This window comes from Kitasatospora sp. CMC57, assembly GCF_045866025.2.
Classification (GTDB): domain Bacteria; phylum Actinomycetota; class Actinomycetes; order Streptomycetales; family Streptomycetaceae; genus Kitasatospora.
This window is the reverse complement of sequence record NZ_AP035881.2, coordinates 6826475-7057160: the sequence shown is the minus strand read 5'-3', so window position 1 is coordinate 7057160 and position 230686 is coordinate 6826475. Positions and strand designations below refer to the sequence as shown.

Here is a 230686-nt window from a genome sequence, read left to right as displayed (position 1 = left end):
GGGGGTGCCGTCGTCCTTGACCGGCAGGAGCTCCAGCGGGTTGGGGGCGTCGGCGGCGTAGAGGTAGGAGTCGACGTTGACCGCGAACGGGGCCCGGCCGGTCAGCTGGAAGGTCTTGCGCAGGCGGCGGTGGGCGGCGATCCGGGCGGCGGCGATGATGTGGAAGCGGATCTCGGGCCGGTAGGACCAGGTGGCGGCGACCTTCGTCTGCCACGTCTGGTCGTCCAGGTGGCGGGCGGAGTCGGCCCACTTGCCGATGCCACCCTTATAGATGGACTTGTACAGCCCGGCGAGGACCAGGGCGTCCGCGCGGACCGGGTCGATGCCGACGTCCTTGTGCACGGCGTAGGCGGCGAGGAACTCGGTCGCGCTCTGGCCGTCGGTCAGGCCGAGATCGGCGTAGGTCCGCTTGTACCCGGCCCGGATCCGACCGGTCCACTCCTTGAGCGGCGGCACGGTGTGGGTGGACAGGTAGGCGTCGGTGATAGTGGCCGGGTCGAAGCCGTAAGTGGTGGCCATGTAGGCGACGGTGGGGGTGGCGTACCAGCTTGGCCCGGCCGGGGGCAGGCCGTGGAAGGTCGCCGGGTGAGGCAGCAGTTCGTCCACGGGTGTGGTGGTGAAGTCGCACCACCACAGGCCGGCGGTCTTGCCGCCGCCCCAGTCCGGGTTCCGCGTCGGCTCCAGCGGGCCCGACGGCAAGCGCAGGGAGTCGGTGACGGACAGGTAGGACGCGCAGACGTCGACCGCGACCGCGAAGGCACGGCCGGTCTCCTGGGGGGTGAGCTCGCGGGCCCACCACTTGTAGTCCTCCTCCTCGCACACCGTCCCGCCCTCGGAGAGCAGCTCGCGCGTGAGGTGGTGGCGGGCCCCGGCCGCCGGCGGCACGCACAGGTCGCCCTTGGGGAGGGCGCCCTCCCGCAGGTGGGAGGACCACTCCCCCGTCGCCGCGTCCTTGACCCACTCCTCGCGCGGACGGACCGCGTCCAGGAGCAGCATCGCGGTGGTGGCGGTCGTCGCGCCGGGGGCTGCGCCGAGGTCGGTGGTGAAGGCCCGGAAGCGGCGGGCGAAGGTGAGCCCGTCCTTGGTGCCGTCGGGGGCGGTGGCGAGCGGGACAGCGAGGGTGCTGGTGGCCTGCTGGCGGGCGTCGCCTTGGCCGAGCCACGGTGCGACGGTGATGCGCACCGAGGTCTTCTGGCCACCGGCCGATCCCTTACGGCGAAAGACGTGGAACGTGGGTCCGATCGCGTCGCTGATCTCCATCCCGACGCCAGCGGCGGCCTTCGCCAGCTTCACCTGGAGCGCGGCCAAGGCCTTCTCCGTCGCGGGCAGGGTGGCGGGCAGGCCGAGCTGCTTGAGTGCGGCGGCGGTCAGGCAGACCGTGCCGTCGCCGCCCCGGCCGGAGGGGTGGGCCCGCTCGACGCGCAACGGCAGCCCAGTGCCCAGCCAAGCGAACCAGTCGCCCAGCTTCGGCCCGGCCGGCGCCGGGACCTGCGGGACGTCCAGCAGCCAAGTGCCGTCCTCGGCGACGTCGAGGGCGACCACCGGCCACCACCTGGCGGCAGCAGCCGCAGCGGGCGTTGAGGGCCGCGTCGTGGCGGAACGAGCCGGGGTACGGGCCGCGGCCGGGCGCTGGCCTCCCCGGGCTGCCGGAGCCAGGGACGCGGCGGGCACGGGCCAAGACGGCGCAGCGGCGGAGGGCTGGAGCGGCTCGGCGGTGACCGGAGCCGGGGCAGCCGCAACGGGCGCGGAAGGGGCGGGCGGGGTGCTCGGCACCGGCTGGACGACCGGTGCGGGGGTGGGCTGCGGCGCGGTGGCCACGGGCGCTTGGGCGGCGGGGCGGCACAGGCCGCCGAGGTGCATCGGGCGGCCCTGGGCGCGGTAGACCGAGGGGCGCCCGCACTGCACGCAGGGCGCTGGCTCGAACAGCACCAGCGAGCCGTCCGGGTTCTGATCCAGCGTCACCTGCTGCTGCGGTGTCGGGTCGGCGGTGGCCTGCGGCGCGGGAGCGGCCGGGGCCTGTACCGGGGCGGCTGGCTGCTCGGGGGCGGGGAAGCGTGCGGCCAGGCCGTCGAGGAGCCGGGCGTAGGCCGGGGTGATGTCCGACCCCGGAACGGCGCTGCCGTCCTCCCAGCCCCGCACCAGGGCCGAGTCCACCCGCAGGGCGACCGCGATCTGAGTGGTGGTCAGTCCGGCCGCCAGGCGCAGCCGCTGCCGCTCCGCCGGGACCGGCAGGCCGGTGCGCACGGTCGAGAGCAGGGCGTCGACCGAGTTCAGCAGTTCGTCGGACATCGGGCGTCGCTCCTCAGCGTCCGTTGGAACGGGTCGCATCGAGCCGGGGGTCACCGAACAGGGCGTCGAAGACCGGCTCGGTGACGCAGGCGATCAGGCCCAGCCCGTCGGGGCGCAGGGTGTAGCCCGCGGTACGCCCGAGGTCGGCCACCGCGATCGGGACCTGCGGGCGGTAGTAGAAGATCAGCTCCCGGCCCGCGAACTCCGTCGGCTCCGTCGCCCACTCCGCCGGGATGTACGGCAGGGTGAACTCGGGCAGGCCGGCCACCTCGGTCTCGGTGGCCAGGTGGAGCGTGCCGTCGTCGGTGGTGCGGAAGGCGACGACCAGGTCGACGCCGCCGCTGCGCCGGTCGCGAGGAAGGCCGTGGCCCTCCAAGACCCGGCCCAGCTGCGAGGGGGACATGCCGGCCGCGTCGCCCAGGGCACGGCGGTTGGAGTAGCCGCCGGTGGCGTCCGCACGGGACAACACCAACTCCTTCACCACCGTCAGGTGCCGGGAGATCCCGCCGATCCGCTCGACCAGACCGGTGAGCTCCTCGAACGTCGACGCCTGCGGCGGCTCCACCGGCTGCTCCCGCAGGGCCGCCAGCAGCGCCCGGCCCAAGTCATCGGGCACGTCGACCCGTTCACCCCCGAAGCTGATCCTCACCACGGAACCCCCAAAAAGTAGACCCTACCCAAATGCTACACCTGTCTGCTGTGGGTGGCGCAGAAGGAAGGGACGCGCGGCAGTGCGGTGCCGCCTGGTGGGACCGGCGGTCAGCACGGACCGCCCGATCCCGGACCGCCGGCTTCCTGAGCGGTTCAGTTCGCACTGTTGTAGGCGGCGGCCCAACCGGCCGCGGTGCGGTCGCCTCGGGTGAAGACGGCGGCGCCGGTGCGTCCCGCCGACGGGTCGTCGGGCCGCGGGGACGGGTAGAGGGCTTCGACGAGCCCGTCGGTGGTGGTGTGCCGGGCGGTGGCGGCGCCGCTCCAGGTGATCACGGTGGCCGACCGCGGCGCGCGGATGTGCGCCCGGTCCGGGTGCAGGGTGATGGCCGTGCCTGTGGCGCGGGTGTTGAGAAGGGTGCGGTAGTCGGCCGGGGGGAGGCGGCAGGCGCTGGGCGGTGTGGTGCCGGGCCAGTCCGGGGAGTCGATGCCGCGAGCGCGGGCCGCCTGCCACATGCCGGGGACCAGGTTGTGGGTGTGGGCGGGGGTGGCCATCTGTTCGCACATCCACAGCAACCGGCCGGCGCCACGCGTGGGGGCGAGAGTACGCCAGCGGATGCGGCTGGCGAGGTCGGCGGCGGTGACGGCGATCCAGGGGTGGACGGTGGCGAGGGGGCCTTGGGCGCCGAGCCAGGCGAGGTAGCGCTGGGCGTCGTCGAGAACGGGGACCATGGAGTCGGCGGGGATACCGCGGATGTAGGCGGGCCGGCCGCGGAAGGCCCGGGGCGCACGGGCGACCAGCAGCAGGACGGCGCGGGCCAGGTCGCCCGCGACCGGCTGCCACTCCTCTTCCTCCTCTTCCTGCTCCTGGCCGTCGGAGCCGGTGGCGCCGGGCCGGCCGAGGGTGCGCAGGACGGTGTAGAGCTCCGCTTTGGCGCGGTCGGTGAAGGGGGCCTGTTCGAGGGTGGGCAGGCGCGTGGCGAGGGTGGTGATGAGGGTGTCTTCGGCGGTGTCCGGGTCGGTGGGAACGGGCAGGTAGGTGGCGGCTTCGGCGAGGGCGGAGGCGAGGTCGGCGTCGACCATGAAGCGGCTGGTGAGGCGGCCGAGTTCGGTGGCCTCCAGGCGATCGTCGCCGTCGGGGCCGGGGGTACGGGTGAGGTAGGCGGTGTCGGTGAGGAAGTCGGTGGCGTCGTGGAGGGGGTCGAAGGGGTGGTGGCCCTGGTGGAAGGCGAAGGTGCTCTTCCACCAGGTCTCGGCCTGGGTGAGGGTGGCGATGCGCAGTTGGACGGCTTCGGCGAGGAGGTGGTCGGGCAGGCGGTCGCGGATGCGGGAGGTGACGGTGTATCCGGCGGCCAGGCGGGCCTGCCATTGGTGGCGCTCGCCGGGAGCGGTGAGCAGGTAGGCGTGGCCTTCACGCTCGCCCGCGCCGATGCGCCCCGCGCGGCCGAACATCTGCTGGACCATGGACACTTCGATGCGGCTCATGCCGATCTGGGTGTCGCGGACGATGACGGCGCGAGCGGGCAGGTTGACTCCGGCGGCAACCGTGGAGGTGGCGACGAGGATGTCGGCCTGGCGGGTGCGGAAGGCGTGCTCGGCGTCGCGTTTGTGGGGCCAGTCGCGGTAGTGCAGGCGCACCCCGGCCTTGGTGCACAGGCGCTCCACGAGGTCGCTGTCGTCGGCGTCGGCGCCGGTGGTGTCGACACCGCGGTCCTGGGCCAGGGCGAGGGCGGTGGTGCGCACCGAGCGTTTGCTGCCGCAGAACACCAGGACGCTGCCACCGTCCTGGGTGTGGTGGCGGGCGAGGTCGACGGTGCGGCGGGTGCGGGTGTTGTTGCGGGTGGTCCAGTCGGCGGCGTCCGCGTCCGGTGGCATGGCGGGCAGCTGCCAGGTCAGGCGGGTGGGGCGCCAGGGTGAGCGGATGAGGCGGGCGCCGAGCCAGGCGGCGACCTGGTCGGCGTTGGCGACGGTGGCGGACAGGCCGATGATCCGCACCCGTGCCGCGTCCTCGCGCACCCGCGCCAGGAGCGCTTCGAGGACGGGGCCGCGGACCGGGTCGCCGAGGAGGTGGATCTCGTCCACGACCAGGCACCCGACCTCGGCGAGGGCGGTGCGCAGGGAGCCGGCGCGGCAGATCGCCTCGAACTTCTCGGTCGTGGCGACCCACAGGTCCGCGTCCCGGATGAGGTCGTTGTCGACGGCGGCCTCGCCGGTCAGGCGCACCACCCGCAGGCCGGCTTTGCGCCAGGTGGCGAGGTCGCGGTCGAGTTCGTCGGTGAGGGAGCGTTGGGGTACGAGCCAGGCGGCTTTGCGGCCGCCTCGGTGGGCGGTGAGGGCGGCGACCATGCCGATGGCGGTCTTGCCGGCGCCGGTGGGGGCGACCACCACCACGTGCTCGTCGCCGTCGATGACGGCGGGGACGGTGGCGGCCTGGACCGGGTTGAACGACGGGTGCGGCAACAGGCCCTTCCAGTCGGCCGGGGCAAGGTCCTCGACGGGGGTGAACGCCTCGGTGCCGGTGTCGGGGAGTCCATCCAGGGCGTCCCACTGGGCAGCGAAGGCGTCGCGCGCCGCGTACGCCGCCGGCCCGGTGACAGGTGAGTGGCCGCCGCCCGGCCAGGCCGCCAGCTCTACCGGCGCGCCGAGGTCGGACAGGGTGGTCACCACCTCGTCCTCCGCCCAGTGAGCGGCGGTGCGCACCCGGGCGCCGAAACCGCTCAGGGCGGCGCGCAGTTCGTCGAACCGCTCCCCCGCCGGGACGATGACCCGTACGTCGTCGGCGGCGCGCAGTGCCTGCTCGGGCGGGGCCCAGGAGGGGTTGGTGATCTTGCCCCACCACAGGGCGCGGGTCTCCTTCTCCGCGGGCAGCGGCAGGTCCTCGGGCCACGCCGGAGCCGCCGGTCCCGCAGGTGGGGAGGAGTACGCGGTGGGGGCGGGCTCGCGGGCCGGGCGGGGCAGGCGGACCGGTGTGATGGTGACGCCCGGGCCGGTCGGGCACGGGCCGGAGTCGAGGCCGGCCAGCAGCCGGGCCGCGGTACGAACCGGCACTGTGGGGGCGGCGGTGCGCCCGCGCCGCCTCGGGGCGGGCGCGGCGGGCTCAGCCTGCACAGTGCCGGTGGGGCGCAGGAGCTTGTCGTAGGTCTTCACGCCGAGGTCGGCGAGGGTGAAGGTGCGCGGGCAGGCCGGGCAGACCAAGGCGACGTAGCGGTACTGACGTCCGCCCGACTCGTACGGGCGGCGCAGCGAGTGCAGCACCGCCCCGCAGTCGGGGCACGCGCGGGGCAGCTGCTCCTGGTAGCTCCAGCCTGGTTCGGTGAACCGCGCCAACAGGCCCTCCTGCGGCAGGACACTCCCCCACCTGGCATGGATGAGCTGCGGGACCGTCAGATCACTGCCCTGGGCGTCTGTTTCGTGCACGGCGCTCACTCTGACAGCACGGGCGACGCCCCGACCAGAGGCACTGCCCTGCAGGAGGCCAAGGGCAAGTGCCGTCTCCCCCGGGAGTACGGGTGGAACGGGTGCGGCGAGCGGCGCGGGGGTGGTCAGTGAGATGGACGCGGTGGGTTCGGTCATGACGCGTCGTCCCGGCCCGCCGGGGTGGGGATGTGGGTGCGGATGTGCCGGTAGTGGGTGAAGGCGTCGAAGGGCTCCCACTGGGTGAGGGCGATGTCGGCCGCGCGGCTGTGGGCGTGGGCGGGGCAGCGCTGGCCGCGCCAGCGCAGTTGCTCGCTGGTGTGTAGGTGGGTGAGGTCGTAGACGGCCATCTCAGCGGGGAGCAGGTGGTCGGCGAGGTGACGGCGTCCGCCGGTTGCGGGCGGGTCGGTGGGCATGAGCATCCAGCGGCCTGGCAGGTGCTCGTCGGCGACGGGGTTGCGGCAGCGGGTTCGGCGCAGGGTCTGGGCGACGCAGCGGATCGCGGGCAGCGGGCGCGGGGCGAGGTAGCGGATGTGGAGCAGCTGGACGACCGGCAGCCGCATGACCTCCGTGGGCGTCTCGGCGGCGGCCGAGGGGGTGATGGGCGCGGGGCGGGGCTGGAAGCCGGCATGGTCGATGAGGTGACGGGTCCTCAGGGCGAGGGTGCGGCGCAGCTGCTGAAGTTCCGGGGCCGGGGCCGGGGTGTGGGTGGTTGCGGGGCACAGGGCGCGGTGGGTGATGCGGCACCAGGCGGTGTTCGGCGCGCCGGTGTGGGCGATGCCGCCGGCGAGGTGCCATCGGTGGATGCCCGGGACGTGGCGGGTGGGCAGCTCGTGGGGATGGAGGGGGATGGGGGTGCCGTCGGCGCGGTGGCACCATTCGATGGCGTTGCCGCAGAAGTGGCAGGTCGCCATGCGGGCCGAGCGCAGGAGCCTGGTGGGGCTGGAGGGGTCGATGCGCAGGGCCCGGGTGGTCTTGGGGCCCTTGCGGCTGCCGTCCCAGTTGTGGCCCGGCGGGCAGGAGTTGGGTGCCATGCGGGCGACAGTGGACGGTGTGAGCCATGAGATGGGGTCAGGCCGAGTCGTGGTTCGCCCGGTCGGCCGTATCGGCGCCGTCCGGGCCGCCTCTTCGGAATGGGGGTTCGATTCCTGGTTCCCGTTCGGGTGATGCCGACGGGCGCGGTGCTCAGGCTCCGGCGGGTGGGGTGTGGCCGTTGCAGAGGGCCTCGGTGAGGCTGGCGAAAGGCACGCCCAGAGCGTGGGCCAGGGCGTGCCAGGTGGCGAGGGTGCCGATGGTGCGGCCCTGCTCGATCTCGATGAGGGTGCGGCGGGAAAGGCCGCTGCGTTCGGCGAGTTGGTCGTAGGACCAGCCGTGCTCCGCCCGCAGCCGTGCCAGCTCGAGGCGTAGCGCGGCGAGGTCGGGGTCGGGCGGCGGGGTGATCACTGTGCTATCGCACGGTGCAGACCCCTGCCCTGTCAGTGCAGACCTCTGCCCTATTTTCGTCCTCTTTGCGGCCCGGCGGGCAGTGCAGGGGTCTGCACTAGGGTGTCCGCCGCCCGGACCGGGGCCCGGCTCGGCCGTCTTCGGTGGTGCCGGCGCGAGTGACGGGAAGGACCGGGATGCACGGCGGCGCGCTGGTGCCAGGTGGGGTGTGGTCGGTAGTGATCGACCCGGGCCTGCGCTCGGTGCGCTGCACCGCCATCTCCTGTCCCGGCCCCGGGCCCGTCGGGCCCGGCAGTGTGCTGCGGGAGGTGGCAGTGCGTCATCTCGGCTCCCACGCAGGCCCGGAGAGACTGCCCGGGCACCTGCGCACGTGCGCGTGCGGGCAGAGCGGGTGCCGCTGGCACGGGCGCCACCGCGGCTGCGACGGCGAAGTGCTCCTCGTCCTCTTCCACCGCCACGGAGCCCGCACCTGGCTGCTGGCCGACATGTGCGCAGGATGCGCCCGCGCCGTCCCCGGCGCGGCCCCGGTCGACCTCCCCGAGCACCCCGCACCGCAGCCTCTCCCGGAAGGCCGCAGCAAGGTGCGCCGCCGGGGCGGAGGCGAAGCCCGATCCAGCGAAGTCCGCCGCCACGCCGTCAAAGCCGCCCTCGGCTACACCGCCGCCAGCCTCCCCGAACACATCAGCGGCGAAGCCCGGCTGCTCGCCGTGCTCTGCGTCCTACGCATCCGGCCCGGCGGACACATCCCCGTACCCACCGGCTGGCTCCGCTCCCTTCAGCTCCCCTCCCCCGAGAACGCACTAACCGAACTCCTCACCTGCGACAGCGGATTCACCACCGCTGAGAACCACAAACAGGTCGTCGTCGCGACCGAACTCGCATCCTCCTGGCGGCCCCGCGCCGGCCACCGCGCCCAAGCGCTCACCACTGATCCCGCCCTGCGCGGCCACTCCCCCGCAGCGCGGCTGGCCGCCCTGACCATCGCCGCCTGGTGCGAGCCGGGAGAAGCCCGCTGCCGCATCGACCCCGAAAGTACAGCGCGCAGCTGCGGTCAAAGCACCGAAGACCTGCTCCACACACTGACGGCCATGCACGCCTCGAGATGGCTGCGGCACTTCGAGCAGGAACCGTGCGGACTGCTGCGCTGCGCCCCAAACCAGCCCCGGCTCCTATGAGAACCAGCCTCGACTTGGGCAGTTCGGCGGCACATGTGCGGGTTGTCGGGCCCGACCCTCAGCCCCGCGCAGCGCTTTCTTCGCTCGGCGCTGGGGGCGTGGTCCCGGAGGAAGTCCACGGACGGAGTGTGGGGGGGCAGGACACCCGTGATGGGCCGTCAGATCAGCGTTGAGAATGCCGCAATAGCCTACGCCAGCCTCTCCATGAAAAGCGAAGTTCATCCAAACGATGGGTGCAGCATCTCCCATGGCACGAAAATGCGCTGCTATGAGCGAAGCAGCGCGTACCCCAACATGGGACCAGCGGTCGACTGGTATGCCCGTTCTCCCAGGAATGCGGGACACCTGGATCGCCGCGCTCCATGAGCTTGTCACGGCACTGGATGCCGACAAGGTTCTGCCCGATGTCAGCGCAGTCGCATCATCGCAGGGCAATAGCCTTGAGCGTCTGGATCAGCATCAACTTCAGCGGTTCGTTCGTGCCGGACTTCTGTCACGGAAGGGCTCGCAGTTACTGCCTACCTCGGCAGCTCTTGCATGGCATCGAGCTGACGACCCGGGGCTTCTCGTCCAACTTCTGCACCATCACACCCGCTTCGTCGGTGAACTGATGGAAGCCCTCGCACACGCTCCTCGGACGCTTGAGCAGTTGCGCGTCCTGGCGCGCGAGGAGTTCGACCTGCTGTGGGAAACCACCAGCCCGGTACACAACCGGACGACATGGCTCGTGGTCACCGGGATGGTCGACCACCACACGGGCCAGTTCCACCTGACCGAGGCCGGGCAGCGACTCCTGCCGACTCTGGTACTGGGCAAGCCCACGCGAGAGGGCCACGAAGTCGCTCAACTCCCACCTGCGGCAGGTGCCATCACGGATCTCATCGGCTCACTCGACGACAATGCCCTGGCGAGCCGCGCGGACGGCGCGAGTCTCTACGTCCCCGGCGTCACCGCGGACGGCGGCATGCTGGACGCGCTCAGGACGCTCACCGAAGCGGCTATCCCCTCCATCACGGATGCGGATTTCGCCCAGCTCGTCCAGGACTCCTTCCCCAACGCACGCAGCGCCAGTACCGGGCGCACCGCGAAGGACACGTTGAAAGCGCTGGGCCTGCTCCAACGGACGTCGTCCACGACCTGGACCGCCACGCTGGCCGCCCGTGCCTGGGTGGAGTCCGGCGAGCCAGTGGACTTGGCCCGGATCGCGCACAGTTCGATCGGCTTCTTCGGTGAGCTGCTCAGTGAGATTGACACCGCCGGCCAAGCCACGTCCGGTGCTCTGGCGGAGCGCAGCAGCCTCTACCTCGCCAGCCGCGGGAAGCCGCTGTCGCGGACAGCTGTCACCATCCGCCTCAACCTCATGGAGGCGTGTGGCCTGGTCGCACGCCCCTCGCACACCGTCTTCCGCCTGACCGCCCTGGGCCGTGCGTTCGAGCACTCCTTGCCCCGCCAGTCCGCAGGTAGGACGCCGGGCCCTGCCCGGCGAGCGCCGCCGGTACGGGCCAGCGTCCCGGTGACCTGCCAAGCAGCGCCCCACTGCCCGTTTCTGCCGGCGAAGCCATCGCCGCAGAGCTGGAAAGCGCGGCCCGTGACAGCGCGGACCCCCGGCGCTTGGAGAAGGCCACCATCGCCGCCCTGGGCTACCTGGGCATGCCCGGCCGGCACGTTGGCGGCCCGGGGGCCGCCGACGGGACGGTACGTCACGGGATCGGGGCAGCCGCGAAGGTCTTGGCCATCGAGGCCAAGACCGCCGCCGCCGGAAGGGTCACGGAGCAGTCCCTGTTCCGCCTGCCCGGTCACCGGGAAGCTCTCGGCGCTGCCGTCACTCTCCTTGTCGGGCCCGGCTTCCAGGGCACGATGCTGAAGGAGGCTGACGACGACGCGGCCATCGCCGTCATCGAAACAGGCCTGCTGGCCGAAGCCGTGCGGCGCCAGGACCACGCTCCTCTCACCCAAACGCAGTTGAGTGACCTGGTCGCCCCTGAACTGCCGTGCGCTGACCGCCGCGACGCCTTGAGCGTGCACTGGAAGGCCCTGGAAGAGCGCAGCGCACTGGAGTACGTACTCATCGAGATCCTGAACGCCGAGGCGCAGGACCCCCTGGAGGAAGGCGGCTGGCTCGACCTCACGTCGCTTCGACGTGAACTGCGGACCCGGCAGCACCACGCGGAGCCCGCTTCCATCGTGGAGGCGCTCGAGTTCCTGGCGTCCAGCCGGATCGGCGTGGTGCAGCACTCCCCCTCGCACGGATACCGCTGCATCGCCAGCGTTCTCACCGCAGGGCAACGCCTCCAAGCCCTCGGACGCCAATGGACAGCGGCCTCGGCCATTCATGGCCAGCCCCCGGCCTGAGGGGCCCTGCGGGGCCGTGGCTTGGGCCCCTGAGAAGTGCGCGCCGTGGGAGCAGTTGTGCGAGCACCACCCGGCGAAACTGGAGGGCGGGCACACCAGTCAGCGGAGGGCCGAGCGCCGGCTGGTAGGTCCGGCCAGGGCAAGGGGGCTACCGGGTGCCCTTCCTGCTCGCAGCTCCTACCCACTGATCTACGCCAGGCCACTGCTGGGGACCTGCTCCGCCTGGGCTTGGCCATAGCAGCCTGACAGACCGTGCTGGTCGCGGTCAGTGGTTCCGATGTGGCTAGGGTATGAGGTGAGCAAGCGACGTGGCACGCCTGTGGGTGATTGTCGGGCTTCTTCGGCCCGTGCCGTGGCTTCAGGCGCAGCGAACTGCGGCAGCCGTGGCGGGTGCGGTCAGGCCGGGGATCCATTCCATTCCCAGCGCTTCCAGGGCATTGATCTCCTCCCGGTTCAGTCGCGCGACGTCGTTGCGCATGCATGCGATGAACCATCCGAGATGGACGCGGTGTCGGCGGTCGATGTGGTCGGCGGGGACGTCGAGGTGGTGATGGTCCCGGCGGAATCGTCGGGCGGAGCGCAGTGCCTGGGCGAAGTCGCGTTCGCGGGTGCTGCGGGGGCGGCGCAAGCCAATGGCGAGGGGATCACCTTCGAGAAGGCCGCCGAGTTGGTCGCGCTGCCCCAGGTGGAGGGTGGGGAAGAGGTCGAATTGCTGGTCGAGCCAGCGGGTGAGGTCGTTGGCGTCGGCTTGGGCACGGGTGACGGGGGCGGCGAGGCGGTCGTTGCGTGCTGCTGTGAGGGCGCGGGCGTAGGTGCGCTGCCATTCATGGGGCCAGCGGGGGTTCCACCAGGGGTCGATCCCCTGGAGGGTGCACTGGTAGTCATCAGGCAGGGTGCCGGCGTTGTGCTTGTGCCGTTGCTCGGCGAGCCAGGCACCCAGGGGTTGGCCGCGGAAGGTGTCAGTTGGTTCGGGCAGCAAGTGACCGTTCTGACCGGCATAGGCACGGGCGAGGTGGAGGCGGTGCTCGGTGCTGGTGCTGGGGTGGGACCAGCGCATGCCGTACACGGCGAGGGCTGTGACGCGCTCGGGTTGGAGATTGCCGACCTGTTTGAGGCTGCGTTGGTGACCGATCCACCAGCCGAGGTGGAATCCGTCGTCGTCGACGTAGTCGCTGTCGACGTTGAGGTGGCCCTGCTGTTGCTGATAGCGAGCAGCGGCTTCCAGGCCGGTCAGCCACTGGTCGGGGTGGGGGTCCATGGTGCGCAGACCCAGTAGAGGGGCGATCTCCTCCGCACGTTCGGGGCGGGGAGCGGGGAGCGGGGTGTGGCAGGGGGTGGGCTTGCCGTTCTTGATGAGTCGGTGGAAGAAGTGCTCGTCGTAGGCGCGCATGGCGATCATGACTTGGTAGAGCAGGTGGTAGGGGGTGCCGAGGGTGGCGTCCTCTGGTCGCTCGCCAGGGCCGAAGAACACCGGGATGACCAGGGTGGAGCACTTGCTGATGCCTGGGGCTGGCCGCAGGGCCCGGCCGACGGCCTGGACGGTGTCGATGGTGCTGTATTTGGGGTCGGCGAACAGGACGGAGTCGGCGAGGGGAAAGTCGACGCCTTCGATGGCGAGGCGGACGTTGCACAGGACGCTCAGGTCGCCGAAGCGGGTGCCGTGGGGCGGTCGGGCGGGTGGGCGGGCGAAGTGCCGGGTGCGGTGGGCTCGTTCGGTGGAGGTGTGCCGTGAGTGGATGCTGGCCGCCCAGAGGTGGTCGGCGTGGCCGGGAAGGTGGCGGGCGGTGTCGAGCAGGGTTTCCGCGAAGGCTTCCGAGTTGGCGATCGACCGGGAGAACACCACGGTGCGGCGGATGTCGTGTTCCTCTCGTGCCCGTAGCAGGGCTAGCTGGGCGCTGGCGACGCGCATTCCGTCAGCGCCGGGGATGTCGGGCTGGTCGCGTTGCCCAACGAGGTAGGAGCGCAGCTCGGAGCTGTGGATCTCGGGTGCGCTGATGCGGTAGTCGGCGAGTTGGCCGTCTGCAATGGCTTGCGCCAGGGAGTATCTGTAGACGAAGCGGCCGTAGAGGCCCTGATCGTCCATGGAGGCGATGGCCTCGTTGGCGAGGGGCATGCTGACGTCCCAGATCCGCGGGGTGGCGGTGAGGTAGAGCCGGTGGCGGGCGGGGATGGCGGTGGCGTCGTGGATCGCGGCCCATGCCTTGCCGAGCGCGCCGGCGGTGCGGTGGGCTTCGTCGACGACGACGAGGTCCCAGCGGGGCAGGGCATGGCGGGCGTGGGAGGTGATGATCTTCTCGAGTGCTGCGTAGGTGGCGAAGACGTTGACGGGGCCGATGGTCGAGCGGATCTGACGGGTGAGCGTGGCTGCATCGCCGACCATCGTCATCACGTCGGCCATGACGCTTTCGGTGGGGCTCTCGTCGGAGCACAGGCCCAGGTAGCGGCCGGGGCGGCCGGAGGTGTACCAGACCCGCGCGGTCTGGTTGAGCAGTTGCAGGGTGGGGACGAGTACCAGGGCGCGCCCGTCGGGGGCGGTGGCGTCGGTGACGTGGACGCCGACGTGGGTCTTGCCTGTGCCGCAGGGCATGACGATGGTGGCGCGCGCCGCACCCAGGGCGAAGGCGTTGAGTGCGGCGTCGGCGGCGTCTCGTTGCCGGGAGCGCAGGGTGGTGGTCAGGGTTGATGGCGGCCGCGGCACGGTGGCCTCCCGGGGAGCGGTAGCGGTGCGGGCACCGGCTGGGCCGGTGGTGGTGAGGGCAGCGTGCGAGTTGTCTTTGCGTATACGCAGGGACAACTGGCGGGTGTCCGTCGTTTGAGTGAACTGTCCTGGTGCGGGAAGTTGTTGGTGTGCTACTCCGCACAGAAGCTGCCGTGGTCGGTGGCGCTGTTGGCAGGGCGGGCGGTGGGAACGGGGGTAGTCGTGGACGGGGGTTGGCAGCCGGAAGCGTGGTGGGTGCCGTCCAAGCCGGAGCCGCTGCGGGTGCGGTTCGTCGCCTACGAGTCCACCTCGTCGTACCTGTGGCGGCTGGCCGGGGCCAACGGCCGCAACCCCGACGACCTCCTGCAGGACGTAGGGGAAGGTGATCCCGGCCGGAAGGCTCTCGCCCCATCCCTGGCCGAGGTCTACCTCAGCCGTCCGGCGCTCGAGCGATTGTCGGTCCTGGCGGGCTGCGCCCCGCACACTCTGCAGCGGGCACTGCCGAACCTCAGGGAACCTCTTCTGCTGCCCGGACACCGGCCTCGGTGGCATTGGCCGTGGGCACCGCAGGCCGGCTCGCTGGTGCGGGCCTGCCCGTTGTGCGCCGCCTCTCGCGGGGCCGGCGGTGGAGTGTGGCTGGCCTGGCCCGATCCGTGGAAGGTCTGCCTGAGGCACCGCCGGTGGACGGATGGCACTCGCGACGATGCGCGCGGTTCGTTCGATCTGACGCCGGTACCGGAGGTGCTGCGCGCGCACCGGTACCGGCTGTTGCTGGAGTGCCGGTTCGGGCCGGGCGGCGCGGCGCTGGTCGCCGACGCGTTCGCGATCGTCGGCTGGTGGTGGCGCCAGGCGCCGCAGGCACCTTTGTGGCGCCTGCGCGAGCAGCGCGCGGGCCTTGGGAGCGGTGCGGTTAGTACGGCTCCGCTGCTGGTCTATCCGGAGGCGGCTGCCCTCGCGCGGGTTCTGCTGGGATTCGAGCGGGAACGCCGTTCGGTGCTCGAGGGTGGCTGGGATGACGGCCGCGGCAGGGAGGCCGGCGAGAGCAGGCGGGCGGCGCTGTTGTACCGACTGGAGGTGCTGGCCAGCCTGGCGGGGGTGGATGCGGCTGTGGGGCGGGTACCGGTCGTGGAGTGGCTATCCCGTCATCATCGTCTTGTCCGCGAGGCGGCGAGCCCGGTACTGCTCGGCGCGGGGCCCCGCCGGGGACCGGTGCGTTGCGCCGTGCACGCGGACGACGCTCCTCACACCTCCGTCGATGCCCGCTCATGTCTGCCGTGGCAGTGGACCAACCTGCACGAACGTATCTGACTCCTTGGTCGGCGCCCGGGTCATGTGCTGACCGGCCGTCATGTCACCGGTCCGCTGGCCTCCTTCCGTCCTTACCTCTCTCCGAGTGGCTTGGCAAGGACTCGGGGCACGAATGTCGCCCGTTCGTGTGGCAACGGTAGCTGGCACTGCGGGCTGCGCCGTCCGGCGGCGATTGTGGGTGAGCACGTTTCGCAACCGACTGTCCCGAGGAGGCCGCGTGTTGGAGATTTCCGTCGCCTACCTCGATGCGCGAGGGCGTCTTCGCGAGGTGCCCGCTGCCGAGGCAGGCGATCTGCCGGTCGAGGAACTCCCGCACGTCGCTCCTCCTGTCGCCCACCGGGGACGACGCGGCTTCGTCACGGACGCTTGGGTGTCCAGGACCGGGAAGGTCATTGCCTGCGGTTCGCTGCGCCAGCAGCAGGTCGCCGCCGGACTCGACCGGGATCCGGGCATCGCCGCGTTCAGTGTGTGCCCGGTGGAACTGCGCTGGGACGAGCACGGCCGACGCCGTGCCCTGCGACCCGACTTCGCCGTCCGCCGACGCTCCGGCGAGCGACTCCTGCTCGCGGTGGAGCCGCAGGCACCCGGCAACGCCTGGCGGCGCCAGGAGCAGGTCCTGAAAGAGACCGTCCAGCGGACAGGTTGGGAGCTGGGCATCACCACCCCTCCCACCGGCGTGCCGCTGGCCAACCAGCGGCTGCTGTTCAGCGCGCGCGACCCCCGCCGACGCGATCCGCACGCCGTGGAGATGCTGTTGTCCGCGTTCGCCTGTCCCCGTCCCATCGAGGACGGCGCCGCAGGCTGCGGACTGCCCCGTCTGGCAGCGGTGGAACTCGCCCATCACCTGATCTGGCGTCAACTGCTAGAGATCGACTGGCACGAACCTCTTCTGCCGACCTCCCTGGCCTGGGCGAGCGGAGTGCGCTCATGAGCCGGGCACCACGGATCAGGGCATCGCAGCCGCCGGGCACCGGCCCGGGCCTGAGTCTGGGCGACACCGTGCGGTTCGGCGGCCACACCTACACGGTCAGCGTCCTGCAGGGCCACCGGGTGTCGATGGAGCCCCGGGAAGAAGGCGTGGATGCGGTCACCTGCCTGCTCGCGACAGTTGTCGCAGCTGGCGACTTCGCGGTCTTGGATCGGCTTGACCATCCTCAGGAGCTCCACCAACTTCCCTACCGTAAAGGCGAGTTCGAAGCCCTCCCCGCCCATGTGCGCAGCCAGGCACTGGAATGGGAGCACCACGTCAAACAGGTCCTGCACCGGCAGAGCCCGAACGTCCCGGCCACCACCGCGCCGTGGCCCGAGTACGATCCCGCGCTGCACACCCTGCAGGAGCGCTACGAAGCCAAGGCCCGGCAGTTGCGGGCGCTGGGCCGCGACGTCTCCGCCGCGACGGTCGAGCGCAGGTGCCGGGCATGGCGCGCTCAAGGGGTGATGGGCTTGGTCGACGGCCGCAGGACCCGCGGCGCCTCCCCGTACGGGCGCACCGATCCGCGGGTGGTGGCGCTGCTGTGGGATGTGCTGGATGCCGAGGCGAAGAGCGGGGAGTCCGCCGGCACGGCGCAGCGCCTGTGGGAGCGGTTGGAGGGTGCCGTGGACGAGCGCTACCGGCGGGAGCTCGACGATCCGCTCGAGCGGGCGCGGCTGCGAGTGCCGCGCTCGACGTTCTACAAGCTGCTGCAGCGCCTGGGGATTTCCGTGGACGACGTGGCCGGGCCGACCGCTCGCCGCGTGGCCGGGCACAACCGGCCGGCACCCCCGTACACGCCCACAGTGGCGCGGGTTCCGGGCGAGCTGGTGCAGATCGACACCACCGGGCTGGACATCCTCGCCATCGGCGATGACGGGCGGCCCACGCCCGTCGAGGCGACCATCGCGATCGACATCGCCACCCGGAGCATCATCGGTGAGATGATCGTCCCCCGGCAGACCGGCGACGGGCCGCGCGGAGCCCGGCTGGGCGGGCGGGCCACACGGGCCTTGGACGCGGTCTTCACCATCGCCCAAGCGCTGGCTCCGGTACCGGGCAGGCCCGGCTGGTCACCACTGACCCTGATGGACGGCTCCGACCTGCCCTATGAGGAACTGCTGGCGACCGACCCGCGGATGGAAGGGGCGGCCGCGCGGCCGGTGATCCGGCCCCAGACCGTGGTGATCGACCACGGCCGCGTCTACACCGGCAGCGTCTTCTCCTCCGCCTGCGCAGAACTGGGTATCGAGGTCCGTCATGCCCGCACCCGCACCCCCACCGACAAGGCGGTCGTGGAGCGCGCCATGCGCACCATCAAGACGAAGTTCAGCCAGCACGTCGCCGGTCACACCGCCCGCAAGCTCGAACTGCGCGGCAAAGGTGTCGACAAGCAGCCGTTGTGGACGGTCAACCAGCTCCAGGAGATGTTCAGTGAGTGGGTGACCCTCCAATGGCAGCAGACGCCGCAGGGCGGGCTGCGCAGCCCCTACACTCCGGGTCTGATTCTGGCTCCGAATCAGATGTACGCCGCTGCCGTCTCGCTGGCCGGCTACCGGGCACTACCGCAGACTCCAGGCGACAACCGCAAGCTGCTGCCGGCGCAGTGGGTGACGGTCACCCGCAAGGGCTTCCAGATCAACAACCGCACCTACAGTCTCGGTGACGCACTCATCCCTTTCCGCAGGCCTTCCGGGATCACGGGGCGCCGCGGCAAGTGGGAGGCCCGTTACAACCCTTACGAGCCGGATGTCGCCTGGCTGTACAACCATCGGGCCGAGGAGGGCCAGGACCCGTGGGTGGAGGTGCCGTTCGTCTTCCGCCGGCTCATCGACGACCCGTGGACCGAGCGCGTGTGGGAGCAGGCCACCGCCGCCCACGTCGCGGCGGGTGGCAGCATCCGCGACGAGAGGGCGATCGCCCGCGCCGTCAACGAGTTGCGTGAGCGTGCCCGGCGAGGCCACGCACCCGCCCGCACCGTGGTGCCGGCCTCGTTCCAGGGACGCAAGCTCGAGACCGCCGCACCACGGCGCGAACCGCTGGGGGATCTCCCCGCCATCAACCCGGCCACCATCACGCCCTACCGCAGCCTCGATGGGCCCGCAGCGGACCTGTTCGTCGATCCGCATCCCCCGAAGAAGGCCGCGCACCCGCCGGACGACGTCCTCGCTGCCCTCGACTGGGACATCAGCGGTCTCGACGGCTTTCCCCCCTACGGTCCCGAGGACCTCGGACCGGACGAAGGCAGGGCAGAGCAATGAGTGCCGCCTCCACGGACCAGGCCGCGCTCAGCCCGGGCCGGGCACCAGGGGCCGTCACCGAACCAGAGCTGATGACCATCCGCTCCGGCTGGGACGCCGGCGTGCGCTGCCCGGTGGTGGCGCCAGACCTGCAGGACTGCGCCCCCGCCGGTACCAAACTGGGCGAGGACGACCCGAGGGTGCTCTACCACGCCTCGCTCGGTCTGGTCGCCACGCCTGACGTCGAGCGTGGGCTGAAGGTGGCCAGGCGCCTGCTGCGGGTCAACCGGGGATGCGTCCAAGCACGCGTCCATGGCGCCGTCGACGGTGAACGCGGCACCGGCAAGACCGCCCTGGCACACCTGATCGGCCGCGGCCACCAGGGCCGCATCGAGCAGCTGTACGGCATCGACCCCAACCGCATCCCCGTCATCTGCGTCAACGCACCGCCCAGCCGCGACGACGCCGTGAACTGGTCCGCCCAGATCGCCGTGTTCCTCGGCTGGGACCTCTACCGCAGGGACGTCGACGGCAAGGCCCTCCTGCGGATGAAGGACTGGACCGGGCCGGTGGTCCACGTCATGCGCGCCTCCAGAACCCGCCTGATCCTGGTCGACGGCGTCGACCGGCTCCGCAACAGCGACATCCAGCCGACCTTCGACTTCTTCGACTTCCTGGCCGCCGAGATCGGACTGACCGTGTTCTGGTGCGGCACGGGCGCGCGGGAGATCCTGCACGAAGCCCGCGGCGAACGCAGCCCCGCACTCCCCCGCCCCACCGACACCCGGCACACCCCCACACCGCGGAACTCCGTCCCGACACTGTGGGTCAACCCCCTTCCCTACAGCGAGGTTTGGGGACGAACCCTGCACGGCTTCGACGAGAAGCTGCGGCTGCACCACCACAAGAGGCAGGGCCTGCTCGAACATGCTGCGCTCCTGTACCGCATGACCGAAGGGCGCATGGAGCACCTCGCGCCTCTGATCTCGATGGCCGCGCAGATCGCCATCGAGGACGGCACAGAAGCCATCACCGCGGAAACCCTCGAAGAGGCCGCCGACTTCCTCGACCACCCCACCTTCGAGGCATAACCCCCAACTCCCGGCCGCACCACCCGAAAGAACCCACGCCATGACCACCTGGACGATCGACACCACCCGCATCCCGCTGAACGACCACCACGCTCCCCTGCACCTGCTACTGGCGGTCGACGAAGCCACCGGCGCCATCACCATGGCCCGCCTCATCGACCAACCCAACGACACCACCGTGGCCCGGGCGCTCACCGAAACCCTCGAGAGCCGGCCCACCCCCAACGCCATCGCCATCGACCACAACCGCGCCCTCCGCGACCACCCCGACTCCGCGCTGCGCTCCACCTGCAGCACACGGGGTATCAGACTCACCGCCGCCCGAGCCCTCACGCCGTGCAGCAAAGCCATCGCCGAACGCGCCCTGCGCGCGGTGCTGCGCCACCTGTCCGACGCCCGCACCCGCCCGGCGCTCGACGCACTGCTCCCCCGCGCCGTCGACGCCTACCACCGCCAACTCAGCGCCGCCTGAACCGGCTCGGGGCGGCCCTGCCTGCCCCTTTGCCCGGTCTTCTCCACCAGCCCGGCCCACTGCGAGAGACAAGCATCATGGCAGCCCCCGCCCGTACCGCCCCTTTCCCCCCGGAAGCCGCGCCGTTGTGGGAGCGCCCTCTCGCCCCCCACTACGGGTACCTGAGCACGGTCACCACCATCGACGGGGTGTTCGTCGACCGCCGCGACGTCATCGACCTCGCCACCGGCACCACCCTGTGGGAGCTGCCGTGGGACCCGTCCGACCGCGACGTTCTCGACCTCCCCTGCCAGAACCTCCTCGCCGGGTGCGGAGCGTTCGGGGAGGACCTCGTCGTCCTCGCGCCCCGGCCCGACAAGCACTTCAAGGCCACCGGCTGCGACCCGCGGACCGGGCAGACTCGCTGGCACACGCCCCGCACCCGCATCGACCCGTTCCTGTGGAGCGACCACGCTGGCAAGGAGCCCTACCTCGCCGCAGGCGGCGGGATAGACATGATTGACTCCGAGTGCTGGGGCAGAATCGACCCGCGCGGGGACCGGATCCGTTGGAACACCCCGCTCGACACCCCTGCCGCAGCAACCGCGCCCGACATCACCCCGGCGGACACCCTGATCGGCATCGCCGACGACGCCTGGCTCTCCTCTCAGATCGCCGGCCTCGACTCCCGTACGGGCCAGGTCAGGTGGCGGGCCGACGATCCAGGACGGGCCCTGATCGGGGTCGGCAGCTCCCACGTCGTGACAATGCACTTCTGGGACACCTATGGCCAACCCCTGTGCCCTGGGCACTTCGTCGAGGTCGGCGACGCGAACAGCTTCCACGCGAGGAAGCCGAGCGCCTGCGGGGCTTGCCAGGCCTACGTCGCCGTACGGGTCCTGGATCGCGCCACCGGGCGGATCCGCTGGCAGCACACCTGGCAGTCAGCCAGCGGAAGCGTGGACTGGTCCATCGGCCTGGACTTCACCAGCAGCGCGACCCAAGGCGCCGCCGCCGTCTGCGGCGACGTCCTTGTCACCGGCGAGGGCGAGCACCTGCGCGGCTACCGCCTCAGCGACGGGGCGCCCATGTGGACCTCGCCACTCTCGGAGGTGATCCGCCTCGACATCGGGCGTACCAACCTCATCTTCCCCCGCCTCGGCACCCACCAGCGTTGGCTGCCGATCGACGTAGGAGCCGGCCCCGGCACCACTAGCCTTCTTGTCCACGCAGAAACCGGCCGCATCATCACGATGGACCGTCAGGTCTGGACAGTCATCGACCACACCGCCCTCACCCGCGATAGCCGCCGGATGCGCGCCTGCTCCCTGCCCATTCTGTGAGAGCCATGGCAGGCCCGTACTGCGTTCCGATTCCCAGGACCAGCTGTCGGCCGCACTCCGAAACAGCCCGAGCCGTATGCGGGTCCGCACCCGGCCCTGTCCCGCCAGGCCTGCCGATCCGCCGACCCGAACCGGCGCCAACCCGAACCGGCGCGGCCCGGGCCGTTGACCCGGAGCCGGGGCGCTTCCCGGCTCCGGGTCAACGGTTCACTCCTGCGGCCTTCTTGAAGGCGGCATTGCGCCGCCTCTGCTCCCCAACGGTGTTGTTCGCTCCGGTGAGCGTCTTCGCAATGGCGCGCGCCTGGGCCGGCAGCGGTTCAACTGCCCGTCCCAGCGCCTGAGCGCTGGAGTCGTCCGCGCATCGGTGGACCAGCGGGGCAAAGTCGGCAGCGAATGTCGACGGCACGGTCTGGGGGTGTGCCGTGGCGAGAGTCCGGATCATGTCAGCGGCCCGGCCCAGGGCCTCCCGCCCGTGGGAAGCAGCCTCAATGGCCATGGGCCACAGGGGGGTGGCGTCATTGGACGCTGAAACCGCCTTCTGCGCCGTGTCCCCCTGCCAACTGGTCGCGCCGATCAGTTCCTTGACGAATGATTCGATGGCGGCGGGCGTGCCGGGAGCGTCATGCAGGAGGTCGAGGGTCTGGGTCAGGTTCGCACCCGCCTGCTGCAGTGCCGCCCACAGCACCTCCGCGGGAGCCTCGGCGGCACACTGCGACAGTTCCGGGCAGTGACCGCCTTCGGCTGCCAGCAAGCGAGCGCGCTGGTCATCGTTCAGTGCGGCCCACAGTCGCGGAGCACTCGCCCAAACGGCAAGGTCGTCACTGCCCACCACATGGTCGAGAAGGAACGGTGTCAACTGGGCGGCTCCGTAGGACGCGTGCAGCTCGTTGCGGCCTGATGCCCGTACAGCACGGTCGCGGTGCTCCGGTGCGAGGCCTCCCCAGTTCTGCGCGATCCACACAAGCCACTGGTCACTGACCGCCGGGTGGTCGGCGTATCGGGCGGCGAATCCCGCGGCTGCAGCGGCGTGGTTGTAGTTCATCCACTGCTGGACCTTGGCCAGTGCTGCGGGCAGGCACTCATCCCGCAGCACTGCGTCGTCCATCAGCACGTCCACCGCTGCGGTGAGCTCCAGTGTGAACCGCCCCGGGTTCGGTGGGGACTCGATTTCGTGTAAGGATTCGAGTCATGGCACGTCCCTCTTCCTACCCTCCTGAGCTGCGCCGTCGTGCGGTGCGCATGGTCGCCGAGGTCCTCGGTGACTACCCGAACGAGTCGGCCGCGCTGCGGGCCGTCGCGGAGAAGCTGGGCATCGGCTCCGCCGAGACGCTGCGCAACTGGGTCCGGCGCGACCAGGTCGACTCCGGACAGCGTGCGGGCACGACCACAGAGGAGTCCGCGCAGATCAAGGCGATGAAGAAGGAGATCGCCGAGCTCAAGCGCGCCAACGAGATCCTCAAGGCCGCAGCGAGTTTCTTCGCGGCCGAGCTCGACCGGCCACACCTGCGCTCGTAGCGTTCATCGACGAGCACCGGGGCCGCTTCGGCGGCGTCGAGCCGATCTGCCGCGTGCTGACCGAGCACGGCTGCAGCATCGCCCCCTCCACCTACTACGCCCACCGCAAGCGCCTGGCCCAGCCTGCCGCCCGCACCGTGCGCGACGAGGAACTCAAGCCGCTGATCAAGGAGGTCTACAACGCCAACTACCGCGTCTACGGGGCCCGGAAGATCTGGCGTGAGCTGGGCCGGCAAGGCCACACGGTTGCCCGCTGCACTGTCGAGCGGCTGATGCGCGAACTCGGCATCGCCGGCGCCGTGCGCGGCAAGAAGGTCATCACCACCATCGCGGACCCGGCCGCCGAACGCGCCCCGGACCTCGTGGACCGCAACTTCGTCGCCAGCGCGCCGAACCGCTGCTGGGTCGCCGACTTCACGCACATCGCCACCTGGTCCGGAGTCGTCTACGTCGCCTTCGTCGTGGACACCTTCTCCCGCCGTATCGTCGGCTGGTCGGCCGCAACCACCAAGGAGGCCCGGCTCGTCCTGGATGCGCCGGACATGGCACTGTGGCAGCGCGACCGCGACGGATTCCCCCACCAGCGAGGCGAGTTGATACATCACTCGGATGCCGGGTCGCAGTACACGAGCTTCCGGCTCGCCGAGCACCTGGACGCCGCCGATATCGCGGCCTCGATCGGATCCGTCGGCGACGCCTACGACAACGCCCTGATGGAATCCACCATCGGCTTGTACAAGACCGAGGTGATCAAGCCCCAGCGGCCCTGGAAGACGCTCTCGCACGTCGAGCTCGCCACCGCCGAGTGGACCGACTGGTACAACCACCGACGACTCCACGGTGAGATAGGCCACGTCCCGCCTGTCGAGTACGAGGAAAACTACTACCTGTCGACCACGAAACCCCTGGTCACAGCCACAACCTGAGATCTCTACCGAACCCGGGGCGGTTCACCGGGACATGTCAGTGACCGAGCGGGTGCTGTTCTCGCTGGTCGCGAACCGGGCCCTGGCCCCGTCGTCGAAGCTGGCAGCCGCGGACTGGGTCACGCACGACGTGCACATCGAGGGCCTGCCGGCCACCGACGACGACGCCTGCTACCGGGCGATGGACTGGCTCCACGAGGTGACCGACGACCTGGAGAAGCGGGTGTTCGACGAGGTCGCGAACCTCCTCAACCTCGAGGTCGACCTGCTGTTCTTCGACACCACCAGCACCTACTTCGAGCTGGAGGAGGCCGACGAACCCGCCGCCCGGGACGACAGGGGCCGTCTCCTGACGGACGATGGCCCAACCGCCGAAGAGGACGGCGAGCCCGCGGAGCAGGCCGGGTTCCGCACTTTCGGCAAGTCGAAGGACTCCCGCGACGACCTGCCGCAGATCGTGATCGGGATGGCCGTGACGCGGGACGGGATCCCGGTCCGCGTCTGGTCCTGGCCCGGCAACACCGGTGACCAGAAGCTGATCCGGCAGGTCAAGGACGACATGCGGGACTGGACCCTGAGCAAGATCGTGTGGGTCACCGACCGGGGATTCTCCAGCGAACGCAACCGCCGCTACCTCCGCCAGGGCGACCACGCCTACATCGTCGGCGAGAAACTCCGCTCCGGCAGCCCGGAGGTGAAGGCCGCCCTGTCCCGCCAGGGCCGCTACAGCGAGATCGCCGGGAACATGCGGGTCAAGGAGGTGCGGATCTCGGAGACCGAACGGTTCGTGATCTGCCACAACCCCGAAGCCGCCACCCGTGACCAGCACATACGCGAACAGCTCGTCGCCCAGCTCACGACCCTGATCGAAGGCACCGACAAGCTCAGCGACTTCAAGCGCGGCGAGCTCCGCGGCAAGCTCGCCGACAAGCCCGGCCTCAACCGCTACCTCCGCACCACCCCGGCCGGCAAGCTCCGCATCGACACCGCGAAGATCAAGACCGAGGAGAACCTCGACGGCAAATACCTGCTGCGATGCTCCGACCCGCACCTGTCGGCCGAGGACATCGCCCTGGGCTACAAGCAACTCCTCGAAGTCGAGCGGGGCTGGCGGGACATGAAACAGATCATCGACCTGCGGCCCGTCTATCACCGGCTCGAGGAACGCATACGCGCACACGTCGTCCTCTGCTGGCTCGCCCTGCTGCTGATCCGCATCATCGAGACCACCACCGGCGAGACCTGGACGACTGTCCGCCGCGAGCTCGACCGGCTCCACCTCGGCACGTTCACCGGCCCCACCGGCCTGTTCCGGCAGGTCACCACCCTCACCAAGCCCCAGACCGACCTCCTGGCCAAGCTCGGCATCCCCGCACCGAAGCAGATCATCGCCCTCGAACCCGCACCCCGCTGACCAGCACGAACACCAGCGCCTAGAGAAACGCTTCTCAGGCGCCCTCACCCATGTCCGCGCAGGTCAGACCCCAGATTCGTGACTCCAGGCCGCTGAATTACGCGGAACGCAGGTTTGGGTGTTGCTGGTAGTAATTGAGCCTTTTCAGCGGTGCAACTCCAGGGTGAGGACTGCCTTGGCCGCTGACGTCAGCCAGTTCGGGCTGCAGCGGGCACGGCGGAAGATCCTCCAGCGTTTCAGTGTGGCCACACCACGTTCGACGGGGTACCGCAGCCGGGCGTGGGCCCGGTTGAGTGATCTCTGTCCGGCGGTGAGTTCTCCGCGGGGTGGGCGCCTGGTCGGCACGGCGAACGTTCCGCCCGCGCCGGTGTAGGCCATGTCGGCCAGGGCAGGGACGCGGACGCGGATACAGGTCTTCACGATGCGGTGGGTGCGGGCGGCGGTCAGGTCGTGGGTGCGGACGGGCAGGGCACGGGAGACCCACACGACCCTGCCCGTCGGTCCGGTGATGACCTGGAGGTTCACGCCGTGGCGGCGGTGCTTGCCCGAATAGTCGGCGCGCCCGTCCCCGACCCGGTCGCACTCGGCGAGGGTGCCGTCGATCAGGACGTACTCCGGGTCGGCCTCGCGAAGGGCCTGCGTCAGACCGGGCGCCTTCCGGGCGAGGAGGTCGGTGACCGCGTGAACGTAGGCGTGGGCGGTGCCGACGCTGATCCGAAAGCCGGCGGCGATCTGGGCGAGGGTGTCGTGCTTGCGCAGATACACGAGCGCGACCAGGGCCCGCTGGGAGGGCCGGAGCTTGCACCGTCGGTCACCCTCCCGGGTGACGATCAGCCTGGTGACCCACTCCACGAGCGCGTGCGGCAGGTCCAGTGCGGCAGGATAGGTAACCACCAGGGCTCCCCGGCAGAAGAGTCGAGATGTCAGATACCTCACTCAACTGCCCGGGAGCCCTGTCCGTTCTTCCCCGGTCCACGACCGCCGGCCGTCACCCGATCGATGGCCGCTCTGAAGACGCTCACTGACATCGCAGAGCAATGGGAAGTTTCCAACCTGAATTCCGCAGGTCGGGAGGGCTGGTGTGGGTTCGGACTGGGGCGCTCGGGCCGGTCGGGGGCGTGATCGCTGGCGGGTGATCGTCCGTCAGCGCTGGACCTCGGCGTTCGTCAGCACGAGCAGGGCCCGCAGGAGGGTCGTCGCGTGGCGGGCGTTCATGCGGACCTTGGTGAGGATGCGCCAGTTCTTCAGGTCCGCGAAGCCGTGCTCGTTGGCCGCGCGCTCGCGGCTGACCAGCCGGTTCGCCTCCTTCTGAGCGGCGGTGAGCGGACGGCCGCGGGTCGCTCGGCGGCCGGTGACGGCCACGGGGTCGTCGGGGTCCTCGTCCAGGCCGACGAAGCCCAGGTCGGCCAGCGTGCCCAGGCCGGCTTCCCGCAGGTGGGCGGTAATCCTGTCGTGGCGGGCGGCGGTGATCTCGCTGGAGCGCCCCGGCCTGGCCGCCGAGATCCAGATCAGGTTGCCGCGCTCATCGGTCAACGCGAGGAACAGCAGGCCGTGGACCGTGTGCTTCCCACTGTAGTTGGGCTGGTTCTCGCCCCCGGTGCGTCGACGGGTGCGGACCAGCGTGCCGTCCAGCAGGACGACGACGCCACCCTTTCGGGTGATCTTCTTCAGCGCGCGGTCCAGGCGCTGGGCGCGTGCGGCGAGTAGCCCGATGGCCTCCAGCAGCCAGCGGCGCACGGTGGAGGCGGACACGCCGTTGCCGCCGGCCATGTCCGAAAGGCGCTGGTCATGCCGCAGGACCGCGAGGACGACCAGGGCGGTCCTGCCGGGCGGGAGCTTGCGCCAGCGCGAGCCGATCTTTGCCAGGTGGGTGCGGATCACGGTGGCGACCAGGTCCAGCGTGGTGCTCGACAGCGGTAGACGGCACTGGTAGACAAGCCCTTCAGGGCCCTCGGCGGAGTGGTTGTTCAGTCGCATGGACACCCCAACACCCGTCGGGGGCCCGCACGTTACGCCGAGATCCGGCCTCTTGCGTCACCCGGGCAGTGTGGTGAAGCGGCCGGCCGGGGTCCGGTGCAGCCATCCGCGGTCTGCCAGCCGCTTGAGCTTGTCGCGCACCGGCTCGACCTGACCGGGCTGGGTGCCCCGGCCGAGCTTGACACTGACGTCCTTGGCCGGAACCGCTTCCACCGCGCCGGACACGATCCTCATGATCGCCTGGTAGTCCGCCGGCAGTGCGCTCTCCTGCATACCCGCCTCGCGGTGCGGGACCAGCAGCAGACCGCCGGCCCCGGGAGTGGCGGTTACCCGCTCCAGTTCCTCCGCCATGGCCGGGGCGTCGGCCGTCCCGGACCGCTCGGCTTCGATGAACTGGCCGATCACCACCTCGGCCGCCTCAAGACGAGCGACCTCGGCCTCGATCTAGACGAGTTCCTTGCGCAGCCGCACCGCCCGATCGGCCAGCACCACCCGACGCTCGATCACCCAGGTCGGCACCTCCGCCAACGCCAGCCCCTCCCCACGCGGCAACCAACTGGCTCAATCGACGCTACGTGAACACTCCAGCAGCAACGACGGCTTGACGGGAACCGACCGAAAGTGGCGGCGGACGATCACGCCGAGACGATCAACATCGCCACCAGCGAGAGCACCCCATCACTTCCTCACGCCAGCGCCACGACCTGCGACTTCAGGTTGGAAACGGGTCAGTGACATCAGAATGCCGATCGATCGCTGACACTCACTGGGCGTTTCGTCCCCGACTTCGGGGTCAGGTTCCTCGCCAGGTTGGGGTGCTCTCGCCGGTGAGTCGGCGGGTCATGAGGCCGATCATCGCGACGTGGATCATCGCTTCGGAGCGGGCCGGGAGAGCTTCGTAGTCGCGAGCGAGGCGCCGGTGGTTCATCAGCCATCCGAGGGTGCGCTCGACGACCCAGCGGCGGGGCTGGACGACGAATCCCTTGATGGCGGGGTCGCGGCGGACGATCTCGACGTCGATGCCCAGGGTCTTGGCCAAGATCGCTGCTGGGAGTTCGGCGGCGAGCGCGAACAGGGCGGCGTTCCGGCTTTGCCGCGGGTCGAGCCCGAGCGCGTGCAGGCGCCGGGACAGTGCACCTTCGGTGAGCGGTCGTCCGTGCCATCGGCCCGGGAACAGCCAAGTTGGACTCCTCGGTGAGGACGGTGCTTCCGGGAGCCTTGCGGGTGAGCACGAGGTCGTCGATCAGCGCATCCAGCGGGGAGGGCAGGGTGATCGGGCGACTGCCCAGGTTCAGGACAGCTCGGCCGTCCAGGTGACGGACGTTCTCGGTCGTCAAGGCTGTTATGTCGCTGAGCTTTTGGGCGTAGAGCAGGATTAGCAGTCCGGCTGCCCGGTCGGCGACGGGGCAGCTGTTGTCGTGGAGAAGGCGGCGTGCGTCGGCCCATCTGCGGTCCTGGTCCAGTGGTCCGGCCGGGTCCGGCCAGCGAGTGCTCGGTGCGGTGAGATGGAAGGCATGCCGGTGGGTGACCGCCCACCGCGTGAAGTTCGCGGTCCGCGTCCGGTGGCCGGGGTGATCAGCGAGCCAGAGGTCGAGGTCGGCCTGGTTGCAGGTCTTCAAGGTCAGCTCGCCGGCTTCACGACGCGGCCCGTCTGGACGTCGACCAGAAGGCAGCCGCGCGGGACTCGATGCTCCGCCTTATGGTGAGCTGCATGGGCATGCGAACAAGGAGACTACGGAGGGCAGCGCACAGTGGCAGGCCTCTCGATCTCTGCCAAGACGACGGCTCGCGTGGCGCGGTCCCCCGCCTCGTCGAGTGGTTGCGCACCGTGTCGGCCGAGGACATCCGCGCCCTGCTGCTGACATCGGGCGACAGTACTGCGGATCCACGCGGTATCACGCTGTGCGGCGCTCGCATCACCGGCACGCTCGACCTCTCCGACGTTCGGGCGAGCATCCCGCTCAACCTGCAGCACTGCCGGTTCGACGAACCGGTCGTCGCGGACCGGGCACACCTGCCGAGCCTTTCCTTGGCGCATTCGACCCTTCCCCGTTTTCGCGCGAGCCAGGCATGGTTCGAGCACACCCTGGATCTGGACTTCGTGACCATCTCCACGGACGGGAAGGTGGCCGTGTGTCTGGATGAGGCATACATCGGGGGCGATCTGACCGTGCGCCATGCGACGCTGACGAGCAGCAGCGAGGCCGTCGCGCTGCAGGCCGGCGGCCTGCACGTCAGTCAGGACGCTTCGCTGGAGGATTTGCGGGCCAGCTGCCACGGTGGCGATGGGGCTGTGAGGATGCCGAACGCCCGTATCGACGGGTACCTCACGCTGAGCGGAGCGAGGCTGGACAACGACGGGGGACCGGCTCTCCAGCTCGATAGCCTGAGCGTGGGCGGGAACCTGATTCTGTCCAAGGTGATCGCCAAAGGCAGCAGCAAGGACCACGGCGCCCTGTGGCTGACCGGCGCACAGGTCGCGGGGCAGCTCCAGTTCGACGAGGCACAGGTTGAGTGTTCTGAGGGCCCCGCCGTAATGGCGGACGGCGCACGTATCGACAGCGATGCCCTTCTGTACAAGCTACGGGCCACCGGTCACGACAGCCGCGGGGCGGTCCGGTTGCACAGCGTGCACGTCGGCGGCCAGCTGAATCTCGACAAGGCTGTCCTGTGCAATGGGCGCGGCCCCGCGCTGGCGGCGGTCGAAGCGCAGATCGCCGAGGATGCCTACTTGCGCGGACTCGATGCCACTGGACGGCGCAGCCCGGACGGGGACGAGGACGAGCTCCTCGACGTGCTCGTTCTGCGTCACGCGCGGATCGGCGGGGAGTTGCAGCTCGACGGGAAGCTGGCCAACGACGACGGCGGACGGGTAGCCATCGACCTGCGGGACTGCCACGTGGCCGGAACCCTGTGCTTGTGGAACGAGACGTTCTGGCGCCCTACGGCTACCGGGTCCCGAGCGCCGTCGCTGCGGCTGGAGGGATTCGTCTACCGCACGGTACCGGCAGGGCTGGAACCCGAGACCTGGCTGAAGACGCTGGACGAGCGGATGCCCAAGTACCATCCGCAGCCGTACCGGCAGTTGGCGGAGGTCCTTCGGGAGGCCGGGGAGGAGGTGGCCGCGAAGAAGACACTGATGGTGCAGCAGGGGGCGCACGGCACAGCCCTCAGGAAGGAGCGGGGTCGACTCAGCTGGGCGGCGTGGCTCTGGAACCGGATCTCCGGCATTACGGTGGGCTACGGCTACCGTCCCGGCCGGGCCCTCTTCTTCCTCCTGGGCGTCCTGGTGGTCTCCGCCATACTCATGGTGGTCGCTGCCGACCAAGGTCTTCTGAACCACGTCCAGCCGTACGGGACGGGTCACTGCGGCTGGGTCGACGCGATCGGTGTGGCGGCCGACCGGACCGTCCCACTGGTTGGACTGGCCACCGCCCCCCGGTGCGTGCTGTCCGACGCTCCCGCGGCCGAGTGGCTCTTCGTCACCAACATGGCCCTCCAGGCACTCGGATGGGCCTTTCTCACCCTCTTCATCGCCGGGTTCACCGGTGTCGTCCGAAAGGGCCCCTGATGGTCGGCAGCGCCGGCCACTGATCAGGCCTGCGGCGCACCCAGATCAGTCGAACTTGGGCTTGGTGGCACCGCCGCTGTCGTCAACGAGGGCCAGCGCCCGCCGTTCGGCGGCCTCCCGACCGTCCGCCGAGGGGCCGGCATCCGCCAGCGCCGGCATCTTCGCGACCAGCTGGTTCCAGGCCGCGACCTCCTTCTTGCTGATGAAGCCGACGAAGTTTTTGCCCTGGCAGATGTCCACCACTTTGGCCGCCGCGAAATAGGTCTTCTCGTCCATCATCGCGACCGGCAGCCCAAGCCGCTCCGCCTCGCGGTAGTCGATCGGGAAGTAGTGGTGGGTGTAGTCGAAGACCAGCTTTCTGGCGATCTCCTCGATCCACTGCTGGTCGACATTGGTCGGCTTGGCCTCCAGAAGTTTGCGCGTGTACCGTTCCCCGATCCGTAGGCTCCGTCCCCACGCGCCGAGGTCCAGGCTGTTCATGTCCTGCAGGAGCGGCGTTATCGCGCCCAGGGCGAAGCGCGTGGACTCCTCCATGAGGGCGGTAGCGGAATCCTGGTGGCCGGCGAGGTCGATCAACGCGGGCATCACCCTGCGCATCGCTCGGATGCCGAAGTCCCGTACGTAGTCGACGCTCTGGTAACAGTCGAGCGCCGACACGTTGCGAGCCGGGTTCCTTGGGTCAGACAAGCGGGTGTCGAGCGGTCCGAGCTCACCGAAGGGTGACAGGTACAGCTCGTCGGAACCGAGGGCCAGCAGAGTGCTGGCACTCTTGGCCCGGCGCGGTACGTAGACCCGCACCATGCTCGAGTAGGCGGTGAGATACAGCGCCGCCGTGTACGCGCTGTCCAGGCTCCCGCCGACCGAGTCGACGAGGACGTTGATTTCAGGCGACGGATCGTCCTCGCCCCTGGATGTCGGGTACTTGAAGAGGTACTGCAGCAGATCCCTGACCTGCCCTTCGGTGCCCTTGGCGTCCCGACTGTCCGACGTGAATTCTCCGCTGATTAACAGCCAGGTCCCGGGAGAACTGTCTTCCAATGTCTTCCCGGCGGCGAGTACAGCCTCTCGATCTTTTGTCCGCATTCTCTTCTGGTCGGGCTGCATGCCGACGTCAAGTGCGGTCTCCCGGTCGTCCGCAGGTTCTGAACCTGAGTTCCTGATGCTCACTTCCAGCACCCCCTGTGGTCGTCGCTGGTCGTCGCTCTCCTTCAATCGTGGCCTCCGCCAATGAGCCACGCATCTGCGCACCGGCGTCCACGCCTCCTCGCCCATGGCCGGGACCTGGGGTGGGGCGTGGCCGCCGTCGAGCGCCTGGCCCTGCCGCAGTCCCAGACCCGGCCACCGCGCGAGCCGAAGCACGCCGGGGAGCCGCAGGAGCGCCGCTCGGCTGCCGGTGAGACGCAGCTTCTCCAGTTCTCCACCCAGCGCGACCCGACGGTCCCTGTTCATCGCGAAACACAGGCGCGCCGACATCCCCGCTACCCGGGCCGAGCGCCTGACCGAACTCGGGATGCGCTGGCAGTAGGCGGGTGCCAGCCGTTCGGGGGTGCAACACGGCACGGCGGGGCCCGCCCAAGGGGATAGAAGCCCAGTACAGGGTTGCAACGCGGAGCAGCGCTGCAACCCTGTGTTGCACCTCGCGTTGCAGCCGGCGACCGCGTGCGGAGAGCTGGCGCGGGCCGAGTACCGCCGGGCCGGAGATCTTCGTTGGTGTGTCGCAGCGAGTCCGGGTGGGCGTGCCTTGCACGCTTCTCTCATGGTCTACGACACGACGAAGTACGGGCCGTACTGCCTTGACCCGTGGTGCGAGAACCTCGACCCGGAATTCCTCCCGGATCACATGTGCGGGTGCTGGATCTTGACCCCGGCGGAGCGTGCCGCTGCTGAGCGGCGGTACCGCGAGGCGCAGGCGGTGGGCGGGGAAGTCGGCGCCTCCTCCAGCGGCTGAGCGGGTCGGCACCCACCTACTGTCGCGCGCAGGTGTGGCGCCCCGGTCAGGCGCGGGGTAAGCGCCTATCTACGCAGGTCATAGGGCGCGACAGCACCCCACGCGACAGGGGGTCGCGACAGCCCCCGCGACAGCTGCGCCGGGGGCGACACTCACGCTGCGCGGCGGTCCTTCACCGGGTGGAGCTTGGCGTGCAGCACCCGCACATCCCACCACGGATCGTCCGGCGTGGAGAGCAGGGCGGCCATCTGCTCGCGCTTGGTCGGGGCGGGCAGCACCAGCGACCCCAGCTCCTTCTCCTCCCGGTCAGCCGCGCACTGCGGGCACTCCAGCCGGTCGGGGCCGGCGGCGCGGCCGACCCGGGCCCCGATCCCGGAGACGGTACCACGCTGGGCCAGCCGCTTGGCCTTGCGCTCCCAGCCGCGCTCGGTGGTCTGCACCTCAACCGCCTCGCGCTGCAGCTGGTCGACGTTCTGCTGCTTCGTGGGGTGGCGGTGCGTCAATCCAGCGCAGCACCGTGCGCGACGCGACGTTGTAGCCGCAGCCATCGCCTTCGTGTTCCCGCCGTACTTGCGCTCCCGCACCTGGCCGGCCTGCGTCGTGGACCTTGCCGAAGCCTTGGCCAGCCGAGTGATCCAGTTGCTGGCGGTGTCGAACAGGACCGAGTAGCCGGCATGGGCGGCCTTGACCCCGAGGCCGATGGCCAGGTGGGTGGGCGTTTTCCCCAAGGCCGGGAAGTTAACGTTTTCGCAGGTCCCGCAGGGTTGTTGAGGGTTCGAGGCGAAAGCACAACGGAGCTCGTTGATACAGGCAGTCGACCAAGACAGCTTGTACGTGAGAAGCCCCATTGCGGGTTCATTCTGCCCTGCCGTCCGCGCTGACGGCCATCACTCGTACGGTGACTGTGGCCGCGGGCCGGTTCGCGCCGAACCATCTGGGAGAACTGACCGCCGTGGTGCCTTTCGAGCTCGTGGACGCGGTGCTGGCGGAGACGCGGACGGTGCAGCGGCGACTGCGCGATCTGCCGTCCCGGGTCGGGATGTACTTCCTGCTGGCGATGTGCCTGTTCCCCGAGGCCGGCTACCGGCTGGTCTGGGACAAGCTCACCGCCGGTTTGGCCGGGATGCCGGTGGCCTCGCCAAGTGCGAAGGCACTGCGGGACCTTCGCCGTCGGTTGGGGGCCGCGCCGGTGCGGTCACTGTTCGAGGTCCTGGCAGGTCCCCTGGCCCGCCGACGACGCCGGGGGTGCGCTTCGGTGCTTACCGGACCGTGTCCTTCGACGGCTGCAGCTCGCTGCGGGTGCCCGATGCGCCGCGAAACCGGGCATGGCTCGGGCGGACGGCCCATCACGGCCATCCCACACTGGAGTTGATGACACTGGTCGAGACCGGAACGAGGTCCCTGATCGGCGCGTGTTCGGCCCCACCCACGTGGGCGAGACCGCCTACGCACAACGGCTGCTGCACCTGCTGACGCCGGACATGCTGGTGCTGTGGGACAAGGGCTTCGACGCCAATGCCTTCCTCGCCCAGGTGACCGCGACCAGCGCGAAGGTCCTGGGTCGGCTCCGCAGCAACCGGCGCACCCCGGTCCTTGCCCGCCTCGACGACGGCTCCTACCTGTCGGCGATCGGCACCGTCCACGTCCGGATCATCGACGCCAAGATCACGGTGACCTGCGCCGACGGCACCGTCTTCTCCGGCTCCTACCGGCTGGCCACCACGCTGACCGACGCCCGCCGGCACCCCGCCAGGGCACTCGTCAACCTCTACCACGAGCGCTGGGAACACCAGAGCGCGTACTACGCGCTCCGCCACACGATCCTGGCCGGCCGAAATCTCCGGTCGTGCGACCAGGCCGGTCTCGAACAGGAGATGTGGGCCCTGCTCACGCTCTACCAGGCCCTGCGAACCATGATGGTCGAGGCCGCCGAATCTGTCCCCGGCACCGACCCCGACCGCTGCAGTTTCGCCGTTGCTCTCCAGACCGCCCGCGACCAGGTCGTCCAGGCCGCCGGGATCGTCCCGGACGAGCCGGGTTCTCTCGGGTTGATCGGTCGGCGAGTGCTGGACCGACTTCTTGCGCCCCGCCGTCACCGAACGAGCACTCGCAAGGTCAAGTCCCCGATCTCCCGCTATGGATCTGGGCGTCAACCACGAGACGCTGCGGGTCTGGGTGGGTGAGGCCGAGCAGGCCGCCGTGCCCGGTACCGCCGAGGCCACCGCCCTGGCCAGGGAGAACAAGCAGCTCAGGGCCCGGGTCAGGGAACTCGAGCTCGAGCGGGAGATCCTGCACCGGGCGGCCAAGTATTTCGCGGGCGAGACGAACTGGTGAGCCGCTTCACGTTCGTTGCCGACCACCACGACGCCTACGGCGTGAAGCGGCTGTGCACCCTCCTGGCCGTCTCCCGCTCCGGTTTCTACCGCTGGCGCGACGCCGGCCCGGCCCGCGCCGAGCGCGAGCGGGCCGACCTGGCCCTCACCGAGCGGATCGCCGGGATCCACCGGGAGTCCGACAGCACCTACGACAGTCCCAGGATCACCGCCGAGCTGCGGGACGAGGGCCGACCGGTCAACCACAAACGCGTCGAGCGACTGATGCGCCGGTCCGGCATCGTCGGGGTGCACCTGCGCAAGAAGGTCCGCACCACGATCCCCGCACCCGATGCGATGCCGGTGCCGGACCTGCTCCAGCGGGACTTCAACGCCGCCGCACCGAACCAGAAGTACGTCGGCGACATAAACCTACCTCCCCATCAGCGACGGACAATTCCTCCACCTCGCAACGGTGTTGGACTTGCACTCCAAGCGGCTGGTGGGCTGGTCGATCGCCGACCACATGCGAACCGAACTCGTCGCCGACGCCCTGCGCGAGCCCTCGGGCCGGTACCTCACGTTCGAGGAGCGCGAGGAGATCGCGATCCTCAGAGCGATGAGCAAGGGTGTGCGCGAGATCGCCCGCGCACTGGGGCGTGACCCCGGGACAATCTCTCGCGAACTGCGCCGCAACGCTGCCACGCGCGGCGGCAAGCAGGAGTACCGCGCGACGGTCGCCCAGTGGAAGGCTCAGCAGGCGGCCAAGCGTCCGAAGAGCGCGAAGCTCCTGGGCAACGACCGGTTGCGTGAGTACGTGCAGGAGAGGCTTTCGGGGAACGTTCACCGGCCTGACGGGACGGTCGTCACGGGACCGCAGACGCCTCCGTGGAAGGGGCTGAACAAGCCGTACCGGCAGGACAGGCGGTGGGCGACAGCATGGAGCCCGGAACAGATCTCGCACCGGCTGAAGGCCGACTTCCCCGAGGATGAGTCCATGCGCATCAGCCACGAGGCGATCTACCAGTCGCTGTTCATTGAGGGCCGTGGTGCGCTCAAGCGGGAGCTGGTCGCCTGCCTGCGTACCGGGCGGGCACTTCGAGAGCCTCGGTCGAGGTCACGGAACAAGCCGCAAGGGCATGTCACCGCGGATGTCGTCCTCAGCGAGCGTCCTGCAGAGGCCGGGGACCGCGCGGTCCCGGGGCATTGGGAAGGCGATCTGATCATTGGGACGGGCAGGTCCGCGATCGGCACGCTCGTCGAGCGCAGCAGCCGATCTACCCTCCTGGTGCATCTGCCGAGGGTGGAGGGCGGGATAAGCAAGTCGGACATGGGGAAGTCGATGGGGCGAGTCGGTTCCTGTCACGGTAACGCTGCCGCCGAGAGCTTCTTCGCCGTGTTGAAGGAGGAGATCGGCGCCCGGATCTGGTCGGACCGCGCCACCGTCCGCGCGGAGGTCTTCGCGTTCATCGAGACCTTCTACAACCACCGGGCCTGCGCAAAGACCCCCGGTGGGGCTATTTCACCCCACTCGAAATCCGACAGCGACACCACCAAGGTCACGCCTTGGCGGCGTAAACGGACAGTGTCCAACCGCAGGGTGGAACCTCAAATGCAACCGCACCCGGCTCCACAGGCACCCCGGGCTCGGATACCTCACGCTCTCGGAACCCGAGCCGGACTGCAGCGCGACTCCGCCCCTGCAGCATAGGAACCCGCTGTCCAAGATCAGGGGGCACCTCAGGGCTGCCCTGCCCCCACGGAGGCGGCCGCCCGGGCGCACCGCGGGGCGGGAACCGGGCCTCGCCCCGGTTCCCGCCCGCCGGCGGAACGCTGCCTCAGCCGTGGCCGAGGCAGCGCTTCAGCTCGTTGAGGTCGTAGAAGCGGCTGCCCGTGGCGACGGGCTTGCAGGAGGCCTTGAAGGCGGTCTCCTCCTCGTTGTAGAGCATCCGGACGAGGTGGGTGGCGGGCTCGCCGTCGGACGGCGCGTTCGCGTAGAGGTCCCACTGGATGTTCGCGGCCATCGGTGCCACGTCGGCCCCGCGCCACGGGTTGTTCCGGTAGCTGTACGGCTGACCGGGCTCGGCGGGTTCGGTGCTGCCGGGCAGGCCCATCAGGGCGGCGAGCGGCTCGATCTCCTCGGCGTGCGTGAAGCGCAGGACGGCGCCGTTCCGGCTGGAGCCGTTCGCCTTCGCCTCGGCCTGGGCGAGCAGGTCGTCGAGGAGGATACCGGCCATCTTGTAGGTGATCGTACGGCCCCTGAAGGCGGGGCCCTTCTGGTAGAACTCCTCGGCGTCGTCGAGGTAGGCGAACCACTGGGCGTCGCGAGGGGTGAGGAAGCGGTCGAGACCGCCGTCCGGCACCTCGACGCTCAGGTCCGGTGCCGCGCTGTAGAGCTGGTAGAGCGAGCGGGCGAAGGAGACCCGCGCGGGGGCGGTCAGCGTGGCGGTGAAGTCGTCGTGGAACAGGCGCGCGACGACGTGGTCCGCGGCTTCGGCGGTTCGCGGGTCGGCGTCGATCTCCGCGAGGACAGCGGCCAGGTCCGGGTCGCTCGCCACGTACGCCTGGTAGTCGGCGTTCTGCGGCTGCTTGTGGAAGTACAGCAGGTTCTTGTCGGTGACCGGCGCCTTGATCAGGCCCGCCAGCTCCGGCTCGCCTGCGGTCAGACCGCCGGTGAAGGCGTTGGCACTCGCCACGGCACGCGCCACGCCCGAGGTCTCCACGACGACCGGCTCGTGCTCGGCCTCGATCGTCTCGAAGAGCGACGGCAGCCGCTGCTCCATGCGCAGCGCCGTCTCCCGGTGCTCCTGCGCCCCCCGCGCGGAGAGGTTGCCGTAGCCGAGCGCGGAGGCCGCGTCGAGGAGCGACTGCACCTTCGGGCCGAGTTCCGCGCCGAGGTCGGTGAGGGCGCCCTGCTCCCGTGCCGCGCCGAGGACGGCGAGCACCGCGTCGCCGTCACCGCTGTTCGATATGGCGCGTGAGCCGTGGCGGGCGACGTTCTCGGTGAAGACCGGGCTGAAACCCGTCGGCGGCTTCTGGTACTTGTTCGGCTTCTCCTGCGGTGCGTACGGCGTCTTCGTGCCGTACAGGCCCCGGTCGGCGTGCGGGTTGCCGGCCAGGTCCCGCGCGGAGGCGCTTCCGGTGGCGGACAGCACGCCGGCGACCAGGAAGGCGGCCACGGCGACGGACAGGGGAGCGGTGCGCTTCAAAGCGGTCCTTCTGATCGTTTCGTTCCAGTCGGTCGGTGACCGGCGGACCGACGCTCGCACGACCGGGAGAAGGCCCGCCGACGCCCGGCCGGGTACCGGGTGAAGGGCAGTTGAACGCTGCGGTCGACGGGCCGTCGTGGGGCCGGGCCGCCCAGCCCCACGACGGCTGCGGTCACTTGACGGTGGCGTTGCTCTGCAGGAGGTAGGCCGGGCCGCCGGCCGGGGCGATGCGGGTGGCGCCCGTGGCCGTCACCGTGGCGTTGCGGACGGTCAGGCCGGTCCTCGCGGCGATCGCCACCGATTCCAGCGTCAGCCCGCTGACGGGACGTTCGGGCAGACCGATGATCTGGCCGGCCTGGTCGGCGCCGGTCGCGGTGAGGTACGCGACGGTGATGCCGTGGTAGTTCGGCGTGGTGGCGGTGATCGCCTGGGCCGGATCGCCGTCCGCGGGGACCTTCGGGTAGTACGCGGTGATCTGGACCGGGGTGGTGACGTCGGTCATGTCGAGGTTGCGGTAGGTGATGCCGCGGACCTCGCCGCCGCGGTCGCGTGCGGTCTTGATCCGGACGCCGGCGGTGGTGCCCTTGAGGGTGTTGTGGTGGATGTCGACGTCGTGGACGCCACCCGCGGTGTAGCTGCCGATGGACAGTCCGTGTCCGTGCAGGATGGTGCAGCCGGTCACCTCGATGTGGTGGGAGGGGCCGTTCTCCGGGGAGGAGTTGACGGCGAGGTCGTCGTCGCCGGTGTCGAGGGTGCTGCGGGTGATGGTGACGCCCGAGGAGGACCAGAGGTCGATTCCGTCGGTGTTCGGCGAGTCGGCCGGGGCGACGACGGTGATCCGGTCGATCGCCGCGGTGGTCACCTTCTTCAGGGTGACGTTCACGTTCGGGGCGTTCCTGAGGGTGATCCCGCCGATCCCCACGTCGGTCGCGCCGTCGATCGTGATCAGGCCCGGCCTGGGCGAGAGGGGCTTGCCGGCCGCTTTCTCGGCGTTGGTGACGGCCCACCAGGGTGCGCCCTGGCCGTCGATGGTCCCACCGCCGGTGATGGTGAGGTTGTTCACGCCGGACGCGCCGAGCAGCGGGCTGCGCTTCGATCCGACGAGCGGGTAGTCCGCGGCGTCGGTGGAGGCGAGCAGGGTGGCGCCGGCGTCGATCTGGAGGACGAGGTCGCCGGGCAGGGTGAGCGCACCGGACAGGTAGCGGCCGGTGGTCAGCTCCACGGTGCCCTTGCCCGCGCAGGCGTCGATCGCCCGCTGGAGCGCGGCGGTGTCCCTGGTGGTGCCGTCGCCCCGGGCACCGTACGCGGCGGGCTTGCAGACGGTGGCGGCGGTCGCGGCGGCGGCCGGGTTCCAGCCGTCCGAGCCCGCCAGGTACGTGGCGGGGGTGTAGTCCGCGGCCCGGGCATCGGTCAGCTGGGGCCGGCCGTCACCGGTGACGGCTCCGGGCCCGGTGTTCCGGTACTCGCTGAACCGGGCGTTCCTCCAGAGGGAGCCGCCCATGTCGCTCCAGGCCTGAGCGGTGGTCAGAAAGGATCCGAGGGCGGACTCGCGGTAGAGCACCTGGGCGTCCGGCCGCCAGGGGCGGCCGAGGCTGCCCGTCCCCGGGGCTCCGGTACCCGTGATGTCGGACCGGTAGAAGAGGAATCCGTAGCCGCGGGAGGCGGGAGTGCTGGCCGCGGTGAGGTATCCGCCGCCGAGCTGGTGGATCTCGCTGCGGTCGAACACCGCGACGCCGCCGCCGAAGACGAAGTCGACGGTGCCCTCCACGTACGACGCGCGGAAGTAGCTCCGCGCGGAGTCGTTGACCAGCAAGGTGTCCTGGTGGCCGAGGACGCGCACGCCGGTGAGGACCGCGCGGTCGGCGGCCAGGTTCAGCGCCACCGCCTGGGAGGGTTCGGCCGTGGGGTCGTAGTCGTTGGCGATGGTCAGGTTGGAGGCGGCGAAGTCGTGCCCGTCGACGAACGCGGTCGCACTGCCGGAGGTGCCGTAGGTGGTGCCGTCCGGCTTCACGGTGGCGGCGGAGTGGTTCTGCACGATGACCACGTCGCGGGGGTCGGCGCCCAAACCCTTCAGCGTGACGTACGGCTTGTCGCGCGGAACCTTGACCACGCCCCGGTAGACGCCCTTCCTGATGGCGACGGTGACCGGCTTGGCGTTGTCCGCCGGGATCCGGTCGATCGCGGCCTGCACCGTGGTGACGTCGCCGGTTCCGTCGGCGGCCACGGTGATGGTGGTGCCGGTGGGCGTCGCGACGGCCACTGGGGTCAGTGACCAGCGCTTGTTGCTGTTGGTGGTGCACGACTCCTGGACGACGGCCGCCCCTGGAGAGGTGCTCGCCTGCGAAGTGGTGACGCACAGACCGCTGTCGGCGTTGACGATCTGGAAGGTGTCGTCCCGTGCCGCCTTCAGCGTCCACAGCTGATTGGTCTGCCCCGGAGTGCAGCCCCACTGCTGCAGCCGGACGCCGTCGGCGGTGGAACCGCCCGGAACGTCCAGACACATCCCGCTGGCCCCGGACTCGACGGTGAACCGGCCCGAACCGCGATCGACCAGCGTCCACTGCTGGTTGCTCTGGCCGGGGCTGCAGCCCCACTGCTGGACCAGCGCGCCGCTGGAGGTCGCGCCGCCGACCAGGTCCATGCACAGCCCGCTCCTCGCCACCGTGAGGGTGTAGGTGCCGGGCCGTACGGCCGCGGGGCTCCCGCCGGACCCGGCCGCGACGGTGGCCGCCGCACCGCCCGCTCCCACCACCGCCAGCGCGGCCACACCGGCCACCACGCCGAGGGATCCCCTCCGGGTCCCCTTCTTCTCCCTGTGCCTGTTGCGGTACACATTGCTCCTCTCGTCGTCGTCCTGACTGGGAGACGGACCGGCCGGGCGGTCCATAACGCGATCCGGGCCACGAGTTCTCCGGGGTGCGGGCAAGGTCCCCGGTTCCCGCCGGGAGCCGTCCGACAGCACACCGGCCGGGGTTGGTCGTCCCCCGGGCTCGTGCGATCATGAGCGGCTCCGCCGTCAGATCACCATGGGCGTCAGATCACGAGGTGAGGGTGCATTGCGCTCGATTCCCGCACGGCCCGCCACCGAACCGGCTCCAGGGCCCCTGCCGACCGGAGCCGGTCTGGTCGAGGCCGCCCGCGACGGCGACGCCCGCGCCCGGGCCGCCCTGTTCGGCGACTACCTGCCGCTGGTCTACAACATCGTCGGGCGCGGGCTGAACGGGCATCCCGACGTCGACGACGTCGTGCAGGAGACCATGGTGCGGGCCATGCGGGCGCTGCCCTCCCTCCGCGAGCCCGAGCGGTTCCGCTCCTGGATCGTGGCGATCGCGGTGCGGCAGATGCACGACCACGGACGGCGGCACCGAGCCGCCGCCCGCCTGGCGGATCTCCCCGAGGCGGCCGGAATCCCCGACCCGGCGGGCGACTTCGCCGAGCTGGCGGTCGACCGGCAGGCGCTCGCCCGGGCCGGACAGGACCTGCTGGAGGCCGGTCGGTGGCTGACCGACGACCACCGCGAGACGCTGGCCCTGTGGTGGCAGGAGTGCGCCGGGCAGCTCACCCGCGTGGAGGTCGCCGAGGTGCTGCGCCTGAGCGTTCCGCACACCGCGGTACGGATCCAGCGCATGAAGGCCAAGCTGGAAGCGGCCGTCGGGGTACTGGCCGCCTGGCGGGCGCGGCCACGCTGTCCCGAGCTCGGCGCACTCGCGGACAGCGGCGCGGCGAGCCGGGTCCTGACCAGGCTCACCCGGCACGTGACGACCTGCGCGCGCTGCGCGGCCGCCGTCGCGGCCCGCGACTCGATCGACGAGCTGCCGATCCGGCTGGGCTCGCTGGCGATCCCAGCGCTCCTGGCTGCCCGGATCCCCGGCCTCGCCGCGCAGCACGGGACGGCCACCGGCCCGGTGGCGGCGTTCCTGCGCGCGGTCTCACCCCGGCGCGGCCCGGCCGCGTGGAGGCGGGTGCTGGTGGCCGGCGCGGCCGGCGCCGCTGCCGTCGCTCTCGCGCTGTACCTGGAGCCGCTGCCGCGCACCCCGCAGGTCCCCGGCGTTCCCGGTCCGGCGGCGAGCGCGAGCGCCGCGGCGCCGTCCGCCGCCCCGTCGGTCTCCCCGGGCCCGGCGTCCACCGCCGCGGCGGCGTCGCCCGACACGAGGGCCCCGGCGGCGTACTCCGGGGTGGCGGCCGGGGACCACTACGTCGCCCCCAACGGCGACGACGCGAATCCGGGCACCCTGGACCGGCCGTTCGCCACGATCTCCCGGGCGCTCGCCGCTTCCGCCCCCGGTCAGACGGTCGCCGTGCGCGGCGGCACCTACCGTCCGACGGCCACCGTCTCCCTCGCGGGCACCGGCACCGGCGAGCGGCGGATCACGGTCAGCAACTACCGTGACGAGCAGCCCGTCCTGGACGGCTCGCGGCTTCCGGCCGGCACCTGGTTCGTCGTCCAGCGTGGCGGTTTCCTCACCGTCCGGGGCCTTCGGATCGTCAACGCGCCCGATCGCGCGTACGTCTGCGAGTCCTGCCACGACACCGTCCTGGCGCGGCTGGACGTCCACGGCAACGGCCAGGCCGGTCTGCTGCTCCGGGGGGCCGACACCCACGACAACCTGGTGGCCGACAGCGACTTCCACGACAACCACGAGACCGGCGGCACCGGCGGGTACGCCGACGGTCTCGCCTTCAAGGACGGCGCGGGCGGCGGCAACCGGGTCCGGGGCTGCCGGATGTACGACAACTCCGGTGACGGCGTGGATCTCGACGGATTTGCGGGCGCCGTGACCGTCGAACACACTTGGGCGTTCGGCAACGGCGTGAACCGCTGGGGGACCGCCTCGTTCTCCGCCGGCGGCAGCGGTTTCAAGCTCGGCGGCGTCCAGGTCTCCCACGTCCTGACCGACAGCGCGGCCTGGGACAACGCCGGCTTCGGCGTCACCGAGGCGGGCGGCACGGGCGCGCACCGGCTGGCCCGCGACACCGCCTTCCGCAACGGCGCGGCCGGGTTCGCCTTCGTCTCCTCGGCCGCCACCGTGCGGGACTCGCTCGCCCTGGCCAACCACCCCGACGCCTGGCTGGGCGAGCGGGTCACCCACTCGGCGAACTCCTGGGAGCAGCCGGGCTGGACCACCGCGTCGCTCGATGTGACCGACGCCGCCTCGGCCACCGCTCCCCGCGGGCCCGACGGGCGTCTGCCCGTCACGTCCTTCCTGCGCAACACCAGGGACCCGTCCGTCGGCGCCGCCCTCTCCCCCTGACTGGCGGGCGGGGCCTGACCGGCGGGCGGGGCGCGTCCGGCGATGGCCGCGGCGGCTCGGCACCGCAGGTCCGTCAGCGCCAGCGTGAGGCCGCGGCCGCGAGCTCCAGGCTGGTGGGGCCCGCGTTCTGCGCCCGTTCCCTGGCCAGTTCGCCCGCGATGGTGAACCGCGCGGCGTTGCGCGGCGAGCGGGCGGCGTGCCGCACGATGTCGTCGACCAGGGCCGTGACCATGTCGAGCCTCGGGTGGTGCAGGTGGACGGCCGCCCCCTGACCGTCCGTCACGTAGTCGGCGTCCATGCCGAAGTCGGCGGCGATGCCGCGGCGGGTGAGGCGGGCGAGGACTCCACGGCGCTCGGCGATTCCGGGCGAGGAGTGCAGGGCGATCGCCTCCCAGACGAGGTCCACCTGCTTCGCGCCATAACCCTGGTCGCCGAGGAACTCGGCGGCCAGGTCCGCGCCCTCGACCTCGAACCGCTCCCGCCCCGGGGACGCCGGGGCGGTGCCGAGGTCGTGCAGCACGCAGGCGTGGAACAGCAGGTCGGTGTCGTAGTCAGCGCCCGGTCGCAGACCCTCGTGGTCGGCGAGCAGCCGGGCGAACAGGTAGCTGCGGACGCTGTGGTTGGCGACCGGCTCGCTCTCGTGGGAGCGGATGTGGGCGATCGCGGCCGCGGCCGACGGGGTGTCGGGCAGCGCCGGGATGAGCGTGGATGTCGTCATGCCGCGACCGTACGCGGACGGGCACCGGGTACGGTCAGTGGCACTTGTGCCGGCTGTCGACGGGATCGTGCCAATGTCCGATCGGGTGTCCCCCGGCCCCCACCACGTGGTCGTGCTCGCGCTTGAGGGGGTGCTGCCGCTGGACCTCGGAATCCCGCTGCAGGTGTTCGGCGCCTGGCAGGGCGGCCCGTACCGGCTGACGGTGTGCACCGACCGGCCCGGGCCCGTACCGGTGCACGGCGGCCCACCGGTCTGCGTCGACCGCGGGCTGGAGGTGCTGGACGGGGCGGACACCGTGATCGTTCCCGGGCGGGTCGACCTGTCGCCGCCCACCGCCGAGGTCTGCACCGCCCTGGCGGAGGCGGCGGCCCGGGGTGCCCGCGTGGTCTCCATCTGCACGGGCGCGTTCGTTCTCGCGGCGGCGGGCTTGCTCGACGGGCGGCGGGCGGCGACGCACTGGCGGCATGCCGCGGAGCTGGCCGCCCGCTACCCGCGCGTGCGGGTGGAGCCGGCGCCGCTGTACGTGGACGAGGGCGAGCTGCTGACCTCGGCGGGCGTGGCGGCGGGACTGGACCTGTGTCTGCACCTGGTGCGGCGTGACCACGGCGCGGCCGTGGCCAACGGGCGCGCCCGCGATCTGGTGGCCGCTCCGCACCGCGCCGGCGGCCAGGCCCAGTTCATCGAGCGGCCGGTCCCGGTGGAGCGTCCCGGCGGGCTGGGCGAGCTGCACGCGTGGGCCCTTCGCAACCTCCACCGGGACCTGTCGGTCGACCGTCTGGCGCGGCAGGCTGGCACGTCGCGGCGGACCCTCATCCGCCGTTTCCACGCCGAGACCGGTCTGCCGCCCACGCGCTGGCTGCTGGAGGCCCGGCTCGGCCACGCGCGGGAGCTGCTGGAGGCCACGGACCTGACGGTGCAGAGCGTGGCCCGGCGCTGCGGCCTGGGAACGGCGGGCAACTTCCGTGCCGTGTTCCGGGAGCACGTCGGCGTGGCGCCCAGCGTGTACCGCGAGAGTTTCCGTGCCACCGACCGGGGCGCGGCCACCCAGTCCTGAGGTGCTCCCATCCTTGCGGTAATAGTCGGCGGCCCGCAGGTTCTCTGCCGAGCCGTCACCGTCACGTCTCGGAAGGCGGGCGTGCTGGCCGGGCGGTCCGGAACGGCGCGGTCGAGTCGGTTCAGGTGCTGGCCGGCTCGGCGGCGGCCAGCGCGTCGAGGAGAACGAGCTGGTGGGCCGTCAGTTTGCCGCCGGCGCGGGCCCCCGCCTGCTTGCGCAGCCACGCTCCCGGCCGGAACGTCGGGTCCGCGTCGCCGCCGGTGCGGTTGGCCGGGCCGTCCAGGGTTCCGCCGGCGGCGAGGTAGGCGAGCATCCTGCGGTAGGAGCGGTTCCAGTCGGGCTCGATCCGCCACATCGCGTCCAGCGCGGTCAGCTTCGCGTCCTGAGCGGCCGTCAGCTTCGCGTTCTTGCGCTGACGCCCGACCCAGGCGCCGACGCCATGGCCGTCCAGCTTCTCAGCCGCCGGGACCGCCAGGTGCCCGTGCGTCTCGGCCCACGCCCGGGCGTGAGCGAAGCCCTGGTCCCAGGAGCGGGCGTGCTTGTCCCAGATCATGCCGAGCTGGTCCAGCTCGTTCACGCGGACCAAGGCGAGCAGGCCGGCGCCCTTGAGGTCGGCTCGCAGCAGCCGAGATCACCGCCGTCGAGTCGGAAGGCCTCACCCACAACTCTTGACTATTACTCCCCCAGATCGGCCGCGAACCCTGCTGCCGGTGCCCTCACACGGGTGCGTAGGTACTACGGTGGGCGGTAGAGGACCAGAGGAGGGCCGAAGTGAGCGTCCAGCCCGTATACCACCCCCCAGCAGAGCCCACGCCCGCGTGTACCGCGTACGGCTGACGGCTGACGGCTGACGGCTGACGGCTGACGGCATCGCTGAAGCACTCACCGGGGCCCGCCGCATGGCGTTCTACGCCGAGCTCGGCCACGCTCCGATCGACCAGGCCGAGCAGGTCCTTACCCGCTGGTGGTGCGAAGCCGAGATGGACGCCGACCCGGACCAGGACCGCATCATTGCCGCTGCCCGCGCCGGCACCCTGGCCACGGGCACCATGGCCAACGTCATCCGCCTGCGCGGCGAGCGCGGCGGCGAGCTGCCCGGTGAGTGAAGAAGACCTCTGGCCAGTTGAACCCTCCGAAGCCGTCCAGGATGCTCTCTCCGACCCGGCCCCTGCCCGTTGATCTGTTCAGTGCCGTCGTCGCCCTGACCGTCGCCATCGCCGAAGACCCCTGGCTACCCGCCAGCACCGCCCGCGACAGTGCCAGCGACTGGCGCAGGCTCCCCATCCCCCACAGCCGCGGCCTCGTCGAGTACGTCATCGACAGCAACACCGGTGGCCATGGCCTTCAAAATCTCGACCGCGACGACGAAGGCACCGTCCTCGGCCTCGACCCTACGGACAAGGTCAGGTGCCAGTGACGCCCTCATCGCGACGATCGCCCAGAAGCTGTCCAGGCATCACCTCGGGTACTGGCCAGACCCGCTGCCTCACCGTCAGGAGGCATTGGTTTGTGTCTTTCTGCGGGACCAGGCCGCTGGCGACGTGTTCGACGTTCTACGCCGCGCCGCTGCCGGCGAAGGCACGGTGCGTTCCCTCGTTGAGGCTATGAAGGCCGTCAACCGGGCCGCTGCCATCGACGAAGAGAAGCGACTGGCCGCTCTCGATTCGCGTCCCAAACGCCGGAGGACGCTGCCCGGCCCAGACGCCGTGGCGTAGGGCCAGGGGCCAGGTCATGTGGCTGCCCGCCTGACGGGCTCTTGGTCGCGGGTTCAGGCGAGGGCGGTGGCGAGCAGGGTGAACGCGGCGACGATGACGGCGACGCGGCCGTAGTGGAAGCGGTCCCAGCGGTCGCTCTGCTCGCGCCAGTCGGCGGGGCGGTTCTCCGGGGTCCAGGTCTTGCTGCGGTTGTTGATCGGGACGAGCAGCAGGACGGACATCAGGATGCTGAGCACCAGCAGCGCGGCGGCGGTGACGACGAGGCCGGCGCCCGCCTGGTGCCAACCGGCTATTGCCCACACCGCGCTGAGGGCGAGGGATGTGAAGTACCAGAAGGGCATGAGGGCGCCGAGCATGCGGCCGCCGTGGGCGCGGCCGAGCTGGTAGCTGTCGTCGGGCAGTGCGCCGAGGATGCGGTTGACGATGAAGGCGACGGAGAACTCGACCCCCACCATCACGCCGACGACGACGAGGGTGAGGACCTTGAGTGTGTCGAGCATGGTGACCCCTCCAGGGATCTAGCGCCGCTAGGTGATGACGCAACGCTAGACCTACTGCCGCTCGCTTGTCTAGCAGTGCTAGAATTTTGGTCATGTCAGTACAGGAACGCAAGGAACGCGAACGGGCGGCCCGCGAACGCCTCATCGTCGCCACCGCCCGCGAACTCGCCGAACAGCAGGGCTGGGACGCGGTCACCACCCGCCGCCTCGCCGAACGCATCGAGTACAGCCAGCCCGTCCTCTACAGCCACTTCCGCGGCAAACGCGAGATCATCGGCGCCGTCGCCCTCCAAGGCGCCACCGAGATGGCCGCGGCACTGCGCACCGCGACCGCCGCCGCCCCCGGCCCGCGCACCAAGGTCACCGCCCTCGCCCGCGGCTACCTCGACTTCGCCGAACGCAACCCCGCCGTCTACGACGCCATGTTCCAGCTCGACGGCGGCCTCGCCTTCGCCGCCGAGGACACCCCGGAACCGCTGAAGGACGCCTTCGCCGCCCTCCTGGAAACCCTCACCGACGTCGCCGGCGACAACACCCACCCAGGGCTGTTCACCGAGGTGTTCTGGGCCGCCCTCCACGGCATCGCCACCCTCACCCGCGCCGGACGGCTGCCCCCGGCCGAAGCCGAGCGCAGGGTGGAACTGCTGGTGGACCGCCTCCCCCTGATCTGACCCTCCGTTCAGGGGGCGGGCAGCCGGGGGCCCGTGAACCTGGCTGGCCGGCGGGGCCAGACCTCGTCGCCCGTCACCGCCAGCGGTAGGTGAGGTCCGTCATCGGCGGCAGCAACACCGGGGCGTCCGCGTCCGGCCCGTGCAACGTGGCGAGCGCCTGGCCGACGTCCGGGTACAGGTGCAGGCCGGCCGCGCGAACCACATCGGTCCACACCACCTCGGTGCGGTCCTCGGCGTCGATCTCGACGAACGCGAGCTGCTGACGGACGGTCAGCGGGACACGCAGCACGTGGACCAGGTGCAGACGGTGGAAGACGGAGTCGCGGCCGGGCCGGGTGGTGAGCTGGTCCTGGACCCAGCGCAGCCGGGGTGGCTCAGTAGGGTCGGGGACTGGCGCGGTGGCTGATGCTCCGTTCCCAGTCCCCGCCGCTTCAAACCGTGCATGCAGTTCTCCCGCACACGGCTTTCCGACATCGTTCACCGGCTGGCATGCACCGCCGCCCTGCGTACGTTTCCGGTCAGGCGGTAGACCCCGAGCCGAGTGATCCACCCATAGGTGTAGCGAGTCGTCCAGTTGCGGCCCGCGCGGCCATGTTTTCGACTGGCGAAGATCGCCAGCCGCTCGTGGACGTAGCCGTCGACCGCGTTGAACTTTTGCCCGGAGTTCCCGTTGCGGAAATACGCGGCCCAACCCCGTAGGACGGGGTTGAGGTCGGCCACCACGGCGGCCACCGGCCGTTCGGTCCGGGACCGGGAGGTCGCCGCGCGGACCTTGTCCCGCAGCACCCCCAACGCCCGTGCCGAGGGCCAGCGTTGCAGGTAGAACCTGTCCCGCCACTTCCACGACTCCACCTTCCGGTGGTGGAATCCGAGGAAATCGAAACCCTGTCCGCCTCTGGTGAGGCAGACGATGCCGGACTTTTCCGGATGCAACCGCATCCCGAGCTCGCCCAGCAGCTCCGCCGCCAGCTCGCGTGCCTGCTCGGCGCGTTGTCTGGTCGGCGACAGGACCACGAAGTCGTCGCAGTAGCGCACCAACGTCCCCAGCCGCCGGCCTTACATCCGAACCTCCTCTCACCTGCTCGAATGCCCGAGCTGCTGGACGTAGGCTTGACGTCTAACCTCGGTGGGCTTGGTGTTCCTTGACCGTCTTGCCGACGTTGTGGCGCTTGCCCGGTGCTTGTTCTTCGAGCCGGGAGGCCGTCCCGGGCCCGGCCGGGTCGGTTTCGGTGCGGCCGCCGGGTGGGCCAGAGGCTGCCGCAGCACGACCGCCCGTCTGTCCGTTAGCTTCACTCGCATGGAAGAAGTGGATCTTCCGCCGAACCTGGACGGGACGGAGCGCGGCCTCGTCGTGATGATGTGCGGCTTGCCCGGCTCAGGCAAGAGCACCTATGCGCGGGCCCTTGAAGGCCGCGGCTACACCCGACTGTCGATTGACGAGGTGGTGTGGTCGAGGTCGGCCGCGACGCGGCCGACCTCGACCCGGCGGAGTACGAGCAACTCAAGTCCGCCATCGAGCAGGAGTTGTGGGGTGAGCTGATCCGCTTGATGGACGCGAAGCTGCCTGTCGTCATCGACTACAGCTTCTGGAGCCGGGCGGCCCGAGACCGATACAAGGCCGTGATCGAGAGCCGCGGATGCCGATGGAGCTGATCCGCCTCAAGACCGATCCTGAAACCCTGCGACGCCGACTGACCGACCGCAACCAGCCGAACGACGCGAACAGCGTCACCGTCTCCGATGAACTCCTGGAACGCTACTTCGCCAACTTCGAGGAACCCATCGGTGAGGGCGAGCGCGTCATCGTCCAGGAATATTTCCCCAGGTCGTTAGTGCTGGAGCGTGGGAGTCCTTCGGGGGTTGACGTGGGGCTTCATTCTGTGGCGTTCCGATGTTGCCGGGTGCACATCGAATATCGGACGCAGTGGCTGGGGTGGCCTACGTGTCGATATCCATGTTCTGGGTGCCGAGGACGGAGAGGAGTTGCAGGGCCTGGTCGGAGGGGGAACCGGGTTCGGCGGTGAAGATGACCACGTGCTGGTCCTGCTCGGGGACGACGAGGACATCGCAGTTCAGCGTGATCGGTCCGACCACCGGGTGGTGGATCGTCTTGTGGAGGTGGCGGGCGGTCCGTACCTGGTGTGAGGTCCACAGGCGGGCGAACTCGTCACTGCCATTGGCCAGTTCGTCAACGAGGGCGCGGATCCCTGGGTCGTTGGGGTAGCGAGCCGCTGTGGCGCGCAGGTGGCCAGCGGCGAACAGGCCGAACACTTCCTCGCCGGACAGGCCGTAATGCCGTTGTGCCGGGTCGGGGTGCAGGAAGTGGCGCCGGATGAGGTTGCGCTCGTGTGGTGCCAGTGCGGAGAAGTCCTCTAGGAGCGCGGCGGCCAGTGCGTTCCAGGCGATCACTTCGTACGTAGCGTCGAGCACAATGGCAGCGGCCTGTGGCATGCGGTCGATGAGGTCCAGGATGCTCTGCCGCACCTCGCGGGACGGCCCGGGCGGCGGGCCGGGGGGCTCACCCGCTAGGTGGTAGAGGTGGTCGCGTTCCGCGTCGGAAAGGCGCAACGCACGCACGATGCCCGCCAGCACGCGCCTTGAGGGATGGGGGCCGCGGGCCTGTTCCAGGCGGGTGTAGTACTCCGTTGAGATGTGGGCGAGCTGGGCGACCTCCTCCCTGCGCAGACCGGGCGTGCGCCGTCGTGGTCCGGTCGGCAGTCCCACATGCGAGGGCTGCAGCCGTTCGCGCCTGCTGCGCAGGAAGTCCGCCAATTCAGGTTTGTCCACACGCCCAGTGTCCCGTCGTCCACGCGGGCCATCCAGGTACCGGCCGTGCCTGGCTGGCGCGGCAAAACGGCCGCAGACTGCGGGCATGAGCAATGCAACGACACCGAACAACGGTCCGGACCGCGCTCCTGGCGGGCTCCTGGTGGACAAGGTCGCACTGATCACCGGCGCCGGCCGAGGCATCGGTGCCGCCGCGGCACGGCTGTTCGCCCGGGAAGGCGCCATAGTCCTACTTACCTCGCGAAGCGAATCCGAACTGAGCAGCGTGGCCGAGGAAATCTGCGGGGCTGGCGGCACCGCCAGCTACGTGGTGACCGACCTGGCCGCCGCCGCGAGTGTCCAGAACGCGGTCGACGCAGTGGTGGAGCGCCATGGACGGCTGGACGTCGCCTTCAACAACGCCGGCATCACCATCCCCCACGCGTCCCTCGCCGAGGTGCCCGAAGGCGACTTTGACGTCGTCACCTCGATCAACTACAAAGGCGTCTGGCTGGCGATGGCGGCTGAGGTCCGGGCGATCCTCCAGACGTCCGGAACTGGCGCGATCGTCAACAACAGCAGTGTCGGCAGCCTGGTGGGCAACCCGGGACTGGGGCCCTACTCCGCCGCCAAACGGGCGGTCAACAGCCTTACCCAGACCGCAGCCGCCGAGTACGGGCCGGAAGGCATCCGCATCAACGCCATCGCTCCCGGCACGACCATGACCGCCATGATGCGGCAGTGGGCCAGCGGGCAGCCCACCATCGTCGATCAGCTCAACGCCCGCACCCCCCTGCGACGCGCCGCCGACCCCGACGAAGTCGCCGAAGCGGCCGCCTGGCTGTTGAGCGACCGCGCCTCGTACATCACCGGAGCAGTCCTGCCCGTCGACGGAGGCATCACGGTGTGAGACGCACTTGCGGGCCCTCCCCGAGTACGCCGCCCCGCACCGCCTTCTACGGAACCCGCCCCTATGCCCACCTCCGCCAAGAGTCGAAGACCGCCTGCAGTCCCTCCACGCCACCGGAGACATCCCCGACCCGAGGGATGCCCAGATCGAGCGGCTCAAAGCGGAGATCACCAAGCTCATGGCCGGGCTCGCCCGATCGGACATCGCCGTGGACGAGCTCACCGACTTCCGCACCCAGGCCCTTGCCCGGCTCGCCGCCCAGCACGAGGAGATCTTCCACCTGCGCGGGGCTGCTGCCATGGCGAACCGTGTGACCCGGATCCCCGCAGCCCGAGGAAACACGATCGGATCGTGCAGCTGACGTGGCTGCCCCGTCCTCGTCCCACGCTGTTCCGGGATCACAGTCCCCACAATCCCTTGCCCAGCGTGGTGATTCCGCCGGCCAGTGCAAGCGCCAGCACTATCAGAGCGTTGTGGTGAACCGAGCGGCGTTCGAGGGCTGCGACCGGAACGGGTGAGCGTTCGCACACAGGTGCCCGTGGGTGTTCGGGCATGAAGCAGCGGGCCACTCGGTAGAGAGCAGGTTGTCGAGACCAATCTCTGCCGGGAGGCCCGTTGCCGGTCCAGTTCACCACCCGCGGTGTCGGCGGGTCCACTTCCGTCACTCCGGGGTGTGACTGCTACGCGCACGTGTTCGGGGCGATCCCCGCCGGGTGTCGCGAGCCGCGCTACGACAGCGACATGAGCGATGCGGAGTGGGCGGTGCTCCGTGCGGCCATGCCGGTGCCCGCCTGGCTGGAGGGCAGGGGCGGCCGGCCCGAGGCGCACTGCCACCGCGCCATGGTCGACGCGGTGCGGTACCTGGTCGACAACGGTGAAAAGTGGCGCAACCTGCCCGCGGACTACCCGTGTTGGCGCGCGGTCTACGACTTCTTCCGCCGCTGGCGCTGCCACGGCTACATCCGCGAGCTCTGCCAGCGCCTGCGCCGCCGACTGCGCGAGAGGCAAGGACGCGCGACGGAACCGAGCGCGGGCGTCATCGACTCCCAGTCGGTCGACGGCTCGGAGACCTGCCCGGCCGCCTCACGCGGCTACGACGGCGGCAAGTCGCGCGACGGGCGCAAGCGCCACATCCTGACCGATACCGAAGGGCTGCTGCTGGAGGTCGCCGTCACGCCCGCGAACATCCACGACTCCAAGGCCGCCCCCAGCCTGCTTGCCGCGTTCATGGACGAACCCGGCCGCCTGCTCGAACTCGTGTGGCTGGACTCCGCCTACCAGGGCCGGGAGCTGGCCGACGCCTTCGCCGCGCACGGAGTGAGGGCCGAGGTGGTCAAACGCACCGACGGCGGCAAGGAGTTCAAGGTCCTCGCGCGCCGCTGGGTGGTGGAGCGCACCCTGGGCTGGCTGTCGCGCTCGCGGCGCCTGAACCGCGACCACGAGCGCCGCAGCGACCACCACGTGCAGATGGTGTGGTGGGCCTCCTCGATCACCCTCACCCGAAAGACCGCCCGCGAGCGGCTCCACTGGCCCGAGTTCCGCCCGCACCGGCTTCCCGCGCCGGGCCCGGAGCGGGGACGAACAGCCCGCCCGGCACCCTCGTCAGCCAGCCCCTCGCCTCCAGCGCATAGGCGCGGTGACGCGTCTTCTCCACCTCGTTCAACCGGTCCGCGTCCCGTCCGAGCACGGTCGTGAGCGTCCGGGCCGCGACCGGGGCACCCGCTGCGGCGACCGCGTCGAACGCCTGCCGATAGACGCCTTCGAGCGCGCCCGGGCCCAGGCCCCGCTGCCACTGCGGCGGCCGCGGATCGAAACCCTCCCGCCCGGCCGAAGGTGCTGCGGGCACCGTCGGCTCCACCGGCCCGCCCTCCGCCGGCGCAGGCGCGGACGGTGCCGGGGCCTGCCCGAGGATGTCCCGCCCGGACGGCCCCATGGCCGCCTCGGCCTCCTCGGCCAGTGCGCGCAGGACCTCCTGTCTGCCGATCCGCGCGCAATCCACGCGCTCCTGATGCACCGTCACCTGCTCCTGAGCCTCGCGCAGCCGCTCAGAAGCCGTTGTCGTACCGATCATGGTGGACATCGGTTCGGTTGGGGTGACTCGGTCGGGTGATCTCCAACCGGTGCATGCATGAAGGCAGGGCCTCCTGTCCAGCTCGGGATTGTCGAAGTCCAAACGAGCAGGCCAGGAGGCCCTGTGTTGCAGTCTTGCGTTCCCATGCCCATGTCGTCCAACTCCGCTACCCGGTCGTGTGATTGCCTCGCTCACCGGTTCGGGAACGCGGGCGACCGTGCGGACCGTGTGCGCCGCTACGACTCGGACATGACGGACGCCGAATGGGCCGTCGTGCGGGACGCGATGCCGGTCCCGGCGTGGTTGGAGGGGCGGGGCGGGCAGCCGGAGGGTTACTGCCATCGGCAGCTGCTGGACGCGGTGCGCTACCTGGTCGACAACGGCATCAAGTGGCGGGCGATGCCGGCGGACTTCCCCGCGTGGGACCGGGTCTACGCCTTTGCGCGGCGTTGGCGAGCGCGGGGCCTGCTGGCCGAGTTCCACGACCGGTTGCGCGGTCTGGTCCGCGAGGACGCCGGCCGCGACCCGGAGCCGACCGCCGCGGTGGTCGACGCGCAGTCCCTGCGCGCGGCGGCCTCGGTGCCGGCGTCCTCACGCGGATACGACGGCGCGAAGAAGGTCCCCGGTCGCAAGCGCCACGTCGTGGTCGACTGCCTCGGCCTGCTGCTGGCTGTGTTGGTCACCGCCGCGAACGTCACGGACCGGGACGCCGCGATGCCGCTGCTGCAGCAGCTCCGGGCCCGCTACCGGAAGATCGTCCTGGTGTGGGCCGACGGCGGTTACGCAGGCCGCTTGGTCACCTGGGCGAAGCAGGCACTGCGGCTCACCCTGAAGATCGTCAAGCGGAGCGACGACGCGTCCGGCTTCGTGGTGCTGCCCAGGCGCTGGGTGGTGGAGCGCACGCTGAGCTGGCTGATGCGCTCGCGCCGGCTGGTGCGCGACTACGAGACGCTGCCCGCCGTCCACGAGCAGATGGTGCTGTGGTCGATGACGATGCTCATGACCCGCAGGCTGGCCCGGCGGCGAGCGTGAACCTGCCCGGGGACGGCTCGACGGTCCAGCCTCGGTCCGCCAGCCGCTTCATCTTCGACCGCACGCCCTCCACACTGGCCGGGACCGCCGCCAGCCCCAAGGCGGCGGCGATCTCCTGGCACGTCATCACGTCTTGCCCGTCCGCGCGGCGTTCGGCCAGCAGGGACAGGATCTGCTGGTAGTCCGCGGCCAGCGCGTCCGTCGACAGCGCGGGCCGCCACACCGGCACGATCGAACCCGCGCGAGCCGCTCGCGGCGTCGGCACCTCGGCGGGCGCGTCCGGGACGGTCACCGGCTCCGGCGCCAAGGGCTCCCTGGCCGGTTCCGGACCGGCCGCCGGGCCGGCTTCCCGGGGCTGCGGCGCGGACAGGACCTCACCGACCCGCTGACGCGCGATCAGCCACTCCTGCCAGTCCCTCTCCGCCTCCGCGAGCGCGGCCAGGACCCGGTCTGCCTCCTCCCGGAGCCCCTCCACCCGCTCACGCGCGGCCAGCTCCCGCTCTTCCAGCAGACCCACGACCGACGCCATCCGGCACCTCCACCGACGAGACAACCCGACCACCCCAGCCTGCCTCGCCAACACCGGCATCGTGCCTGAGCTGCGGAAACACACCGATCAAGTTCGGTACGACAACGGCTTCTGAAGCCACCGCTGGAGGCACTTGCGGCGCGGTTGCGTCTGACGCTCGAACGGGGATGGGAAGACCTCGGCCCCGTCGACGTTGCCATGTTCCGCATCGAGCGGGTCGATTTTGCCCTGAGCAGGCTTGAAGGAGCGGCTGTCCCCGATACGTTCGTCTGGGTGCGCCGCTCGGCCGATGACGTGGAAGGGGCGCTGGACATCCTTCTCAGCGCCCTGGGTCTCGACCGCGAGGCGCTGGCGTTCCGTGGCACCGTGGAGACGGGTTTCGAGGTGTTCGACGGCTCCAGCAAGTGAGCGAACCTGACGAGGTGGCCGTTCATGCCGCTTCGGTCAGCGGTCTTCCTCCCCAGCGGATGCTCTTCTCCGCGCGGACGCGCGCCCGTTCCCTGCGTTGGGCGGCCAGGACGTCGGGGTGGCGGGCGTTGGCGTTGCGCCACCGCAGGTAGGTGTGCAGCTCGCGGGTCTGGACCGCGTGGTTCGGGTGGTTCGAGTTCGCCGGGTCATCCGCTGGCGCCAGGCCCGCAGCGCGCTGCTCGAGGCTGTCGCCCGGCATCACCCGGCGTGCTGCCCGCCGCAGTGCAGCGCGGGCGGCCGGGGTGACCGGCTCCGGTACCGGGCCGGGAGAATGACGACGGTGACCAACCAGCTCCGGGGCATCAGCGCCCTGATCCCCACCGCCCGCACCGACGCCTCGCCCGGCGCCCGGGCCGCCTCCCCGCTGCTGCACCTGCGCACCGACGCCGTGCCGGTGCCGGTGCTGGCCGCCGCGCTCGAGTTGATCGCCCCCGCCCTGGAGGACTCCGACCCGGTCACCCGGGAGGCCGCGGCAGCCGTCCACGCCCGCCTGGCCGAGGCGCTCGACCAAGCCGCCACCGGCCACCAGCTCAGCTGGGCGTGACCTGGACCGCCGCAGCCCGTTGACCTGTCATGACCGACACCTTCACCCTGGTCGACGACACCGATAGCGAGAACGGGGACACCCACGCGCTGACCGGCGCCGAGCAGGCCGCGCTGGAACAGGCCGCCGCCACCGGAGAGCGGACCGCCGACTGGATCCGCGACCTCGCCGCCCGCTGGCCCGACGCCGAACGGGAGCTGGCCGACCTGGCCGACACCCTCGCCGACGTCATGGCCAGGATCGACCCGGCCGGAGAAGGCGAGATCGACGCCGAGGCCCACTACGACCTGACCGCCCGCCTGCGGCACACCGTCACCCTGCCCGCCGCCCGCGAGCACCTCACCGCCGCCGAGCGCGTCGCCCTGGTCGCCGCCGACAGCCCGATCATCGTCCTCGGGGACTTCGACCTCGCGCTGCCCTGCCTGTGCGAGGCGATCGACGACGCCCTCAACCTCGCCCGAACCTCAGCCTGACCCGTGCGGTACTCGACCGGGCCGACCGAGCACCGCACGGGGCGACCGCCTGCTTCGGATCGGCCGGGGCTGTCAGCGATCACGAATTCCCCAGCTGGGGTGGTTTCGGCGTCCCGTAATTCCCCATGGGGACGGTGATCGCAAGGGGTGGGGTGGCTCGCTCCGACAGCGCGGCTGAGGCCAGGGATGGTTGCCGGTGATGGGTGTGATTTCCCTGGTTTGGGTGGTTTGAGCACTAGGTTGTGTTTCATCGCGACTTCTTCTAATTCTCCATGGGCATGGCGGAGTTCGGGTTGAGGGTGGTGGTCATCGCGGAGTGGCGCGTGTCCCTCGATCTACGGACCGAGAGGTCGGCGGGCACGCCGGATGACAAAGAGAACGTTCACCGTGGTCGACATCATCGAGATCTACGTCCACTGGTACGCGGGCCGCTCAAAGAGCCGGCTTGGCGCCTCGCTGGGGGTGGACCGCAAGACCGTCAGGAAGTACCTGGCGGCCGGCGGAGGCGGCCGGGATCACCCCGGGCGGGCCGCCGATGAGCGAGGCCGACTGGGCCAAGCTGATCAAGAGCTGGTTTCCGGAACTCGCCGACCGGCGGCTGAACGCGGCCGACTTCGCAGCGATGTCCGCCGCCCAGGCGGCCAGCTCCACCGCCTGCTCCGCCAATCGCCCATCTTGGTGCGACCGGGCGGACCGGGATCATCGACGCGACCGAGATTCGGGTGCGCCGCCCGGCTGCCCACCGGGCCGGGCGGAGCCGGTTCGTGTCGGGCAAGAGCCGGATGAACGATGAAGGCCCTGGTGCTCACCGACGACCGTGGCCTGGTGCTGCTCTGCGGTGAGGCGTGGGCGGGTTCCGTCGCCGACATCACGCAGGCGCGCGGCGCCGGCCTGGTGGACCTGCTCGCCGACACGGTCCACTTGGAGATCCTCGTCGACGTCGGCTATCAGGGCCTGGGAGCCCAGACCTGCGGTCAGGTCGTCACCCCGCCCCGCAAACGCCCCGGCAAGTGCCTCGAGCAGGTCCAGCGGCTGATGGCTCATCACGAGCTGGCCCGCTTCGAGCACTCCTCGCGTCGGATGCCCGTTGAGCACGGCATCGCCCACCTCAAGAACTGGCGAACCCTCGCCCGCCACCACGGACGACGCGACCCTCCCCGACACCATCCCTGACGTCGCCGGACTCTTTCCGACCAACAATCAACTAGACGCCCAGTTGATTGCTCTCCCGGTCGGACGACGGACCATGTGACCGGTGAGCCGACACCGTGAAAGGGATGGCTCATCGCTAACCATGCACGAGGTCGTAGGACGACCCGCCGCCCCACCAGGAGTGCTGGGACGCTGTGCTGTGCTGGGCTCCGGATCATGGGTGACCAGCTGGCCTGGTCGACTACGGCGGCGAGCAGTAGCCGCAGGCCTTTCGCGCCGCACTTTGCGGTCCAGGAGCCGATCGCGAGCACGGTGACCACCGCGTGCTCCTGGTCGTGATCGTCGTCGGCCCGAGGATCTGCCGAATTGGGCCAAGATCGTGGTACTCCACGATGGTGCGGCACCGTTGGTTACTGGAGAGTAGTGAGCGCGTACGGGGGCTGCCTGATCACGAGCTGCTGATGCCTGGGGATGGGTAGCGTGCCCTCTCAGCCAGGGGCTTCGGCGTTCAGGGCTCCGGCGTTCTCAGCAGTTCGTCCGCTTTGTCCTGCCCCTCACGTCTGATCTCGTAGTGAGGAGTCCCAGGCCGCGAGCGTCCGCACCCTAGGAGCTGGCGAGCACGAATCGGACATCGCGCGACTTTGCCGGAGCCCTGCTTCGGCGTTGTGCAAACCTGTTCATATCTCGGTCAGCGCCGCCAGCTTGGAAGCGGATCCCGCAGGTCCACGAATCCTGAGGATCCATGCCGTTCAGAAATGCGAGTTCAGAGAGAATGATGAGAGCAAAGTTCGCCAGAATTGCGATAGCTGGAGTGCTGGCCGCTAGTGCCGTCGGTATGGTCACCATTGCTACCGCCTCCGCCTCACAGGACATTGGCGCCCGCACCCCTGCGTCGAGCGTTTCGGGTGAGTCTGGCCCTTCCCCGAGCGCGATGCCCGGTTTGGAGCCGGCCCGCACTATGGCAGTCCCAGCAGCGGGCGCGACGACGCCAGGACCTCCGACGTCAGCACCGACGACGCCGGCACCGCCGACACCGACCAAGCCACCGACGGCGCCACCGACGCTCAAGCCAACGATGACGCCGACGCCGATGCCGACGCCCAAGCCAACGGGACCGCATGCCTACAACGGAAAGGCGACGTACTTCTACACTGACGGCGTTGCAGGGGCGTGCGGGGAGCTCATGGGCGACGGGGATCTGGGTGTTGCGCTCGACTACCGCATGTTCCGGCTCGAATTCTGTGGGAGGAAGGTCGTCGTCAGCCATAACGGAAAGTCCGTAACCGCGACGGTTCTTGACTCGAACCCCGCGTCGACAGGAACCCAGGATCTCGACCTGACGCTCGGCGCATTCGATGCTCTCGCCTCCCGCGAGACTTCGGCGATCAACGTCAGCTGGGGTTTCGTTGAAAGCAACTTGAATCCCAGAGGAGGGGAATATTACATTCGATCCAATAAATATCCGGAGTACACCATGCAGCCCAAAGGTACTCCGTACGCTGGCGATTCTGTTGTGATCGGATACACCTCGTCCCCTTTCGATGAACTCATCTTCTCCAAGGGGGCGACAGGAATGACGATCAAGGAGGCGGACAGTGGCCTCTGCCTGGATCCGGACGGGTACGTCTCGAAAGCAAAGGCAAGACTGGAGGTCTACCCGTGCTCCGGGTCGGCGGATCAGAAATTCTCTATAGACCCCGGCGACGCCGGGGGTACCGGCATGAAATCAGTGAGAATACGTCATGATATTTCCGGCCTCTGCTTGAGTGTATTCGAAAGCAGTACGTCTGCTGAACCGACGTGGATCGGGCTCGACACCTGCAGCCGGACCTCGATCAACCAGAAGTTCGCCATCATCGCATGAGCGGTATCGCGACACTCGCCCGCATTCACGAGGCGGCCCTGAAAATGAGTTCCTTACTCAACCGGCCATCAGGGCTGATGCGTTCTCAGCTGGCGAGATAGGCCGGTTCGTCGGCTCTCGGGCCTGATGGGCGGTTTGCCGGAGTGGAAGCAAGAGACGCGACGCCAGATGATCAAGGCTTCTGAGAAGCCGTTGCTCTATCGATCTTGGTGAACGTTGGTTCGAGTGTGACGACTCGGCTGGGTGATCTCTTGGCCGGGTGCGCATGAAAGCAGGGCCTCCAGTGTAGCTCGGGGTTGTCGAGACCAAACGAGCACACAGGAGGCCCTGTTGCCGCAGTTCTACGCGTTCGCGCCGTCCGGGTCCAGTTCGGCTACCCGGTCGTGTGACTGCCTCGCGCACCGGTTCGGGAACGCGGGCGATCATCCGGACAGGCGGCCGAGCTACCCGTCGGACATGACGGACGCGGAGTGGGCGGTGGTCCGCGATGCGATGCCGGTCCCGCCATGGTTGGAGGGCCGGGGCGGGCAGCCCGAGGGCTACTGCCACCGGCAGATGGTTGATGCGGTGCGCTACCTGGTCGCGGGCGGCATCACGTGGCGGGCGATGCCATCCGACTTCCCCGCGTGGGACCGCGTCTACGCCTTCTTCAGGCGCTGGCGCGACAAGGGCCTGATCGCGGAGTTCCACGATCGGCTGCGGGACGGGGTCCGCGCGGCGGCCGGCCGCGACCTGGAGCCCACCGCGGGCATCATCGATGCGCAGTCGGTGAAGGCCGCCGCCTCGGTGCCGTCCGTATCAAGGGGCTTCGACGGCGGCAAGAAGGTCAACGGACGCAAGCGGCACATCGTGGTCGACACTCTCGGGCTGCTGCTGGCGGTCATGGTCACCGCTGCGAACGTGACCGACCGTCAGGCCGGCGGCGCTCTGCTGGCCAGACTGCGGTTGCGGCACTGGCATATCACGCTGGTGTGGGCCGACGGCGGCTACACCGGTCACCAGGTCGACCTCGCCGCGAGCCTGTGGCGCATCGCGCTCACCGTGGTCAAACGCAGCGACGACACCTCCGGGTTCGTCGTGCTGCCCAAAAGATGGCTGGTGGAGCGCACGTTCGCATGGCTGATGCGCTCACGGCGCCTGGCCCGCGACTACGAGGCCCGCACCGACACCGCCGAGGCGATGATCCGGTGGTCCATGAGCATGGTCATGAGCCGCCGCCTCGCCCGCCGACCACACTGAACATCCCCGGGCTCGCCTCAGCCAGCCAGCCCCGCGCGGCCAGACGCTTGGCCTTGGCCCGCACCCCCTCGACCTTCGCGGCAACCGCCTCCAGGCCCAGCCCGGCGGCGAGTTGCCGGCAGTCCATCGCTCCGCCGTCCGACCGGGACCGGCCGGCCAGCATCTCCATGATTCGCTGATAGTTGGGCGCCAGCACCGCCGGGTCGAGCCCATCGCGCCACACCGGCACCACCGAGCCGGGCACAGCGCCCGCGATCGGCACGGGCCACCCATCGGACGGGGCGCCCGGTGCTTCCTCACGCTCGCGCGGCTCCGCCAGGACCTGGCCGACCGTCTCACGGGCGGTCACAAACCGCTCCAACACGGCCTCCGCCGCCCGCAGTTCAACCTCCAAAGCCTCCACTCGCTGCCGAGCAGCACGCTCCCGCTCCTCCAACAGCCCCATCATCGACGGCATCCGGCACCCCAACCGCAGAGACGACACGACACGACATCCCTGCCACCGAACCACCGACATCATCCCTGACCAGCAGAAACGCAGCAATCACCTTCGGAAAGACAACGGCTTCTGAGAGGACGTTCGCGTCGCTGACGTGCAGGTTTGAGCGGATTTGGCGCCTGCCCGATAGATCCACTAATGAAACTCTTGCGACGAATGTCGCACCAGGCTCGAAGTGGATGACGCTACAGTTCGCCCCGTTTCGATCCGAAAGCTCCTGTCCGGTTCGAAGAGCTCACGAATAGTCCGGAAATGGTTCACCCGGACGAGTGATGGTCGAACTCAACTCCCTTATGTACCAGTGGAGTTATGACGAACCCGCCGCAGCGTAGAGCCTATCGAGTGATCTGTCCGACGCCCGCTGGGCCCTGGTGGAGCCGATCCTGACCGCCTGGCGAGCCGAAAGGCAGAAGACCTCGCTGGGCCTCGGCGGCAAGGTCGCCGACCTGCGCGAGGTCATGAACGCGATCCTCTATGTGAACCGGACCGGGATCGCCTGGCGCTACCTGCCGCACGACCTTCCGCCCCACACCACGGTGTTCTCGCACTTCAGCGCCTGGACCGCCGACGGCACGATCGAGAAGCTCGGTATCCGGCTGCACCGCCTGGTGCGGGAGAAGGAAGGCCGGCAGCCCGAACCGACCGCCTGCGTGATCGACGCCCAGAGCGTCAAGACCGCTCCCAGCGTGCCGACTGCGACCCAGGGCATTGATGCGGGCAAGAAGATCGTCGGCCGCAAGCGCAGCACCGTCGTCGACACGCTCGGCTTCCTCCTGCTCGTCACGGTCACCGCCGCCGGCGTCTCCGACAACGACGCCGGAAAGCAGCTCCTGACCCAACTCGCCACCACCCACCCCACGATCACGAAGGCGTGGGTCGACACCGGCTACAAGACCCAGGCGATCGAGCACGGGGCGAAGCTGGGCATCGACGTCGACGTCGTCCCACGAAATGCCCAGGTCAAAGGCCTCTCGGTCGTCCCGCGGAGATGGGTCGTCGAGCGCAGCTTCGGCTGGATCATGCTGCACCGCCGACTCGCCCGCGACTACGAGACCAAACCCGAGCACTCCGAGAGCATGATCCGCCTCGCGATGATCTCGAACCTCGCGAAGCGAGCAACGGGCGAAAGCACCATAACCTGGCACAATCCATGAACTATCCCTCAAACGAGCAGCACGTCCTCTAATTGGACACACCCCGGTCCGAGCGCGGGCCGGCTGCGACGGCTCACCGGCTTTCCTGGAGGACGGCATTGATCCTTGAGACGGTGGTGGTGAGGTCGGTCAGGCCGTCCTGGATCGTGGCCATCCCCTGGGACGCGCGGGCCGTGTCCTTCTTCTGCAGCCCGTCGGAGCAGATATAGCCGCCTTGCAGCAGCTGCGTCAGGGCCTTGCTCCACGACGCCTGGGCCTGGGTGTCGGGGATGGGCGGGTAGGCCTGAGCAGCGGTGGCGTCCCGGACCACGCTGAGGCAGCCCAAGGAGTGCATGACGGGATCGTTGCCGCTATTGGCGGTCTTGCGCGTCGAGTCGGTGAGCGCTGTGATCTTCGCCCGGCCGCCCTGCTCGTACCAACTGGTGACCTGTCGGGCCGCGTCGGCAGTGGGGGTGGACGTGGGCGCCGCGGTAGCCGTGGTTGCCGAGGCGGCCGAGCTGGGTGGCGCGCTGGTGGCGGCGGTACTGCCCTGATTGCTGCAGCCGCTCAGCAGCACTGCGGCGGTCATGACGGTCACGGTGATCGCGGCGGTCGAGGTTAAAGGTGACGGGACGCGGTCGCGCATGGGAACCCCTTGATTGACGAGCAATCAGGTTTTCACGGACTGGACGTGCGTGGTCCGACCGTGATCGATCTGTTGCGTGCCCCCGGCTCCTACCGGTGCGAGCATGCCGGGCCGGGGATGGCGCCGGACGATGTTCTGGCCAGCCACCCGGACTCCCTTCGTCACCGGCGCTCCGCACCGCTGCGCGATCCTCGCAGCCTTGCCGGCGGAAGCTGGGCGGGCGGTTCCGCAAGGGCGGTCTCTTCTATGTGTGCCGGGGAGAGGGGATGGGCGGCGTGCCAGGCGCCCCAGAGCTCAGCGCGCAGGCGGCCGCGCTGGGGGGCATTCGTCACGGGTGTCACCAGTGATCGGCAAGAAACGTCAGAACGTCACTCCAGCTCAGCATCCACGTTGCACTGACTTCAAAATGACGCTCGATCACTGACCTGCGTTCCGCGTAATTCAGCGGCCTGGAGTCACGAATCTGGGGTCTGACCTGCGCGGACATGGGTGAGGGCGCCTGAGAAGCGTTTCTCTAGGCGCTGGTGTTCGTGCTGGTCAGCGGGGTGCGGGTTCGAGGGCGATGATCTGCTTCGGTGCGGGGATGCCGAGCTTGGCCAGGAGGTCGGTCTGGGGCTTGGTGAGGGTGGTGACCTGCCGGAACAGGCCGGTGGGGCCGGTGAACGTGCCGAGGTGGAGCCGGTCGAGCTCGCGGCGGACAGTCGTCCAGGTCTCGCCGGTGGTGGTCTCGATGATGCGGATCAGCAGCAGGGCGAGCCAGCAGAGGACGACGTGTGCGCGTATGCGTTCCTCGAGCCGGTGATAGACGGGCCGCAGGTCGATGATCTGTTTCATGTCCCGCCAGCCCCGCTCGACTTCGAGGAGTTGCTTGTAGCCCAGGGCGATGTCCTCGGCCGACAGGTGCGGGTCGGAGCATCGCAGCAGGTATTTGCCGTCGAGGTTCTCCTCGGTCTTGATCTTCGCGGTGTCGATGCGGAGCTTGCCGGCCGGGGTGGTGCGGAGGTAGCGGTTGAGGCCGGGCTTGTCGGCGAGCTTGCCGCGGAGCTCGCCGCGCTTGAAGTCGCTGAGCTTGTCGGTGCCTTCGATCAGGGTCGTGAGCTGGGCGACGAGCTGTTCGCGTATGTGCTGGTCACGGGTGGCGGCTTCGGGGTTGTGGCAGATCACGAACCGTTCGGTCTCCGAGATCCGCACCTCCTTGACCCGCATGTTCCCGGCGATCTCGCTGTAGCGGCCCTGGCGGGACAGGGCGGCCTTCACCTCCGGGCTGCCGGAGCGGAGTTTCTCGCCGACGATGTAGGCGTGGTCGCCCTGGCGGAGGTAGCGGCGGTTGCGTTCGCTGGAGAATCCCCGGTCGGTGACCCACACGATCTTGCTCAGGGTCCAGTCCCGCATGTCGTCCTTGACCTGCCGGATCAGCTTCTGGTCACCGGTGTTGCCGGGCCAGGACCAGACGCGGACCGGGATCCCGTCCCGCGTCACGGCCATCCCGATCACGATCTGCGGCAGGTCGTCGCGGGAGTCCTTCGACTTGCCGAAAGTGCGGAACCCGGCCTGCTCCGCGGGCTCGCCGTCCTCTTCGGCGGTTGGGCCATCGTCCGTCAGGAGACGGCCCCTGTCGTCCCGGGCGGCGGGTTCGTCGGCCTCCTCCAGCTCGAAGTAGGTGCTGGTGGTGTCGAAGAACAGCAGGTCGACCTCGAGGTTGAGGAGGTTCGCGACCTCGTCGAACACCCGCTTCTCCAGGTCGTCGGTCACCTCGTGGAGCCAGTCCATCGCCCGGTAGCAGGCGTCGTCGTCGGTGGCCGGCAGGCCCTCGATGTGCACGTCGTGCGTGACCCAGTCCGCGGCTGCCAGCTTCGACGACGGGGCCAGGGCCCGGTTCGCGACCAGCGAGAACAGCACCCGCTCGGTCACTGACATGTCCCGGCGCCGGCCCCGTTTGTGCTGCCCGACCTGCCCGACGATCCTGTCGATCCTCAGCTGCCGCCAGAGATGATCGAGGACGTAGGTGCCGCCGAAGGGGACCGATGAGACGAACTCCAGGTCACCCGCTGCCGTCGACGCCAGTGCCTCGCCCGGCTCCAGCAGCCTCGATAGAGACGCGACCAGGCGCTTCACCGCGTCCCGGTCGAGGTCGTCCTCACGGCCGAACGTGAACAGGACCTTCGGGACCGCCCGGCCCTTCACCGGATCCCACTCGTTGTGGGCCAGGTGCAGGTACCGGACCGTGCCGGACTTGTTCTCCCGCTTCGTCGTCTTCACGTACACGACTCCAGACCCTATGGACCAACTCCAGGTCAGCGCAGGCGAATCAGAAAAATCGCGTCTCTAGGCGAATCCGGCCGCGTCACCAGCCCCCAGCCCACTGACCTGCACCTTCAACCCGGCAGGGACTCCAGAACCCCCGAATTACGCGGAACGCAGGACTGACACTCACATGCAGACCATCAGCTCCGCACCGTGAGCCCGGGACAGCCGGAGAACAAAGCGGGCAGGAGCAGCACCATCCCAGCCGGCAGCACGTGAGCGGAATTCACGAGCGGCGCGGGCGGTGGAATTGCGGGCCGGTTCCCGGGGGCCGTACGACGCCGAGCAGGACGGCACGGCGCAGCCCGGGAAGAGCGTCAGGGAGGGGCGGCGGGGCGGCAGCACCGGGCAACGGACCAGCAGCGGGCGCAGCGGCGGGCGGCGGGCGGTGGGCCCGAACGGCCACCAGGAGCAGCAGCGGGCCGGGGCGCAGCCGCACACCACCACCAGGTCCACCAGCTCCTCCTGGTCCTCCAGCGCGGGCGGCCTGCGGCCGCGTTGGGGGTGCCGGCCTGGCGGCCGGGGCCTGGCGACCCCGCAGCGGGGCCGAGTGCGGGGCGGGACGCCTGCGGCACCCGGGCGGTGGCGGAACCGGCGCGGTGGCGGGCAGGCAAGGGCCGACCCGGGGCTGTAAGCGCGCTTCTTTCAGCTGACGTGAGCGGGTCCCGCCCCCGGTGGAGGACGCGGCGGCCTACGGCCTCCTCTCCCGGCCCGTACGGCTCGCCTGACAGGCCGCCAGCACCCGCCCGGCCGACCCGTCCTGACAGTCCAGCCCTTGTCCGGGCGGGGGCCGACACAACGACGCCCTACCGGACCGATGCCGCCGGTGGAGTTGGTGGGCGGGCGGGTTCCGAGGGCCGGTCAGGTATTGCAGTAGTTGCGGTTGCCCGCGGCGAGGCCGGAGGTTCCGCTGGCCCAGGTGGAGCTGCCGTTGGTGTCGTAGAAGACGAAGTTGCCGTCGGACTGCAGCCGGGCCACCCCGCCCGGGGCGGGGCTGAGCGCGCCGACGGTGCAGACGATGCCTCCGGAGGAGTTGATCAGCTTGACGTAGCCGGACTGCGACCAGATTATCCGGGTCACCCCCATACCGTTCGTCCCGCTGGCCCACAACGGCTGGTCCTCCCGTTGGTCCGGGCGGGAGTAGAGGACGAGGTTGCCGTCGGACTGGAACGTCAACCACGCGGTCCAGTCCGGGTTTCCGGCGTAGTCGCCGGCGTGCCAGTCCGGCTGGGGGAGGGTGAAGTTCGCGGCCGTGTTGCCGGCGGGGAGGGCCATCGCCTCGGTGCCAGAGGTGGTGATCACGGTGATCGCCGCGGTGCAGACCACGGCGGTGCGGACGACGGCCTTGCGCAGCCACGTCCCGCTGAGCTGGCTGATTCCCATGAGAGTTCCTTCGGTTCGAGCGGACAGGGAGCTGACAGCGCAGTGCTGACGGCTGGTCAGGTGAAGCAGTAGTTGCGGTTGCCGACGCTGCCGCCGGAGGTGCCGGTGGCCCAGGTGGAGCTGCCGTTGGTGTCGTAGAAGACGAAGTTGCCGTCGGACTGCAGCCGGGCCACCCCGCCCGGGGCGGGGCTGAGCGCGCCGATGGTGCAGACGATGCCGCCGGAGGAGTTGATCAGCTTGACGTAGCCGGACTGCGACCAGACGAGCCGGGTCACGCCCGTTCCGTCCGTGCCGCTGGCCCACAACGGGGTGACCCGGGTGCCGTTGACGGCATAGAGGACGAAGTTGCCGTCCTCCTGGAGGACCAGGGAGTGGCTGAGGGTCCCGTAGCTGTAGCGGGCCTGCCAGTCGGGCTGGGCGAGGGTGAAGTTGGCGGCCGTGTAGCCGCTGGGCAGAGCCGTCGCCTCACTGCCGGACGCGGTGATCAAGGTGACGGCCGCCGTGCAGACCACGATGGTGCGGACGGCGGCCTTGCGCAGCAACGACCCGCGGAGCTGGCTGATGTGCATGGGAGAGCCTTCGGTTCGAGCGGACGGGGCGCACGGGATCAGGTGTTGCAGTAGTTCCGGTTGCCGTAGGAGTGGCCGTCGGTGCCGCTGGCCCAGGTGGGGTCGCCGTCCGTGTCGTAGAAGACGAAGTTGCCGTCGTTCTGCACCCGGGCGATGCCACCGGGGGCGGGGCTGAGCGCGCCGATGGTGCAGACGATGCCGCCGGAGCTGTTCACCAGCTTGATGTAGCCGGACTGCGACCAGACCATCCGGGTCACGCCCATGCCGTACGTGCCGCTGGCCCACAGCGGCGAGTCCTGGGTGTCGCTGACGGAGTAGAGCACGAGGTTGCCGTCGGACTGGAACGTCAGCCGTGTGTAGAAGCTCGCGCTGACGGACGCCCCGGCGTACCAGTCGGGCTGTGCGAGGGTGAAGCTGGCAGCCGTGGCCCCACCGGGGAGGGCCATCGCCTCGGTGCCGGACGCGGTGATCGCGGTGACCGCCGCCGTGCAGACCAGGGCTGTACGGACCGCGGCCCTGCGCAGCCAGGAGCCGTCGAGCTGGCTGATTCCCATGAGAGTTCCTTCGGTTCGAGCGGAGGGACGTGATCCCCCGTGTGCCCCCTGCCGTCCCGCAGGAGGCCCCACGTCCGGGACGAACCTAGGAAGGGCGCGTATCAGCCCGATAACCCCACCGTCACACCACTGAGCTTTGCCCCGCGACGTGGACACCCCTGACACTTGGATCTTGTAGGTCCAGGGAGGGAAGTCGAGATGGGACGTCCGTCGAAGTACTCGGAGGAGTTCCGGCGTGATGCCGTCGCGGTGTACCGGTCCTCGGAGGGGCGGCGCACGTTCACGGCGGTCGCGAAGGAGATCGGGGTCAACCACGAGACCCTGCGGAACTGGGTGCGTGCCGCCGACGCCGGGACGGCGGTGCCTGGGCCGGTGCTGGGCGACGACGAGCGGGCTGAGCTGGTGCGGCTTCGTAGGGCCGAGCGGGAGTGGCAGGCCGAGAGGGAGATCCTGCGCCGGGCGGCCGCGTATTTCGCACAGGAGATGAAGTGAGGGCCCGCCGCTGGGACTTCATCTCCATCCACGCCGCCGAGTTCGGCGTCCAGCGGCTGTGCGGGGTCCTGGGCGTTGCCCGCTCCGGTTACTACGCCTGGCAGGCCGGGGCCCGGGCGCGTGCCGGCCGGGCGGCGGCCGAGGCCGCGCTGGTGGGCGAGATCCGCGAGGTCCACCGGGAGACCCGGGGCGCCTACGGGGTGCCGAGGGTGCACGCGGAACTGCGGGCCCAGGGGCGGGTGGTCAACCGCAAACGGGTAGCGCGTCTGATGCGTGAACACGGCATCATCGGCCGTCACCTGCGCAAACGCTGTCGGACCACTGTCCGGGACAGGAACGCGCCACCGGTGCCGGACCTGATCGGACGTGACTTCACCGCGGGCGGGCCCGACGTCCGGTGGGTCGGAGACATCACGTACCTGCCTGTCGCCGGGGCCTGGATGTACCTGGCGACCGTCATCGACCTGCACTCGCGCCGGCTCGTGGGCTGGTCGATGGCCGACCACATGCGCACCCAGTTGGTCACCGACGCCCTGGAGGCCGCGGTGGCGACCCGCGGCGGCCGGGTCGACGGCGTGATCTTCCACTCGGACAGGGGCTCGCAGGGCGGATTCAACTGGTCGTCGCAACACCTTGATCACGGAGGTGTGCGATGGGACGCGACCAGAAGCAGAGGGTGCCGCAGGTGCCTGCGGGTGCGCGACGGCAGTGGGCGGCGGATCGGGCGATGCGACCGCCGATGCGTTCACCGGGTCGGCCGGAGCCGTCTCGTGCAGTGCAGCGCCACTTCTGGCGGCGGATCGCGTCGGGAGTGACGACGGCAGAGGCCGCGGTGGCTGTTGGCGTTTCATGGCCGGTTGGAACCCGGTGGTTCCGTCACGCTGGCGGGATGCCGCCGATCAGCCTGGACGAGCCCACCGGCCGCTATCTGTCGTTCGCTGAGCGTGAGGAGATCGCGCTACTGCGCGCCCAGGAGTTCGGCGTGCGGGAGATCGCGCGCAGGATCGGCCGCGACGCGGGCACGATCTCACGCGAGCTGCGCCGCAACGCGGCGACCCGGGGCGGCAAACCGGTCTACCGGGCTCTGGTGGCGCAGTGGAAAGCGCAGCAGGCTGCGAAGCGTCCGAAGACCGCGAAGCTCGCGGGCGACGACAGGTTGCGTGAGTACGTGCAGGAGCGGCTCGCCGGCAGCGTCCGTCGCCCCGACGGCATGATCGTCACCGGGCCTGAGACGCCTGGATGGAAAGGGCTGAACAAGCCGCATCGGCAGGACAGGCGTTGGGCGACGGCATGGAGCCCGGAGCAGATCTCGCACCGGCTCCATGTCGACTTCCCCGATGATGAGTCCATGCGCATCAGCCACGAAGCGATCTACCAGGCGCTGTTCATCGAAGGCCGTGGCGCGCTCAAGCGGGAACTGGTCATGTGTCTGCGCACCGGCCGGGCGCTGCGGGTTCCCCGTGCACGGTCGCAGAACAAGCCGCAGGGGCATGTCACCGCGGACGTCATCCTCAGTGAACGCCCCGCCGATGCCGGGGACCGCGCGGTCCCCGGACACTGGGAAGGCGATTTGATCATCGGGACGGGCCGCTCCGCGATCGGCACGCTTGTCGAGCGCAGCAGCCGCTCCACGCTCCTGGTGCACCTGCCTCGGCTCGAGGGCTGGGGCGAGAGTCCGCCCGTGAAGAACGGCCCCTCGCTCGGGGGCTATGGTGCGATCGCGATGAACGCGGCGCTCACGACGTCGATGATCCGGCTGCCCGAGCAGCTACGTAAGACCCTCACCTGGGACCGCGGGAAGGAACTCTCCGGTCATGCCCAGTTCGCTCTCGATACCGGGACGAAGGTGTTCTTCGCCGATCCGCACTCGCCCTGGCAACGACCTACAAACGAGAACACGAACGGGCTGCTGCGTCAGTACTTCCCGAAGGGCACTGATCTCTCGCGGTGGTCGTCCACGGACCTGGAAGCCGTCGCCATGGCGATCAACAACCGGCCCCGCAAGGTCCTCGGTTGGCGGACGCCGGCTGAGGTCTTCGAGGAGCAGCTACGCTCCCTGCAACAGCCCAGTGTTGCAACGACTGGTTGAACTCGCCCAGTACGGCTCGGCCGAGTTCGCGAGGCTCTGCCGGCGCCACGGCGTCCGCCGGAGCATGGGGAAGGTCGGTTCCAGTTACGACAATGCCGTGGCGGAGAGCTTCTTCGCCTCCCTGAAGCGGGAGTTGATGCACGGAGCGCGATGGGCCGGCCAGGCTCAGGCGAGGCTGGAGGTGTTCCGCTGGATCTCGTTCTACAACCTCCGCCGGCGCCACTCCACGCTCGGCTACCTCAGCCCGATCCAGTTCGAACAGCAGACAGCGGCGTCCCGTAAGATCAGCCTCGCCGCATGAAACCCCGGTGTCCACGTCCCGGGGGAAGGCTCACGGCCGGTGTCCTCCCGGCGGGCGGACATAGCCGTTTCGGCACTCACCCGGGCACCTCCTTGTTCGTGTCACGCATCGATGAAGCAGAGGCCCTTCGCTCCTGACGGGTTGTGTTGTCCCGCCGATCCGCACTACTACGACCCCCTCCGACTGCCTCTCGACAGCCCGCCACTTCCCGGTTCTGCCGGTTATAGGCGAGCCACGCTTCCCGGGCCGCACGCCCGGGGCCGAGTAGGCCCTCTCCAGTTCCCAGGACACCCTTCCGACCATTCCACGCCCCTTACGCCGGGAGGTTCTTGAGCGCCCGCTCCAGGATCTGGGACGCCTTCCATGGCCTTCGCCCTACAAGCACAGGCTCGGCTCCTCCTTGGCCCATCCCTTCCGGGACGGGGGTTAAATGACGGCGCTGCAGGCTTCACTTGATGTTGCGGACTGGTCGGTCGCACGCCCCCGAAGGACGCTTGTCACTCCACTTCGACGCCCGCCCTCTCGAACGACGCCGGGAGTCAGCTACCGGGGACCCTGGCGTCTCCCCGGACCGGACTCGCACCGGCTGGCTGCCCTGAGCTTGACGCCCGGTTACATCCGAACCTCCTCTCACCTGCTCGAATGCCCGAGCTGCTGGACGTACGCTTGACTCTGTCGGGGATCTTGGTCGCCTCCGCGTCAGCTGATGGCTCGCCAGGAACGTAGGCGCGGGATGCCGTGCTGGTCGAGGTGCTCCTGGAAGGCCGTCGGCCGTCGTGGAGGCGGGCTTTCGTCGGGAGGCTGCTTGCTGAGGCGTTCGATGTTGACGGCGATGGCGGTGAGTACGTGTTGCAGGTGTGCCTTGGGCTGTCCGCGGTAGCGGCAGCGGCGCATGCCGTGGCCGTGGGCGAACTCGCAGATGGTGCCCTCGATGCCGGAACGGACCGCGTAGCGCTTGTGCCAGGCCGGGTCCTGCTGGTCGGCGCGGTTGCGCAACTGCAGTTCGAGCAGCTCACGTGGGGGGAAGCCCACGGTGCGGTGGGAGTCTCGGGAGTTGGTGCACTTGGCCCGGACCGGGCAGGGCCGGCACTGGCTCTTGGTGAAGCGGGCGACGATCAGCGGGGCTGCGGTCGGTGAGGAGGTCGGGTAGGGGCCGTGCCAGCCGGCGCTGGTCTGTCCTTGCGGGCAGGTGACCTCCTGGCGGTCGAAGTCGATCCGGAAGTCGTCGCGGGCGAAGCCCTCGCTGCGGCGGTGCTGGCGGGTGGGGTTGCCGGGCAGTGGTCCGACGACGGTGACACGGTGTTCGCGCGTCGCCTGTTCCAGGTGGGGCAGGGAGGTGTAGCCGCCGTCGACCAGGTGCTGGTCGGGCAGCAGTTCCCGGTGTTCCAGCCGGGTGTGGATGCCTGGCAGGACCTCGGTGTCTGCGCTGGTCGCGGGCATGGTCGCCACGTCGGTGATCACATTGGGGCCCTCGCCGGAGCAGGTCTCGGTCACGTGCGCGAGGAACCCGGTCCAGCGGGTGACCTGGCCGCGGCGTGCGTAGCGGGCGGTCGGGTCGTAGGGCGAGACGATCCGGCGGGCCGAGGGCGGCAGGCCGATGCCGTCGTCATCGTCGCGCCAGCGAAGGCGACCGGCGGGGTCCCAGTGGTAGTTCTGCACCAGGATCTGCCGCAGGGCCTGGACTTGAGGGCCCGCGAGCAGGGACGGGTGGTTGCGGTGGAGGTGTTCGAGCAGGTGGCGGGCGTCCTCGCCGGTGGTATTGATCCGGGTCTTGGGCCGGGAGGGATTCTTGCCCAGGCGCACCGGGCGGCCGTAGCGGCGGCCCCAGTCCTCGCTGACCAGGCCGTCCAACGCGTGGCCGGCGGTGCGGGCGAGTTCCTCCAGGGCCGCGCGCACGGCCTCGGTGACCAGCTCCAGGCGGGTCAGGTCGCGGACAGTGGCCAGGACGTGGGTTGAGTCGGTGCGCTGGGTGGTGCGCTCCCGGACGAGTCCGGCCTCTTTCAGACGGGCCAGGGCGAGGTCGAGGAGGCGGTCCGCCCGGCCGTCCTGGAGCAGGCGGTCGCGGAAGTCGGTCAGGACACTGTGGTGGAAGCCGGGGTCGTCGAGGTCGAGGCCGAGCGCGTATTTGAAGTCGATGCGGCAGCGTACGGCCTCGGCGGCGTCCCGGTCGGACAGGCCCAGCAGGAACTGCAGCACACTCACCGTGGCCAGTTGGGCCGGCGAGAGCCCGGGGCGCCCGTCGCGCGGGTACCAGTCGGCGAAGTCCTCGTCCCGCCACAGGCCGTCGAGTCGGTCGCGCACCCACATCGCCGTCGTACCAGCGGGGTTGCTGGCCCGTGCCATCCGCGCCGTCAACTCCGGGACCTCAGCGCCAGGACGGGGGCGGACCGACATCTCGCACTCCTCAGAAATCTCGCGTTCACCGTGCACCCGCGAGACTGACGCACCACCATGATCACCTGCAGCTGAACACCAAGATCCCCGACAGAGTCAAGCTGAGGCCTCGGCGGAGTGTGCGGGTGAGGTGCTCTGGGTCGGTGAAGGCGGTGTTGGCGATCGGTCCGCGTCGCAGGAGCGACCAGATGCCTTCGACCGGGTTGAGGTCCGGTGCGTAGGGGGGAAATTGGAAGACGGTGAGCCAGTCGTGCTCGGCCGCGTACCGCTTCATGCCGGCGGCCAGGTGCGTGTTCAAGTTGTCCCAGACCAGGACGATCGGGCCGCCGAGCTGCAGGTGTGCCCGGACGGCGAGGTCGCGGTAGTCGGTCCACGCGAAGCTCTTGCGTGCTCCCTTGAGCGGCATGCGTCCGTTCCCATCCACGTCATCTGGCGCCAACACGACCCCCACCCCGCCACCCATACCGCCATCGCGCTCCTGGCCTATCTCTACCGCGACCATCCGAATTAGTGCCGTCCGCACGGAAACAGGCCCGTACCAACGCAGCCCTGACGGTCGGAAGGACGAGTCCGGGGTCCAGCGGTTGTGGCGATCCATCAAGTGGACGCGCCCCAGTAGGCGGCGCGGGCAGGAGCGTCGGCGATCTCCAGGACCCGGCGGCGGGGACCTCTCGTCCTACGGGCAGCCGCCAGGACGCCCGGCGGGAGCGCGGGCGCGGCGGCGGCCAGGCCTGCGGGCGCCTCGGCGGCAGACGACTTCGGACGCTCCGCGAGGCACCGGCGGACCGCCTTCGACTTCCACGACAGATCGCGACAGGCCCGCCGGCGGCCCTTCGCCCCAGGCGGCAGCAGGGCCACGCACCAGCCGCACCGGGAGCCCGGGACGGCGCGGTCCGTGGGGTCGTCATGTTCTCCGGGCGGCCCGTGCCGCCGCCACCGTAGGACGCTCTCAGTCCGGGTCAATCGCCTGCCGCGCCGTCACCAGCCCCGACTCGTAGGCCGCGATGACGGCCTGCGCCCGGTCACGAACGCCCAGTTCGTCGAAGATGCTGGTGATGTAGTTCTTGACGGTGGAGACGCTGATCTCCATGGGATGCCCGATCTCGTTGTTGTCCAGACCGGCGGCAAGCAGGCGCCAGACCTCGACCCCACGTGGAGTGAGACCGTGGTGCTCCCGCCTCCGGGCCGGCGCCGGCCCGGAGGCGCGGGCTGCCCGGTCCTGACGTAGGCAGAGATCAGCCGGGTGAGCAGGCGGGGAGCGACGGCGGCCTCGCCCGCCCGGACGGTGCGGATCGCGGCCACCAGTTCCTCGGGCGAGCTGTCCTTGGGCAGGAAGCCGTAGGCGCCTGCGCGCACGGCGGCGACCACGTACTCGTCCATGTCGAAGGTGCTGAGAGCGAGCACACGGCACTCGGGCAGGTCATGGGCCAGACGCTCGGTGGCGGCCACCCCGTCGAGGACAGGCATCCGGATGTCCATCACCACGACGTCGGGGCGGTACTCACGGGCGAGCGCGAGCGCCCGCTCACCGTTCTCGGCCTCTGCGACTACCGTGATGGCCGGGGCGGGTCCGAGGATCAGGGATAGCCCGCGCCGCACGAGCGGCTGGTCGTCCGCGATCAGCACCCGGATCGTCCGATCGCCCAAGTCCGCGCCCGCGCCCGCGCCCGCGCCCGCGCCCGCAGCATCCGTCCCACTCACCGGTCAGCTCTCCTCGTCCTCGCCTGTCGGAGCTTCCAGCGGCAGGTTCGCCACGACCTGGAAGCCGGCCTCCGGTACCGGACCGGCCTTCAGCGTGCCACCGTGCAGGGCGACCCGTTCCCGCATACCGATCAGACCGTATCCGGTGCTGGAGCCGCAGCCGGGGGACGGGAGGGGCATCCGCGTGCCCGTCACGAACCGGTCGGTGACGGACACGCGGATGCTCTCCGGCAGGCAGGTGAGGCGGACCTCCACCGGGACATCGGGCCCGGCGTGCTTGCGGGCATTGGTGAGGGCCTCCTGAACGATCCGGTAGAGGGTGAGAGCGACCACCGGGGGCAACCGTTCGGAACCGCCGTCCACGGTCAGCCGGACGGGCTGTCCGGCCTGCCGGGACTCCTCGATCAGGCGGTCGAGGTCGGCCAGGCCGGGCTGCGGTGCCTCCGGGGCGCCGTGCCGGACGGCCGTCGGCTCCTCGTCGGCCCGCAGGACGTCGAGCAGTTGCCGCATCTCGCGCAGCGCCAGCCGCCCCGACTCCTCCAGGGTGACCAGGGCGTCGCGGACGACACCGGAATCGTGATCGAGGTTGGCGCGCGCGCCGCCCGCCATCAGCTGCATGGTGGTGACGCGGTGGGCGACGATGTCGTGCAGCTCCCGAGCGATGCGGCGGCGTTCCTCCGCCACCGCCCGGTCGGCCAGGAGTCGGCGGTTGGCCTCCGTCTCCTGCTGCCATCGGTTGACCGCGAGGGCGGTGGCGGCGATGAGGCATGCGGCGAGGCAGGAGCTGGCCACGTTGAGGAGCCCGTGCGGCGCTGCGAGGTCCGGGGTGAGGAGGGTTACACCGATCGCCCCGAACGTCAGCGCTGCCGTCGCCCAGGGGCGACCGGTCCGGGCGGCTGAGTAGAGGGCGACCGCCAGGGTGACGCCGAAATGCTGATCCATGGGCACCGTCAGGTTCAGCAGCGCGCTGAGCCCCAGGCAGGCGATCATGACGCCAAGCGGGAAGCGCCTCCGCACCAGCAGCGGCAGCGCGGAGACGGTCAGGAGCAGTACACCGACACCTGACACCGGCACGCCTGTGGCCCGGGAAAGCGCGGTGTATCCGATGAGGTCCGCGACGGCCGCGCCGACGGTCAGCAGGGCGTCGTTCCGGGTCGGCAGGGCGACGGCGTCCGGCGGGAAGAGGATCCCGCGCAGTCCCTGCCGCGACGGCAGGGCGCTGCTACGCGTGGCCATGGTGGTCCTCTCTTCGCTGTTCTCCGCTGTGGTGGCCAACGACGGTCCGCCCGGCACCGGTGTCCGCCTCTGCCATTGTCCCCGGGTGCCGCGGCTTCCGGGTCCGCACCGAGGGCGAGACCGACCAGGACCAGGGTCCCGGTCCGGGGGGACGGCGGGTCCCAGGGGCCCGCACGGCTTCTCATCCCGTGATCGGACGATCTCCGCACACTCCGGTGATGTGCTGTAACAGAACGGTCCGAGTCCCCCTGCCGGGCGCCGCGTGATCAGCCACGCACGTCCAACCGATCCATTGCCAGGACGGCCCCGCACGATGGTGCTCCCATGCGCCTTCCAGAAGGGGCCGCCCCGGAAAAGTCCAGCGGCTTCCCTCAGCTCCCGGCCAACCGGTCGCGGACACGGACGTTCCTCGAAGATCTACACACTCGATTGAAGGGCAATAACATGACTGTTCGCACGAAGCGCACACGTCGCCGGCTACTGCTGGCGGCGGTGGCGACCGCGGCAGGGGCAGCACTGGTGCCGGTGGCGGCCCAGGCGGTTACTGCCGACGCGGCCCGCACAGCCGATGGGAAGCAGGATCCCGTACGGGCGTTGGAGCGGGCGGCCCACCCGCTGCGCACGACCGAGCCCGGTGGAAACACGGCCGACCTGCGAGCCCTGTCCGCAATGGTCGGTGACGCCAAGGTGGTCGGCCTCGGCGAGGCCACCCACGGCTCCCACGAGTTCTTCACCATGAAGGAGCGGGTCTTCCGCCACCTCGTCGAGGACAAGGGCTTCACCACCTTCGCCCTGGAGCTGAGCTGGTCCGCAGGACTCCAGATCGACGACTACCTCCAGACCGGCAAGGGCGGGGACGCCCGCAGCGTCGCCAAGCAGACCCTCACCGACTCACCCTGGGAGCGCGAGGAGTTCGTGAGCCTCATCGAGTGGATGCGCGACTACAACCGCCACCACCCCGACCGCCCCGTGCACTTCATGGGCGACGACATCGGCGCCCCCTCGTTGAACGACGCGTTCTTCGGACGGGTGACCGGCTACGTGGAGAAGAACCACCCCGAGGCACTGCCGCGGCTCAACGAGCTCTACACCGGCCTGCGGCCCATCGACAACGTCTTCGCCTACCTGGGCAAGCCGCTTGCGGAACGACAGCAGCTCGCAGCCAAGGCGCAGCAGGCCCTGGAACTGGTCAGCAGCACGAAGGGCTCCGGCGGGGACGCGTTCGACTGGGCCGAGCAGAACGCCCGCTCGATCGCCCAGACCGCCAAGTTCCTCACCATCGACCCGACCGACCCCAAGTCGCTGCCCGGCTTCGAGTTGTTCCGAGACGAGGTGATGGCCCAGAACGTAGCCTGGTGGCGGCAGCACACCGGCGACAAGATCCTGGTGTCGGCGCAGAACAACCACGTCGGTTACCTCTCCGACAACCCTGAGCTGTACTCCAAGACTCAGGGGTCGTTCCTGCGCGACACCATGGGCAAGGACTACCTGCCCATCGGCTTCACCTTCAACCAGGGCTCCTTCCTGTCCAAGGACGCCGCACTGGGCGGCGACTGGAAGAAGTTCACCGTGGGCGCTGCCGAGCCCGGCAGGAACGAGTACGCCCTCGACCGGGTCGGTTACCGAGACTTCTACCTCGACGTCCGCAAGGCCCCGGCTGCCGCGCGCGCCTGGTTGAACGTCGCCCGGCCCACGCTCAACATCGGCACGCAGTTCCCGGAGAAGCCGCGCGACGTCGCGATCGCCCGGTCCTTCGACATCCTCATCCACCTCCATGAAATCCGGGAGGCCGACAAGCTGAGGCCGTGACGACCCCGGGGAGCAGGCCGCGCCGACATTGAGCCTTTAGCAGCGTTTCTCTCCAGGCCCAGGACGGCTCCAGGGTCCAGGAAGGTTGGCAGCTGACGTCAGGCGGTTGGGCTTCAGCGGGCGCGCCGGAAGATGCGCCATCGCTTGACGCCGGCAACGCCGCGTTCGACGGGGTGACCGCTGTCGGGCGAGGGCCTGGTCGATGGATCTCTGTCCGGTGGTGAGCTCGCCGCCGGGCGGGCGCCTGGCCGAGATGGCGAACGTGCCGCCCGCGCCGGTGCAGGCCGTGTCGGCCAGGGCGGGGATGCGGAGCCGACCACAGGTCTTCACGATGCGGTGGCGAGGGGCCGCGGTCAGGTCGTGGGTGCGGCCGGGCGGGGGCCGGGAGATCCACACGAGCCTTCCGCGTGCACCGGTGGTGACCTGCAGGTTCACGCCGTGGCGGCGGTGCCTGCCCGAGTGGTCGGAGCGGCCGTCGCCGACGCGGTCGCACTCGGTGAGGGCGTCGTCGCCCAGGACGTACTCAGCGTCCGCCTCGCGTCGCAGGGCATGGCCCGGAGAGAGTGCACGGCCTCCTCGCGAAGCTTGTCGGAACCCGATTTCTTGGGCGGCCAACGGTCTGTTGTGGCCATCGCCTACCTCCTCCGGCTCGGGCGCGTGGCGGACGTGCCGGACGCAGTCTTCTTCGCCGCTGTCTCCTCGGCCGGGGCGGCCGCCTTCGGTCCCGCGCTCTTCCGGGCCGGGGCCTCGGCCGAGCCCGTGCGGCTCGTCGAGCGCTTGGCGGGAGGAGTCTTCGCCGGAGCCTTCTTGGCCGCCGTGGTCGACTTCCCGGCCGGGGCCTTCTTCGCAAACTTGCGTTCGGGCTCGGGCTCGGCCCCGGGGGCCGACCGCGCGGTACGCCCGGAGCGGTCACCGCTCTTGGCGGCGCCACGCCTCGCGGCGGCTCCTCCTGGTCCTCGTCCTCCGGCTCCTCGGTCTCCTCTGACAGCTCGTCCTCAGGAACCTTCTCCCATCGGACCTCGCCTTCGAGCTCCTCCTCGTCGTCCTCGCCCTGCGGCTCCTCCTCTTCTTCCTCCGGCCCCTCGTCTTCCTGCCGCTCCTGGTCGTCGCCCTCCGGCTCGTCGGGCTCCTCGTCCTTGGGCTTCGGCTTGCCGATGTTGAGAGTGCGCTCGTGCAGGGCGTCCGCAAGCTCGCCGACGCGCCGGTTGGCTGCAGCGGCGACACTGGTGCCAATGCGTCTGTCCCACAGTTGGAGGCTTCACTGGTGGCTGGCTGTGGCCCTGGGGCCGGGATCCGGTTGGGGTGCGGCGGTGTCGGCGGGATCGTAGTGGTAGTCCCCTGCCGCTGTCTCGTCCTTCCCGTCAGGCGCTCCGAGCGCCCGCAGCAACCAGGTTGCGACGCTGGCGACCACCAGATTGAGCAGCAGGGCGGTCAGCGCGATGTATCCGCGTTGGCCGAGCCAGGGCAGTTCGGCGGTCTGGGCAGCGAAATGGGGGCGGCCTGGGGCGCTCTGTGCATAGGCGGTGACGGTTCCGTACAGCATGCCCGCGATCAGCCCGGCGAGCAGGGCCCAGCGGTGGAACCATCGGGTGTACAGGCCGACGACGACGGCAACGAAGGTCTGCAGGATCCATACTCCGCCCAGCAGTTGGAAGTTGACCGCGTTCGAGGAGTCGAGGGTGAGGACGAATACCAAGGCGCCGAGTTTGACGAGCAGTGAGACGATCTTGGCCACCCGGGTCTCCTCGGCCGGTGTGGCGTTCGGTCGCAGTACCTCTCGGTAGAGGTTTCGGGTGAACAGGTTGGAGGCGGCGATGGACATGATGGCGGCGGGGACCAGGGCGCCTACGATGATGGCCGCGTACGCGAGGCCGGTGAACCAGGACGGGAAGGTCTGGGCGAACAGCACCGGCACGGCCCGCTGGGGGTTCCCGCCGAGTTGTTCGCGGGTGAGGCCCTGGGCAAGGGCGAGGTAGCCGAGCAGGGCGATCAGCCCGAGCGCGACCGAGTAGGCGGACAGTGCGGCGATGTTGCGGCGGACCACGGTGCGGCTGCGTGTGGACAGGACGGCGACCTGTGCGTGCGGGTACATGAACAGGGCCATCGCGGAGCCTAGCGCCAGGGTCATGTAGGGGATGACGCCGGAGGCCGGGTCGAGCACGGTGTTGCCCTGGGTCTGCGGGAGCTGCTTGGCCGCGGTGTCGAAGACCTGGCCCCAGCCGCCGAGCCGGGCCGGGACGTACAGCACCGAGACGATCACGACCAGATAGATCAGGGCGTCCTTGACGAACGCGATGAGCGCGGGTGCCCGCAAGCCGGATGCGTAGGTGTAGGCGGCCAGGACGGCGAAGGCGACGAAAAGCGGCACGTCCCTGGCCCAGGCCGATTCCCCGGGGGCCAGTCCCATGACGTCCAGCACCGCCTGAATGCCCACCAGTTGGAGCGCGATGTACGGCATGGTGGCCAGGATTCCGGTGACGGCGACCGCGATGCTCAACACCCGTGAGCCGTACCGGCCGCGTACGAAGTCGGCCGGGGTGACGTAGTCGTGTCTACGGGAGACCGACCACAGGCGGGGCAGGAACACGAAGATGATCGGCCAGACCAGGTTGGAGTAGGCGACCGGGAAGAAGCCAGCTCCGCCGACGGTGAAGAGCAGCGCGGGCACGGCGACGAAGGTGTAGGCGGTGTAGAGGTCCCCGCCGAGCAGGAACTGTCCCGCGTCAAGTAGCTGGCAGGTTTTCGGGCTCGGGAAAGTTGGGGACGAGCGGGTCCGCGGCGCCGGTGTGGACGTCGTGGGGCCGGTTCCAGGCCAGGGCCTCGTGCGGTCGGACGGCGTTGTACTCGAGCCGGTAGTCCTCGGCGTGCCGGACCAGATCGAGGGCGTCGGGGATTTCCTCGAGGAACAGCTTCTCGTACTTCAGCGAGCCGAAGCCGCGCTCACGTGAGCCGTTCTGTCCGGGCGTGCGGACCCGGGTACGGACGTGCCGCAGCTCCGGTCGGGTGGCGATGAACGCCTCGAACCGGAACGAGCGGAACGGTCCGCCGTTGTCGGTGACGATGGTGACCAGCGGCTGCACCGTCCCGTCCGCGTCGCGCGGGGCAAGCTCAGCCAGTAGCTTTCCGGCCAGCAACTCAGCTTCCTTGATGGCGAGTTCGATCGCGGCGATGGCGTCGTGCTGGTTCGCGGTGGGCGACACGTGCCAGCCCAGCTCGTACTTCGACCAATAGTCCCGGCAGCCCGCGAGCCGCCAGGTTCCGCCCGAGGTGGTCTCGAACTCGGAGAAGTCGAGCTGCCAGACCTGGTTCGGGCCGGTCGGATCGGTCGCGAAGGCGGCCTTTCGGCGGGCGGCGAGCTGGCGCCGTTCCCGCTGGTAGCTCGCCTCCAGAAGCAGGCCATCGTCCCGCAGCAGCCGCAGCACGGTGGCCTGCGAGACGCGGTGGCCGTCGTGGCGGCACATCGCCCACACCTTCCGGTGGCCCCAGGCCGGGTGCGCGAGTGCGTGCCGGCGGGCGGTCTCCCGGACGCTCTCGCGCGCCGGGCGCGGCCACGGTCCTCTCGCCTGCGCGCCCTGGCGGGCGCGGGCCTGGTGACGGCGCCAGGTCCGCTCGGGCACGCCGATGAGCCGGCAGAACCTCGCGGTCGGCATGCCCGCCTCGGTGCGGATCACCTCGAGGTCCTCGAAGGGCCCAGCCGGCCCTCCGCGGACTTCTTCCACACCCGTAGCTCGACCGCGGCCTCACCCAGCGCCTGGGTCAAGTCGGCGATCTGGGCTTCGAGTTGCTCTTCCCGGGTGCTGGGGCCGGACCTGCCCTGGAGTCCGGCCCGGCCGGACTCCAGGAACTGGCGCTTCCAGGTCCCGATCGACTGCTCGGAAACCTTCGCCCGCCGCGCGGCCTCAGCGACGGTCATCTCACCGGCCAGGATCGACAGCACGATCCGGGCCTTCTCCTCCGGCGGCAGCGCCGGTGGCCTCACCATGATCGATCAGACTCCTTCACAGGGCAGGACCCGCAACAAACGAGCCGTGCCACAAAGTCTGACGCGCGACACCGAAGGTCGAGGGGGTGCGGGCGAAGGCCAAGCGCCTGGCCGCGCGGGGCTGGCTGGCTGAGGCGAGCCCGGGGATGTTCAGTGTGGTCGCCGGGCGAGGCGGCGGCTCATGACCATGCTCATGGACCACCGGATCATCGCCTCGGCGGTGTCGGTGCGCGCCTCGTAGTCGCGGGCCAGGCGGCGTGAGCGCATCAGCCATGCGAACGTGCGCTCCACCAGCCATCTTTTGGGCAGCACGACGAACCCGGAGGTGTCGTCGCTGCGTTTGACCACGGTGAGCGCGATGCGCCACAGGCTCGCGGCGAGGTCGACCAGGTGACCGGTGTAGCCACCGTCGGCCCAGACCAGCGTCAACCGGAAGTACCGCTCCCGCAGCCTGGCCAGCAGAGCGCCGCCGGCCTGACGGTCGGTCACGTTCGCGCCGGTGACCATGACCGCCAGCAGCAGCCCGAGAGTGTCGACCACGATGTGCCGCTTGCGTCCGTTGACCTTCTTGCCGCCGTCGAAGCCCCGTGACGCGGACGGCACCGATGCGGCGGCCTTCACCGACTGCGCATCGATGATGCCCGCGGTGGGCTCCAGGTCGCGGCCGGCCGCCGCGCGGACCCCGTCCCGCAGCCGATCGTGGAACTCCGCGATCAGGCCCCTGTCGCGCCAGCGCCTGAAGAAGGCGTAGACGCGGTCCCACGCGGGGAAGTCGGATGGCATCGCCCGCCACGTGATGCCGCCCGCGACCAGGTAGCGCACGGCGTCGACCATCTGCCGGTGGCAGTAGCCCTCGGGCTGCCCGCCCCGGCCCTCCAACCACGGCGGGACCGGCATCGCATCACGGACCACCGCCCACTCCGCGTCGCTCATGTCCGACGGGTAGCTCGGCCGTCTGTCCGGATGGTTGCCCGCGTTCCCGAACCGGTGCGCGAGGCAGTCACACGACCGGGTAGCCGAACTGGACCCGGACGGCGCGAACGCGTAGAACTGCGGCAACAGGGCCTCCTGTGTGCTCGTTTGATCTCGACAACCCCGAGCTACACGGGAGGCCCTGCTTTCATGCGCACCCGACCAAGAGATCACCCAGCCGAGTCGTCACACTCGAACCAACGTTCACCAAGATCGATAGAGCAACGGCTTCTAAGGCCGCGGTCGCCGACCAAGCGTTGGAAGACCATCGCCACCGCGGACCCAAGGCTCATCCCGGCAAGCACGAACAGTGCACAGCTCAAGACCACGGGCTGCGACCTCCAGTCAATCTGGGCAGCCGAGGTGCCGCTACCAAGGACGGCTCCTGGGCGCTCAATCACCCCCTGGAGTCACTCGCATGCTCATGGTCACCGGAAATGGGATAGTCGGCAACGCGGTGTCGCTGCTGCGATCGGGCGATCAGCGGGCTTGCGCCTCGGCGGCTCCCGAACACCCGCGGCCTGGAGCCGGGACGATCCGTCCCTGCTCCACTGCTCCAGCTGACCGCCCTCCGAAGGGGCCGGGCAGCCCTGAGCGCAGGTGGGGCGGCGGCGCCGGCGGCTACGGGAACGCCGACCGACCGCCCGCTCAAGGGCGGGGCTGGAGTGCTTCGCGCAACGCGGGGAGATCGGTGAGGGTGGCCTGTTCGGCGTGACGGGCCAGCAGGCGGCGCAGGGCGCGTTCGTCGCGGTCACGGACGGCTTCGGCGATGCCTGCCAGCAGGCCGCCGCCGAAACGGTGGGTGGTGGAGCAGACGAACGGCACCCCGATGCTGCACCGGCGCCTCGCTCGCGAGTACGACCACCGGCCCGACACCTCCGCCTCACGCGTCTACTGGGCCTCCACCGCCAACATGGCCCGCCGCCTCACCACACCAGCCCCGGCCTGGCGCGACACCCTAGGACTGGCCGCGTGAACATCGCCGAACTCCTGGCGGACCTCCAGACCCGGCAGGACGAGGCCACCGCCCGGGCCGCTGAACTACGCGTCCGGATCGAAGAGCTCGCCGCCGACCTGACCGAGACCGAAGCGCGGCTCACGGACCTGGCCACCACCCGAAAGATCATCGCGGAGATCACGCCGACAGGGACCGAACCCGAACCACCCGAGACGAACACCACCTACCAGGCCATCGTGAACGCCTTCAACCAGCACCCCGACCAGGAATTCCGGGCACGCGAGCTGCACGAACTCCTCGGCATGCCCACCGACGAGGCGTCCGTCAACATCCCCCAGGGCATTGATGCGGGCAAGAAGATCGTCGGCCGCAAGCGCAGCACCGTCGTCGACACGCTCGGCTTCCTCCTGCTCGTCACGGTCACCGCCGCCGGCGTCTCCGACAACGACGCCGGAAAGCAGCTCCTGACCCAACTCGCCACCACCCACCCCACGATCACGAAGGCGTGGGTCGACACCGGCTACAAGACCCAGGCGATCGAGCACGGGGCGAAGCTGGGCATCGACGTCGACGTCGTCCCACGAAATGCCCAGGTCAAAGGCCTCTCGGTCGTCCCGCGGAGATGGGTCGTCGAGCGCAGCTTCGGCTGGATCATGCTGCACCGCCGACTCGCCCGCGACTACGAGACCAAACCCGAGCACTCCGAGAGCATGATCCGCCTCGCGATGATCTCGAACCTCGCGAAGCGAGCAACGGGCGAAAGCACCATAACCTGGCACAATCCATGAACTATCCCTCAAACGAGCAGCACGTCCTCTGAGAGTGAGTACCTGACAAGTCGATGCCGGGTTCAGCGGCGCCTGGGGACTGGCACCAAGGACGGGCGAGCTGGCCGGGCTATCATTGGCGGCCCTTTCACACGATCAGGCGAGCCTGACGATACCCGGCGGGTCCGCCTCAGCGAGCGATCGGATCACACCACGCCGCCGACGGCCCGGTGCGGCCCGGACGGTCAGGCAGCCGAGCGACGGCGATGCCGATGCCGCAGGTGCCAGACCGAGCCAAGATCACCATGGAAAGCGTGGCCAGGTAGGAATGTCGGGTCCGGGCGGCGGACGGCGGTTCCGCTCCTCGCGATTGCCACGGTGTGTCTCGGGGGGCTATTCGCCTTGTGCTTGCACCCTGGGAGAGCGGACTGTGCCGCCTGGCGGCTGCACCCGAGATGTGACCCCTGATCCGGATTCCCCAGGTCGCAGGCGCCCGCCCGTTTCCCGGGCGGGCCGCCGAGCGCCTCGACTCATCGTGAAGAAGGCCCGTGTGAAGAACTTCAAGGGCAAGATCGCCCTCGACATCCGCGACTCGAAGCCGGACTGGGCGCCGTTCATGGCGCCGAGGGCCCGCGAGGGCGCGCCGAACGTGCTGGTGATCGCCTGGGACGACGTGGGCTACGGGACGATGGAGTGCTTCGGCGGCCCGGTGAAGACGCCGACAATGTCCCGGATCGCGGACATGGGGGTGAAGTACTCGAACTTCCACACCACAGCGCTGTGCTCCCCGACGCGGGCCTCGCTGATGACCGGCCGCAACGCGACGTCCAACGGCATGGCCACGATCGCGGAGTTCAGCGCGGGCTTCCCGGGGATCTCGACCCGCATCCCGTTCGAGAACGGCTTCATCTCCGAGGTACTGGCCGAGCACGGCTACAACACGTACTGCGTCGGAAAGTGGCACCTCACCCCCGGCGAGGAGACCAGCATGGCCTCCTACAAGGGGCGCTGGCCGCTGGGGCGCGGATTCGAGCGGTTCTACGGTTTCCTCGGCGGCGAGTCGAGCTGCTGGTATCCGGACCTGGTCCACGACAACCACTCCGTCGAGCCCCCGGCCACCCCCGAAGAGGGCTACCACATCGCCAACGACCTCTCCGACCAGGCCATCCGGTTCATCCGGGACGCCAAGGCCGTCGAGCCCGACAAGCCTTTCTTCATGTACATGTCCCTGGATGCGGCCCACTCGCCCCACCACGTCTTCAAGGAATGGGCCGACCGGTACAAGGGCGTGTTCGACGAGGGCTACGAGGCGATCCGGCCCGCGATCCTGCGCCGGCAGAAGGAGCTCGGCCTGCTGCCCGAGGACACCGAGTTGTCCCCGATCAACCCGCACGGCGAGCCGGAGGTCACCGGACCGGACGGGCAGCCCTGGCCGGGCCTGGACGTCGTACGGCCCTGGGACACGCTCGGCGGCGACGAGCAGCGACTGTTCATCCGGATGGCCGAGGTCTTCGCCGGCTACGTCTCCTACAGCGACGACCAGCTCGGCCGTGTGATCGACTTCCTCGACACGATGGGCGAACTCGACAACACGATCATCGTCGCCGTCTCCGACAACGGAGGAAGCGGCGAGGGCGGACCCAACGGCACGTTCAACGAGTGGCGCTTCTTCAACGGCCTGCCCACCCCGACCGAGCTGTCCCTGCGGCACATCGACGAGCTCGGCGGCCCGACCTCGTACAACCACTACAACACCGGCTGGGCCTGGGCCTTCGACACCCCGTTCCCGTACTGGAAGCGGTGGGCCGGCTACGAGGGCGGCGTCGCCGACATGTGCCTGATCTCCTGGCCCGCCGGCATCGCGGCCCGCGGCGAGGTGCGCGAGCAGTACATCCACGCGGTCGACATCGTCCCCACCCTGTACGACCTGCTGGACATCGAACCGCCCGCCGTCCTCAAGGGGTACCCGCAGAACCCGATCGAGGGCGAGAGCTTCGCGGCCTCCCTCACCGACCCCACCGCCCCGGGCAAGGACACCCAGTTCTACGCCATGCTCGGACAGCGATCGATCTACCACGACGGGTGGCTGGCCTGCACCGTGCACCCGCCGCTCAGCGGCTGGGGCAAGTACGAGCACGACCGTTGGGAGCTCTACAACCTGAAGGCGGACCGCGCCCAGTCCCACGACATCGCCGCCGACCACCCCGCCCGGCTCGAGGCCCTCAAGAGCCTCTGGTACTACTACGCCGGCCGCTACAACGGCCTGCCCCTGGACGACCGCACCGCCCTCGAACAGACCCTCGCCGAGCGCCCCCACGGCACGCCGCCACGCGACCGGTACATCTACTACCCCGACTGCTCCCCCGTACCCGAGCAGTCCGGCGTCGTGATCAGCGGACGCTCCTACACCCTGTCCGCCGGGGTCGACATCCAATCGGCCGACGCCCAAGGCGTCCTGTACGCCCACGGCGGCGTCGCCGGAGGCCACAGCCTCTACATCAAGGACCGCCGCCTGCGCTACGCCTTCAACTGGGTCGGCACACACCTGCAGAACGTTGAGAGCGACCGCGACATCACCCCGGGCAGGCACGTCCTCACCGCCGAGTTCACCGCCAAGGGCCGCAGCGCCGACCCCGCCATGCCGGGCACCATCGGCGCCCTCACCCTCTACATCGACGACCAGCCCGTCGGCAGTGGCGAGATCACCACCCAGCCCGGCTACTTCTGCGTCGTCGGAGACGGGATCTGCGTCGGGCGCGACGGAGCGTCACCCGTCACCCCCGACTACCAGGGCTCCTTCCCCTTCACCGGCGGTGTGATCGACAAGGTTGTCGTCGATGTCTCCGGCGAACGCTACGTCGACCATGAAGCCCAGGTCCGCGGCTGGTTCGCCATCGACTGACCGTGGCAGGCATTCTTGCGGCGCTTCGACAGTCGGGCCCCGGCCTGGGCGGGTCCAGGCCGAGGCCCTGTCGCGGCCCAGCTGTCGCGCCGGGACCACACATGGGGGTAAACACCTATCCGCCCAGGCCACAGCACGCGACAGCACCCAACGCGAAAGGGGTCGCGACAACTGCACGCGACAGCTGCACGGGGGCCGGTAGTCACGCCGCGCGGTCCTTCACCGGGTGGAGCTTGGCGTGCAGCATACGCACGTCCCACCACGGGTCATCCGGGGCGGAGACCAGCGCGGCGACCTGCTCGCGCCTGGTCGGGGCGGGCAGCACCAGCGGCCCCAGCTCCTTATTCTCCCGGTCGCTGACGCACTTCGGGCACTCCAGCCGGTCAGGGCCGGCCTTCTCCTTCAACTCCAGGAACGAGCTCGCCTTCCCGCCGATCGAGCCCCGGCACGTCCAGCACGGGCGCAGCTTCGCGTTGGCCACGCGGGCCGCCTCCAGCCGTGCCTGGGCCTCGGCCTGGCGTTCCTCCTCGCTCCGCTGTTACTCCTTCTTCTGGCAGTCCCAGCAACGGCCACCCGGGCGGCAGGTCTAGATCTGTCGTCCCTTGGAGCCGTACTTCTCGGTGCTCTGGCGCCATGGCACGTTCCCGCAGTCGGCGCAGGCCAGGGTCTTCATCAGTTCCCGGTCCTCCTGGTCGGCCTTCTTCTCCCTTCTCCCGGGCCTTTTGGCGCTCGCCGTAGGCCTCGCGGGTGTCTGGGCTGTCCAGCGCGTCCAGTAAGCAGTAGCGGGCTCTGTCGCGGCCGTAGCGCCACCACACCGGCCCGAGCGGTCCGTGCTCGGCCAGCGGCTCCAGGGTGTTGGCGATGACCGGCACCGCGTCATCCGTACTCGCGCCAGCCGTCCCCGCCCGCGTTGTCGGAGCGCATGGTCCACCAGGACCCGTCTCAGGCGTCGCGTGCCAGGTCCGCCACCTTCTGCTGGCGGTTGGCCAGGGCGAGGGGTCCGACGTCGGTGACGACCAGGGCGACCGGCGGGTACCCGGGCCGGGTGTGGCCGGGCCAGGTCCGGCGCCACCAGTGCACCGTGCGGTCGGCCAGCTCCCCGTCGGCCAGCGCGGGGTCGGTGCTCTTCACCTTCGTGCGGAACAGCTCGCGGTAGGCGGTGAACTTCGCGGCCACTCGCTCCGGCGACATGATGGAGCGGTCGACCTCGACCATCAGCACCGGCACTCCGATCTCCGGGGCCTGCCACGCCGCGTCCTGGCGCACCTTGCGTCGGCCTCCTGGCAGCGGGACCTCGGCCTCGGTCGCCCAGTCGGTCACGGTGCCGACCCCGCCCGCGGCTTCGGGCGCGGGGCCGCCGAGGACGAACGCGGTGATCGACTCGTTGCCGGCCATCGCGTGCTGGGCGCCGGAGCGGCCGGCGCCCCGGGCGGTGCCGCCCATGTCGGAGCCGGGCAGGCTGAGGACGTGCCCGGCCGCCTCCAGTCCGGCCGTGCCCTCCAGCCGCCAGGTCTTGTGCCGGTTGCGGGTGTTGCCGTCGGAGGCGACCAGGCCGTGCAGCGCGAGATCGCGCAGCGCCTGCCGGATCGCCTTGTTCGACGCCGCCAACCGGGCGGAGCAGGTGCTGGAGCTGGTCGGCGGTGGCGACCTTGAGGACGCCGAGCGCGCCGAGGACATCGGAGCGCATGGCATTGGTCGAGCCGTTCGGGTTGGCGGCGCCGCGCCGGTACGCGGTCCGTACCGGCCAGGACAGATCGGCCGGTACGACGGCGTCGGCCTGGTCGTCGTTGTCGTCGGGCTGGTCGGGGCGCTGACAGGTGTTCACGGGCCTCTCCCGGTGCTGGTGGTCGGCTGCTGCCTCTGAGGGATATCCGGCGCTCCTGACAGCCGCCAAGCCCGTTTCCGGCCGGCGCACCGGCCCCCGTCCCAGCCCCACCCCAGCCCGCCTCCGAGCGGGCGCGCGGACGGCCTGACCGGACCGGCTCGCTCCGGCCGGTCCGGTCCGCCCGGTGAACGGCGACCGAAGCGGCTTGGGCCGTCGCGGCCCAGCGACGTCGCGCACCTGGACCGGGTCCGCTCCGCACCGCGATTCGCCGGTCCTCTGCGCCGACCGCCCTGCTTCACTGGATCCATGCTCTGTTGCGTAGTCAGGGCCCGCCGTCCCGCGCCGGGCGCCGCGGGACGGACCCGGCCGTCCGCCGGTGTGCCGGAGAACGGGCAGTGACCGCGTGGCGGCGGACCGGACCGCCGGGTGACGGGTCGGACGGCTCCCTGCGAGCCACCGGGCAGCCGGGCGAGGAACCCGATCCGCGGTTCACCTTCGCCAACGAGCGGACCTTCCTGGCATGGAGCCGGACCGCCCTGGCCCTGGTGGCGGCGGGACTGGCGATCACCCAGCTGCTGCCGCCGTTCCCGGGAATCCACTGGGGACGCCGGGCGCTCGGGGTGCCGCTGATCGTCCTGGCGGCGGTGGTCGCGGTGGCCAGCTACCGGGAGTGGGACCGCGACCAGACCGCACTGCGGCTGGGCCGCCCCCTGCCGCCCAGCGCCCTGCCCCGGATCATCGCCGTGGTGGTGGCCGCCGAATGCGTCCTGGCTGCGGTGCTGGTGGTGCTGTCCGCGCGGTCCGGCACATGACCGGTCCGGACCACCCGCCGCCCGGCCCGGTGCGGGACGACGTCGAGGACCTCGATCCCGGCCTGGCCCGCGAACGCACCCGGCTGGCCTGGCGGCGGACCGCCATCGCGGTCACCGCCGTCGCGATCGCCGTGCTGAAGTTCGACCCGGTCGCCGGCGCGCCGCTGGTGGTGACCGCGGGCGCCCTGTGGGTGATGGGCCCGCAACTGGATCAGACCGGGCCGATGGGCCGGGCCACCCGGCCGCGCCGACGAGCCGTCCGGGCGATCGCGCTGATCACACTGGTGACCGCACTCGTCGCCCTGGGAGTGGCGCTCAGCGCCGGGGGCACCACCCGGCAGTTCCACAGGACTGCTGGCCCGGCCGGTCAGCGCGGCGGGTACCGCGAGTAGGACGGGAAGTTGCCGTACAGACCCGGGGCTGCGAGGGAAGAGGGAGCCACCTGGTCCTTCCCGACCTGGGCCGTGGTGCCGTGGATCACCTTCTTCGTGGCCCTCGGCTTCGCCATCCGGGAGTCCCTCGACACGGGGCCCGGCATCGACCGAACGCCCCCAAAAAAAGGCCCCGACAAGCCACTACCCCGCCGAACCCGCCCGGCCGCATCCGAGGAGGCGGCCGGTGTCCTTCGTGTCTCTGGAAGGTCAGCGTTGCCCGCCTCACCCGTTCAGGGGTCAGAAGGTGCAATGGCCACCCCGTTGAAGAAGGGTTGTCCGTATGACCGACACGCCGATGCATCTGGAGGGCCTTCGGGCCTACGCTCAAGGAGAGCTCTTCCTTCTGAGCCGGGCGGGCGAGGGGTTCGAAGGCCTCGTCTACAACACCACCGGGTTCGGCCCGTGCCCTGCCGATGCGTTCGCGGCGATCGACACCGCGCAGCTGGCGACGGACACCGGGTGCGATCTGGTGTGGAAGAACCCGAGACGGTTTTGGATGATGGACACCCTGACCATCGGCCTCGCCGGCGAGCCCCGCGAGCTGGGTGGCCTGATGTTCAACTGCCTGGCCGACATGAAGATGCCGGCCGGCTTCGACCCGCAGCGGGACCAGTCGGCGCTGGCCTACCGGCCGATGCAGATCCACCGGGCCAACACGTACACGTTCCTGAGCGGACGGCCGGTCTTCCTCTTGAGATCGCCCGACGAGATCACCTGGGTGATGCAGACTTTCACCGATCACGTGGATCACAGCCTGACCGAATCGGCGCTGCCCCGCCTGGCCGAGCGCCTCACACTGCCCGCAGGCTGGACGCACAAGGCGCGGACGGTGGACCGTGACCTGACCATCACCACCCACGGCCTGGCGCACATCATCTCCGACAACCTGGCCAACATGTACCAGGGCTGCGTCGACGGGGTGAACAACCCTGGGAATGAGCACCAGCCATGAGTGACAAGGTCAAGGTAACGGTCGAAAACTTCGTCCGGGCCGAATCCAACCGTGCGATGGCGAAGCTGATGGCGCTCTGCGGTGGCGTCAACCGGTGGCATCACAACCGGGTGCCGACACCGCTCGATCAGCAGACATCGGCCCGGATGAACCGCGACACGCTGTACAGCTTCGCTGTGTTGGACTTGGCCGAAGGCGCCACTGTCACAATGCCGGACAGCGGCGACCGCTACGCGTCGCTCATGGTTCTCAGCCAGGACCACTACGTCACCAAGGTCATCCACACACCCGGCGAGCACCGGCTCACCATCGACGACCACGGCACCCGCCACGTACTCCTGACGATGCGCGTCCTGGCCGACCCAGGCAACCCCGCCGATGTCGCCGAGGCCAACGCCCTGCAGGACGGTCTGAGGCTGTCCGCAGGGTCGGCCGAACCACTCGTCGTACCCGACTACGACGAGGACTCCCTCAGCGCCGTACGGGACGCGCTCGCCGTGCTCGGCCGGACCCTGCCCGGAACCGAGCGAATGTTCGGCCGCCGCGAGGACGTCGACCCCGTTCGGCACCTCATCGGTACGGCGGTGGGCTGGGCCGGCCTCCCCGAGAGCGAGGCGTTCTACCTACTGGTCGAGCCGGGCCTGCCCGTCGGGAAGTACCGCATCGTGGTCGGTGACGTGCCCGTCGACGGCTTCTGGTCGATCTCCCTCTACAACGCCGACGGCTACTTCGAGGACAGCGGCGAAGGCGGATGCGTCCTCAACCAGTTCAACGCCCAAAGGGAGCCGGACGGCTCGGTCGTCATCAACCTCGGAGGGTGCGCCGACGGGCGCCCCAACTGCCTGCGCATCATGGACGGCTGGAACTACACCGTCCGCCTCTACCGGCCACGCCCCGAGATCCTCGAGGGCACCTGGACCTTCCCGGCCGTACAACCCGTCGGCTGAGAACGCCCCCGCCCGGTCCGCGGACCTGTCGCCATGCACAGCGTCACGGGGTCGGCGTGTCTCGTCCCTTTGATGCGGCCGCGTTGGGCCGACCGGGCCGAGCTGAGGGCGTTTCGGAGCACGGTTGCCGCAGGCCGGACCGGCGCCGCCATAAAGTCGGACTCCGCCTCTCTGCGCGAGGCGCGAGGCGGGGTGAGGAGTGCGGATGAACGGCTGGGCCGTCGTTGTCGCCGGGGGTGTGGTCGTCGGCTACGGGGCACTGTCACGGCGTTTGTCGACCACGGCGCTCTCGGGACCGCTGGTCTTCATGCTCGCCGGTCTGACGATCGGCCCGCTGGGCCTGGACCTGCTGGACCGGGCGAAGGATCCCGAGGTCACACGGACGCTCCTGGAGAGCGCGCTGGTACTCCTCCTGTTCGCGGACGCGGCGGGAATCAGGGCCCGGGACCTGCGCCGGGAGGAGTTCCTGCCTCTGCGGCTGCTGGCGCTCGGCCTGCCGGTCACAATGGCTCTGGGGTGGCTGGCGGCCTGGCCGCTGCTGCCCGGCCTGAGCATGTGGGAACTGGCCCTGGCCGCCGTCATCCTCGCGCCGACGGACGCCGCGCTCGGGCAGCAGGCCTTCTCCAACAAGCGGGTGCCCCCGCTGGTCCGCGGCGGCCTGACCATCGAATCCGGTCTCAACGACGGCCTGGCCCTTCCGTTCTTCGTCCTGGCACTCGCGGCGGCGAGTGAGGGCCACGGCCATCCGGGCGTGGCCGAGACGTTTCTGCGCGCGCTGCTGCTGAGCAGCGCGATCGGAATCGCGGCCGGCCGGACCGGGGCGAGCCTGCTGCGCTGGTCGCTCGCCCGCGGGTGGAGCAGCTCCGACTGGCGGCAGTTCCTGGTCCTCGCCGTCCCGGTCATCGCGTACGTCCTGTGCGCCATGGTCGAGGGCAGCGGCTTCATCGGCGCCTGGGTCGCCGGCCTGGCTTTCGGCATCCACCTGCGCCGCACCCCCGCCGGTCTGGGCATCCCTCCCCGCGACTCGGACCCCGCGCAGTGCACCGGGTTCACCGAACGCCTCGGCCTCCTCCTCGCCTCGCTGAGCTTCCTCGTCTTCGGCGCCGTCATCCTGGGACCCGCACTCCAGCACCTGACCTGGCGCACGGTCCTCTACGCGCTGCTCAGCCTGACCGTCATCCGGATGCTGCCCGTCGCACTAGCCCTGGCCGGCACCGGCCTGCGCCCCGCCTCCATCGCGTACATCGGCTGGTTCGGCCCGCGGGGGCTTGCCTCCCTCGTGTTCGGCCTGCTTGCCCTCGAAGAGCATCTGCCTGGGGGAACCCTGCTGAGCGAGGTCATCGCCGTGACCGTGGGCCTGAGCATCATCCTCCACGGAGCGTCAGCTCCCATCCTGGGCCACCGCTACGGCACATGGTTCACCAGGACACTCCGCAGGGAACCGAACCTGCGGGAGAACGCCCTCGAGCAGCACGACGACCCACGCTGACGGAGTCAGCAGCCTTCCGGGGACAGGAACACCGACCGGCCCCGAGACCAAACCGCAACGGCCATCGGCGCCCGCGTACTCAGACGGAAGAACTTCTCCAACTCTCCAGGCGTCGGAGCGGCAGCGAACCGGCCGTAGCAGCCCGGTCATCAGAGAGGTCCGTCGCCGACGACCTCAACGTCAACCACGAGACCCTGCGCACCTGGGTACGCGAGGCCGAGGGGCAGCGACCTTCGGTGGCAGGCCGCAGACCGGCGGGGCCGAGGACGAGCTGGCCCGGTCGCGGGCGGAGAACGCCCGGCTGACCAAGGCGGAGAAGGAGTGGCAGCTGGGGCGGGAGATCCTGCGCCGGGCAGCCGCCCATTTTTGCCAAGGAGATGAAGTGACGCCCCGCCGCTGGGACTTCATCTCCGCCAATGCCGGAGCCTTCGGCGTGCAGCGGCTGTGCCGGGTGCTCGGCGTATCCCGATCGGGCTACTACCACTGGCACGCCGGCGCCCCGACCCGTGCCGCGCGCCAGGAGGACGAGGACGCCCTGGTCGAGGAGATCCGCGAGATCCACGCCGAGCATAAGGAGACCTACGGCGCGCTGCGGGTCCATGCCGAACTTCGGGGCTTCGGGCACACCGTCAACCGCAAGCGCGTGGCGCGACTGATGCGCAAGCACCGCATCGTCGGCCGCCACCTTCGCCGCAGGAAGCTCACCACGATTCCCGATCCGGTCGCGCCGCCGATCCCGGACCTGGTCCAGCACGACTTCACCGCCACCGACCTCGACGAACGCTGGTGCGGCGACATCACATACATCCAGGTCGGCGCAGCGTGGCTCTACCTGGCCTGCGTCGTGTCCCGTGGAGTGGTGTAGTGGTCGTGGCTCGGCTACCAGCGACGCGGTGACGAGCGTCAGCCGGGCACCCGCGGTGGCGTCTTCCCGCAGAAGATCGGCAACGAGGAACGCGTCGTGCTGACCCTTCTCTACTAGCGCGGCCTGTGCACGATGGACGTCCTCGCCGACGCTCTCGGCGATGTCAGCCGGTCCCCATCGGCAACGTCATCCGCGAGACACCTGCCCGACCATCACGGCGCGCACACGTTCGCACGCGGCGGCCGGGCCCGCCTGGTCCGTCCTCCACTCCTTCGCACCTTGAGGAAGGGCCCACGTCGTGATCAGCTCTGCCCCGGTCGCACCCCTCGGACGTCCAGCTCGCCGAGACCGGCACCGCCATGGTTCACACCTGCACGCTCCCCGGCCAGGAGCGCAGCGGCATCCTGGCCGTCCTGACCGGCGCCCGCGCCGTCCCGGACGGGGCCGAGTGTGCCGGGCAGCTCGCCCCCCCCCGCAGATACCCACCTACCTGCTACCCACCTACCTGCGCGGTCGACTTCCGCTCCGACGGCTTCAGCGTCAACGCCATACTCCAGTTCGCCCGCCACCGGCATATCACCTGCCAGGCGGGTGCCGTCCTCGCACCTCACGTCCAGTCCCTCGCCGGAGCCGATCACTACCGCAACGCCATCGTCCTGTTCCCCGCCCGCACCAACCCCTATCGCGGCCTACCCGCCCGCGCACTGGGGGACTGTTCCGCGGTGGTGCCCCAGCACAGCGGGCCGCTGTGGTCGTCGCGCAACCCCAGCCACACCGTCCCGGGGAGATCTCTGGGGGCGTCCCGGAGACCAGCGGATACGGCGGCTTCCCGGGCGCCACTCGGGCGACTTTCCGGCGGGGCGGTGGCGTGACTGCCGTGATTCCCGGCCGACCGGTACGACCATGCTGACGTACCACGGCACCAGCCACTGGGAGGATCTGTGAAGCGAGAGAACGGCACATCGGTGGCCACCGGCGTCACCTCCGAGCGTCTCGCCGGGCTCCGCAGGTGGAACCTGGGGCTCACACTGCTGCACCTGCTCCAAGCCATGGCCATCGTCCTGCTCGCCGGCAGCTTCTCGATCACCGTCACTTCCTCCGTTCCCGAGGGGCCGCCGGGAACGGCAGCGCCCGCCCCGGAAGCATTGTTCGACGTGCCGATCGGCTGGGCCGTCGCCATCTTCCTCGCCCTCGCGGCCGTGGACCACCTGCTGACGGCGACGGTGGTCCGCGGCATCTACGAACGCGACCTCAGACACGGCATCAACCGTTTCCGGTGGCTGGAGTATGCGTTGAGCGCGACCCTGATGGTGCTCCTCATCGGCTTCTACGCAGGCATTACCGGCCTCAATGCCGTCATCGCCGTCGTCGGCGCCAACGTCGGGATGATTCTCTTCGGCTGGCTCGAGGAGGTGATGAACCCGCCGGGGCGGGCGAGGACCACGATGCTGCCGTTCTGGTTCGGGACTCTGGTCGGCGTCATGCCGTGGGTCTCGATCGCGTATAACACCGTCGCGGCCGAGGACGTCCCCGGCTTCGTGTACGGAATCGTTCTCGTCCAGGCTGCCCTCTTCTTCAGCTTCGGTCTCAACCAGTGGCTTCAGTACCGCGGAGTCGGCTGGTGGTCCGACTACGCACACGGCGAAAAGGCCTACCTGGTCCTCAGTCTTGTGGCGAAGTCACTCCTGGCGTGGCAGATCTTCGCCGGCTCGCTGGCTGACTGAACCTCATCTGTTCGAAACATGACAGATCACCATCCGCTGCTGGAACGCCTCGGCGTCATCTCAGCCACCACCCTCCAGGAACGCTGCGCCGACAGCGGCCCGATCCACGTCACCCTCCGGTGGCTGCTGCTGGTACGCGGCACCGTCGCCCGCAAGGGCCGCTCCGTCAGCGTCGTCGCCACCGAAGTGGGGGCCTGGCCCAGGTCGCCGCCGCCCGCCAGGCCGGCGGCTCCGCTGCGGTGCGCGACCTGCTCGCTCCTGTCACCGGCGACACGGCAGTCCGCGATCCGCGGGACAGCCCGGCGGCCGGCACGGCACCGGCATGGGGCGAGAACCCGAACCCGCCGAAAGGTGATCACCGGAGGTAAAACGACAAGCTCAGGATTGGAGGAGTATGCGGGACTGGCGAAGGCCGGCTCTACCGCGTAAAGAGCCACGAACGCGAAGAGGGGCCTGGTGCCCGGCCATTGTCCCGCTTCGCCTCATCACACCGCCCAGGTGCACGTCACGGATACGACGAAGCCTTCCTTCCCAGACCGAGGTCTGGGAAGGAAGGCTTCGTCGTATCCGGGTACCGACCATCAGGTCAGATGCTCAGCACCTGGCCGGGCAGGATCAGGTCGATGTCGCCACCGATGACCGCTGCGTTGTTGGTGTAGAGGATGTTGGGGTTCACGCCGTGGGCGGCGGCGATGGCGTTCAGGGTGTCACCGCTCTTGACGGTGTAGCTGCCACCGGCGCTCTTCTGTACCGGAGCGGCCGGAGCAGCCGTCTCGACGGGCTTGCGCTCGGTGCTGCGCGAGGCCGTCGAGGTGTCGTTCTTCGGCGCGGCCTTGGTGGTCTGGTCCGCCGACTTGGTGGACTTCGCCGGGGCGGCGGCGGAGGTGTCGACCTGGGCCGCGGAGCCGCCCTTGGTCAGGCCGGCCTTGACGGAGCAGACCGGCCAGGCGCCGGGGCCCTGGGAGGCGAGCACCTTCTCGGCGACGGCGATCTGCTGGCCCTTGCTCGCCTGGTCGGCGGAGGCGGCGTACTGGGTGCCGCCGTACGCGGACCAGGTGCTCGGGGTGAACTGCAGGCCGCCCGAGAACCCGTTGCCCGTGTTGATGTTCCAGTTGCCGGTGCTCTCGCACTGGGCGACGGCGTCCCAGGTCGAGCTGGAGGCGGCAGAGGCCGAGGTGGCCGTGACGAGGCCCGCCACCGGGAGAGCGGCCACAGCGCCGCCCATCAGGACCATCCGCAGGCGGTTGCGCTTGGCGGAGGTGGTGGCGGTGGTGGTCTCGTTACGGAAGGTCATGCAGATCCTCTCGGAAGCCCCGGGCGGACAGCACGGAGCGGCCCCGCACGGGGTGTACTCCGAGATGTCGCACGCAGCGGGCGGCTGCTCACGTGTCCGACGCGGACTGCCGCCCCGGTCACCTTCACCGCGTGGGCCCGGCCGCCTCGAGGGGCGGGGCCGCGGGTGGCGAACCCGGGTGGTGCGCTGTGCACTGGTTACGAAGCTACGAGCCGTCGGGGGCTTCGGACAAGCATTTCGGTGAAATGCCAGCTCAAGTCGGGGTTACCGAAGGTATGGCCGTGACTGGGCCCCGAATTCACGGGCCGGAAGGGTCCCCGGAAGATCGTTCAGGGGCCCACTGTGCCAGCCGTCACCCCCTGCGGGCGGTGACGCCGGGCACATCATCGACCCAGCGCGAGGACACGGGCACGGAAGGTTGGATTCAGAGTGATCACGGCGGCGCCCACAGTGGCCCCCTTCACAACCGTTTCCCCGGGAGCCCGGCCCGCCCGCCCGGCCGGCCGGCCGCCGTAAGCACGGCAGGAACGTATCGACACCGCACCTCCCGCCACGGCCCACAGACACCGGGCGGGGAGAGACCGCTTGGTGGCGGGTCAGCTGCGGTGCGGCCAGGCCCGGCTCATCCGACCAGGTGACCGGTCCCGGTGCCCGAAACGCCGTGAGGTCACGGCGCGGAACCAGGCCCGGACAGCCCCACGCAGTTACGTCACACCCGGCATGTGACCCCCCTGAAGGCGGCTAGGACAGGCCGGGCCCGGCGGCAGCTGGCGGACCACTCAGTGCCCGCCGCCTTGGCTCAAGCACCTATCTTTCGCATCGCATACAGCGGGTCGCAGGTGTGGTCCACCGTTCCCGTGCCGTATCCCCAGGTGAAGCCGATGCGGCACTTGCGTCCGGCGGGCGCGACAGGCGTGCCCGCACGGGCGGCCATGGAATGGGCGGCGCGCGTGCTCGGCGTCCTCGGTGCGGACGACTCCGCCGCCCGTGACGCGGCCGTCGCCCTGGTGGCCGCGGACCTGGCCGGACACTCCAGCCACGGCATCCGGCTCATCGCCACCTACGCCCACCAGGCCTCGGCCGGTGAGCTGGTGCCGTCCGCCCGTCCCGCCGTGGTGCGCCGGAGCCCCCGGTCCGTCGTGGTCGAGGGCCGGCGGGCCCTGGGCGCGGCGGCCATGGGCCTCGCGGTGCGCAGCGCCGTCGAAGGAGCCAGGAGAGACGGAACGGCCACGGTCGCGGTCACCGGGCACGGCCATCTCGGCCGCCTCGGTCTGTACGTCGCGCAGCTCTCGGCGTCGGGCCTGGTGGGGGTGCTCACCTGCGGCCACGCCCTGCTGCCCGAGGAGGCAGTCGTGGCGCCGCTCGGTGGTGTCGACCGTGTCTTCGACACCAACCCCTGGGCCTTCGGGTTCCCCGCCGAGGGCGGAAACCTCGTCATCGACATGTCGTCCGCCGCGATCACCTACAACGCGGTGCGCGAGCTGGACCTCGCCCGCGCGCTGGTTCCCGACCGCCCTGCGCAGGACGGCGAGGGCAGGCCCTGCACCGACCCGGGACGGGTGCTCCGGACCGGCAGCCTGCCGCCGGCCGGCGGCGCGGTGGGGTACGGCCTGACCCTGGCCGCGTGCGGGTTCGCGGCCCTGGCCCAGGGACCGCCACCCGACGGACCGCCGGGGGGGAATCGCCGGCTCCTTCCTGCTGGCCGTCGACGTGTCCCGGTTCCGGCCGCTGGAGCAGTACCGCAAGCACCTCGGCGAGGCCGTGGCCGCCGTCGGACGCAGCACACCGCCAACTCCGGAACGGCCCGTACGGATCCCCGGGCGCCGGGGCGTCCTGGTCCGGACCGCCACCGAGGTCCGCGGCACGATCACGGTGCACGACACCACCCGGAGAGAACTGGAGGAAACATGCCGCACGCTGCGACTGCCCGCGTTCCCGACAATCCCGTGCCCCGACCCCGGCCCCGGCCCCGGAAAGAGCGGCTCTCATGAGTACCCGGTGGCACCTGTGGAGCAACGTGTGCGGCGAAGTCCTGGCCGAGGTCCGCTCCCACACCGCCTGCTGGGCCACCGCAGTGAGCCCCACCCGCCCAGGCGGCGTGCACGAGCAAACCACCCGCGAACGCTGGCAGCGGATCCACCACCTGCTCGACCAAGGCGTCGGGCTGCTCGAACGCGCCCGCCGCCTCGACGTCGCCCTCAACACCGTCAAACGGTACGCCCGCATGAAGGAACCCACAGCAGAAGAACGCACCCCGCTACAAGCCCACACTCGTCGGTCCCTACCGCGACCACCCTGCGCCGACGCCGGGCAGAGGACCCGGCGGTTCCCGTCATCCACCTCCTGCGCGAGATCAAGGAGCTGGGCTACACCGGCAGCGCAAACCTCCTGGTCCGCTACGTCGCCCAGGGCCGAACGCCAGGTGCCGCGGACCCGAGCCGCTCCGCGTAGGGGGTCACGCGTCGCTGGTCGCCTCCGCGTTGACCCTTCCCGACGCCACGGCGGTCAGCAGTGCCTGGTGGTCGCGTTCGTTCAGGTCGGCGTAGCTTTCGGCGAACTCGGTCACAGCGCGGTCGAAGACATCGCCGCTGCCCAGATAGGCGGCGATCGCGATCCGATCCCCGGATCTGGCGTGAGTACGGGCGAGAGTGGCGCCACAGGCCTCGCCGAACAAGGCCATGCCTTTCGGGACCATCAGTGCGGGCACCGCGATGCCCTTCCAGTCGCGCAGTTGGCGAAGGTAGAAGTCACGCTCGATCCCGTCGAAGCCCTGGGCCCGCTCCCAGCCCAGGAAGATGTCGCTGGCGGACTGCATCAGGCGCTGGCCGGCCACCACCCGCTCACCCTGTGAGCTGTACTGGCTCGCGCCGGCGAAGGGGGCCAGCACGGACTCGCCGGCTTCCTTCGCCTGAAGCAGGAGCGGGTCCCCGGAGTCGCGGCCGAGCAGCAGGATGATCCAGCACCGCGTGCCCACGCTGCCGACGCCGACCACCTTGCGCGCCATGTCCGTGACCGAGAACTGGTTGAGCAGGTGCTGGCGGTCACTCTGCAACGTGCGGCGGTAGCGCTCGACCAGGTCGGTGATCTGGTTCTCGACCAGATCACCGCCTCCCTGCGGAAGCAGGTCGGAGAGGGGGGTGATCAGGGGCGGCGAGGGGGTGATGCGCGGTGTTCCATCGACGGTCTCGGTGAGCTTGGCGAAGGCCCTGAGGCTGTCCTGCATCCGTGCCTTGGCCAGGGTCTTGGACAGGCGCAGGCGGCCCTTCTTGTTCAGGTCGCGGGCGGCCAGGGAATTGAGGGTGTCGGCATCGGCCTTGGCGTACCACACCTCCAAGTGACCCATCGTGGCGAAGCGGCGCATCTGGCGACGGTAGGAGCGGACGCAGGCGCGCACGATGTGACGGCGCTCGCGATCCGAGTAGCCGTTCTCACGGCCCGCGATGACCAGACTCGTGGCCAGGCGTTTGACGTCCCATTCCCAGGGGCCGGGGAGCGTCTCGTCGAAGTCGTTGATGTCGAACAGCAGGTTGCGCTCCGGGGAGGCCAACAATCGGAAGTTCAGCATGTGTGCGTCACCGCACAGTTGGGCGCGCAGGCCGGTGTTCGGTGTGGCGGCCAGGTCGCCTGCCATGATCGCGGCGGCACCGCGGTAGAAGCGGAACGGCGATTCGCTCATGCGTCCGTAGCGGATGGGGATCAGACTCTTCAGGCGGGTGGTGGACTGCTTTTCGATCACGTCCACGGGGTCGGGCCGCAGGACGGGCGGTTCGAGGCTCGCGTGGCTGGAGCGCGGTGTGCCCTTCCGCGCAGCTCGCCCGCGGTGAGCGCGCTCGGTCGCGGTGAGCCGCCGACCGCTGCGGGCCAGCACCGTGTCGTCGTATTCCTCTACGGCCATGGCCGTGCCTCCTTGCCGTTCGGCAGAAGTCGGATCCCAGGTGATCTCTCCATCGTGCGCGCCGACCACGAGAGCTGCGCGGCGGGTCGGGTCCCTGGGCACGGGGTCAGGCGTACGGCTCGGCGTCGGTGTCGTCGGTTGCGCTGATGGACGCCCAGATGTGCGGGAAATCGGTTGCGAGGGTGCGCTGGACCAACTCGAGGCGTTCGTCCAGCACGGCTCGGCGTGGGGGCAGGCATGCTCGCACCAGGTGCTGCAGCAGCCGAAGCAGGCGCTCCAGGGCCAGAGGGGAGTTCAGGGCGCTCGTGATCACGTCGTCGAGGGCGGTGCGGACGTAGTGGGCCCAGTCCGGGACGGGTACGACGACGCGCAGGGTGCCCTCGGCGTCGCGGGCCTGGCTGACGTCGAGGTCTTGTCCGGCCAGGACGAGCAGGAGGTCCTCGATATGGTCCAGGGCCTGCACGGCGGTGGCTGGATCGTTGATGGCCGACGAGATTCCGCGCATGGCGATGTCGGCCAGCAGGCGCAGGCCGAATCCGGGGTCCTGGTCGAAGGTGCGCTCAACGCCGGTGGCCAGGGTGGCGAGCAGGGTGTGGGACGGAAGGTCACCGCCGTGGACGTGGGCCACCGGACGGTCTCGTACGACGACTTGGCCGGGCGCCCGGGGAGAACAACGAGGCAGTCGTAGGTCCGGGCGGCCTCAATCAGTGCCGGCAGGTCGATGGTGCAGAGTACTGCTCCCGGTCCGGGCCAGGTGACGGGCCGGCCCCCGTCGTGCGACGCCTCGTGGGGGTGACGTTGCCGGGCAGTCGCAGCGGGCGACTGTAGACGCCGGACAGGGCGCGCCGGGTGCGAGCGGCGATGCTCTCCAAGCAGGGGCCGAGCTGGATGGAGGCGAAGGCGCGGCTCTGGAGGGAATACATGAGCGCCAAGGCGAGGACGGCCAGGTACTGACGCGGACACATGTGGGCGGGTGCCGACGGCCAGGGCCGCAGTGATGCAGTACGTGAAGACGCCCAGCGAGAAGGCGAAGGTGCGCCACACCGCAGGCCCGGACGGCCTTGCGGATGCGGGCGTTGACCGACTCGATCGCGTTCGTCGTGCAGACGATGCGGCGGGTCTCGACGTCGAACTGCAGGAAGGGCCCGAACTCGGCCCAGGCGTTCTCCCACAGCCACACGATCGCCGGGTACTTCGTCCCCCAGGCCTCCTGGAACTCCAGGAACCGCTCCTCGGCGGCGTTCTGGGTCGGAGCGGTGTAGACGGGCATGGCGTCCGGTAGGCCCCTCAGGCCGTCGCAGACGACCATGCACACGTCCTCGACGCCGCGGTTCTTGATCTCGGTGAGGACCTGGAGCCAGTACTTGGCGCCCTCTCCGCCGTCGCCGGCGCACAAGCTCAGGATGTCGCGGGTGCCGTCCACGGTGACTGCGAGGGCGACGTAGACGGGACGGTTGGCGACCTGTCCGTCGCGGACCTTCACGTGGATGCAGTCGATGAAGGCGACCGGGTAGACCGGGTCCGGGGGGCGGTTCTGCCACTCGGCCATCCCGTCCATGACCTTGTCGGTGATGGTGGAGATCGTCGACTTGGACACGCTCGCGCCGTAGACCTCGGCCGGGTGGGCCGAGATGTCGCCATGCGTCAGGCCCCGGGCCGAGAGGGACAGCACCGTCTCGTCGACGCCGGACAGCCGCCGTTGGCGCTTCTTGACAAGCTGCGGCTCGAAGGAGCCCTCGCGGTCGCGCGGCACGTCGATCTCGACCGGGGCCGACGTCCGTCAGCACGGTCTTCGAGCGGACCCCGTTGCGGGAGTTGCCGCTACCGGCCCCGGCCTTGTCGTGCTTCTCGCAGCCGAGGTGGTCGGTGATCTCTCCCCCCAGAGCGGACTCCAGCGCGCGCTTGGTCAGCTGCTGCAGCAGCCCGCCCTCGCCGGTCGGCTGGAGCCCGCTCACGCGGGCCCGGTCGACCAACTGCCCGATCAACTGCTCGTCCAGCAGGTCCGTCGCCAGCCCGGCCGGCCGGACCTCTTCAACCGCCTCAACCGAGACGATCACCCATCATGATTCCCCCAGGCTTGCTCACTCTGCGGACATGAATACCTGGGCTATTCCCACCCCTGCCCGACCGCATGCGGATCGCCCGGGGCGGGAGGTCGGGGTATCTGGGCCAGCGTCAGCCGGCTGTCACGGCCACTGTCGCGCCAAGACCACGCACACGGGAAACCAGGCATCCGCCCACGTCACGCCACACGACACCACCTCACCGCGACAAGGGACGCGACAGCACCCACACTGCTTATCGTCCGACTATCGATCATTCGTTCGAGCGCCAGTCCCGTTCATGGTTGCGGTGGTGACGCCCTGCCAGGTGGCCTGGGCACCCGAATCACCGATTCGATACACCTGGACGACCGCCCCGGTCCCCAGAAGAACCGCCAGCACCACCACCGCCGCCTTGACCCGCACGGCCGTCCGGCCAGTGGTCTGCCGCGCCACAGCCGACAGCCAGACCGGCGACCGCTCCGGACGCCACGTCACCCAGCCCAGCAGTGCCGCAAGGGCGAACAGCCCGACGGCCCACGGCAGAAGGTCCTCCCCCATCTCGGTGTGCCGCTCCACCAGAGCGTTCTCGCGCACGTGCTCGGCCAGCCACTCGCCGGCGTCCGTGGTCAGCGGGACGAAGCCGAGCGAGACCAGCGCGAGCAGCGGCAAGGCGAGCCCGAAACGACGCAGCACAGCGGGCCACAGCGAGCAGGCGACCAGCGCCAGAGCGGTGAGCGGCACCAGGACCACGACGGCGTGCACAAGGAGAACGTGTACAGGAACACCGTTGAACGTCGTCAGGCCCACAGGTCAGCTCCTCGGATTGCGGGTACCGCCTCACGCGCCATCCTGCACCGGCCACACCGATTCGGGCGGGAGGCGCCGCCGCCCCATGCCCCAGACCGAACACCATCATGGCAGCACCAAGTGCCCCGGGTGCGACGGCCGGGGCTGCTACATGGGGGACTCGGACGACCACCTCTACGGCGGGATCCGTGTCCCGAGTTCCGACAACTGGCTCCGTCACTGACAGGCGGTCAGCCGGACGGCCACCCAGCGCGCAGCAGCCCGGCGCGCGGCACGCCCGGGCAGCCCGCCGCTCAGTCACTCGATGTTCTCCAGGTCGGAACCGGTACCAGTGAGATCGTTCCATCCTGAATTTCGCAGGTCGGCAGGGCTGGTGTGGGTCCGGGTGGGTCACTCGGGCCGGTCGGGGATGTGATCACTGACGGGTGATCGTCTGTCAGCGCTGAACCTCGGTGTTCGTCAGTACGAGCAGAGCCCGCAGGAGCGTGGTCGCGTGGCAGGCGTTCCTTACGCAGCCGCACCGCCCGATCGGCCAGCGCCCGACGCTCGATCACCCAGGTCAGCACCTCCGCCAACGCCAGCCCCTCCCCACGCGGCAACCAACTGGCCCGACCGACGCTATGCGAACACTCCAGCAGCAACGACGGATTGACGGAACCGACCGAAAGTGACGACGGACGATCACGCCAAGACGATCAACACCGCCACCAGCGAGAGCACCCCATCACTTTGAATCGCCCCGGGTTCGGGGCGATTCACATCGCGGCCGGCGAATGACGCATCCGTCGAGCGAGGGAGGTGCCCCGGGCTCAGTCAATGCGATGTGGTTCATGGGTGCCTCCGGCCGGTTGCCCTACGCGTGGCGCGCCCGGCGGACGGATGCGGCGTCTGTACGGTGGCCTGATGAACCATGTCATCCCGTGGCACAGGCTTCGACGGGACCGTCGAACCCGCTCGCGCGTTGACTACGCAGCGGTTGTCTACGGATCACTCCTGGCCGCCTCCGTGATCGCCGCATCGAGTACGACCAGCGACTTCCCTCGTGTCGAAGTGGTCGTCCTGATGCTGGTGACCGGGCTGGTCTTCTGGATGGCCCATTCCTATGCGCGGCTGGTGGGTGAACGCTCCGTGGGCCAGCGCCTCGGCTGGTCCGAGGTGCGGGAGGCCGGCCGGAGAGAACGGCCGATCGTCGAAGCGGCGGTGCTGCCGGCGGCCGTGGTGGCGCTCAGCCCCGTTCTGGGCCTGGGCCTGACAGCCACGGCGTGGCTCGCGCTGTCGGTCGCTGTGGCCCAGCAGGTCGGATGGGCTTATGTCGGTGCCCTGCACGCCACTTCCTCGCGCCGTGTCGCCACCATCGAAGGCGCGATCAACCTGGTAATGGGTCTGGTCATCGTTGCTGCCAAAGCTGCGCTCGGGCACTGAGAGCCGATCCCGCCGACGCCAACGTGCGCGCGGCCCATCGCAGTTACCAGCACGGGCATACCCGCACCCCGGGTGGGAGAATGACCGAGCAGCAAGGTGCAACGGGAGCCACCACCGGACCTGCTGCTCCCCTTGTGTGTTCGAGCGCGTGCCAGTGCGCGCCCAGCCGTGCAGACGATGCCACGCCGGCCGTGCCGCCCACACACCGGATCGCGACGACGCACCGCGCGCCGGAGAGATGACGGAGGGCTCACTCATGGCGTTCGACACTTCGCCGGCACGTGCTCAGCGCTGGGCCCGGTTGGCACTGCTCGGTCTGCTCGGTTCCATTGTCGTGCTGCTCGCTGCTGCCGGTTCCGGTGGGCTGTTGATCCTGCTTGTCGGCCTGGCGGGCGTGGCTCTCACAGCAGCCGGAGCATGGTGGGCGATCACACACCGCGGAGCGGTGCGGGTCATGGCGACGCTACTGGCCTTGGCGGCTCCCGTGGCCGTAGTGGTCCTGTACGCGCGGGCTGACCTTTGGCCGGCCGCGCTGGCAGCACTGGCCCTGTTGGTGGCAGCCGTGGCCTGCATGCGTTCGGCCGCGCAGTCGCTACACCGGCAGGAAGGCATGGAGGCAGTGGCGGGGGCGGTCCCTCGGCACGCCGTGCTGATCATGAACACGAAGTCCGGGGGAGGTAAGGTTGCCCAGTTCGGACTGATCGCGAAGGCGAGGGCACTCGGCGCCCAGGTCGTCCTGCTGGACACGGAAGTCGAGACCGATGTGGCGCAGCTCGCCCGTGACGCGGTCGCCGATGGGGCGGATCTGCTCGGGGTCGCGGGCGGTGACGGAACTCAGGCCCTGGTAGCCCAGGTCGCGGCCGAACACGGCCTGCCTTTCCTTGTGATCAGCGCGGGTACCCGGAACCACTTCGCCATGGATCTGGGCCTGGACCGGCGGGACCCGGCCACCTGCCTGGAAGCTCTGACCGACGGGCAAGTCCTGCGTGTCGATCTGGGGGACGTGAACGGCCGTCCGTTCGTCAACACGGTCTCCTTCGGGGTCTACGCAGAAGTGGTCCAACGCCCCGACTACCGCGAGGCCAAGGCCGGCGTCGCCCTGGACGCTCTGCCGGAGCTCCTGCTCTCGTACGCGGGTGACCGGCTCGATGCGTCGGTGGGCGACGTGCGGCTGAAGGGTTTGCAGGCGCTCCTGGTCAGCAACAACCCCTACTCCCTCCCCGGAGTGACCGGCGCCGGTGGCCGCCGACCGCGCCTCGACCTTGGCACGCTGGGTGTCGTCGGGATCCGGATGACCAGCGCGGCACAGGCCGCAGAAGTCGTCCTACGCGGGAGATCCGCGATGGGCCTGCAGGTCCTCGATGCCCCGAAGGTCACCGTCACCGCCGAGGCCTCACACATCGCCGTGGGCATCGACGGCGAGGCACTGTCCCTTCCCACTCCGGTGACCTGCACCATCAATCCGGGCGTCCTGAAGGTTCTGGTCCCCAGAAACCGACCCGGGACCCCGGCATCGGGTCAGCCCCTCACGCTGGGCACCCTGCTGTCTTTGGCCTTCAACCGACGTCAACCGGCTCAGGTCGGGCGGGAATGATCAGGGCCGGCGCCCGCACCTTCCGGGGCGACACAGCGCCGGACGACCCCACCGGCTCCGCATCAGCCGCCGACTCCACCTGCCGGGCTCGACCGCAGCGCCGTTCTTGGGATGCCCCCGGCCCCGAACGACGGGACACTGGGGTGGCCGGATTCCTTCTACTGCAGTGGAGGCTTCCATGAAAGATCTCGAATTTGAGCAGAAGCGTTCAATGTCGCGGATCGAGGCAGCTGACCAACTTGATGCACTTGCAGCGGCGATGAGGAAGGGAGGAAATGCGCCCCTTGAGCTCGGCCCCGGGAAGTTGTCGCTGCGTATTCCCGACGAGCTCCGCTGCGAACTCGAAGTGGAGGTGGGCGGCGGGGAGATCGAGTTGGAGATCGAGTTCAAATGGCAGATCGGACCTGATCGCGGGGAATCGGCAGAATCCTCGTAAGGGGAATCACAGAGGCCGAGCCCGGGGTTCGTCCCCAGCGCGCCCCTTCGGATCTCGCGGATAGCGAACACCTATTCTGTTGATGGTGCAGTATTTGTGCAGTCCCGGGCACCTGCCACCTGCCATGGACGCTCGCCGGGCCGCGGTCGAAGCCCCATGCCAGGAGAGTGACATCCCGTGCTCACCCCGCACTTCGAGACCTGGGCCCTGGACTGAGCGCGGCAGGCCAGGGACCTGGCCGCGTGCGGGCCCGTGGCGGGACTGCTGATCGAGTTGGTTGCCGGTCCCCTTGGTTGCCGATCCCCGCGAAGTTCACCTGGAACCCGAGGTCGCCTTTCCTCTGCTGCCGGCCGCCAGGGCCCTGGGCCTGCCTCGAGCAGGATGGCACTCGCTGCTCTGTGCCGACTGGCCGCCGTCGATCTGCTGGAGTTCACAGAACTGCAGTGCAACGACGGGCTGTGGGTGACGGTCAAGCTTCTGCCGCCCCGCGGTGCGCCACCGGTGGGAAGGCGAGAGCTGCAACCGCTGCTCAGTCGAGACCAGGCTGCTGGTCGCCACTGACGCCGCTTCGCGGTCCCGGCCAAGTCGGACGAGCAACGGTCGTCACCCTGATGCCGTGGAACGGGACTGGGTCGTCGGGATCCGCTGTGTGAAGAACAGTGCGAGGACAGACGCCCCGGCGAGGATGGCGAGCGCCGCACGCAGGCCGTTCAGCCTTGCCTCGGTGTTCGCGTCGACGACGGTGGCCGTCAGTTCGCTGCTCGCGCCTGACTTTTCCATAGCTGACGTGACCTGACTGTCGGACAGAAATGGCACACCGGAAGTCAGTTGGGCGCTGGCTTGAGTCTTGACAGCATCGGGGACCGCCGGATTCTGCTCGATGCTGCTCAAGAAGGACGTGGTCAGTACGGCGATCATGAGCGATCCGGCGAGGGCAGTACCGATGGACGAACCGAGGTTGTTGCCGGCGTTCTGGATGCCGCCCACCTCCGCGCTCTTCTCGTCGGGGACCGCCGAGACGGTCACGGCTCCTAGTTGGGAGGCCAGGGCACCCATCCCCAGTCCGATCAGCAGCAGAGGGACGGTCACGACCTCCGCTCCCGCGTCGGTATCCAGCGCACCGATCAGGACGAGGGCCCCGACGAACAGGGACATGACCCCGATGCGGACCACCCGCCGTGGGGAGGCATCCGGAAGGAGGCGGGGAATCAGGGTGGCAGCGCCGAGCAGCGTGAGGGAGAGCGGCAGGAGGTGCACCCCGGTCTTGAGTGCCGACAGACCGAGAGCGACCGAGAGGTAGAGCGGAACGACGAAGAACACGCCCATCTGCACGAGGTACTGGAAGAAGAACATGATCAGCCCACCGGTGAGCTGCCGGTTCTGCAACAGTTGCGGATCGACGAGGGGCTCTCGGCCCTTCCTCACCACCCGGGCTTCCCAGCGTAGGAAGACCCAGATCAGAAGCAGCCCGATCAGCATGAGCCACAGCACCAGCGAGATGCCGAACCAGGCGGGCGCGCCGGGCTTGGGTGCGAACCACCCCCACTCGCTCGAGCGCAGAACGCCGAGGACGAAGGTCCCCAGACCCAGGGCGGAGAACACCGCGCCCACGATATCGATGCGCGCCCGATTCTCGATCGGCGTGTCGACGATGCCTCGGCCGAGGACCAGAATGCCGAGCACGATCACAACTTCGCCGGCGAACACCCACCGCCAGGAGAAGTACGTCGTCGCAATGCCGCCGATGAGCGGGCCGACAGCGATGGCCACGGCGCCGGCGGCCGCCACCAGCCCATAGGCGCCCGGGCGCCGCTCGGCGGCGAAGTTCCCGGCCACGAGGGCCACGATGGCCGGCAAAATCAGAGCTGCCCCGACGCCCTCGAGGAAAGACCAGCCGAACAAGAGGACTGAGAGGTTTCCGGCGAGCGCCGTTGTCAGGGAGCCACAGCCATAGATGACGCAGCCGAGGGTGAAGGCGCGCTTGCGACCGATCAGGCCGCCAACCTTGCCACCGGGAATCATGAGCATGGCCATGACCAGGGTGTAGGCGGTGATGGCTCCCTGGATCCCGGTGATGTCGGTGCCGACATCCTCGGCCACCGTGGCGATGGACACGTTCATCACGGAACTGTCGAGAGCCATCAAGAACTGTCCGGACGCCAGCGTCAGCAGGATGAGGCCGGGTCCCGCCTTGCTGTGTGGACTTCTCGCCCTGGGTGCCATGGCGACATGCTCGCAGCGACCTATCGGTGTGATCCTGCGCCCCGCCCCGAGGTCACCTGATTGATGGAGTGTGGCATGCGACCGACCGGACCGCCCCGAACTCTCTCGCCGTGCTGCACCGCGCCTCGTCTTCCAGCTCCTCTTCGTCGTCGTCCAGTGGGCCGGCACCACCTTCACCCCACGCTCGGGCCTGTTCGGCGACGATTCTGCGGTCGACTCCACCGAACGAGCAAGCGGCCCTGAAGTGCGTCTACGGGCCTTCGCCCCGTTCGGTGGAGTCGACCGCATCCCTGGCAGCGACCCGGTACGCGCGCGCTGTCGTGTTCAGCTGCGCATAGAGCTCGCGCTTGGCTTGCAGCGCCCGTTCGTCGCGTTCCCGTTCCTGCTCACGCTCGGCTCGCTGATTCTGCTCAACCATTTCAACCCGGCGGGCACGCTGACCGAGCACCGCTCCACCCAGCGTCCCCCCGACGCTGATGAGCGCGACGGCAAGCGTGGTCACATCCACGACATCCCCAACTCGTCTCTGCCCGTTCGAAGACTGCGCGATGCCCCGCCGGGCAGGCCGCTGCCGGAAGTCGCCTTACCCGCAGCTCCGCTCGGGCTCAGCGCTGGAGCAGGTGGCCAGGTCGACACCACCCGCCTGGACATCCTCGCGGACTTCGTCGACGGCACCATCGGGCGCCCGGAGCTGACGATCAGCGTCGACATCGCCACCCGCGCCATCCTCGCCGCCGAACTGCGTCCGCACACCACCAAAACGGTCGACGTCGCACTGCTGCTCACCGAGATGACCACCCCGCACCCCGCCCGCCCAACCGGCCAGATGCGCCGCGCATGGACCACTCCCCATGCTCAACCGGCACGCACTGGTGGCTGCGGACGGGGCCAGGCCGGACGCCAGGGAAACAGGGCCCGGCTGGGACGTCCGATCAGGAGGGGTGGGTACAGGTGGTGACCTGCTGGGCGAGGTCGAAGGCCGGCGCCGTGGTGACGCAGACGATGCTCAGATCGCCGGTCGCCACCTTGGGTGTAGCAAGAACGGACGTTCCCGACCGCAGGGAGGTGGTCGACGCCACCGTCAACCAGGAGCTGCCCCAAGCCCGTTGGGTCTTGATCTCGACCTTGGCCAGTACCGGCCGCGAGTCGGCCGGGGTCAGCCGGGCCAGTCCGGTCACACCCTCGTCGTCCCGTTCCTGCCAGACGCACGGCCGGCCGGCAGCCGACTCGGCGGCGCAGACGGTCGAACCTGTACTCACCTCGGCGGCGCTGTCCGCGAAGGCCGAGGCGGGGGCGGCAAGGGTGGCGGCAATGGCGACGGCAATAGCTGCGATGCGGGTGCGCATAGCGGTTTACTCCCTATGAATCGAAGGCTTGTGGCCCGATGGGAGCGAGTATTGCACAACGTGTCCATGCCATCACTGTGTGCCGCATCACACTCAATGTGACGGCGTGAACACGATGGGCAATCCAGGTGTACCAACAGTGTCGACCGGGCGGCCACGCGCCCCGAGTTCGAGAACACGAGGCGGCGGCAGCCACACACATGGCACGCCACGCTGTCTCCCGGTCGGCAGGTGATGGGCGGCCCCAGCGCCTCGAGTTTGAGGAATGAGAGCGGCCCGCCCAGCGGGACCCGGCTTCACCGCAGTGGCGTGCCATGGGCCCGAGGACACCGGGGAGGTCGCGGGCGAAACCGCCGCGACGGTCACCGAGCGCAGGAGGCTGACGGGTTGACGCCGACAGGGCTCGGAGCGCGTCCTTTCCAGATGCCCCAGGGCGTCTCGATATCCTGCAGCGGCCCAGTCAGTGAGGAGCAGAACGCGTCGAAAATTCGGTGCGATCCAGGGCGACCTTCATTCCGTCCCTCTTGTCGTAACGCGCTCTCGTGAGAGCGGTACTCGACCCGAGGGCATCCCCTTGCGGTGGGGCGGCGCCATAGCTGCGGGGTTTGGCGCCAGGGTGCGGCGCGGCGTGGTGCTCACATCCCGGGACGCCACCACTGACGGGCCGTAAACTGGCCCGGCCGGAAACCAGACCGCAGCGACCGACCGGCCTCCAGGGCCGACCTGATCAATGGCTGCACTGAGGCCGCGCGACGGACGGCCGTCAGCTGGTCAGCGCGCTACACGCGGACCTCCACCTGAGCCGTAGCCCTTGGTGCCCTCGTAGCTCCACAGTCCGCTGGTCACAACTGCCTCCTCGATGCCTCGGTCTCGCTCTGACGGTCCGTCGGCTACCCCGGAATTCGGGGCGCATTCGTGCGACCTTCCCGTTCCACGGGCCTGCGCTGGTACCGCATCCGGCCCAGCAACGGCCAGGGTGAACTTGGGTGTTAGCCCTGCGATCGGGGGCAGACAGCACGTCACCGGACCGGGACCGTCGAGCTGGAGGTGCGGACATGATGCTCTCTTGATGTTGGTGGTGTTGATTGCGGCCGCTGCCGTCGAGGTGGCCACCGGTCCCAACGGGCGTCACCGCGGCACCCATCGCATCGCGCGGAGCGAAACCGATCGCCAAGGCATCCACCGCCACCGCCGCTGACCCCCGACCAGGCTGCTCACAGCGGGGTGACGAATTCGCCTGGCCAGTCACAACGGCCTGGCTCCGGGGTTGAGCCACGGGTTTCCGGCTGGCCACCCGCCTCAGTTCCCGAGCCGCCGCCGGCCGAGGACGCCGGCCCTGGCGGTGCGGGTGTCCGCGCTCCTCCTCCAGGGCCGCGAGCTCGCCCTGCACGCGGTCTGTCGCAGTCAGTGGGGGGTTTCTCGACCTTGGCGCCCGCGAAGAAGTTGAGCAGCCCCCACGAGAGCGAGTGGGCGGCGTTCTCCTGGGCAAGTTGGGGACTCCACGCGGTGGTGGAGGCACCGAGGACGAGGTCTGGCCGGGTCCCCGCCGGGGTGGCCGAGTAGAACCAGTAGTGGTCCGCGCTTGCCCGCACTTTGTCCGACAGTTGGGTCGCAGCATCGCCGGTGCACTCCTACGAGCGCGTGATGTCCCTGGCCCGGGAAGCAGTGGAAGACGGGACTCGCCCCCGGCACGCCGCTCCCGGCATGGGGATCGACATTGACGTCCGCGACGACGCGCGGTTCGAGCTGCTGTTGGACTTGGCTCCCCACACGATCCAGGCCGAAGGCTGGCGAGGGGGCCGGTTGGTTTTCAGCGCGAGTGACTCGGGAACCTCCCTGCTACACCACGCTGTGAACCAACAGCCTGTGCCGGGGCCTGGGGCTACGGCCACGCGGGACGGCGGCTGGCGATGATGTTCGGCGGCCCGCACAAGTCACTGCCGAGCTTCGAACAGGCGCGTGTACGCCCGGGCGACCGATCCTCCCCGTCCGCGTCCTCCGTACCCGTCTGTACGTCCTGGGCGCGATGGAGGTCACCCTAGTCATCCCGTACGAAGACGCCGGTTCGGCGCTCCACGACGACTACACCAAGCCTCTCGACTGGCGTCCACTGAGGACGGGAAGCGTCACCGAGGTCCTGCTCGCCCACCGGGTTCACCCCTCACCTTCGACCAGGCCGTCCCCGCCGACCTCCTGAAACGGCTGACCTATACCTCCGACCGCCGGGGCGACCGCACACTCAAACACGTCGAAGGCGGACGACTCACCCGCAGTACCAGCTTCCACGGCATCTACGGTCTCGCGGCCCACTCGGCAGCGGAACTCAGCCGGCTCGTGGTGACCGGCAGCACCCGCAGGGCGGGCACGCTCCGGACAACCAGCGCCGAGCCACCCCGTTCGTCGGTATGGTGCCGGGGTGAGCAGCGAGCCGTTCGTGGATGAGGACAGCGCCCACGAGGTGTGCTGGATGTGCCCGTCGCTGCGGTTCCGCGGCGGGGACTTCGATGTTTTCGAACGGCCCACCAGCGAGTGCCGGTTCGACCCGGTGGACGGCTTCCGGTACACCGCCGATCGCGTCCCGGTGTGCGTGCATCCGTACAAGGTGGGTCTGCCGCCGGGCCGGTACGCCAGTTGCAGAGAGCCGCTGCCTCCACGGCAGTGGCCTGCGCCGGCAGGTAGGCCGACCGCCGTCGAGGCGGAGGCCGGAGTGGGACAGCTCGGACCCGTACGGGCGGGGGCTGAGGCTGTCGCTCGTTTCCCGGAAGTGCGGTGGCCGGGGGGAAGGCGCCGCTCCCCCGCTGACGGGTCCGATCGGCGGGGGCAGCGCAGTCCTGGCCGGGGCGGAGGCGGCCGCGCTGACCCGGTTCCCGCAGGCCGAGGTGGTCGCGGTGCTGCGCCAGGCACTTTCGGGCGGCTGGACGGCCGTGAAGTAGCGGTCGACCTCTGCCTTGTCGAGCCGGTAGCGGTCGGCGGTGGTGGCCTCGCCCGTCAGACGTGCCTGGCGGGCGATCTGCATGGCGGCTTCGCTGTCCCGCCGACAGACTCCCTCCACGACCTCGTCGGCGAACTCTCCACCCGCAGCGACGACTTCCGTACCCGCTGGGGTGCCCACGACGTCCGCCACCACGGCACCGGCACCAAGCGCTTCCACCACCCCGCCGTCGGCGACCTCACCCTCGCCTACGAAGGCATGAACATGGCCGCCGCTCCCGGCCTCACCCTCACCGTCTACACCGCCGAACCCGGCTCCGCCTCCGAACAGGGCCTGCGCCTGCTCGCCACCTGGGCCGCCACGCGCGAAGCCGCCGACCAGCCGAACACACCGACGACGAGCTGATCTGGCCCACGCGGCCGCGGTTGGCCGAGCCAGCCGCGCCGCGACGCCCCGGTCAACGCAACGGCTACGGGGACGCCGAGGCACGCAGGTTGGAGCCCGGCGCCCCAACCGAGCCGCCAGCCCGCCCGCACACTCCGCCGGGGAGCGCAGGAAGGCCCGCCGGCAAGCTGACGGAGCCTCATGCAAGATCTGGGCTAGGAACTGACCCTGTCGGTGTACCAGGCACTCCAGACGCCGCGACCGCCGTCGCGGTACCACGGACGGCTGTCTCCCCCGAGGGCGCTGATGGTGCAGAACCCGCCTGTGCCCTGGAGGTTGGAGACCTTTACCTTGCTCGTGAGATAACCGCCCAAGGACATCCAACCCCGGCTGTCGGGGCCGCTCCAGTACGTCCATACGGCGTGGTCGGTGCCGATGACATATTCCTGTACGTTGCCGTTGTCGAGCATCACGTAAGTCGGCCCGGTGCCGTACGCGCCCCCGCAGAAGAACGCTCCGCCGAACAGACTGTTGTAGCAGGTGGTGACTTCGGAGGCGGTCCCCGCGGCAGCTTGTGCGGGAGCGGCGGAAAGCCCGATACCTACGAGCAAGGCCGCGACGCCGACTGCGGTCCTGAACCTCTTCATGTGTACTCCTCTGGAGGATAGTGGTGCGGGGGCCGGGCGGTGACTCACCAGCCTCCGGCTTCCGTCGGTGCAGCAACATCGTGGTCGACCACGATCTTTCGCCGACACGGCAGGCGCCGGACCGTGACGGACCATGAGCATGGCATTCAACCAAGGCCTGGAAGAGGGCGTTCGGCCACCACCCGCTGTTCGCGTTCCTCGACCACGGCCCCGGCGGGGCTGGGCTCGGCGGGCCGACAGAGGGTGCCTTCAGGTCGCGGACGACCGTCGCGCTATCTTCATGATCATGAGCAGAGTACGAGCCACCAGGCTCATCGGGTCGGCCTTCGGGCTCGTCTTCATCCAGGCCAACGCCGGTGCACTTCCGAACGCCGTCGGCGTCCCCCTTCGGGTCCTCGCGCTCGCCGCGCTCCTCCTCCTCGGGGTCTTCAACCGCCGGCCCGTCCGCGAGAGCACCACCTCCTCGCCGCCACATTTCGGCAGGTACTACTGGCTCGTCGCCGCAGCCGAAGTCGCCGGCATAGCCGTCGGCCTCGCCGTCATCAACCGAGCCCTCCACACCCCCGCCGCCACCGCCGGCTGGATCGCCTTCGTCGTCGGCGTCCACTTCTTCGGCCTCGCGACCGCCTGGAACCGGCCCCCGCTGCGGATCCTCGGCGGCTCGATGGCGGTCTGCGGTGCGGTCGGCATGGCCCTCGCCTTTCTCGGCGCCCCCGCCGCCGCCATCTCCACTGTCGCCGGCATCCTCCCCGGAATGCTCCTCTTCGGCTCGGTCTGGTGGTCGAGCCGCGCCACCGCTCAGTAGGACAACGCTGCTTACCGCGAAGGCCGTTGGGTCGGCGTGGAGCGAATTGCCGGAGTCGGCGCCGACCTGCATTCGGGGGCGCCGGTTCCCGGACAGCACTCCTGGCGCGGAGTGGTGTCCCCGCCCTTGAACGGGCCGCCGTGGCCGAGCACGATCAGATCGGCCACGGCCACTACCCGCTGTCGGGAAAGTAGCCAACTCGGCGACAAGACAGAGCAGTTGGGCGCGGCGGCGTCAGAAGTGCAGAACGCCGATGTCACGAACGGTCTGGGCGAGGGCCCGGACGAGGTCGTTCTCTCCGTCCCTGCGCCACACCAGGGCGTAGGGAATCGTCCCCATCTCGGGGATGAGGACGAAGCGGACGTGGGACATGGACCAGTACCGCGTCACGTGGGAGGGGAAGGGGTGGACGATCTCCCCCGTGCTGACCAGGTGGATCAACTCGTCGGCGTTGGTGACCTGTTCGACGCGTTCGATCGGCTTTCCCCGGTCCGTGTGGAACGACAGGTAGGCGTCTTCCCAGTAGTCGGGCATGTCGGGTGGCATGGCATGGGCGAAGTCGGCCAGGGCCTCGAACGGGACAGCGGTCCGCTCGGCGAGTTCGTGGCCGGCGGCGACGGCCAGGACGCGGGGATCGCGGAAGAGGATCGGGCCGACGGTGAGATCGGGCTCGTCGACGGGCACCCAGGTGAGGAAGACGTCCATGTCGCCCTCCCGCAGCCTGGCGAACGGGTCCACGTAGGGCGCCCGGCGCAGCTGCAGTTCCCACTGGGGATGACGGGAACGGAAGATCTCCCAGTAGGGGTACATGTCGGGCACGTTGAACGGCAGCATGCCGACGCGCAGGCGTGCGGTCTTGCCGCGGGCGGCCATCCGGGCGCGTTCGAGGCTGTCGCGCAGGTTCGCGTAGACCGGCCTCAGATCGGCACGTAGCTGCCGGCCGAGCGGGGTCAGGCGGATCTGGCGGCGGTTGGATCGGTCGAACAACAGCCCGCCGAGCTGGCGCTCCTGACGTCCGATCACCTGGCTGACCCGCGCCTGGGTGAGGTGCAGTCGGGCGGCGGCCCGGCCGAAGTGCAGCTCCTCCGCCAGCGTCAGAAATATCTCGATATCGCGTAGTTCCACGTGCTGCTGACCCCCGTCATAAGCCTGGTTTATCGGATCTTACTGATCTTCGTTGTTGATGGGCAGCGCGGAGAGCTGAAAGATCGACGGCGTGATCGTTCCACTCCGAGGGGTTGCGGCATGTCGTTCCACACCACGGCCGAGGTCATCCACTGCTTCAACCGCGCCTTCATCGAGCATGACGCCTCCTCACTAGCCGACCTGATCGCCGACGACTGCGTCATGGAGGCGAAGGAGCCGGCCCCCGACGGGGCCCGCTACGAAGGCCGTGCCGAGTGCCTGGAGTTCTGCCGGGCGCTCGCCGAGGACCGCGTGATCCGGTTCGAACCGGAGTCCGTCGTCATCACCGGTGAACGGGCAACGGTCCGCTGGCGGTGCCACTTCGGCGACGGACCTACCGACTCCGTCCGGGGCGTGAGTCTCACGCTCGTACGGGACGGGGTGATCGTCGAGTCCCTCGGCTACAGCAAGACCACGGGCGACGCCCGGCCGACCGGGCCGGAATCCCCAGAAGGTGAGGAGAGACCATGAAGGCGGCTGACCGACGGGTGCCCGGCGAGCGGAACCTGATCGCCGGGATGCTGGTCGACGCGGTGGGCACTGGCATGTACGTCCCGTTCAGCCTGGTCTTCTTCCAGCGGATCAGCGGACTGCCGCTGCCGACGGTCGGCACCGTCCTGACCGTCGCCGGGCTGCTGGCGATGGGCACCATGCCGGTCGGCGGCTGGGCCGTCGACCGGTTCGGCGCCCGGCGGGTGCGGCTGGCCCTGTACCTGGTCCGGGGTATCGGCTTCCTGGCCTTCCCGCTCGGCACCACCCTGCCGATCTTCGCCCTGGTCGCCACCCTCACCGCGGCGGGCACCCAGGCGTTCCCCGCGACCCAGCAGGCCCTGATCGGCGACCTCGCCCAGGGGGAGCACCGGGACCGGCTGATGGCACTGGCGAGGAGCGTGAACAACGCCGGCCTCGGCGCCGGCGGCCTGCTCGCCGCCGCACTGGTCCAACTCGCCGGTGACCGCGGCTTCCTGGCGGTCGCCTGGCTGAACGCGGCCACCTTCTTCGTCGCGGCCCTCTTCGCGCTGCGGATCAGGACCCCCCGCCCGGTCCGCTCCACGAGCGGCCGCCAGCGGGCCGGCTACCGCATGGTGCTGCGCGACCGCCCGTACGCCGGGCTCACCTCAGCCAACTTCTTGATCGCCCTGGGCTATTCGGCGCTCAGTGTGCTGCTTCCGGTGTACGCCGTGAGCCAGTTCGACCTGCCCGCCTCGGTGGCCGGCCCCCTGTTCGCGGTCAACACCGCACTCTGCGCCTTCGCCGGCGTGCCGGTCGGCAGGCTCAGCCGGCGCTTCGCCCGGCGCACCCGAGTGGCCGCGGTCGGCGCCCTGGTCTTCGCCACCGCGTTCCTCGGATACGCACTGCTGGGCGGCATACCCCGCCACGGCGTGATGGCCGGCCTGGTCGGACTCCTGGTCCTGTACACGATCGGCGAACTCGTGCACAGCCCGAGCGCGGGCGCACTCTCGGTCAGCGCCGCCCCCACCGAGGCGCGCGGCCGCTACCTGGCCACCTACCAACTCTCCTGGGCGCTGTCGCAGACCCTTGCGCCCTCCCTGTTCACCGGGCTGCTGGCCGTCGACGGCCGACTGCCCTGGCTGGTGCTGGCGACGAGCTCGACGGCGGGAGCCGTCATGCTGCTCGCCCTGGAGCGGCGTCTGCCGGCCGAGGCGGTGTACACCACGGCCGAAGCCGCACCGCCCACACGTCGCGAGGGCGCCGAGCCGCGGGAGCTCAGCCGCGGCCGCGCCGGCTGGCACTCAAAAGTCTGAGGCGAAACCATCCGTGCGGTGCCGACCCTCGGGATCTGGTCACCGTCCCACCCGCGAGACCTGACGTCTCGCCTCTCGAGACAGGAATGTCATGAAGGTTCTGCTCACCGGTGCCACCGGCTACATCGGCTCCGCCGTCACCGACCACCTCACCGCCGCCGGCCACCAGGTCGTCGCGCTCACCCGTGGCGCCGAGCCGCAGCCCGGCCGGGGCTGGCACGCCCAGGTGGTCGGCGACACGGCCGACCCGGCCTCCCTGGCCGGTGCGGTGACCCCCGATATCGAGGCCGTGGTCCACCTGGCTCCGCCGAGCGGTGACGCCGACGTCGACACCGCCGTCATCGAGGCACTCGCCGCTCCGCTGCGCGGCACCGGCCGCCCATTCGTCTACACCAGCGGCGTCTGGGTGCTCGGCGCCACCGGCGAGGCCCAGGACATCGGCGAGGAGGCCCCGGTCAACCCGATCGACATCGTCGGCTACCGCCCGCAGATCGAGCAGCGGGTGCTGGCCGAGGTCGCGGAGGGTGTGCGCGCGGTCGTCGTGCGGCCCGGCATCGTGTACGGCCGCGGCGGCGGCATCCCGGCGATCCTGGTCGACCGGGCCCGCCAGCAGGAAGCGCCTGAGTACTACGGCGAGGCGGGTGTGCGCTGGCCGACCGTGCACGTGGACGACCTGGCGGAGCTGTTCGTGGCCGCCGTCGAGCGGGCCGGAGCCGGCACCGTGTGGCACGGCGTCGGCGAGTCGGCCGTGCCGGTGCGTGACCTCGCCCGGGCCGCCGGCCGTGCGGCCGGACTGCTCGCCGCCCCGCGCGCTGTGCCACTGGAGCGGGCCGCCGAGGTCTTCGGCCCGCTCTTCGCGGGCGCGCTCGCCCTCGACCAGAGCGTCAGCGGTGGCGCCGCCCGTACCGTCCTCGGTTGGCGGCCGGAGCGGCCGGGCCCGGTGGCCGAGCTGGTGTCGGGCTCCTACCGGCCGGTTGAGGTCTTCGGCGCCCCCGACGGCCCGGAGACCGACGCCGAGGTGGCCGCGATCCGCCGCCTGGTCGCCGAGGTGGAGCACGCCCAGCAGAACGAGCTGGTCGACCGCTTCCTGGGTGTCTTCCGCCGGGAGGACCCGGTGTGGACCACCGGCCACGGCAAGCGACTGTCGGGCTTCGAGGAGATCGAGACCTTCACCCGCAAGGTGCTGCCGGGGGCGATGGCCGAGTCCACCGCCGTCTACGACGTCGAGCGCGTGCTGTTCCTGCGCCCCGACGTCGCCGTGGTCAACGTCCGCCAGCAACCGGTCCGCCCCGACGGCAGCCGGATCGCCGACCGGCCCGAGGGCCGCCCGTTCTACGTACTGGTCAAGGAGGACGGAACCTGGCGCGTCGGCGCCGCCCAGAACACCGTCGTGGCCGACTGACGCACCTCCTGCGCTGCACGCGGGGTGCGGTCAGGGAACCGGGAGTCGGGTCGGACCCGAGGGGGGTCGCCAGAGTGGGAGTGACGGCGTCGTGTGCCTGGGGGCGCAGTGAGCCGGTCACCGGCGGGGCCGGCCGGACCACCAGCGGAGAACACGCCGGCCGGGGCGGGAAGGTCGTTGTCTTCCCGCCCCGGCCCGCCCCGCGCCGGCCGGCTCGTGCTGAAGGCTCGGCAGTCGCGCTACCAGGGGCGCCCGAGCCTTGGACGCGACTTCGCCTGTACCGATGAGTTCCGTGCGGATCCGCCGTCCACACTCTGGAACCACCGATAGTGGTGGGCCTGTGCTGGGAACGTTCCAGCGCAAGAGGAAGCACATGGAGGCAGTGATGGGCGTCAACGACTCCGCGCCGGAGCGCACGATCCCGACGGGCGAGCAGCGGACGCGGGTGAGCGGTCCCCGGGTGCTGGTGGCGGGGGCGAGCATCGCGGGACCAGCCCTTGCTCACTGGCTGCACCGGCGGGGGCCGAGGTGACCGTGGTGGAGCGGGCTTCCGAGCTGCGTCCCGGCGGGCAGGCGGTGGACGCACGCGGGGTCGCCAAGGAAGTCATCAGGCGCATGGGACTGGACGCGGCGGTCCGCGCGGCGCGCACCGACACCGCCGGCGCGCACACCGTGGACGCGGCCGGGCAGGTTTTGGAGACGTTCCGCGCGGACGACGACGGTGGGGACGGGTTCATCGCGGACATCGAGATCCTGCGCGGGGACCTGTCCCAGGTGCTCTACGACGACACCCGCGACGACGTCGAGTACGTCTTCGGCGACCGGATCGCCGAGCTCGCCCAGCACGAAGACGGGGTCGACGTGGTCTTCGCGGGCGGTGACCGGCGGCCCTTCGACCTGGTGGTCGGGGCCGACGGGCTGCACTCGGAGCTGCGGGCGATGGTCTTCGGGCCGCACCAGCAGTTCCTACGCCACCTCGGGCACGTGCTGGCCTTCTACAGCGTGCCGAACGAGTTCGGTCTGGACCGCTGGCTGCTCGAGTACCAGGACCAGGACTCCGGGCGCTCGGTCCTCCTGCGACCCATCCAGGACGCAACCCGGGCGATGGCCATGTTCTACTCCGCCTCGGCCGAATTCGACGTCGACCACCGTGACATCGCGGCCCAGAAGCGCCTGCTGCGCGAGCGGATGGCGGGCCTGGGCTGGTTGGCACCGGACATCCTTGCGCACCTGGACGACACCCCGGACTTCTACCTCGACCAGGTCGCCCAGGTGGTGACGGACCGCTGGTCGAGCGGGCGCGTGGGGCTGCTCGGGGACGCGGCGTTCAGCTCCTCACCGATGTCCGGACAGGGCACCGGGCTGGCCCTGGTGGGCGCCTACGTGCTGGCGGGCGAGCTGGCCGCCGCCGACTGGGACCCCGGCACCGGGTTCGCCCGCTACGAGGCACGAATGCGCTCGTTCGTCGAGGCCAACCAGGAGATCGGCCGCTTGAACGCCCGCAGCCGCGACGTCCCCGGGCCGTACGCCGAGCCGCGCCCCGATTTCGCCGGCGAGTGGTTCACCGACTTGGTCGGGCGCGCGATCAACGGCATCGAGCTGCCCGACTACGCGGGGGTGCCGGATTCCGCAGCCCCGATCACCTCGCCGGCCAATCCGTAGGTGTCGCACAACGACGAGGCCCGGAGTGCCTGCCGACCTGGGGTGCCCACCGAGCCCCGGTCGACCTTCGCTGAGACCATTACACGTCAGCGGGCCACCCCGACCGTGAGCGGGCCGCCGCGCGGGGCGACGGCCTACTCGGCGGCGCCACCCCGGCCGAGCGGGCACCGGTCGATCAAGCCGTCGCGGCCTGCCCCTCCTGGTTCGGCTCGGCCTTCGCGGCTGCCGGGTGACGACGTCCTGAATGTCGATCCACTTCCAACCGGTTCACGCGCAGCCACGGCCAACCCAACGAACGTTGCCGGTCAGAGCACCAGCAGAAACCCGCCGGGCTACGAGGCCGCTCCGGAACCGCCGCTGAACTCTCGATCAGTGTTCAGCGGTTCGGCATGCGACTGGAATCGGAAGGCCCCGGCCACCTGCTCCGGCAGGACATCCGGACAGCTACCGCAAGCGGTCACGGGCCTAGTCAGCCGCAGTGCGAGTTGTACTGGTAGTTGACCTCGCCGTTGATGGTGCCCTGCCAGTCGATGCACGAGTGCGCCGCGTAGAGGCGCACCGGGCCGGCGTAGGTCGTGTAGAAGCCGCCGTCCTCTATCCAGGAGCCGCCGGAGAGCCGGATGCCGGCGTCCATCGACTTCAGGTACGAGCTCGGGTTGCTGCGGACGGTCACCACGCAGTTGTAGCCGTTGGAGCTGTTGTAGGTGAGGAATACGGTCCCCTCCGCCAACGGCAGCGAGTCGATGACGGAGTACCCGCTGCCACATGCGCCGTTGTAACTGGCAGCCTCGGCCACGCTCGGCATAACCGCGACACCGCCCGCCGCCATCGCGGTGACCGCCGCGCTCATGGCGATGCGCTTGAAGAACTTCCTCATGATCTGTCCCACTCCATTCCCGTTACTCACCAGACGAACTGAGGATTCGCAGCCTCCAACGGCACGACCGCCGGCCTCGGCACCCCCGACGTCATCGTGGCGAGCCCCGGTATCACGGACGTAACGCCGAGCCACAGCTTCGGTCGGGCCGCAGCTGAGCTCACCGACTCCGCCTTCGGGGATAACGCAGGGCGATTCGTTCGACGGTGGATCAGGAACGGCTCAGCAGGCCTGCGGTGACCTCGCCTGCTCGTCACGAACAAGAGACGGCGTGACAGGTTCACGAGTACGTCGGCGCACGCCAGGTCTGATCCACTCGTACCGCTCGAACAGGGCCTGGATGTAGTGCTCAAGTCTGTTCGTCAGCACGGTGGGTGTCAGGTCGGCCCTGCCCAGTTCGCGCCAGGGGACGGCGACGTTCTCGGCGTCCGGGGCGAAGGCCAGGGCGTCCAGGAGCCGCCGGTAGAGATGGGCGGCTAAATCTTCGGCCAGGGTCCCACCTGCTTCGAAAAGGCGGCCGGCGAGGCTCATGCCCGTGGGGCGCCGTGCAGCAGGGCCAGTGCCGTCGAACAGTGGGCCACGTCCAGATCGGCCGACCCTCAGGATGTCTCCACCCAGTCGACCACGCCGCTGACCCTCAGGGCCTGGCCGTCGCCCAGGCGATCCGTCGCTCGCTGGTGTCTGCGCGCAGCCCTTGCCGAGATGCCGGCCGACGCACTACTGGTGCGCCCGTACGGTATGCGTGAGCACTGTGTCGCCAGCCGATCGAAGCATGATCGCCACGTCACCTCGAAGCGGACGAGAGAGCGGGAACCTGTGGGAGCGGACTTGAGGCGACCGGTCGATCCGGAGGCGCTTTCGGCCGCATGGCGTGCCCGCTGGGAACGGTGTCATCCGTTCGGGCAGCTCCTTCCCGAGGCGTTCAGGGAGCGTGGGTACGGTTCCACCACCTGCCGGGCTCGAAGTGCTACCCCGGCAGCGAAGCCGAGTACCGTCTCCTTCTCCAGCGACAGCACCCGCTCCTCACGGAACCGGTAGGTCGCAGCCCCGAGCTGGAGACCGTCGCACCCGGCATCCACTGGCGCACGATCATCGAGGACGAGAGCATCGACCCCGCCCTCCGGCTCACACACACCTGTACGCCGGGCGGCTGGCCAACGAGCCGCAGGTGCTGGATCCCCTGCTGCGCGCGATCGCCGACGAAGTCACGGTCGGGGTGATCCTCGGGCCACCGGGCCTCGACTGGCTTGTGCACCCCTACGACGGCGGGATCGACATCATCACGGCGTCCGCCACGGGACGCGATGAGCTCAAGAGCCGGCACCCCGACTGGCTGCCGCCGCACCCTCAGGGCTACTGAACCCACCGGGTGAACGACCCGACCACGCTCGGCGCACCGTTCGGCCCACTGAACCGTGCCAGGGTGGTCGCCCTGACCAACGCTGCGGTATCGCCGGAGGTGACCGATTCCCCCTTCGTGGGAAGGGTTGGGTCATGTGCCTGTCGCCACCGGAGGTTGCACCGTGCCCGTGCCGAGCCTGCTCGCGGTCTTCGCCCATCCCGACGACGAATCCCTCGCCTGCGGCGGAGTACTCGCCCGGCACGCCGCCACCGGCGCCCGCACCGGGGTGGTGACTGCGACCTGGACCGCCGACACCTCCCGCGCGGACGAACTGGCCGAGGCGCTGCGCATCCTCGGCGCCGGGCCGCCACGACTGCTCGGCTTCGCCGACGGCGGCGTACCCGAATCGGCCCCGGGCCGCCCGCCGTTGTGCGAAGCCCCGCTCGACGAAGCAGTCGGAACACTGGTCGGACACCTGCGCGAGTTCCGCCCCGACATCGTTGTCACCCACGACGCCTACGGCGGCCTGACCGGCCACCCCGACCACGCCCACACCCACCGCATCACCGTCCTCGCCCTCCACGCTGCCCCTCTGGAGCGGCTCTACCCCGAAGCCGGCCCGCCCTGGCAGCCAAGTGCCCTCTACCTCGCGACATACCCGCACTCTGCCGCCGCGTCGATGGGCAACCACCTCGCCCGAGCCGGCCGGCGCGCCAACGCGATGTACACCGTGCCGGACGAACTGGTCACCGCCACCGTGGACGTACGGCCGTGGCTGGGGCAGAAGCTGGCCGCCATCCTCGCCCACCGCAGCGAAGTCGACCGGGGCGCGGCACCAGGCCGAATCGCCGCGTTCCCACCCGAGGTCCGGGAGCGACTGTTGTCCACTGAGTGGTATATCCGCCACCCACTGCTCCCCGGCACAGCCGCCCAGTCGGAACTCGCGATCTGACCCCCCGTCAGCAGTCCTCGCCGAAGACGTCGCCCATCATTTGCGCGTCGGGACCCCGGCTCGCGGGTGGCGGCCGATGAACAGGGGCCGTACGTCGTCTGGTTGAAGCTCGACTCGAAGGTGGTGATGCGCATCGACCCTCCGGCCGGGAGAAGGTTCGCATACCCATGGCCGGGGCAGGAAGTTGGCATGCATCCTTCCCTTGGACGTCTCGGAACGCTTCTCGCAGCCCCCGTTGTCGCCCTCGCACTGGTGACCGTCGGCGTCACGCCCGCGTCCGCCGAGGTCTTCTGCGGGTCCCACTCCGTGGACGGCGCCATCTGGACCGAGTACACCCAGGCCCCCGGCGTCCAACGGTCGTTGGGCTGCCCCACCACCGACGAACTCGGCACCCCCGACGGCATCGGCCGCTTCCAGGTCTTCGACAACGGCTCGATCTACTGGACGCCTGACACCGGCGCCCACGCCGTGTGGGGCTCGATTCGGCAGCACTGGGCCGACCTGGGCTGGGAGCGCGGCTATCTGGGCTACCCCCTCACGGACGAGATGACGAACCCCGACGGCTACGGCGTACGCCAGCAGTTCCAGGGCGGCACCGTCTACTGGAGCCTGTACACCGGCGCCCACGCCGTCCACGGCATCACCGGCTGGTGGTGGGGTCAGAACGGGTACGAGAACGGCTTCTACGGCTACCCGACGTCCGACGAATACCCGGCGGACTACGTCGGAGGCGACGAGGACAACAACACGGGCGTACGGCAGGACTTCCAGTCCGGCCGCTACATCCTGTACAGCGGCGGCCAGTCCAACGCCTTCGAAAGCTGCCACACCGCATGCGTCGGCTACGGCGGCATCACCAACACCAAGTGGGTGAAGAAGACCGAGGTCTACATGAACCTGGCGGACCAGCACAAGCGCTCCACCCACGTAACCCCGACCGACGCCGCGTTCGCGAGTACCACGCACTCGGACACCGCTTCCAGCGACTCGGCGGACAACTGGAAGCAGGTCTGGTCCAACGCGCTCATGTTCCCGCACGCCACGCAGGGCGAGATGCACTCGACCTACGAGCAGTTGTACTGCCACGCGTCGTACTCCTACTCCAACACCAGCGGGGGCCACTGGGGCGGCCAGACCTGGGACCTGGAGACCTGGCACTACGACATGGTTCCCTACGACGCGGGCAAGGCACTCCAGACCAAATGCAACTGGGGGGAATGACCCCCGCCCAACCCAGGCGGTCAGGCTATGGTTCCGGGAGATCCGGTACCGCCTCCACCTCATGACCGGACTGACCGTCACCCCAATCTGGCTGCTGACGTCACGACTTCAACCTGAGTAAGTCGCAACCCGATGGGGCGAGGACTGTCAGGGCTGCCAGTGGGGGTCGTGCAGTCGCGCCAGGTTCTGACGGGCGAACGCCTCCGCCTTGGTCTGGTCGACGATCCCGGAGGCCGCCAGGTCGTCGAGGATCTCCCAGTACGCCTCGATGGCCTCGTGCCGGAAGCCGCCGACGGCCAGGGCGAAGGCAAGGTTGTTGCGTGCCACGATGGTGGCCCGGTCCGTTGCGCCGAAGGTCTCGATCGCCTGGGCGGCAAGCTGTTGGAGCAGCGTCAGTGCACTGAGGAGGTCGCCGCTGCGGCGGTGTTGCTCGGCGACCGCGAGCCGGTGATGGAGCGTGTTGCGGTCGGTCAGCGGCTGCCGGCCCAGGTCGGTCGCTCGCCACACCGCGATGGCCTGCAGAGCCACCTGTTCCGGCATGTCCGCGTCGCCCATGCCTGCCTGCTGCTGGGCGCCGGCCGCGCCGAGCGTCCAGGAGGCCAGCCGCGTCCTCAGCTCCGGGACGGACGTCCGTGGCACGAGCAGCCAGCAGGTGACGTCGTCGATCCCCAGCCCGATCACGCTTGCGGCGTCGCCGGCCTGCCGTGCGCGGGTCAGGTTAGGGAAGTTGAGGAACTCGAACTGCAAGCTGTGCGCCTTGCCCTCGACATCCCCCACTGTCAGGACGTACAGCCAGGCGAGCGACGGCCACCTCACCGAGAGCAGACTGCGCAGCGGCCCTCCCACCGCCAGGCCCGCCAGGGTGACGTCCAGCCGCAGCCCCTCGATCGGGCGCGGGTGTCGCGGATGCCCGCCGAGATAGGTCACCCCGGTGACGCGCAACCGATTCATGGTCCCCTCCCCCTCGGCCGCCGGCCGGCACCGCCGCGCGCCGCACCACCATCCTGCCGCGCCGCCCGGGGTGGTGTCTGCCTGATTGACCGTCACTTTTGCTGTTGATCAAGCGCGTTACTGTGCGGGCCTGGACGCGAGCGGATGCGAACACCGCTGACGGCGAGGCCGCCGAGCGCCTGCGGCCATGGAGCAGCCAGATCAACCTGACCCCGCAGTTCCGTTCCCTGGAGCTCCGGCCAGATCGAAAGCCAGCTGCCACGAATGAATCAGCCTGGTGGCCGGCAGCAAGCAAGGTGGCGAGCATCGGGGGTGTACTCGGGTGCGACAGTCCGGTCGTGCAGTACGACCTGGGAGAGGCGACGCCGCCAGTGGTGAAGCCCAGACGGCCGAGGGCAGCGGCCAACTCCCTTCTGCCGCAGCTCCGGTGGAGCGCCCGGCGGCCGTCGCCCCGGCCGACGTGCTGGGCGAGCAGCCGCAGCACTGTTCGTCATACCTGAACGGTACGGTCGCCCGCCCGGCCACCAGCAGTGCCGAGCGCACGCAATTACCATGATCCGTCAGAAACCTCACCCCGCATCGGACTTCGACGCTTCCGACGGCCGGTAGACGACCCGTCACCTCACCACCCTCCGAAGCACACGCCGAACGGCGAAGGGAGGAAGGGCGCGCCCCGCTCGACCGGCAGGATCACCCTCGGCGCGGACGCGGCCGGTGTTCAGGGCGCGGCGCGGAAGACGTACGCCGTCATCGGGGCCGTGACCGGCCCGGGGCCCAGACGGGCCGTCATCTCCTCGATGACCGTGGCCCGGACCTGTGGTCCGTTGCCGCGCTCCTCAACGGCCGCGCGTACCGGTGTTCCGGTGAGGTACCCGATGGCGAGGTCGGCCGTCGAGGCGGCGCGGCCTTCAAGCGTCAGCTCCTGCTCCTCCTCGACGGCGAACCCGGCGGCCGTCAGATCAGCGGCCACGAGAGTGGAGTCGGAGTAGCCATGGGGGACCGTCGGGAAGAACCGAGGTGGGTCGACCGGAAAGGCCCGTTCCAGCCCCGCCTGCAGCGCGACTTCGAAGGCGTGCATTTCGAGCGGGCCCCAGGTGTTGAACAAGAACCGGCCGCCAGGGGCCAGTACTCGCCGGACCTCGGTGAAGGCCGCGACCCGGTCGGGAAAGAACATCACGCCGAACTGGCAGACCACCAGGTCGAAGCCGCCATCCGGAAACGGCAACCGCTGCGCGTCGGCCTGCTGCCAGACCGCGCCGGGGGCCCGGGTTGACCCGAGGGTGACCATGGCCTCGTTCAGATCGGTAGCTGTCACTTCCGCCGACGGTACCGCTGTCAGCAGGTTCGATGTCAACACACCTGTACCCGCTGCCAGTTCGAGAATTCGCCGAGGTTGGAGCGCCACCGCCTTCGCTGTCAGATCTTCGGCGAACGGCCGGAAGACCACCGGCACGAGGTACTGCTCGTAGGCCGCCGGCATGGACTCGGACCACCGCTGGTCGGCATTGATTCCCGTCACCCTCACGACGGTAGCGCCGCACCCGGTAGACCTCCGCCCCGCCGCGCCCGCCACACCCACGCTCTCGGGCGAGCGACAGCGCCGCAGGGTTGCGCGGTCCTTGCTCGTTGAGGCACTTCGGGAGAGCCGGCCGTCAAGGCCGCTTCTGCACCGGGATGCGCAGCAGGAAGCGCGCCCCGCCGCGGGCGCTGGTGGCCACGGTGAGCGAGCCGCCGTGCGCGTGTGCCACCCAGGCGGCGATGGACAGCCCGAGGCCGGTCGAGCCGGCGCCGCTGGGGAAGCGTTCGAGCAGCGACCGGGTCCGCCCGGCCGGCACACCAGGTCCGGCGTCGTCGACCGTACCGTCCACACCGACCGTGACCTCGGCCGGGGTGTCGGCAACGACGGCGTCGACCAGTTGGTCCAGCCGCAGCGGCTCCGGATCCAGCGGAGAGCTCTGCTGATACCGGCCGACTGCTGGGCGCCCGGACTTGCGACGGTCCAGGCGGCGGACTGTCCGTCAGTCCGCGACCAGCTGGAAGGCCAGCCGTCCGAACCGCACCTGGTCGCCGGCCCGCACCAGCACGGCCCCCGCCACCCGCAGCCCGTTGACGTACGTCCCGTTGCTGGACCCGAGGTCCTGGAGCACCCAGCCCTCCGGCTCCCGGCGCAGCTCCGCGTGGAAGCGCGACACCGAGGCGTCGCCGAGCCGAAGGCCCGAACCGGTCTGTCGGCCGATCACCAGCCGCCCGGATCCCGGCCCCGGCAGCCGCAGACCGGGCAGCTGCTCGGTCTCCCAGGTCCGCGCCATCCGTACCTTGAACGCCGACACCCAGGCGACCCCACGCAACACCGCCCTGGCGAACCGGCCGTACGAGTGCAGGTCGGCCACCACTGTGGCCAGTTCGGCCCGGCTCCTGGCGGTGAGGACCAGCTCCATCCGCCGTACGAACGTGTCGTGGGAGAGCTGCCCGTTGCCGACACCCTCACGGAGCACGTCAAGCACCTGGTCGCGGTCGGCCTGCGACGGCCTGGCCGTCAGTTGGGCGGTGCGGAACTCCGGAGCGGTCATGGTCGGATTGTCGACGCCCCGACCCCGAGCTGTCCAGAATCGGAAGCCCCACCCCTCCCCCGCAGCCCGCGCACTGACGGAAGGTCAGTCCGACCGCCCCGGACGCAGCCTGTGCTGAGCCGCGCGCTCATCGGCATCTGCGCCCGCCTCGCTCACGTCCGGCAGGAGCCGAGCGTCACACCGGCGGCCGGGCGAGCTTGGCGGCCACGGCGTCGAGGACCCAGTCCAGTCCGGTCGTGAAGGACGTTTCGGCGTCCACGTCCGTGCCGTCGTGCACGGCCTTGGTCAGCGCAGGGAAGCGGCCCGTCGCCAGCATGGTGGTCACGTACGGTCCGGAGGCGCGCTGCCAGTCGTGCTTGGACAGGCCCGTGGCACGCTCGGCCCGCAGGTTCGCGATCTCGCGCCTGATCGCGCCCGTGACGTAGGCGCCGACGGTCTCCACGGCGCGCAGGACGGTGTCGATGTCGGCGAGGCCGTCGAGGGCGGCCAGCCTGGCCTCGGTTACGGCGAGGCCGTGCGGGCCCAGGCTCGGGCGTCCGCCGAGCAGGTCGGCCAGCCATTCGTGACGGAGAGCCGTCTGCCTGGTGCGGTGGGCGAGGAGGCGCAGGGCCTCCCGCCAGTCACGGGCCTGCTCCTCGGGCAGGATCTCGGCGTGGACCTCGTCCACCATGAGGTCGAACAGCTCCTCCTTGGTGGAGATGTATCCGTACAGCCGCATCGGGCCGGCGTCCAGCCGGGCGGCGACCTTGCGCACCGACACCGCCTCCAGCCCGCCTTCGTCGGCCAGCGCGACGGCAGCGGCGACGATCCGCTCCCGGTCAAGCGGCACGGGGCGAGTCGGCGGCTCGGGCCGGTCCCACACAGTCATGGCCACATCGTACTGTTGCCATACACCGTCACGAACCAATACGGTGTATCGCCATGAGCCCTCGCATCGCTGTGGTCGGGAGCGGCCCTGCCGGCCTCACCTTCGCCCGCGTCCTGCACCGCCATGGTCACCCCGTCACCGTCCTCGAGCGCGATCCCGGCCCCGACGCACGCCCTCCGGGCGGCGCACTGGACCTGCACGAAGGGCTGGGCCAGCTCGCGCTGGACAAGGCTGGGCTACTGGCCGAGTTCGAGGAGCTGTCGCGCCCCGAGGGGCAGGCCATGCGCATCCTGGACGCGGCCGGAACCGTCCTGCGCGACTGGCACCCCGGTCCCGATGACCGCGCCAATCCCGAGATCGACCGGGGACAACTCCGTGACCTGCTGCTCGGCCCTCTCGGCGTCCGGTGGGGGCGGGGCGTGACGCGGGTGGTGACGGGGACCCCGGCCGGCGTGCTGGTCCACTTCGCGGACGGGCGACAGGAGACGTTCGACCTCGTGGTCGGCGCGGACGGCGCCTGGTCCCGGGTCCGCCCGGCAGTCTCGTCGGTGACACCGCACTACACCGGCGTCACCTCGGTCGAGAGCTCCCTGGACGAGATCGACACCCGCCACCCTGACCTCGACCGGTTGATCGGCGACGGTTCGGTGGCCGCGTACGGCGTGAACCGGTCTCTCGTCGCCCAGCGCAACAGCGGCGGGCACGTCAAGGTCTACGCCAAGTTCCGCGCGCCGCTGGACTGGCACGCGGACCTGGCCGACGCCGAGGCCCTGCGAGCGCGTCTGCTCGCCCTGTTCGACGGCTGGGCCGCCCCCGTGCTCGACCTTCTCCGCCACAGCGCCGCTTTCGTCCACCGCCCCCTCTACGTCCTGCCCGTGTCCCATACCTGGACCCACGTCCCCGGGGTGACGCTGCTGGGCGACGCCGCCCACCTGATGCCCCCGTTGGGGGCGGGCGCGAACCTCGCGATGCTGGACGGCGCCGAACTCGCCGAGTCCATCGCCACCGGCCCTGGCGATCTGGATGAGGCCGTCCGGGCCTTCGAGGAACGGATGTGGGCCCGGGCCGGCAGGTGGGCGAAGATCACGACGGCCGGCCTGGAACGCCTCGTGAGCCCGGACCCCGCCGAAGCCCTCGCCCTCTTCGACAGGGTCCAGCCCTCCTGATCACCGAGTGCGAGGGCGTCGGCGGGTTACTTGGCCGGACGGCGCAAGCAGCGCCGATCAGTAGCCGACGCGGAAGGTCGCGTCCTGCCGGTCGGTGGCCGTCGAGATCGGGTCGATGCGCAGCACGTAGTTGGAGTGCCGCAGGTAGCGGGTCGGGAAGTTGTGCGAGCGGAACGAGGACCAGGTGGAGTCCGCCAGGCCGGCCGTGCGGTGGAAGGTCGCGTCCGCCGCGAAGGTCGGCGTGCCGTCGTTGACGTCGAGTCGCAGCACGTAGTTGTAGTGCCGCAGGTAGCGGGTGGGGTTGTTGACGGACTGGAAGGACACCGCAGAGCTGTCGGCGAGGCCCGGCACCAGCTTCCACAGGGAGTCGGCGTACGGGTTGAACGGGTACGGGTCGATGCGCCCGACGGTGTCGGCATGGCGGACGTAACGGTCCGGGAAGTTGTAGGACTTGAGCCGGTTCCAGTCCGGTGCGCCCCACTTGGCGAGCAGGTTGTCGTACTCGGCTGCGGTGATGGTCGCGATGCCGCAGTGCTTGGAGTTGAGAGGCTGGGTGTAGGTCCTCTGGTCGAGGGCGGTCCAGGTGCCGGCCGCGAGGTCGGAGGTCTGCCAGGCGTAGAAGACGCCGTTGGGGGTGTAGGTGTCGCCCCACATGTACCAGGTGTTCGAGGTCAGCGACTTCACGACGGTCGGGGCCTCGGTGCCGCCGTGGTTGGTCGGGGTGCCGAAGACGGTGAAGCTTCCCGGGGTGAGCGACGTGGACCTGGTGCCGTACAGCCTCCCCTCCCTGTTGTTCTTGAAGTACATGTAGTTGACGCCGCCCACGCCGACGGTCATGGTGGCGTCGATGGCGTCGAAGCCCGGGTCGAAGAAGACCTGCGGGGCGGAGGCCGTGACGAAGTCGCTGGTGTAGTTCACCATGATCACGTTGTGGCCGCTGGAGTTGACCGCCGAGTAGAGGACCGCGTACTGGCCGCGTCCCGCGTCCCAGTACGACTCGGGCGCCCAGCTGTGGGTGGTCATGTCGTGCAGCTTGAGGCGCCGGTAGCCGGTGAAGGTCCGCAGGTCGACCGAGTCCCAGACGTGGATGTACTGGCTGTTGTAGTTCCAGTCGGTGCCCTTGAGGTCGGTGGCGAGCACGACGAAGGTGCCGTCCTGCTTGCGCAGGATGAACGGGTCGCGCAGGCCGAGGGCGCCCGCCGTGGGGATCGCGACGGGGTTGTTCTGGTTCAGCGGCGTCCACTCCAGCGCGTCGCGGCTGACCGCGAGGTGGAGGCCGTAGTCGGTGCCCGCGCCGAGGTCGTTCGACTCGGTGAAGTAGCACATCACGTACGCCGAGTCGGCCGCGTGGGCGGTGCCGGCGCCGAAGCTGAGTATCCCGGTCATCGCCAACGGAGTGGCGGCGGCCAGGCCGAGGATGGTGCGACGTGACGGCTGCGCCGGGTGGGGTGCTGCGCTCATCTGGGACTCCAGGGGCGTACGGGGCGGAGGGGAACGGCTCGGTCGCCGTCGGGAGAGTGTTAACGCTAACAATCCGTCGGACAAGAGAGCCGACACGCCGTTACCCGATCGTGACCCGATGTCGGCTGCCGTGCAGCGTGCGTCCTCCCCCACTTCCGGGAACGTGCCCTTGGACCCGCGCGCGGCGGTGGCGGACCCGCACTCGGCGCGCAGGCCCAACCCCTCGACTCGTCGCCCTGGACGGAGCCTTGGTGTGTGCCGCACCGTGCGGCCAGCACCGCCGCGTACGGCAGGCCTGGTCACACCAGCCGGTTGGAGCGAGAGGACCGAACCGTCACTGCGGCACGCTCGGGCAGCGACGCAGGCGCAAGACCGGTGACGCTGGAGAAAACGCGGTGGCCGTAGCCGGGCAGTCGCAGGGTCAGATCCTGGAGGCCGCGGCCGGCTGTCGGCTTGCGGCGCGGCGGTCAGGCGAGGAGGCAGCGGCCGTCCTCGCCCGGCGGTCGTCTCCGGCCGGGACGGCTCCGGGTGACGGCTGCACCATCGGCGAGTGCAGCGGTCAGTGCCAGCCGGTATACCCGCCCTGGTTGGCGGGGCCAGAGTCCGCCCCCGAGACGAGGCCGACCAAGAAGAGGACCACCACGATCAGCACGATCACCCAGAGCACGAACTTGTCCTCGAACCCTGGAAGGTCCCGGCCGCGTGGGCGATCCGGCCGATCACCGTCCCCCGCACCGCCGCCGCTCTCCGCGTCGCGATCCTCATCAGCCACCACGCACCCCCTTGAACTCAGACCCATGGCACCGCATCCCCCGACCGGCGTCAACCGTCCCCGCACCGCCCCACGCCCCGAGGTCGGTTCCCCGCGCTCCGGCAGGTGAGCCCCACGAGGTCAGGCGATCCAGGCGCTGGTCGCCTTCTGCACCGCCGAGCCGTCCGCATCCGCGAGCTTGATGGCCGTGAAGGCCCGGGCCGCGTCCGAGGTCTGCACCCGGAACGGCAGCTCCGCCGCATCCAGCAGGCCCGCGATCTGCTCGCCGACCTCCTCGGACTTCTGCGCCGCGGCGAATGCGCCGCGCGTCCGCTCCAGGTACGCCTCCAGCGCCTTGCCGTACGGGCCCGCCTGCGTCACCGCGCCCTCGGCCACGCCAACGTTGCTGACGAACTCGCTCGCCACCGCGCCCGGCTCCACCACGCCCACCGCGACGCCCGTCGAGGCGGCCACCGGCGCGAGCGACTCCATGAAGCCCTCGGCCGCGAACTTCGCCGCGCAGTACGCCTCGTTGAACGGCTGCCCCACCACACCGCCGACGCTGGTCACCGTCAGCACGCGACCGCCGCTCGCCCGCAGCAGCGGCAGCGCGGCCTTCGTGACGTGCAGCACCCCGAAGAAGTTGACCTCCATCACGGCCCGCACCTCCCCCACACCCTCCTGCTCCAGCGTGCCCAGGTGACCCGAGCCGGCGTTGTTGACCACCGCGTCCAGCTGGTCGAGGCCGCTGAAGGCGGCCGCGACGGAGGCCGGGTCGGTCACGTCCAGCGCGCGGACCTCCAGCTCGACACCCGCCTGCTCCGCCGCCGCGAGCAGCGCCCCGGCCTTGTCGGTGTCGCGCATGGTGGCCAGCACCCGCCAGCCGTTGCGGGCGGCGGCCACGGCCGTGGCGAGGCCGATGCCGGAGGAGGTGCCGGTGATCAGGACGGTCTTGGCGGTCATGAGTGAGCCCCTTTAGTTATGAACCATGACTACTTTTATCCATAACTATGCGGGCAGATATTTCACTCTGTCAAGCACCTCGGTAGACTGACGCCTGTGACCACCCCACCGGACTCCCTGACCTCCGAGGTCGCCGGGCTCTTCGCGGCGATCAGCCGCCGCTACGCGCGCGAGTCCGAGGCGGCCGCCGCCGTCCACGAGCTCACCGCGCTCCAGGCCAAGGCCCTGCTGGCCGCACAGAGCCCGGTGCCGACGCGCCGGATCGCCGACTACCTGCACGCCGAGCCGTCCAACGTGACCGCGATCGTCGACCGGCTGGCCGCCCGCGGCCTGGTCGAGCGCCGCCCGGACCCGGCCGACCGCCGGGTCAAGCTGGTCGCCGCCACCCCCGAGGGCCTGGCCGTCGCGGCCGACCTGCGCACCAGGACACCCTTCGCCACCGCTCCCCTGGCGCCCCTCGGCACCGCCCAGGCCGAGACACTGCGCGATCTCCTGCGCCTGGTCGCCGAAGCCTGAGCCGCGAATCGGAACGCCGCCCCGGGTTCGCCCGTGGGCGGCGTCCTCGCGCCGCCGCCCCTCTGACCGGACACCGACACATCGCCCGGCTAAGCTCCCGCCTGCCACGTGACGCCCGGACACATGTCCGGCCACGTGGGGCATTCCGATCGAAAGGGAGGGCGAATGGGACTGCCGAGCAGACTCGCGCGAGGACTTCGCCACAGGCTGTGTCTTCTTCTCGGCCTGTTGCTGTGCACCGGATTCGCGATGACCGCGACGATTTCGCCGGCGCGCGCCGCCGACGTGCCGTGCCAGCTGTACGCGGCGGCGCCGAACCGGCTGGCGGACCTCGCGGTCAAGGCGGCCTGCGCGGAGGTCGCCGCCGGGACGATGTACACCTGGGGTGGTGGCCACGGCGCCAGGCCCGGCAAGACGTACGGGTACTTCGACGGCCAGGACGAGGCGTCCCGGCACGACGACACCGTGCTGGGCTTCGACTGCTCCGGGTTCGTGCGGTACGTCTGGTCGCAGGCCGTGGGCTACGACATCGTCGGCAGCGGCGCCACCGGCAACGAGGTCAAGGTGCTGACCGCCCCAACGGCCAAGAACACCGTGATCTACGGCCCCGGCGGGCTGGAGCCGGGTGACATCGTGTTCTTCGGCGACAAGCACTGGTACGGAAACTCCATCGAGCACGTCGCCCTCTCACTGGGCGGCGACAGGATCGCCGAGGCCGCCCAGTCGGGTACGCCGCTGCACGCCAGGGTGCTGAACGCGGACAAGTTCGTCATGGCGATCCGGATCAACACGGACACCGTCGGCCAGCCCGGACCGGACCCGGGCGCGTCCGGCGCGGCGCACAGCACCTGGGGCACCTGGATCCGGCTCGGAGAGCAGCCGGTGCACGGGTCGCGGGTAGTGGCCGTCCTGCCAGGGCCGACCCAGGTGAAGGTCAACTGCCAGCGGCGCAGCGACAGCATCACCGCCGAGGGCACGACCAACGACTGGTGGTCGTACCTGCCCGAGTACCAGGGGTGGATCACCAACATCTACCTCCAGGGCCCGGCCGTCCTGCCCGACATCCCCGAGTGCGGGACGGGACGGGACCTCAGCGGCCTGTCGGGCACGCCCGGCGGTGGCCAGTTCAGCACCTGGGGCTCCGACGTGAACGTCCGTGGCGGTGCCACCACCGCCGCGAACCTCGTGGCGACCATCTCGGCCCCGACCGCAGTACGGATCACCTGCCAGGCCCACGGCGGGGTGGTCGATGCCGAGGGTTACGTCAACGACGTCTGGTCCTACCTGCCGGACTACCACGGCTGGGTGAGCAACATCTACATCCAGGGGCCGGGTGTGCTCCCGGTGCCCGAGTGTGCGTCCGGGGGCACCGTCCCGGCGGCGGCGGCCACCTGTACGGACGGCACCGAGCCCACCGGTTCGGACGCCCGTACGCCGTCGGGCCGGTCGGTCGAACTGGAGGGCCGCCTGATCGAGCTGCGCTACAGCGACTCCACCGAGTGCGGGTGGGGCCGGATCAGCCACGGCGGCACCGGCGACCACATCTGGGTGGACCGCAGCTCGGACGGCGGCGCCCACTGGGAGCCGCAGTTGGGCCACACCACCATCACCGACGGCCAGGACGTCCACACCGTCCAGTGGCGCGACTCGGGCGTGGTCATGCGCGCCTGCGGCAGCGTCGCCGGCCGGCCCGACGTGGTGTGCACCAGCTGGTTCTGAGCAACGTCGGCTGGGATGCACGCGGGCCCGGGGGGCGGTACGGCGGTTCTATGCCCCGTACCGCCTCGTCGCACCGAACGGTGGATCCGATGGCCCGTCAACTGGCAGAAGAGACCTGGTACCGAACGACGGCCGTCCGGGCCACACAGCAGCCACCCGCCCGCCCGCCGGTACGGGAAGGGACGCGACGGCCGAATCAGGCGGGCGAGGCGTCGGCCGGCGCCGGGTGGCGGCCGTTCCAGTCGAGGCAGACGACGAGGGCGTCGTCCTGCGGTTCGTCGCCCCGGTGGTCGGCGAGTTCGGTCAGGACCGCGCGGGGCACCTCGGCCGCCGGGAGCAGCCGGGTCGCCAGGATGGCGCGGGCCAGCGCCGCCGCGCCGTACGCCTCGCCGGCCTTCGAGGCGACCGCGTGCACGCCGTCGCTGACGAAGATCAGCCGGTCGCCTCGCTCCACCCGGATCCGCTGCGCCCGGTACGGGGTGTCGTCGGCCAGCCCGAGCGGCAGCTGCGCCTCGAAGGGCACGTGCCGGACGTTGCCGTCCCGCAGCTGGAGCAGCTGCGGCGACCCCGCGTCGACGATCTCGACCAGGCCGGTGTCGAGGTGGAACTCCAGCAGCAGCACGGAGACGTGGGCCTCGCCCCGGTACTGGCCGTACACGGCCTGGTCGGCCAGCGCGGCCTGGTCGGCGATGTCGACGCCGGCGCGGCGCGCGTTGCGCAGCGCGTTGATGGCGAGGTTGGTGAGCAGCGAGGCGTCGATGCCCTCCCCCATGCCGTTGGTGATGGTCAGGGTGAGCCGGTCCTCGGTGGCCGACCAGTCGAAGTTGTCGCCGTGGATGGCGTAGGCGGGTTCGAGCTGCGCGCCGATGGCGTACTCCTCCCGCGTGCAGGCGCGGGCCGGCAGCAGCTGCCACTGCATCTCGGCGGCCAGGGTGAGGCGGTCCTTGCGGCGGGCCTGGAGGTAGAGGTCGGTGTCCCGCTCCGCCACGACGATGTGGTGGCCGAGCATCTCGGCGATCTCGGAGAACTCCTCCTGCAGGTCCGGCGCGAGCTCGACACCCTCCACAGCGAGACTGAGGACGCCCAGGCGATCGCCGCGCACGGTCACCGGCAGGTGGACCACCGCCGGGCTGCCGTCCGGACCGGCTTCGGTGAAGGGCTGCTGGGACCCGAAGGCCCGTCCGGGGGCACTGGTGTGCACGGGGAGCGGATCGGCGGTGTGCGGCAGGTCGGTGACCTGCTGAAGCACGGTCAGGCTGTAGTCGGCCAGCAGCAGTTCGACCGTCCGTACGCCGTACAGGCGGGTGAGGTTCTCGCGCACGGCGTCCAGCAGCGCGTACGGGGCGGCCGTGCGCATCGCGCGCTCCACGGCGGACAGGTTGACCGTCACCTGTGTACTCCTTCTCCTCTGCACAGTCGGCCGATTCGGCCGACAGGTTGTCATGCGGTGGGAGGGGGATGCCAGGATGGACCCATGGATCCCGTCTCCCCGTTCCCGAACCGTGCCGACGACACGGCCACCGTGTCGTCGATGGTGGAACTGCTGGAGGTGCTCTGGGGTGGCGGCCGCGAGATGGGTGCCACCCCGGTGTCCGTGTCCCAGTTGCGCGTGCTCTACGTGCTGGCGGAGAGCGACGGCATCAACCTCCGTACGCTCACCGAGACCCTGGATTCGCGTCCGTCCTCGGTCAGCCGGCTGTGCGACCGCCTGGAGGCGGTCGGGCTGGTCCAGCGCACGGCCAGCCCGACCAGTCGGCGTGAGCTGGAGCTGCACCTGACGCCGGCCGGGCTGGCCTTCCTGGCCGAGCTGCGCGCCGGCCGGGAGCAGGCACTCGCAGAGGTGCTCGCGGACATGTCCACGGCCGACCGTCGCGCACTGCTCACCGGGTTGAACGCCTTCCGGACCGCCGCCGCCCGCCGCCCGGCGGGAGGAACCGGCGCCACGCCGTCTGCGCGGACGGCCTGACCTGCGGATAAGCGCCGCGCAGCGCCTGGGCGAACGACCCGACGATCGTTGCCGGGCGTGGAATGTTGTCGAAGTGCAAACGTTGCCTCTAGGGTGAGGGGGTCGCAACGCGCGGCCCCGGGTGCCGCCATGCGTGCCACCCGGCGAAGGGAGGCCTGTATGGCCGAACAACCGGCACCGTCCGCACAGCTGACCGTAGCGGTCACCGTGCACGCGACCGTCGCCCACCTACACCTGTCCGGCGAGCTCGACCTGGACACCGTCCCCGAGCTCGACGCCGCCGTACGGGCGGCCCTCCTCGGCCACCCGCGCATCATGATCATCGAGGTCACCACCCTCTCCTTCTGCGACTGCGCGGGGCTCGGCGCACTCCTCCGCGCCCGTCGGCGCGTCAGCGACACTGACGGCATCTTCCACCTGGAGAGCCCCTCCCCCCAGCTCCTCCGCCTGGCCACCCTCACCGGTACGACCGCCGCCCTGGGCTTGGTGGCACCGGTCCCCCCGCAGCGCCTGGAACCGCATATCGGCGCCCGTGCCGTCGGCGCGGGGCGCTGAAACCGGCTGGGCCACTGAGCTCCCGTCGACCACTTCGACCGCACTCGTTCTCCATCGATCCGCCCTCTCCCCGGCACTCCGACTCTCGGTGCGCGCATACCCCGCTCGCGCCACGGCAGACCTGCGCCTGCCCGGACCGGGACCCCGGGCAAGGCAGGAGTGGTTGTTCTTGAATGGTCATTCATGTATGTTCTCCCCATGCCCAGACCCCGGGAGTTCGAGCCCGACACCGTCCTCAACGCGGCCATGCTGCGGTTCTGGGAACGTGGGTACCGAGCCACGTCCATCGAGGACCTGGTGAAGGCGACCGGGGTAAAGCCGGGCAGTCTCTACAGCGCCTTCCCGGGCGGCAAGCACGCACTGTTCCTCAAGTCGCTGGAGCGGTACTCCAAGCTGGTGGTCCCGCAGAAGCTGGGGGAACTGGAGGCGCCGGTCGCCTCGGTGGCCGAGATCCGCGGCTACTTCGACGGCCTGGTGCGCGACCTGCTCAGCCCGGAGGGCCGACAAGGCTGCCTGCTCGTCAACACGGCGATCGAGAACGCCGCCGAGGACGACGAGGCGGCGGCCGTTGTCCGCGGCCACCTGGCCCGGCTCGAACGGTGCATGACCCACGCACTGGAGAACGCGGCTCGCCGGGGCCAGGTGCGCGCCTCACTGGACTGCGCCGGCAGCGCCAGACTGCTGGTCGCGACCTGCCAGGGGCTGATGGTCGTCGGAAAGGCGAATCCCGACGAGACGCTCCTGCGGGCGATCGTCGACAACGCGTTCACGGCTCTCGCCTGAGGGCCGGTCGACCGGGCCACCGTACGCGGTGGCTCTTTTTTCGCACCCATAGTTGAATGAATGCTCAAGAATGGAATCACGCCATGCAGGCCATCGTCATCTCCGCCCACGGCGGCCCTGAGGTGCTCACCCGCACCGAACTGCCCGACCCGGTGCCGGCCGCGGGCGAGGTGCTGATCCGCGTCAAGGCGTTCGGCCTCAACCACGCCGAGGCGTACATGCGCGCCGGGGCCTGGGGAGAGGTGGCGGCCGTCCCCGGGATCGAGTGCGCCGGGGTGGTCGAGGCCGACCCGTCCGGCGTACTCCCGTGCGGCACCCGGGTGGTGGCGATCCTCGGCGGCATGGGCCGGACCCGCAACGGCAGCTACGCGGAACTGGTGACCGTACCCGCGACCAACGTGGTGGCGGTGCGGTCCTCGCTGGGCTGGGCCGAGCTGGCGGCGGTGCCCGAGGTCTACGCGACGGCGTGGAGCGGCCTGTTCGGCAGTCTGGACCTGCGCCCGGGCGAGACAGTCGTGGTCCGGGGCGCGACCTCCTCACTCGGCCAGGCCGCCGTCAACCTCGCGGTCGACCACGGCGCGACCGTACTCGCCACCACCCGCAACCCGGCGCATGCACCACTGCTGAGGGAGCTCGGCGCCGAGGACGTACTCATCGACGACGGCGTGCTCGCTGCCCAGGTCAGGGAACGCGAGATAGGCGTCGACGCGGTGTTCGACATCGTCGGCAACAGCGTGCTGCGCGACTCGCTCGCCCTGGTCCGGCCCCGGGGCCGGGTGTGCCAACTCGGCTTCCTGGGCGGCCTCGAGCCGGTGCGGGACTTCGACCCGATCGCGGATCTCCCGAGCGGCGTCCGGCTCAGCTTCTTCGGCAGTGCCTTCGTCCTCGGCTCCCCCGAATTCCCGCTCACCGACGTGCCGTTGGACGCGATCTACACCAAGGTCGCGACCGGTACCCTCCGGGCCCGCCCAACCCGCGTCTTCCGGTTCGACGAGATCGTCGAGGCCCACCGGGCCATGGAGGCCGGGAAGGCGCTCGGCAAGATGGTCGTCACCCTCGACTGAGCCTCGGGGCTGCCGCCGGGCGCAGCCCGTCCGGGACGGACATCGGCCTGGACCGGTAGCCGTGCGACGGGCTCCACCGCCCAGGCCGGACCGGGCTTCGGGCGGTCAGCCGAACCAGACGATGTCGACGACGAGCAGGCGCTGGGTGGCACGGTTCACCAGGTACACCACGGTGAGCTGGCCGATGGCGGCGGTGCGGACGTCCCGGCCGTCCGGGTCGGTGGCGTCCCACTGCGGCCAGCCCCACGGGGTACGGGAGGCGATGTCCAGAACGTCGCGGACCATCTCCTGGACGTGGCGCGGCAGACCGGCGAGGACCTTGGCGGCCGACGCGGACATCCGGGCCGGCCACGGCGTGGTCACAGGCGTGATCCGATGATGTCGTCGGGATCGATGCCGTCCTCGTCCTCCAGGCCGGCGGCAAAGAAGGCGTCGACGGCCGGGGCGGTGTCCAGGCGGCCCTGCCACACGCGGACCACCTCGTGAAGGGGCGTCAGGTCGTAGAGGACGCGCGAGTTCTCCGCAGCCGCCGCCCAGTCCCGCTGGAACGCGGGCTCCCACCGCGCGGCGCGGGCCGTGTCGTGGTCGGCCCGGATGCGGGCGAGCAGTCGCGCGGCGGCAGCCGGGGCGGGAGGCGGCGGCGGGGCCGGAAGGCGGTCGGGCTGGGCGCTCATACGAATCCCCTTCACTTCGTCGTCGGTCACGGTACGCCACCGGGGCGTGCGTGGTGGCAGGCAACGGCCGATTCTGCGGGTGGGGGGTGCCGGTGTCGACGACTCGGCCGCAGCAGTGCTGCCCCTTGGGATTGTGCCTTGTCACGAAGCCAGGAAGCGTAGTTGACGGTAGGCCCCGGTGCCGTCGCGGAGGTGCCGCCGAGAGTGGTGCCCTCGGCGGCGGACCGCAGGCGTCAGCTCAGGCGGGTGTCGGCGTAGGCATCCATCGCGTCGCGCTGATAGGCGGCAAGACCGTCGGCGATCTTGTCGTAGTTCGAGCGGAACTGCGGGTCCTCGACGTACGTCCGGCCCAGCCCCTTGTAGGCCGCCGCGTTCGGCGTCCGGAACCGGCGGACACTCTGGTAGTGGGTGTCCATCTCGGCCTGCACCGCCGGATCGGCGACGGGCGTACCGGCCGCCATGACGGCCGAGTCAACCTTCACTCCCGCCAACGGCGCCGGCGCCGGTACCGCCTCCGAGCGACGTCCTGCGCAGCGGCTTCCTCAGGCGGTCACCTTGCCGGCGGCAACGAGAGCGGCGAGCGCGGTGCGCTGCACGTAGACCAGCAGGGCGACGGTCACCGCCGCCATCACCAGCGCGAACACGACGTGACCGAGCGCCGACACCACCGCGTACTTGCAGGTGCCGAGCAGCACATGGGTGCCGATCCGCAGACCGACCAGCCAGCTGAGGGCCCGTCAGATGGAGAACGGACCGTCAGTGGTGAAGCGGCGCAGCTGGCGGGCGAACGCCTCGGCCTCGCCGGGCGGCCAGGCGGCCAGGCCGGCGGCGATGTGGTCCGCCAGGCGTTCGCGCAGCTGCACCACAGCCTGCTGGCCCTCTTCGGTGAGGACGAGCAGGTGTGCGCGCCGGTCCTTGGGGTCCGGTTCGCGGCGGACCAGGCCCGCGCTCTCCAGACGGGTGGCCCGCCGGGTGACGCCCGAGCGGTCGAGGCCGACTTCAGGGGCCAGGTCGGCGGCGCTGCGCGGCCCGGTGCGCGCCAGGGCGCTGAGTACGGGATAGGTCAGCTCATCCAGTTCGTCGCCCATGCCCTCGGTCAGACGCCGGTGCAGCTGCGTGCGCGTGGTGCGCCGGAGCAGGACCCCCAGGGCGTCCGCGATCTCATTGCACACCTCGTTCTTCATGCCCTCAGCTTAGCGTGCGCGACGCACGCAGTGGTGCTACGGTTCGAGCACTGCGTGCGCAGCGCACGCATCTCCGAACTGTAAGGATCTCTCATGCCCCGCACCCGCATCGAGGCCGCTCTCACCGACCTCCTCTTCAACCGCGACTTCACCGTCCCCGAGGCCGCCGACCGCCACTTCACCCCCGACTACCGCCAGCGCACCGACGGCGAGTGGGCCGACCGCGCCGAGTTCCTCGACCACATCACCCACCTGCGCACCGTCGTCGCCAACGGCCGCGTCGAGGTCCACGAAGAACTCCACGACGGCGACAAGTACGCCGACCGTCACACCGCCTACATCACCAAGAAGGACGGCTCCACCGTGCGGATGGAGGTGTACGTGTTCGCCGACCTCGGCCCCGACGGCCGCTTCCGCCGGATCGAGGAGACGACCCTCATGCTCCAGGGCTCCGACGCCGACCGCACCATCGGCAGCGCGCGCTGAGCTGAAAAGCTGATCAGACCCACGCTGGCGTGGGCCGCCTCGGTACCCGACAAGGCGGCCCACGCGCACAGACAACGGAGGCAGTACACGTGACCCCGTCCCGGAACGAGGCATTCAACCAGTGGCTTGCCGAGACCCTGCCCGACCCGGAAATCGACAAAGACCCCGCCTGGCTGTCACCGCAGGAGAAGCAGTGGTTCGAGGAGATCTTCGACGGCAACGGGCAGCTGCCGGCGCACCGACTCGCAGAAGTGATCTTCAGTAGGAGGATCCAACTGGCCTACGCGGCCCTGGATCTGCTGAAGGCTCACGCGGCAGGAGACCTCACCACCGACCTCGGCGAACTCAAGGTCTTCTCGAACCGTGACAGCGAGTACGAACCCACCGGCGAGGTGGAGATCCACGGCGAGCAGGTCCGCACCCTTATTCCGGACGCGGCGATGGTGACGGTGGCCGCCGCAGTGCAGGCTTTCGTTGCCGACACGATCCGGAGAGTCTGGCCGGTCTGCGGCGAACACCGGTACGGGCTCCATCCGATCCTCACTCCCACCGGTGCGAGGTGGCACTGCCGGCCCGGCAGTCACGCAATTCCACTCCCGGGCCGAGCCGGACGGTCCGCAGCGTCGTGACGAAGCCCGAGGCAGCGCCCTACCGGCGGAACCAGGCGTGGTGTTCGCGCAGGAAGGCGTCGAGGGTGCGGGGCGGGCGACCGAGGATCTCGCCGACGGTGGTGGTGGGGGTTTCGGGCCGGGCGATGGCGAGTTGCTGGATCTCCTTCACGTGCTCGGCGAGCCAGGCGGGCATGCGGGCGTTGTGGATGAGGCTGTCGCGCAGCTCGTCGGGGGCGAGGTCGACGTAGCGGATCTGATGGCCGGTCATGGCGGTCAGCCGAGAAGCCAGTTCGGGGTAGGAGACGGCTTCGGGTCCGGTCAGGGCGTAGGTACCTCCGGCGATGTCGGGCCTGGTGAGAGCGGCGGCGGCGACATCGCCGATGTCGCGGCAGTCGACGTAGTTGCACGGTGCGTCCCCCATCGCGCCGAGGATCACGCCCTGGTCGACTGTCGGGGCCAGGCGCAGGAGGTTCTGCATGAACGCGTAGGGGCGCAGGACCGTGTGGGTGAGTCCGCTGGCGCGCAGGTGCTCCTCGATGGCGTGGTGTCCACGGGAGATGACCACCGGGGAGTCGGGTTCGGCGGCCGGTGCGGATATCTTGACGATGTGTCCGATGCCGGCGTCGGCGGCGATGTCGATGACGCGGGTTTCGAGTTCGGCCTGTTCGGGACTGTTGGCCATGGCGAGGAAGAGCTGACTGCCACCCTTGAACGCGGTGCGCAGGGAGCGGGGATCGGTGGCGTCGGCGTACTGGACCTCGACGAGTGGCCGGTCTGCGCCGGCCGTGCCGGGGATCGGCCGGTGCGGAGTACGGGTCAGCGCGCGGACGGGTGCACCGAGTGCGAGGAGGCTGCGGAGCAGGGCGTTCCCGGTTGCTCCGGTCGCTCCCATGACGACGATCATCGTGTGCTCATTTCCTTGGCTGCTTCCCGGCGGCGGGTACTGCCGGGGTCGACTTGTCGGGTGGAGAGTGGGCCAGGTACCGGCGAGGACTACGTCGCGGATGCCGCAGTGGTGCTGCGCCAGCGCAGGGTGACGATGGTGGTGGCGAGGGCCGCGGAGACGGGCAGGTCGATGCGCAGGCGTTCCGGCCACGCGGCGGCGGGGACCGGGCTGTGAGCGGGCAGCCACTGCGCGGCGGCCCATCCGAGCAGGGCCGCCGCGCCGACGGCGGGGATCACGAGTACGGCGGTCAGGACGATCTGCGGCGAGCTGGTGGTCCACCGTCGGGGCCGCCCACCACGCTGCAGCCAGGTGCCCACCAGGTACGCCACCACGGCGGAGGTACCGGCGATGGAGGTGCTGGCGGCCACCACCAGGTCCTGCTGCCCAGTGACGGCTCCGGCGGTGCCGGCCATCAGCGCGGGGGCGGCGTACGCGGTCAGCACCTCGCGCCACAGGATGAACGGGCGGGCGGCTGTCCGGTTTCGGCTGGTTCTGTCCTTCGTTGCGGGCATGCTGGCCCCTCTCGTCGAGGCGAGGAAGCGACGGGTGGCGGCGGCGACGCCCCGCCCGTCGACATAATTAGGTGGCTAACTATTGGTGCGTAAAAAGGGCCCTGCCCGGAGGGCGGGGCCACACCGGCCGGGAGCCGGATCAGTCGGCGGCCAGGGCCGCACTGCCGCGCACGACGCGGGCGAGCAGATCCAGGAACACCGCACGCTCCTCGACGGAGAGGTCCTCCACCATCGCTTCGAGCCGCCCGAAGTGCTCGGACGCCATGTCGCGCAGGCGCTGCGCCCCCCGCGCGGTGAGCACGGCCACCGTGCCCCGGCCGTCTTCCGTGGACGGACGGCGGGCGATCAGGCCCTCCCGCTCAAGGCCGTCCAGCAGGCCGGTGACCGTGGCCCTGGAGACATCGAGGTCGGCCGCGAGGCGCGAGGGGGATTTCTCCCCGCCGTGGCCCTCCAGGTCCGCGAGCAGGCGGTAGCGCCCCGTCGACAACCCGAACCTGGCAAAGTGCACCTCGGCCGCCCGGCCGACCCTCGCACCCGCCGAGATGAGCCGCACCGCGACCAGTACCGCCTGCGGATCGACCTTCAGGCCGTAGTGCTCGACCTGCCGCCTGGCCTGGTCCAGCGTGGGTGCCTCGGCGTCGATACCGTCCCTCGTCATGCAGATAATATGGCGGCTAATCACTTGGACTGTCAAGGCCTTCGATCCTCGGCCCCGGGAACCCGACCAGCCGGTGACCGGCGGAAGTCCCGGCGCGAAACCGTCGCCGCTGTGGGACTGCCGCGCCGTGACCGGGTAGGCGCCCCGCATGACAGACAGGAGGTCCGGTCCCAGGGCGCAGCGTCCGGTGGCGCGGTCGGACTGAGGCTCCGTCGAAGAGCCCCGCGCGACCGGCGCCGAGCCACGGCGGGAAGGAACAGCGATGCCTCTGCCTCGGTCGGCGCCGGTACGGCGCGGTGCGGCCACGCCCGCGGCCCCGGGCGTCGCGCCGCTGGTCTGCCTCGTTTCGGCGCTCCTCACCTCGGCGGCGGTCACCTGGCACGCGCTCGGCCGGCCGGCTGAGCGGCAGCGGCAGCGGCAGCGGCCCACCGAACTCACCACGGGTCGCGGCAGTCCCGTTCCGAGGCTGGTCCTGGATCTGCTGGGCATGGGGACGTCCGGCTCCCGTGGGTCCGGCACACGGGGAGGGGCCCCGGTGCGCTGTGGCTCCGGGGCCCCGAAGGGGAACATCACCATCTACCGGCCCTGGGCCGGTTCTTGTGTCCGCCACTCCTCGTGAGAGGAGGATTGCGGGGATCGCGTATGCGTGACCGGAAACCACCATCCTTCGTACCTTGAGGGGTCTGCGGTGTCCGCCCGGACGAAACTTCCTGTCTCACGGGCCGGGCGATCCTGATGGCGTTTGCGCCCTCCGTCTCTTCCTCTGGATCACTGGACATCATGCGAACTGCGGGTAGTGCACCGACGGGTGCCTGCGTGGCGTCCCGCGATTCACACCTGTACTGCTCGGTACTGCGAACTGCACTCGTCCTGCTGTCGTGGTGGCCAGATCGCCCACCTGTGCGGCAGCCAGCCCCGTCGCCCGTCCTGCTCATCTGCTTGGCTCGGAACCCCACTGCCCGACTCTCCCAGCACGCGCGCCCGCAGCCCGACGCCTTTGCTGAGATCTTGCGTACAGTCACTGACTGCGACTCAACTTCACTTACTGGTAAGGCACTTGCCATTCACGGACAGTACCGCTGAGTGGTGGCCCCTGATCACCGCAGGCCACCCGGCCCGGCCGCCAGCCCCGTCACCGTCCTGCACCTGCACTGGCTTCGGAACTCCACAACCGCACCGTTGTTACGTCACTACCCCGCGCCCGCCTGCTCGGCGCCGGCCCTGCGCACTGCGGCACTGCTCATCCGATACTGCCCGGCAGCGGCCCCTGATCACTGCGGGCCGCCTGAGCACGGCTGCCAGTCCTGTCGCCGTACTGCACCAATCCTGGCTTCAAGACTCCACAACCACACCGAACCGCGAACTGTCTTATCTCACCCGCCAGTTCATGTCTGGCGGGCCCCTCTGACTGCTTGTTACGAGAGAAACACTAACCACGCGCCGCATCAATGTCTACTCCGGCCAGTACAGATTTTTCGCTGTTCGAGGGATAGATAGCCCTCTGGCTCACACGCAGGAGCGGCCACACGCGACCGGACCAGGGACAACGAGCAGACGGGTGACCCTGGAAAGTGCGCAGAACCTGGCGACGGCTCGCACGGCCGTCCCCATACCGACGACGAGTCAGCACGATCTGGCTCTCCTGTGCGACCAATGCTGCTGCCAGGTCGGCCGGCTGGGATGGTCGCACCTGTGCGCCGACCTGGGCTCGGGCCGCAGGCGCCCCGGCGTCGCCGGCCCTGCCGGATGATCAGCGGCCGTGTGCGGGGCCGGTCGCTCTTGTGGTGGTGCCGGCGCCGTCCTGCGGGTCGTAGAGCTCGTGTGCGCAGGCCAGGTCGACAGGACCGTTCTGGTGCAGGTGCAGGAAGAAGTCCAGCTGCCAAGCCTGCGCGCTGTCGGCCTGGCGGTTGGTGGTGGTCACCCAGGGCGGATAGACGCGGAAGGCTCGCTTCCCACCGGAACCGTTCACTGAGACGACGCCGTGGTGACGCAGAGCGTCCATGGGAAAGACGAACTGGCCGAAGTGCTGATGGTCGCGGCTGCTGATGACGACGAGGTCGACCGGGTCCGTGGCGTCGAAGGGCTGGATCGGCCCGGCCGGGGACCTCTTCCACACGGTGACGAATTGGCCGACCTTGGTAGGGGTCGTCTTCGCTGCGCGGAACCGGATCGAGAGCCCGTCGAGAGTGAACTCGTGGGCGGCGTAAGCGGCACCCTCCGCTTCGGGTACCGGCTGCGAGCAGGTGAACCCGCAAGGGTCGTAGACGAGCGCCTTCGCCGCAACGAGGTCCCCGTGGGTCGGGGCGACGTCAAGCCACGGTTCGGGACGGAGAGCGGATGAGTACTCGCGGTTCGGCGGCATTCACCCACCCTGTCACGCAGGCACCGTCTAGCTGTTCACCCCGGGCTCGATGACCGGTCGAGCGAGCCCGGGGTGAGCTGGGCGGAGAGGGCAGGATTCGAACCTGCGTGGACCCGGAGGTCCTGCTCGGCCGTTACCGGCCAGGCACCCGATCAGCCGCTCCGGGCACCTCTCCCAAGCCTCGGGGGCGGTGCGCTGCCCCTTCGGCGTGACACCACTGTGCCCGCAAGCACTGACGGCGGCCTGACCTACGACTGACGGGCCCGGCAGGGCTCCCTCTTCGCGGTGCCCCGGCACCTGACGGGCACTCAGGGTCCGAGGATCAACGCGGCAGGACGTCCGTCAGTACGCCAGGCGTTTCGCGTCAACCCTCGGAGGCAGCGACCGGACGTCGTCAGCGATGCCGTCCGACGAGGAGCTCGTCCAGCGGGACCAGGGTGCCGTCGCCACCGGTGCGCCGCCAGAGCTGGACGCCGTCGCCGGGGCGCAGCTGGTGGCTGTTCTCCCAGCCGGTGATGACGAGTTCGGCCAGGCGCTGGGCGTTGACGCGGTTGCGGCCCAGGGTGGTGCCGACGGGGTCGGGGTGAGGCTGGCCCTGGCCGTCGTCGGCGTGGAGGTACCAGCGTTCGTAAGGGCTGTAGCGACCTTCGGCGTCCGGCGGGCTGAGGTGCTTGGACAGGTGCCAGGTGCGGCCCTGGTGCACGGTCGTGGCGGCGCCGGCGGTGTGGCCGGTCCAGGTGAGGTCGGACTTCCAGGGCACGACGGGATCTCCTTCAAGGGTGCCGTCCACGCGCTGGGCCTCGGCGGCTGGGCGCGTACACGGCCGACGGGGCGATGGACGGTGGATGTGTGGCTGAGTCCGGCGGTTGCGGCCCAGCGCGTCACGGAGCGTCAGGCGGTGGCGGCGCAGTCGGTGCGTTTTCCGACGGGACAGGGCTGTGACCTGGGTCGCGGGTCAGGAGTTCGCTGCCGGGCACGGTCACCATCCTAGGAGCACCGCACCGGCACGGGCCGCTCCGGTGCCCCGGCTGCCCGGCCCGTCCCCCTTGAGGGCGCTCCCTCCAGCCGACCCAGCGGTGCGGACGGCGGACGGCGGACCACGACGCCCCGATCCTGCGGGCCTGGGTGTGCTGGACGGCCGGGCGGACCTTGTAGAGTCGGCCGATGGCGAAGTACTTCGACGTGCACCCGCAGACCCCTCAGGCCCGCACCATCAACACCGTGGCCGACAGCCTCCGTTCCGGTGCCCTCATCGCGTACCCGACCGACTCCTGCTTCGCTCTCGGCTGCCGCATGGGCAACGCCGAGGGCCTGGAGCGGATCCGGTCCATCCGGCGTCTCGACGAGCGCCATCACTTCACCCTGATGTGCGAGAACTTCGCCCAGTTGGGGCAGTTCGTCCACATCGACAACGCCGTCTTCCGCGCCATCAAGGCCGCGACGCCCGGCAGCTACACCTTCATCCTGCCCGCCACCAAGGAGGTCCCTCGCCGCCTGATGCATCCGAAGAAGAAGACCGTGGGCGTCAGGATCCCCGACCACGCCGTCACCCGGGCCCTGCTCGCCGAACTCGGCGAGCCCCTCGTCTCCAGCACCCTGCTCCTGCCCGGAGAGGACGAGCCGATGACCCAGGGATGGGAGATCAAGGAGCGGCTCGACCACGTGCTGGACGCGGTGATGGACTCCGGCGACTGCGGTACGGTCCCGACGACGGTCGTCGACTTCTCCGACGGCGCAGCGGAGATCGTCCGACACGGGGCCGGCGACCCTACCCCCTTCGAGTGACGCCACTGGCTCCCTGACCGAGCGTCAGGACGGATCCGCACACGGGCAGCACACGAGGCCCCGGGTCCGTCCGGCCCCGTCAGGGGATCAAAGGTATGGACCGGAGCGGTGCGATCCGACCGGCCGAACCCGCGCTGCGGACCCGCGGCCGCGTGACGACGATCACCGCCTGAGCCGCCTCCGGCCGCCCTGAGCAGAGCCTTTCGTCGGCGACCGAGGGCCGCGACGGGAGGCGACCCGGGGCCCGGTCCACGCAAACCCCGGGTCGCTCCGTATGCTGACGAATCGTCAGTGGAGTCGGCGCCTCACATCCAGGACGAGAGCGTCGGACTACCGGCAGGTAGCGACGCGCCGGGCCAGGTTGATTGAGGGGCTGCGAGATGCTTCGATATTGAACATGGGGAGGAACCGGGGCGCTACCTGCTCTTTGAGCTCGGTGGAAGCGCTCTCAGGCGTACGCGACGGCGATGTGGTGATCCGCCGACCGGAGGAGCGCGACGCCGAAACGCTGCTGGCCGGGACAGGCGATCCACTGGTGCGCGAGTTCATGCAGGGCGTGCTGCTCCACCCCGACCGGGCGTCCGCCGTCCGCTGGATCACCGAGGTCGCTCCCAGACTCTGGGCCGCCGACCGGGCCGCGTACTTCGCGGTGGCCCGGGCGGGCGAGCCAGCACAGGGGGTTGAACCCGGACCCGGGGGCGGCCCCGCGATCGGGCTGGCCGAGCTGGTGGATCTGCGACCGGAGGAGGGCGCCGCCGAGGTCTCGGTCTGGCTGCTGCCCGAGCACCGGCGGATGCGCACGGCGGCCTCCGCGATGCGGCTGGTCTGCCGGTTCGGCTTCGAGGAGTTGGGGTTGCGCCGGATCGACGCCTACGCGGCCGCCGAGAACATGGGGGTGCAGGTGGTCGGTGCCTCCATCGGCTTCCGCCGGGCCGGCTTCCGTCCCGCGCTGTTCCGCAGCTCCCGCACCCACGAACTGCACGATGCCGTGTACGCGACCCTGGTGCCGGAGGACCTCTGTTGATCCTCGGGCACGACGGAACGCTGCACAACTGATCTACGCGCACTGCGCGGCTGGTTTGTCCATGTACCAGGCTGGGGGTTCGGAAGATGTCGGGACTGGTGGAATTCTCGGTCGGTGGGGAACAGCTGCCGGGAGGCAGGCTCGAGCTGACGCTGGATCAGCACGGCGCCCTGCGGGTGCGCCACCGCAGCGGCGGCACCGAGGTGGTGCGCACCGCGACGGTGGACCCGGCGGTGCCCGCCCGGGTGCTGAACGCGCTGCGCAACGCCACCCCCGGGGTCGGTGGCGGGGCCGCCGAGGCCCGGCGACTGGCGGCCGGCGAGCTGACCTGGGCGGATGGCACCGACACCCCGGTGCCGGGCATCGCCCGCCTGCTGGAGGCACTGGCCGGCCAGCTGATGCGCCCTGAGCTCCCGGCCCAACTCCCCGGCGGCCTGGTGCAGTTGGCGGCTGTTGATCCGGCCGAGGCAGCGCCGACGGCGGCCATCGGCACCGTCTCGGGACGGCCCGCCTTCGCACTCGCCGTCGGCGGCCGTGGCTTCGGCCTGGCCGAGCTGGCGGACAACGGCTCCTCGCTCGGCGGCTCGGACGCCGAGGCCGGACTGCTGCCCACCGCCGTGGCGCTGGGCCGGATCGGTGCGCAGGACCTCTTCGCGGTCGGCGCGCAGGACGGTGCCGTCCAGGTCTGGGACGCCGGCACCGGCGCGCTGATGCACGGCACTTCGGGCGGCGAGGGCGCCCAGGTGGTGGCCGCCGCAGTGGTCGAGGGCGTCCCACTGGCCTTCTCCGGCGGCCGGGACGGCGAGGTCCGCGCCTGGCGGGCCGAGGACGGCAAGGGTCTGGGGCTGCTCGCGGTCAACGGCCGTGGTGCCTCGGCCCTGGTGCACGCCAACTGCGCCGGGATCGACCTGGTGGCGGCGGCCGGCGGCGACGGCACGATCCGGGTCTGGGACGCGGCGGCCGGCGCACGGCTGCACCTGTTGGTCGGCCACACCGACCGGGTCACCTCCCTCGCGGTGCTCTCGCTGGGCGATCAGGCGGTGCTGGCCTCCGGCGGCGTGGACCGGGAGATCCGCCTCTGGGACCTGGCCACCGGCGAGCCGCTGGCCGTGCTGGCGGGCCACTCGGCCACCGTCACCGGCCTGGCCTTCACCGAGTTGGCGGGCGAACCGGTGCTCGCCTCATGCGCGTTGGACGGCACCGTACGCACCTGGGACGTCTACCGGGGAACCGGCCGGGACGGCTGGGCCACCGGCGGCGTCTGGCTGACCGCACTGGCGGTGGTCCGGCAGGACGGCGGCCAGGCCCTGGCGGTCGGCGACGAGCGCGGCCGGATCAGGCTCTTCGATCCGGCCACCGGCGCCCCACTGGCGACCTGGGAGCCAGCCGACCCGGCCACCGGTCCCCGCCCGCTGAACGCCCTTGCGGCTGCAGTGACTTCGGATGGCGCACAGGTGCTGGCCGCCGGGTACGGCGACGGCACCGTGCGGCTCTGGGAGGGCGGCGTCGAACGGTTCCGGCTGGACGAGGACGGCGGGGCGGTGAGCTCCGTCGCGGTGGCCGAGGGCCTGCTGGTCTGCGGCACCGTCACCGGCGCGGTGCGCTGCCACCGCCTCACCGACGGTGCCCCGCTCTCGGTGCCCACCCCGCACACCGGTCCGGTGACCTGCCTGGCGCTCGGAGAACGCACCCTGGTCTCCGCCGGAGCGGACGGCGTGGTGCGGGTGCGGAACGCGCTGGACGGAACGCCGCTGCTGCGGCTGGCGGCCCATCAGCAGGGCGTCACCGCACTGGCGGTCGGACCGCAGGGCCTGCGTCCGCTGCTCGCCACTGCGGGCGGCGACCGCACGGTGCGGCTCTGGGACGCGGAGAGCGGCGAGCCCGGCGCGGTGGTGAGCGGGCTGACCGCGCCGGTCGCGGCCCTGGCCTTCGCCACCCACGCCGGACGGACGGTGGTGCTGGCCGGTACGGCCGACGGCGCCGTGCGGGCCTTCGACGCGGAGGACGGCCGGGCGGTCACGGAGCTGGCCGGGGGCACCGCGCGGGTGCGCACGCTGGTCTGCCAGGAGATGGACGGCGAGGCACTGGTCGCGGCCGGGGACGAGCAGGACACCGTCCGGCTCTGGCACCTCGGCAGCGGCACGCTGCTCAACGAGGCGCCGCTGGACCGACCCCCGTTGGCCATCTCGTTCACCGAGACTGGTCTGTACGTGGTCGGCCCCGGCGGGGCCGTCACACTCTGACGTACCGTCGGCAGCCTCTCGCTGCCGGAGACTTGTGCCGACGGCCTGGGGGCGTCGGCCACCGATGACGCGACGAGCAAGGGGCGGAAATGGCGGCGGGAGAGTTCCGGGTCGACCTCGAACAGGTCGAGGCGGCGGCGAAGATGATCCAGACCATGCTGGACGACCTGGAGCGGCCGACCGCCGAGCTGCAGGCGGCGGTCGACCAGATCAAGCCCACGGTCTACGGGACCGACCGGCTCGCCAAGTCACTGACTGGATCGACCAGTTCGGTCGGTGGGCTGGCGGACCACCAGAAGCAGGTGCTGGACGGCATCAAGCAGTTCCTCGCGAACAGCGCCCAGGTGGCCGAGAACCTGCGTCTGATGGTCGCCAACTACCGCACCGTGGACGAGTCCAACGCGACCTCGTTGCGGGCGATCGAGGGCGCGAACGCACCGGTCGCCCCGATCCCGCAGGAAGGCCGGACCAAGCCGGTCACCGTGGTCGTCGCCGGTGAGACCGGCGAGGCGGGCAAGGCCGACTCCAGCTTCGCCTCGGCCGACGCGCCCACGCTCGACTACAACACCTGGGACGACCCCGAGCCCCCGCCGCACTCCTCGGGCGGTAGCGGCCCGAAGCTGACCTGACCCTGCCCGAGTCGATCCTCGCAGAAGGACGGACACCGTGATCCAGCTGCCCCCCGACCTGGCAGAAGTGCTGAAGGTCATCCAGAGCAACGAGGACGGGAAGGCCATCACCTTCCCCGACAGCAACGAGGACCTGCTCGGCGACCTGGCCGTCGCCTGGGAGAAGTGGAACACCTTCGCCGAGACCCGGATCGGCGCCATCGTGGCCAACGCCAAGCTGGCGATGGAGGCGATGGAGGGCGAGGCCGCCGAGAGCTTCGGGCGCTACCTCGCCAAGTACAGCACCGGCGACGGCTCGCACGTCGCCACCACGGTCTCGGCCGCGATCGCCGTCGCCCAGGCGCTGCGCGGCGGGATCGAGGCGGTCACCCAGACCAAGAACGAGATGATCCGCGAACTCCAGTACACGAAGGAGTACATCGCGGACAACCCGGCCGGCAAGCACGACGACATCGCCAAGTCCGAGGGCATCAAGGAGGCCGTCTCGACGTACAACACGTACGTCGACCAGGTCGGCGGCAACGTGGACGCGATGCTCCGTCAGGGCTCCGGTCACTTCCAGCGGATGACGGCCGCCGCCCAGGTCGCCTCGCTGACCGGCGGCGGCGGTAGCGGCGGTTCGGGCGGCAACCCGAACGCGACGCCCCGCACCGGACTGGACGGCATCTCCACCGTCAACTCCCCCGGCACTCTTCCCAACGGCACCACCGGTCTCCCCGGTGGCGCCCCTCCCCCGGTCGACATCCAGGGCTTCCAGCCGGGCGGCGTCGTACCGGGCGGGCTCGGCGGCACGCCCGGCGGCGGCTTCCCCGGGATGCCGGGCGGGCCGTCGGCCGGGCCCGGCGGTGGTGGCGGTGCGCCCGCGCTCCAGCCGTTCAAGATGCCGACCGCCCAGACGCCGGGTGCCTTCGGCGGCGGCGGGACCGGCGGCTTCGGCGGAGGCGGCGGTTTCGGTGGCGGCGGGGCCGGCTCGCCCACGTACGGGGCGGGCGGGCTGCCCGAATTCAAGCTGCCGTCGTCCGGCTCGGTCCCGAACCTCCAGCTGGCGGGGCACGAAGTGCCGTCCGGTGACACGGCGCTCGGCATGACCCGCGCCAGTACGCCACTCCGCCCGTTCACGCCGGGCGGGGCCGATCCGAGCGGCTCGCTGGGCGGGTTCGGCGGCCTCCGGATTCCCGGCGGCGGTATGCCCGGCGGCACCACCGGCACCGGGCGACCCAGCACCGGCGGACTGACCGGGCGTCCGGCCGGACTGCCCGGCGGCACCCTCACCGGCCGTGGGGCCGGCAGCACGTTCAACCCCAGTGGCGGCCGCACCCCGGGCGGGCTCGGCGGCAGCGGCCTCGGTGGCGGACGGTCCGGCGGGATCGGCGGTGCCGGCGGTGGGTCAGGGCTCGGCGGCGGCCGGTCCGGCGGCGGCACGTCCGCGCTCGGCGGCTACAACCCGGGCGGGCGCTCCGGCGGTGGGCTGGGCGGCGGAGCGGGTGGCGCCGGCCACCCGGTGACGGCCGGTGGCGCCGCTGGGGGCGTGGGCGGTCGCGGAGCGGGCGGCGGGTCCGGCAGCGGGGTCGGCGCGGGTGGTGCCGGCGCGGCCGGTGGCTCCGGGACGTCCGGGCGCGGCGCGGCCGGTGGCGGCATGCCCGGAATGCACGGACCGGGCGGCGGGGCCGGTACGGGGGCCAAGTCCGGCTCTCGTTTCGTCCGGCCCACCCGCTTCGGGGCGGAGGAGGACGAGGAGGAGACGGTCGCCCTGCGCGACGCCGGGATCCTCGGCCAGGCCGTCCACCACGACCCGCAGGACCGGCAGTGGCAGCGGATGCGGCAGCGCTGGATCCAGGAATCGGGCCTGGCCCCGGCCGGGGAGCCGCCGCAGACCGTGGTCGCCGGGCAGGAGGACGCTCCGGCGCCGACCGGCGGCGACCTCATGAGCCAACTGGCGGCGGCCGTGCTCGGGCCGGAGGGCGGCACCTCGCTCAACTCGGCACCGGGGCCGGACGGTTCGGGATCCGGGGGTTGTGCAGACGGTACGGCGTCCGGGACCGGCGGCGGAGGCTCGGGTTCGGGGTCGGGGTCGTCCGAGGACGCGTACCTGGAACGGGCCCGGTCGGTGGCCGAGCGTCGCGGGCGTCCGGACGTGGAGCCGACCGCCGACGCCACCGCGCCGGCCGCTCTGGCGGACGGCCCGCCCCCTCTCCGTGAGGAGGAGGGTTTCCCGGTGCCGACCCCGTTCATGCGGGCCGCGCTGGCCCGGCTGGCCAGCTCGGGAGCCTTCCCGGACGGCGACGGTGACGCGGCCGCCGGGTCGGGCGCCGCCGCCGGTGCCACCGGCGGCCAGGGACGCTGAGGAGCGACATGGAAGAGCAGCAGCTGAGGCAGGTCGACGCGGTCCAGGCGGCCGACCCGGTCGCCGCCCGGGTGGCGGCCGACGCGGTCGAACCCGCCGAGCCGGCATTGGCCCGGCTCGAACCCATGCAGGCCGGCGAACCCATGACCGCCCGGGTCGCGGCCGACGCGCTCCAGCCCACCACCGCCCGCCTCGAACCCATGCAGGTCGGCGAGCCGATGACGGCCCGCGCGACCACCGACGCGGTTCGGATCGCCGCCCAACCCGTCGAGAGCAGCAAGCGGTTGGCGGCGTCCGGTACGCCCGCCGGAGGCGGCGATGCCGGGCAGGGGTTCCAGGTCGACCCCGAGCAGTACCGGGCGGCGGTCGGTCCTGTGCTCGCGGGTTCGGACCAGCTCAACGAGCTGACGCGTGGTCTGAACGCCTACCTGTCCGGGATGAACGCCCGCGCCCCGTGGGGCAACGACGACTCGGGTGAGAAGTTCGCCAACGGTGAGAAGGGCTATCTCACATACAGCGGAAAGGTCTTGGAGGGTCTCGGCAACCTCCCGACCGCCCTCAAGTACATCGCGGACGGGATCAAGGCGATGGCCGAGAGCTACGACAACGCCGAGGAGGCCCTCTCCACCGGCCTCACCTCGATGGAGGCCGAGCTTCCCGAGACCGCGCTGTTCCACCCCGACCTCGCCCTGCGGGACATCGCCCAGGGGCGTCCGCACCACACCGGAAGGCCCTGATCAACCATGGCGGTAGAGCTCCCCGAACCCCTTCAGTGGGTCCTGCTCCTGCTGGCCGGCACCCGCTGGCCGGAGGGTGAGGAGGATGTGATGCGCGAGATGGCCGACCGCTGGCGCGCCACCGGGGAGACCCTGGCGGACGTCGGCACGTCGGTCGGCTCTGCCATCCAGCGGGCGCTCGACGGCCAGCAGGGCAAGGCTGCCGAGGGCTTGGCCACGCACTGGGCCAAGTTCTCGGTGGGCAAGGGCACGGAGGAGGACCCCGGGTTCTTCCCCGGCATGGTCAAGTCCTGCGAGGGCATGGCCGAGATGCTCGACAACATGGCCAACTCGACCGAAACCGCGAAGATCCAGATCGTCGCCCAACTCGGCATTCTGGCCTTCGAGATCGCGACTGCCGAGGCTTCCGCCCCGTTCACCGCCGGGGCCTCGCTGGCCGCCATCCCGGCGGCGGTCGCGGTCAGCCGCGTCGTCGTGCAGCAGATCCTCAAGAAGCTGCTGAAGGAGGCGCTGGAGTTCGCGGCCAAGGAGGCGGCCCAGGAGGTCGCCATCAACCTGCTGGCCCAGACCATCCAGATCGCCGAGGGCAACCGCACCGGCCTGGACGGCAAGGAGCTCGGGCAGAGCGCCCTCGGTGGCGCGGTCGGCGGCGCCTCCGGCAACCTGATCGGCAAGGGCCTGGGATCGGCGGCCGGCAAGGCCGGGCTCGGCAATGCGTTGGAGTCCGTCGGCGGCAAGATGGTGCACGGCGCGGCCGTCGGCGTCGGCGCGGACGTCTCCACCCAGCTGATCACCACCGGCACGGTCGACGGCGGCAGCCTGCTCGGCTCCGGCCTGAGCGGCGGCTCCAACGTCGGTCTCCAGCACGGGGCTTCCGCCCTCAAGGGCAAGTTCGGCGGCGACGTCCCGGACGTACCGACGGGTGGCAGCCTGCCGAGCACGGACGCCCCACCGGTCTTCGGCGGACGGCCGGGTGGTCCGTCCGGCACCGGCGGCTCCGGCGATTCGTCCACTTCCTCGGGGACGCACAGCACCGGCGAGGACGGTGGCGCCGACGCGTACCGTGGCCCGAGCGGCGGCGGTTCCCGCTCGACCGACAGCGGGGGCGACGGGGTCCCGGGTCCGATCACCAGTGGCGGGGGACGGACCCTGGCACCGTTCGGCTCGGACCGCTCCGGTGGGGACTCCATCCACGCGAACACCGGTGGTTCCGGCCTGGGCTCGCCCAACTCCGCTCTCCCCCACTTCGGTTCGTCCGACACGGCAGTGCGCAGCGGCGGCGACACCGCACCGTCCGGGGGCACGCCCTCCACCTTCGACCGGAGCCCGGTCGCCGACACCGGCACCCGCTCCGACTCCACCGCTCGCCCGGAGCCGGTCGCCCACACACAGGCACCGGCCCGCACGGAACCGGCGCCTCACACCGAAGCCGCTCCCCGGACGGAACCGGCCCCTCACACCGAGACCACACCCCGCACCGAGACGGCCCCGAGGCCGGAGCCGACCGCCCGGACGGAACAGCCCCCGGCCGTACAGCCGGAGCAGACGACCCGTCAGGCCGAGCCGGTGCGCCAGGCTGACCCGGCACCGCGTCAGCCCGACGCCATGCCAGCCACCGCCGACCACGCCCCGCCGCCGCAGAGCGAGCACGCTCCCTCGCGGGGCCAGACCGACGCCCCGCCCGCCCACGCCGACAACCGCTCGGACACTCCGCCGGCCCGGACCGAGACCGAGCCGACGGCCCGTCAGCAGACCGACTCGGTCCGCCCCCAGCAGGACCCTGCCCCGACGATCCGCCCCGAGGGGAACGGCCCGCATCAGCAGGCCGACCCGACCGACCCGGCCCGCCCGCAGCCCACCCAGCACGAAGCCGCCGCTCCACGTCCCGAGCCCAAGCCCGAGCCCCGGACCGCCGCCGCACGGCCGGACACCGACCAGAACACCGCGCCGCAGCCCCGCCCGGAGGCCGAGCCGACGCCCCGTCAGCAGCACGCCCAGGCGGACCCGCCGCCCCGCACCGAGCCGGACCCCCGGCAGCAGACGCAGCCCCACCCCGAGCCCGTCGCCGCGCACGCCGACTGGGTCTCCCCTGAGCCCACCACCGTCCGGCCGGACCGCACCGTGCCCGAGCCCACCGGCGATCGGACCGACCCGCACGCCCCGGTGTCGGAGAGCACCCGTATCGCGGGCGGACCGATCATCGTGTCACGCGCGGCCGCCACCACCCCTGACCGTACGGACGCGCCGCTCCCGCCCACCTCGGACCTGACGACCAATCAGCCGGGCCAACCCACCACCGTCCCCGTGCCGCCGACCTCGGCCGCCCCCGTCTCCACTCCGCCCCCGGCCTCGGCCGGCGGCACCCGCCCCCGTCCGGAGGGCTTCGGACCGGTCCGCCGACCGTCCGCCCCGGACGCCCCGACCCGCACCGAGGGTCAGCCGTCCGGAGGCCCGCGCTTCTCGCCCCGTCCGGACATCACCCGCCCGGACACCACTCGGCCCGCCGGCCCCACCCCCGACAGCGGCCCGCGCGGCACCAAGCGCGGCCGCGAGGACGACGCCCTCCCGCAGGGCCGCCCGGACGGCCCGAAGCGGCAGCGCACCCCGGCGTACGAGAACAGCGCCGGGCCGCTCCGCAACCGTGGGTACGAGCCGGCCACGCCGGAGCAGTACCAGGCGCTGACGGACCACCTGGACCGTCACGGCAGCGTCCCGCACCCGGAGTTGACCCCCGAGCTGCTGGACCACGTCAACCCGCACAGCGCGACCATGGACGGCGGCGACCTCTACAGCTGCCTGGAGGCGGTCGAGGCGCTGCGCGACACCCACTACGGCAACCCGAGGCCCTCCGGCCTGCCGCACGCCTCCGTCCCGGAGACCGAATCCGCCTGGACCCTGACCAAGCGTCACGGCACGCCGGTGCCGCTCGGCACCGGGCAGCACGGGGTGGACTCGGTGGTCGACCAGGTCCGCGACGCCGGGCCCGGCAGCTTCTCCACCGTGCTCTTCTCGAACGGACCTGGGAGCCAGGGCCACGTGGTGGCGCTGGTGCACGGCCAGGACGGCGGACTGCGCTGGGCCGACCCGAGCACCGGCGAGGTCCGCGAGGCCAGGCCGGGTGCGCTGCCCGGTGACTGGGCGGACGGTCAGCACGTCTGGGCGGCCACCTCCGACCCGGCCGGCGATTCGGTCAACTCCCGGCTGGACCACTCGGTCTTCGACGGTGACGCGCCGACCTTCGGTGTGCTCTCGGTGGTCACCGACGGCGCCGCGCTCGCCCCGGCGGACCGGGACGTGGTGCGTCAGCTGGCGAAGGACATCGACGCACAGGTCGAGCACGCCGCCGAACTGGCGCTGGCCAACCCGGAGTCGGTGCCGGACCTCGACGGCTACACCCGACGCTGGAACGAGACCTACCGGGAGTGGGTCGCCCCCCGGACCACGCCCGAGCGCCGGGCCGAGCTCCAGAAGTGGCTGCCCAGCCAGTTCGGCTACGTGGTCGAGTCGATGACCACCCAGATGATCCGCGACAACGTCACCCTTCCGGCGGGCTACTCCATCGACACCCAGGTGACGCACGGCTCGACCCGTCCGGACCTGGTGATCACCAAGGCCGACGGCGGGGGCGGCAAGACCGAGCTCGGCTGGTTGGACATCACGGCCGACAGGTCGGAGGGCCACATCGACGACAAGCAGAGCTCGCTCTGGAGCAGCCGGCCGTACGTGGCCGAGACGCTCTACCCGTCGCTCGACACCACCCGGCTCGGCACCGGCGGCTCGCCCGAACAGCGGGCGCTGGTCCAGGCGTTGGTGCAGGCCCAGGAAGCCCAGGCCCAGCAGTTCAAGCAGAACCTGGACGACTTCAAGGACAAGGTCCCCGAGCCGGCCGAGGGCAGCAAGAAGAAGCGGCAGACCGAGATCGAGAAGAGCCTCGGTGAGGCGCTCGGCCGGGACCGGAAGCTGACCCCGAGCGAGGCCCGGAACGTTCTCAAGGGCCTGGCCCAGCAGTACGGTTCGGACTACAGCCCGGCCCGCTACGGCTACAAGAGCACCGACTCCGCGTCCTACGTGGAGGGGCAGCGCATCCTCCGGGACCACTTCGACCCCGGCACCGCCACGCCCGCCCCGGCCGCCGGCCCCTCCGCCCCGACGGCGCCGCTCGCGACGCAGCGGTCCGACGCCAGCATGCAGGACGTCTCGCCTCCGCCCGCCGCCACCGATCGCTCGGTCGGCACCGGGGACCTCACGGAGACGCCGCGCTCTGCGCCGCCGCAGGACGACTACCGGGTCACCCGGCCGGCCGACCTCGCCGACCTGACCCGCGAGCTGCCCCAACTCCCGCCCCGGGAAAGGGCACAGGCCATCGAGTCGCTGCCCGCCTCGGACCGTCGCGGTCTCGCCAGGGACCCGGCCTTCGTGGCCGCGCTGCGCGACACGCTGCCCCCGGGGGAGTTCGCCAAGACCGCCGCCCAGCTCATGGTGGACGTCGACCGCAGCACCGAACGGCCCGCCTCGGCCCGGGTCGAGGCGACGGCCCAGCTCGCCCGGATGCTCCAGTCCCCGGACACCGCAGCGCGGTTGCTCACCGAGGGCAGCCGCGTGGTCGTGGTCCCCAAGGACGTGCCGATGACGGACATCGGCCCGTTCGCCCATCTCGGCGGCCGCACCGCCGACAGCGAGGCGGGCGGCGGCCGCGGCTGGGACGACGTGCGCGGCTCCGGCGGCAAGTGGGCCGCCGTGACCGAGGAGAACCTGCTCGGCGAGCGCACCACCGTCGGCCCGGACCAGCACTACCCGGACGGCTACTCCACCACCACGCACGAATTCGCCCACACCATCCAGAAGTTCGGCCTCTCGGAGGCCGACCGACAGCTGATCGGCGACACCTTCCGGGCCAAGCTGGACGACGAGTCGCTGCCCCGCCTGTTCGGCGAGGACGGCCCCTCCGGCTGGTCGGACGGCCCGCGCCGCCGCGCCGACGGCAGCGAGGCGGAGAACTACGCCGCCCGGGACGAGGACGAGTACTTCGCCCAGCTCAGCAACGCCTACCTCGGCACCAACCACGGGACCGACCCGTACACCGGTCAGCCGCGCAACAACGGCGCGGACTGGGTGCGGGCCCACGAGCCCGAACTCCTGCCGTTGCTGGAGCGGTTGTACGGCCCCGACCCCTCCGCCCGGCACGACGGCCCGGCCAACCCGGTGCGCGCCACCGACGCCGAGAACGACATCTACCAGGGCCTGCGCGACTTCACCGCCCGGGTGGAGGGTGACGTCCCGCCGCAGGAGACCGACCCTGACCGCTCCGAGCCCGTCGACGCGGACCGCGGCGTTCCCGTGGCCGACGACAGCGACCACCCGGCCCCGCCGCCGCAGGCTGCGCCGACCCGGACCGAGGGCGACGGCCCGCAGCACTCCTGGCCGTCCACCGGCCGGGTGGTCCCCGATCCGGCCGACCGCGCGGCCGAGTTGGCCGACCGGTACGGCCTGGCCGACCGGGAGGCACTGACCGAGCAGGTGAAGGCGGTGCGCACGGGCGACCTCGACGCCGTACGCGACCTGTTCGGGCAGGAGCACGGCCCTGACCTTCTCAAGGACCTTGGCCGCGAGGTGCCCGAACACACCCTCTGGCGACTCGGCGACGAGCAGCCGGACCGGTCCGGCCAGGTGCGGGACGTCATCGCGCACCGGCGCGGCGGCGTACCTCCCACCGACCTGGAGGTCGACGCCCGGCGGGAGGTCGCCCGGACGCTGGCCGGTCGGCCGGAGATCACCGTGGTGGTCGCCTCCGGCCCGGGCTCCGGCCACCAGGCCGCAGCAGTCAACATGATCCGCTCGCTGCGTGAACTCGGCTACGACGGCCAGGTCAACGTGGTCGCGCCGACCAACGTGCGGGCCAGGCTGGACCGCATGCTGGCGGCCGACCTGCTGGGCGGCGGTCAAGTGCACTACGCCCCGGACGAGTTCGACCCGCACGGCGAGGAGGCCCAGCAGGCCCCCGTCCGCTCCGGCGGGCTGACCCTGGTCGCCGCCAGCGACGAGATCGGGGCGGACGGAGACAACGCCAAGGCCCTGCTCTCCTACACCGGCGCCGACAAGGCTGTGGTACTCGCGCCGTACGCCTGGGAGATGTCCACCCGTGCGGTGTTCTCCCGCACCGAGGACGGCGGCTTCGGCGTCCTGCCGTTGGAGGGGACGGTCGACCGGAAGAACGCGCTGTACCAGCAGCACGTCCCGGCACCGGATCCGAGCTCCTTCCCCGATAACCCGCGCCTCCAGTCGGTGGCCGACCGGGTGACCTCGGGTCAGCTGGACCTGATGCCGCTCTACGGCCTCGCCCGGCTCACCCCGGACCGGCAGGCCGGCGCCCCCGACTACCTGGCGGCCGGCATCCACCAGGCCGGCCTGGGCAAGCCTGCCGTGCTGCTCCAGGTCGGCAACCACGAGATCCCCTACGCCCCGCCGTACGAGCAGCCGTGGCTCAAGCGGGCCGACCTCTCCGACCCGGCGCTCGACGCCGACGGCCTGAACCGGCTGCTGGACGGGCTCAGCCCGGACGACGTGCTGGTGCTGCGCTCCGGCCCGCTGGACCAGGCCGCCTTCGAGAAGGTCTTCCAGCTCGGCGGTCTGCCCGCCGTCCAGGAAGGCGCCAACACCACCGGCACCAGCCAGCTCACCGGCCGCCCGTACTTCTCCCCCGTCACCGCCACCACCCCCTACCCGGAGGCGGTCTCCTCGACCGCCGCCCAGGACCTGTCCGACCGCGCGGGTGACCATCTGTCAGACGACACCAAGGCGGGGCTCGCCAAGTCCTGGCAGAGCGCGCTGCGGCCCGAGGCCGACCCGGCCGAGGTCGCTACCGCCGTGCGCGAACTGCGCGCCGCCGCCGACGTGTTGGCCGACGCGGCGGACGGCTCGACCGACCCGGCACAGCAGCGCGCCCTGCGCGAGACGGCCGAGAACGGCCAGAAGAGCGCCGACGCCCTGGAGCGCTCGCACCGGGCGGTCGCCGTCCACGAACAGCTCCAGCAGGTCACCGACGCCCTCGCCGCAGGAAATGACTGGACGGCCGCGGTCGAGGAGGCCCCGGCGTACGACAGCCTGCGCAAGGCCGTCTACCAGCGCGAGGTCGCCGACGGCTGGCTCGCCACCCTGCCCGCCGACGACACCTCCGGCAAGCCCTTCGGCCTCAGGAGCGACCAGCTGTACGGCTTCGCAGAGGCCCTCGGGCACGACTACGACCGGCTCGGTGACCTCCTCGGCGAAGGCATGACGCCGGAGCAGCGCGCCGCCCTCGACCACGCCCTCACGCCACAGGGGCGTATGGCCGAGGAGCGCGTGATGATGAGGGAGGGGAAGCTCGCCGAGATCCCGCTCGGCACCGTGCCCGAGGCCCGGCAGCGACTGGCGGACGTGGCCGGGGCGATCCGTGAGCTGGAGGCCGGGTACGTCAGGGAACTTCAGGAGTCAACCGACCTCCGGAACGAGTCGACCGCGCCCCGGCCGGACCAGGTCCAGGTCATCGCCGATGTGCTCAACGGCTTCGCCCAGAAGGGCTCGCCGTACCAGCAGTACACCTCCGAGCTCACCGGGCGGGCCAACGACTGGCAGCAGAACCAACTGCTGATGGCTCTCCTCCACCTCGACGACCAGCCCCACGAGATTCTCCGCACCTCCCCGCCCCCGTCCGTCGAACCCGAGGCCGCCCCGGAGCACAGCCCGATCCCGACGCCCCGCGAGGAGTCCACCCCACTGCCGGAGCCTGCCCCGGAGGTGCGGCAGCCGTCGCCCGAACCGGTGCTCACGGCTGCGCAACCGCCGAGCCCGCAGGCGCCGTTCCGGCCGCAGAGCCCGGACCACGGGCCCAGCCTCTTCGACGACGACTTCACCCTCAACGACGACAGCGACACCGAGAGCGCACCCCGAGCCGAAACCGGGCCGAGCCTCTTCGACGACGACTTCGTCCTGAACGACGACAGCGACAGCGACGACCAGCCCGCACCGCCACCGCCCGCCTCGGCCAGCTCCGCCGTGCCCACGGCCCCCGCACCGCTCCAGCTGGGCCCGGTCCGCGCCGACGGCGGCCCCTCCGGCTTCGGCTCGACGAACCGTCAACCCGCGCCCGGACGGACCGCGCCGCCCCACCCCACCGACCGCTCCGTTTCCGCCCCGGACCGGGGCGAGCCGCCGGCCAAGCGACGCCGCACCCCCACCTACGAGAACACCGACGCTGTGCTCCACGACCGTGGCTACCGCCCGGCCGACCCCGAACAGCACGCCGCACTCCGCGAGTTCACCGACGGCCGGCGCTTCCCTGAGCCCACGCCCGAGCTGCTCGGCCTGATCGCCCCGCACCAGGAGCCGGTCTCCCCGAGCCCGGACTTCCGCCTCGGGGACGACCTGCAGAGCTGCCTGGAAGCCGTCGAGGCCTACCGGGACACCCATTACGGGCGCCCCCGCCCGTCCGGGCAGACCCTCTCAGGAGCGGTCGAACCGAGCGCCGCCCAGGTACTCAACCGCCGCCACGACCTGCCGCACCTGTTCGGCGAGGGCCGTCCCGCCGTGGACGCCCTCCTCGACCACGTCGGCCGCGGTGGCCCGGGCTCCTTCGCCACCGTCCTGGTCGGCCGGGAGGGCGAGGTCGGCCACACCGTCGCACTCGTCAACGGGGCCGACGGGACGCTCCGTTGGGTCGACCCGAGCACCCGTCGGTCCTGGGAGGCCACCGCCGGTTCGCTCCCGGACCCGCGCACCACCGACTGGAAAGTCTGGGCCTCGGCCGCCGGCCCGGACGAGTCGGCCCTTCCCGGCCTGACCCCGGACCGGGGCTTCCAGGCAGAGTTCGGCGCTCCCTTCAGCCTGAGCTCCCTCTTCGGCGTGCCCCAGGTGGACACCCCCGCCCAGACCCTGCCGACCCCTGCCCCGCAGCCGCTCCAGCTCCCCGACCCGGTGGCCGCGACGGCCGAACTCACCACCACCCCGGCCGCCTTCCTCGAGAACCACATCCTGTCCTACGACGGCTCCCTCGGCATGGAGCTCCGCACCCCGGCGCTGTCCCAGAACGAGGCCCGCGAGTTCATGGCCTGGGCCAACACCCAGCCGCAGAACTGGTTCGTCCTGGTCCCGGACCCGCGCCGCAACGGCGCGCTCGTCCTCACGCCCGCCGTCGAGAAGTACGTCGAAGCGCACCCGGACCACCCGTTGGTGTCCCGCTACGCCGAGCGCTTCGCCAACCCGCCGGCCGGTCAGCAGTACCTCTCCTCCTCCTACATTCCCTATCTGGCCGGCGCCCCGGGCGGACAGCTGCACACGGTCGGTTCCACCACCGTGCCGCTCGACCCGGACGGCACCCCCGGCTCGGAGTTCGTCTTCACCGCCGTGATGAACGGCTGCGCCCTCGCCGTCACCCCGGGAGACACCCCCGACACCTTCAAGGCCTGGCACTACCAGTCCTGCTCCACCAACAACTCCAGTGCCCTGGAGTTCCGCCGCACCCAGCGGCCCACCGACTGGTTCGGCCCGGAGGAGTACGAGAGCGGCACCCAGACCGCCCTCTACGAGGTCACCAACCTCCTCTGGAAGAGCCCGGTGGACGGCTGGCAGGTCGTCAGCCAGGAGACCACCGTGGACCCGTCCGACCAGGCCGGTGCCACCGTCGCCGCCGTCCGACAGCGACCGCTCCAGCTCACTCCGCCGACCGCGAACGAGGAGGCGGTCCACCTGGCCCGGATCTACACCGGCATGGCCGAGTCCGAGCTCAAGCGCTTCGACGCCGACGTCGAGAACGTCCTCGGGCAGGACTGGGGCAACCAGCGCACGCAGGTCCAACTCCGGCTCCAACTGCTGCGCAGCAACCTGCTGGTGGGCCTGGTCGACCTCCGCGAACAGGGCCACCTCGACACCCGCGCCTACTTCGAGGGCTCCACCGTCGCCGCCACGCCTCTCCCCGGCCCGCTCCCGGACACCACCTTCGACTCCCTCGCCGCCCTCGCCGAGTCCGTCCCGGCGGAACGCGAGCGCCTCGGTACCCAGATCAAGGACCAACTCGACGCCATCAACGCGGCCACCCCCGTCAAGGACCGCGACTGGCGCCAGGGCAAACTCGACCAGCTCCTGACGACGTTCCTCCCCTCCCCTGCCGCCACCACCCCCTGGCACCACCACCTCGCCACCGAGACCACCGACCACCCACGCGCATAGTCGGCGCAGCCCGTCGGCGTGGATGTAGGAGTCCCCGGAGCCCCGCGTTCCTGGTCTCCTTGTAGCCGTTGGTGGCGGTCAGTGTGTAGCTGACCGTCGGCATGCCCGACGGGCTCTCCGATCGTCGGGGCGCGCTGCGGGCACCCTTCGGCGACACGGTCACCACGGACAACTGATCGTCGTGAGAGGCGTCGCCGTCCACCCGCCCCGTTTCCGGGTCTACGAGCTCCGGCCCCTGCTGCCGCCGCTCAAGGCTTCCGCAGCGGCAGCTCCCGCAGCCACCGCGTGCGGGAGGCGAGCACGCCGAGGGCGAGGGCGATCAGGTGTCCTGCGTCGGCGAGTTGCTGGTCCAGTGCCCACGCGGTCGCCAAGGCGACGGCGAGGGCGGGGAGGCCGTACCGCCGAAGCCGCGCGGGCCCGAGGGCGAGCAGGCAGCCCCCGGTGGCCACCAGGCCGTAGCTGATGCCCACGTCGCGGGCGTGCGACAGCGCTCCCGGGATGCCCGTGCTGAGCATCACCGCCATGGCGCCCTCGGTGAGCAGCGTGGCGCCCAGGTGCCCGTACACGAAGACGGCGCCGGCCCGCAGAGCCCCCCAGCGCCATTCGGCGAGCCCGACCACCAGCGCGACCGCCACGATGCCCAGCCACGCAGGCACTCCGTCGACCACCAGCCCGCTGGTGAAGAGCGTCCACCACTTGCCGACCTCCATGTGGTGGACGTTGCTGCTGTTGTGCCGGATGAAGCGGGCCCGCTCGCCCCGGCCCTGGCTCGCGAGCCACCACGCCACCGCCGCCAGCAGCAACACGTACACCGTCGTCAGCGGGACCCGGGCCGGCACCCGGGCGGCCGGGCCGGGGTCCGGCGTCCGCCGAACGGTTTCGGGGCGGCTGCCCGTTCGTACTCCGCCGCGCTCACTCATCGTCACTCGCCTGACTCGCCCTCGGCCCACGCCGGGCCACCGCCCGCGCCGGGCTCGGGTCGAGCCTAGCGACCCCGGTAGGTCCGTCCGCCCCGAGACCCCGATATCGAGAAGTCGAGCGCGGCACTCGGGGGATCGCACTCAGCGCCGGGTGCGGGAGAATCCGTCGAGAGCAGCGACCGACTGCGAGACGGAGCGCGAACATGACCGAGACCAGCCCACGGCCCGCAGTCGGTCGACGCACCGTCCTCCGGCTGGCGGCGTCCGCGACCGCCGCCGCAGCCCTGACCGCGTGCAGCGGCTCCGCATCACCCGCCGGCCCCGGCTCACCATCTCCCTCCGGTTCCTCGTCCCCGTCCCCAACCGTTCCCGTCGGCCCCGCCGACTGGGCCGGCCTCGCCAAGGACGTCGAGGGAACGGTGATCCGGCCCGGGGACGCCCAGTACGCCGACGCGAGCCACCTCTACCAGCCACAGTTCGACGCGATCCAGCCGAGCGGGATCGTGTACGTCGCGAACGCCCAGGACGCGGCCACCTGCCTCGCGTTCGCCCGCAGGTACGCCGTACCGGTGGCACTGCGCAGCGGCGGCCACAGCTACGCGGGCTGGTCCTCGGGGACGGGCCTGGTGCTGGACGTCGGGCGGCTGAACGCCGTGACGGCCTCCGGCTCCGGCGCCGTGGTCGGCTCCGGGGCGCGCCTGCTCGACGTGTACGCGGAACTGGCGGGCCGGGGCGTCACCGTGCCGGCCGGCTCGTGCCCGAGCGTCGGGATCGCGGGGCTGGCGCTGGGCGGCGGAGTGGGGGTGACCTGCCGGGCGTACGGGCTGACCAGCGACAACCTGACGGGTGCTCAGGTGGTGACCGCCGACGGGCGGATCCTGCGGGTGGACGCCGTGACCGAGCCAGACCTCTTCTGGGCGCTCCGAGGGGGCGGCGGGGGCAACTTCGGCGTGGTCACCTCGCTGGAGTTCCGCACCCGCCCAGCGGTGGACTGCACGTACGCGTTCCTCTCCTGGCCGTGGTCCTCGGCGGCGGCGGTCCTGCGGGCCTGGCAGGGATGGGCACCGAGCGCCCCCGACCAGATGTGGGCGGACCTGCACCTGCAGGGCTGGCCGGACGGCCGACTGGAGCTCACCAGTACCGTCAACTACCTCGGTCCACAGAGCGAACTGTCCGATCTGATCGACCGGTTGGGTGTCAGGCCCTCCTCGGTCTCGCTGCACACGAAGCCGTACCTGGACACCATGCAGGTGATGGGCGGGGTCGCGGGGTTCTCCCGCGCGCAGTCCCACCTCCCGGGCACGCTGCCCGGGCAGGATCCGCAGGGGCGGCTGACCCGCGTGTCGTACGCGGCCCGGTCGGACTTCTACACCCGCGCGCTCGACGGCACCGGCATCGCGGCCATGGTCAAGGCGGTCGAGCGCTACGCGCGGACCGCACCGCAGGGCGGCAGCTCGGCGGTGGCCCTCGGCGCGCTGGGCGGCGCGGTCAACCGGATCCGCCCCGAGGACACCGCCTTCGTCCATCGCAGCGGGCTCTTCCTGGCCCAGTACATCGCCAACTTTCCGAGCCCCGGCCCGACTTCCGGCACCGGCGTGGACCAGTCCCGCCGCTGGCTGGACGACGTGTGGTCGACGATGCGGCCGTACGCAAGCGGGGAGGCCTACCAGAACTACACCGACCCGCAGTTGGGCGACTGGGAGCAGGCCTACTACGGCACGAACGCGGCACGCCTGCGGCGGGTCAAGCGCAGCTACGACCCGCAGGGACTCTTCCGCTTCCCGCAGGCGGTGCCTGGCCGGGCCCGCTGAGCCGGCCGGCCGCCGCGCGCCGACCGTGTCTGAGGGCCGATCAGGCGGGTTCCGGAGTCGGCCGGATGCGCTGTCCCGGTCGGCCGGTCGTCTCGCTCCCGCGTCGACCGGCTGACCCACCACGGACCGTCAGACATTCGGTACGGTGCCGGTGAGCAGCCAACCCGTGCTGCGCAACCGCAGGACGCCGTCGACTTCGTGACGCTTCAGCACCGCGGTCAGTCGAGCCCGGGCGCGGACGCCTACGCCGGGACCCGCCTGGGCAAGGAGGTGGCGGCCGGGACCGGAGTCAAGGAGGAAGCGCGCCGCGTCGGCCGCGTCACGGCCCCAGGTCCCGTACTCCGTCACATGCGTGGCGCGGACGTCACGGAGCCCGGCCCCGCGCAGCAGTGCTGCCGCTGCACCGGGGACGGAGAGTGAGAACATACCGGGTCCGCCGGGCTCACCGAAGCCCTCCAGTGGCAGCAGGTCACCGAGGGCAGTCAGTGCGGTGAGCCACTCGTTACCCTCGGGCTCGGCAGCACAGAGCAGCGTCACGCGACCGCCGGGACGCAGTGCGGCAACGAGATTGGCGAACGCGGCGGCGGGATCGGCGAAGAACATGATGCCGAAGCGGCTGATGGCGAGATCGAAGGCGCCACGCGTGATCGGGTGGACCTGCGCATCGCCGTGCTCGAAGCGAACGTTCGTCAAGCCTTCGTCCTCAGCACTCGCCCGGGCGCGTTCCAGCATGGGCGCAGAGAGGTCGAGGCCCAGCGCGTGGCCTCCCGGCGCCACCGCGCGCGCGGCCTGCCGGGTGGTGGAGCCGGCCCCGCAGCCGATGTCGAGGACCCGCTCGCCAGGCGCGATTGCCGCGGCGCCGAACAGTGGCCGATCGAAGCCGGCGTTGACGGCATCCCAGCGGTCCTGGTGAGTGGCCCAATGGGCGCCCTCGTAGCCGTTCCACGCCTGCGCCTGGGTGGTGTTCTCGATGTCCTGCATGAGAGAGAACCTCCTGCTGAAGGGAGTGTCCAGGGGACGACCCCTAGAATGGGCGTACGCCCAAACAGTATGGGCAACCGCCCATACTGGCAATTACCTGTCCTCGAGGAGCACTTGATGTCCCCACGTGGCGTGGCCCTCCCTGATCTCCGCGCGCGGCTCTTCGACGCGGCCGAGCGAATCCTGACCCGGGACGGCGCCGCCGCCCTGACCAGCCGGGCGATCACCGCCGAGGCGGACTGCGCGAAGGGGATCCTGCACACCCATTTCTCCGGGCTGGACGAGTTCGTGGCAGAGCTCGTGCTGGACCGGTTCACCCGCTCCGCCACGCTCGCAGCGGCACTCCCGGCCAGAGCGGGCGGTGGTCCGGTGGTCGGAAATCTGATGGAGGCAGCCCTGGGAATCCTCTCGCTCGATCCCGGAGTCGTCGGCCTGGCGGTGACCCGACCGGCGGCAGCCCAGCGGGTTCGCGAGGCCTGGGCCGACGGCGCCCCCGGCTGGGACGCCGTTCAGGCGTCGATCGGGGCGTATCTGGACGCCGAGAAGAGCCTGGGGCGGATCAGGCCCGGCACCGATACCGGATCGGTCGCACTGGCTCTCGTGGGCACGCTGCACCATCTCCTGATGACCGGCCGCCCTGGCGCCGCCGCCCCACGGGAACAGCTGGAGCGACTGGTCCACGCCCTGCTCGATCCGTCATGAACGACGAACGGACACCTTAGCGGCGCAGCACTGCAGCTCCCTGCCGATCACAGCTCCAGCGTCGGCTTCGGGCCCTGGCGGCCCCAGCGAGGCGAGTGGATCTCCAGCCCGATGTCCGGGTTGCGCACCTCCGCCCCGCAGGTGCGACAGGTCCAGGCCGCGTCGAGCGGATGGTCGGGGTGGTCCGGCCGGTCCGCCGGGTGGTGCCGCAGGACCGCCCGGGGGCTCCGGGGGCAGCCAGCGGTCGCCCAGGCGAGCAGTGCCTGGGCCGGCGGGGTGAGGTCCAGTCCGGCGTCGGTGAGGTGGTACTCGTAGCGCGGGAGGCTGCGCCGGCTGTAGGCGCGGCGCTCTACCACTCCCACCTCCAGCCGGCGCAGCCTCCCTACTCGCGAGTGCCCAGCGCAGGGCGGCGGCAGGTGGTCCCTCCTGAGCCTGGGAGCGGCACCGCGGTGCGGGCCTGCCTGGCATGACCCTGATGGCGGGTCAGGGAAAGGGCCCGGGTACGGTCGGGGTTGATTCCCGATGGCGGTGCGACGGAGGTCGGACAGACTCGGTCACGAAGCAAGCGAGTGACGACGAGTCTGGAGTGTTGAAACGTGAACACCACTGTGCGCAGCCGACGTTGGGCCCATCTCGCGGTTGCGGGAGCGATGCTGGCCGCTGCCGTCGTGGGTGCGGGTGGGCCGGCCATGGCTGCGCCCGTCCCCGCGCCGGCGTCCGGCTCGTCCGCCGCCGCCCTGCCCCCGCTCGACCGGGAGGCGATCCGGCAGGTGGTCGCCGGCTTCCCGAACGCCGACATCAACGGTGCGCTGGTGCGCATCGCTGGCAGCGGTGGGCAGTTCGAGACGTCGGGGGGTGTCGGTGACAAGGCGACGGGGAAGGCGCCGGACCCGGAGGGCAGGTTCCGGATCGGGTCGATCTCCAAGGTGTTCACCGCCACCGTGGTGCTGCAACTGGTTGCGGAGCACCGGCTGGACCTGGACGGTACCGTCCAGCAGTACCTGCCGGGTCTGCTGCCCGCCAACTTCCCGCCGGTCAAGGTCGGCCAACTCCTGAACCACACCTCGGGTCTGCCGCACGGCACCAGTGGTGCCTGGGGCGACGGCACGGCGGCCTGGTTCGTCGACCACCGGTTCGACAGCTGGACGCCCGCACAGGTGGTCGCCACCCTCGCGGGCGAGCAGACGATCTTCGCGCCGGGCACCGGCCAGCAGTACAACGGCTTCAACACCTTCATCGCGGGCCTGCTGATCGAGAAGGCCACCGGCCACTCGTACGCGCACGAGGTCAAGCACCGGATCATCCAGCCGCTGCACCTGCGCGACACGGCCGTCCCTGACCGCCAGGACCCGCGGCTGGCCGACCCGGCGGCCCACGCCTACCTGACCGTGCCCGACGCGGACGGCACGAGTCACCAGGTGGACGTCACCGAGCAGAGCCCGTGGCCGTGGGCCGAGGGCGGACTGATCTCCAGCGCGCCCGACCTCGACCGCTTCCTCACCGCCCTGTTCCAGGGCCGGCTGCTGCCCGCGGCCCAGCAGGAGCTGCTGTTCACCGTCCCCGACGTGCCCAACGTGGACAACCCGCAGTGCCGCCCCGGCCAGGAGCGGGCCTGCATGAGCACCGGCCTGGTACGCACGGAGATCAACGGGGTCACCCTCTGGGGCAAGACGGGTTCGCGCCCCGGCTGGACCAGCGGGGTGTTCGCCACCCGCGACCTGCAGCGGCGGATGGTCTACTCGTTCAACCCGACGAGCGTCCAGGGCGCCGACATGCGGTACATCCTCCAGCTCGCCAACGCGGTGATCCCGGCCCCCAGGTAGCTTCTCCCGGGCGTCCCTGACGGAGCGTCAGACCCCCACCACGTCGACGAAGACGGGGTTTGAGTAGAACCACGTGTCCGCCCAGGGGTCTCCGTCTCCGGGCTGGTGGGGGATCGGACCGTGCGGGTCGACGGAGGCGCCGAGGTAGCCCGCACCGTGGCGGTTGCCGTCGCTGCCGCGCAGCCGGAGGTAGAAGGAGCTGTCCCCGGCGGTCAGCGGGATGCGCAGGGTGTAGGTCCCCTTCCGGCCGGACACGTCCTCCGTCCGTACCACCTTGGTGTCCGGCGCCTTCCAGGTGTCCCGGTCCGCCGCCGGGCCGCGCACCGCGCCCCGGACCACGTCCACGTGCGCCAACTCGGGCAGGATTCCCTGGGGGTTGGGGCGGGAGGCGGTCGTCACCGTGACGTTGAGCGTCAGCCTCTCGCCCTTGCGCACCCGCAGCCGGCCGCCCAGCGTGACGCCCGTACCGAAGTCGCAGTCACGCTTCAGGCGGACGTCGAGGCCGTCGAGCAGATGACCGTGGTCCAGCCAGACCCGGCCGGCGCGCAGGCCCGCCATCACCGCGCCGTACCCGTAGCGGGTGACGCCGACGTGGGTGCGGCTGAACTGGCCCGGCCAGAAGTCGCTGCCCGGCTGCGGGCTCGCGGTGTCGACCGGGTCGGGCAGCTTGCCGGTGTTGTCGAAGTCCTCGCCCGGCTGCCAGTCGCCGTTCTTGAAGGTGTCGAAGACGATGCGGTGGGCGTCGGAGTTGGTGGTGACGGAGAACAACCTGCCCTCGGAGAGCATCGCGTCCCACAGTCCGCCGACGGTCGCGGTCGCCCAGTCGAAGCCGCCGTACGTGAGGTACGCCCCCGCCGGGTAGCCGGCCCAGGACTGGGCCGACGGCTTGTTCTCGTACTCGCCCCGGATCGAGGTGGCTGCGCGCCGCCCGGGGAGCGCGGCACCCTGGGCGCCGGGCGCACCCTCCATGCCGATCATGATCTCGGGGGCGGCGTCCCGCCAGTTCCGCAGCTCGTGCGGTGAGTCGATGCCGAGGCGCAGCGGGTGGTTGGCGAGGACGAGGACGTCGTCGACGTAGCCGCTGCGGCGCTGTTCGGCCAGCCACTGGATGGCCTGGACGGCGTGGGCCTCGTTGCGGGCGGTGTCCGCACCGCCGGCCGAGCCGTCGGTGTAGCCGAGCAGCTTGCCGTCGTAGGCGGACTCGAACCAGGTGAGGAGGTCGACCTCGTGCGGGCCGGGCGCGGCGAAGACCGTGCAGTGCTCGGCCGCCGGGACGTACCACTCCAGGCCCTGGAAGATCAGCTGGCGCGGGTTCTCGGCCCGGGCCTTGAGGATCTCCTCGTGCTCCAGCGCGGCCCCGTACTGCGCGTGCCCGAAGTTGGAGTGCTCGGTGAACACCATCCAGTCGAGGCCGTACTTGGCGCCTGCGGCGGCCAGTTGGGAGAACGTGTACTTGGCGTCGTGGCTGTAGACGGAGTGGATGTGGTGATCGCCCACGAGATAGGCGAGGCGGGGGTCGTGGCCGCCGTGGCGCCGGTCGGCAGCGGCGGCGGGGACGGCCGCCGGGCCGAGCGCGAAGGCGGCGCCGAACAGGCCCGCGCGGCGCAGGAGCGCGCGGCGGGAGACGCCCTGGGCGTCGAGGGCGGCCGGCGGGACGGACTGGTCGGCCCAGGCGGGCAGGCGTTGCTCGGTCATGGTGATCCTCGTGGACGGGTCAGTGGTTCATGAAGGAGGTGACGGGCAGCGCCCGTGCGACGATCCGGACATCGCCGAGCCGCCCGTGCAGGACCTGGTCGATCCGGCCCGCGTACTCGTAGCCGCCGAGCAGCCACGGCAGTCCCACGGCGGTGATGCCGACGGCCGGTGCCTTCGGATTGCGGACGACCGGGCAGCCCTCGACGTACAGCGTGGTGTGCTCGCCGTCGTTGACGACCGCCAGGTGCCGCCAGGTCTCCAGCGGCGTCTCCTGGCCCCAGTTGGTGACGATGCCCTGCTGGTTGAGCGGGCGCATGGCCCACTGCGGCTCGCGGTCGTTGGAGAGGGACAGCGTGGCGAGCGGCTCGTCGGGGTCGTCGGCGGTCTTGCCGGCCGCGCCGCCCGTGCCGGTACGGCTGACGATGCCGGACCAGGCGTGGTGGGACGGGTCCCAGTCGGCGGGGAGGCGGTAGAACGCCTCGATGGTGTAACCGTTTCTGAACGTCTCCGAGTTGAGGGCGGCGCCGTCGACCGTGCGCAGGTACGCGCCCGTCAGCGGGGACTTGACGCCCTGGAACTCCAGGCTGCCGTGGCCGGGCTGGTCGGGGTGGTGGTCGGCCGACCAGCCCAGCGTGCCGCCGCCCACCGTGACCAGCGAGAGGTCGTTGCCGCGACCGGACAGGTCACGGACGGTACCGGCCACCGCCGTGTCGAAGCGCCAGTACGCCGCCGTGCCCGGGATCAGGACCTTCGACGCGGGCCGCGCCGGACGCGCCGGTACCGGATCGAAGCCCGCGAAGCGGTCGGCGAAGTCGATGCCGACCGTGAACCGGTCGGCGTCGCCGCTCAGTTCGATCTCCTGCCGCTCCAGCTCGTTGAGCTCCTTCGCGGCCCTGCCCAGGATCCACGGGGAGACGGTCTCCACGTCGATGACGTTCCGGTCCAGGTCGAAGCGGTACAGGCGGATCATCGCCGCGCCGCCGAAGTAGCGGTTCTGGTAGTTCGTCAGGTGCAGATGGACGTCATGTCCGGCCGCGTTCTTGCGCGTCGCGCGGGCGGCGGGCCAGTAGTGCCCGTTGAGGGTGAGGAAGATCTGGTCGTGGTCCTTGACGAGCTGGTCCCACAGCTGGCCGCCGTAGGCCGACAGGGCGCCGTCGGCGCCGACCAGTTCGTGCGTGGTGAGGATGACCGGGGTCCTCGGGTGTTGGGCGAGGACGTCCTTCACCCAGGCGTACCCCTGTCCCGAGAGCCGCCAGTCGAGAGCCAGCACCATCCACTCCCGGCCGCCCGCCCTGAAGAGGTGGAAGGTGTTGTAGCCATCGGGCGAGGCCCCGCCGTACGTCGGCCTGTCCTGGAACCGCTGCGGACCGAAGGCGTCCAGGTACGGCGTCGGGCCGCGCCGATCGTCGGTCGACGACTTCACGTCGTGGTTGCCGGCGAGGACGCTGTAGCCGACGCCCCGCCGGTCGAGCAGCTTGAACGCCTCGCCGATCGCGGTGAATTCGGCCCGGGCGCCGTTCTGGGTCAGATCGCCGAGGTGCGACAGGAAGACGATGTTCTCGTCCTTGCCGTGCTCCAGCAGATAGCGCAGTGACGCCTCCACCGGGCCCTTGTCGATGCTCGTCCCGTCGAAGAGGTACTGGGTGTCAGGCATGACGGCGAGCGTGAAGCGCCGACTGTCCGGCTCAGGCGCCCGGTGGCTCTCCGCAGCTGCCGGCGCCGTCGGCAGTGCGAGACCGGCCGTGGCGGCGGCGCCCAGCAGCGCGGTCGCCCGCAGGAAACCGCGTCGTCCGGCGTCGGCCTGCGCGGCCTCGGCCCGGTCGTGAGGATGCGAAGTGCACACGTGTGCTCCGTAGGAAGGGCCCGTGAGAAGGAGGGGAGCGGGGCTCGATGCCCGCCTGGGGTCGTTCGCGATGAACGCACCGTCCGCCCGGAGCCGCCGCAGGCCCGGGCCAAGCTCGGCGGGGTCGTTGTCATGGCGCCCGGCGCCCCCACGCCCGACCGGTCTTCCGTCGTTCACACGCTGGACAATGCCGTGGTCGCAGGACTCCCGGATGAACCCGCCCTGAAAACCTGGGGTTGCCTCGATGGCAGCCCGACGATCGCGGCCGCGCCGGTGGGCGACCGTGGACAGCCCTGGGTGCAGAACGTCGATGAGCAGCGGTTCCTGGGAACGTTCCGGCTTCTGCCCGACCGGGATCCGGATCTCGTCCTCTCGACGCACCTGCCGCCGGCTCCGGGGATCACCGGACCGATGATCGACACGCTGGGGTCGGCGGCCGGTTCTGCTCCCTTCGAGGGGCCGGACCAGGCGGCGCTGAAGCAGATGCTCGCCGGGTTCGAACCGGCATGACGCGGTGTGGGAGTGCGACGCCCGGTGCCGGAGTGGCGTTGGGGGCATGCCTCTCCGGTCATGCGGCTGAGCCGCATGACCGGAGAGGAGCGGTCGTTGTCTACAGCAGGTCGGTGTTGGGCTCCAGGCCGCACAGGATGCGGCCGTAGGTCTCCGCAACCGTGTTCGGGTGCAGGACGCCGTTGAGGTTGAGGGCCTGGATGTCGCGCTCGATGCGCTGCATCGGCTGGTCCGAGTAGATGGACGAGCCGCCGCTCGCGGTGTTGAGGACGTCCACCGCCTCCTTGGCACGCAGGCAGGCGGTTGCCGCGTCCATCTTCGACAGGGCGCGCTCCTGGAGCGACCACTGCTCCCCCGCGCGGACCTTGGTGTCCAGGCGCTCGGCGGCGCGGGTCACGTGGAACTCCGCCTCGTCGATCTTCATCGCCGCCTCCGCCACCTGGAGGTGGGTCAGCGGCGCTTCGGCCTGCCGCTCGTAGTGGGTGTAGGCGATCTTGCGGGTGGGCAGCTTCTCGAAGAACGCCTCCCGCGCCGCCTTCGCCATGCCCACCGCCGAGGAACTGGTCACCGCGGTGGCGTGCGGCACGAACGGGAGCTTCCAGGTGAGGGAGTCGGCGTTCAGCTTCGAGGCGTGCTGGCCGTTCGTCATCACGGGGATCATCGGCAGGACGCGGGCCTGGGGCACGAAGAGGTCCTGCGCGATGGTGGTGACGCTGCCGGTGGCCCGCAGGCCGGCGGTGTGCCAGTCGTCGACGATCGTCAGCTCCGACATCGGGACCGCGATCGTGGCGGGCACGTACCCGCCCTCGCCGTCCGCCAGCAGTACGGAGTGCATGTCCCACTGGCTGTGCGGCGCACCGGAGACGAAGTGCCAGCGGCCGTTGAGGACCACGCCGCCGTCGGTGGGCGTGGCGATGCCCGAGGGGTTCACGCCACCACAGATCCGCACGCCCGGGTCGGCGAAGATCTCGTCCTGGACCTCGTCGGGGAACAGCCCCGCCAGCCAGGATCCCATCGTGAACGTGCTGATCGTCCACCCCACGGCGCCGTCGCCCCGTGCGAGTTCGGAGATCACCGCGGACACCGTCCGTACGTCCGACTCCAGGCCGCCGTAGCGCACCGGGACCCGCATCTTCATGATCCCGGCGTCGGTGACCGCCTGGAGCACCTCCTCGTGCAGGACCCGGTTCTCCTCCTGCCACGGGACGTGCTTGCGAATCACCTCGACCAGGTCCGTCGCCCGGCCGACGAGGTCGGCCTGCGTGGGCGCCTCATTGATCGTCATCTGTGCTCCTCCATACGATGACAGGGACAGGAAAGAGTGGAGCGGGAACTCCGTCATGCGTGGCGCTGTCCACGCGGGACCGTTCAGCGGGCCGTACCCGCTGTCCGGGCGGTGATTCGCCGTCGATCGGGAGCAACTCTGGCAGGGCCGCACACCCCCGCACTTCTCCCATGTTGCCGAGTCCAGGAAAACCATTTCCGGACGGGCGGAATACATGAACCGGAGAATGTCCACGGGCAATTCCAAGCCCGAGTGATGGCCTTTCACAGCTGCGACGGAAAATCGGGAGAGCGTACGGCCGACAAAAGCAAAGGGCAGAGTTTTCAGGCAGCAGTAGCAGCCCCCCGCAAAGGCGTGACTCCTCGCGACAGGCGGAAACCGCCGCCACCCCCATCAGGACCGCGAGGGGTGCGAGGGCCGTGGAAACCGGCTCTCACACCCCTCGCCATGCCGGAATTCCCCCCGGCAACCAGCCCTCGGTTCAACGCGGGTTACCGCCGCCGCACCACCCCTGCCGACGACAGTGCCTGACCACCGTTGCTAGAGGCCGCCCACGAACTTCAGCAGCTCCGTGTTGACCTCCTCCGGCCGCTCCTGCTGCGTCCAGTGCCCCACTCCGGGCAGCGCCACCGTACGCGTCAGACTGGGCACGAACATCTGTAGGTTGGCGATGAGCTGATCCATGCCCGGCAGCTGGACACTGCCGTCCCGCTCACCGTGCATGTACAGCGCCGGGACGGTCACCGGCGCGCCCTGCCACGGGGCCGTCAGTTCCCAGCTCAGGTCCATAGTCCGCCACCAGTTCAGACCGCCGGAGAAGCCCGTGCGTGCGAAGTCGGCGGCGTACACGTCGAGATCGGCCTCGGTCAGCCAGAGCGGCAGCGCACCCGCCTCCGGCAGGAGGTCGAGGAAGGCACCGCCCTCGGGCACCACCGGCAGCACGGGTGCCTCGGCCTGCGGCGAATCGCCGAAGCCCCACTGGAAGAGGCGCAGGACAGCCTCCCGCGCGTCCCGCGCCAGTTCGGCATCGGCCACACCGGGCTGCTGCAGGTAGTTCATGTAGAAGCCCGGGCCCAGCGCCTGCGTCATCCCGACCACGGCACTCACCGGACCCCGGGGCAGATAGGGCAGGCCCAGCGCGGCGACACCACGGATGCGGTCGGGCCGCAGCAGCGCCGTGTTCCAGGCGACCTGAGCCCCCCAGTCGTGGCCCACCAGCACCGCCTGCTCCGCACCGAGCGCGTCGAGCAGCCCGATGATGTCGCCCGCCAGGTGGAGCTGCGAGTACTGCTCGACGGCCTCGGGGCGGTCCGTCTGGCCGTAACCACGCTGGTCGGGAGCGACCACGTGATATCCGGCTGCCGCGAGAGCCGCGAACTGATGACGCCAGGAGTACCACGTCTCGGGGAAGCCGTGCAGCAGCACGACCAGCGGTCCCTCGCCCTGCTCGGCAATGTGCATCCGGATGCCGTTGCTCTGCACGAAACGGTGGCCGACCTCGGTTGTCCGGCCGCCGTCCGATGCCAACTGCGGATCATTCATGGCACGCCTTTCCCGTACTGGTGAGGGGGATTTCCCAAACCCTCCCACCGCACCCGCAGCCGCTCCTACTCCTGCCTTGCCCACCTCCACCACCGCTCCGGCCTGTGGCCGGCCCAGCGCTCGGCTGCGACGGACGAGGAGCGGCCCGACACTGGTGATGATGATCCTCGGACTCACCACCGCCCTCGTCGCGACCGTCTGCTTCGGCTTCGCGTCGGTCTTCCAGGCGCGCGGCGCCCGCGCCGTCGGCCGGGAGGCCGCGCTGCGCGCCGGGCTGATGGCCGGGCTGGCGCGCAACGGCGCGTTCGTGCTCGGCACGGCCATGGACGTCCTCGGCTTCGCGCTCAGCATCGTGGCGCTGCGCACCCTGCCGCTCTTCCTGGTCCAGGCCCTCACCAACGCCAGCCTCGCCGTCACGGCCGCGGCCGCCGTCTGGCTGCTCCGGGTCCGGCTCCGGCCGCGCGATCTGGTGGGGATCGCCGCCGTGGTGGCCGGTCTGATCCTGCTGGCGTTCACCGCCGGCACCCCGGGCCGGGACTCCGCCGGGCCGCTGTTCCACTACGCGCTGCTCGCGGCGACGCTGGTGATGCTGCTGCTCACCGCCCTGCTGACCCGCTGGAAGGGCGACTGGGTGGCGGCCGGGCAGGGCCTGCTGGCCGGGGTCGGCTTCGGCGTCACCAGCTTGGCGGTACGGGTCCTGGACGTCTCCGGGCCCGTCGCGGTGCTGTCGGACCCGGCCACGTACGCGCTGGCGCTCGGCGGCGTCGGCGGCTACCTGGCGTACGCGCTGGCGCTGCAGCGCGGTTCGGTCACTGCGGCTACTGCGGCTTCCAGCGTGTCCGAGACCTTCGGCCCCGGGCTGGTGGGCGTGGTGTGGCTGGGCGACCACGCCCGGGCCGGGCTCGGCTGGCTCGCGGTGGCGGGATTCCTGGTGGCCGTCGGCGGCATCTTCGCCCTCTCCCGCTTCGGCGAGGTCGGGCCCGAGGACGCTCCGACGGTCGCCCCCGCGCAGCTGGGTGAGAGGGCAGTGCCGCCGGTCCGGTGAGAGGGTGGTGATCCCCGGCATGGCGGCTGCGGCCGCACCGCCGCACACGGTGGACAGGTGACCATGACTGACACCCCGCACACTCCTCCCACGCCGGAGGCCCCCGTCGCCCTGGTGACCGGTGCCTCCTCCGGCCTCGGCGCCGCGACGGCCGCCCGGCTGGCGGAGGCCGGCTGGCGCCTGCTGCTCTCCGGCACGGACGGCGCCCGGCTGGAGGCGGTCGCGGCCAGGACGGGAGGCCGCGCACTGGTGGCCGACCTCGCGGCTCCCGGCGGGACGGAGCAGCTCACGGACCGCGCCCTCGCGGCGCACGGGCGGGTCGACGTACTGATCGCCAACGCGGGCATCGGCTGGCGGGGCCCCTTCACCCGGATGCCCGTGGACGTCCTGGCCCGCATGGTCGAGGTGAACCTGACGGCCCCGCTCCGGCTCTCCCGGCTGCTGCTGCCCGGCATGCTGGAGCGCGGGCGGGGCCGGATCGTCCTGGTCGGCTCGATCGCGGGCGTGGTCGGGGTACGGGACGAGGCGGTCTACTCGGCCACCAAGGCTGCCCTGAACCTGTTCGCGGAGAGCCTGCGGTACGAGCTCCAGGGCAGCGGCGTGGGGGTCAGGGTGGTGCTTCCCGGGCCGGTCGACACGCCGTTCTTCGCCCGGCGGGGCACCCCGTACCAGCGGCAGCATCCGCGCCCGATCGCGCCGGAGCGGGTCGCCGACACCATCTTCAAGGCGGTCGGGAGCTCCCGCGACGAGTTCTTCGTCCCGGCCTGGTTCCGAGTGCCGGAGCGCCTGCACGCGGCCACGCCTCAGCTGTTCCGGCGGCTCAGCTCCCGGTTCGGCTGATGGGCGCCGGGCGTACCGCCCTGCTGGCGGGGGCCGCCACGGCCGCGGTCGAGGTCGCCCACCTGGCCCCGGCGGCCGCCAGGCTGGGACCGGTGCGCAGGCGGTTCTGCCGTGGGCTGGCCGGATACGGCACCGCCGGTCACGTGGCACTGACGTTCGACGACGGACCCGATCCGGCCGGCACGCCTCGCTTCCTCGACCGTCTGGACGCGCTCGGCGTCCGGGCCACCTTCTTCGTCCTCGGCAGCATGCTGGAACGCGCCCCCGAGCTGGGGCGCGAACTGGCCGCCCGGGGTCACGAGGTCGCCGTGCACGGCTGGTACCACCGCCCGCAGTGGCGCCCCTCCCCCGGGCGGGACGCGCGCGAACTCCGGCGCACCGTCGAGGCCGTCACCGCCCTCTGCGGCCGCCGGCCGGTCTGGTACCGCCCCCCGTACGGGGTACTCACCGCCGGGCTGCTCGCCGCCGCCCGGGAGCTGGAGCTGCGGCCCGTGCTCTGGACGGCCTGGGGCAAGGACTGGACCACCCGGGCGACCCCCGCCTCGGTCTACCGGACGCTCCGGCCCGACCTGTGCGGCGGGGCGACCGTTCTGCTGCACGACTCGGACTGCACCTCCGCGCCCGGGGCCTGGCGTTCCGCCCTGGGGGCCCTGCCGCTGGTGGCGGACCACTGCGGACGGCTGGGGTTGGAGCTCGGGCCGCTGCGCGACCACGGACTGACGGGCTGACGGCGCGCCAGGCTCATGAGCCGTCCACGCGCGCGACGTCCGCCAGGCCGACCCGGGCGAGCGCGGTGGCGAACCCCGCACGCCAGGCGTCCGGCGACGCACCGGCGGAGGGCGTCGGCGCGGGACGGCCCAGCGCGGCGAGGGCGTTGCGGACCACCTCCTCGGGTCCGGCCGAGGTGACGTCGGCGTGGCCCAGCTCCAGTTCGTGCTGGAGGTTGTCGCGGCCGTGGCCCTGCACCACGTCCAGCAGCAGCAGGCGGCGTCCGATGGCACGGGCCTCGCTGCAGGTGTCGCCGGAACTGGTGACGACCAGGTCGGCGGCGGCCATCAGCGCCGGGATGCGGTCGGTGTAGCCGAAGACGTGGAGGCCTGGTTGCCGCCGCGCGGCGGACCTCAGCCGGCTCTCCAACTCCTGGTTGCGCCCGGCCACGGCCAGGACGTGCGGCCCGGCCTCGGCCAGTGCCTCCGCCGTCCGGGCGATCGGGCCGAGTCCCCAGGCGCCGGACATCAGCAGGACGCACGGCACCTCGGCGGGGATGCCCAGCTCGTCACGGGCCCGGTCCCGGCCGGGCGGCCGGTAGAAGGCGGACCGCAGCGGCGGGGCTACCACCTCGATCGCGGCCTCAGGACGGTAGCGGCGGACGGCACACGCGGCGACCTCGGAGGTGACAAGGAACAGGTCGGTCCCGTCCTGCACCCAGAGCCGATGCGGCGTCACGTCCGTGCACAGCACCAGGTGGACCGTGTCGGGCAGGCTGCCGCGCAGCCGGTTGACCGCGGCGGTGGCGGTCGCGAAGACGGACACCACGAGCTCGGTCGGCTGCTCCGCCAGCACCTCCCGCAGGCGTGGGACCAGCCGGGCCCGCGCCGCCGCCTCGGCCAGCAGTGCGACCCGGGTGCCGGGCCGCAGCGCGGCGAAGTGGAAGGCGTCGTACACGCCGGGCAGGTCGAGCAGCCAGCGGAACAGTCCCTCCCCGACGGCCGAGCCGCGGGGGCCGAGCAGGGCCATCGCGTCGACCGTGCGGGTGGTCCAGCCGCGCTCGTGCAGCGAGTCGGCACAGGCCTGGGCCATCACGTCGTGGCCCTGGCCGAGTGATCCCGAGATGAGCAGTGCGTGCGGCATGGCGAACTCCCGGCGGGCGGTCTCAGTCGTTCGGTGGCTCCTGGGCGGCCGGGGAGCGGTACCAGTCGACGTAGCGGCGCACGCCTTCGGCGAACGGCGTGCGCGGCGACCAGTCCAGCAGCCGCTTGGCCTTGGCGTTGGAGATCCGCCGCGCGGTGTAGTCGGCGTCGCGGGCGGGGACGTGCTCGATGGTGACCGGGCCGAGCAGCTGGTCGACGGTGTCGGCGATCTCCCGGATCGAGACGGGCGTGGTGCCCTCCAGGGCGAAGGTCTGGTCCTGCGCGGCAGTGGAGAGAGCGCGGACGTGGGCGTCCGCCAGGTCCTCGACGTAGACGAAGTTGCGGGTCTGCGCACCGGTCCCGGCGATCGTGATGGGACGGCCCGCCAGGGCGGACTGCACGAAGCGGGCGATGACCAGTTCGTCACGCATTCGCGGTCCGTACGGGATGCCGTAGCGCAGGATGGTGAAGTGCTGCCCGTAGAGCTCGCGGTAGCTGTGCGCCACCAGCTCCGCCGCGAGCTTGCCGGCCACGTACAGGTGGCCGCTCCGGCCGAGGTCGATCGGCACGTCCTCGTCGAGTTCGGGGCCGGACCCGTCGGGCTCGCCCGCCGCGGCGCCGTACACCCAGACCGTGCTGGCCAGGACGGTGCGGCTGAGGCCGCTCCGGCGGGCCGCCTCGAGCACGCTGGTGGTGCCCTCGACGTTGAGCCGGACGGAGCGCACCGGATCGGCCTTGACCTGTTCGACGTCGGCCATCGCGGCCAGGTGGAAGACCACCTCGCTGCCCTCCAACGCCGCCGCCAGCCCGACCGGGTCCAGGATGTCGACCTGGGCGAACTCGGCCGCAAAGGGGAGGCGGCGGGACACCGCGTCCACCACCACGACCTCGTGACCGGCCGTCAGGAGCCGGTCGACCACGTGCGAGCCGATGAAACCGCAGCCTCCGGTGACCGCTACGCGCATGACGCTCCCTCACCCGGCCAGATCGACGTGGACCGCCGTGACGGCGGTGATGACCTGGTCGACCTCGTCGTCGGTCATGTCCGAGTGCACCGGCAGGCAGACGTGCCGGGCGCACACGTCCTCCGCGACCGGCAGCGAGCCGTGGGCCAGGTCGGCGAAGACCGGCTGGCGGTGCAGCGGGAGTTCGTAGACCTCGCCGGCGAGCCGGACGTCGAACCGTTCGCGCAGCTCGCTCTTGAACCGGGCCCGGTCGACCCCGGCCGGGAGCAGCACGACGTACTTGTAGAAGTTGCTCCGGCAGCCGGGCGGCTCGACCAGGGGATCGAGCCCGTCGAGCGGTGCGAGCGCGGCAGTGTAGCGCTCCGCCACCGAGCGGCGGACCTCGATGAACTCCTTAAGCCGCCGCAGGTGCACCTCGCCGATCGCCGCGTTCGGCTCGCTCAGCCGCCACGAGGCGCCGTGCCGGACGTGGAGGTTGGCGCCGAAGGTGCCCTTGCCCTGGTCCCGGTGGATCCGTGCCTCGTCCCGCAGCACGGCCGACTCGGTCAGGATCATCCCGCCCTCGCCGCTCGTGACCACCTTCGTCGGGTAGAACGAGAACGCCCCGGCCAGCCCGAACGACCCGGCCGGGCGCCCCAGGTAGCTGCATCCGTGCGCGTGGGCCGCGTCCTCGACCAGCGCGATGCCCCGGGCGTCGCAGAGCCGCCGCAGCTCGTCCACCGCCGGGGTGATCAACCCGCCGATGTGCACCAGCACCACGGCGGCCGTGTCCGCGGAGAGCGCCGCCTCGACGCTCTCGGTGCTCAGCGCGAAGGTCGACGCCTCGATGTCGGCGAGGACGGGCCTGCCGCCCGCGTGCACGACCGCCGCGGCAGTCGCGTAGAACGTGTTGGCCGGTACGACGACCTCGCGCCCCGCCACTCCCACGCAGCGCAGGGCGATCTCCAGTGCGGCGGTGCCGCTGGCGACCGCCACGGCGTGCGACGCCTCGTGGACGGCGGCGAAGGATGCCTCGAACCGCTCGGTCTGGGGGCCGAGCGTCAACGCCCCGGTGGACAGGCTCTCCGTCACCGCCGCCGCGACCGCCGCGCGGTCGCTCTCGCTGAACACCACTCGAGCGGGGGAAACGGCCATACGGCACCTCCGTCAGCCAGGACGAACTGGCACAAATCGACCAGAAGGACTCAGGCTACGGCGAACCGGCGGCAAATTCGCGGGACCTCCACGCCATGTCACCCGTCCGCCAGCATCAGGTGTCGACCGGGGCGCGGGTCGGTGCGCCGAGCCGGCGGCGGCCCGAACACCCTGTCGGAGCGGCGAGAAGCATGGTGGTGGCGGCCCTCCGGGAGGGCCGCCACCACCATGCTTCTGCCGTGCGGCGCCCGGGGCGCCCAGCCAGGACCGCTACGCGGGCTCGGGCACCGACGAGGAGGCAGCCGCGGGCGACGACTCGCCGTCCACCACCGGCGGCTTCAGGAAGCTGGTCCCCCAGGCCACCGCGATGGTGACCACCGCGAAGATGAGACCGGTGATCACGGTGGCCGAAGCGCTGTGGTTGTCGATCGCGACACCACCGGCGAAGGCACCGAACGCGATACCGACGTTGGCCGCCGAGACCGGCAGCGACTGGGCCAGCTGACCGCCGGGACCGGCCAGCGTGATCACCCGTACCTGCAGCGAAGGCACGATGCTGTAGAAGGACAGGCCCCAGCCGAGCAGCGCGAGCGCCACCAGCCAGGCGATGGAGCCGACGAAGTAGAGCACCAGCAGGGACAGCGCGATACCGGCGGACCCGATGATCAGCGTCAGGGAGGCGTTGCGGTCGGCGAACTTGCCGCCGCCGAACGAGCCGACCGCCGTGGCCACGCCGTAGGCCAGCAGGAACACGCTCAGCATGCCTCCGGAGATACCGGTCACGCGCTGCAGGAACGGCACCAGGTAGGTCAGCACCGCGAAGACGGCCGAGAACACGATGAAGTTGAGGAACAGCACGGCGAGCACCCGCGGCGCGAAGGCGTACTTCGCCTGGTGTCCGGCACCCGCACCGGCCGGCGGCACCGTCGGGATCAGGACCACCGTGCCGGCCAGCACGATCACCGCACCCGCGACGATCGCCATGAACGACCCGCGCCAGCCCAGTGTCTGACCGACCAGCGTCCCCAGCGGCACCCCGAGCGCCCCGGACATCGCGACACCCGAGATGACGATCCCGATCGCCTTGCCGATCCGCTCCGGCGGGACGACCGTCATCGCCGCCATGAACGCGCCGGCGATGAACAGCCCCTGCGACGCGCCGATCAGGAACCGCAGCACCAGGAACAGGCCGTAGTTGGAGGTCAGCACCGCGAGCAGGTTGCACACGATGAACAGCGCCACCGTCCCGATGAGAACGATCTTCTTCTCGAGTTTGATCGTCAGCGCGGTGAGGATCGGACCGCCGATGGCCAGACCCAGTGCGTAGACGGTGACCACGGTGCCCGCCTCGGCGATGGTCACATGAAGGTCAGCGGCGATCCGGTCCAGCACACCGACCACGAGCAGCTCACCGCTGCCCAGCACGAACATTCCCAGAAACAGCGTGGCCAGCGCCAGGTTCGACCTGCCCACGCTCAACGCCGTCTGCTGTGTACTCATGTGCACACTTCCCTACTCGTCGTGGTGCGGAGAGACCGTCCGGACAGGACCGGGCGAGAGCCGGCCGGCCGCCACGGGACGGGACGTGCGGACGGACAGCCGGCCGGGACAGACGGCCGCAGGGCGCCCGGGGTCAGGCGTCCGTCACTTCCACTGGATGATCTGGAGGTAGTTCCCGTCCGGGTCGGCGAACGTACCGAACTTGCCCTTCTCCCGGTCCGCGACCGAGATCCACTCCACGCCGGCCGCCGTCAGGCGGGCCTGCTCGGCGTCGAAGTCCTCGACGTGGAAGTTGATGATCGCGCGGCCCGGCTCGTTGTTCTTGACCTCGACGTCCTCACGCCCGTCGATCGCCAGCAGGAAACCGCCCAGGTCGATCGCGCCCTCGCCGGTGAACTCCGGTGCCAGCACCTTGATGTACCAGGCCCGCAACTCCGCGGGCCGGGTCGTACCCAGCAACATGCTCCCGGGCTGCAACGTCGTCATGTCAGATCTCCCTCGATGTGTGATCACAGGTCACGGCCGACCGGCCGCGCCACTTCGGAACAGCTACGAGCCCACGCCGGCTCTGGGTCTACGTGGAGTCGCGTTCCGCCGCCTCGGCCGCCTCGGCGAGGCGCTTGACAGCTGCCAGCCGCCGGTCCCAGTCCGCCGCCAGTGACGACATCCACCGCGTGGTGGCGTCCAGACCGGCCGGCCGCAGCGAGTACCTCACCTCACGCCCCACCCGGCAACTGACGACCAGTCCGGCCGAGTCCAGGACGGCGAGGTGCTTGACGATCGCCTGCCGCGACACCGGCAGCCACTGCGCGAGCGTCGTCGCGGTGGCCGCGTCCTGCGCGGCGAGCAGATCGAGCAGTCGGCGACGGGTCGGATCGGCCAGCGCGCCCAGAACGCTGCCGACCTCGCCGACCCCATCCCCAGGTTCCTCACTCACACAGTCGACTCCTCGACGCGCTTCCTCGCCGCGTCCAGGACCTGCGGCCAGCCCGCCGAGAGGTTCTCGACCGTACTGGCGCGCACCTCGTCCGACACCGCCAGCGCGGCGAACCCGCTCTCCACCACCCGCAGGCGCGTCTTCTCGCCCTCCGCCGACAGCGTGAACTCCACCAGCGTGCTGTTGTTCTCGCTCAGCTCCTCACCGGGAGAGGCCGGCGCCCAGCGGTACGCCACGTACAGCGGCGGCCGCACCGTCACGACCCGCACCGGGAATTCACCGTGCTCCGGGTTCTTCGCGACCATCGACTCACCCTCGACGGCGGTGGAGCCCTTCAGGCTCTCCGGATCCGCCACCCAGAAGCCCGGCGCCGACACCAAGGACCACACCCGCTCCACCGACGCGTCGATCAACGTGTCCCGCTCGATCATGTCGCCGCCCATGAGAAAACCCCTCTCAGAAACCACAATCAGTGCAACCACATCGTTGCACGACGCCAGGATGACCCGCAACCCGAACGTTGCACGAGCGGACCCGCCTGTCGCGCGGCCCGAATTTTCGGGAGCGGCGGACCACCTGGATGCAGCAGACTCTGGTCGAGCACTTTTCGAACCGGAGGAAGTCTTCATGGTTGACCGGCCCCTGACGCTGATGGCAGTGCACGCCCACCCCGACGACGAGGCGACCGGGACGGGCGGTGTGCTGGCGCGCTACGCCGCGGAGGGCATCCGCACGGTCCTCGTCACCTGTACCGACGGCGGGTGCGGTGACGGGCCGGGGGGCGTGAAGCCCGGGGAACCGGGGCACGACCCGGCAGCCGTCGCGGCGACCCGCCGCCAGGAACTCGAGGCCAGCTGTGGGGTGCTGAAGGTCAGTCACCTGGAGCTGCTGGACTACGCAGACTCCGGGATGATGGGCTGGTCGACGAACGACGCCCCCGGCTCGTTCTGGCAGACGCCGGTGGCCGAGGGTGCCGCCCGCCTCGCCGAACTGATGCGGCAGTACCGGCCCGACGTGGTCGTGACCTACGACGAGAACGGCTTCTACGGCCATCCCGACCACATCCAGGCGAACCGCATCACCATGGCGGCACTGGAGCTGACCGACCTGACGCCGAAGGTGTACTGGACGACGGTCCCGCTCTCGGCGATGCGGCGGTTCGGCGAGGTCATGCGCGAGTTCGGCGGGGACTGGGAGCAGCCGGAGCCCGACCAGGCCGTCGAGACACCCGACGTCGAGATTCCCGACATCGGGCTTCCCGACGAGGAGATCAGCACCTGGGTGGACACCAGCGAGTTCGGCGGCGCGAAGTTCGACGCGCTGGCCGCGCACGCCAGCCAGGGCGAGAACATCTTCTTCCTGAAGATGGGGCCGGAGCGGTTCACCGCGCTGATGGGCGTGGAGACCTTCGTCCGGGTCCGGGACACCACCGACGCCGCGCTGCCGGAGGACGACCTCTTCGCCGGGCTGCGCTGATCCCTCCGCCTGGTGCGTCGACCGGTACCCGGCGGGTCGTCGTGCGGAGTGCTACTTCCGCTTCTTGCCCTGGGCGCTTCGGTGGCCCTTCTGCTTCCCGTCGTCCGGGCGGTCGGCCGCTGACCGCGCAACGCCGGTAGGCGCCGGAGGGGCGGCCGGCCGGGCCACCGCACCGGCGGCGGGCTCCGTCGCGGGCGGGGACGACGGCGACGGCTGCGCCGGTACGGGCTCGGATGCGGCCGGAGCCGACGGCAGTACCGCGGCCGGGCGCGGCGCCGCCGGCAGACGGTCGTCGAAGGCGGTACTTCCTCCGACTCCGGCGAGGACCAGCACGGAGACCGCTGCCAGCAGCGCGGGCCGGCCGGCAACGGCGTACGTCCGCCTCGACGGGTGCGGGAGCGCCAGGGTGCTCCTCGCCTCCGGCTCGGGTACCTCGAGCAGCTCGGCGCAGGCGGCCGCCGAGGGGCGCTGTTCGGGGTCCATGCTCGTCATCCGGAGCAGCGTGGTCGCGAGGTTCCCCGGCAGGTGGCGCGGGATGGCGGGCGGGCGGTGCAGCCGGGCGGCGGCGGCTTCTATCGGGGCGCCGGTGTACTCGCGGTTCCCGGTCAGGCATTCGAGCAGCAGCAGGCCCAGGGCGTACACGTCGGCGGCGGCCCGTGCACCCTGGCCGCGCATCTGTTCGGGGGCGAGGTAGGCCGGGGTTCCGACGACCAGTCCGGTGTGGGTGAGCTCCTCGTCCCCGGGAGCGACCGGCCCGTGCAGGAGCCGGGCGACGCCGAAGTCCGCCAGCCGTGGGCGGCCGTCCCGGTCGAGCAGCACGTTGGACGGCTTCACGTCCCGGTGGACGACTCCGTGGGTGTGGACGAAGGCGAGTGTCTGCGCCAGGTCGCGTCCGAGGCGCCTGACCTCGGCGGTCGGCAGCGGCGCCGATCGTACCGTCGCCGCCAGCGTGGGACCGTCCACCAACTCCAGGGCCAGGTAGGGCCGCTGGGCGACGATGCCGTAGTCGTACACCTCCACCAGACCGGGGTGGTGCAGCCGGGCCAGCACCCGCGCTTCGGTCCGGAAGCGTCGGGCGGTGTCCGCGGTCGCCCCGGGGCGGACGACCTTGAGGGCGACCTCCCGGTCGAGGCGTTCGTCCACGGCCCGCAGGACGTCGGCGCAGCCCCCGTGCCCCAGCACGGAGCTCACCCGGTAGCGGTCCGCGAACAGAGCCGGCTCGGTCCTGCTCCCTGTCGTCACGGTCATGCCGCTCTCCGATGCCTCACGCGGAATCCCTCGCGCCCTCCGGGCGCGCCGATCGCCGTCTACCCCGCGACCGCGAACGAACACCGGATCGGGGCCGAACGATTGCCCGTGGTGGTCGGGCAACGATCGGAGAGAGCACTGACGCCCCGCCAGGCGCGCGTGACGGAGTCGGATCCGCCCACCGACCCCGGGGCGGATCCGCACTCCTCCGCTACAGGACGACGAGCAGCTTGGTCCCCGACACCAACTTCCGGTTGACGGAGGTCGACTGGACGAACACGGTGTACGCCGGGTTGTCGCCCGGCTTCACCGTGGCCTCCGACTGCGGCAGGCCGAGGAGTTGGCGGGCCGCCGGGCCCGAGAACACCCTGCCGGTCATCCGACCGGTGGTCGGGTCCTTCTCCGCCACGGCGAGCTGCTTGCTGCCCTGGATCTTCTCGCGCTTGGACAGCTCGTAGAAGGCGCAACCGGTCTTGTACGGGTGCCCGGCGCTGGTGACGAAATCACGGATCGGCATCTGCTGGTCGACCGGGATCAGGATGTACTTGCCGGTGTCCAGGGCGTCGAGATTGGCCTTCACCTCGGCGGTGCTCAGATCCTGGCCCATCGCGAAGAGGTTCTTGGTGCCGCGCACGCCCTGCTCCCGGCCGCGCAGGAAGCTGGTGGCAGCCGACTTGACCGTGCCGATGGCCTCCTCGACGCCCTTGCTCGAGTCGGCGTCCCAGATCGCGATGTTGCCCGCCGGAAAGCCGTACTCCTGAGCCGTGCGCTTGGCCAGGGAATTCGGAACGAGAATTGCGGACGTCCAGTGGCCGGGAAGGTTGTCCATGGCGCCCTGGATACGGCTCAGCCATGTGGCCAGCACGGCATTTCCCTTGCTGCCGCCCATACGGATGTGCATTTTTCCGGACTCCGAACAACCCGAGGCGTTCTCCTCGCCGTCGGTGACGACGACCTGGAGGAAGGAATGCTCCCCGTACCCCTCCCAGATGTTCTTCAGATCGTCGATCGACTTGACGGCCGCCTCGATCAGGGCGGTCGCGCCGTTGTTCACCCGGTAGAGGCCCCGCAGGGAGGGAAGGTGCTTGACGTCCATGTCCCAGACCAGGTTCTTCACCTCGTGGTCGAAGGCGTAGAGGCTGATCCGGGTCTCGTGACCGAGCCGGTCGGACTCCTCCTGGAGGCCCTTCACGAACTCGTCCACCACGCGGACAAGCTGCGACTCGTGCTGCCGCATCGAACCCGAATTGTCCACCACCAGCGAGACGTGGTTGACCTTGTGCTTGATCCTGTCCGCAGCCATGGCAATACCCCTTGTCCAACGCTCATCCGACGCCTTTCGGCGCCGCCCTCCGACGTTGGTTCCACAATATGAGGTAGCACTGACAATCCGGTTCCCGCCGATTTCCGTTGCCGCTCGGGATGCCGGTGCCGTCGGCGTAGCGGTGGACGAGCACCGAGCCGGTCGGGTGACCTGGCACGGACCACCCAGGCCGCCCCCGAGGGCCTGACCGACGGGCCGTCAGTTACTCGGCACCGTGAGGAAGAACGGTGCGTTACTGTCGTCCGGGCGATCCGGCATGAGCTTCGTCGCCGACCTGCCTGTCCACCTACCCGCCGGAGGGCCCGCATCCTGATGACGCCCGGTCAGCTGTTGATACTCGTCGTCACCGCCGCCATCGTGGTGAGCCAGTTCTCCGCACGGCCCGTCCGTGCGGTGACCTACCTGTGGGTGGCCCTCCTCATCGTGCGTGGCTGTGTTCCGCCGGGGCCGAGCAGCCCGACTGCGGCCGGAGTCGCGTTCCTGGTCGCCGGGCTGGTCGTGTCGATCGCGGCCGGGGTCCTGCGCGGCCGCACCATGCCGATCTGGCGGGAGCCCGACGGGCGGCTGCAACGCAAGGGCGACCGCCTGACGCTGCTCCTGTGGCTCGCCACCATCGCGGTCAAGCTCGGGCTCGGCGCGCTCGCGGAGGCCGCGTTCGGCGAACCGTTCAACGCCAACGCCCTCTGGCTCGGCCTCGGCGTCACGCTGGGCGTCCAGCAGGTGGTGCTGACGTACTGCGGGCGTCGCCTGCCGAGGCCTGAGCCCTCCGGCGGGCCCGCCACCCGAACCGGTGACGGGGGCCTGCGGAAGGCCCGCTGACCGCTCGCTCAGTACACGTCCCGCACGTACCGCTGATCGCTCGTCAGCTGCCGGACGTACGCCCCGGCGGCCGTCTCGTCCATCCCACCGTGGGCGGCGACGATCTCGCGCAGGGCCTGGTCGACGTCCTTGGCCATCCGGCCGGCGTCGCCGCAGACGTAGAAGTGGGCGCCGTCCTGGAGCCACCGCCACAGGCGCGGGCCGTGCTCGCGCATCCGGTCCTGGACGTAGATCTTGTTGCGCTGGTCGCGGGAGAACGCGACGTCGAGACGGTCCAGGTGGCCGGAGCCGCGGAACGCTTCCAGCTCCTCGCGGTAGTAGAAGTCGGTGGCCTCGCGCTGTTCGCCGAAGAACAGCCAGTTGGGACCGGTGTGGCCGCGGGCCCGGCGGTCCTCCAGGAAGCCGATGAACGGTGCGACGCCCGTACCGGGGCCCACCATGATCATCGGCGTGGCGGAGTCGGTGGGCGGGCGGAAGTGCGGCGAACGCTGGACGAAGACCTGCACCGGGCCGTCGTCCGCGCAGTCCGCCAGGTAGGTCGAGCAGACGCCCTTGCGCTCCCGGCCGAGGTCGTTGGTGTAGCGGACCACGGACGCGGTCAGGCGGATCTCGCCGGGATGGGCCAGCGGGCTGGACGAGATCGAGTACAGGCGCGGCTGGAGCCGGCGGAGCACGCCGACCCACTCCGCCGCCGACGCCCGCACGGGGGCCGCGCCGATCACGTCGACGGCCTGCCGGCCCCAGCTCCACTTCGCCAACTCGCCCTTGTTGTCAGGTCGCAGCAGCCGCTTGAGGTCTCGGTCGCCCGTCCGCTCGGCGACGAACCGCAGCAGGTCCGGGGTGATCCTGGCGATGTCGAGACGGGTCCGCAGTGCCTCGCCTAGAGGCAGGGCACCGCTGTCGGGCAGCGTGATGCTCTCCTCGGCATCGAGACCGGTCAGGGCGAGCCACTCGGCGACCAGATCTCTGCCGTTGGCCGGCCAGACACCGAGCGCGTCACCGGCCTCGTAGGCGAGTTCGCCGCCCCGGGTGTCGAACGCGAACTGCCGTACCTCCTTCTGCGAACCGGGCAGGCTGAGCAGCCGGTTGCCGATCAGCAGCGTCGCGAACGGGGACGCCTTCGAGTAGACCGGCGCGACCGGCCGGGCAGCGGGCACCTGGTTACCGGCTGCGATGGCCGTCAGGGCGTCGGCCACCTGCTCCAGCCACCGCCCGGCGGCCTCCTCGTAGTCGGCGTCGCAGTCGGTACGCGGCAGCAGCCGGGTGGCACCGAGCTCCGCGAGTCGCTCGTCCAACCGGCGGCCGTGGCCGCAGAAGTCCGCGTAGCCCGAGTCGCCGAGGGCCAGCACGGAGTACCGCACGCCTTCCATCCGCGCGGCGTCCGACGCGGTGAGACCCTGCCAGAAACCGGCGCCGTTGTCGGGGGCGTCCCCGTCGCCGAAGGTACTGGAGATGACCAGCAGGTCGGCCTCGGCCGGGAAGCTGCCTGGCGGGAAGTCGGCCATGCTGCGGACCAGCGGCTTCCGGTCCGTCTTCGCCAGGCGGCCCGCGACGGTCGCGGCGAACTCCTCCGCGTTACCGGTCTGGGAGGCCCAGAGGACGATCAACTCCCGCCCGGAATTTTCCTGGTGGAAGGCATCCTGTTCCGGCAACCCCGGCTGCTCGGGAGCAGCACCTCGCGAGAACGTGCCCGCCAGCAGACCGTTCACCCAGAGCGCCGTCTCCGGATTGAACGGCGCGCTCACCGGCAGCACCGGGACTCCGCCGGGCGCCGCCACCGCGACACCGGAGAGATACCCCGAGAGGTACCGCCGTTCCGGCTCGGTGAGCACCGGCGGCGCCAGCTCGGTGACACCGAGCAGCGCCGCCAGCGCGGACGTCGGCTGCAGAGGAACGGCCTGCTCGGGCCCAGCCCCGGCCACCACCCTCAACTCCACCGCACACGCCTTCAGTTCTGGCTGGAACGACACCGGGTCGACGGCGTCGCTGGTCACCGCGTTGATGCTCAAGTACTCCCCGAACAGGTCGTTCCAGTGGAAGGGTGCGAAACAACTGCCGGGCCGCACCCGGTCGGTGACCACCGCGGGCAGCACGGCACGGCCCCGGCGCGAGGCCACCTCGATCCGGTCACCGTCCCGGGCACCCATCGCTGCGGCGTCGTCCGGGTGGAGTTCGACGAACGGCCCGGGGTTCAGTCGGTTGAGCTTGGCGATCTTTCCGGTCTTGGTGAGGGTGTGCCACTGGTGCTGCAGCCGCCCGGTGTTGAGGACGAACGGGTAGTCGTCGTCCGGGAGTTCAGCGGCCGGCAGGTGCGGCCGGCCGAAGAACTGGGCGCGGCCCGTCGCGGTGGGGAACGCCAGCCGGGGCCTGCTGCCGTCCGCCCGCTCCAGCAGCGTTTGGCTGACGCCGTCGTTCAGGTACCTGATCGGGTTGCGGTCCCCGCCGTCCGGGGAGGGCGCCGGCCACTGCACCGGACCCTCCCGTAGCCGCTGGTGGTCGATGCCGCGCAGGTCCCAGCCGGTCTTCGGGTTCCAGGCCCGCTTGAGCTCCTCGAAGACCTCCTCGGCGCTCGCGTGGTCGAAGGCGTCGGCGAAGCCCATCTCCCGGGCGACCCGGGCGATCAACTGCCAGTCCGGCAGCGCCTGTCCGGGCGGATCGACCACACCCGGCACCAGGGTGAGGTTCCGCTCGGAGTTGACCATCACGCCGTCGGACTCCGCCCACAGCGTCGCGGGCAGCACCACGTCGGCGTACGCGTTGGTCTCCGTCTCGGTGAACACGTCCTGGGTGATGACCAGTTCGGCCGCCTCCAGCCCCGCGATGACGGTCCTGCGGTTGGCGACCGAGGCGACCGGGTTGGTGCAGATGATCCAGCACGCCTTGATCGCACCGGCCGCCAGCTGCTCGAACATCGCCACCGTGCCCCGTCCGACGTCGGTCCGCAGCGTGCCCGCCTCGACGCCCCAGAGGTCCTCGACGAAGGACCGCTCCGCGTCCACCAGGACCGAACGCTGACCGGGCAGGCCCGGACCCATGTAGCCCATCTCGCGCCCGCCCATCGCGTTGGGCTGCCCGGTGAGCGAGAACGGGCCCGAACCCGGGCGGCAGATCGCGCCCGTGGCGAGGTGCAGGTTGACCAGGGCGTTGGTGTTCCAGGTGCCGTGCGTGGACTGGTTGAGCCCCATCGTCCAGCAGCTCATCCACTCGCCCGCCTCACCGATCCACCGGGCCGCCAGCCGGATGTCCGCCTCCGGTATCCCGGTGATCTCGGCGACCCGCTCCGGCGGGTAGTCGGCCAGGAAGGCGGGCATCGCCTCCCAGCCGTCGGTGAACTCCGCGATGAACGCCTCGTCGGTGTGGCCGTTCGCGACCAGCAGGTGCAGCAGACCGTTCAGCAACGCCAGGTCCGTGCCCGGCCGGATCTGCAGGAACAGGTCGGCCTTCGCGGCGGTGGCGTTGCGCCGGGGGTCGACCACGATCAGCTTCGCCCCGGCCGACCTGACCCGGTCCATCATCCGCAGGAACAGGATCGGGTGGCAGTCGGCCATGTTCGCGCCGATCACGAAGAAGGCGTCCGCCCGGTCGAAGTCCTGGTACGAGCCGGGCGGGCCGTCCGCGCCCAGCGACAGCTTGTAACCGGTGCCCGCACTGGCCATGCACAGGCGGGAGTTCGACTCGATCTGGTTGGTCCGTACGAAGCCCTTCGCCAGCTTGTTGGCCAGGTACTGGGCCTCCAGTGACATCTGCCCGGAGACGTAGAAGGACAGCGCGTCCGGCCCGTGCTCGTCCAGGATCGCGCGCAGCCGCCCCGCGACGGCGGTGATCGCCGCGTCCACGTCCACCTCGGCGGGTTCGGTTCCGCGCTCGGTACGGATCAGCGCCTTCGTGGCCCGCCCCGGGGCGGACATCAGATCGGCGCCGGTCGATCCTTTGGTGCAGAGCCGACCGGAGTTCGCCGGATGGCTCGCGTCCCCCGCAACCTTCTTGACGATCCGTCGACCGCTTGCCGCGTCCCGGCCGATCTCCAGCACGATGCCGCAGCCCACACCGCAGTACGAGCAGACCGTCCGCACGCTGTCCGCCTCCGAGCCGGCCGTCGTCAACGGGACTCCCTCCCGGGGATCGCAGTCCCCACCGGTGACACGCGCGGCGCGCTGCGGCGGGCGGTGGGAAGCTCCCACGGTGGTCAGCCTAGGGAGGCCGCATTACCGGATGATCACGGCGCGTGGGCGTCGAGGGTTAACCGGATCGCACAGCGTGCCCGCCGCCGATGTGAGCTGCGCAGAAACGGGTGGCGGTCGGAGTTGGGCGATAGGTGCGGCTGCCCGGAGATCCGGGCCAACTTCTCTGTGCCATCTGCCAGTACGGCCGCCGGACAGCGTGGAGGAGACTTTCCGCCACGGCAGCGACCGGCCCGCCTCCGACTCCGGAGGGGCCGACGCGGTCACGTACAGGACGAGGGTACAGAAGGGGGCGGCACGTGAGCGTGCAGCAGTACGACGAGATCGGTGAGGCGTTCGAGGGCTTCAAGTCCCTGCCGTTGATGCGTTACGGGGAGGTGCCGAGCTTCCTGGGGATGGTCGGGGACGTCAGCGGCAAGTCGGTTCTCGACCTGGCGTGCGGCACCGGTTTCTACAGCCGCGAGTTCAGGCGACGTGGCGCCTCGGACGTCTTCGGCGTCGACATCTCCGTCGAAATGATCGCCGCCGCACGGGAGATCGAGCAGCGTAACCCCCTGGGTGTGCGCTACGAGGTCGGTGACGTGATCGAACTGCGGCCGCTCGACCGAAAGTTCGACATCGCGCTGGGCGTGCAGTGCCTCAACTACGCCCAGGACATCGCGGCGATGGAGCGGATGAGCCGCAACATCCACCGGAGCCTGGTGCCGGGCGGGGAGTTCTTCATACTCGCCCAGAGGCCGGACTACCGGTTCGACTGTCGGTCCCTGGAGACGTACGGGTTCCGCTGCGAGCCGGCCGGCGAGGAGCTCGAGACCGGTCCGCGGGTGCGGGTCACCGCACTCGTCGAGCCGCACCCGATCACCATCGTCAGCTCGGCTCCGCGCCGCGAGGTCTACGAGAAGTGCCTGGCGGCGGCCGGGTTCACCGAGCTCGAGTGGGTCCCGCTGCAGGTCTCCGAAGCCGGAATCCGCGAGTACGGCGAGGACTTCTGGGCGGACCTCCGCGCGGCCCCGCCGCTGGAGATGCTGCGCTGCCGCGCCTGACCGGCAGGGAGCGGTCAGCCCTCTCCCGGGCTGACCGCTCCCTGCTTCACCGCGCGGCGGCGGCCAGGATCGCGCGGAGCCGGGCCACGCACTCACCGGCGAAGGCGGGATAGCTCTCCCAGTAGTACGGGACCCCGCTGACCCCGACGGCGATGGCCCAGGCCCGGGCCCGCAGCCACGTCGCGTCGTCGAGTCCGACGGCGTCCCAGTAGGACTGCCGGGCCTCGGGGGGAAGATCCCAGAGCGGCGCGTGCTCGGCATCGGGAAAGCCGACCGAGAGGGCTCCGAAGTCGATCACGGCGTGCAGCTTTCCCGCCTGAACGAGAAGGTTGGACGGCTTGAGGTCCCCGTGGAGCCACACCTGCCGACCGGAGGGCTCGGGCAGGGCCAGGGCGCTCTGCCACAGCTCGCGCAGGTGCCCGAGGTCGAGGTCGAGGTCCAGGCCCGGGATCGTCCGGCAGCTGTCGAAGGACACGCTGACCGAGGGGTCGCACTCGCGCAGGCCACCTCCGCGGTACCAGCTGAGCTCGCCGTGGCGCACGGCTCCCATCAAGGGCAGGGCGTGCAGGCTCTGCACGACCGCCGCCAGGTCGGCCCCGAAGGCGGCCCAGTCGGTGACCGACCCCGGGCCCGCCTCCTCGCCGTCGATCCACCGGTAGACGGACCAGTCGAGCGGGAAGGCGGCACCCGGGGTGCCGACGTGCACCGGCTCCGGGATGCGGCACGGCAGACCTGACCCGAGGCGCGGCAACCAGGTCTGCTCCTTCTGTACGGCCTGCGCGTTGTCCGGGGTGCGCGGCAGGCGCACGAGCAGGTGGTCGCCGAGCCGGTACATCGTGTTGTCCGTACCCGCCCCGGCCCGTGAGACCGGGAGGTCGGCCCACTCCGGTCGCTGCTCCCGCAGCAGCGACCGGACGACCGCCTCGTCCGCACAGATCTCGTTCTCGTGAAGTGTCACGGGGAGAGCCTTCTTCTCGGGCTTCGCCCGCGCCACCGATTTTCCGGCACTAGGTCCGGACACGGCACTAGCTTGGGGTCCCATGATCGTATGGCTCAACGGCACCCACGGCGCGGGCAAGACGACGACCGGTGCACTCGTGCAGCAACTGATCCCGGACTCAAGGGTGCTCGACGCCGAGAAGGTCGGCGAGACGCTCATGAACATCACACCGGGGCTGCCCAGGACGGACAACTTCCAGCACTGGCCCCCGTGGCGGCCGCTCGTGGTCGAGACCGCCCGCCGCGTCCTCGACTACACCGGCGGCACCCTGGTGATGCCGATGACCGTCCTGGTCGAGGAGTACTGGCGCGAGATCAGCACGGGTCTCGCCCACTACGCCATTCCGGTACGGCACTTCGTCCTCCACGCCGACCAGGAGACCCTCCGCCGACGCATCGCGGGCGACACCGTCACCGGCCCCGACTCCCCGTTCCGCCTCAGGCACCTCGAGCCCTATGCCGAGGCGGCCCGCACCTGGCTGCACGGAGAAGCCGAAGTCGTCGACACCACGCACCTCACGCCCGCCCAGGCCGCGCGGCAGATCGCCGGGGCCCTCGAGGAGTGAAGCTCGCCCGGTGCTCGGGCGGTTCACCGGCCGAGCACAGCCGGGCCACTCCCGGTCGGCCGGCCTTCGTCCCGGGTCCACCTCCGCCTCGCTCGCGGACCGGCCATCGGCCCGATCGGCCGCCGGCCCCGAACCGCGCGTGAATGCGTTTGACGCCTGGTCAGTCGGCTGACAGAGTGCTTCCGCTGCGAGATTGAACGCGTTCGAAAGAGGGGGATCTGCATGTCAATCACCATGGGCGGGCGCCTGGGCGCCACACTCGGTGCCGCCGCCGTCGTCCTGATGACCATCGGTGTGCCCACCGCCACGGCTACGAACGGGCAGTCAGCCGTGACCGACCCGAAGGCCGTCCCGAGCCCCGGCTCGCTCAGCACCGGTGTGTTCACCGACGCCTGCGACGACACCACGACGCCGGGCTGGATAAGCTCCACCGAGCCCACGTTGACCGCGCGCACCACCGCGCCCGGAGCGCGCTTCAAGGTGTGGGACGCGGCCGGCACCAAGGTCTTCGACCAGACCGTTCGGACGGCTGCCGACGGCACCGTCCAGGTCCGGCCCACCGGTCTCGTCGAGGGCGTCGGCTACTCCTGGCAGGTCTGGCCCGACTACGGCCCGGGTGCTGGGAAGCCGACCGCGGCATGCCACTTCGGGGTCGACGCCACCGCCCCGCAGTTCACCGTCGGGTCCACCGACTTCCCGGAGTCCGGAAGCGGCGCGACCCCGCTGAAGTACGCCGGCCAGACCGGAACCTTCACCGTCAAGGGAACCGACCTGGGCTCGGGCGTGGCCTGCTACCAGTACGTCCTGAACGGCACGTTGAGCGTCGGCTCGCCGTGCCAGGGTACGGGCACCGTGGCGGCCGGCGCGGACGGCACCGCGACGTTCCAGCTGAAGCCGACCCAGTGGGGCACCAACGTCCTCACCGTGCAGGCCGTCGACAACGCGGGCAACGTCACCCAGCCGGTCAGCTACACCTTTTACGCGCCGTCGAACCCGAACCCGCCGGCCGCCGCCCCGGGCGACGTCAACGGCGACGGCATCCCCGACATCCTCCTTCCCGACACGGCCGGCAACCTCCAGATCATCAGCGCGGACGCCACCAGCACCGTGCCGACCTCGACCGTCGCCGCCTTCCGCGCGCCGGGCGGTTCGGGGTGGAACGGCGTACAGCTGCTGCACCGCGGCTGGGACCGCTCGCACGCACCCATGGATGACCTGATGGCCCATCAGCCCGGCGGCGACAGCCTCTACCTCTACCGCAACTTCGACATGGGCGACTTCGCCGGCAGCTCGACCTTGGCAGAGCGGGACGTGGACCCGTTCGACCCGCCGGTACTCCCGGAGGGCTTCAACGCCGACTGGTCGAAGGCCACTCAGCTGGTGGCCCTGGGCGCGCTCGGAGCGGGCCAGCAGACCTCGGTCCTCACGGTCGAGGACGACAGTCTCTGGCTCTTCACCAATCCTGGCTTCATGTACGGCTACCGGACCTTCGTGCGGATCTCCACCTCGAGCGCCTGGGCCGGGTACGACCTGATCGCCCCGGGCAAGGCTGCCGACGGCTCACTCGCGCTCTGGTCTCGCAATCGGGCCACCGGCGAGCTGCGGACATACCCGATCACCAAGCGCGCCGACGGCACGTACGACTTCGCCGCCCTGGCCGACCCCGCGACGGGCACGGTGATCGGCACCTTCCCGGTCGCCGAGTACCCGACGCTCGGCAGCTCGGGCGACGGCAACGGTGACGGTCAGCCCGACCTGTACGCCGTCACCGCCGACCGGCACCTGCTGACCTTCAACGGCGTCACCGCCCCGAAGGACCTCGGCACCCTGCGCTGATCCCGATGATCGAGGGCCCGTCCGACCGGACGGGCCCTCAGTCTTGCCCCGCCCCCTGGCAGCGGGCCCGTCAGGTGCGCAGGGCTTCGAGCGGACCACCGTCGCCTGCTCTATCGGTGCGCCCGCTACTGCTGCTTCCTGACCCCTCGCCGGCGGCTGCCCGGCGGTGAGGGCTCGTCCCGCTCGGGCAGCGTCGGGTAGTCGAGCATGGGGTAGAGACCCACCGCGAAGCCGTACACCTCGTCACCGGAGCGTGGCAGCCGGTCGAACTCCTCGACCACCTCGTCGATGCGCTGCCAGAACTCGGCCGCCCGCTCCTCCGGGATCCGGGCGTGCCGGAGGAAGCCCCGCAGCTGGCCGGCCCCGTACGCGGCGGCGGACTCCCTGGCTGCCATCTCGAAGTCGTTGAAGTCGGGCGGCAGCGTGACGCCGTCCACCTGCCGGCCGAGGCCGACGTAGAACATCCGCGCGGTCCGGCCGTAGTAGCGCTCGTCTATCGCCCGCACCCGCCTGGTCCGTACGACCCGCAGCAGGCCCGAGCGGACCAGGACGTTGACGTGGTGGGCGATCGTGCTCTTCGGCCGCTTGACCGCGGTGGCGATCTCCGACACCGTCGCGGCCCGCTCGTGCAGCAGGCTGAGGATCGTGGTGCGCAGCGGGTCACCGATCGCCCGCACCTGTTCGGCGGTGGTGAGCTCGATCGTGTCATCGAGGTCGTAGTCCGGAGTTGGATCATTGCTCGACATGATTGGAACAGTCTAACATCACCGAACGTTCCAGATTTTCGGATCATTAGACCGTCCGAGGAGCCGACCGTGGTGGTGTTCGGCGACGCGTGGCCGGACCTGACGCACCGCCGGCTGCCCGATCGGGCAGTGGTCCGTGCCCTGACACAGGCTTCCCGGCGGCCGAGCCGCCTGTTGGAATGGTCGGCGCACGGATGAGGTGTCGATCCGGGCCCGTATCCACCTGGAGGCGCTGTGCGACGACGCACGTTCATCACCAGCACGCTGCTCGGCGCGGCGGCCGCAGCCGTACCGCTGGCGGCAGGGGCGGCTGAGACGGAGGCGGCGCTCCCGGGGCCGGTCGGCTCCCTGAGCGACCTTCAGAAGGCGATCGACCGAGCGGTTCCCGGCGACCGCATCGTCCTGGCCGACGGCACGTACACCGTCCCCTCCGGCGGCGGCATCCGGGTCTCCGGCAGGAACGGCACCGGGGACGCGCCGATCACCATCCAGTCGCAGACCCGTGGCGGTGCGGTGCTGCAAGGCGAACGCAGCTTCCTGTTCGACGCCTCCAGCAACATCACCGTCAGCGGCTTCGCCTTCCGGCAGCGCACCTCCCTGGAGATCCCGGCGGGCTGCTCGCGGATCAGGCTGACCCGGAACGACTTCCGCCTCGCCGACGTCAGCGGGCTCGACTGGGTGGTGGTGCGGGGCGACGATGCCAAAATCGACCGGAACCGCTTCCACGACCGGACCACCGAGGGCATTTTCCTGGTCGTCGACGGGCCGGGCTCGACCGCCATCGCGCAGCGCCCGCAGATTCTCCGGAACCACTTCCGCGACCACAGCTACGCCGGTGCCAACGGCGGCGAGGCGATCCGGCTCGGCGTCAGCAGCCGGGCGCTCTCCGACGCGGACGCGCTGGTGGAGTTCAACCTGTTCGAGCGGTGCGACGGGGATCCCGAGGCCATCTCGGTGAAGTCCTCGGGCAACACCGTCCGGTACAACACCATCCGCGACAGCCGGGGCGGGATCGTGCTGCGGCACGGCAACCGGACCACGGTGGAGGCCAACTACCTGCTCAGCGGCACCGACGGCGTGCGGATCTACGGCAACGACCACCTGGTGTTGAACAACCTCCTGGCCGGGCTGTCGGGCCGGGCCCTGGTGATCGGCAGCGGCACCACCCGCGATCACCACGACGGCGAGAGCACCGAGGAGCGGCAGGGCAACGACGCCTGCGACCGCGCGGTGATCGCGTACAACTCGCTGGTGGGCAACGCGCGGACGCTCTCGGGTGAGACCCGGGAGTACCCGCCGAGCGGAGTGGTGATCGCCGACAACATCCTCCAGGCCGGCACCGGAACCCTGGTCGCGATGGCGGCGACCACGGGCTTCACCTGGCGGAGCAACATCCTGTGGGGCGCGGCCGCCACCGGCAACGCCCCGGCCACCGGCTACCGGCGGGTGGACCCGCTCCTGCGGGCCGGGTCAGACGGCGTGTACCGGCTGTCCGCCGGCAGCCCCGCGATCAACGCCGCGACCCTGGCCACCCCGGCCGTGACGCAGGACATCGACGGCCACCCGCGCGGCAGCACCCGCGACATCGGCGCGGACGAGTACACCACCCTCGCCCCGGTCCGCCGCCCCCTCACGCCTGCCGAGGTGGGCCCCGACGCCGCGTGACGGCAGAGAGGCCGGGGGCGCGTCGGTCAGCGCCGGTCCTGCCCGCGCCAGGTGGCACGCACCAACTCCCGTTCCGCGGCAGTCAGGTGGACGGCTGCCGCGAGCCAGCTCGTCGCGTACTCGTCGGCGCCACCGTCCTCCAGTCGGCCGAAGACGTCCCGTCCGCGCCGGTCCGCCGTCGCGGCGAGCGCAGTGGTGAGCGCGGCCGCGCTGTGGAAGCCGGTCCGGGCCAGCGCGGCGGCGTCCGTACGGGCTCCACCGGTGCGGGCGGACTCCGCGACCGCGCGGCGCCCGCCGGCCACCCCGAGCTCGACCAGCCGCCGGACCCGCCAGAGCGGCGATTCGGCCAACGGGTCGGTCACGGTAGGTGGTTGGGGCAGCTCACCGGGCGGCGGGAAGTGCGCCCCGAGCAGCAGGTCGTAGCCCAGGTCCGCGCGGCCCTGCCACCCGGCGGGGAGCCGCAGCGTCGTGTCCGAGCCGGGTACCGGGCCGACCGCGAGCACGCGCAGGGTCGCCGCCCGGTCGGGGTCGATACGACCCAGGACCCGCACCAAGGTGCCGGGATGGGCGGCCAGTTGGCCGAGGTTGGGGATGTGCGCGAGCTCCGGGTGCGGGTGCGCGGCGGCCAGCCGGATCACCGGGCCCTCGGTGCCGGCCTCCCGGGCCAGCACCGTGTCGCCGACCGCCCCGAGCACGACCAGGTCGCAGCCGACGGGCTGCCGCAGCAGGCTGTCGTCCTCAGGGTCGGCGAGCGGGCCGTCGCCGAGCCGTTCGGCGGCGGCCCGCGCCAACGGACGGGCGAACAGCGCGGCCAGGGGGCCGCTCGTCCAGTCGGACCCGGGCACCGGGCTGGCCTTCACGCCGCGCCCCGAGCCCAGCCGGCCGTCCGCCGAGGCGGTCGCACCGGAGATCAGCAGTCCGCCGCGCGAGAGCTGGGCGTGGTCGAGAGCGGCCGCCCCGACCGACACCGGCGCGGTTGCCGCCCCTCGGGCTCGGGCCGGACCGCCGGGGCGGACGTCGGCGACGGAGAACCACCGGCCGTCCTGGTCGAGCAGGTGGGTCACCACGCCCGCGTACCCGGTAGAGGTCAGGACCGGCTCCCGGAACACGCCGTGCACACGCAGCGCACCGCCCGCCCGGTAGGCGCGCCGGACGGTGCCGAGCATGGCGGCGTCGCCGCGTCCGGTCCGCAACAGCGCTGTGGTGAGCAGGAGTTCGCGTAGGGCGGCGGTGAGATCGGCGAGCCGGTGGCCGTCCCGCCGGGCCCGGGCGCTGCGCAGTCCGCGGACCACGCGCAGGGCGGCGGCCTCGGCCCGGTGCAGGTCGGCGAGCCTGGCGGTGTGGGCTGCCCGCAGGAGTTCGGCCTGCGGTACGGCTCCGGCGGCGGGCAGCCCGGCGGCCAGCACCGCCGCGGCGGCCGTCCACAGAGCATCAGCTGCCTTGACCTGTACGTCACTTGCCGCGGCCGGAGGCGTCGGCTCAGACGGCGTCGCGACGGCAGCAGGCGCGGAGTCACCCGACGGTTCAACCGCCGCGACGGCGGCCCGCGCGGAGTCGGCGAGCGGACAGCAGTGCAGCAGCGCGGCCCGGTGCAGGCAGCGCGGCGCGAGCAGGCAGCTGCACCGCGCCTGCCCGTCCTCGGCGATCACGCCGTCCGCGCCCGGGGCCAGGGTGACCACGGCGTCCTCGCCGCAGCGGACCGTCAGCCCGTCCTCACCCGGCTCGACGGGCAGCGCCGCGTACTGCTCGACGGCGGCGTCCAGCTTCTTCCGCAGCCGGGAGGTCAGCGCCTCCACGGCAGTGGCAAGAACGTCGGGGGCGACGGGCGGCAGGGTGCTATCGCCGGTGTCGGGGGTCATCGGTTCTCTCCGCGCAGTCGGTCGCCGACCCAGCGGGCGAGGGCGAGGGGGCTGAGTGCGGCCACGGGCATGCCGGCCGTCACGAGCTGCTTGGCGACGGGTACCGAGTAACGCGGGTTCCCGGTGTCGTCCAGCGCGGCGCAGCCCATCAGGTGCACGCCGGACGACGTGAGGGCCCGGACCTCGCCGAGCAGGCCGCCGAGCGGGCCGCCCTCCTCGAAGTCGCTGACCACGACCACCAGGGTGCGGCTCGGCACGGTGACCAGGGAGCGGGCGTGGGCGAGTGCCCTGGCGATGTGGGTGCCGCCGCCGACCCGCACCTCCAGCAGGAGTGACAGCGGGTCGTCGACCCTGTCGGTCAGGTCGGCGATCTCGGTGGAGAAGGCCAGGAAGTGCGTCGACAGGGTCGGCACCCCGCCGAGGACGGCCGCCGTGAGAGCCGACCAGATGACGGAGGCCTCCATCGAGCCGGACACGTCGACCACCAGCACCAGCCGCCAGTCGGCCTCCTTGCGGGACCGGGTGCTGAACACGGGGCGTTCGGGCACCACGACGGTCCGGCCGTCCGTCAGCCGCCGGGTGTGTGCCAGGTTGGCGCGCAGCGTGCGCGGCAGGTCGAGCTTGCCGCCCGGGCGGCGGGTGGGCCGTGGGGTGGCCAGACCGCTGAGCGCGGGGCGCAGCCGGGTGGCGAGCTCACGGGCGAGTTCCTCGACCAGGCGGCGGACCAGCGGCCGTAGGGTGGCGAGCCGCTGCTCGGGCAGGCCGCCGGCGAGGTTGAGCACGGAGGTCAGCAGCTCGACGGACGGCCGGACGGAGGCCGGGTCCAGCTCGGCCAGCACGTCGGTGCGCCCGGCTTCGGCGGCGCTGCCGAGCACCTCCTCACGGACCTCCGCGCCGAACAGGGCCTCCAGCTCCTCCGCCCAGTCGCGCGCGGTGGGAAAGGACGCCTCCTGTCCGCCGCCGGGCAGGCCGCCGGGCAGGTCGATGGCGCCCTCCCCGCGGCCCCTGCCGTAGAGCTCGTCCAGGGCGGACGCGTACCGCCGGGCACCGTCGGGAAGCCGCTCGGGCTCCCGGCCGAGCAGCAGGCGCCAGCGATCGGCGGGGGCGAGCAATGCCGTCGCCTCGGCTCCGGAGGTCGTCGGCTGAGCTGTCACAACGTCATCCGCCGTCGCCGAAGCCTCAGTTGTACCTAGACCGAGCGCGGCCAGGGCAGCCCTCGCCGCCGAGTCGGCAGCCGTCCAGAGGGCGAGCAGCTCCGGCGACGCGGTCAGGGTCAGGTCGGGCCGTTCGCCGAGCTGTTCGGTGACGGTCTCCAGCAGCCGCCCGCGCCCGGCCGGGCCGAGTGCGTCGAAGCCGGCCCGCAGGGCGGGCAGTCGCGCCAGGAAGCCCTGGTCGGGCAGCCCGCCGATCCGTGCCAGCAGCGGACCGAGCGCGGTCGGCGCGTACTGCAGCAGCGGGCCGCCGGCCGTGAGCAGGCCGGTGAGGTGTCGGGCCAGGCGGCGCCGGGCGTCGGGGTGGATGGCGGTGTCGACCCAGCCGGCGGCGCGGGTGCCGAGCCGGTTGGGGTCGTCCAGGTCGAGCAGCACTCGGGCCGCCAGGGCCGCACCCTGCACCAACGGCGACCCGCTGTCGGCGAGTTGGGCGAGCGCGGCGTCCATCCGCAGGCCGAGGCGGTGCTCCCCGGCCCGGGTGGCGAGGGCGACGAGTGCTGCCGCGTCGCCGGGGTCGTCGCTGCCGGACAGCCCCGGCAGGCCGCGTACGGCGGCGTCGAGCAGCGCCACGGTCAGCTCGGCGGTCTGCTCCCGGGTTGCCTCGGTGGTGCCGGGCAGATGACCTCGTCGGAGCGCCTCCAGCAGGTCGAGGGCGTTCAGCAGCTCCGGCAGGGAGGCGGTGGCGGGCAGCAACTCGGCGGCGTCACTCAACCGTTCGCCGACGAGCGCGGGCAGGTCGCAGGCTGCGGCGGCGCGCAGGCCGTCCAGCAGCTGGGTGCAGCTCGGGCCGCCGTCGGCGGTCTCCAGGCGGGTGCGTTCGCGCAGCGTTCCGGCGGCGGCGAGCTCGGCGGTCACGCCCCGGACGCCCGCCAGGTCGAGGCGGGCCGCCGCCGACGGCGTCCAGGAGACGCGCCAGCGGGTGGTGAGGGCGGAGGCGTCGCCGGTGCCTGCCACCTGGACGGACTCGCCGTAGCCGACACCGCACACCGCGAGGCGCTGCAGCAGGGTCTCGCGGCGACGGTCCAGCGGGGAGCGCAGCGGGTCGAGGCGCAGCTCGCGCTGCTCCGGATCCTCGGGTGCGGGCAGCCGCAGCTCGGCCAACTCGGCCTCCACGGAAGGCCCGAGGCCCGAACGCGGCGTGCCGGGGGCGGTGCGGCCGCGTTCGGTGCCGACCAGCACCGTCTCCAGCGCGCGGGCCAACGACCGCCCCCGGCCGAGCGGTTCGCCCTGGCCGAGGACGCTGGTGACCGCCTCCAGCAGCTCGCCCCGGCCGGGCGCCGGCAGGCCACGCAGCCGGGCGAGGTCACCGGCCAGCCGCAGCGTCTCGGCGGCCTCACCCGTTCCGGCCGGGTGGCCGGCGGCGCGCAGCTCGCGGCAGACGTCGGTGATCGCGCGGGCGGCAGCAGCCTGGACCCGCTCGGGGTCGCCACCGGCGTCGAGGACGGCCTGCTGCCAGCGCGGGTCACGGATGCCGGCCGGGTAGCCGGACCGGGCGTCCAGCAGGCCGAAGGTGTACGGCACCAGCGACGTGGTCACGGCCGCCTCCGCCTCCGCCTCGGGACCGTCGGCGGGCGCCGACAGGGCAGGCCCGTGGAAGGCGCCGACCAGGACCGCGACCCGCCGCCCGCCGGCCCCGGCCCGGGCGATCACCCGGCGCATGTGCGCCTCCCTGGCGAGGTCCTGCGCATGGATGCCGCCGTGCTCGGCGGCGTCCTGGCGGAGTGCCCAGCCGACGGCGAGCGCCGCCCGCCGGACGGCCTCAGGGGTGCTGCCGGGCGCCCGGACCTCGACGGTGCGGTCCCACAGGTCGTCACCGTCCCGGCCGGTCCCTGCGGCGGCCAGCCCGTCCGCGTAGCGCGGCGCGGCGCCCGGTGCAGCTGGACCCGACGGGACGTCGGCTCCCAACGGCAGGTCGCAGCAGAGCACCTCGACGCCGTGCTCGCGCGCCCAGCGGATCGCGGCGAGCTCCGGGGAGAAGTCGGCGAACGGGTAGAAGCCGAGCCGCCCGTCCGCCCCCGCCCCGGCGAGCGCCACCGGCGCCCGGGTGCCGGGGTCGGCGAGGTGGGGCAGCCAGGACTGGAAGTCGGCGGGCAGCTCGACGCAGAGCACCTGCGGGTCGGCCGCCGCGAGCAGCGCGGGGACGACGGCGGCCACCGCCGGGCTGTGGTGCCGGACGCCGATCAGGTACGGGCCGGCCGGGTCGGCCAGCTGTTCCAGCGCCTCGCGCGGATGGGTCAGGGTCACCGCAGGTTCTCCCGGAGGTCCCAGAGGCGGCGCCACAGGGCGGAGCCGTCCTCGGCGCGCCGCCGCACCGGGCCGTCCCAGTAGCCGAGCAGGCGGGCGTGGTCGGCCGGGTCGTCCTTGCGGACGGCGCCGAGCAAGTGACCGGGCATCAGGTCGAGGGCGTCACCCCCGGCGAGGTACGCGCGGGCCAGGCCGAGGGAGGCCGCGACGTGCACGGCCTCGGCGGTGGACATCACCGTGCCGGGCCGCTCGACATCCCAACCCTCGGCGGAGCGGCCCGTGCGCAAATCGCGGAAGACCGTCACCAGGGCTTCCAGGACGGCGTCGTCGACCCCGAACGCGGCGCCCGCCCGCTGGACGGCCGCCGTGGCCTGCCCCCGGACCAGCTCGGTCTCGGCGGCGGCGTCGGCGATCGGGTGGACGGTCTCGAAGTTGAAGCGCCGCTTGAGTGCGGCGGACATCTCCGAGACGCCCCGGTCGCGCAGGTTGGCGGTGGCGATGACGGTGAAGCCGGGGGCGGCGGGCGCGGTGGCGTCCGGGGTGCCGGCCAGTTCGGGGATGCTGACGCGGCGGTCGGAGAGGATCGACACCAGGGCGTCCTGCACCTCGGGCAGGCAGCGGGTGACCTCCTCGATCCGGGCCACCCGACCGCTGCGCATCGCGGTGAGCACGGGTGAGGCGACCAGCGCCTGCGGGGTGGGGCCCTGGGCGAGCAGCAGTGCGTAGTTCCAGCCGTAGCGGAAGGCGTCCTCGGTGGTGCCCGCGGTGCCCTGCACGGTGAGCTCGCTGGTGCCGCTGACGGCGGCGGTGAGCAGTTCGGAGAGCATCGACTTGGCGGTGCCGGGCTCGCCGACCAGCAGCAGGCCGCGCTCACCGGCCAGCGTGACGACGCAGCGCTCGACCAGGGCCCGTTCACCGACGAACTTGGGCGCGATCACGAGCTTGGCGGGCAGCCCGCCGTCCTTGCGGCGGCCCGGCGGCAGGGTGAGGGCCTGGCCCGCGCTGCCGCAGACGAAGGTGACGACGGCGCTCGGAGTGAGCACCCAGCCGGGCGGGCGGGGGCCCTCGTCGTGGGCGGCGAGGAAGGCGAGTTCGGCGGCGTACCGCTCCTCGGCGGGCAGGACCTGCCTGGCCTGCTCGGTGGTGCTGGTCATGGGGAGTTCCTCGGGAGATCGAATCGGGCCGGGGTGCGACGGCTGCCGCACCCCGGCTGAGGGGGCGTCAGCGGCGGCGGCCGCGCTTGACCTTGAGCTGCTCGAAGCGCGGCGGTTCGCCATCCAGCACCCGCTGCCAGGCGCGCCGGAGCAGCGCGGCGGCGGGCTCGGCCGGGACCACGGTGCCCAGCGGGGTGCCGGCGGCGGCGAACTCGCCGAGCAGCGGCAGCTTCCAGGTCTCCAGCGGCACCTGCGGGGCACGCAGCTCCGTCCAGCCGCCGGGCAGGAACAGCGAGCGGCCGGCCCGGGTGCGGGCCGCCGTCACGACCAGCTCCCCGCCGGCCAGTTCGGCCCGCGCGGCCTTGAGCCTGGCCGGCCGCCAGCCCGTCCAGCGGGCGGTGTTGCGGTCGGTCGGGTCGGGCAGGGCCAGCAGGATCAGGTACAGCGTGGCGGCGTCCGCCCCGAGGCCGTACTCGGCCGACACCTCGGCGACCAGGTCGGGCACCGACCGGGACGGGTCCTGCGGCCACCAGGTGCCGTCCTTGTCGCGCTCCCCGGCCAGGGGCTCGCCCGGATCGGCGAGCAGCTCGGCGAAGCCCTCCGACGCGGCGACGCGCAGGGCGGCCTCGGCCGGGAACGGCTCGTCCGCGCCGGTGCGGAGCGCCGCCAGGTACGGGTCGTGGCCGGCCGCGTCGAGCAGGCTGGTGCGGATGCCGGGCGCGGGCTGGTCGTCGTGCGTGGCCATCAGCACGGCGCCGTACCGCTCGTAGCCCTCGCCGGTCTCGGTGGGGGCACCGGCGGCCTTCCGGAAGGCCGGGAGGTTGACGTAGCGGCCCAGGTCGAGGATCAGCCCGGGGTGGGCCAGCCGGGCCCGGACGGCCGCCAGGGCCGCCGGCAGCGTGGCGCGCAGCGGGTCCCCGGCCGGGAGCCGGTGCGCCAGCCAGGCGGCGGCGGTGACCGCCCCGGTCAGGGTGGTGGCGGTGAAGCCACGCTCCTGGCCGTCCACGGGCACGCAGCGGTCGCCCCGTACGGTCCAGCCGAGGTCCCGGCCCAGCTCCGGCGACCGCGCCGGGTCGAGCACGGCCGCGATGGCCTGCCCTGCCGCCCAGGAGGTGCGCAGGGCCCGGACGGCGTCGCCGAGCAGCGCCTCGGGGACGGCGACGCGTCGGCCTACGGTCGCGTTCCACACCTCGGCGGCCGAGGTGGTGTCAGGTCCGTTCTCCCACAGGGCGGCCGGGTCGGCAGGCAGCAGGGCGGCCACCAGGCGCTTGCGGGTCGCACTGGGCAGGGCCCGGAGCTCCTCCCGGGCGACGGCGGCGTCCGCGACCTTCAGCCCGAGGGTGGTCCGGGTCTCGGTGGGCAGGAAGTTCCGGTCGTGCGCGTCGATCCCGGGCAGCCCGGCGGTGACCAGGACGGCCATCGTGGGGGTGACGCCGGTGAGTTCGGCGAACCGCTCGGCCGCCTCGGGGTGCCAGGGCGCAGGACCGCGTACGGCGGCCTCGGCGAGCAGCGCGGCCACGGAGCCGTCCGCGCCCGGGACGCCCAGGGGCTCGGCCGACCGCAGGGTGTACGGCGCGGGCGGCTCGAAGCGGCCTGACGGGTCATGGAACAGCACCGTCGACACGGTGTCGCCGTCGTCCGCCGAGTCGGAGTCGACGAACAGGAGGAACGCGCCCTCACCCAGTGTCAGCAGCGTGTTCCGCTCACCGTCGCGGTGCTTGCCGTCGGCGCCCAGCAGGTGACGGCCCGCCAGGTGCAGCACGACCTTGCGCCAGGACGGCGCCGACCCGGCCAGGCCGAGCGCGTCGAAGGTCCGCGCACACCAGGCTAGGGTCTCGCGCTGCTCCGCCGGGACGGTCGCGGAGGCGGTGCGCAGTGCGGCGAGCTCGGCCAGGCCGGGGAGCGACTCCCAGCCGATCCCGCCGTAGGGCAAGACCGTCCCGTCCACGTGCAGGCGGCCCGCAGGGGCGGCCGGGGGGTCGGGCTGCGCGGCGGCGGCCAGGAAGGCCAGCTGCCGGGTGATGTGGTCGCTGGTCGCGCTGCTCCACCAGGAGCTCAGTGCGCCGACGCCGCTCAGCGCGGCGTGCAGCGCCCGGTCGTCCGGACCGCTGGGCGCCACCGCGCTTGCGCCGCCCGCGAGTTCCTCCGCGAGCCGGGCGGCGACCGCGTCGAGCACCGTCTGCTGGGCGGCGGCGTACCGCAGCACCCCGACGACGCCCGCCAGCAGCGCCTGGTCGGTGACCTCGGGCAGCAGGGCGGCCACGGCGGCGGTCAGCTCGGCCGGCCGCTCGGGGTCGGCCGCGACGCCCGCCTTCAGCAGGGCGGCGGCCGTCCCGTCGTCGAGGCGGCGCAGCGCGAGCGAACCCCGCAGGTCGCGCGGGCGCAGGCAGTGCCAGTAGCGGGTGGGCGGCAGGATGGGGGTGCCCTCGGCGAACATGCCGGGGGCGGCGTCGGTACGGGCCTCGGCGGTGAAGGTGCCGTCCGCGTCGTACAGGCGCACCCGGTAGCTGCTCCGGACCACGGCCGTCGGGCGGTCCGCGCCGGGGAAGAGCAGCAGGCGGGTCGGGGTGTCGGTGTCGGCGGGAACGGTGACGCTGTTCCCGGCCAGGTCCTCGCCCCGGCGGCTGCCGTCGGGCAGCCTGACGGTCCGCCAGCCGAGCACGCCGCCGGACCCGGTGGCGGCGTCCGGCTCGGGCATTATCCAGCCGCCCTCGAAGGTGCTCCCTGCCGGGGCGCCGCGCAGCGCGTCGGCGAGGAAGGCGGGCAGCGAGGCCCGGCCGAGGGCGCCGGTCGCCGGGTCGTACTCCAGCCAGGTGTACGGATCCTCGCCGCCCGGGTCGGCCCAGACCCAGAACGAGGTGCCGTCGCTGATCACCTGCCGGTCGCCGGGCAGCGCGGTGTCGCCGGGGTGGACGACGCCCTCACCCGTGGTGCGGCCGCCGCCGGCCAGCGGGAGGCCGAAGCTGCGCAGTGATCCCAGCCAGGTGGTGCGCATGCCCCGGAGCCGGGTGGACTCCGGCATGGTGAAGGTCCGGTCGGCGGAGGTGTGCCAGTAGCCGGTGGTGCGGTGGTTGTGAGCGCGCGAGTTCCACTGGACCAGCAGTGAGCCGTCGACGTACACGAAGCCGAGGTCGGTGCCGTTGGTGTCGCCCGCCGGGATCCGCAGGTCGTGGGTGAGGAGGGTGCCCTCGGCACCGATCACCCGGGCCTGTGCGGGGCCCGCCGCGATCAGGTGCGGCCAGGCATCGGCGACCACGATCTCGTCGACGTCCTTGCGGGGTACCAGGGTTGACGCCGCCTCGTCCCAGGCGGGCCAGCCGAGCTCGTCCAGGATGCCGCCCCGCAGGGTGCGGGCCAAAGTCTGCGACAGGTCGAAGCCGGCGGCCGCGCGGACCTCGTCCTCGGCGAGCGCCAGCACCTCTCCGGGCAGTCGGCGCAGCCGGGACAGCGCGTCCGGCAGGGCGGGCAGGCCGGCTGCCACCGAGGAGGCGGCGACCTCCGCCATCCACTCGGCGAGCATCGGGCGCCCGCCCGGGGAGCCGGCCAGCACGCCGAGCGCGGTCCGGCCGTCGTGGCTGTCGGAGATCCGGTACGCGCCGCGCCGGAAGGCGGCCCTGAAGCGGGGATCGGCCTCGGTCGCGGTCAGGTCGCGGCGCCCGTCCGCGTCCCGCGCCCAGCCCTCCAGGGCGAGCGCGGCGTGCTCCTCGGGGTCGGCGACCGGCAGACCCAGGGCGAGAAGCTGGTCGAGCAGGTCGACGTCGCTCTCGACGACCGGCAACGCCGTGCCGGAGCGGGCGAGTTCGGCCCGCAGCTGGTCCGCCATCCGCTCCACGAGCGCATAGAGGGCCGGAATCCGGGTCGGGCGCCGCCAGCCCCGGTCGCGCCAGGCGGCGAACCGGTTGAACCAGCCCGTGCTGCCGTCGGTAGGCCGCTCCCCCGCGGCGCCGCACAGCCCGGCGTCCGCGCCGGACTCGGTGAGGATCTCCAGCCAGAGGCCGGGCAGTTCACGGTCGTCACCGGTCGGCATCAGATCGAGCAACCCACCGCGTACTCCGGCGTCCCGCCGGGCCAGTGAGACCAGCGCGGCCCGGTGGCTGCGCCACCAGCCGCCCGCCGCCCGCAGGGTGGCGGGCAGGTCGAGGAGTTCGGCCAGGTACGCGCCCTCGGCGGCGTCCGGGTCGGTGCCCGCGGCGCGGGCCAGCTTCCGCAGGTCGGTGGCCATCTGCGCGGAGGGCTGGAGCCCACCCGCCGTACGGCGCACGCAGAGCAGCCGGAACCGGTCGAACGCCTCCTGGGCCGGTACCCGCGCGGCGAGCTCCTTGCCGTACCCGGAGAGCACCTTGACGGGCAGTGCGCCGGCCAGCGCGTACTCCAGGAAGACCGCGTCGAGGCGGTCCTCGTCCAGCGCCAGGCCGTGCTGTGCCTCGGCGCGGCGGGCCTTGGCGAACAGCTGGGCGGCGTAGGTGGCGTTCTCCAGGCCGAGGAAGACCCGGCCGGCCTGCTCGTAGTAGGTCGGCAGGAAGTGCGGCACGGCGGCGGCGAGGCGGCCGGCGAGCTCCTGGTAGGCATCCAGGGCGGCCTTCGGCTTGGACTTCGCCTGCCGGGCGATCCGCTCCAGCTCCGGCATGACGCCGAGCGCGTGGTGGCCGTCCGCAGGGTGGTGCGCGAGCACCCACTCGGGGAAGCCGAGCGCCTGGCGGAGGCCGAGGCCGACCTCGGCGGGCTCGGCGTCCGGCTGGAGGCCGAGGTAGCCGGCCGCGAGGTCCTCGGCGGCGCCGAGCTCGCCGGGGACGAGCCGCACCACGACCCGGCCGTCCAGGCCGGGGTGACGGTACGTCCGGGCGGTGAGCGCCACCGCGCGCTCGCCCGCGCCCTCGGTGCCGGGCGGCAGCACCGCTCCCGCCAGCAGCAGGTCGGCTGCCCCGTCCTCGGTCATCGTGGTTCCGCTGGTGTCGCTCATGCGCCCTTGCCCTCCTCGACCGTGCGCCCGGCGTACAGTGCCGCGGCCATCCGTATTCCTTCCGACCAGGCGACCGGGCCGACCTCGGGCAGGGCGATCGCCCTGCCGTCCTGGTCGTGCCAGCTCAGACCGCCGGTCTCGGAGTCGCCGTCCCAGTACGGTTCGCCGATCCACACGTGCGCCTCCACGGTCCGCCCGCCGTCGCGCACCCGGGAGGTGGCGTAGCCGCCAGAGACCCGGTAGCCGAGCGCGGAGGCCCGGGCGGCGAGGCCGAACCGGGAGGGGTACCGGCCACCGGCGAAGTCCTTCACCTCGGTGGCGTTCTGAGCGAGCTCGGCGGGCCGCGTCCAGGTCGCCCGGTGGATCTGCTCGACGCCCTGGACGACGCCGAGCTCGGCCGCGAACTCGCGCAGGTCCTCGAGGTCGGGCAGCAGCACCGGGTGCGGGAAGGTCACCGTGGCGGGCGAGATCCGGACGGTCTCGCCGTCCAGGTCGACCAGCCGGAGTTCGCCGTCGGCGGTCGCGTCCCGGAGGAAGCCCACCTCGTCCTGGTCGGCGCCGACCACCACCAGGTCGCGCAGCGCGGCCTGCCACGCCTCGTCCGGCCAGACCCGGGCCAGCAGGCCGGTCGGGACGGGCAGCGAGGAGACCATCCAGGCGTCGGCCTGGGCGACGCAGGAGGCGGCGTGCCGGTCCAGCCACTCGGCGAACCGGCGCAGCCGGTCCGTCTCGGGGTGCTCGCGGACCGCCTTCGGCAGCGTCTTCAACTGCCGCCCGCCGCTCCGGCCACCCGTCGAACGTGCCGTCACCCGGCCCTCCACCAGGGCAACTTCGTACCCTTCGCCCGCCGCCAGCCAGCCCATCGGTCCCCATCTCGTTCGCGTACAAGTCGCCAGGAACCACCGCAGAGACGGAGGGAAATGGACACTCCGTGCGGTGATGCGGAAAAGCTAGCGGTTCGCACGGACAATCGGATCGGCAGGGTGTTCCCGAAGGTTCCGGACAGCACTGCGGCCCCGTCCCGGTGGGGGCGGGGCCGCGAGCTGAGGAGGCGTCAGCAGGTGATGCTGCCCTTGCGCAGCGCGTGACCGCCCGTGTTGCTGTCGTCGGACCAGTAGACGGGCTTCGAGCCGCCGACGCACTCCGCGGCGCCGGCCACCGAGAAGCCCTCGTTGTTCAGGTTGGCCATGCCGCTGGGGCGGTTGTACACGGCGGTGGTCGCCCACACGCCGGAGGTGTTCACCTGGAGGGTGCGGTGCTGGCCGTTGCAGGTGTCGTCACAGACCACCCAGAGGCGGGCCGCCTGCGGCTCCCACTGGAGCTCCATCACACCGGACATGCCGCTGCTGACGGAGGCGATCCGGGTGTAGCCGCCGGTGTCCAGCAGGACGTAGCCGTGGACGGCGCCGGTGCCCTCGACGCCGACGAAGAAGACCCCGCCGGTGTGCGCGCCGTAGCGCGCCGGGTCGTAGGCCGCGCCGGTCGTGGCGTCCTTGAAGCCCGCGCCGGTCAGGTAGCTGTCTGGGACCCAGGTGACGGCCTCGAAGCCGCTGTTGGAGCCCACGGCCGGCAGGTCGGAGGTGAGGTTCCACTCCCGGGTGGCGGTCAGCGTGGAGCCGGTGCCGCTGACGTCGTACCTGAGCACGGACAGCCGGCTGGTACCGGACGCGTCGCCGTTGCGCTCGCTGGCGACGAAGATCCCGCCTGCGGCGCCCGCTCCGGTGAGCGTGACGCCCTCGCTGTCCACGGTGCCCGAGCCGCCCGGGAAGCGCAGCGTCTTACCGGCCGACCACCCGTTCGCGGTGTCCGGCTTCCATCCGCCCGAGCCGTTGCCGACGAGTCGCCAGAGCTTCCCGGAGTTCTGGGCGCCCCACATCACGCCGCCCTCCTGGTACAGCCCGCTGAGGTCCTGGCCGAAGACGTCGGCGGCGTCCGCCGTGGCCACCGAGCCGCTGCCCGGCCAGGCCACGGGCGTGCCGCCACCGCTGCCACCGCAGGCGTTCGGGCCGCCGAGCGTCACGGTGGTCGCCTTGAACGCGCCGGTGCCGTCGGCGCAGCGCGACCAGGACGGGTCGGAGTGCGAGGTCCAGCTGAAGCTGTCGACCAGGGTGCTGCCGTCCGGCAGGTACAGGCGCGCCTTGTCGGCGGAGCCGAGGCCGAACGAGCCGTGCACGTCGAACGCCTTGAACGCGCCCGGCGCGAGCGTCGTACCCGAGGCGATCTTGTACTTCGAGCTGCTGTCGTCCTTGAGTATCCAGCCGGAGACGTCCACCGTCCCGGTGCCCTTGTTGTACAGCTCCACCGAGTCGTTGACGTCCCCGGTGGTCACCACCTCGTTGATCCGGACGTCGTCCGCCGGGACCGCGTGGGCCGGACCCGCCGTCAGGGTGCCGGCGGCCAGGGCCAGACCGGCCACGAGCAGGAGCGGGAGGTTGCGGTGCCATCGGTGTGCGGGCGTTTCGGTCACGGTGTCCGTCCCTGGGTTGTCGCGTCAGACCGGGACGAGGGTCCCGGGCCCGGTCGAATGGGCCCCTCCCGGCAGGGGGTGGTCCCGTGAATGCTTGCCCAACTGTCGCTCTTGACGATCCGTCAGTACGTAACGATCCGCGTGGCGCGTGCGATCGCGCGGAATGTCCCGGTATATCTGCACTCTGTAGCTCCGCCGCCCCTTCCCCTTCGCCCGAGGAGGCCCCCGTGGCCCTGCACGAAGCCAAGGACCCTCGCGCGAGCGACGCGGCCACCGACCTGTTCGCGTCCCCGCTCAGCGAGGACGTCCTGCCGAAGCACCGGATGCCGGCCGAGCCCTCCAGGCCCGAGGTGGTGTACGCGCTGATCCACGACGAACTGCTGCTGGACGGCAACGCGGCGCAGAACCTCGCGACCTTCTGCACCACCTGGTCGGACGACGAGGTGCACCGTCTGATGAACGAGTGCCTCGACAAGAACATGGTCGACAAGGACGAGTACCCGCAGACCGCCGAGATCGAGTCACGGTGCGTCAACATTCTCGCCGACCTCTGGAACGCGCCCTCCACCGGCGAGGACGCGCCCAACGCGGTCGGCTGCTCGACCACCGGCTCCAGCGAGGCCGCGATGCTCGGCGGCCTCGCCCTCAAGTGGCGCTGGCGCGAACGGCGGCGCCGCGAGGGCCGGCCCACCGACCGGCCCAACCTGGTCTGCGGACCGGTGCAGATCTGCTGGGAGAAGTTCGCCCGGTACTTCGACGTCGAGCTGCGCCAGGTCCCCCTGGAGCCCGGTGCCACCGGACTGCGGGCGCACCAGCTGCGAGAGCACGTCGACGAGAACACCATCGGCGTCGTGGCGATTCTCGGCGTCACCTTCACCTGTGACTACGAACCGGTCGCCGAGTTCGCCGCCGAACTCGACCGGATCCAGGCCGAGACCGGCTGGGACGTGCCGATCCACGTGGACGCCGCCAGCGGCGGCTTCATCGCGCCCTTCCTCCACCCCGACCTGGTCTGGGACTTCCGCCTGGAGCGGGTCGCCTCCATCAACGCCTCCGGCCACAAGTACGGACTCGCCCCGCTCGGCGTGGGCTGGGCGGTCTGGCGCACCGCCGACCTGCTGCCCGAGGAGCTGGTCTTCCAGGTCGACTACCTCGGCGGCGACTTCCCCACCTTCGCCCTGAACTTCTCGCGGCCCGGCGGCGGGATCGTCGCCCAGTACTACGCCTTCCTGCGCCTCGGCCACGGCGGCTACCGCCGCGTCCAGCAGGCGTGCGCGGACACCGCCCGGTTCCTGGCCGGGCAGATCGCCGACCTGGGCCCGTTCACCCTCCTCTACGACGGGGACGGCGCGCTGCCCGCCGTCTCGTACAAGCTCACCGACCCGGCCGGCGCCGGCTTCAGCCTGTACGACCTGTCCGACCAGCTCCGAATGCGCGGCTGGCAGGTCCCCTCCTATCCGCTGCCCGCCGACCAGCAGGACACCGTCATCCAGCGCGTCCTGATCCGGCACGGCGTCGGCCGCGACGAGATCGCCCTGCTCGTCGCCGACATCCGCCGTGCCCTCCAGCGCCTGACCCAGGGCGCCCCGGCGGAAGCCGACCGCGCCGCGTTCCACCACTGAGGCCGCACGCCCCGGCAGCCCCTGCGGTGCCCGGGTAGCCGTGCGACGCTGGAGGGTGACGGGGGCGCCGGGCCGGTGATCGGGGCGGCTGGACGCTGCCCGTCGGCCGGGAGCCGCCCTTCGGCAGTCCGCGACGACGGGAGCGAGCCATGTTGGACGAATTCGACCTGGACATCCGGTTGGAACCCGTGCCGCTGCCGCCGCTGGAGGACGGCCACAAGGACGGCCCGAAGAACACCCAGCCGGGCAGCACCTGTCAATTCTCCTGCCAGCTGACCTGCGGTGGGACCTGCGAGTGCCCCACCAATCCGGAACACTGTGTCGAGCCCGAGGTGATCACTCACAACTGTTCCCCCACCTCGGTGTGTTGAGCGGCGCACGCGATGACCGTCGTCACCACCCGGCCCTCCGAGCGCGGGCGGCTCATCACGCGCTACTCGCTGACCACCTCGCCGCTCTACCCGGCGGTCCACGGCTACCTCGCGCCGCTCGGCATGCCCGCCTCCCCGACGACCGACGAGCAGGAACCCGACCGGTTCTTCGGCCGCATGCTGTCCGCCGTGCGCAGGGAGACCCGCCGGTACGAGCCGGTCGCCGAGGCGCTGCACACCGTTGCCGCCTTCGTCGAGCGCGGCCCGGGCGAGGAGTACCTCACCGCCTTCTACCGGGTCCGCCCGGCGGAGGAGGACCCGGCCCTGGTCTACGTGTCCACGGTGTACGCCCGTGCGCTGTTCCACCTCGCCCGCCAGCCGGACACCGAGACCTTCCCGCAGAACATGCGCAGGCTGCTCAGCGAGCCCGTCCCGGCGCTGGCCCGGTTACGGGAACTGCTCGGCGCGCTCCCCGAGGACTTCGTAGGCCACCTGCTCGCCGAGGCGGTGGCCCGACGTGGTGAGAACCCGTTCTTCCGTGAACGGCTCGACCATGCCCGGGAGTTGTTCGAGCAGTACAGCGGCCCGACCGTGTCCTGGTGGACCGCCGACGCCCGGCCGCTCTCCGTGCTCGGCACCGGCCGGCTCGACAACCCCGCCGCGCTGCCCGCGCATCTGGCCCTGGCGATGACGCTCTATGAGTAGCCCGCCCACGCCCGCCGTGAGCGGCCTGCCCGGCATCCACCGGGCCACGCCACCGGCGGAGTTCCTCGACGCGGCGGTACGGATCGCGGACCGCCTCCGCCGCCCGGAGCAGGTGGCCGAAGGCGTCCGCGCGGACCGGCCCGACGGCGCACCGCCGTGGTTCTGGCAGGCGCACGGCACGGCAGCGGGATTCGCGGGCCTGGCGGTGCTCTTCGGCTGCCTGGACCGGGCGTTACCGGACGGCGGCTGGGACCGGGTCGCCCATCAGCACCTGACCGCCGCCGTCGAGGCGGCCCAGCAGGTCGAGGTGCTGTCGCTCGGGCTGGCCGAGGGCGTGTCCGGGCTCGCCTTCACCGCGCTGCTCCTGGACCACGACGGCCTGCGCTACCGCAGGCTGCGCCGCACGCTCGACCAGCACCTCGCGGACCGGCTGCCCGGCGTCCTCGGCGGCCTGGGACGTCCGGCGCAGCTCAGCTCACCCGATCTCGACCTGATCAGCGGGGCGGCGGGAATCTCCTGCTACCTGGTCCGCCGACCCGAGACCGACGCCCTGTCAGCTCTCGGGACCGAGCTGCGGGAGGGGCTGGCGCGCTGTGTGACCGAGGGGCGGCTACCCCGGCGGCCGACCAACGGGGCCGTCGACTGCGGGCTCGCGCACGGACTGCCCGGAGTGCTGGCCGCACTGGCCGTGGCCCGGCTGCGGGGCGCCGCCACGCCCGGCGCGGCGACCGCACTCCGCGCCGGCGCGGACTGGCTGTGGGCACACCGGCTCACCGATGCCCGGGGGCCCGACTGGCCCGCCGACGACACCTTCCCCTCCCCCGGTCCCACCCACGCCGCCTGGTGCTACGGAGCCCCCGGTGTGGCACGGTCCCTGCTGCTCACCGGGCGCGCTCTACGGGACCCGGCGCTGCGGGCCGACGCCCTGCGCGCGGCCACGGCCGTCTGCCAACGCCCCGACCGGGTACGCCGGTTGGTCTCCCCCGGCTTCTGCCACGGCACCGCCGGACTCGCCCACCTGCTCCGGTGCACCGGCCTCGAAACGGGCCGGGCCGACCTCGTGGCCGAGGCCCGGAGACTGGTGGCCGAGCTGGTCACGGCCTTCGACCCGGACGCACGGTTCGGCTACCGGGCCGGCTCGCCCTGCCTGCTGGACGGCGCCGCCGGAGTCGCGGCGGTCCTGCTCTCGGCCGTCGGCCGCCCGACGCCGGAGTGGGACCGGCTCTTCCTGATCCGATGACCGGCCGCACCCGCCCCTGGTCCTACCGGCCGCTGGACTGGTTCGCGGTGCGGACACCGCTGCTCCCGGCCGACGCGCCGCCCGCGACCGCTCCGCTGACCAACCTCGCGCTCTGGATCGGCAGCCCCGACCTCTGGGAGTCCCTGAACGGTCCGGCGCCGGACGGCACCGCGCCGCCGCCGCGCAGCGCGTTGAAGGCCCGCCGCTACCTGGACCGGATGTCCCACCGGCCCACGCCGTACGGTCTGTTCGCGGGCGTGGCGCTCGGCACCTGGGGCGCGGGGACCGACCTCGCCGTGCGAAGGATGCCGGGGCGGACCGGCACCCGCCTGGACGCGGCCTGGCTGCTGGCGCTGGTCGAGCAGCTCGAATCCGATCTCCTGGTCCGGCGGCAGCTGGGGTTCGTCCGGCACGGCGCCGTCCTGGTCTCCGCCGGGCGGCTGTACCTGCTGGACCCGCCGGGTTCCGCGTCGGCGCAGCCCCCCGGGTCGGCCCCTGGCTGCCTCTCGCTGCGGGCCACCGCCCCGGTCCTGGCGCTCCTGGAGGCGGCCGGAACCACCGTCCCGTACGGCCAGTTGGTGAAGGCCGTACGGGACGCTGTACCGACCGCCCCGGCCGAGCGGGCGGAGGAGCTGATCGAACGGCTGCGGCGGGCCGGCGTCCTGCTCACCGATCTGCGGCCCGCGCTGACGGTGGCCGACCCCGCCCGGTACCTGGCACAGCGGCTGACCGGGGTGGTGGACGCCACCGACCGCCCGGGGCGGTTGCGGCGGCTGGTCGAGGAGGCGGCCAAGTGCGACCGGCTGGGCCCGGCCGACGGGCTCGCGCTGCGCCGCGCCCTGCTTCCCACCGCCCGGGATCTGGTCCCCGACGTCAGCACGGTGCTGCAGACGGACAGCACGGTCGAGCTCACCGGCCGCACGCTGCACCACGCGGTGGCCCGGGCCGCCACGCAGGCCGTGGACCTGCTGCTGAGGACCTCCACCCTGCCCGCGCGTCCGCCCGACCTGGCCGGCTACCGACGGGCCTTCGAGGAGCGCTACGGTCTGCAACGCCCGGTGCCGCTCCTGGAGTTGGTCAATCCGCACCTGGGCCTGGGCTTTCCCGAGGACCACGACGTGAGCTCAGCTCGGACCGCCGGACCGCCCGGCCGCGACGAAGCGCTGATGCAGCTCGCCGCGCGTGCCCTCGCCTCCGGCGCCGACACCGTCGCGCTCGACGACCGCACCCTGGCCTGCATCGAGCACGAGGTGGACCCGCGCGGTCTGCCGCCGACGCTCGAACTGTTGGCCACGGTGGAGGCACCCGACGCCGCCTGCGTCGATCGCGGGGAGTTCGCGCTGGTCGTCTCGCCGGGGGTCGGTTCCTCGGCGGCCGGGCGCAGCCTCGGGCGGTTCGCCTTCCTGCTCGGCGAGCAGGCGCCGCGCCGGCCGGCGGCACGGCCCGGCGTCGACCCGGACCGGGTCGACGCCGACTTGCTCTACCAGCCGTTGGTGGCCCGCGCGGCCAACGTCGCGATCTGTCCGCCACGGCACGGACACGTCGTCAGGATCGGGACCGGCGACCACCCGCAGGACCCGCCCGCCATCCCGCTGGACGAGATCGTCGTCGGCGTCGAGGACTCCGGCCTGGTGGCCCGCTGGGGAGTGGACGGGCCACGGCTGCGCCTGCACGTGCCGCACATGGTCAACTGGGACGGGGCGCCCCGACTGGCCCGCTTCCTGCTCCGGATCGAGCAGCCGCCGGTCCTCCAGGCATTCGACTGGGGCGCCGCCAACCGCCTGCCGTACCTGCCCCGTCTCACCTGTGGCCCGGTCGTCCTCACCCCGGCCCGCTGGCGACTGGGACCGACCCTGCTCGGGACGGACGGCCGGGCCGGATTCCCCGCCGCCCTCGACGAGTTCCGTCGCACCTGGCGGATGCCCGACCAGGTCAGGCTGATCGAGTACGACAACCACGTCACCGTCGATCTCGACCGGCCGGAGGACGTCGAGGAGATCCGGCGCACGCTGAACCGCGCCGGGACGGTCATCCTTCAGCAGTGCAGCCCGGTCCGGGACCGGGCCTGGCTGCCCGGCCCGGACGGCCTGCGGATCGCGGAGGTCGTCGTCCCCCTCGCCCTGACCACCCGACCGGAACCCCCCGCCCGCACGGCACCCGCCGCCGCCCGGCCGCGGCCGCGCGTGCGGACGGCGGTTGACCACACGGTGCGCCGGGCCGGCCCGGGCTCACGGTGGATCTACCTGAAGCTGTACGCGCCGAGCGTCACCCACGACGACCTGCTCACCGGCACGGTCGCGGACCTGGTCGACCGAGCCCTGCGGTCCGGCTCCGTCCTCGGCTGGCACTTCCTCCGGTACGCCGACCCCGCCCCGCACCTGCGGCTCCGGTTCGAACTGGTCGACGACTCCCACTGGCACGCGGTGGCGGCCGAGCTTTCCAGCAGTCTCCGGGACGAGTTGGCCGAGGGGACGGTCAGCCGGTTCGCCTTCGACACCTACGACCGCGAGATCGAACGTTTCGGCGGTCCAGCAGGTCTGGACTTCGCCGAACGCGTCTTCTGCGCCGACAGCACCGCCGTACTCGCCCTCCAACAGCACCTGGCCCGGCGGACGGTAGACCTCGACCGGCTGACGGTCGCCGTCCTCACCGTCGACCGCCTGCTCGCCGATCTCGGCCTGCCGCCCCCGGATCGGCAGGCGCTGGCCGCCGCCATGGCCGACGGCAGCGATCCCGCCACGGGCACGGCCTTCCGCGAGTCCAAGGACCGGCTGCGCGAGCTGCTGGGCGCCGTTGCGCCACCGCCGCTCGAAGAGCTGCTGGCGACCCGCAGTGCGGCGATCGCCCCCGCGCGGCCGCCCGACCGGGACCGGACCCCCGGCGTCCTCTCCTCGCTCGCCCACCTGCACTGCAACCGTCTCCTGGGCACCGACCGCGCGCAGGAACAGTCGGTCTACGGCCTGCTCGCCCGCTCCCACCGCAGCCTTGCCCGGTGGCCCGGCCCGGCCTGAAGCGCCTCAGCCACCTACTCAGGGCTGAAGCGGCCGGTTGGACGGCCGCGACCTCCAACCGACCGCAGGCGCCGCACTAGGCGCCGGGCACCCAGTGGTTGTGCAGCGGAAAGACGTCGGTCTGACCGGGCTGCGCGGGCAGGCCCTGTTCCGCGGCGACCGGGCCCATCTTCTCCGCGAACGCCGCCATGTGCCGCTCGCTCTCCCAGATGTCGTAGATCTCCAGGCCGCCGTCGGTCGGCACGCAGGCGTGCGACAGGCACCCCTCGAAAATCTCGGGTGTCTGCTGGAGCCGTGCATTCAGGCTGTCGTACTGATCGGTGGTGATCCCCGGGAGCACCGTACGGATGAGAACTGCCATGGCCGGACCTCCTCGTCGACCGGGGCACCGCCGTGCCGGCGGCGCGCCTGCGCCTCCTTCCAGGACACCACCGGGGGATGACCACGGCATCCCAAAACGGCCCGCGCCTCCGCCGCTCGGCCACAACATCCGATGGACAGCACGGAGTTGACCGGCCCTGCCGGCGCGCGCCGTGGCTACCAGGAACCCCAGGGGACGTTCCAGCCACTGAGACCGTTGTCCGGGGCGACCGTGTCGCCCTTGGAGTTGACCACCTTGACGACATCGCCGACGATCGTCGACTTGTAGAACTTCCCCGCCCGCGAGCTGTCGCTGCCGCCCTCGACGTCCTGGACGCCTATGCACCCGTGGCTGCCGTTGGCCGCACCGATCGAGCCGCTCCAGTAGTTGCCGTGTACGTAGGTGCCGGTGTCGGTGAGCCGGATCGCGTGCGGGACCACCAGGTCGTACTCGTCGCCGGAGCCTGCGGCGGTCACGCCGTGCGAGGTCATCCGGGTGGTGCCCTCCATCGCCTCGGCCACCATGACGCCGCTCCAGGTGTCGAAGCCCGACTTGCCGCCGGTCACCGGGACGGTGTCGGCCACCTGGCCGTCACGTTCGACGGTCATCCGGTGCGCGGAGAGGTCCACGGTGGAGATCTGCGAACGGCCGATGGTGAACGGCTCGTCCCGGTCCTTTCCGCCGTACACCCCGGGGGCGGTCTCGACGCTGCTGAGGCGACGGTGCACGGTGACCTTGGTACCCGGCGTCCAGTACTTCTCCGGCCGGAAGTCCAGCCGCCTGTCGCCGAACCAGTGGCCCTTGACCACGGTGCCGTCCGAGGCCTCGACGGTGATGCCCTTGAGCACCGCGTCCTTCTCCTTGACCGCCTTGTCGAAGCTGACCGAGACGATCATGCCGACGCCGTAGGCCTGGCCGTCGTCGATGTTGTCGTGCGTGCCCGCGTCCTTCGTCGGGGTGAGCGTGCTGAAACTGCTCTCCGCCGTGGCGGTCACCCCGGAGGCGTCGGCGGCCACGGCGCTGACCGTGTACGTCGAGGAGACCTCCAGATGGCCGGCCGTCGGCGCCCAGCCGAGGCCGTCGGCGGTGACCGCGCCGGGCACCTCCTTGCCGTCCTGACCGGTCACCTTGACGGTGCTCAGCTTGCCGCCCGTGACCGAGACCTTCAGCGCACCGGCCGGCTTGACGTCCTTGGCGCCGCTGCCCGGCTCGATCGACACCACGGCCGCCGACACGGCCGGCTTGGTCGGCGCGGCACTCTGCAGAGCCGCCGCGGCATTGGCCGCACCGGACCCGCCCGCGCTCTTCCCCTCGCCGCTGCACCCCGTGGCCATCAGCACCAGAGCACCCCCGAGCGCCCCCACCGCGAGGCCCTTGCGCATCGACTTCACCTTCGCCACTCCCCCCGACACTCCACCTTGCAGACCGGCCCACTCGTGATCGGTCTCTCCACCTCTAACACGCGCCGACCTGCCGAAAAGGTCACAGCCGGAGATCACGGTTCGGCTGCGGTTTCCCGCACGGTTACCGGCGAGGGTGACGCCCGGCCCTGCCGGTGGCGTGCTCGCCCACCTGGCAACCGGCTCGCGCACGGGCCTGTCGGTGACCCGCCCGGTCGAGGCCGCCGCCGGACGGGCCCGAACTCGGTGTCCGCTCGGCCCGGCCTGGGCGCCGCTACCCGGGTGAACCCCCGGGTGGGCGGCAGCCACAGCCCTCCGCCCGGCCGGCACCGGAGTGCCCCAGCAGACGGCAGAGCAGCAGATCGAGGTCGAAGTGGTCCCGCTCCGACCCGATCGGGACGAGTCGTTCGGTGCGCCACAGGAATCCCCCGATGTCGGCGGCCCTGGCACGCAGCGCGGCCTCACCGCTCTCGCCGCGCAGCCCGATGTAGACGTTCTGCGCGTCGCCGGGCCCCGGATGGACCGTCACATCGCCGACGCCCGCCCACTCCCTGACGCCCGTCGCGAGCAGTTCCCGGGCAAAGGTCCAGACGATCGGCTGGTCCAGCCCGACGTGGATGTCAAGGAACACCGCGTACGGGTCCCTGACGTCGTACCGCAGACAGGCGGCAACGGCGAGGTCGGCGCCCGGCTCCACCACCAGTTGCAGTTCGAGCCGGGTGGCGACGGTCGGGGTGCCGAAGCCCTGGACGGGTACCTTTGGGAGGCGATGCACGGTCACCGCCCCGCCTTCGACGGGCGGTCACGCACCGCGTCGGGTTCCGGCCGGGTGCTCCGGAGTGGTCGGGCCAACCGTTCCCACTCCGGATCGCGCCTGCCGGGCACCGTCCAGCCACGGGCCGCCCAGAGCCCGGCGAGCTGGGCGAAGAGTGGAACTTGGCGAAGAAACGTTTCGTCAAAGGCCACATCGTCGGCCTCGGTATCAGTACGCACACCGGAAGAACGACCGAACCGGTCCGGGGTAACCCTCCGGCTCCGTACCAGCATCCCGCCCGGTGTGACCGAGCGCTGTGGGATGGTGGTGGCATGACCTTGGAGGACCTCGTCCGGCTGCGCCGGGCCCGCGACCAGGTGGACCGCGACTACGCGGAGCCGCTCGACGTTCCGGCCCTCGCGCGCACTGCCCTCATGTCGCCGGGCCACTTCTCCCGCAGCTTCCGCGCGGCCTTCGGGGAGACGCCGTACAGCTACCTGATGACCCGCCGGATCGAGCGGGCCAAGGCGCTGCTGCGGCGGGGCGACCTCTCGGTGACGGAGGTCTGCTTCGAGGTCGGCTGTACTTCGCTGGGGTCGTTCAGCTCGCGCTTCACCGAACTGGTCGGCGAAAGCCCGAGCGCGTACCGGGCCCGCAACCATGACGAGGGTGCCGCCGTCCCCGCCTGTGTCGCCAAGATCCACACCAGACCGGTCAGGAATGGAGAAGCACAAGCCGCCGGCCGCCCGTAGCGTGAAACGCATGGACATCAAGCTTTCACAGTGCTTCATCGCGGCTGACGACCACGACAAGGCCGTCCCCTTCTACCGGGACGTGCTCGGCCTGGAGGTGCGCAACGACGTCGGGTACGGGGGCATGCGCTGGGTGACCCTCGGGGCGCCGTCGCAGCCCGACGTGGACATCGTCCTCGAACCGCCGCTGGCCGACCCGAACGCCTCGGCCGCCGACCGGGAGGCTGTCGCCGAGCTGCTCGCGAAGGGCCTGCTGCGCGGGGTCATCTTCTCGACCGACGACTGCGACGCCACCTTCGAACGCATCCGCGCGGCGGGCGCCGAGGTGCTGCA

At 71.1% G+C, this 230686-nt stretch carries 195 protein-coding genes, 1 tRNA gene and 10 pseudogenes (2 of these 206 cut by a window edge); 101 read left to right on the top strand and 105 right to left on the bottom strand.

What is annotated here, in order from left to right; all coding sequences use genetic code 11:
- From ACKUU6_RS31805 to ACKUU6_RS31785, 5 genes are all read right to left on the bottom strand, one after another.
- Nucleotides 1–2289, bottom strand: partial view of a hypothetical protein gene (locus ACKUU6_RS31805; protein ID WP_407992003.1) — the 5' portion only. It extends 195 nt beyond the left edge of the window; 2289 of the gene's 2484 nt are visible here — the first part of the coding sequence; the start codon lies at nt 2287–2289; the stop codon falls past the left edge of the window.
- Nucleotides 2290–2302: 13 nt separating this feature from the next.
- A complete protein-coding gene (locus ACKUU6_RS31800) occupies nt 2303–2905 on the bottom strand; it encodes a hypothetical protein (protein ID WP_407986252.1) in 603 nt (200 codons plus the stop codon).
- 188 nt (nt 2906–3093) lie between these two features.
- A complete protein-coding gene (locus tag ACKUU6_RS31795) occupies nt 3094–6354 on the bottom strand; it encodes a DEAD/DEAH box helicase (protein WP_407992002.1) in 3261 nt (1086 codons plus the stop codon).
- Nucleotides 6355–6506: 152 nt separating this feature from the next.
- A complete protein-coding gene (locus tag ACKUU6_RS31790) occupies nt 6507–7385 on the bottom strand; it encodes a DUF6083 domain-containing protein (protein ID WP_407986254.1) in 879 nt (292 codons plus the stop codon).
- 151 nt (nt 7386–7536) lie between these two features.
- Entirely contained in the window at nt 7537–7794 is a 258-nt protein-coding gene (locus tag ACKUU6_RS31785) for a helix-turn-helix transcriptional regulator (protein ID WP_407986255.1), read from the bottom strand.
- Nucleotides 7795–8225: 431 nt separating this feature from the next.
- Between ACKUU6_RS31785 and ACKUU6_RS31780 the strand changes: the two genes are divergently transcribed.
- On the top strand, nt 8226–8969 hold the full coding sequence (locus ACKUU6_RS31780) for a hypothetical protein (RefSeq protein ID WP_407986256.1): 744 nt from the start codon (nt 8226–8228) through the stop codon (nt 8967–8969).
- A 511-nt stretch (nt 8970–9480) separates the two neighbouring features.
- Here the strand turns inward: ACKUU6_RS31780 and ACKUU6_RS31775 are convergent.
- Nucleotides 9481–9816 (bottom strand): hypothetical protein, encoded by a 336-nt coding sequence (locus tag ACKUU6_RS31775; protein ID WP_407992001.1) that lies wholly within the window; start codon nt 9814–9816, stop codon nt 9481–9483.
- An 86-nt stretch (nt 9817–9902) separates the two neighbouring features.
- Nucleotides 9903–10223 carry a hypothetical protein gene (locus ACKUU6_RS31770; RefSeq protein WP_407992000.1) on the bottom strand — a complete coding sequence of 107 codons (321 nt, stop codon included), beginning with the start codon at nt 10221–10223 and terminating at the stop codon, nt 9903–9905.
- A gap of 357 nt (nt 10224–10580) precedes the next feature.
- Here ACKUU6_RS31770 and ACKUU6_RS31765 point away from each other — a divergent pair, with 357 nt between their 5' ends.
- Nucleotides 10581–11321: a hypothetical protein gene (locus tag ACKUU6_RS31765; RefSeq protein ID WP_407991999.1), complete on the top strand. Its 741-nt coding sequence runs from the start codon at nt 10581–10583 to the stop codon at nt 11319–11321.
- Nucleotides 11322–11679: 358 nt separating this feature from the next.
- On the opposite strand, the gene ACKUU6_RS31760 is transcribed toward ACKUU6_RS31765, so the two are convergent.
- The gene (locus ACKUU6_RS31760; RefSeq protein ID WP_407986258.1) at nt 11680–14019 is read right to left on the bottom strand and encodes a DEAD/DEAH box helicase; all 2340 of its coding nucleotides are present in this window, start codon (nt 14017–14019) and stop codon (nt 11680–11682) included.
- Nucleotides 14020–14133: 114 nt separating this feature from the next.
- On the opposite strand from ACKUU6_RS31760, the gene ACKUU6_RS31755 reads away from it, so the two are divergent.
- From ACKUU6_RS31755 to ACKUU6_RS31730, 6 genes are all read left to right on the top strand, one after another.
- Nucleotides 14134–15327, top strand: coding sequence for a TniQ family protein (locus ACKUU6_RS31755; RefSeq protein ID WP_407986259.1), 1194 nt, complete (start codon nt 14134–14136; stop codon nt 15325–15327).
- A 217-nt stretch (nt 15328–15544) separates the two neighbouring features.
- Nucleotides 15545–16258, top strand: a complete 714-nt coding sequence (locus ACKUU6_RS31750; RefSeq protein WP_407986260.1) for a hypothetical protein — start codon at nt 15545–15547, stop codon at nt 16256–16258.
- Nucleotides 16255–18558, top strand: a complete 2304-nt coding sequence (locus ACKUU6_RS31745) for a hypothetical protein (protein ID WP_407986261.1) — start codon at nt 16255–16257, stop codon at nt 18556–18558. The genes ACKUU6_RS31750 and ACKUU6_RS31745 overlap by 4 nt, the downstream gene beginning before the upstream one ends.
- The gene (locus ACKUU6_RS31740) at nt 18555–19628 is read left to right on the top strand and encodes an AAA family ATPase (protein WP_407986262.1); all 1074 of its coding nucleotides are present in this window, start codon (nt 18555–18557) and stop codon (nt 19626–19628) included. The genes ACKUU6_RS31745 and ACKUU6_RS31740 overlap by 4 nt, the downstream gene beginning before the upstream one ends.
- A 40-nt stretch (nt 19629–19668) precedes the next feature.
- Complete coding sequence (locus tag ACKUU6_RS31735) at nt 19669–20100, top strand: DDE-type integrase/transposase/recombinase (RefSeq protein WP_407986263.1); 432 nt, start codon at nt 19669–19671, stop codon at nt 20098–20100.
- 77 nt (nt 20101–20177) lie between these two features.
- A complete protein-coding gene (locus tag ACKUU6_RS31730) occupies nt 20178–21422 on the top strand; it encodes a PQQ-binding-like beta-propeller repeat protein (RefSeq protein WP_408649618.1) in 1245 nt (414 codons plus the stop codon).
- A gap of 199 nt (nt 21423–21621) precedes the next feature.
- Here the strand turns inward: ACKUU6_RS31730 and ACKUU6_RS31725 are convergent, their stop codons facing one another.
- Nucleotides 21622–22527 carry a hypothetical protein gene (locus tag ACKUU6_RS31725; protein WP_407986265.1) on the bottom strand — a complete coding sequence of 302 codons (906 nt, stop codon included), beginning with the start codon at nt 22525–22527 and terminating at the stop codon, nt 21622–21624.
- An 83-nt stretch (nt 22528–22610) separates the two neighbouring features.
- On the opposite strand from ACKUU6_RS31725, the gene ACKUU6_RS31720 reads away from it, so the two are divergent.
- Both ACKUU6_RS31720 and ACKUU6_RS31715 read left to right on the top strand, forming a co-directional pair.
- Nucleotides 22611–23863 (top strand): IS3 family transposase gene (locus ACKUU6_RS31720; protein WP_407986306.1). Its coding sequence is split into 2 segments (ribosomal slippage): nt 22611–22893 and nt 22893–23863, totalling 1254 coding nucleotides; the frame shifts between segments, so codons are not numbered across the junction.
- A gap of 34 nt (nt 23864–23897) precedes the next feature.
- Nucleotides 23898–25277: an IS1634 family transposase gene (locus tag ACKUU6_RS31715; protein WP_407991998.1), complete on the top strand. Its 1380-nt coding sequence runs from the start codon at nt 23898–23900 to the stop codon at nt 25275–25277.
- Nucleotides 25278–25421: 144 nt separating this feature from the next.
- Here ACKUU6_RS31715 and ACKUU6_RS31710 read toward each other — a convergent pair whose 3' ends face one another.
- The 4 genes and pseudogenes from ACKUU6_RS31710 to ACKUU6_RS31695 all read right to left on the bottom strand — a co-directional run.
- Entirely contained in the window at nt 25422–26171 is a 750-nt protein-coding gene (locus tag ACKUU6_RS31710) for a transposase family protein (protein WP_407991997.1), read from the bottom strand.
- A 249-nt stretch (nt 26172–26420) separates the two neighbouring features.
- On the bottom strand, nt 26421–27254 hold the full coding sequence (locus tag ACKUU6_RS31705) for a transposase family protein (protein ID WP_407992298.1): 834 nt from the start codon (nt 27252–27254) through the stop codon (nt 26421–26423).
- Between the two features lie 57 nt (nt 27255–27311).
- The gene (locus ACKUU6_RS31700; protein WP_407991996.1) at nt 27312–27662 is read right to left on the bottom strand and encodes a hypothetical protein; all 351 of its coding nucleotides are present in this window, start codon (nt 27660–27662) and stop codon (nt 27312–27314) included.
- Nucleotides 27663–28047: 385 nt separating this feature from the next.
- Nucleotides 28048–28284, bottom strand: a pseudogene (locus tag ACKUU6_RS31695) (transposase); the annotation flags it as partial.
- Nucleotides 28285–29082: 798 nt separating this feature from the next.
- On the opposite strand from ACKUU6_RS31695, the gene ACKUU6_RS31690 reads away from it, so the two are divergent.
- Nucleotides 29083–30825 (top strand): hypothetical protein, encoded by a 1743-nt coding sequence (locus ACKUU6_RS31690; protein WP_407991995.1) that lies wholly within the window; start codon nt 29083–29085, stop codon nt 30823–30825.
- Between the two features lie 45 nt (nt 30826–30870).
- On the opposite strand, the gene ACKUU6_RS31685 is transcribed toward ACKUU6_RS31690, so the two are convergent.
- Complete coding sequence (locus ACKUU6_RS31685) at nt 30871–32298, bottom strand: SDH family Clp fold serine proteinase (protein WP_407991994.1); 1428 nt, start codon at nt 32296–32298, stop codon at nt 30871–30873.
- A 283-nt stretch (nt 32299–32581) separates the two neighbouring features.
- Between ACKUU6_RS31685 and ACKUU6_RS31680 the strand changes: the two genes are divergently transcribed.
- Nucleotides 32582–32773, top strand: a complete 192-nt coding sequence (locus ACKUU6_RS31680) for a hypothetical protein (RefSeq protein ID WP_407991993.1) — start codon at nt 32582–32584, stop codon at nt 32771–32773.
- A gap of 152 nt (nt 32774–32925) precedes the next feature.
- On the opposite strand, the gene ACKUU6_RS31675 is transcribed toward ACKUU6_RS31680, so the two are convergent.
- Complete coding sequence (locus ACKUU6_RS31675) at nt 32926–33501, bottom strand: hypothetical protein (protein WP_407991992.1); 576 nt, start codon at nt 33499–33501, stop codon at nt 32926–32928.
- A gap of 170 nt (nt 33502–33671) precedes the next feature.
- Here ACKUU6_RS31675 and ACKUU6_RS31670 point away from each other — a divergent pair, with 170 nt between their 5' ends.
- The 4 genes and pseudogenes from ACKUU6_RS31670 to ACKUU6_RS31655 form a co-directional block, all read left to right on the top strand.
- The gene (locus tag ACKUU6_RS31670; RefSeq protein ID WP_407991991.1) at nt 33672–34145 is read left to right on the top strand and encodes a transposase domain-containing protein; all 474 of its coding nucleotides are present in this window, start codon (nt 33672–33674) and stop codon (nt 34143–34145) included.
- A gap of 40 nt (nt 34146–34185) precedes the next feature.
- On the top strand, nt 34186–34956 hold the full coding sequence (locus ACKUU6_RS31665; RefSeq protein ID WP_407991990.1) for a transposase: 771 nt from the start codon (nt 34186–34188) through the stop codon (nt 34954–34956).
- A 37-nt stretch (nt 34957–34993) separates the two neighbouring features.
- Nucleotides 34994–35644: pseudogene (locus tag ACKUU6_RS31660) on the top strand (IS3 family transposase); the annotation flags it as partial.
- Nucleotides 35639–36398: pseudogene (locus tag ACKUU6_RS31655) on the top strand (IS30 family transposase); the annotation flags it as partial. The pseudogenes ACKUU6_RS31660 and ACKUU6_RS31655, both read left to right, overlap by 6 nt.
- 525 nt (nt 36399–36923) lie before the next feature.
- Here the strand turns inward: ACKUU6_RS31655 and ACKUU6_RS31650 are convergent.
- Both ACKUU6_RS31650 and ACKUU6_RS31645 read right to left on the bottom strand, forming a co-directional pair.
- On the bottom strand, nt 36924–38294 hold the full coding sequence (locus ACKUU6_RS31650) for a histidine phosphatase family protein (RefSeq protein ID WP_407991989.1): 1371 nt from the start codon (nt 38292–38294) through the stop codon (nt 36924–36926).
- 172 nt (nt 38295–38466) lie between these two features.
- Nucleotides 38467–41127 carry a pectinesterase family protein gene (locus ACKUU6_RS31645; protein WP_407991988.1) on the bottom strand — a complete coding sequence of 887 codons (2661 nt, stop codon included), beginning with the start codon at nt 41125–41127 and terminating at the stop codon, nt 38467–38469.
- Nucleotides 41128–41350: 223 nt separating this feature from the next.
- Between ACKUU6_RS31645 and ACKUU6_RS31640 the strand changes: the two genes are divergently transcribed.
- Nucleotides 41351–43546, top strand: a complete 2196-nt coding sequence (locus ACKUU6_RS31640; RefSeq protein ID WP_407991987.1) for a sigma-70 family RNA polymerase sigma factor — start codon at nt 41351–41353, stop codon at nt 43544–43546.
- 73 nt (nt 43547–43619) lie between these two features.
- On the opposite strand, the gene ACKUU6_RS31635 is transcribed toward ACKUU6_RS31640, so the two are convergent.
- Entirely contained in the window at nt 43620–44264 is a 645-nt protein-coding gene (locus tag ACKUU6_RS31635) for an HD domain-containing protein (protein ID WP_407991986.1), read from the bottom strand.
- A gap of 73 nt (nt 44265–44337) precedes the next feature.
- On the opposite strand from ACKUU6_RS31635, the gene ACKUU6_RS31630 reads away from it, so the two are divergent.
- On the top strand, nt 44338–45318 hold the full coding sequence (locus ACKUU6_RS31630; protein WP_407991985.1) for a GlxA family transcriptional regulator: 981 nt from the start codon (nt 44338–44340) through the stop codon (nt 45316–45318).
- A 121-nt stretch (nt 45319–45439) separates the two neighbouring features.
- Here ACKUU6_RS31630 and ACKUU6_RS31625 read toward each other — a convergent pair whose 3' ends face one another.
- The gene (locus ACKUU6_RS31625) at nt 45440–45895 is read right to left on the bottom strand and encodes a helicase associated domain-containing protein (protein ID WP_407991984.1); all 456 of its coding nucleotides are present in this window, start codon (nt 45893–45895) and stop codon (nt 45440–45442) included.
- 322 nt (nt 45896–46217) lie between these two features.
- Between ACKUU6_RS31625 and ACKUU6_RS31620 the strand changes: the two genes are divergently transcribed.
- Nucleotides 46218–46424: a hypothetical protein gene (locus tag ACKUU6_RS31620; protein ID WP_407991983.1), complete on the top strand. Its 207-nt coding sequence runs from the start codon at nt 46218–46220 to the stop codon at nt 46422–46424.
- A complete protein-coding gene (locus ACKUU6_RS31615; protein ID WP_407991982.1) occupies nt 46421–46735 on the top strand; it encodes a hypothetical protein in 315 nt (104 codons plus the stop codon). Before ACKUU6_RS31620 ends, ACKUU6_RS31615 begins: the two co-directional genes overlap by 4 nt.
- 351 nt (nt 46736–47086) lie before the next feature.
- Here the strand turns inward: ACKUU6_RS31615 and ACKUU6_RS31610 are convergent, their stop codons facing one another.
- A complete protein-coding gene (locus ACKUU6_RS31610) occupies nt 47087–47533 on the bottom strand; it encodes an anthrone oxygenase family protein (protein ID WP_407991981.1) in 447 nt (148 codons plus the stop codon).
- Between the two features lie 92 nt (nt 47534–47625).
- Between ACKUU6_RS31610 and ACKUU6_RS31605 the strand changes: the two genes are divergently transcribed.
- On the top strand, nt 47626–48204 hold the full coding sequence (locus tag ACKUU6_RS31605) for a TetR/AcrR family transcriptional regulator (protein WP_407991980.1): 579 nt from the start codon (nt 47626–47628) through the stop codon (nt 48202–48204).
- A gap of 73 nt (nt 48205–48277) precedes the next feature.
- On the opposite strand, the gene ACKUU6_RS31600 is transcribed toward ACKUU6_RS31605, so the two are convergent.
- Both ACKUU6_RS31600 and ACKUU6_RS31595 read right to left on the bottom strand, forming a co-directional pair.
- Complete coding sequence (locus ACKUU6_RS31600) at nt 48278–48493, bottom strand: hypothetical protein (protein WP_407991979.1); 216 nt, start codon at nt 48491–48493, stop codon at nt 48278–48280.
- Between the two features lie 188 nt (nt 48494–48681).
- On the bottom strand, nt 48682–49239 hold the full coding sequence (locus ACKUU6_RS31595) for a group II intron maturase-specific domain-containing protein (RefSeq protein WP_407991978.1): 558 nt from the start codon (nt 49237–49239) through the stop codon (nt 48682–48684).
- 262 nt (nt 49240–49501) lie between these two features.
- On the opposite strand from ACKUU6_RS31595, the gene ACKUU6_RS31590 reads away from it, so the two are divergent.
- Both ACKUU6_RS31590 and ACKUU6_RS31585 read left to right on the top strand, forming a co-directional pair.
- Nucleotides 49502–49744, top strand: a complete 243-nt coding sequence (locus ACKUU6_RS31590; RefSeq protein WP_407991977.1) for an AAA family ATPase — start codon at nt 49502–49504, stop codon at nt 49742–49744.
- Nucleotides 49651–49857, top strand: coding sequence for a hypothetical protein (locus tag ACKUU6_RS31585; RefSeq protein WP_407992309.1), 207 nt, complete (start codon nt 49651–49653; stop codon nt 49855–49857). Before ACKUU6_RS31590 ends, ACKUU6_RS31585 begins: the two co-directional genes overlap by 94 nt.
- Before the next feature lie 285 nt (nt 49858–50142).
- Here the strand turns inward: ACKUU6_RS31585 and ACKUU6_RS31580 are convergent, their stop codons facing one another.
- Nucleotides 50143–50991 carry a helix-turn-helix transcriptional regulator gene (locus ACKUU6_RS31580; RefSeq protein ID WP_407991976.1) on the bottom strand — a complete coding sequence of 283 codons (849 nt, stop codon included), beginning with the start codon at nt 50989–50991 and terminating at the stop codon, nt 50143–50145.
- 85 nt (nt 50992–51076) lie between these two features.
- Here ACKUU6_RS31580 and ACKUU6_RS31575 point away from each other — a divergent pair, with 85 nt between their 5' ends.
- The 4 genes from ACKUU6_RS31575 to ACKUU6_RS31560 all read left to right on the top strand — a co-directional run bounded on the left by ACKUU6_RS31575 (nt 51077) and on the right by ACKUU6_RS31560 (nt 54983).
- Nucleotides 51077–51880, top strand: coding sequence for an SDR family NAD(P)-dependent oxidoreductase (locus ACKUU6_RS31575; protein ID WP_407991975.1), 804 nt, complete (start codon nt 51077–51079; stop codon nt 51878–51880).
- A gap of 178 nt (nt 51881–52058) precedes the next feature.
- Nucleotides 52059–52241 carry a hypothetical protein gene (locus ACKUU6_RS31570; RefSeq protein ID WP_407991974.1) on the top strand — a complete coding sequence of 61 codons (183 nt, stop codon included), beginning with the start codon at nt 52059–52061 and terminating at the stop codon, nt 52239–52241.
- 380 nt (nt 52242–52621) lie between these two features.
- Nucleotides 52622–53575: an IS5 family transposase gene (locus ACKUU6_RS31565; protein ID WP_407991973.1), complete on the top strand. Its 954-nt coding sequence runs from the start codon at nt 52622–52624 to the stop codon at nt 53573–53575.
- 625 nt (nt 53576–54200) lie between these two features.
- Nucleotides 54201–54983: an IS5 family transposase gene (locus ACKUU6_RS31560; RefSeq protein ID WP_407991972.1), complete on the top strand. Its 783-nt coding sequence runs from the start codon at nt 54201–54203 to the stop codon at nt 54981–54983.
- Here the strand turns inward: ACKUU6_RS31560 and ACKUU6_RS31555 are convergent.
- Entirely contained in the window at nt 54949–55512 is a 564-nt protein-coding gene (locus tag ACKUU6_RS31555; RefSeq protein WP_407991971.1) for a hypothetical protein, read from the bottom strand. The genes ACKUU6_RS31560 and ACKUU6_RS31555 overlap by 35 nt on opposite strands.
- Nucleotides 55513–55656: 144 nt before the next feature.
- Between ACKUU6_RS31555 and ACKUU6_RS31550 the strand changes: the two genes are divergently transcribed.
- Nucleotides 55657–55920 (top strand): hypothetical protein, encoded by a 264-nt coding sequence (locus ACKUU6_RS31550; protein ID WP_407991970.1) that lies wholly within the window; start codon nt 55657–55659, stop codon nt 55918–55920.
- A 22-nt stretch (nt 55921–55942) separates the two neighbouring features.
- Here the strand turns inward: ACKUU6_RS31550 and ACKUU6_RS31545 are convergent.
- Nucleotides 55943–56122, bottom strand: a pseudogene (locus ACKUU6_RS31545) (IS630 family transposase); the annotation flags it as partial.
- A gap of 138 nt (nt 56123–56260) precedes the next feature.
- Here ACKUU6_RS31545 and ACKUU6_RS31540 point away from each other — a divergent pair.
- The 6 genes and pseudogenes from ACKUU6_RS31540 (at nt 56261) to ACKUU6_RS31515 (ending at nt 61252) form a co-directional block, all read left to right on the top strand.
- The gene (locus ACKUU6_RS31540) at nt 56261–56524 is read left to right on the top strand and encodes a hypothetical protein (RefSeq protein WP_407991969.1); all 264 of its coding nucleotides are present in this window, start codon (nt 56261–56263) and stop codon (nt 56522–56524) included.
- A 29-nt stretch (nt 56525–56553) separates the two neighbouring features.
- Entirely contained in the window at nt 56554–56997 is a 444-nt protein-coding gene (locus tag ACKUU6_RS31535; RefSeq protein ID WP_407991968.1) for a hypothetical protein, read from the top strand.
- A gap of 366 nt (nt 56998–57363) precedes the next feature.
- Nucleotides 57364–57607: pseudogene (locus tag ACKUU6_RS31530) on the top strand (hypothetical protein); the annotation flags it as partial.
- Between the two features lie 179 nt (nt 57608–57786).
- Nucleotides 57787–58170, top strand: a complete 384-nt coding sequence (locus ACKUU6_RS31525; RefSeq protein WP_407991967.1) for a transposase family protein — start codon at nt 57787–57789, stop codon at nt 58168–58170.
- A 1054-nt stretch (nt 58171–59224) separates the two neighbouring features.
- Complete coding sequence (locus ACKUU6_RS31520) at nt 59225–60013, top strand: ricin-type beta-trefoil lectin domain protein (protein WP_407991966.1); 789 nt, start codon at nt 59225–59227, stop codon at nt 60011–60013.
- A 456-nt stretch (nt 60014–60469) separates the two neighbouring features.
- A complete protein-coding gene (locus tag ACKUU6_RS31515; RefSeq protein ID WP_407991965.1) occupies nt 60470–61252 on the top strand; it encodes an IS5 family transposase in 783 nt (260 codons plus the stop codon).
- Here the strand turns inward: ACKUU6_RS31515 and ACKUU6_RS31510 are convergent.
- Entirely contained in the window at nt 61218–61709 is a 492-nt protein-coding gene (locus tag ACKUU6_RS31510; protein ID WP_407991964.1) for a hypothetical protein, read from the bottom strand. The genes ACKUU6_RS31515 and ACKUU6_RS31510 overlap by 35 nt on opposite strands.
- Nucleotides 61710–62098: 389 nt before the next feature.
- Between ACKUU6_RS31510 and ACKUU6_RS31505 the strand changes: the two genes are divergently transcribed.
- Entirely contained in the window at nt 62099–62905 is an 807-nt protein-coding gene (locus tag ACKUU6_RS31505; protein ID WP_407992297.1) for an IS5 family transposase, read from the top strand.
- A gap of 73 nt (nt 62906–62978) precedes the next feature.
- Here ACKUU6_RS31505 and ACKUU6_RS31500 read toward each other — a convergent pair whose 3' ends face one another.
- The 6 genes from ACKUU6_RS31500 to ACKUU6_RS31475 form a co-directional block, all read right to left on the bottom strand.
- Complete coding sequence (locus ACKUU6_RS31500; RefSeq protein WP_407991963.1) at nt 62979–63530, bottom strand: hypothetical protein; 552 nt, start codon at nt 63528–63530, stop codon at nt 62979–62981.
- 537 nt (nt 63531–64067) lie between these two features.
- Nucleotides 64068–65789, bottom strand: coding sequence for an IS1634 family transposase (locus ACKUU6_RS31495; RefSeq protein ID WP_407986339.1), 1722 nt, complete (start codon nt 65787–65789; stop codon nt 64068–64070).
- A 171-nt stretch (nt 65790–65960) separates the two neighbouring features.
- Nucleotides 65961–66290 (bottom strand): hypothetical protein, encoded by a 330-nt coding sequence (locus tag ACKUU6_RS31490; protein ID WP_407991962.1) that lies wholly within the window; start codon nt 66288–66290, stop codon nt 65961–65963.
- A 405-nt stretch (nt 66291–66695) separates the two neighbouring features.
- On the bottom strand, nt 66696–67217 hold the full coding sequence (locus ACKUU6_RS31485; protein ID WP_407991961.1) for a hypothetical protein: 522 nt from the start codon (nt 67215–67217) through the stop codon (nt 66696–66698).
- Nucleotides 67218–67273: 56 nt separating this feature from the next.
- Entirely contained in the window at nt 67274–67786 is a 513-nt protein-coding gene (locus ACKUU6_RS31480) for a hypothetical protein (RefSeq protein WP_407991960.1), read from the bottom strand.
- A 38-nt stretch (nt 67787–67824) separates the two neighbouring features.
- Nucleotides 67825–68340 carry a hypothetical protein gene (locus ACKUU6_RS31475; protein WP_407991959.1) on the bottom strand — a complete coding sequence of 172 codons (516 nt, stop codon included), beginning with the start codon at nt 68338–68340 and terminating at the stop codon, nt 67825–67827.
- Between the two features lie 198 nt (nt 68341–68538).
- Between ACKUU6_RS31475 and ACKUU6_RS31470 the strand changes: the two genes are divergently transcribed.
- The 3 genes from ACKUU6_RS31470 (at nt 68539) to ACKUU6_RS31460 (ending at nt 71222) form a co-directional block, all read left to right on the top strand.
- A protein-coding gene (locus tag ACKUU6_RS31470) for an IS3 family transposase (RefSeq protein WP_407991958.1) occupies nt 68539–69647 on the top strand; the annotation gives its coding sequence in 2 pieces (ribosomal slippage) (nt 68539–68764 and nt 68764–69647; 1110 coding nt in all).
- Nucleotides 69648–69721: 74 nt separating this feature from the next.
- Nucleotides 69722–70921, top strand: coding sequence for an IS30 family transposase (locus ACKUU6_RS31465; RefSeq protein ID WP_407988789.1), 1200 nt, complete (start codon nt 69722–69724; stop codon nt 70919–70921).
- Nucleotides 70905–71222, top strand: coding sequence for a transposase (locus tag ACKUU6_RS31460; protein ID WP_407991957.1), 318 nt, complete (start codon nt 70905–70907; stop codon nt 71220–71222). Before ACKUU6_RS31465 ends, ACKUU6_RS31460 begins: the two co-directional genes overlap by 17 nt.
- Nucleotides 71223–71921: 699 nt before the next feature.
- Here the strand turns inward: ACKUU6_RS31460 and ACKUU6_RS31455 are convergent.
- From ACKUU6_RS31455 to ACKUU6_RS31435, 5 genes and pseudogenes are all read right to left on the bottom strand, one after another.
- Nucleotides 71922–73616 (bottom strand): IS1182 family transposase, encoded by a 1695-nt coding sequence (locus ACKUU6_RS31455; protein ID WP_407991956.1) that lies wholly within the window; start codon nt 73614–73616, stop codon nt 71922–71924.
- 61 nt (nt 73617–73677) lie between these two features.
- Nucleotides 73678–74118 carry a transposase gene (locus tag ACKUU6_RS31450; protein ID WP_407991955.1) on the bottom strand — a complete coding sequence of 147 codons (441 nt, stop codon included), beginning with the start codon at nt 74116–74118 and terminating at the stop codon, nt 73678–73680.
- 447 nt (nt 74119–74565) lie between these two features.
- A complete protein-coding gene (locus ACKUU6_RS31445) occupies nt 74566–75027 on the bottom strand; it encodes a response regulator transcription factor (RefSeq protein WP_407992296.1) in 462 nt (153 codons plus the stop codon).
- Nucleotides 74964–75215 (bottom strand): annotated as a pseudogene (locus ACKUU6_RS31440) (response regulator transcription factor); the annotation flags it as partial. The gene ACKUU6_RS31445 and the pseudogene ACKUU6_RS31440, both read right to left, overlap by 64 nt.
- A 105-nt stretch (nt 75216–75320) precedes the next feature.
- Nucleotides 75321–76553: a sensor histidine kinase gene (locus ACKUU6_RS31435; protein WP_407991954.1), complete on the bottom strand. Its 1233-nt coding sequence runs from the start codon at nt 76551–76553 to the stop codon at nt 75321–75323.
- Between the two features lie 444 nt (nt 76554–76997).
- On the opposite strand from ACKUU6_RS31435, the gene ACKUU6_RS31430 reads away from it, so the two are divergent.
- A complete protein-coding gene (locus ACKUU6_RS31430) occupies nt 76998–78362 on the top strand; it encodes an erythromycin esterase family protein (RefSeq protein ID WP_407991953.1) in 1365 nt (454 codons plus the stop codon).
- Between the two features lie 36 nt (nt 78363–78398).
- On the opposite strand, the gene ACKUU6_RS31425 is transcribed toward ACKUU6_RS31430, so the two are convergent.
- From ACKUU6_RS31425 to ACKUU6_RS31400, 6 genes are all read right to left on the bottom strand, one after another.
- Nucleotides 78399–78977 carry a transposase family protein gene (locus tag ACKUU6_RS31425; RefSeq protein ID WP_407991952.1) on the bottom strand — a complete coding sequence of 193 codons (579 nt, stop codon included), beginning with the start codon at nt 78975–78977 and terminating at the stop codon, nt 78399–78401.
- A 643-nt stretch (nt 78978–79620) separates the two neighbouring features.
- Nucleotides 79621–81072 carry a sodium:solute symporter family protein gene (locus ACKUU6_RS31420; RefSeq protein ID WP_407992295.1) on the bottom strand — a complete coding sequence of 484 codons (1452 nt, stop codon included), beginning with the start codon at nt 81070–81072 and terminating at the stop codon, nt 79621–79623.
- Nucleotides 81073–81085: 13 nt separating this feature from the next.
- A complete protein-coding gene (locus ACKUU6_RS31415) occupies nt 81086–82033 on the bottom strand; it encodes a transposase (protein WP_407991951.1) in 948 nt (315 codons plus the stop codon).
- Nucleotides 82030–82344 carry a transposase gene (locus tag ACKUU6_RS31410; protein WP_407991950.1) on the bottom strand — a complete coding sequence of 105 codons (315 nt, stop codon included), beginning with the start codon at nt 82342–82344 and terminating at the stop codon, nt 82030–82032. Before ACKUU6_RS31410 ends, ACKUU6_RS31415 begins: the two co-directional genes overlap by 4 nt.
- Before the next feature lie 150 nt (nt 82345–82494).
- Nucleotides 82495–83277, bottom strand: coding sequence for an IS5 family transposase (locus ACKUU6_RS31405; protein ID WP_407991949.1), 783 nt, complete (start codon nt 83275–83277; stop codon nt 82495–82497).
- Between the two features lie 687 nt (nt 83278–83964).
- Entirely contained in the window at nt 83965–84141 is a 177-nt protein-coding gene (locus ACKUU6_RS31400; protein WP_407991948.1) for a hypothetical protein, read from the bottom strand.
- A 4-nt stretch (nt 84142–84145) separates the two neighbouring features.
- Between ACKUU6_RS31400 and ACKUU6_RS31395 the strand changes: the two genes are divergently transcribed.
- The 3 genes and pseudogenes from ACKUU6_RS31395 to ACKUU6_RS31385 all read left to right on the top strand — a co-directional run bounded on the left by ACKUU6_RS31395 (nt 84146) and on the right by ACKUU6_RS31385 (nt 87943).
- Nucleotides 84146–84292: a hypothetical protein gene (locus ACKUU6_RS31395; RefSeq protein ID WP_408649650.1), complete on the top strand. Its 147-nt coding sequence runs from the start codon at nt 84146–84148 to the stop codon at nt 84290–84292.
- A 296-nt stretch (nt 84293–84588) separates the two neighbouring features.
- A pseudogene (locus ACKUU6_RS31390) lies at nt 84589–85062 on the top strand (transposase); the annotation flags it as partial.
- 529 nt (nt 85063–85591) lie between these two features.
- Nucleotides 85592–87943 (top strand): arylsulfatase, encoded by a 2352-nt coding sequence (locus tag ACKUU6_RS31385; protein WP_407991946.1) that lies wholly within the window; start codon nt 85592–85594, stop codon nt 87941–87943.
- A 202-nt stretch (nt 87944–88145) separates the two neighbouring features.
- Here the strand turns inward: ACKUU6_RS31385 and ACKUU6_RS31380 are convergent, their stop codons facing one another.
- Both ACKUU6_RS31380 and ACKUU6_RS31375 read right to left on the bottom strand, forming a co-directional pair.
- Nucleotides 88146–88424, bottom strand: a complete 279-nt coding sequence (locus tag ACKUU6_RS31380) for a hypothetical protein (protein ID WP_407991945.1) — start codon at nt 88422–88424, stop codon at nt 88146–88148.
- A gap of 461 nt (nt 88425–88885) precedes the next feature.
- Nucleotides 88886–89551, bottom strand: a complete 666-nt coding sequence (locus ACKUU6_RS31375; protein WP_407991944.1) for a replication-relaxation family protein — start codon at nt 89549–89551, stop codon at nt 88886–88888.
- Between ACKUU6_RS31375 and ACKUU6_RS31370 the strand changes: the two genes are divergently transcribed.
- From ACKUU6_RS31370 to ACKUU6_RS31360, 3 genes are all read left to right on the top strand, one after another.
- Nucleotides 89535–89807, top strand: coding sequence for a hypothetical protein (locus ACKUU6_RS31370; protein ID WP_407991943.1), 273 nt, complete (start codon nt 89535–89537; stop codon nt 89805–89807). The two genes, ACKUU6_RS31375 and ACKUU6_RS31370, sit on opposite strands and share 17 nt — an antisense overlap.
- Before the next feature lie 356 nt (nt 89808–90163).
- On the top strand, nt 90164–90580 hold the full coding sequence (locus ACKUU6_RS31365) for a YidH family protein (RefSeq protein ID WP_407991942.1): 417 nt from the start codon (nt 90164–90166) through the stop codon (nt 90578–90580).
- Nucleotides 90577–90972, top strand: a complete 396-nt coding sequence (locus ACKUU6_RS31360) for a DUF202 domain-containing protein (protein ID WP_407991941.1) — start codon at nt 90577–90579, stop codon at nt 90970–90972. The genes ACKUU6_RS31365 and ACKUU6_RS31360 overlap by 4 nt, the downstream gene beginning before the upstream one ends.
- Here the strand turns inward: ACKUU6_RS31360 and ACKUU6_RS31355 are convergent.
- On the bottom strand, nt 90948–91088 hold the full coding sequence (locus tag ACKUU6_RS31355; protein ID WP_407991940.1) for a hypothetical protein: 141 nt from the start codon (nt 91086–91088) through the stop codon (nt 90948–90950). The genes ACKUU6_RS31360 and ACKUU6_RS31355 overlap by 25 nt on opposite strands.
- Before the next feature lie 206 nt (nt 91089–91294).
- On the opposite strand from ACKUU6_RS31355, the gene ACKUU6_RS31350 reads away from it, so the two are divergent.
- The 5 genes from ACKUU6_RS31350 (at nt 91295) to heR (ending at nt 96991) form a co-directional block, all read left to right on the top strand.
- Nucleotides 91295–91966, top strand: coding sequence for a hypothetical protein (locus ACKUU6_RS31350; RefSeq protein ID WP_407991939.1), 672 nt, complete (start codon nt 91295–91297; stop codon nt 91964–91966).
- On the top strand, nt 91963–92913 hold the full coding sequence (locus ACKUU6_RS31345) for a DUF1254 domain-containing protein (protein WP_407991938.1): 951 nt from the start codon (nt 91963–91965) through the stop codon (nt 92911–92913). The genes ACKUU6_RS31350 and ACKUU6_RS31345 overlap by 4 nt, the downstream gene beginning before the upstream one ends.
- Before the next feature lie 205 nt (nt 92914–93118).
- Nucleotides 93119–94402, top strand: coding sequence for a cation:proton antiporter (locus ACKUU6_RS31340; RefSeq protein WP_407991937.1), 1284 nt, complete (start codon nt 93119–93121; stop codon nt 94400–94402).
- Between the two features lie 148 nt (nt 94403–94550).
- A complete protein-coding gene (locus tag ACKUU6_RS31335; RefSeq protein ID WP_407992294.1) occupies nt 94551–95267 on the top strand; it encodes an IS3 family transposase in 717 nt (238 codons plus the stop codon).
- 941 nt (nt 95268–96208) lie between these two features.
- Complete coding sequence (gene heR, locus ACKUU6_RS31330; RefSeq protein ID WP_407991936.1) at nt 96209–96991, top strand: heliorhodopsin HeR; 783 nt, start codon at nt 96209–96211, stop codon at nt 96989–96991.
- A 586-nt stretch (nt 96992–97577) separates the two neighbouring features.
- Here the strand turns inward: heR and ACKUU6_RS31325 are convergent.
- Nucleotides 97578–98285, bottom strand: a complete 708-nt coding sequence (locus ACKUU6_RS31325; RefSeq protein ID WP_407991935.1) for a transglycosylase family protein — start codon at nt 98283–98285, stop codon at nt 97578–97580.
- Nucleotides 98286–99166: 881 nt separating this feature from the next.
- Here ACKUU6_RS31325 and ACKUU6_RS31320 point away from each other — a divergent pair.
- Both ACKUU6_RS31320 and ACKUU6_RS31315 read left to right on the top strand, forming a co-directional pair.
- Nucleotides 99167–100276 (top strand): Ldh family oxidoreductase, encoded by a 1110-nt coding sequence (locus ACKUU6_RS31320; protein WP_407991934.1) that lies wholly within the window; start codon nt 99167–99169, stop codon nt 100274–100276.
- Nucleotides 100264–100709 (top strand): annotated as a pseudogene (locus tag ACKUU6_RS31315) (ISL3 family transposase); the annotation flags it as partial. The gene ACKUU6_RS31320 and the pseudogene ACKUU6_RS31315, both read left to right, overlap by 13 nt.
- A gap of 31 nt (nt 100710–100740) precedes the next feature.
- Here the strand turns inward: ACKUU6_RS31315 and ACKUU6_RS31310 are convergent.
- The 4 genes and pseudogenes from ACKUU6_RS31310 to ACKUU6_RS31295 form a co-directional block, all read right to left on the bottom strand.
- Nucleotides 100741–102180, bottom strand: a complete 1440-nt coding sequence (locus tag ACKUU6_RS31310; RefSeq protein WP_407991933.1) for a DUF2252 domain-containing protein — start codon at nt 102178–102180, stop codon at nt 100741–100743.
- 106 nt (nt 102181–102286) lie between these two features.
- Complete coding sequence (locus ACKUU6_RS31305; protein ID WP_407992293.1) at nt 102287–102862, bottom strand: DUF2254 family protein; 576 nt, start codon at nt 102860–102862, stop codon at nt 102287–102289.
- A 360-nt stretch (nt 102863–103222) separates the two neighbouring features.
- Nucleotides 103223–104237 (bottom strand): annotated as a pseudogene (locus tag ACKUU6_RS31300) (IS256 family transposase); the annotation flags it as partial.
- Between the two features lie 252 nt (nt 104238–104489).
- Nucleotides 104490–105032: a DUF2231 domain-containing protein gene (locus ACKUU6_RS31295; protein WP_407991932.1), complete on the bottom strand. Its 543-nt coding sequence runs from the start codon at nt 105030–105032 to the stop codon at nt 104490–104492.
- A gap of 903 nt (nt 105033–105935) precedes the next feature.
- Between ACKUU6_RS31295 and ACKUU6_RS31290 the strand changes: the two genes are divergently transcribed.
- The 3 genes from ACKUU6_RS31290 to ACKUU6_RS31280 all read left to right on the top strand — a co-directional run bounded on the left by ACKUU6_RS31290 (nt 105936) and on the right by ACKUU6_RS31280 (nt 108484).
- Nucleotides 105936–106454: a hypothetical protein gene (locus ACKUU6_RS31290; protein WP_407991931.1), complete on the top strand. Its 519-nt coding sequence runs from the start codon at nt 105936–105938 to the stop codon at nt 106452–106454.
- 256 nt (nt 106455–106710) lie between these two features.
- Nucleotides 106711–108048 carry a diacylglycerol/lipid kinase family protein gene (locus tag ACKUU6_RS31285; RefSeq protein ID WP_407991930.1) on the top strand — a complete coding sequence of 446 codons (1338 nt, stop codon included), beginning with the start codon at nt 106711–106713 and terminating at the stop codon, nt 108046–108048.
- 178 nt (nt 108049–108226) lie between these two features.
- On the top strand, nt 108227–108484 hold the full coding sequence (locus ACKUU6_RS31280; protein WP_407991929.1) for an amphi-Trp domain-containing protein: 258 nt from the start codon (nt 108227–108229) through the stop codon (nt 108482–108484).
- A gap of 603 nt (nt 108485–109087) precedes the next feature.
- Here the strand turns inward: ACKUU6_RS31280 and ACKUU6_RS31275 are convergent.
- Complete coding sequence (locus ACKUU6_RS31275; protein WP_407991928.1) at nt 109088–110707, bottom strand: MFS transporter; 1620 nt, start codon at nt 110705–110707, stop codon at nt 109088–109090.
- A gap of 70 nt (nt 110708–110777) precedes the next feature.
- Here ACKUU6_RS31275 and ACKUU6_RS31270 point away from each other — a divergent pair, with 70 nt between their 5' ends.
- Entirely contained in the window at nt 110778–111665 is an 888-nt protein-coding gene (locus ACKUU6_RS31270; protein ID WP_407991927.1) for a hypothetical protein, read from the top strand.
- Here the strand turns inward: ACKUU6_RS31270 and ACKUU6_RS31265 are convergent.
- Nucleotides 111640–112053 carry a hypothetical protein gene (locus tag ACKUU6_RS31265; RefSeq protein WP_407991926.1) on the bottom strand — a complete coding sequence of 138 codons (414 nt, stop codon included), beginning with the start codon at nt 112051–112053 and terminating at the stop codon, nt 111640–111642. The genes ACKUU6_RS31270 and ACKUU6_RS31265 overlap by 26 nt on opposite strands.
- Before the next feature lie 2416 nt (nt 112054–114469).
- On the opposite strand from ACKUU6_RS31265, the gene ACKUU6_RS31260 reads away from it, so the two are divergent.
- Nucleotides 114470–115390: a hypothetical protein gene (locus ACKUU6_RS31260; RefSeq protein ID WP_407991925.1), complete on the top strand. Its 921-nt coding sequence runs from the start codon at nt 114470–114472 to the stop codon at nt 115388–115390.
- 194 nt (nt 115391–115584) lie between these two features.
- Here ACKUU6_RS31260 and ACKUU6_RS31255 read toward each other — a convergent pair whose 3' ends face one another.
- Complete coding sequence (locus tag ACKUU6_RS31255; protein ID WP_407991924.1) at nt 115585–116016, bottom strand: hypothetical protein; 432 nt, start codon at nt 116014–116016, stop codon at nt 115585–115587.
- Between the two features lie 286 nt (nt 116017–116302).
- On the opposite strand from ACKUU6_RS31255, the gene ACKUU6_RS31250 reads away from it, so the two are divergent.
- Complete coding sequence (locus ACKUU6_RS31250) at nt 116303–116821, top strand: hypothetical protein (protein WP_407991923.1); 519 nt, start codon at nt 116303–116305, stop codon at nt 116819–116821.
- Between the two features lie 234 nt (nt 116822–117055).
- On the opposite strand, the gene ACKUU6_RS31245 is transcribed toward ACKUU6_RS31250, so the two are convergent.
- The gene (locus tag ACKUU6_RS31245) at nt 117056–117946 is read right to left on the bottom strand and encodes a LysR family transcriptional regulator (RefSeq protein ID WP_407991922.1); all 891 of its coding nucleotides are present in this window, start codon (nt 117944–117946) and stop codon (nt 117056–117058) included.
- On the opposite strand from ACKUU6_RS31245, the gene ACKUU6_RS31240 reads away from it, so the two are divergent.
- The 4 genes from ACKUU6_RS31240 to ACKUU6_RS31225 all read left to right on the top strand — a co-directional run bounded on the left by ACKUU6_RS31240 (nt 117947) and on the right by ACKUU6_RS31225 (nt 122836).
- The gene (locus ACKUU6_RS31240) at nt 117947–118477 is read left to right on the top strand and encodes a nuclear transport factor 2 family protein (RefSeq protein WP_407991921.1); all 531 of its coding nucleotides are present in this window, start codon (nt 117947–117949) and stop codon (nt 118475–118477) included.
- Nucleotides 118474–119772, top strand: coding sequence for an MFS transporter (locus ACKUU6_RS31235; protein WP_407991920.1), 1299 nt, complete (start codon nt 118474–118476; stop codon nt 119770–119772). Before ACKUU6_RS31240 ends, ACKUU6_RS31235 begins: the two co-directional genes overlap by 4 nt.
- A 91-nt stretch (nt 119773–119863) precedes the next feature.
- Nucleotides 119864–121174, top strand: coding sequence for an SgcJ/EcaC family oxidoreductase (locus tag ACKUU6_RS31230; RefSeq protein WP_407991919.1), 1311 nt, complete (start codon nt 119864–119866; stop codon nt 121172–121174).
- A 537-nt stretch (nt 121175–121711) separates the two neighbouring features.
- Nucleotides 121712–122836 (top strand): FAD-dependent monooxygenase, encoded by a 1125-nt coding sequence (locus tag ACKUU6_RS31225; RefSeq protein ID WP_407991918.1) that lies wholly within the window; start codon nt 121712–121714, stop codon nt 122834–122836.
- A gap of 469 nt (nt 122837–123305) precedes the next feature.
- Here the strand turns inward: ACKUU6_RS31225 and ACKUU6_RS31220 are convergent, their stop codons facing one another.
- Both ACKUU6_RS31220 and ACKUU6_RS31215 read right to left on the bottom strand, forming a co-directional pair.
- Nucleotides 123306–123713 carry a spore-associated protein A gene (locus tag ACKUU6_RS31220; RefSeq protein WP_407991917.1) on the bottom strand — a complete coding sequence of 136 codons (408 nt, stop codon included), beginning with the start codon at nt 123711–123713 and terminating at the stop codon, nt 123306–123308.
- A 318-nt stretch (nt 123714–124031) separates the two neighbouring features.
- A pseudogene (locus tag ACKUU6_RS31215) lies at nt 124032–124369 on the bottom strand (aminoglycoside phosphotransferase family protein); the annotation flags it as partial.
- A gap of 512 nt (nt 124370–124881) precedes the next feature.
- On the opposite strand from ACKUU6_RS31215, the gene ACKUU6_RS31210 reads away from it, so the two are divergent.
- The 3 genes from ACKUU6_RS31210 (at nt 124882) to ACKUU6_RS31200 (ending at nt 127228) form a co-directional block, all read left to right on the top strand.
- Entirely contained in the window at nt 124882–125073 is a 192-nt protein-coding gene (locus ACKUU6_RS31210; protein ID WP_407991916.1) for a hypothetical protein, read from the top strand.
- 163 nt (nt 125074–125236) lie between these two features.
- A complete protein-coding gene (locus ACKUU6_RS31205) occupies nt 125237–126007 on the top strand; it encodes a PIG-L family deacetylase (RefSeq protein WP_407991915.1) in 771 nt (256 codons plus the stop codon).
- A gap of 189 nt (nt 126008–126196) precedes the next feature.
- A complete protein-coding gene (locus ACKUU6_RS31200; protein WP_407991914.1) occupies nt 126197–127228 on the top strand; it encodes an LGFP repeat-containing protein in 1032 nt (343 codons plus the stop codon).
- 147 nt (nt 127229–127375) lie between these two features.
- Here the strand turns inward: ACKUU6_RS31200 and ACKUU6_RS31195 are convergent, their stop codons facing one another.
- From ACKUU6_RS31195 to ACKUU6_RS31175, 5 genes are all read right to left on the bottom strand, one after another.
- Nucleotides 127376–128179: a tetratricopeptide repeat protein gene (locus tag ACKUU6_RS31195; RefSeq protein ID WP_407991913.1), complete on the bottom strand. Its 804-nt coding sequence runs from the start codon at nt 128177–128179 to the stop codon at nt 127376–127378.
- Between the two features lie 718 nt (nt 128180–128897).
- Nucleotides 128898–129659, bottom strand: a complete 762-nt coding sequence (locus ACKUU6_RS31190; protein ID WP_407991912.1) for a class I SAM-dependent methyltransferase — start codon at nt 129657–129659, stop codon at nt 128898–128900.
- Between the two features lie 172 nt (nt 129660–129831).
- A complete protein-coding gene (locus ACKUU6_RS31185; RefSeq protein ID WP_407991911.1) occupies nt 129832–130047 on the bottom strand; it encodes an ATP-binding protein in 216 nt (71 codons plus the stop codon).
- Nucleotides 130048–130197: 150 nt separating this feature from the next.
- Entirely contained in the window at nt 130198–130749 is a 552-nt protein-coding gene (locus ACKUU6_RS31180) for an FHA domain-containing protein (RefSeq protein WP_407991910.1), read from the bottom strand.
- Nucleotides 130750–130924: 175 nt separating this feature from the next.
- Complete coding sequence (locus ACKUU6_RS31175) at nt 130925–131617, bottom strand: TetR/AcrR family transcriptional regulator (protein ID WP_407991909.1); 693 nt, start codon at nt 131615–131617, stop codon at nt 130925–130927.
- 53 nt (nt 131618–131670) lie between these two features.
- Here ACKUU6_RS31175 and ACKUU6_RS31170 point away from each other — a divergent pair, with 53 nt between their 5' ends.
- Nucleotides 131671–132783: an FAD-dependent oxidoreductase gene (locus ACKUU6_RS31170; RefSeq protein WP_407991908.1), complete on the top strand. Its 1113-nt coding sequence runs from the start codon at nt 131671–131673 to the stop codon at nt 132781–132783.
- Nucleotides 132784–132840: 57 nt separating this feature from the next.
- Here the strand turns inward: ACKUU6_RS31170 and ACKUU6_RS31165 are convergent, their stop codons facing one another.
- From ACKUU6_RS31165 to ACKUU6_RS31155, 3 genes are all read right to left on the bottom strand, one after another.
- A complete protein-coding gene (locus ACKUU6_RS31165) occupies nt 132841–134244 on the bottom strand; it encodes a glycoside hydrolase family 43 protein (RefSeq protein WP_407991907.1) in 1404 nt (467 codons plus the stop codon).
- Nucleotides 134245–134803: 559 nt separating this feature from the next.
- On the bottom strand, nt 134804–135016 hold the full coding sequence (locus ACKUU6_RS31160; RefSeq protein ID WP_407991906.1) for a hypothetical protein: 213 nt from the start codon (nt 135014–135016) through the stop codon (nt 134804–134806).
- Nucleotides 135017–135136: 120 nt separating this feature from the next.
- Nucleotides 135137–135958 (bottom strand): SDR family oxidoreductase, encoded by an 822-nt coding sequence (locus tag ACKUU6_RS31155; protein ID WP_407991905.1) that lies wholly within the window; start codon nt 135956–135958, stop codon nt 135137–135139.
- 87 nt (nt 135959–136045) lie between these two features.
- Between ACKUU6_RS31155 and ACKUU6_RS31150 the strand changes: the two genes are divergently transcribed.
- Both ACKUU6_RS31150 and ACKUU6_RS31145 read left to right on the top strand, forming a co-directional pair.
- The gene (locus ACKUU6_RS31150; RefSeq protein ID WP_407992292.1) at nt 136046–136474 is read left to right on the top strand and encodes a MarR family winged helix-turn-helix transcriptional regulator; all 429 of its coding nucleotides are present in this window, start codon (nt 136046–136048) and stop codon (nt 136472–136474) included.
- Nucleotides 136475–136723: 249 nt separating this feature from the next.
- Nucleotides 136724–138193 carry an NlpC/P60 family protein gene (locus ACKUU6_RS31145; RefSeq protein ID WP_407991904.1) on the top strand — a complete coding sequence of 490 codons (1470 nt, stop codon included), beginning with the start codon at nt 136724–136726 and terminating at the stop codon, nt 138191–138193.
- A gap of 196 nt (nt 138194–138389) precedes the next feature.
- Here ACKUU6_RS31145 and ACKUU6_RS31140 read toward each other — a convergent pair whose 3' ends face one another.
- Nucleotides 138390–139550 carry a PP2C family protein-serine/threonine phosphatase gene (locus ACKUU6_RS31140; RefSeq protein WP_407992291.1) on the bottom strand — a complete coding sequence of 387 codons (1161 nt, stop codon included), beginning with the start codon at nt 139548–139550 and terminating at the stop codon, nt 138390–138392.
- Nucleotides 139551–139667: 117 nt separating this feature from the next.
- Between ACKUU6_RS31140 and ACKUU6_RS31135 the strand changes: the two genes are divergently transcribed.
- The 4 genes from ACKUU6_RS31135 to ACKUU6_RS31120 all read left to right on the top strand — a co-directional run bounded on the left by ACKUU6_RS31135 (nt 139668) and on the right by ACKUU6_RS31120 (nt 142561).
- Nucleotides 139668–140159, top strand: a complete 492-nt coding sequence (locus ACKUU6_RS31135; protein ID WP_407991903.1) for a MarR family transcriptional regulator — start codon at nt 139668–139670, stop codon at nt 140157–140159.
- Nucleotides 140160–140318: 159 nt separating this feature from the next.
- Complete coding sequence (locus tag ACKUU6_RS31130) at nt 140319–140714, top strand: STAS domain-containing protein (RefSeq protein ID WP_407991902.1); 396 nt, start codon at nt 140319–140321, stop codon at nt 140712–140714.
- Between the two features lie 198 nt (nt 140715–140912).
- Nucleotides 140913–141497 (top strand): TetR/AcrR family transcriptional regulator, encoded by a 585-nt coding sequence (locus ACKUU6_RS31125; RefSeq protein ID WP_407991901.1) that lies wholly within the window; start codon nt 140913–140915, stop codon nt 141495–141497.
- An 83-nt stretch (nt 141498–141580) separates the two neighbouring features.
- The gene (locus tag ACKUU6_RS31120; RefSeq protein ID WP_407991900.1) at nt 141581–142561 is read left to right on the top strand and encodes a zinc-binding dehydrogenase; all 981 of its coding nucleotides are present in this window, start codon (nt 141581–141583) and stop codon (nt 142559–142561) included.
- A gap of 105 nt (nt 142562–142666) precedes the next feature.
- Here the strand turns inward: ACKUU6_RS31120 and ACKUU6_RS31115 are convergent, their stop codons facing one another.
- The 5 genes from ACKUU6_RS31115 to ACKUU6_RS31095 form a co-directional block, all read right to left on the bottom strand.
- The gene (locus tag ACKUU6_RS31115) at nt 142667–142924 is read right to left on the bottom strand and encodes a hypothetical protein (protein WP_407991899.1); all 258 of its coding nucleotides are present in this window, start codon (nt 142922–142924) and stop codon (nt 142667–142669) included.
- Nucleotides 142921–143235, bottom strand: coding sequence for a DUF6247 family protein (locus tag ACKUU6_RS31110; RefSeq protein WP_407991898.1), 315 nt, complete (start codon nt 143233–143235; stop codon nt 142921–142923). The genes ACKUU6_RS31115 and ACKUU6_RS31110 overlap by 4 nt, the downstream gene beginning before the upstream one ends.
- Nucleotides 143236–143468: 233 nt before the next feature.
- Entirely contained in the window at nt 143469–143717 is a 249-nt protein-coding gene (locus ACKUU6_RS31105) for a TipAS antibiotic-recognition domain-containing protein (RefSeq protein WP_407991897.1), read from the bottom strand.
- A 60-nt stretch (nt 143718–143777) separates the two neighbouring features.
- The gene (locus tag ACKUU6_RS31100) at nt 143778–143930 is read right to left on the bottom strand and encodes a hypothetical protein (RefSeq protein WP_407991896.1); all 153 of its coding nucleotides are present in this window, start codon (nt 143928–143930) and stop codon (nt 143778–143780) included.
- A gap of 42 nt (nt 143931–143972) precedes the next feature.
- Nucleotides 143973–144419 carry a MarR family winged helix-turn-helix transcriptional regulator gene (locus ACKUU6_RS31095; protein WP_407991895.1) on the bottom strand — a complete coding sequence of 149 codons (447 nt, stop codon included), beginning with the start codon at nt 144417–144419 and terminating at the stop codon, nt 143973–143975.
- 93 nt (nt 144420–144512) lie between these two features.
- Here ACKUU6_RS31095 and ACKUU6_RS31090 point away from each other — a divergent pair, with 93 nt between their 5' ends.
- Complete coding sequence (locus tag ACKUU6_RS31090) at nt 144513–144905, top strand: nuclear transport factor 2 family protein (protein ID WP_407991894.1); 393 nt, start codon at nt 144513–144515, stop codon at nt 144903–144905.
- Between the two features lie 29 nt (nt 144906–144934).
- Nucleotides 144935–145534, top strand: a complete 600-nt coding sequence (locus ACKUU6_RS31085; protein WP_407991893.1) for a hypothetical protein — start codon at nt 144935–144937, stop codon at nt 145532–145534.
- Between the two features lie 19 nt (nt 145535–145553).
- On the opposite strand, the gene ACKUU6_RS31080 is transcribed toward ACKUU6_RS31085, so the two are convergent.
- The 6 genes from ACKUU6_RS31080 to ACKUU6_RS31055 form a co-directional block, all read right to left on the bottom strand.
- Entirely contained in the window at nt 145554–146420 is an 867-nt protein-coding gene (locus ACKUU6_RS31080) for an SDR family oxidoreductase (protein ID WP_407991892.1), read from the bottom strand.
- Between the two features lie 89 nt (nt 146421–146509).
- Nucleotides 146510–146974 carry a hypothetical protein gene (locus ACKUU6_RS31075; RefSeq protein WP_407991891.1) on the bottom strand — a complete coding sequence of 155 codons (465 nt, stop codon included), beginning with the start codon at nt 146972–146974 and terminating at the stop codon, nt 146510–146512.
- A 139-nt stretch (nt 146975–147113) separates the two neighbouring features.
- Complete coding sequence (locus ACKUU6_RS31070; protein ID WP_407991890.1) at nt 147114–147632, bottom strand: MarR family winged helix-turn-helix transcriptional regulator; 519 nt, start codon at nt 147630–147632, stop codon at nt 147114–147116.
- Nucleotides 147633–149382: 1750 nt separating this feature from the next.
- Nucleotides 149383–149994, bottom strand: coding sequence for a MepB family protein (locus ACKUU6_RS31065; protein ID WP_407991889.1), 612 nt, complete (start codon nt 149992–149994; stop codon nt 149383–149385).
- Nucleotides 149995–150076: 82 nt separating this feature from the next.
- Nucleotides 150077–150169 (bottom strand) — tRNA-OTHER (locus ACKUU6_RS31060).
- A gap of 219 nt (nt 150170–150388) precedes the next feature.
- On the bottom strand, nt 150389–150754 hold the full coding sequence (locus tag ACKUU6_RS31055; RefSeq protein ID WP_407991888.1) for a hypothetical protein: 366 nt from the start codon (nt 150752–150754) through the stop codon (nt 150389–150391).
- 404 nt (nt 150755–151158) lie between these two features.
- Here ACKUU6_RS31055 and ACKUU6_RS31050 point away from each other — a divergent pair, with 404 nt between their 5' ends.
- The 7 genes from ACKUU6_RS31050 (at nt 151159) to ACKUU6_RS31020 (ending at nt 168956) form a co-directional block, all read left to right on the top strand.
- Complete coding sequence (locus ACKUU6_RS31050) at nt 151159–151779, top strand: L-threonylcarbamoyladenylate synthase (RefSeq protein WP_407991887.1); 621 nt, start codon at nt 151159–151161, stop codon at nt 151777–151779.
- A 436-nt stretch (nt 151780–152215) separates the two neighbouring features.
- Nucleotides 152216–152803 carry a GNAT family N-acetyltransferase gene (locus tag ACKUU6_RS31045; protein ID WP_407991886.1) on the top strand — a complete coding sequence of 196 codons (588 nt, stop codon included), beginning with the start codon at nt 152216–152218 and terminating at the stop codon, nt 152801–152803.
- Between the two features lie 98 nt (nt 152804–152901).
- Nucleotides 152902–155046 carry a WD40 repeat domain-containing protein gene (locus ACKUU6_RS31040; RefSeq protein ID WP_408649649.1) on the top strand — a complete coding sequence of 715 codons (2145 nt, stop codon included), beginning with the start codon at nt 152902–152904 and terminating at the stop codon, nt 155044–155046.
- Between the two features lie 89 nt (nt 155047–155135).
- A complete protein-coding gene (locus tag ACKUU6_RS31035) occupies nt 155136–155675 on the top strand; it encodes a hypothetical protein (protein ID WP_407991884.1) in 540 nt (179 codons plus the stop codon).
- Between the two features lie 37 nt (nt 155676–155712).
- Nucleotides 155713–158019: a hypothetical protein gene (locus ACKUU6_RS31030; RefSeq protein ID WP_407991883.1), complete on the top strand. Its 2307-nt coding sequence runs from the start codon at nt 155713–155715 to the stop codon at nt 158017–158019.
- 8 nt (nt 158020–158027) lie between these two features.
- Nucleotides 158028–158756: a hypothetical protein gene (locus ACKUU6_RS31025; RefSeq protein WP_407991882.1), complete on the top strand. Its 729-nt coding sequence runs from the start codon at nt 158028–158030 to the stop codon at nt 158754–158756.
- A 6-nt stretch (nt 158757–158762) separates the two neighbouring features.
- A complete protein-coding gene (locus tag ACKUU6_RS31020) occupies nt 158763–168956 on the top strand; it encodes a toxin glutamine deamidase domain-containing protein (RefSeq protein ID WP_407991881.1) in 10194 nt (3397 codons plus the stop codon).
- A gap of 248 nt (nt 168957–169204) precedes the next feature.
- Here ACKUU6_RS31020 and ACKUU6_RS31015 read toward each other — a convergent pair whose 3' ends face one another.
- Complete coding sequence (locus ACKUU6_RS31015; protein ID WP_407991880.1) at nt 169205–169876, bottom strand: rhomboid-like protein; 672 nt, start codon at nt 169874–169876, stop codon at nt 169205–169207.
- 203 nt (nt 169877–170079) lie between these two features.
- Here ACKUU6_RS31015 and ACKUU6_RS31010 point away from each other — a divergent pair, with 203 nt between their 5' ends.
- On the top strand, nt 170080–171687 hold the full coding sequence (locus ACKUU6_RS31010; protein WP_407991879.1) for an FAD-binding oxidoreductase: 1608 nt from the start codon (nt 170080–170082) through the stop codon (nt 171685–171687).
- Nucleotides 171688–171816: 129 nt separating this feature from the next.
- On the opposite strand, the gene ACKUU6_RS31005 is transcribed toward ACKUU6_RS31010, so the two are convergent.
- A complete protein-coding gene (locus tag ACKUU6_RS31005; protein WP_407991878.1) occupies nt 171817–172668 on the bottom strand; it encodes a class I SAM-dependent methyltransferase in 852 nt (283 codons plus the stop codon).
- A gap of 117 nt (nt 172669–172785) precedes the next feature.
- On the opposite strand from ACKUU6_RS31005, the gene ACKUU6_RS31000 reads away from it, so the two are divergent.
- Nucleotides 172786–173370, top strand: a complete 585-nt coding sequence (locus ACKUU6_RS31000) for a TetR/AcrR family transcriptional regulator (protein WP_407991877.1) — start codon at nt 172786–172788, stop codon at nt 173368–173370.
- A 47-nt stretch (nt 173371–173417) separates the two neighbouring features.
- On the opposite strand, the gene ACKUU6_RS30995 is transcribed toward ACKUU6_RS31000, so the two are convergent.
- Nucleotides 173418–173747: a winged helix-turn-helix transcriptional regulator gene (locus tag ACKUU6_RS30995; protein ID WP_407992290.1), complete on the bottom strand. Its 330-nt coding sequence runs from the start codon at nt 173745–173747 to the stop codon at nt 173418–173420.
- A 312-nt stretch (nt 173748–174059) separates the two neighbouring features.
- Here ACKUU6_RS30995 and ACKUU6_RS30990 point away from each other — a divergent pair, with 312 nt between their 5' ends.
- Nucleotides 174060–175193 carry a serine hydrolase domain-containing protein gene (locus ACKUU6_RS30990; RefSeq protein ID WP_407991876.1) on the top strand — a complete coding sequence of 378 codons (1134 nt, stop codon included), beginning with the start codon at nt 174060–174062 and terminating at the stop codon, nt 175191–175193.
- Between the two features lie 27 nt (nt 175194–175220).
- On the opposite strand, the gene ACKUU6_RS30985 is transcribed toward ACKUU6_RS30990, so the two are convergent.
- Complete coding sequence (locus tag ACKUU6_RS30985; RefSeq protein ID WP_407991875.1) at nt 175221–176888, bottom strand: PHP domain-containing protein; 1668 nt, start codon at nt 176886–176888, stop codon at nt 175221–175223.
- 19 nt (nt 176889–176907) lie between these two features.
- Nucleotides 176908–178731: a LamG-like jellyroll fold domain-containing protein gene (locus ACKUU6_RS30980; protein WP_407991874.1), complete on the bottom strand. Its 1824-nt coding sequence runs from the start codon at nt 178729–178731 to the stop codon at nt 176908–176910.
- Nucleotides 178732–178863: 132 nt separating this feature from the next.
- Here ACKUU6_RS30980 and ACKUU6_RS30975 point away from each other — a divergent pair, with 132 nt between their 5' ends.
- Nucleotides 178864–179241, top strand: a complete 378-nt coding sequence (locus ACKUU6_RS30975) for a hypothetical protein (protein ID WP_407991873.1) — start codon at nt 178864–178866, stop codon at nt 179239–179241.
- Between the two features lie 100 nt (nt 179242–179341).
- Here ACKUU6_RS30975 and ACKUU6_RS30970 read toward each other — a convergent pair whose 3' ends face one another.
- Both ACKUU6_RS30970 and ACKUU6_RS30965 read right to left on the bottom strand, forming a co-directional pair.
- Nucleotides 179342–180526, bottom strand: coding sequence for an acyl-CoA dehydrogenase family protein (locus tag ACKUU6_RS30970; RefSeq protein WP_407991872.1), 1185 nt, complete (start codon nt 180524–180526; stop codon nt 179342–179344).
- A gap of 540 nt (nt 180527–181066) precedes the next feature.
- Nucleotides 181067–182068 (bottom strand): alpha/beta fold hydrolase, encoded by a 1002-nt coding sequence (locus ACKUU6_RS30965; RefSeq protein WP_407991871.1) that lies wholly within the window; start codon nt 182066–182068, stop codon nt 181067–181069.
- Nucleotides 182069–182228: 160 nt separating this feature from the next.
- On the opposite strand from ACKUU6_RS30965, the gene ACKUU6_RS30960 reads away from it, so the two are divergent.
- The 3 genes from ACKUU6_RS30960 (at nt 182229) to ACKUU6_RS30950 (ending at nt 184681) form a co-directional block, all read left to right on the top strand.
- Nucleotides 182229–183113 (top strand): hypothetical protein, encoded by an 885-nt coding sequence (locus tag ACKUU6_RS30960; protein ID WP_407991870.1) that lies wholly within the window; start codon nt 182229–182231, stop codon nt 183111–183113.
- A gap of 63 nt (nt 183114–183176) precedes the next feature.
- A complete protein-coding gene (locus ACKUU6_RS30955; protein WP_407992289.1) occupies nt 183177–183953 on the top strand; it encodes an SDR family NAD(P)-dependent oxidoreductase in 777 nt (258 codons plus the stop codon).
- The gene (locus ACKUU6_RS30950; protein WP_407991869.1) at nt 183953–184681 is read left to right on the top strand and encodes a polysaccharide deacetylase family protein; all 729 of its coding nucleotides are present in this window, start codon (nt 183953–183955) and stop codon (nt 184679–184681) included. Before ACKUU6_RS30955 ends, ACKUU6_RS30950 begins: the two co-directional genes overlap by 1 nt.
- A 13-nt stretch (nt 184682–184694) precedes the next feature.
- Here ACKUU6_RS30950 and ACKUU6_RS30945 read toward each other — a convergent pair whose 3' ends face one another.
- The 7 genes from ACKUU6_RS30945 to ACKUU6_RS30915 all read right to left on the bottom strand — a co-directional run bounded on the left by ACKUU6_RS30945 (nt 184695) and on the right by ACKUU6_RS30915 (nt 190851).
- Nucleotides 184695–185804 (bottom strand): MGDG synthase family glycosyltransferase, encoded by a 1110-nt coding sequence (locus ACKUU6_RS30945; protein WP_407991868.1) that lies wholly within the window; start codon nt 185802–185804, stop codon nt 184695–184697.
- A 22-nt stretch (nt 185805–185826) separates the two neighbouring features.
- Nucleotides 185827–186768, bottom strand: coding sequence for an NAD-dependent epimerase/dehydratase family protein (locus tag ACKUU6_RS30940; protein WP_407991867.1), 942 nt, complete (start codon nt 186766–186768; stop codon nt 185827–185829).
- Nucleotides 186769–186777: 9 nt separating this feature from the next.
- Complete coding sequence (locus ACKUU6_RS30935) at nt 186778–187902, bottom strand: DegT/DnrJ/EryC1/StrS family aminotransferase (protein ID WP_407991866.1); 1125 nt, start codon at nt 187900–187902, stop codon at nt 186778–186780.
- 270 nt (nt 187903–188172) lie between these two features.
- A complete protein-coding gene (locus tag ACKUU6_RS30930) occupies nt 188173–189402 on the bottom strand; it encodes an MFS transporter (protein WP_407991865.1) in 1230 nt (409 codons plus the stop codon).
- Between the two features lie 144 nt (nt 189403–189546).
- Nucleotides 189547–189888 carry a VOC family protein gene (locus tag ACKUU6_RS30925; RefSeq protein WP_407991864.1) on the bottom strand — a complete coding sequence of 114 codons (342 nt, stop codon included), beginning with the start codon at nt 189886–189888 and terminating at the stop codon, nt 189547–189549.
- 88 nt (nt 189889–189976) lie between these two features.
- On the bottom strand, nt 189977–190339 hold the full coding sequence (locus tag ACKUU6_RS30920; protein ID WP_407991863.1) for an ArsR/SmtB family transcription factor: 363 nt from the start codon (nt 190337–190339) through the stop codon (nt 189977–189979).
- Nucleotides 190336–190851 carry an SRPBCC domain-containing protein gene (locus ACKUU6_RS30915; protein WP_407991862.1) on the bottom strand — a complete coding sequence of 172 codons (516 nt, stop codon included), beginning with the start codon at nt 190849–190851 and terminating at the stop codon, nt 190336–190338. The genes ACKUU6_RS30920 and ACKUU6_RS30915 overlap by 4 nt, the downstream gene beginning before the upstream one ends.
- Nucleotides 190852–190966: 115 nt before the next feature.
- On the opposite strand from ACKUU6_RS30915, the gene ACKUU6_RS30910 reads away from it, so the two are divergent.
- Complete coding sequence (locus ACKUU6_RS30910) at nt 190967–191815, top strand: PIG-L family deacetylase (protein WP_407991861.1); 849 nt, start codon at nt 190967–190969, stop codon at nt 191813–191815.
- A 51-nt stretch (nt 191816–191866) separates the two neighbouring features.
- On the opposite strand, the gene ACKUU6_RS30905 is transcribed toward ACKUU6_RS30910, so the two are convergent.
- Nucleotides 191867–193063: a serine/threonine-protein kinase gene (locus ACKUU6_RS30905; protein ID WP_407991860.1), complete on the bottom strand. Its 1197-nt coding sequence runs from the start codon at nt 193061–193063 to the stop codon at nt 191867–191869.
- Nucleotides 193064–193274: 211 nt separating this feature from the next.
- Nucleotides 193275–194366 (bottom strand): vWA domain-containing protein, encoded by a 1092-nt coding sequence (locus tag ACKUU6_RS30900; protein ID WP_407991859.1) that lies wholly within the window; start codon nt 194364–194366, stop codon nt 193275–193277.
- Between the two features lie 333 nt (nt 194367–194699).
- Here ACKUU6_RS30900 and ACKUU6_RS30895 point away from each other — a divergent pair, with 333 nt between their 5' ends.
- Nucleotides 194700–195206, top strand: a complete 507-nt coding sequence (locus ACKUU6_RS30895) for a hypothetical protein (RefSeq protein ID WP_407991858.1) — start codon at nt 194700–194702, stop codon at nt 195204–195206.
- Nucleotides 195207–195214: 8 nt separating this feature from the next.
- On the opposite strand, the gene ACKUU6_RS30890 is transcribed toward ACKUU6_RS30895, so the two are convergent.
- A complete protein-coding gene (locus tag ACKUU6_RS30890; protein WP_407991857.1) occupies nt 195215–199309 on the bottom strand; it encodes a molybdopterin-dependent oxidoreductase in 4095 nt (1364 codons plus the stop codon).
- Nucleotides 199310–199686: 377 nt separating this feature from the next.
- Here ACKUU6_RS30890 and ACKUU6_RS30885 point away from each other — a divergent pair, with 377 nt between their 5' ends.
- Nucleotides 199687–200430: a class I SAM-dependent methyltransferase gene (locus ACKUU6_RS30885; protein ID WP_407991856.1), complete on the top strand. Its 744-nt coding sequence runs from the start codon at nt 199687–199689 to the stop codon at nt 200428–200430.
- Between the two features lie 46 nt (nt 200431–200476).
- Here ACKUU6_RS30885 and ACKUU6_RS30880 read toward each other — a convergent pair whose 3' ends face one another.
- Nucleotides 200477–201388 (bottom strand): aminoglycoside phosphotransferase family protein, encoded by a 912-nt coding sequence (locus ACKUU6_RS30880; RefSeq protein ID WP_407991855.1) that lies wholly within the window; start codon nt 201386–201388, stop codon nt 200477–200479.
- Between the two features lie 82 nt (nt 201389–201470).
- On the opposite strand from ACKUU6_RS30880, the gene ACKUU6_RS30875 reads away from it, so the two are divergent.
- Nucleotides 201471–201995, top strand: a complete 525-nt coding sequence (locus ACKUU6_RS30875) for an AAA family ATPase (protein WP_407991854.1) — start codon at nt 201471–201473, stop codon at nt 201993–201995.
- Between the two features lie 222 nt (nt 201996–202217).
- Nucleotides 202218–203831, top strand: coding sequence for a hypothetical protein (locus ACKUU6_RS30870; RefSeq protein WP_407991853.1), 1614 nt, complete (start codon nt 202218–202220; stop codon nt 203829–203831).
- A gap of 125 nt (nt 203832–203956) precedes the next feature.
- On the opposite strand, the gene ACKUU6_RS30865 is transcribed toward ACKUU6_RS30870, so the two are convergent.
- A complete protein-coding gene (locus ACKUU6_RS30865; protein ID WP_407991852.1) occupies nt 203957–204577 on the bottom strand; it encodes an ArsR/SmtB family transcription factor in 621 nt (206 codons plus the stop codon).
- Nucleotides 204578–204811: 234 nt separating this feature from the next.
- On the opposite strand from ACKUU6_RS30865, the gene ACKUU6_RS30860 reads away from it, so the two are divergent.
- On the top strand, nt 204812–206242 hold the full coding sequence (locus ACKUU6_RS30860) for a chondroitinase-B domain-containing protein (RefSeq protein ID WP_407991851.1): 1431 nt from the start codon (nt 204812–204814) through the stop codon (nt 206240–206242).
- Between the two features lie 26 nt (nt 206243–206268).
- Here ACKUU6_RS30860 and ACKUU6_RS30855 read toward each other — a convergent pair whose 3' ends face one another.
- The 6 genes from ACKUU6_RS30855 to ACKUU6_RS30830 form a co-directional block, all read right to left on the bottom strand.
- The gene (locus tag ACKUU6_RS30855) at nt 206269–208101 is read right to left on the bottom strand and encodes a hypothetical protein (RefSeq protein WP_407991850.1); all 1833 of its coding nucleotides are present in this window, start codon (nt 208099–208101) and stop codon (nt 206269–206271) included.
- Nucleotides 208098–211556 (bottom strand): DUF5682 family protein, encoded by a 3459-nt coding sequence (locus tag ACKUU6_RS30850; RefSeq protein ID WP_407991849.1) that lies wholly within the window; start codon nt 211554–211556, stop codon nt 208098–208100. The genes ACKUU6_RS30855 and ACKUU6_RS30850 overlap by 4 nt, the downstream gene beginning before the upstream one ends.
- Nucleotides 211553–212710 (bottom strand): ATP-binding protein, encoded by a 1158-nt coding sequence (locus ACKUU6_RS30845; RefSeq protein WP_407991848.1) that lies wholly within the window; start codon nt 212708–212710, stop codon nt 211553–211555. Before ACKUU6_RS30845 ends, ACKUU6_RS30850 begins: the two co-directional genes overlap by 4 nt.
- Before the next feature lie 67 nt (nt 212711–212777).
- A complete protein-coding gene (locus ACKUU6_RS30840) occupies nt 212778–217670 on the bottom strand; it encodes a DNA-binding protein (protein WP_407991847.1) in 4893 nt (1630 codons plus the stop codon).
- Nucleotides 217667–218533, bottom strand: a complete 867-nt coding sequence (locus ACKUU6_RS30835; RefSeq protein ID WP_407991846.1) for a DUF4132 domain-containing protein — start codon at nt 218531–218533, stop codon at nt 217667–217669. Before ACKUU6_RS30835 ends, ACKUU6_RS30840 begins: the two co-directional genes overlap by 4 nt.
- 191 nt (nt 218534–218724) lie before the next feature.
- A complete protein-coding gene (locus tag ACKUU6_RS30830; protein ID WP_407991845.1) occupies nt 218725–220137 on the bottom strand; it encodes a lamin tail domain-containing protein in 1413 nt (470 codons plus the stop codon).
- A 227-nt stretch (nt 220138–220364) separates the two neighbouring features.
- Between ACKUU6_RS30830 and ACKUU6_RS30825 the strand changes: the two genes are divergently transcribed.
- The 5 genes from ACKUU6_RS30825 to ACKUU6_RS30805 all read left to right on the top strand — a co-directional run bounded on the left by ACKUU6_RS30825 (nt 220365) and on the right by ACKUU6_RS30805 (nt 227086).
- A complete protein-coding gene (locus tag ACKUU6_RS30825; protein ID WP_407991844.1) occupies nt 220365–221759 on the top strand; it encodes a glutamate decarboxylase in 1395 nt (464 codons plus the stop codon).
- A gap of 149 nt (nt 221760–221908) precedes the next feature.
- Nucleotides 221909–222130, top strand: coding sequence for a hypothetical protein (locus tag ACKUU6_RS30820; RefSeq protein WP_407991843.1), 222 nt, complete (start codon nt 221909–221911; stop codon nt 222128–222130).
- A gap of 12 nt (nt 222131–222142) precedes the next feature.
- A complete protein-coding gene (locus ACKUU6_RS30815; protein WP_407991842.1) occupies nt 222143–222835 on the top strand; it encodes a hypothetical protein in 693 nt (230 codons plus the stop codon).
- Nucleotides 222828–224075 carry a lanthionine synthetase C family protein gene (locus ACKUU6_RS30810; RefSeq protein ID WP_407991841.1) on the top strand — a complete coding sequence of 416 codons (1248 nt, stop codon included), beginning with the start codon at nt 222828–222830 and terminating at the stop codon, nt 224073–224075. Before ACKUU6_RS30815 ends, ACKUU6_RS30810 begins: the two co-directional genes overlap by 8 nt.
- Complete coding sequence (locus ACKUU6_RS30805; RefSeq protein ID WP_407991840.1) at nt 224072–227086, top strand: lantibiotic dehydratase; 3015 nt, start codon at nt 224072–224074, stop codon at nt 227084–227086. The genes ACKUU6_RS30810 and ACKUU6_RS30805 overlap by 4 nt, the downstream gene beginning before the upstream one ends.
- A 76-nt stretch (nt 227087–227162) precedes the next feature.
- On the opposite strand, the gene ACKUU6_RS30800 is transcribed toward ACKUU6_RS30805, so the two are convergent.
- The 3 genes from ACKUU6_RS30800 to ACKUU6_RS30790 form a co-directional block, all read right to left on the bottom strand.
- Nucleotides 227163–227447 carry a hypothetical protein gene (locus ACKUU6_RS30800; RefSeq protein ID WP_407991839.1) on the bottom strand — a complete coding sequence of 95 codons (285 nt, stop codon included), beginning with the start codon at nt 227445–227447 and terminating at the stop codon, nt 227163–227165.
- A gap of 176 nt (nt 227448–227623) precedes the next feature.
- Nucleotides 227624–228847: a L,D-transpeptidase gene (locus tag ACKUU6_RS30795; RefSeq protein ID WP_407991838.1), complete on the bottom strand. Its 1224-nt coding sequence runs from the start codon at nt 228845–228847 to the stop codon at nt 227624–227626.
- Nucleotides 228848–229121: 274 nt separating this feature from the next.
- Entirely contained in the window at nt 229122–229622 is a 501-nt protein-coding gene (locus ACKUU6_RS30790) for an SsgA family sporulation/cell division regulator (RefSeq protein WP_407991837.1), read from the bottom strand.
- Between the two features lie 311 nt (nt 229623–229933).
- On the opposite strand from ACKUU6_RS30790, the gene ACKUU6_RS30785 reads away from it, so the two are divergent.
- Together ACKUU6_RS30785 and ACKUU6_RS30780 are read left to right on the top strand one after the other, a co-directional pair.
- Nucleotides 229934–230353 carry a helix-turn-helix transcriptional regulator gene (locus tag ACKUU6_RS30785; protein WP_407991836.1) on the top strand — a complete coding sequence of 140 codons (420 nt, stop codon included), beginning with the start codon at nt 229934–229936 and terminating at the stop codon, nt 230351–230353.
- A 10-nt stretch (nt 230354–230363) separates the two neighbouring features.
- A protein-coding gene (locus tag ACKUU6_RS30780; RefSeq protein WP_407991835.1) for a VOC family protein crosses the window boundary here: on the top strand, nt 230364–230686 show its 5' portion. Its footprint extends 91 nt past the window's final position; only the first 323 of its 414 coding nucleotides appear in the window; the start codon lies at nt 230364–230366; the stop codon falls past the right edge of the window.

Excerpts from the sequence above, each read along its gene's own strand:
- ACKUU6_RS31790 (WP_407986254.1), bottom strand. The coding sequence starts at position 7,385 with ATGGCACCCAACTCCTGCCCGCCGGGCCACAACTGGGACGGCAGCCGC.
- ACKUU6_RS31745 (WP_407986261.1), top strand. The coding sequence starts at position 16,255 with ATGAGCCGGGCACCACGGATCAGGGCATCGCAGCCGCCGGGCACCGGC.
- ACKUU6_RS31740 (WP_407986262.1), top strand. The coding sequence starts at position 18,555 with ATGAGTGCCGCCTCCACGGACCAGGCCGCGCTCAGCCCGGGCCGGGCA.
- ACKUU6_RS31735 (WP_407986263.1), top strand. The coding sequence starts at position 19,669 with ATGACCACCTGGACGATCGACACCACCCGCATCCCGCTGAACGACCAC.
- ACKUU6_RS31730 (WP_408649618.1), top strand. The coding sequence starts at position 20,178 with ATGGCAGCCCCCGCCCGTACCGCCCCTTTCCCCCCGGAAGCCGCGCCG.
- ACKUU6_RS31725 (WP_407986265.1), bottom strand. The coding sequence starts at position 22,527 with ATGGACGACGCAGTGCTGCGGGATGAGTGCCTGCCCGCAGCACTGGCC.
- ACKUU6_RS31715 (WP_407991998.1), top strand. The coding sequence starts at position 23,898 with ATGTCAGTGACCGAGCGGGTGCTGTTCTCGCTGGTCGCGAACCGGGCC.
- ACKUU6_RS31705 (WP_407992298.1), bottom strand. The coding sequence starts at position 27,254 with ATGCGACTGAACAACCACTCCGCCGAGGGCCCTGAAGGGCTTGTCTAC.
- ACKUU6_RS31685 (WP_407991994.1), bottom strand. The coding sequence starts at position 32,298 with ATGTCGGCGCGCCTGTGTTTCGCGATGAACAGGGACCGTCGGGTCGCG.
- ACKUU6_RS31680 (WP_407991993.1), top strand. The coding sequence starts at position 32,582 with ATGGTCTACGACACGACGAAGTACGGGCCGTACTGCCTTGACCCGTGG.
- ACKUU6_RS31635 (WP_407991986.1), bottom strand. The coding sequence starts at position 44,264 with ATGACGACATCCACGCTCATCCCGGCGCTGCCCGACACCCCGTCGGCC.
- ACKUU6_RS31630 (WP_407991985.1), top strand. The coding sequence starts at position 44,338 with ATGTCCGATCGGGTGTCCCCCGGCCCCCACCACGTGGTCGTGCTCGCG.
- ACKUU6_RS31620 (WP_407991983.1), top strand. The coding sequence starts at position 46,218 with ATGGCGTTCTACGCCGAGCTCGGCCACGCTCCGATCGACCAGGCCGAG.
- ACKUU6_RS31610 (WP_407991981.1), bottom strand. The coding sequence starts at position 47,533 with ATGCTCGACACACTCAAGGTCCTCACCCTCGTCGTCGTCGGCGTGATG.
- ACKUU6_RS31605 (WP_407991980.1), top strand. The coding sequence starts at position 47,626 with ATGTCAGTACAGGAACGCAAGGAACGCGAACGGGCGGCCCGCGAACGC.
- ACKUU6_RS31590 (WP_407991977.1), top strand. The coding sequence starts at position 49,502 with ATGGAAGAAGTGGATCTTCCGCCGAACCTGGACGGGACGGAGCGCGGC.
- ACKUU6_RS31575 (WP_407991975.1), top strand. The coding sequence starts at position 51,077 with ATGAGCAATGCAACGACACCGAACAACGGTCCGGACCGCGCTCCTGGC.
- ACKUU6_RS31570 (WP_407991974.1), top strand. The coding sequence starts at position 52,059 with ATGGCCGGGCTCGCCCGATCGGACATCGCCGTGGACGAGCTCACCGAC.
- ACKUU6_RS31565 (WP_407991973.1), top strand. The coding sequence starts at position 52,622 with ATGAGCGATGCGGAGTGGGCGGTGCTCCGTGCGGCCATGCCGGTGCCC.
- ACKUU6_RS31560 (WP_407991972.1), top strand. The coding sequence starts at position 54,201 with ATGACGGACGCCGAATGGGCCGTCGTGCGGGACGCGATGCCGGTCCCG.
- ACKUU6_RS31555 (WP_407991971.1), bottom strand. The coding sequence starts at position 55,512 with ATGGCGTCGGTCGTGGGTCTGCTGGAAGAGCGGGAGCTGGCCGCGCGT.
- ACKUU6_RS31535 (WP_407991968.1), top strand. The coding sequence starts at position 56,554 with ATGACCGACACCTTCACCCTGGTCGACGACACCGATAGCGAGAACGGG.
- ACKUU6_RS31525 (WP_407991967.1), top strand. The coding sequence starts at position 57,787 with ATGAAGGCCCTGGTGCTCACCGACGACCGTGGCCTGGTGCTGCTCTGC.
- ACKUU6_RS31520 (WP_407991966.1), top strand. The coding sequence starts at position 59,225 with ATGACGCCGACGCCGATGCCGACGCCCAAGCCAACGGGACCGCATGCC.
- ACKUU6_RS31515 (WP_407991965.1), top strand. The coding sequence starts at position 60,470 with ATGACGGACGCGGAGTGGGCGGTGGTCCGCGATGCGATGCCGGTCCCG.
- ACKUU6_RS31510 (WP_407991964.1), bottom strand. The coding sequence starts at position 61,709 with ATGCCGTCGATGATGGGGCTGTTGGAGGAGCGGGAGCGTGCTGCTCGG.
- ACKUU6_RS31500 (WP_407991963.1), bottom strand. The coding sequence starts at position 63,530 with ATGCGCGACCGCGTCCCGTCACCTTTAACCTCGACCGCCGCGATCACC.
- ACKUU6_RS31485 (WP_407991961.1), bottom strand. The coding sequence starts at position 67,217 with ATGGGAATCAGCCAGCTCAGCGGGACGTGGCTGCGCAAGGCCGTCGTC.
- ACKUU6_RS31480 (WP_407991960.1), bottom strand. The coding sequence starts at position 67,786 with ATGCACATCAGCCAGCTCCGCGGGTCGTTGCTGCGCAAGGCCGCCGTC.
- ACKUU6_RS31475 (WP_407991959.1), bottom strand. The coding sequence starts at position 68,340 with ATGGGAATCAGCCAGCTCGACGGCTCCTGGCTGCGCAGGGCCGCGGTC.
- ACKUU6_RS31465 (WP_407988789.1), top strand. The coding sequence starts at position 69,722 with ATGCCGCCGATCAGCCTGGACGAGCCCACCGGCCGCTATCTGTCGTTC.
- ACKUU6_RS31455 (WP_407991956.1), bottom strand. The coding sequence starts at position 73,616 with ATGTCGGTCCGCCCCCGTCCTGGCGCTGAGGTCCCGGAGTTGACGGCG.
- ACKUU6_RS31450 (WP_407991955.1), bottom strand. The coding sequence starts at position 74,118 with ATGGTCGCGGTAGAGATAGGCCAGGAGCGCGATGGCGGTATGGGTGGC.
- ACKUU6_RS31435 (WP_407991954.1), bottom strand. The coding sequence starts at position 76,553 with ATGGCCACGCGTAGCAGCGCCCTGCCGTCGCGGCAGGGACTGCGCGGG.
- ACKUU6_RS31430 (WP_407991953.1), top strand. The coding sequence starts at position 76,998 with ATGACTGTTCGCACGAAGCGCACACGTCGCCGGCTACTGCTGGCGGCG.
- ACKUU6_RS31410 (WP_407991950.1), bottom strand. The coding sequence starts at position 82,344 with ATGGTGAGGCCACCGGCGCTGCCGCCGGAGGAGAAGGCCCGGATCGTG.
- ACKUU6_RS31405 (WP_407991949.1), bottom strand. The coding sequence starts at position 83,277 with ATGAGCGACGCGGAGTGGGCGGTGGTCCGTGATGCGATGCCGGTCCCG.
- ACKUU6_RS31395 (WP_408649650.1), top strand. The coding sequence starts at position 84,146 with ATGCTGCACCGGCGCCTCGCTCGCGAGTACGACCACCGGCCCGACACC.
- ACKUU6_RS31360 (WP_407991941.1), top strand. The coding sequence starts at position 90,577 with ATGACCGGTCCGGACCACCCGCCGCCCGGCCCGGTGCGGGACGACGTC.
- ACKUU6_RS31355 (WP_407991940.1), bottom strand. The coding sequence starts at position 91,088 with ATGGCGAAGCCGAGGGCCACGAAGAAGGTGATCCACGGCACCACGGCC.
- ACKUU6_RS31350 (WP_407991939.1), top strand. The coding sequence starts at position 91,295 with ATGACCGACACGCCGATGCATCTGGAGGGCCTTCGGGCCTACGCTCAA.
- ACKUU6_RS31345 (WP_407991938.1), top strand. The coding sequence starts at position 91,963 with ATGAGTGACAAGGTCAAGGTAACGGTCGAAAACTTCGTCCGGGCCGAA.
- ACKUU6_RS31340 (WP_407991937.1), top strand. The coding sequence starts at position 93,119 with ATGAACGGCTGGGCCGTCGTTGTCGCCGGGGGTGTGGTCGTCGGCTAC.
- ACKUU6_RS31325 (WP_407991935.1), bottom strand. The coding sequence starts at position 98,285 with ATGACCTTCCGTAACGAGACCACCACCGCCACCACCTCCGCCAAGCGC.
- ACKUU6_RS31320 (WP_407991934.1), top strand. The coding sequence starts at position 99,167 with ATGCGGCACTTGCGTCCGGCGGGCGCGACAGGCGTGCCCGCACGGGCG.
- ACKUU6_RS31310 (WP_407991933.1), bottom strand. The coding sequence starts at position 102,180 with ATGGCCGTAGAGGAATACGACGACACGGTGCTGGCCCGCAGCGGTCGG.
- ACKUU6_RS31290 (WP_407991931.1), top strand. The coding sequence starts at position 105,936 with ATGAACCATGTCATCCCGTGGCACAGGCTTCGACGGGACCGTCGAACC.
- ACKUU6_RS31285 (WP_407991930.1), top strand. The coding sequence starts at position 106,711 with ATGGCGTTCGACACTTCGCCGGCACGTGCTCAGCGCTGGGCCCGGTTG.
- ACKUU6_RS31280 (WP_407991929.1), top strand. The coding sequence starts at position 108,227 with ATGAAAGATCTCGAATTTGAGCAGAAGCGTTCAATGTCGCGGATCGAG.
- ACKUU6_RS31275 (WP_407991928.1), bottom strand. The coding sequence starts at position 110,707 with ATGGCACCCAGGGCGAGAAGTCCACACAGCAAGGCGGGACCCGGCCTC.
- ACKUU6_RS31265 (WP_407991926.1), bottom strand. The coding sequence starts at position 112,053 with ATGCGCACCCGCATCGCAGCTATTGCCGTCGCCATTGCCGCCACCCTT.
- ACKUU6_RS31255 (WP_407991924.1), bottom strand. The coding sequence starts at position 116,016 with ATGAAGAGGTTCAGGACCGCAGTCGGCGTCGCGGCCTTGCTCGTAGGT.
- ACKUU6_RS31250 (WP_407991923.1), top strand. The coding sequence starts at position 116,303 with ATGAGCAGAGTACGAGCCACCAGGCTCATCGGGTCGGCCTTCGGGCTC.
- ACKUU6_RS31235 (WP_407991920.1), top strand. The coding sequence starts at position 118,474 with ATGAAGGCGGCTGACCGACGGGTGCCCGGCGAGCGGAACCTGATCGCC.
- ACKUU6_RS31230 (WP_407991919.1), top strand. The coding sequence starts at position 119,864 with ATGAAGGTTCTGCTCACCGGTGCCACCGGCTACATCGGCTCCGCCGTC.
- ACKUU6_RS31220 (WP_407991917.1), bottom strand. The coding sequence starts at position 123,713 with ATGAGGAAGTTCTTCAAGCGCATCGCCATGAGCGCGGCGGTCACCGCG.
- ACKUU6_RS31200 (WP_407991914.1), top strand. The coding sequence starts at position 126,197 with ATGCATCCTTCCCTTGGACGTCTCGGAACGCTTCTCGCAGCCCCCGTT.
- ACKUU6_RS31195 (WP_407991913.1), bottom strand. The coding sequence starts at position 128,179 with ATGAATCGGTTGCGCGTCACCGGGGTGACCTATCTCGGCGGGCATCCG.
- ACKUU6_RS31190 (WP_407991912.1), bottom strand. The coding sequence starts at position 129,659 with ATGCCGGCGGCCTACGAGCAGTACCTCGTGCCGGTGGTCTTCCGGCCG.
- ACKUU6_RS31180 (WP_407991910.1), bottom strand. The coding sequence starts at position 130,749 with ATGACCGCTCCGGAGTTCCGCACCGCCCAACTGACGGCCAGGCCGTCG.
- ACKUU6_RS31175 (WP_407991909.1), bottom strand. The coding sequence starts at position 131,617 with ATGACTGTGTGGGACCGGCCCGAGCCGCCGACTCGCCCCGTGCCGCTT.
- ACKUU6_RS31170 (WP_407991908.1), top strand. The coding sequence starts at position 131,671 with ATGAGCCCTCGCATCGCTGTGGTCGGGAGCGGCCCTGCCGGCCTCACC.
- ACKUU6_RS31165 (WP_407991907.1), bottom strand. The coding sequence starts at position 134,244 with ATGAGCGCAGCACCCCACCCGGCGCAGCCGTCACGTCGCACCATCCTC.
- ACKUU6_RS31155 (WP_407991905.1), bottom strand. The coding sequence starts at position 135,958 with ATGACCGCCAAGACCGTCCTGATCACCGGCACCTCCTCCGGCATCGGC.
- ACKUU6_RS31145 (WP_407991904.1), top strand. The coding sequence starts at position 136,724 with ATGACCGCGACGATTTCGCCGGCGCGCGCCGCCGACGTGCCGTGCCAG.
- ACKUU6_RS31140 (WP_407992291.1), bottom strand. The coding sequence starts at position 139,550 with ATGCGCACGGCCGCCCCGTACGCGCTGCTGGACGCCGTGCGCGAGAAC.
- ACKUU6_RS31135 (WP_407991903.1), top strand. The coding sequence starts at position 139,668 with ATGGATCCCGTCTCCCCGTTCCCGAACCGTGCCGACGACACGGCCACC.
- ACKUU6_RS31130 (WP_407991902.1), top strand. The coding sequence starts at position 140,319 with ATGGCCGAACAACCGGCACCGTCCGCACAGCTGACCGTAGCGGTCACC.
- ACKUU6_RS31125 (WP_407991901.1), top strand. The coding sequence starts at position 140,913 with ATGCCCAGACCCCGGGAGTTCGAGCCCGACACCGTCCTCAACGCGGCC.
- ACKUU6_RS31120 (WP_407991900.1), top strand. The coding sequence starts at position 141,581 with ATGCAGGCCATCGTCATCTCCGCCCACGGCGGCCCTGAGGTGCTCACC.
- ACKUU6_RS31110 (WP_407991898.1), bottom strand. The coding sequence starts at position 143,235 with ATGAGCGCCCAGCCCGACCGCCTTCCGGCCCCGCCGCCGCCTCCCGCC.
- ACKUU6_RS31095 (WP_407991895.1), bottom strand. The coding sequence starts at position 144,419 with ATGAAGAACGAGGTGTGCAATGAGATCGCGGACGCCCTGGGGGTCCTG.
- ACKUU6_RS31090 (WP_407991894.1), top strand. The coding sequence starts at position 144,513 with ATGCCCCGCACCCGCATCGAGGCCGCTCTCACCGACCTCCTCTTCAAC.
- ACKUU6_RS31080 (WP_407991892.1), bottom strand. The coding sequence starts at position 146,420 with ATGATCGTCGTCATGGGAGCGACCGGAGCAACCGGGAACGCCCTGCTC.
- ACKUU6_RS31075 (WP_407991891.1), bottom strand. The coding sequence starts at position 146,974 with ATGCCCGCAACGAAGGACAGAACCAGCCGAAACCGGACAGCCGCCCGC.
- ACKUU6_RS31070 (WP_407991890.1), bottom strand. The coding sequence starts at position 147,632 with ATGACGAGGGACGGTATCGACGCCGAGGCACCCACGCTGGACCAGGCC.
- ACKUU6_RS31065 (WP_407991889.1), bottom strand. The coding sequence starts at position 149,994 with ATGCCGCCGAACCGCGAGTACTCATCCGCTCTCCGTCCCGAACCGTGG.
- ACKUU6_RS31050 (WP_407991887.1), top strand. The coding sequence starts at position 151,159 with ATGGCGAAGTACTTCGACGTGCACCCGCAGACCCCTCAGGCCCGCACC.
- ACKUU6_RS31035 (WP_407991884.1), top strand. The coding sequence starts at position 155,136 with ATGGCGGCGGGAGAGTTCCGGGTCGACCTCGAACAGGTCGAGGCGGCG.
- ACKUU6_RS31025 (WP_407991882.1), top strand. The coding sequence starts at position 158,028 with ATGGAAGAGCAGCAGCTGAGGCAGGTCGACGCGGTCCAGGCGGCCGAC.
- ACKUU6_RS31020 (WP_407991881.1), top strand. The coding sequence starts at position 158,763 with ATGGCGGTAGAGCTCCCCGAACCCCTTCAGTGGGTCCTGCTCCTGCTG.
- ACKUU6_RS31015 (WP_407991880.1), bottom strand. The coding sequence starts at position 169,876 with ATGAGTGAGCGCGGCGGAGTACGAACGGGCAGCCGCCCCGAAACCGTT.
- ACKUU6_RS31010 (WP_407991879.1), top strand. The coding sequence starts at position 170,080 with ATGACCGAGACCAGCCCACGGCCCGCAGTCGGTCGACGCACCGTCCTC.
- ACKUU6_RS31005 (WP_407991878.1), bottom strand. The coding sequence starts at position 172,668 with ATGCAGGACATCGAGAACACCACCCAGGCGCAGGCGTGGAACGGCTAC.
- ACKUU6_RS31000 (WP_407991877.1), top strand. The coding sequence starts at position 172,786 with ATGTCCCCACGTGGCGTGGCCCTCCCTGATCTCCGCGCGCGGCTCTTC.
- ACKUU6_RS30990 (WP_407991876.1), top strand. The coding sequence starts at position 174,060 with ATGGCTGCGCCCGTCCCCGCGCCGGCGTCCGGCTCGTCCGCCGCCGCC.
- ACKUU6_RS30985 (WP_407991875.1), bottom strand. The coding sequence starts at position 176,888 with ATGACCGAGCAACGCCTGCCCGCCTGGGCCGACCAGTCCGTCCCGCCG.
- ACKUU6_RS30975 (WP_407991873.1), top strand. The coding sequence starts at position 178,864 with ATGGCGCCCGGCGCCCCCACGCCCGACCGGTCTTCCGTCGTTCACACG.
- ACKUU6_RS30970 (WP_407991872.1), bottom strand. The coding sequence starts at position 180,526 with ATGACGATCAATGAGGCGCCCACGCAGGCCGACCTCGTCGGCCGGGCG.
- ACKUU6_RS30965 (WP_407991871.1), bottom strand. The coding sequence starts at position 182,068 with ATGAATGATCCGCAGTTGGCATCGGACGGCGGCCGGACAACCGAGGTC.
- ACKUU6_RS30960 (WP_407991870.1), top strand. The coding sequence starts at position 182,229 with ATGATCCTCGGACTCACCACCGCCCTCGTCGCGACCGTCTGCTTCGGC.
- ACKUU6_RS30955 (WP_407992289.1), top strand. The coding sequence starts at position 183,177 with ATGACTGACACCCCGCACACTCCTCCCACGCCGGAGGCCCCCGTCGCC.
- ACKUU6_RS30950 (WP_407991869.1), top strand. The coding sequence starts at position 183,953 with ATGGGCGCCGGGCGTACCGCCCTGCTGGCGGGGGCCGCCACGGCCGCG.
- ACKUU6_RS30945 (WP_407991868.1), bottom strand. The coding sequence starts at position 185,804 with ATGCCGCACGCACTGCTCATCTCGGGATCACTCGGCCAGGGCCACGAC.
- ACKUU6_RS30940 (WP_407991867.1), bottom strand. The coding sequence starts at position 186,768 with ATGCGCGTAGCGGTCACCGGAGGCTGCGGTTTCATCGGCTCGCACGTG.
- ACKUU6_RS30935 (WP_407991866.1), bottom strand. The coding sequence starts at position 187,902 with ATGGCCGTTTCCCCCGCTCGAGTGGTGTTCAGCGAGAGCGACCGCGCG.
- ACKUU6_RS30930 (WP_407991865.1), bottom strand. The coding sequence starts at position 189,402 with ATGAGTACACAGCAGACGGCGTTGAGCGTGGGCAGGTCGAACCTGGCG.
- ACKUU6_RS30925 (WP_407991864.1), bottom strand. The coding sequence starts at position 189,888 with ATGACGACGTTGCAGCCCGGGAGCATGTTGCTGGGTACGACCCGGCCC.
- ACKUU6_RS30910 (WP_407991861.1), top strand. The coding sequence starts at position 190,967 with ATGGTTGACCGGCCCCTGACGCTGATGGCAGTGCACGCCCACCCCGAC.
- ACKUU6_RS30905 (WP_407991860.1), bottom strand. The coding sequence starts at position 193,063 with ATGACCGTGACGACAGGGAGCAGGACCGAGCCGGCTCTGTTCGCGGAC.
- ACKUU6_RS30900 (WP_407991859.1), bottom strand. The coding sequence starts at position 194,366 with ATGGCTGCGGACAGGATCAAGCACAAGGTCAACCACGTCTCGCTGGTG.
- ACKUU6_RS30895 (WP_407991858.1), top strand. The coding sequence starts at position 194,700 with ATGACGCCCGGTCAGCTGTTGATACTCGTCGTCACCGCCGCCATCGTG.
- ACKUU6_RS30875 (WP_407991854.1), top strand. The coding sequence starts at position 201,471 with ATGATCGTATGGCTCAACGGCACCCACGGCGCGGGCAAGACGACGACC.
- ACKUU6_RS30870 (WP_407991853.1), top strand. The coding sequence starts at position 202,218 with ATGTCAATCACCATGGGCGGGCGCCTGGGCGCCACACTCGGTGCCGCC.
- ACKUU6_RS30865 (WP_407991852.1), bottom strand. The coding sequence starts at position 204,577 with ATGTCGAGCAATGATCCAACTCCGGACTACGACCTCGATGACACGATC.
- ACKUU6_RS30855 (WP_407991850.1), bottom strand. The coding sequence starts at position 208,101 with ATGACCCCCGACACCGGCGATAGCACCCTGCCGCCCGTCGCCCCCGAC.
- ACKUU6_RS30845 (WP_407991848.1), bottom strand. The coding sequence starts at position 212,710 with ATGACCAGCACCACCGAGCAGGCCAGGCAGGTCCTGCCCGCCGAGGAG.
- ACKUU6_RS30840 (WP_407991847.1), bottom strand. The coding sequence starts at position 217,670 with ATGAGCGACACCAGCGGAACCACGATGACCGAGGACGGGGCAGCCGAC.
- ACKUU6_RS30835 (WP_407991846.1), bottom strand. The coding sequence starts at position 218,533 with ATGGGCTGGCTGGCGGCGGGCGAAGGGTACGAAGTTGCCCTGGTGGAG.
- ACKUU6_RS30820 (WP_407991843.1), top strand. The coding sequence starts at position 221,909 with ATGTTGGACGAATTCGACCTGGACATCCGGTTGGAACCCGTGCCGCTG.
- ACKUU6_RS30815 (WP_407991842.1), top strand. The coding sequence starts at position 222,143 with ATGACCGTCGTCACCACCCGGCCCTCCGAGCGCGGGCGGCTCATCACG.
- ACKUU6_RS30810 (WP_407991841.1), top strand. The coding sequence starts at position 222,828 with ATGAGTAGCCCGCCCACGCCCGCCGTGAGCGGCCTGCCCGGCATCCAC.
- ACKUU6_RS30805 (WP_407991840.1), top strand. The coding sequence starts at position 224,072 with ATGACCGGCCGCACCCGCCCCTGGTCCTACCGGCCGCTGGACTGGTTC.
- ACKUU6_RS30800 (WP_407991839.1), bottom strand. The coding sequence starts at position 227,447 with ATGGCAGTTCTCATCCGTACGGTGCTCCCGGGGATCACCACCGATCAG.
- ACKUU6_RS30785 (WP_407991836.1), top strand. The coding sequence starts at position 229,934 with ATGACCTTGGAGGACCTCGTCCGGCTGCGCCGGGCCCGCGACCAGGTG.